Source organism: Paenibacillus sp. XY044, assembly GCF_002257645.1.
Lineage (GTDB): Bacteria > Bacillota > Bacilli > Paenibacillales > Paenibacillaceae > Paenibacillus_AQ.
The window spans coordinates 623,803-854,488 of the sequence record NZ_NQMO01000002.1; the positions used below are offsets into that span (position 1 = coordinate 623,803).

General features: G+C 50.6%; 209 protein-coding genes, 1 tRNA gene, 9 pseudogenes and 1 other annotated feature (1 of these 220 cut by a window edge). Of the genes and pseudogenes, 143 read left to right on the forward strand and 76 right to left on the reverse strand.

Annotated features, from left to right (window positions below; genetic code table 11):
* Positions 1–86: 86 nt before the first annotated feature.
* The 7 genes and pseudogenes from yfkAB to CJP46_RS11290 all read left to right on the forward strand — a co-directional run bounded on the left by yfkAB (position 87) and on the right by CJP46_RS11290 (position 5,806).
* Positions 87–1,220 (forward strand): radical SAM/CxCxxxxC motif protein YfkAB, encoded by a 1,134-nt coding sequence (gene yfkAB / locus CJP46_RS11260; RefSeq protein ID WP_094595686.1) that lies wholly within the window; start codon positions 87–89, stop codon positions 1,218–1,220.
* 16 nt (positions 1,221–1,236) lie between these two features.
* Positions 1,237–2,598 carry a hemolysin family protein gene (locus CJP46_RS11265; protein ID WP_094595687.1) on the forward strand — a complete coding sequence of 454 codons (1,362 nt, stop codon included), beginning with the start codon at positions 1,237–1,239 and terminating at the stop codon, positions 2,596–2,598.
* 10 nt (positions 2,599–2,608) lie between these two features.
* Positions 2,609–3,640 carry a sporulation integral membrane protein YtvI gene (ytvI, locus tag CJP46_RS11270; protein ID WP_094595688.1) on the forward strand — a complete coding sequence of 344 codons (1,032 nt, stop codon included), beginning with the start codon at positions 2,609–2,611 and terminating at the stop codon, positions 3,638–3,640.
* Positions 3,641–3,886: 246 nt separating this feature from the next.
* Complete coding sequence (locus CJP46_RS11275) at positions 3,887–4,156, forward strand: spore coat associated protein CotJA (protein WP_094595689.1); 270 nt, start codon at positions 3,887–3,889, stop codon at positions 4,154–4,156.
* Positions 4,113–4,388, forward strand: a complete 276-nt coding sequence (locus CJP46_RS11280) for a spore coat protein CotJB (protein ID WP_256992299.1) — start codon at positions 4,113–4,115, stop codon at positions 4,386–4,388. The genes CJP46_RS11275 and CJP46_RS11280 overlap by 44 nt, the downstream gene beginning before the upstream one ends.
* 36 nt (positions 4,389–4,424) lie before the next feature.
* Positions 4,425–4,994, forward strand: coding sequence for a manganese catalase family protein (locus CJP46_RS11285; protein ID WP_094595690.1), 570 nt, complete (start codon positions 4,425–4,427; stop codon positions 4,992–4,994).
* A gap of 123 nt (positions 4,995–5,117) precedes the next feature.
* A pseudogene (locus tag CJP46_RS11290) lies at positions 5,118–5,806 on the forward strand (HAD family hydrolase).
* Positions 5,807–5,863: 57 nt separating this feature from the next.
* Here CJP46_RS11290 and CJP46_RS11295 read toward each other — a convergent pair.
* Genes CJP46_RS11295 through CJP46_RS11320 form a run of 6 tightly spaced genes read right to left on the reverse strand, consistent with a single transcriptional unit; the run spans position 5,864 to position 12,511 of the window.
* Positions 5,864–6,997 carry a YheC/YheD family endospore coat-associated protein gene (locus CJP46_RS11295; RefSeq protein ID WP_094595691.1) on the reverse strand — a complete coding sequence of 378 codons (1,134 nt, stop codon included), beginning with the start codon at positions 6,995–6,997 and terminating at the stop codon, positions 5,864–5,866.
* Positions 6,979–7,503 (reverse strand): hypothetical protein, encoded by a 525-nt coding sequence (locus CJP46_RS11300; RefSeq protein ID WP_094595692.1) that lies wholly within the window; start codon positions 7,501–7,503, stop codon positions 6,979–6,981. The genes CJP46_RS11295 and CJP46_RS11300 overlap by 19 nt, the downstream gene beginning before the upstream one ends.
* A 22-nt stretch (positions 7,504–7,525) precedes the next feature.
* Entirely contained in the window at positions 7,526–8,632 is a 1,107-nt protein-coding gene (locus CJP46_RS11305) for a YheC/YheD family endospore coat-associated protein (RefSeq protein WP_094596143.1), read from the reverse strand.
* A gap of 2 nt (positions 8,633–8,634) precedes the next feature.
* On the reverse strand, positions 8,635–10,011 hold the full coding sequence (locus CJP46_RS11310; RefSeq protein ID WP_094595693.1) for a YheC/YheD family endospore coat-associated protein: 1,377 nt from the start codon (positions 10,009–10,011) through the stop codon (positions 8,635–8,637).
* On the reverse strand, positions 10,011–11,132 hold the full coding sequence (locus tag CJP46_RS11315; RefSeq protein ID WP_094595694.1) for a YheC/YheD family endospore coat-associated protein: 1,122 nt from the start codon (positions 11,130–11,132) through the stop codon (positions 10,011–10,013). The genes CJP46_RS11310 and CJP46_RS11315 overlap by 1 nt, the downstream gene beginning before the upstream one ends.
* Before the next feature lie 11 nt (positions 11,133–11,143).
* A complete protein-coding gene (locus CJP46_RS11320) occupies positions 11,144–12,511 on the reverse strand; it encodes a YheC/YheD family endospore coat-associated protein (RefSeq protein ID WP_094595695.1) in 1,368 nt (455 codons plus the stop codon).
* A gap of 292 nt (positions 12,512–12,803) precedes the next feature.
* Between CJP46_RS11320 and CJP46_RS11325 the strand changes: the two genes are divergently transcribed.
* The 3 genes from CJP46_RS11325 to CJP46_RS11335 all read left to right on the forward strand — a co-directional run bounded on the left by CJP46_RS11325 (position 12,804) and on the right by CJP46_RS11335 (position 15,570).
* The gene (locus CJP46_RS11325; RefSeq protein ID WP_094595696.1) at positions 12,804–13,151 is read left to right on the forward strand and encodes a YlbF/YmcA family competence regulator; all 348 of its coding nucleotides are present in this window, start codon (positions 12,804–12,806) and stop codon (positions 13,149–13,151) included.
* A gap of 114 nt (positions 13,152–13,265) precedes the next feature.
* Positions 13,266–13,553 carry a hypothetical protein gene (locus tag CJP46_RS11330; protein ID WP_094595697.1) on the forward strand — a complete coding sequence of 96 codons (288 nt, stop codon included), beginning with the start codon at positions 13,266–13,268 and terminating at the stop codon, positions 13,551–13,553.
* A gap of 682 nt (positions 13,554–14,235) precedes the next feature.
* The gene (locus CJP46_RS11335; RefSeq protein ID WP_094595698.1) at positions 14,236–15,570 is read left to right on the forward strand and encodes a DRTGG domain-containing protein; all 1,335 of its coding nucleotides are present in this window, start codon (positions 14,236–14,238) and stop codon (positions 15,568–15,570) included.
* Between the two features lie 281 nt (positions 15,571–15,851).
* Here the strand turns inward: CJP46_RS11335 and CJP46_RS11340 are convergent, their stop codons facing one another.
* Genes CJP46_RS11340 through CJP46_RS11350 form a run of 3 tightly spaced genes read right to left on the reverse strand, consistent with a single transcriptional unit; the run spans position 15,852 to position 17,047 of the window.
* Entirely contained in the window at positions 15,852–16,199 is a 348-nt protein-coding gene (locus CJP46_RS11340; RefSeq protein ID WP_306431040.1) for a YtpI family protein, read from the reverse strand.
* Between the two features lie 14 nt (positions 16,200–16,213).
* Positions 16,214–16,717, reverse strand: a complete 504-nt coding sequence (locus CJP46_RS11345) for a sporulation membrane protein YtrI (RefSeq protein ID WP_094595700.1) — start codon at positions 16,715–16,717, stop codon at positions 16,214–16,216.
* A gap of 3 nt (positions 16,718–16,720) precedes the next feature.
* On the reverse strand, positions 16,721–17,047 hold the full coding sequence (locus CJP46_RS11350; RefSeq protein WP_094595701.1) for a YtrH family sporulation protein: 327 nt from the start codon (positions 17,045–17,047) through the stop codon (positions 16,721–16,723).
* A 156-nt stretch (positions 17,048–17,203) separates the two neighbouring features.
* On the opposite strand from CJP46_RS11350, the gene CJP46_RS11355 reads away from it, so the two are divergent.
* The 13 genes from CJP46_RS11355 to CJP46_RS11415 all read left to right on the forward strand — a co-directional run bounded on the left by CJP46_RS11355 (position 17,204) and on the right by CJP46_RS11415 (position 32,173).
* Positions 17,204–20,869 carry a DNA polymerase III subunit alpha gene (locus CJP46_RS11355; protein ID WP_094595702.1) on the forward strand — a complete coding sequence of 1,222 codons (3,666 nt, stop codon included), beginning with the start codon at positions 17,204–17,206 and terminating at the stop codon, positions 20,867–20,869.
* A gap of 209 nt (positions 20,870–21,078) precedes the next feature.
* The gene (locus CJP46_RS11360; RefSeq protein ID WP_094595703.1) at positions 21,079–21,585 is read left to right on the forward strand and encodes a phosphatidylglycerophosphatase A family protein; all 507 of its coding nucleotides are present in this window, start codon (positions 21,079–21,081) and stop codon (positions 21,583–21,585) included.
* Positions 21,586–21,720: 135 nt separating this feature from the next.
* Positions 21,721–21,909 carry a glutamate decarboxylase gene (locus CJP46_RS11365; protein WP_076170471.1) on the forward strand — a complete coding sequence of 63 codons (189 nt, stop codon included), beginning with the start codon at positions 21,721–21,723 and terminating at the stop codon, positions 21,907–21,909.
* A gap of 77 nt (positions 21,910–21,986) precedes the next feature.
* Positions 21,987–22,877, forward strand: a complete 891-nt coding sequence (accD, locus tag CJP46_RS11370; RefSeq protein WP_094595704.1) for an acetyl-CoA carboxylase, carboxyltransferase subunit beta — start codon at positions 21,987–21,989, stop codon at positions 22,875–22,877.
* Entirely contained in the window at positions 22,878–23,861 is a 984-nt protein-coding gene (locus tag CJP46_RS11375; protein ID WP_094595705.1) for an acetyl-CoA carboxylase carboxyltransferase subunit alpha, read from the forward strand.
* Between the two features lie 136 nt (positions 23,862–23,997).
* Positions 23,998–25,422: a pyruvate kinase gene (gene pyk / locus CJP46_RS11380; RefSeq protein WP_094595706.1), complete on the forward strand. Its 1,425-nt coding sequence runs from the start codon at positions 23,998–24,000 to the stop codon at positions 25,420–25,422.
* 271 nt (positions 25,423–25,693) lie between these two features.
* A complete protein-coding gene (locus tag CJP46_RS11385) occupies positions 25,694–26,203 on the forward strand; it encodes an acyl-CoA thioesterase (protein WP_094595707.1) in 510 nt (169 codons plus the stop codon).
* Positions 26,200–26,601, forward strand: a complete 402-nt coding sequence (locus CJP46_RS11390; protein WP_094595708.1) for an FxsA family protein — start codon at positions 26,200–26,202, stop codon at positions 26,599–26,601. The genes CJP46_RS11385 and CJP46_RS11390 overlap by 4 nt, the downstream gene beginning before the upstream one ends.
* 340 nt (positions 26,602–26,941) lie before the next feature.
* A complete protein-coding gene (citZ, locus tag CJP46_RS11395; RefSeq protein WP_094595709.1) occupies positions 26,942–28,057 on the forward strand; it encodes a citrate synthase in 1,116 nt (371 codons plus the stop codon).
* A 124-nt stretch (positions 28,058–28,181) separates the two neighbouring features.
* Positions 28,182–29,474 (forward strand): NADP-dependent isocitrate dehydrogenase, encoded by a 1,293-nt coding sequence (gene icd / locus CJP46_RS11400; protein WP_094595710.1) that lies wholly within the window; start codon positions 28,182–28,184, stop codon positions 29,472–29,474.
* A 15-nt stretch (positions 29,475–29,489) separates the two neighbouring features.
* Complete coding sequence (mdh, locus tag CJP46_RS11405) at positions 29,490–30,431, forward strand: malate dehydrogenase (protein WP_094595711.1); 942 nt, start codon at positions 29,490–29,492, stop codon at positions 30,429–30,431.
* Between the two features lie 135 nt (positions 30,432–30,566).
* Complete coding sequence (locus CJP46_RS11410; RefSeq protein WP_094595712.1) at positions 30,567–30,992, forward strand: hypothetical protein; 426 nt, start codon at positions 30,567–30,569, stop codon at positions 30,990–30,992.
* Positions 30,993–31,297: 305 nt separating this feature from the next.
* A complete protein-coding gene (locus CJP46_RS11415) occupies positions 31,298–32,173 on the forward strand; it encodes an SDR family oxidoreductase (protein WP_094595713.1) in 876 nt (291 codons plus the stop codon).
* A gap of 156 nt (positions 32,174–32,329) precedes the next feature.
* Here CJP46_RS11415 and yfbR read toward each other — a convergent pair whose 3' ends face one another.
* Positions 32,330–32,986, reverse strand: a complete 657-nt coding sequence (gene yfbR, locus CJP46_RS11420) for a 5'-deoxynucleotidase (RefSeq protein WP_094595714.1) — start codon at positions 32,984–32,986, stop codon at positions 32,330–32,332.
* Between the two features lie 196 nt (positions 32,987–33,182).
* On the opposite strand from yfbR, the gene pnpS reads away from it, so the two are divergent.
* The 10 genes from pnpS (at position 33,183) to CJP46_RS11470 (ending at position 44,913) form a co-directional block, all read left to right on the forward strand.
* The gene (gene pnpS / locus CJP46_RS11425; RefSeq protein ID WP_094595715.1) at positions 33,183–34,988 is read left to right on the forward strand and encodes a two-component system histidine kinase PnpS; all 1,806 of its coding nucleotides are present in this window, start codon (positions 33,183–33,185) and stop codon (positions 34,986–34,988) included.
* Between the two features lie 166 nt (positions 34,989–35,154).
* Positions 35,155–35,889: a response regulator transcription factor gene (locus tag CJP46_RS11430; protein ID WP_094595716.1), complete on the forward strand. Its 735-nt coding sequence runs from the start codon at positions 35,155–35,157 to the stop codon at positions 35,887–35,889.
* Positions 35,890–36,153: 264 nt separating this feature from the next.
* On the forward strand, positions 36,154–37,344 hold the full coding sequence (locus CJP46_RS11435; protein ID WP_179281129.1) for a methyl-accepting chemotaxis protein: 1,191 nt from the start codon (positions 36,154–36,156) through the stop codon (positions 37,342–37,344).
* A gap of 140 nt (positions 37,345–37,484) precedes the next feature.
* On the forward strand, positions 37,485–38,240 hold the full coding sequence (pstB, locus tag CJP46_RS11440; RefSeq protein ID WP_094595718.1) for a phosphate ABC transporter ATP-binding protein PstB: 756 nt from the start codon (positions 37,485–37,487) through the stop codon (positions 38,238–38,240).
* 49 nt (positions 38,241–38,289) lie between these two features.
* Positions 38,290–38,949 carry a phosphate signaling complex protein PhoU gene (gene phoU, locus CJP46_RS11445; RefSeq protein WP_094595719.1) on the forward strand — a complete coding sequence of 220 codons (660 nt, stop codon included), beginning with the start codon at positions 38,290–38,292 and terminating at the stop codon, positions 38,947–38,949.
* A 290-nt stretch (positions 38,950–39,239) separates the two neighbouring features.
* Complete coding sequence (gene polA, locus CJP46_RS11450; RefSeq protein ID WP_094595720.1) at positions 39,240–41,906, forward strand: DNA polymerase I; 2,667 nt, start codon at positions 39,240–39,242, stop codon at positions 41,904–41,906.
* 127 nt (positions 41,907–42,033) lie between these two features.
* Positions 42,034–42,867: a DNA-formamidopyrimidine glycosylase gene (gene mutM, locus CJP46_RS11455; protein WP_094595721.1), complete on the forward strand. Its 834-nt coding sequence runs from the start codon at positions 42,034–42,036 to the stop codon at positions 42,865–42,867.
* A 140-nt stretch (positions 42,868–43,007) separates the two neighbouring features.
* Entirely contained in the window at positions 43,008–43,742 is a 735-nt protein-coding gene (locus CJP46_RS11460; protein ID WP_094595722.1) for an MntP/YtaF family protein, read from the forward strand.
* Between the two features lie 14 nt (positions 43,743–43,756).
* Entirely contained in the window at positions 43,757–44,353 is a 597-nt protein-coding gene (coaE, locus tag CJP46_RS11465; RefSeq protein ID WP_094595723.1) for a dephospho-CoA kinase, read from the forward strand.
* Positions 44,350–44,913 carry a lytic transglycosylase domain-containing protein gene (locus tag CJP46_RS11470; protein ID WP_094595724.1) on the forward strand — a complete coding sequence of 188 codons (564 nt, stop codon included), beginning with the start codon at positions 44,350–44,352 and terminating at the stop codon, positions 44,911–44,913. The genes coaE and CJP46_RS11470 overlap by 4 nt, the downstream gene beginning before the upstream one ends.
* Before the next feature lie 92 nt (positions 44,914–45,005).
* On the opposite strand, the gene CJP46_RS11475 is transcribed toward CJP46_RS11470, so the two are convergent.
* The gene (locus CJP46_RS11475; protein ID WP_094595725.1) at positions 45,006–45,221 is read right to left on the reverse strand and encodes an alpha/beta-type small acid-soluble spore protein; all 216 of its coding nucleotides are present in this window, start codon (positions 45,219–45,221) and stop codon (positions 45,006–45,008) included.
* Positions 45,222–45,435: 214 nt separating this feature from the next.
* Here CJP46_RS11475 and nrdR point away from each other — a divergent pair, with 214 nt between their 5' ends.
* Together nrdR and CJP46_RS11485 are read left to right on the forward strand one after the other, a co-directional pair.
* A complete protein-coding gene (nrdR, locus tag CJP46_RS11480) occupies positions 45,436–45,903 on the forward strand; it encodes a transcriptional regulator NrdR (protein ID WP_076170449.1) in 468 nt (155 codons plus the stop codon).
* Between the two features lie 222 nt (positions 45,904–46,125).
* Positions 46,126–46,198 (forward strand) — tRNA-Ala (locus tag CJP46_RS11485).
* Between the two features lie 200 nt (positions 46,199–46,398).
* Here the strand turns inward: CJP46_RS11485 and CJP46_RS11490 are convergent.
* On the reverse strand, positions 46,399–47,586 hold the full coding sequence (locus CJP46_RS11490) for a tyrosine-type recombinase/integrase (protein ID WP_094595726.1): 1,188 nt from the start codon (positions 47,584–47,586) through the stop codon (positions 46,399–46,401).
* Between the two features lie 632 nt (positions 47,587–48,218).
* Positions 48,219–49,925, reverse strand: a complete 1,707-nt coding sequence (locus tag CJP46_RS11500) for an ABC transporter ATP-binding protein (protein WP_094595728.1) — start codon at positions 49,923–49,925, stop codon at positions 48,219–48,221.
* 687 nt (positions 49,926–50,612) lie between these two features.
* Between CJP46_RS11500 and CJP46_RS11505 the strand changes: the two genes are divergently transcribed.
* From CJP46_RS11505 to CJP46_RS36160, 3 genes are all read left to right on the forward strand, one after another.
* On the forward strand, positions 50,613–50,870 hold the full coding sequence (locus CJP46_RS11505; RefSeq protein WP_094595729.1) for a hypothetical protein: 258 nt from the start codon (positions 50,613–50,615) through the stop codon (positions 50,868–50,870).
* A gap of 716 nt (positions 50,871–51,586) precedes the next feature.
* Positions 51,587–51,703 (forward strand): YjcZ family sporulation protein, encoded by a 117-nt coding sequence (locus CJP46_RS36835; RefSeq protein WP_208837088.1) that lies wholly within the window; start codon positions 51,587–51,589, stop codon positions 51,701–51,703.
* Between the two features lie 187 nt (positions 51,704–51,890).
* Positions 51,891–52,007: a sporulation protein YjcZ gene (locus CJP46_RS36160; protein WP_143812959.1), complete on the forward strand. Its 117-nt coding sequence runs from the start codon at positions 51,891–51,893 to the stop codon at positions 52,005–52,007.
* 477 nt (positions 52,008–52,484) lie between these two features.
* Here CJP46_RS36160 and CJP46_RS37070 read toward each other — a convergent pair whose 3' ends face one another.
* From CJP46_RS37070 to CJP46_RS11520, 3 genes are all read right to left on the reverse strand, one after another.
* The gene (locus tag CJP46_RS37070; protein ID WP_094595730.1) at positions 52,485–52,682 is read right to left on the reverse strand and encodes a hypothetical protein; all 198 of its coding nucleotides are present in this window, start codon (positions 52,680–52,682) and stop codon (positions 52,485–52,487) included.
* 268 nt (positions 52,683–52,950) lie between these two features.
* Positions 52,951–53,361 (reverse strand): hypothetical protein, encoded by a 411-nt coding sequence (locus CJP46_RS37390; protein WP_094595731.1) that lies wholly within the window; start codon positions 53,359–53,361, stop codon positions 52,951–52,953.
* Between the two features lie 1,141 nt (positions 53,362–54,502).
* Positions 54,503–57,100, reverse strand: coding sequence for a glycoside hydrolase family 38 N-terminal domain-containing protein (locus CJP46_RS11520; protein WP_094595732.1), 2,598 nt, complete (start codon positions 57,098–57,100; stop codon positions 54,503–54,505).
* A 163-nt stretch (positions 57,101–57,263) separates the two neighbouring features.
* Here CJP46_RS11520 and CJP46_RS11525 point away from each other — a divergent pair, with 163 nt between their 5' ends.
* From CJP46_RS11525 to CJP46_RS36520, 14 genes are all read left to right on the forward strand, one after another.
* Complete coding sequence (locus CJP46_RS11525; protein WP_256992300.1) at positions 57,264–58,145, forward strand: helix-turn-helix transcriptional regulator; 882 nt, start codon at positions 57,264–57,266, stop codon at positions 58,143–58,145.
* 205 nt (positions 58,146–58,350) lie between these two features.
* Positions 58,351–58,770 (forward strand): VOC family protein, encoded by a 420-nt coding sequence (locus tag CJP46_RS11530; RefSeq protein ID WP_143812960.1) that lies wholly within the window; start codon positions 58,351–58,353, stop codon positions 58,768–58,770.
* A 466-nt stretch (positions 58,771–59,236) separates the two neighbouring features.
* Positions 59,237–59,902 (forward strand): GntR family transcriptional regulator, encoded by a 666-nt coding sequence (locus CJP46_RS11535; protein WP_094595734.1) that lies wholly within the window; start codon positions 59,237–59,239, stop codon positions 59,900–59,902.
* Positions 59,903–60,026: 124 nt separating this feature from the next.
* Positions 60,027–61,208: an extracellular solute-binding protein gene (locus CJP46_RS11540; RefSeq protein WP_167527037.1), complete on the forward strand. Its 1,182-nt coding sequence runs from the start codon at positions 60,027–60,029 to the stop codon at positions 61,206–61,208.
* 30 nt (positions 61,209–61,238) lie between these two features.
* Positions 61,239–62,006 (forward strand): SDR family NAD(P)-dependent oxidoreductase, encoded by a 768-nt coding sequence (locus CJP46_RS11545; protein WP_094595736.1) that lies wholly within the window; start codon positions 61,239–61,241, stop codon positions 62,004–62,006.
* A gap of 32 nt (positions 62,007–62,038) precedes the next feature.
* A complete protein-coding gene (locus tag CJP46_RS11550) occupies positions 62,039–63,136 on the forward strand; it encodes a mandelate racemase/muconate lactonizing enzyme family protein (RefSeq protein WP_094595737.1) in 1,098 nt (365 codons plus the stop codon).
* 102 nt (positions 63,137–63,238) lie between these two features.
* Positions 63,239–64,012, forward strand: coding sequence for an SDR family NAD(P)-dependent oxidoreductase (locus tag CJP46_RS11555; protein ID WP_094595738.1), 774 nt, complete (start codon positions 63,239–63,241; stop codon positions 64,010–64,012).
* 20 nt (positions 64,013–64,032) lie between these two features.
* Positions 64,033–64,941: a fumarylacetoacetate hydrolase family protein gene (locus tag CJP46_RS11560; RefSeq protein WP_094595739.1), complete on the forward strand. Its 909-nt coding sequence runs from the start codon at positions 64,033–64,035 to the stop codon at positions 64,939–64,941.
* Positions 64,942–65,646: 705 nt separating this feature from the next.
* Positions 65,647–67,149 carry a response regulator transcription factor gene (locus tag CJP46_RS11565; RefSeq protein WP_179281130.1) on the forward strand — a complete coding sequence of 501 codons (1,503 nt, stop codon included), beginning with the start codon at positions 65,647–65,649 and terminating at the stop codon, positions 67,147–67,149.
* The gene (locus CJP46_RS11570; protein WP_094595741.1) at positions 67,146–68,837 is read left to right on the forward strand and encodes a sensor histidine kinase; all 1,692 of its coding nucleotides are present in this window, start codon (positions 67,146–67,148) and stop codon (positions 68,835–68,837) included. The genes CJP46_RS11565 and CJP46_RS11570 overlap by 4 nt, the downstream gene beginning before the upstream one ends.
* 195 nt (positions 68,838–69,032) lie before the next feature.
* Complete coding sequence (locus tag CJP46_RS11575; protein WP_256992301.1) at positions 69,033–69,980, forward strand: ABC transporter permease; 948 nt, start codon at positions 69,033–69,035, stop codon at positions 69,978–69,980.
* Positions 69,974–70,849 (forward strand): carbohydrate ABC transporter permease, encoded by an 876-nt coding sequence (locus CJP46_RS11580; RefSeq protein WP_094595742.1) that lies wholly within the window; start codon positions 69,974–69,976, stop codon positions 70,847–70,849. The genes CJP46_RS11575 and CJP46_RS11580 overlap by 7 nt, the downstream gene beginning before the upstream one ends.
* Before the next feature lie 35 nt (positions 70,850–70,884).
* Positions 70,885–72,468, forward strand: coding sequence for a type 2 periplasmic-binding domain-containing protein (locus CJP46_RS11585; protein WP_094595743.1), 1,584 nt, complete (start codon positions 70,885–70,887; stop codon positions 72,466–72,468).
* A gap of 472 nt (positions 72,469–72,940) precedes the next feature.
* On the forward strand, positions 72,941–73,114 hold the full coding sequence (locus CJP46_RS36520) for a hypothetical protein (RefSeq protein WP_179281131.1): 174 nt from the start codon (positions 72,941–72,943) through the stop codon (positions 73,112–73,114).
* Between the two features lie 294 nt (positions 73,115–73,408).
* Here CJP46_RS36520 and CJP46_RS11595 read toward each other — a convergent pair whose 3' ends face one another.
* A complete protein-coding gene (locus CJP46_RS11595; RefSeq protein WP_094595745.1) occupies positions 73,409–74,299 on the reverse strand; it encodes an NmrA/HSCARG family protein in 891 nt (296 codons plus the stop codon).
* Between the two features lie 166 nt (positions 74,300–74,465).
* Here CJP46_RS11595 and CJP46_RS11600 point away from each other — a divergent pair, with 166 nt between their 5' ends.
* Positions 74,466–74,849 (forward strand): winged helix-turn-helix transcriptional regulator, encoded by a 384-nt coding sequence (locus tag CJP46_RS11600; protein ID WP_373557980.1) that lies wholly within the window; start codon positions 74,466–74,468, stop codon positions 74,847–74,849.
* A gap of 993 nt (positions 74,850–75,842) precedes the next feature.
* On the opposite strand, the pseudogene CJP46_RS11605 reads toward CJP46_RS11600, so the two are convergent.
* The 3 genes and pseudogenes from CJP46_RS11605 to CJP46_RS11615 all read right to left on the reverse strand — a co-directional run.
* Positions 75,843–76,250 (reverse strand): annotated as a pseudogene (locus tag CJP46_RS11605) (SDR family NAD(P)-dependent oxidoreductase); the annotation flags it as partial.
* An 18-nt stretch (positions 76,251–76,268) separates the two neighbouring features.
* Entirely contained in the window at positions 76,269–76,646 is a 378-nt protein-coding gene (locus CJP46_RS11610) for a MerR family transcriptional regulator (RefSeq protein ID WP_094595747.1), read from the reverse strand.
* A 314-nt stretch (positions 76,647–76,960) separates the two neighbouring features.
* Positions 76,961–77,794 carry a patatin-like phospholipase family protein gene (locus tag CJP46_RS11615; RefSeq protein ID WP_094596146.1) on the reverse strand — a complete coding sequence of 278 codons (834 nt, stop codon included), beginning with the start codon at positions 77,792–77,794 and terminating at the stop codon, positions 76,961–76,963.
* Positions 77,795–77,936: 142 nt separating this feature from the next.
* Here CJP46_RS11615 and CJP46_RS11620 point away from each other — a divergent pair, with 142 nt between their 5' ends.
* Positions 77,937–78,305, forward strand: coding sequence for a MerR family transcriptional regulator (locus CJP46_RS11620; RefSeq protein ID WP_094595748.1), 369 nt, complete (start codon positions 77,937–77,939; stop codon positions 78,303–78,305).
* 965 nt (positions 78,306–79,270) lie between these two features.
* Here CJP46_RS11620 and hemC read toward each other — a convergent pair.
* Complete coding sequence (hemC, locus tag CJP46_RS11625) at positions 79,271–80,239, reverse strand: hydroxymethylbilane synthase (protein WP_094595749.1); 969 nt, start codon at positions 80,237–80,239, stop codon at positions 79,271–79,273.
* Positions 80,240–80,731: 492 nt separating this feature from the next.
* On the opposite strand from hemC, the pseudogene CJP46_RS11635 reads away from it, so the two are divergent.
* The 3 genes and pseudogenes from CJP46_RS11635 to CJP46_RS11645 all read left to right on the forward strand — a co-directional run bounded on the left by CJP46_RS11635 (position 80,732) and on the right by CJP46_RS11645 (position 83,961).
* Positions 80,732–81,200, forward strand: a pseudogene (locus tag CJP46_RS11635) (MerR family transcriptional regulator).
* A gap of 269 nt (positions 81,201–81,469) precedes the next feature.
* Positions 81,470–82,054 carry a sensor domain-containing protein gene (locus tag CJP46_RS11640; protein ID WP_094595750.1) on the forward strand — a complete coding sequence of 195 codons (585 nt, stop codon included), beginning with the start codon at positions 81,470–81,472 and terminating at the stop codon, positions 82,052–82,054.
* Positions 82,055–82,170: 116 nt separating this feature from the next.
* Positions 82,171–83,961, forward strand: a complete 1,791-nt coding sequence (locus CJP46_RS11645; RefSeq protein WP_179281162.1) for a helix-turn-helix transcriptional regulator — start codon at positions 82,171–82,173, stop codon at positions 83,959–83,961.
* 125 nt (positions 83,962–84,086) lie between these two features.
* Here the strand turns inward: CJP46_RS11645 and CJP46_RS11650 are convergent, their stop codons facing one another.
* On the reverse strand, positions 84,087–86,141 hold the full coding sequence (locus CJP46_RS11650) for a serine hydrolase domain-containing protein (RefSeq protein WP_373557989.1): 2,055 nt from the start codon (positions 86,139–86,141) through the stop codon (positions 84,087–84,089).
* Positions 86,142–86,788: 647 nt separating this feature from the next.
* On the opposite strand from CJP46_RS11650, the gene CJP46_RS11655 reads away from it, so the two are divergent.
* Both CJP46_RS11655 and CJP46_RS11660 read left to right on the forward strand, forming a co-directional pair.
* Positions 86,789–87,232 carry a GyrI-like domain-containing protein gene (locus CJP46_RS11655; protein ID WP_094595752.1) on the forward strand — a complete coding sequence of 148 codons (444 nt, stop codon included), beginning with the start codon at positions 86,789–86,791 and terminating at the stop codon, positions 87,230–87,232.
* A gap of 369 nt (positions 87,233–87,601) precedes the next feature.
* Positions 87,602–88,006, forward strand: a complete 405-nt coding sequence (locus CJP46_RS11660; RefSeq protein ID WP_094595753.1) for a VOC family protein — start codon at positions 87,602–87,604, stop codon at positions 88,004–88,006.
* 380 nt (positions 88,007–88,386) lie between these two features.
* Here CJP46_RS11660 and CJP46_RS11665 read toward each other — a convergent pair.
* Positions 88,387–89,654, reverse strand: a pseudogene (locus CJP46_RS11665) (IS110 family RNA-guided transposase).
* A 352-nt stretch (positions 89,655–90,006) separates the two neighbouring features.
* Between CJP46_RS11665 and CJP46_RS11670 the strand changes: the two are divergent.
* Entirely contained in the window at positions 90,007–90,726 is a 720-nt protein-coding gene (locus CJP46_RS11670; RefSeq protein WP_094595754.1) for an SDR family NAD(P)-dependent oxidoreductase, read from the forward strand.
* Positions 90,727–90,819: 93 nt separating this feature from the next.
* Here CJP46_RS11670 and CJP46_RS11675 read toward each other — a convergent pair.
* From CJP46_RS11675 to CJP46_RS11690, 4 genes and pseudogenes are all read right to left on the reverse strand, one after another.
* Positions 90,820–91,488, reverse strand: a pseudogene (locus CJP46_RS11675) (IS3 family transposase); the annotation flags it as partial.
* Between the two features lie 209 nt (positions 91,489–91,697).
* The gene (locus CJP46_RS11680; protein ID WP_094595756.1) at positions 91,698–92,375 is read right to left on the reverse strand and encodes a helix-turn-helix domain-containing protein; all 678 of its coding nucleotides are present in this window, start codon (positions 92,373–92,375) and stop codon (positions 91,698–91,700) included.
* A gap of 86 nt (positions 92,376–92,461) precedes the next feature.
* The gene (locus CJP46_RS11685) at positions 92,462–92,662 is read right to left on the reverse strand and encodes a hypothetical protein (RefSeq protein ID WP_256992302.1); all 201 of its coding nucleotides are present in this window, start codon (positions 92,660–92,662) and stop codon (positions 92,462–92,464) included.
* A 221-nt stretch (positions 92,663–92,883) separates the two neighbouring features.
* Complete coding sequence (locus CJP46_RS11690) at positions 92,884–93,642, reverse strand: hypothetical protein (RefSeq protein WP_094595757.1); 759 nt, start codon at positions 93,640–93,642, stop codon at positions 92,884–92,886.
* A gap of 90 nt (positions 93,643–93,732) precedes the next feature.
* On the opposite strand from CJP46_RS11690, the gene CJP46_RS11695 reads away from it, so the two are divergent.
* Positions 93,733–94,116 (forward strand): hypothetical protein, encoded by a 384-nt coding sequence (locus CJP46_RS11695; RefSeq protein WP_094595758.1) that lies wholly within the window; start codon positions 93,733–93,735, stop codon positions 94,114–94,116.
* A 755-nt stretch (positions 94,117–94,871) separates the two neighbouring features.
* A pseudogene (locus tag CJP46_RS37085) lies at positions 94,872–95,055 on the forward strand (VOC family protein); the annotation flags it as partial.
* A 127-nt stretch (positions 95,056–95,182) separates the two neighbouring features.
* On the opposite strand, the gene CJP46_RS11705 reads toward CJP46_RS37085, so the two are convergent.
* Positions 95,183–96,301, reverse strand: a complete 1,119-nt coding sequence (locus CJP46_RS11705; RefSeq protein WP_094595759.1) for an NADH-dependent flavin oxidoreductase — start codon at positions 96,299–96,301, stop codon at positions 95,183–95,185.
* A gap of 967 nt (positions 96,302–97,268) precedes the next feature.
* Here CJP46_RS11705 and CJP46_RS11710 point away from each other — a divergent pair.
* The 7 genes and pseudogenes from CJP46_RS11710 (at position 97,269) to CJP46_RS11740 (ending at position 102,537) form a co-directional block, all read left to right on the forward strand.
* Positions 97,269–98,117: an aminoglycoside phosphotransferase family protein gene (locus CJP46_RS11710; protein WP_094595760.1), complete on the forward strand. Its 849-nt coding sequence runs from the start codon at positions 97,269–97,271 to the stop codon at positions 98,115–98,117.
* A 211-nt stretch (positions 98,118–98,328) separates the two neighbouring features.
* A complete protein-coding gene (locus tag CJP46_RS11715; protein ID WP_094595761.1) occupies positions 98,329–98,721 on the forward strand; it encodes a hypothetical protein in 393 nt (130 codons plus the stop codon).
* 288 nt (positions 98,722–99,009) lie between these two features.
* Positions 99,010–99,327 carry a hypothetical protein gene (locus CJP46_RS11720; RefSeq protein WP_094595762.1) on the forward strand — a complete coding sequence of 106 codons (318 nt, stop codon included), beginning with the start codon at positions 99,010–99,012 and terminating at the stop codon, positions 99,325–99,327.
* Positions 99,328–99,609: 282 nt separating this feature from the next.
* Complete coding sequence (locus tag CJP46_RS11725) at positions 99,610–100,311, forward strand: RNA polymerase sigma factor (protein ID WP_094595763.1); 702 nt, start codon at positions 99,610–99,612, stop codon at positions 100,309–100,311.
* A gap of 113 nt (positions 100,312–100,424) precedes the next feature.
* Positions 100,425–100,545: pseudogene (locus CJP46_RS37520) on the forward strand (transcriptional regulator); the annotation flags it as partial.
* Positions 100,546–100,866: 321 nt separating this feature from the next.
* Complete coding sequence (locus CJP46_RS11735) at positions 100,867–101,484, forward strand: copper amine oxidase N-terminal domain-containing protein (RefSeq protein WP_094595764.1); 618 nt, start codon at positions 100,867–100,869, stop codon at positions 101,482–101,484.
* 324 nt (positions 101,485–101,808) lie between these two features.
* Positions 101,809–102,537: a hypothetical protein gene (locus tag CJP46_RS11740; RefSeq protein WP_094595765.1), complete on the forward strand. Its 729-nt coding sequence runs from the start codon at positions 101,809–101,811 to the stop codon at positions 102,535–102,537.
* A gap of 32 nt (positions 102,538–102,569) precedes the next feature.
* On the opposite strand, the gene CJP46_RS11745 is transcribed toward CJP46_RS11740, so the two are convergent.
* Entirely contained in the window at positions 102,570–102,905 is a 336-nt protein-coding gene (locus CJP46_RS11745; RefSeq protein WP_094595766.1) for a helix-turn-helix domain-containing protein, read from the reverse strand.
* A gap of 135 nt (positions 102,906–103,040) precedes the next feature.
* On the opposite strand from CJP46_RS11745, the gene CJP46_RS11750 reads away from it, so the two are divergent.
* From CJP46_RS11750 to CJP46_RS37525, 5 genes are all read left to right on the forward strand, one after another.
* Positions 103,041–103,373, forward strand: coding sequence for a hypothetical protein (locus tag CJP46_RS11750; protein WP_094595767.1), 333 nt, complete (start codon positions 103,041–103,043; stop codon positions 103,371–103,373).
* 44 nt (positions 103,374–103,417) lie between these two features.
* Entirely contained in the window at positions 103,418–103,612 is a 195-nt protein-coding gene (locus CJP46_RS11755; protein ID WP_094595768.1) for a hypothetical protein, read from the forward strand.
* Between the two features lie 360 nt (positions 103,613–103,972).
* Positions 103,973–104,158, forward strand: coding sequence for a hypothetical protein (locus CJP46_RS36185; protein ID WP_143812965.1), 186 nt, complete (start codon positions 103,973–103,975; stop codon positions 104,156–104,158).
* A gap of 203 nt (positions 104,159–104,361) precedes the next feature.
* On the forward strand, positions 104,362–105,774 hold the full coding sequence (locus CJP46_RS11765; protein ID WP_094595770.1) for a 3'-5' exonuclease: 1,413 nt from the start codon (positions 104,362–104,364) through the stop codon (positions 105,772–105,774).
* A gap of 810 nt (positions 105,775–106,584) precedes the next feature.
* Positions 106,585–106,791, forward strand: a complete 207-nt coding sequence (locus tag CJP46_RS37525) for a hypothetical protein (protein WP_373557990.1) — start codon at positions 106,585–106,587, stop codon at positions 106,789–106,791.
* A gap of 272 nt (positions 106,792–107,063) precedes the next feature.
* Here CJP46_RS37525 and CJP46_RS11775 read toward each other — a convergent pair whose 3' ends face one another.
* The 4 genes from CJP46_RS11775 to CJP46_RS11790 all read right to left on the reverse strand — a co-directional run bounded on the left by CJP46_RS11775 (position 107,064) and on the right by CJP46_RS11790 (position 111,604).
* Entirely contained in the window at positions 107,064–108,005 is a 942-nt protein-coding gene (locus tag CJP46_RS11775; protein ID WP_094595772.1) for a tyrosine-type recombinase/integrase, read from the reverse strand.
* Between the two features lie 19 nt (positions 108,006–108,024).
* On the reverse strand, positions 108,025–109,134 hold the full coding sequence (locus CJP46_RS11780) for a tyrosine-type recombinase/integrase (protein WP_094595773.1): 1,110 nt from the start codon (positions 109,132–109,134) through the stop codon (positions 108,025–108,027).
* A gap of 18 nt (positions 109,135–109,152) precedes the next feature.
* Positions 109,153–110,670, reverse strand: coding sequence for a tyrosine-type recombinase/integrase (locus CJP46_RS11785; RefSeq protein WP_094595774.1), 1,518 nt, complete (start codon positions 110,668–110,670; stop codon positions 109,153–109,155).
* 100 nt (positions 110,671–110,770) lie between these two features.
* A complete protein-coding gene (locus CJP46_RS11790) occupies positions 110,771–111,604 on the reverse strand; it encodes a hypothetical protein (RefSeq protein WP_179281134.1) in 834 nt (277 codons plus the stop codon).
* Between the two features lie 708 nt (positions 111,605–112,312).
* On the opposite strand from CJP46_RS11790, the gene CJP46_RS37395 reads away from it, so the two are divergent.
* The gene (locus CJP46_RS37395) at positions 112,313–112,636 is read left to right on the forward strand and encodes a helix-turn-helix domain-containing protein (protein ID WP_306431041.1); all 324 of its coding nucleotides are present in this window, start codon (positions 112,313–112,315) and stop codon (positions 112,634–112,636) included.
* Between the two features lie 710 nt (positions 112,637–113,346).
* Here CJP46_RS37395 and CJP46_RS11800 read toward each other — a convergent pair.
* Positions 113,347–114,225 carry an AraC family transcriptional regulator gene (locus CJP46_RS11800; protein ID WP_094595776.1) on the reverse strand — a complete coding sequence of 293 codons (879 nt, stop codon included), beginning with the start codon at positions 114,223–114,225 and terminating at the stop codon, positions 113,347–113,349.
* Positions 114,226–114,391: 166 nt separating this feature from the next.
* Between CJP46_RS11800 and CJP46_RS11805 the strand changes: the two genes are divergently transcribed.
* The 3 genes and pseudogenes from CJP46_RS11805 to CJP46_RS11815 form a co-directional block, all read left to right on the forward strand.
* Complete coding sequence (locus CJP46_RS11805) at positions 114,392–115,573, forward strand: Gfo/Idh/MocA family protein (protein ID WP_094595777.1); 1,182 nt, start codon at positions 114,392–114,394, stop codon at positions 115,571–115,573.
* 50 nt (positions 115,574–115,623) lie between these two features.
* On the forward strand, positions 115,624–116,709 hold the full coding sequence (locus CJP46_RS11810) for a Gfo/Idh/MocA family protein (RefSeq protein ID WP_094595778.1): 1,086 nt from the start codon (positions 115,624–115,626) through the stop codon (positions 116,707–116,709).
* 22 nt (positions 116,710–116,731) lie between these two features.
* Positions 116,732–116,902 (forward strand): annotated as a pseudogene (locus CJP46_RS11815) (GntR family transcriptional regulator); the annotation flags it as partial.
* A 58-nt stretch (positions 116,903–116,960) separates the two neighbouring features.
* Here the strand turns inward: CJP46_RS11815 and CJP46_RS11820 are convergent.
* Both CJP46_RS11820 and CJP46_RS11825 read right to left on the reverse strand, forming a co-directional pair.
* The gene (locus CJP46_RS11820; protein WP_094595779.1) at positions 116,961–117,404 is read right to left on the reverse strand and encodes a GNAT family N-acetyltransferase; all 444 of its coding nucleotides are present in this window, start codon (positions 117,402–117,404) and stop codon (positions 116,961–116,963) included.
* 182 nt (positions 117,405–117,586) lie between these two features.
* Positions 117,587–118,171 carry a TetR/AcrR family transcriptional regulator gene (locus CJP46_RS11825; RefSeq protein WP_094595780.1) on the reverse strand — a complete coding sequence of 195 codons (585 nt, stop codon included), beginning with the start codon at positions 118,169–118,171 and terminating at the stop codon, positions 117,587–117,589.
* Positions 118,172–118,353: 182 nt separating this feature from the next.
* Between CJP46_RS11825 and lpdA the strand changes: the two genes are divergently transcribed.
* Entirely contained in the window at positions 118,354–119,739 is a 1,386-nt protein-coding gene (lpdA, locus tag CJP46_RS11830; RefSeq protein ID WP_094595781.1) for a dihydrolipoyl dehydrogenase, read from the forward strand.
* A 70-nt stretch (positions 119,740–119,809) separates the two neighbouring features.
* Here lpdA and CJP46_RS11835 read toward each other — a convergent pair whose 3' ends face one another.
* Positions 119,810–120,310 carry a MarR family transcriptional regulator gene (locus tag CJP46_RS11835; protein ID WP_256992304.1) on the reverse strand — a complete coding sequence of 167 codons (501 nt, stop codon included), beginning with the start codon at positions 120,308–120,310 and terminating at the stop codon, positions 119,810–119,812.
* A 237-nt stretch (positions 120,311–120,547) separates the two neighbouring features.
* Positions 120,548–121,689: pseudogene (locus tag CJP46_RS11840) on the reverse strand (family 8 glycosyl hydrolase).
* 303 nt (positions 121,690–121,992) lie between these two features.
* On the opposite strand from CJP46_RS11840, the gene CJP46_RS11845 reads away from it, so the two are divergent.
* The 4 genes from CJP46_RS11845 to gdhA all read left to right on the forward strand — a co-directional run bounded on the left by CJP46_RS11845 (position 121,993) and on the right by gdhA (position 126,045).
* The gene (locus CJP46_RS11845; protein WP_094595783.1) at positions 121,993–122,571 is read left to right on the forward strand and encodes a TetR/AcrR family transcriptional regulator; all 579 of its coding nucleotides are present in this window, start codon (positions 121,993–121,995) and stop codon (positions 122,569–122,571) included.
* 135 nt (positions 122,572–122,706) lie between these two features.
* On the forward strand, positions 122,707–123,417 hold the full coding sequence (locus CJP46_RS11850) for an SDR family oxidoreductase (RefSeq protein ID WP_094595784.1): 711 nt from the start codon (positions 122,707–122,709) through the stop codon (positions 123,415–123,417).
* A 130-nt stretch (positions 123,418–123,547) separates the two neighbouring features.
* Positions 123,548–124,531, forward strand: coding sequence for a diaminopimelate dehydrogenase (locus CJP46_RS11855; protein ID WP_094595785.1), 984 nt, complete (start codon positions 123,548–123,550; stop codon positions 124,529–124,531).
* A 140-nt stretch (positions 124,532–124,671) separates the two neighbouring features.
* Positions 124,672–126,045 carry an NADP-specific glutamate dehydrogenase gene (gdhA, locus tag CJP46_RS11860; protein WP_094595786.1) on the forward strand — a complete coding sequence of 458 codons (1,374 nt, stop codon included), beginning with the start codon at positions 124,672–124,674 and terminating at the stop codon, positions 126,043–126,045.
* Between the two features lie 109 nt (positions 126,046–126,154).
* On the opposite strand, the gene CJP46_RS11865 is transcribed toward gdhA, so the two are convergent.
* The 6 genes from CJP46_RS11865 to CJP46_RS11890 form a co-directional block, all read right to left on the reverse strand.
* Positions 126,155–127,243 (reverse strand): sensor histidine kinase, encoded by a 1,089-nt coding sequence (locus CJP46_RS11865; RefSeq protein WP_094595787.1) that lies wholly within the window; start codon positions 127,241–127,243, stop codon positions 126,155–126,157.
* Positions 127,240–127,941, reverse strand: coding sequence for a response regulator transcription factor (locus tag CJP46_RS11870; protein WP_094595788.1), 702 nt, complete (start codon positions 127,939–127,941; stop codon positions 127,240–127,242). Before CJP46_RS11870 ends, CJP46_RS11865 begins: the two co-directional genes overlap by 4 nt.
* Before the next feature lie 13 nt (positions 127,942–127,954).
* Positions 127,955–128,728 carry an ABC transporter permease gene (locus CJP46_RS11875; protein WP_094595789.1) on the reverse strand — a complete coding sequence of 258 codons (774 nt, stop codon included), beginning with the start codon at positions 128,726–128,728 and terminating at the stop codon, positions 127,955–127,957.
* A gap of 12 nt (positions 128,729–128,740) precedes the next feature.
* On the reverse strand, positions 128,741–129,514 hold the full coding sequence (locus CJP46_RS11880) for an ABC transporter permease (protein ID WP_094595790.1): 774 nt from the start codon (positions 129,512–129,514) through the stop codon (positions 128,741–128,743).
* Positions 129,511–130,434: an ABC transporter ATP-binding protein gene (locus CJP46_RS11885; protein WP_094595791.1), complete on the reverse strand. Its 924-nt coding sequence runs from the start codon at positions 130,432–130,434 to the stop codon at positions 129,511–129,513. The genes CJP46_RS11880 and CJP46_RS11885 overlap by 4 nt, the downstream gene beginning before the upstream one ends.
* Positions 130,435–130,621: 187 nt before the next feature.
* Positions 130,622–131,878 carry a cytochrome P450 family protein gene (locus CJP46_RS11890; protein ID WP_094595792.1) on the reverse strand — a complete coding sequence of 419 codons (1,257 nt, stop codon included), beginning with the start codon at positions 131,876–131,878 and terminating at the stop codon, positions 130,622–130,624.
* A gap of 241 nt (positions 131,879–132,119) precedes the next feature.
* On the opposite strand from CJP46_RS11890, the gene CJP46_RS11895 reads away from it, so the two are divergent.
* Both CJP46_RS11895 and CJP46_RS11900 read left to right on the forward strand, forming a co-directional pair.
* Positions 132,120–132,737 (forward strand): TetR family transcriptional regulator, encoded by a 618-nt coding sequence (locus CJP46_RS11895; protein ID WP_256992305.1) that lies wholly within the window; start codon positions 132,120–132,122, stop codon positions 132,735–132,737.
* A 178-nt stretch (positions 132,738–132,915) separates the two neighbouring features.
* Positions 132,916–134,061, forward strand: coding sequence for an epoxide hydrolase family protein (locus CJP46_RS11900; RefSeq protein ID WP_256992306.1), 1,146 nt, complete (start codon positions 132,916–132,918; stop codon positions 134,059–134,061).
* Between the two features lie 78 nt (positions 134,062–134,139).
* On the opposite strand, the gene CJP46_RS11905 is transcribed toward CJP46_RS11900, so the two are convergent.
* Positions 134,140–135,117: an aldo/keto reductase gene (locus tag CJP46_RS11905; RefSeq protein WP_094595794.1), complete on the reverse strand. Its 978-nt coding sequence runs from the start codon at positions 135,115–135,117 to the stop codon at positions 134,140–134,142.
* A 130-nt stretch (positions 135,118–135,247) separates the two neighbouring features.
* Positions 135,248–135,865 carry a LysE/ArgO family amino acid transporter gene (locus CJP46_RS11910; protein WP_094595795.1) on the reverse strand — a complete coding sequence of 206 codons (618 nt, stop codon included), beginning with the start codon at positions 135,863–135,865 and terminating at the stop codon, positions 135,248–135,250.
* Between the two features lie 125 nt (positions 135,866–135,990).
* Here CJP46_RS11910 and CJP46_RS11915 point away from each other — a divergent pair, with 125 nt between their 5' ends.
* From CJP46_RS11915 to CJP46_RS11925, 3 genes are all read left to right on the forward strand, one after another.
* Entirely contained in the window at positions 135,991–137,439 is a 1,449-nt protein-coding gene (locus CJP46_RS11915) for an aminotransferase-like domain-containing protein (protein WP_094595796.1), read from the forward strand.
* 169 nt (positions 137,440–137,608) lie between these two features.
* Positions 137,609–138,448: an alpha/beta fold hydrolase gene (locus tag CJP46_RS11920; protein WP_094595797.1), complete on the forward strand. Its 840-nt coding sequence runs from the start codon at positions 137,609–137,611 to the stop codon at positions 138,446–138,448.
* 1 nt (position 138,449) lies between these two features.
* Complete coding sequence (locus CJP46_RS11925) at positions 138,450–138,923, forward strand: PAS domain S-box protein (protein WP_094595798.1); 474 nt, start codon at positions 138,450–138,452, stop codon at positions 138,921–138,923.
* A gap of 59 nt (positions 138,924–138,982) precedes the next feature.
* Here the strand turns inward: CJP46_RS11925 and shc are convergent, their stop codons facing one another.
* Positions 138,983–140,911: a squalene--hopene cyclase gene (shc, locus tag CJP46_RS11930; protein ID WP_094595799.1), complete on the reverse strand. Its 1,929-nt coding sequence runs from the start codon at positions 140,909–140,911 to the stop codon at positions 138,983–138,985.
* A 199-nt stretch (positions 140,912–141,110) separates the two neighbouring features.
* On the opposite strand from shc, the gene CJP46_RS11935 reads away from it, so the two are divergent.
* Entirely contained in the window at positions 141,111–141,563 is a 453-nt protein-coding gene (locus CJP46_RS11935; protein ID WP_179281135.1) for an SRPBCC domain-containing protein, read from the forward strand.
* A gap of 168 nt (positions 141,564–141,731) precedes the next feature.
* Here the strand turns inward: CJP46_RS11935 and CJP46_RS11940 are convergent, their stop codons facing one another.
* Both CJP46_RS11940 and CJP46_RS11945 read right to left on the reverse strand, forming a co-directional pair.
* Positions 141,732–142,715 (reverse strand): glycoside hydrolase family 43 protein, encoded by a 984-nt coding sequence (locus tag CJP46_RS11940; RefSeq protein WP_094595801.1) that lies wholly within the window; start codon positions 142,713–142,715, stop codon positions 141,732–141,734.
* A 147-nt stretch (positions 142,716–142,862) separates the two neighbouring features.
* Entirely contained in the window at positions 142,863–143,300 is a 438-nt protein-coding gene (locus CJP46_RS11945) for a GNAT family N-acetyltransferase (protein WP_094595802.1), read from the reverse strand.
* 206 nt (positions 143,301–143,506) lie between these two features.
* Here CJP46_RS11945 and CJP46_RS11950 point away from each other — a divergent pair, with 206 nt between their 5' ends.
* From CJP46_RS11950 to CJP46_RS12005, 11 genes are all read left to right on the forward strand, one after another.
* Positions 143,507–144,664 carry a YhgE/Pip domain-containing protein gene (locus tag CJP46_RS11950; RefSeq protein WP_094595803.1) on the forward strand — a complete coding sequence of 386 codons (1,158 nt, stop codon included), beginning with the start codon at positions 143,507–143,509 and terminating at the stop codon, positions 144,662–144,664.
* Between the two features lie 69 nt (positions 144,665–144,733).
* Entirely contained in the window at positions 144,734–145,261 is a 528-nt protein-coding gene (locus CJP46_RS11955) for a PadR family transcriptional regulator (RefSeq protein WP_094595804.1), read from the forward strand.
* Positions 145,262–145,344: 83 nt separating this feature from the next.
* Positions 145,345–145,581 (forward strand) — a binding site (T-box leader).
* A 95-nt stretch (positions 145,582–145,676) separates the two neighbouring features.
* A complete protein-coding gene (locus CJP46_RS11965; protein WP_094595806.1) occupies positions 145,677–147,239 on the forward strand; it encodes a 2-isopropylmalate synthase in 1,563 nt (520 codons plus the stop codon).
* An 80-nt stretch (positions 147,240–147,319) separates the two neighbouring features.
* Entirely contained in the window at positions 147,320–147,793 is a 474-nt protein-coding gene (locus CJP46_RS11970; RefSeq protein ID WP_094595807.1) for a YbaK/EbsC family protein, read from the forward strand.
* 265 nt (positions 147,794–148,058) lie between these two features.
* Positions 148,059–148,727, forward strand: a complete 669-nt coding sequence (locus CJP46_RS11975; RefSeq protein WP_094595808.1) for a helix-turn-helix transcriptional regulator — start codon at positions 148,059–148,061, stop codon at positions 148,725–148,727.
* Between the two features lie 524 nt (positions 148,728–149,251).
* On the forward strand, positions 149,252–150,343 hold the full coding sequence (locus CJP46_RS11980) for an alanine racemase (RefSeq protein ID WP_094595809.1): 1,092 nt from the start codon (positions 149,252–149,254) through the stop codon (positions 150,341–150,343).
* A 28-nt stretch (positions 150,344–150,371) separates the two neighbouring features.
* On the forward strand, positions 150,372–151,577 hold the full coding sequence (locus CJP46_RS11985) for a M20 family metallopeptidase (protein WP_218831030.1): 1,206 nt from the start codon (positions 150,372–150,374) through the stop codon (positions 151,575–151,577).
* Between the two features lie 17 nt (positions 151,578–151,594).
* Positions 151,595–152,056: a RidA family protein gene (locus CJP46_RS11990; RefSeq protein ID WP_094595810.1), complete on the forward strand. Its 462-nt coding sequence runs from the start codon at positions 151,595–151,597 to the stop codon at positions 152,054–152,056.
* Positions 152,057–152,314: 258 nt separating this feature from the next.
* Entirely contained in the window at positions 152,315–152,545 is a 231-nt protein-coding gene (locus tag CJP46_RS11995; protein ID WP_094595811.1) for a DUF3311 domain-containing protein, read from the forward strand.
* Positions 152,545–154,035 carry a sodium:solute symporter family protein gene (locus tag CJP46_RS12000; RefSeq protein WP_094595812.1) on the forward strand — a complete coding sequence of 497 codons (1,491 nt, stop codon included), beginning with the start codon at positions 152,545–152,547 and terminating at the stop codon, positions 154,033–154,035. The genes CJP46_RS11995 and CJP46_RS12000 overlap by 1 nt, the downstream gene beginning before the upstream one ends.
* A 349-nt stretch (positions 154,036–154,384) precedes the next feature.
* Positions 154,385–155,590: an acyltransferase gene (locus CJP46_RS12005; protein ID WP_094595813.1), complete on the forward strand. Its 1,206-nt coding sequence runs from the start codon at positions 154,385–154,387 to the stop codon at positions 155,588–155,590.
* Positions 155,591–155,692: 102 nt separating this feature from the next.
* On the opposite strand, the gene CJP46_RS12010 is transcribed toward CJP46_RS12005, so the two are convergent.
* Complete coding sequence (locus CJP46_RS12010; protein ID WP_094595814.1) at positions 155,693–156,610, reverse strand: NADP-dependent oxidoreductase; 918 nt, start codon at positions 156,608–156,610, stop codon at positions 155,693–155,695.
* Positions 156,611–156,738: 128 nt separating this feature from the next.
* Between CJP46_RS12010 and CJP46_RS12015 the strand changes: the two genes are divergently transcribed.
* Together CJP46_RS12015 and CJP46_RS12020 are read left to right on the forward strand one after the other, a co-directional pair.
* Positions 156,739–157,611, forward strand: a complete 873-nt coding sequence (locus CJP46_RS12015) for a LysR family transcriptional regulator (protein WP_094595815.1) — start codon at positions 156,739–156,741, stop codon at positions 157,609–157,611.
* 580 nt (positions 157,612–158,191) lie between these two features.
* Positions 158,192–159,262 (forward strand): bifunctional 3-deoxy-7-phosphoheptulonate synthase/chorismate mutase, encoded by a 1,071-nt coding sequence (locus tag CJP46_RS12020; protein WP_094595816.1) that lies wholly within the window; start codon positions 158,192–158,194, stop codon positions 159,260–159,262.
* Between the two features lie 146 nt (positions 159,263–159,408).
* Here CJP46_RS12020 and CJP46_RS12025 read toward each other — a convergent pair whose 3' ends face one another.
* Entirely contained in the window at positions 159,409–160,254 is an 846-nt protein-coding gene (locus tag CJP46_RS12025; RefSeq protein WP_094596152.1) for a LysR family transcriptional regulator, read from the reverse strand.
* Between the two features lie 119 nt (positions 160,255–160,373).
* Here CJP46_RS12025 and CJP46_RS12030 point away from each other — a divergent pair, with 119 nt between their 5' ends.
* Complete coding sequence (locus CJP46_RS12030) at positions 160,374–161,495, forward strand: Gfo/Idh/MocA family protein (protein WP_094595817.1); 1,122 nt, start codon at positions 160,374–160,376, stop codon at positions 161,493–161,495.
* Between the two features lie 112 nt (positions 161,496–161,607).
* On the opposite strand, the gene CJP46_RS12035 is transcribed toward CJP46_RS12030, so the two are convergent.
* A complete protein-coding gene (locus CJP46_RS12035; RefSeq protein ID WP_094595818.1) occupies positions 161,608–162,132 on the reverse strand; it encodes a MerR family transcriptional regulator in 525 nt (174 codons plus the stop codon).
* 190 nt (positions 162,133–162,322) lie between these two features.
* On the opposite strand from CJP46_RS12035, the gene CJP46_RS12040 reads away from it, so the two are divergent.
* Positions 162,323–163,459: an NADH-dependent flavin oxidoreductase gene (locus tag CJP46_RS12040; protein WP_094595819.1), complete on the forward strand. Its 1,137-nt coding sequence runs from the start codon at positions 162,323–162,325 to the stop codon at positions 163,457–163,459.
* Between the two features lie 98 nt (positions 163,460–163,557).
* On the opposite strand, the gene CJP46_RS12045 is transcribed toward CJP46_RS12040, so the two are convergent.
* Together CJP46_RS12045 and CJP46_RS12050 are read right to left on the reverse strand one after the other, a co-directional pair.
* Positions 163,558–164,415 (reverse strand): DMT family transporter, encoded by an 858-nt coding sequence (locus CJP46_RS12045; RefSeq protein WP_306431042.1) that lies wholly within the window; start codon positions 164,413–164,415, stop codon positions 163,558–163,560.
* 22 nt (positions 164,416–164,437) lie between these two features.
* Positions 164,438–165,400, reverse strand: a complete 963-nt coding sequence (locus tag CJP46_RS12050; RefSeq protein WP_094595821.1) for a metallophosphoesterase family protein — start codon at positions 165,398–165,400, stop codon at positions 164,438–164,440.
* Between the two features lie 251 nt (positions 165,401–165,651).
* Here CJP46_RS12050 and CJP46_RS12055 point away from each other — a divergent pair, with 251 nt between their 5' ends.
* Positions 165,652–166,431, forward strand: coding sequence for a DeoR/GlpR family DNA-binding transcription regulator (locus tag CJP46_RS12055; RefSeq protein WP_094595822.1), 780 nt, complete (start codon positions 165,652–165,654; stop codon positions 166,429–166,431).
* Here the strand turns inward: CJP46_RS12055 and CJP46_RS12060 are convergent.
* From CJP46_RS12060 to CJP46_RS12070, 3 genes are all read right to left on the reverse strand, one after another.
* Positions 166,428–167,435: a glycerophosphodiester phosphodiesterase family protein gene (locus CJP46_RS12060; RefSeq protein ID WP_094595823.1), complete on the reverse strand. Its 1,008-nt coding sequence runs from the start codon at positions 167,433–167,435 to the stop codon at positions 166,428–166,430. The genes CJP46_RS12055 and CJP46_RS12060 overlap by 4 nt on opposite strands.
* A complete protein-coding gene (locus CJP46_RS12065; protein WP_179281136.1) occupies positions 167,432–168,013 on the reverse strand; it encodes a TetR/AcrR family transcriptional regulator in 582 nt (193 codons plus the stop codon). Before CJP46_RS12065 ends, CJP46_RS12060 begins: the two co-directional genes overlap by 4 nt.
* 217 nt (positions 168,014–168,230) lie before the next feature.
* On the reverse strand, positions 168,231–168,443 hold the full coding sequence (locus CJP46_RS12070) for a hypothetical protein (protein ID WP_094595825.1): 213 nt from the start codon (positions 168,441–168,443) through the stop codon (positions 168,231–168,233).
* A 248-nt stretch (positions 168,444–168,691) separates the two neighbouring features.
* Here CJP46_RS12070 and CJP46_RS12075 point away from each other — a divergent pair, with 248 nt between their 5' ends.
* The 9 genes from CJP46_RS12075 to ptsP all read left to right on the forward strand — a co-directional run bounded on the left by CJP46_RS12075 (position 168,692) and on the right by ptsP (position 177,572).
* On the forward strand, positions 168,692–170,827 hold the full coding sequence (locus CJP46_RS12075; protein WP_256992307.1) for a BglG family transcription antiterminator: 2,136 nt from the start codon (positions 168,692–168,694) through the stop codon (positions 170,825–170,827).
* Positions 170,828–170,851: 24 nt separating this feature from the next.
* Positions 170,852–171,295, forward strand: a complete 444-nt coding sequence (locus tag CJP46_RS12080; RefSeq protein ID WP_094595826.1) for a PTS sugar transporter subunit IIA — start codon at positions 170,852–170,854, stop codon at positions 171,293–171,295.
* Positions 171,292–171,555, forward strand: coding sequence for a PTS sugar transporter subunit IIB (locus tag CJP46_RS12085; protein ID WP_094595827.1), 264 nt, complete (start codon positions 171,292–171,294; stop codon positions 171,553–171,555). Before CJP46_RS12080 ends, CJP46_RS12085 begins: the two co-directional genes overlap by 4 nt.
* Before the next feature lie 35 nt (positions 171,556–171,590).
* On the forward strand, positions 171,591–172,889 hold the full coding sequence (locus tag CJP46_RS12090) for a PTS ascorbate transporter subunit IIC (RefSeq protein ID WP_094595828.1): 1,299 nt from the start codon (positions 171,591–171,593) through the stop codon (positions 172,887–172,889).
* Positions 172,890–173,026: 137 nt separating this feature from the next.
* Positions 173,027–174,019: a phosphotriesterase family protein gene (locus tag CJP46_RS12095; protein ID WP_094595829.1), complete on the forward strand. Its 993-nt coding sequence runs from the start codon at positions 173,027–173,029 to the stop codon at positions 174,017–174,019.
* Between the two features lie 13 nt (positions 174,020–174,032).
* The gene (locus tag CJP46_RS12100) at positions 174,033–174,791 is read left to right on the forward strand and encodes a creatininase family protein (protein WP_094595830.1); all 759 of its coding nucleotides are present in this window, start codon (positions 174,033–174,035) and stop codon (positions 174,789–174,791) included.
* Positions 174,788–175,522, forward strand: coding sequence for an SIS domain-containing protein (locus CJP46_RS12105; RefSeq protein WP_094596154.1), 735 nt, complete (start codon positions 174,788–174,790; stop codon positions 175,520–175,522). The genes CJP46_RS12100 and CJP46_RS12105 overlap by 4 nt, the downstream gene beginning before the upstream one ends.
* A gap of 26 nt (positions 175,523–175,548) precedes the next feature.
* Complete coding sequence (locus CJP46_RS12110) at positions 175,549–175,818, forward strand: HPr family phosphocarrier protein (RefSeq protein ID WP_094595831.1); 270 nt, start codon at positions 175,549–175,551, stop codon at positions 175,816–175,818.
* Entirely contained in the window at positions 175,818–177,572 is a 1,755-nt protein-coding gene (gene ptsP / locus CJP46_RS12115; RefSeq protein WP_094595832.1) for a phosphoenolpyruvate--protein phosphotransferase, read from the forward strand. Before CJP46_RS12110 ends, ptsP begins: the two co-directional genes overlap by 1 nt.
* A 189-nt stretch (positions 177,573–177,761) precedes the next feature.
* On the opposite strand, the gene CJP46_RS12120 is transcribed toward ptsP, so the two are convergent.
* Positions 177,762–178,517 (reverse strand): YqjF family protein, encoded by a 756-nt coding sequence (locus CJP46_RS12120; protein WP_094595833.1) that lies wholly within the window; start codon positions 178,515–178,517, stop codon positions 177,762–177,764.
* A 143-nt stretch (positions 178,518–178,660) separates the two neighbouring features.
* On the opposite strand from CJP46_RS12120, the gene CJP46_RS12125 reads away from it, so the two are divergent.
* Positions 178,661–179,005, forward strand: a complete 345-nt coding sequence (locus CJP46_RS12125) for a KGG domain-containing protein (protein ID WP_094595834.1) — start codon at positions 178,661–178,663, stop codon at positions 179,003–179,005.
* A gap of 76 nt (positions 179,006–179,081) precedes the next feature.
* Here CJP46_RS12125 and CJP46_RS12130 read toward each other — a convergent pair whose 3' ends face one another.
* Positions 179,082–180,359 carry a phytoene desaturase family protein gene (locus CJP46_RS12130; RefSeq protein ID WP_306431043.1) on the reverse strand — a complete coding sequence of 426 codons (1,278 nt, stop codon included), beginning with the start codon at positions 180,357–180,359 and terminating at the stop codon, positions 179,082–179,084.
* 107 nt (positions 180,360–180,466) lie between these two features.
* On the opposite strand from CJP46_RS12130, the gene CJP46_RS12135 reads away from it, so the two are divergent.
* Complete coding sequence (locus tag CJP46_RS12135; RefSeq protein WP_094595835.1) at positions 180,467–180,652, forward strand: hypothetical protein; 186 nt, start codon at positions 180,467–180,469, stop codon at positions 180,650–180,652.
* Between the two features lie 127 nt (positions 180,653–180,779).
* On the opposite strand, the gene CJP46_RS12140 is transcribed toward CJP46_RS12135, so the two are convergent.
* From CJP46_RS12140 to CJP46_RS36525, 4 genes are all read right to left on the reverse strand, one after another.
* Positions 180,780–181,691: an aldolase gene (locus CJP46_RS12140; RefSeq protein WP_094595836.1), complete on the reverse strand. Its 912-nt coding sequence runs from the start codon at positions 181,689–181,691 to the stop codon at positions 180,780–180,782.
* Between the two features lie 103 nt (positions 181,692–181,794).
* The gene (locus CJP46_RS36190) at positions 181,795–181,920 is read right to left on the reverse strand and encodes a paeninodin family lasso peptide (RefSeq protein WP_143812967.1); all 126 of its coding nucleotides are present in this window, start codon (positions 181,918–181,920) and stop codon (positions 181,795–181,797) included.
* A 16-nt stretch (positions 181,921–181,936) separates the two neighbouring features.
* Complete coding sequence (locus CJP46_RS12145; protein ID WP_094595837.1) at positions 181,937–183,886, reverse strand: asparagine synthase-related protein; 1,950 nt, start codon at positions 183,884–183,886, stop codon at positions 181,937–181,939.
* Positions 183,887–184,033: 147 nt separating this feature from the next.
* Entirely contained in the window at positions 184,034–184,495 is a 462-nt protein-coding gene (locus CJP46_RS36525) for a VanZ family protein (protein ID WP_179281137.1), read from the reverse strand.
* A 375-nt stretch (positions 184,496–184,870) separates the two neighbouring features.
* Between CJP46_RS36525 and CJP46_RS12155 the strand changes: the two genes are divergently transcribed.
* From CJP46_RS12155 to CJP46_RS12230, 16 genes are all read left to right on the forward strand, one after another.
* Entirely contained in the window at positions 184,871–185,623 is a 753-nt protein-coding gene (locus CJP46_RS12155) for a YveK family protein (RefSeq protein ID WP_094595839.1), read from the forward strand.
* Complete coding sequence (locus CJP46_RS12160; RefSeq protein ID WP_094595840.1) at positions 185,604–186,293, forward strand: CpsD/CapB family tyrosine-protein kinase; 690 nt, start codon at positions 185,604–185,606, stop codon at positions 186,291–186,293. Before CJP46_RS12155 ends, CJP46_RS12160 begins: the two co-directional genes overlap by 20 nt.
* 249 nt (positions 186,294–186,542) lie before the next feature.
* Positions 186,543–187,433, forward strand: a complete 891-nt coding sequence (gene galU / locus CJP46_RS12165; protein WP_094595841.1) for a UTP--glucose-1-phosphate uridylyltransferase GalU — start codon at positions 186,543–186,545, stop codon at positions 187,431–187,433.
* Between the two features lie 14 nt (positions 187,434–187,447).
* Positions 187,448–188,149 (forward strand): sugar transferase, encoded by a 702-nt coding sequence (locus CJP46_RS12170; protein ID WP_094595842.1) that lies wholly within the window; start codon positions 187,448–187,450, stop codon positions 188,147–188,149.
* Positions 188,150–188,173: 24 nt separating this feature from the next.
* On the forward strand, positions 188,174–189,379 hold the full coding sequence (locus tag CJP46_RS12175) for a glycosyltransferase (protein WP_094595843.1): 1,206 nt from the start codon (positions 188,174–188,176) through the stop codon (positions 189,377–189,379).
* Positions 189,379–190,599 carry an oligosaccharide repeat unit polymerase gene (locus CJP46_RS12180; protein ID WP_094595844.1) on the forward strand — a complete coding sequence of 407 codons (1,221 nt, stop codon included), beginning with the start codon at positions 189,379–189,381 and terminating at the stop codon, positions 190,597–190,599. Before CJP46_RS12175 ends, CJP46_RS12180 begins: the two co-directional genes overlap by 1 nt.
* On the forward strand, positions 190,586–191,668 hold the full coding sequence (locus CJP46_RS12185) for a glycosyltransferase family 4 protein (protein ID WP_094595845.1): 1,083 nt from the start codon (positions 190,586–190,588) through the stop codon (positions 191,666–191,668). The genes CJP46_RS12180 and CJP46_RS12185 overlap by 14 nt, the downstream gene beginning before the upstream one ends.
* A gap of 20 nt (positions 191,669–191,688) precedes the next feature.
* A complete protein-coding gene (locus tag CJP46_RS12190) occupies positions 191,689–192,852 on the forward strand; it encodes a glycosyltransferase family 4 protein (RefSeq protein WP_094595846.1) in 1,164 nt (387 codons plus the stop codon).
* A gap of 30 nt (positions 192,853–192,882) precedes the next feature.
* The gene (locus CJP46_RS12195) at positions 192,883–194,331 is read left to right on the forward strand and encodes an oligosaccharide flippase family protein (RefSeq protein WP_094595847.1); all 1,449 of its coding nucleotides are present in this window, start codon (positions 192,883–192,885) and stop codon (positions 194,329–194,331) included.
* A gap of 43 nt (positions 194,332–194,374) precedes the next feature.
* Positions 194,375–195,745, forward strand: a complete 1,371-nt coding sequence (locus CJP46_RS12200; RefSeq protein ID WP_094595848.1) for a sugar phosphate nucleotidyltransferase — start codon at positions 194,375–194,377, stop codon at positions 195,743–195,745.
* A 30-nt stretch (positions 195,746–195,775) separates the two neighbouring features.
* Positions 195,776–197,119: a UDP-glucose dehydrogenase family protein gene (locus CJP46_RS12205; protein WP_094595849.1), complete on the forward strand. Its 1,344-nt coding sequence runs from the start codon at positions 195,776–195,778 to the stop codon at positions 197,117–197,119.
* A 14-nt stretch (positions 197,120–197,133) separates the two neighbouring features.
* Positions 197,134–198,300, forward strand: coding sequence for a nucleotidyltransferase domain-containing protein (locus CJP46_RS12210; protein ID WP_179281138.1), 1,167 nt, complete (start codon positions 197,134–197,136; stop codon positions 198,298–198,300).
* Positions 198,301–198,334: 34 nt separating this feature from the next.
* On the forward strand, positions 198,335–199,333 hold the full coding sequence (gene rfbB / locus CJP46_RS12215; protein WP_256992308.1) for a dTDP-glucose 4,6-dehydratase: 999 nt from the start codon (positions 198,335–198,337) through the stop codon (positions 199,331–199,333).
* 60 nt (positions 199,334–199,393) lie between these two features.
* Positions 199,394–199,699: a lasso peptide biosynthesis PqqD family chaperone gene (locus tag CJP46_RS12220; RefSeq protein ID WP_094595852.1), complete on the forward strand. Its 306-nt coding sequence runs from the start codon at positions 199,394–199,396 to the stop codon at positions 199,697–199,699.
* Entirely contained in the window at positions 199,686–200,180 is a 495-nt protein-coding gene (locus CJP46_RS12225) for a lasso peptide biosynthesis B2 protein (RefSeq protein WP_094595853.1), read from the forward strand. Before CJP46_RS12220 ends, CJP46_RS12225 begins: the two co-directional genes overlap by 14 nt.
* Before the next feature lie 13 nt (positions 200,181–200,193).
* On the forward strand, positions 200,194–202,002 hold the full coding sequence (locus CJP46_RS12230; protein ID WP_094595854.1) for an ABC transporter ATP-binding protein: 1,809 nt from the start codon (positions 200,194–200,196) through the stop codon (positions 202,000–202,002).
* 247 nt (positions 202,003–202,249) lie between these two features.
* On the opposite strand, the gene CJP46_RS12235 is transcribed toward CJP46_RS12230, so the two are convergent.
* Positions 202,250–203,074, reverse strand: a complete 825-nt coding sequence (locus tag CJP46_RS12235) for an NAD(P)-dependent oxidoreductase (RefSeq protein WP_094595855.1) — start codon at positions 203,072–203,074, stop codon at positions 202,250–202,252.
* Positions 203,075–203,143: 69 nt separating this feature from the next.
* Positions 203,144–203,533, reverse strand: coding sequence for a MerR family transcriptional regulator (locus CJP46_RS12240; RefSeq protein ID WP_094595856.1), 390 nt, complete (start codon positions 203,531–203,533; stop codon positions 203,144–203,146).
* Between the two features lie 385 nt (positions 203,534–203,918).
* Between CJP46_RS12240 and CJP46_RS12245 the strand changes: the two genes are divergently transcribed.
* Positions 203,919–205,139, forward strand: coding sequence for an acyl-CoA dehydrogenase family protein (locus tag CJP46_RS12245; RefSeq protein ID WP_094595857.1), 1,221 nt, complete (start codon positions 203,919–203,921; stop codon positions 205,137–205,139).
* Positions 205,140–205,379: 240 nt separating this feature from the next.
* On the opposite strand, the gene CJP46_RS12250 is transcribed toward CJP46_RS12245, so the two are convergent.
* Entirely contained in the window at positions 205,380–206,333 is a 954-nt protein-coding gene (locus CJP46_RS12250) for a helix-turn-helix transcriptional regulator (RefSeq protein ID WP_094595858.1), read from the reverse strand.
* 190 nt (positions 206,334–206,523) lie between these two features.
* On the opposite strand from CJP46_RS12250, the gene modA reads away from it, so the two are divergent.
* From modA to CJP46_RS12265, 3 genes are all read left to right on the forward strand, one after another.
* A complete protein-coding gene (gene modA, locus CJP46_RS12255; protein WP_094595859.1) occupies positions 206,524–207,381 on the forward strand; it encodes a molybdate ABC transporter substrate-binding protein in 858 nt (285 codons plus the stop codon).
* Between the two features lie 3 nt (positions 207,382–207,384).
* Positions 207,385–208,098 (forward strand): molybdate ABC transporter permease subunit, encoded by a 714-nt coding sequence (gene modB, locus CJP46_RS12260; RefSeq protein ID WP_094595860.1) that lies wholly within the window; start codon positions 207,385–207,387, stop codon positions 208,096–208,098.
* Between the two features lie 611 nt (positions 208,099–208,709).
* The gene (locus CJP46_RS12265; protein WP_094595861.1) at positions 208,710–213,476 is read left to right on the forward strand and encodes a DUF2252 family protein; all 4,767 of its coding nucleotides are present in this window, start codon (positions 208,710–208,712) and stop codon (positions 213,474–213,476) included.
* A 149-nt stretch (positions 213,477–213,625) separates the two neighbouring features.
* Here CJP46_RS12265 and CJP46_RS12270 read toward each other — a convergent pair whose 3' ends face one another.
* From CJP46_RS12270 to CJP46_RS12300, 7 genes are all read right to left on the reverse strand, one after another.
* The gene (locus CJP46_RS12270) at positions 213,626–215,341 is read right to left on the reverse strand and encodes an adenine deaminase C-terminal domain-containing protein (RefSeq protein WP_094595862.1); all 1,716 of its coding nucleotides are present in this window, start codon (positions 215,339–215,341) and stop codon (positions 213,626–213,628) included.
* Between the two features lie 18 nt (positions 215,342–215,359).
* Positions 215,360–216,415 carry an ABC transporter ATP-binding protein gene (locus CJP46_RS12275; protein ID WP_094595863.1) on the reverse strand — a complete coding sequence of 352 codons (1,056 nt, stop codon included), beginning with the start codon at positions 216,413–216,415 and terminating at the stop codon, positions 215,360–215,362.
* Positions 216,416–216,431: 16 nt separating this feature from the next.
* Complete coding sequence (locus CJP46_RS12280) at positions 216,432–217,220, reverse strand: ABC transporter permease (RefSeq protein WP_094595864.1); 789 nt, start codon at positions 217,218–217,220, stop codon at positions 216,432–216,434.
* A gap of 4 nt (positions 217,221–217,224) precedes the next feature.
* On the reverse strand, positions 217,225–218,046 hold the full coding sequence (locus tag CJP46_RS12285) for an ABC transporter permease (protein ID WP_094595865.1): 822 nt from the start codon (positions 218,044–218,046) through the stop codon (positions 217,225–217,227).
* A 15-nt stretch (positions 218,047–218,061) separates the two neighbouring features.
* Positions 218,062–219,006, reverse strand: coding sequence for a nucleoside hydrolase (locus CJP46_RS12290; protein ID WP_094595866.1), 945 nt, complete (start codon positions 219,004–219,006; stop codon positions 218,062–218,064).
* Positions 219,007–219,138: 132 nt separating this feature from the next.
* Positions 219,139–220,182, reverse strand: a complete 1,044-nt coding sequence (locus tag CJP46_RS12295; RefSeq protein WP_094596156.1) for an ABC transporter substrate-binding protein — start codon at positions 220,180–220,182, stop codon at positions 219,139–219,141.
* A 344-nt stretch (positions 220,183–220,526) separates the two neighbouring features.
* On the reverse strand, positions 220,527–220,874 hold the full coding sequence (locus CJP46_RS12300; protein ID WP_094595867.1) for a Na-translocating system protein MpsC family protein: 348 nt from the start codon (positions 220,872–220,874) through the stop codon (positions 220,527–220,529).
* Positions 220,875–221,336: 462 nt separating this feature from the next.
* Here CJP46_RS12300 and CJP46_RS12305 point away from each other — a divergent pair, with 462 nt between their 5' ends.
* Together CJP46_RS12305 and CJP46_RS12310 are read left to right on the forward strand one after the other, a co-directional pair.
* Positions 221,337–221,936: a phospholipase D-like domain-containing protein gene (locus tag CJP46_RS12305; protein ID WP_094595868.1), complete on the forward strand. Its 600-nt coding sequence runs from the start codon at positions 221,337–221,339 to the stop codon at positions 221,934–221,936.
* A gap of 108 nt (positions 221,937–222,044) precedes the next feature.
* Positions 222,045–222,677 (forward strand): nitroreductase family protein, encoded by a 633-nt coding sequence (locus tag CJP46_RS12310; protein ID WP_094595869.1) that lies wholly within the window; start codon positions 222,045–222,047, stop codon positions 222,675–222,677.
* 135 nt (positions 222,678–222,812) lie between these two features.
* On the opposite strand, the gene CJP46_RS12315 is transcribed toward CJP46_RS12310, so the two are convergent.
* Positions 222,813–223,703, reverse strand: a complete 891-nt coding sequence (locus tag CJP46_RS12315) for a LysR family transcriptional regulator (RefSeq protein ID WP_094595870.1) — start codon at positions 223,701–223,703, stop codon at positions 222,813–222,815.
* A gap of 160 nt (positions 223,704–223,863) precedes the next feature.
* Between CJP46_RS12315 and CJP46_RS12320 the strand changes: the two genes are divergently transcribed.
* The 5 genes from CJP46_RS12320 to CJP46_RS12340 all read left to right on the forward strand — a co-directional run bounded on the left by CJP46_RS12320 (position 223,864) and on the right by CJP46_RS12340 (position 229,631).
* The gene (locus CJP46_RS12320) at positions 223,864–225,087 is read left to right on the forward strand and encodes an amidohydrolase family protein (RefSeq protein ID WP_094595871.1); all 1,224 of its coding nucleotides are present in this window, start codon (positions 223,864–223,866) and stop codon (positions 225,085–225,087) included.
* Positions 225,088–225,235: 148 nt separating this feature from the next.
* The gene (locus CJP46_RS12325; RefSeq protein WP_094595872.1) at positions 225,236–226,459 is read left to right on the forward strand and encodes an amidohydrolase; all 1,224 of its coding nucleotides are present in this window, start codon (positions 225,236–225,238) and stop codon (positions 226,457–226,459) included.
* A 301-nt stretch (positions 226,460–226,760) separates the two neighbouring features.
* A complete protein-coding gene (locus CJP46_RS12330) occupies positions 226,761–227,525 on the forward strand; it encodes a class I SAM-dependent methyltransferase (protein ID WP_094595873.1) in 765 nt (254 codons plus the stop codon).
* Between the two features lie 201 nt (positions 227,526–227,726).
* Positions 227,727–228,338 carry a TetR/AcrR family transcriptional regulator gene (locus tag CJP46_RS12335; protein ID WP_094595874.1) on the forward strand — a complete coding sequence of 204 codons (612 nt, stop codon included), beginning with the start codon at positions 227,727–227,729 and terminating at the stop codon, positions 228,336–228,338.
* An 84-nt stretch (positions 228,339–228,422) separates the two neighbouring features.
* Positions 228,423–229,631 carry an MFS transporter gene (locus CJP46_RS12340; RefSeq protein ID WP_094595875.1) on the forward strand — a complete coding sequence of 403 codons (1,209 nt, stop codon included), beginning with the start codon at positions 228,423–228,425 and terminating at the stop codon, positions 229,629–229,631.
* Positions 229,632–229,762: 131 nt separating this feature from the next.
* On the opposite strand, the gene CJP46_RS12345 is transcribed toward CJP46_RS12340, so the two are convergent.
* Both CJP46_RS12345 and uxaC read right to left on the reverse strand, forming a co-directional pair.
* Entirely contained in the window at positions 229,763–230,473 is a 711-nt protein-coding gene (locus CJP46_RS12345) for a rhamnogalacturonan acetylesterase (protein WP_094595876.1), read from the reverse strand.
* Between the two features lie 81 nt (positions 230,474–230,554).
* Positions 230,555–230,686: the 3' end of a glucuronate isomerase gene (uxaC, locus tag CJP46_RS12350; RefSeq protein WP_094595877.1), read on the reverse strand. It continues 1,290 nt past the right edge of the window; 132 of the gene's 1,422 nt are visible here — the last part of the coding sequence; its start codon lies beyond the right edge, outside the window; it ends in the stop codon at positions 230,555–230,557.

Below are 230,686 nucleotides of genomic sequence, written 5' to 3' on the forward strand. Positions count from 1 at the left end.
AGACAACCGGACAGCCCGGGATGGTAAATAAAGGTTACGCAAAATCCGTGTTTTGGGTTAAATAAAGAAATAAGGTGAGTAAAATAATGAATACTGTAAATACCCGGGGATCACTGGCCCCCTTATCTCCGATCAATGATCCGTGGGATCCGATCGGATCCCTTCGTACATATGGCCGGCATGTGCTGACCAGTGTCGAAATGACGGTTACGCATTTGTGCAATATGCGCTGTGAGCATTGTGCGGTCGGCGATATGCTCGTGATGAAAGAGGCGGAGTTCCTTCCGCTGGATGTGATGCTGCGTCGTCTGGACGAGGTAGAGCATCTACAGACGATCAGCTTGACCGGAGGCGAGCCCTCCTTCCGGGAGAAGACGGTGAAAGAGGTGATCGTGCCTCTGCTCAAATATGCCCGTGACCGGGGAATCCGCACGCAGATCAACTCCAACCTGACGCTGGATATCAGCAGATATGAAGCGATGCTGCCCTATCTGGACGTCATGCACATTTCGTTTAACTATTTGAATGGGGACGATTTCCATGAGGTGGGCTTTGCGAACAGCAACCATCCCGTGCCGAAGGAAACCGCCTACCGCATGTATGACAAAATGATGGAAAACGCCCTGAAGCTGAGCGAAGCAGGCATGTTCATTTCCGCAGAGTCAATGATTAATTACCGGACGCATACAAAGCTTGCAGGTATTCACAAACTAATAGGGGAGATGGGCTGCCGTCGCCATGAAGTGCATCCGATGTATGCCTCCAATTTTGCCACGGAGCTTCCGATACTTTCTTTAGAGGAGACACGCAAGGCGATCCACCATTTGCTGGATGTTCGCGATCCGCAGATGTGGATGCTGTTCGGAACGTTACCGTTCTACGCCTGCAGTGATATTCATGAGGATCTGAAGCTGATCCGCAAGCTCGCCGATGCGCCGAACGTTACCGTGCGCAACGATCCCGACGGCCGGAACCGCGTCAATGTCAATTTGTTCTCGGGCGACGTTTACGTCACTGACTTTTCCGATATTCCGGCGTTCGGCAACATTCAAACCGGCCGCCTCGACGACATCTTTAATGCATGGCAAACCGGCCATCCGCTGAACAAGACGGTGAACTGCCACTGCGACGCTGCGGGCTGCTGCGGTCCGAACCTGCTCGTGAAGGACATGTATTATAAAAATACCGATTTTACCGTAAAAAAAGCGAACTTATTATAGAAATGGGGCGTTGTCATTGGACGGGGAGTTAGAAATAGGCAAACTGCTTTTAAACCTCTTTTTTGTTCTGCTGCTGGTATTTTTTAACGGCGTGTTTGTGGCCGCCGAATTTTCGCTTGTGAAAATGAGGCAGTCCCGGCTGACGCAGCTGGTCAGCGAAGGCAACCGGCTGGCTGGCTATGCGCTTAGAGTGAACAACAAACTGGACGCTTATTTGTCCGCTACCCAATTCGGCATTACGCTGGCATCCCTCGGTCTCGGCTGGATCGGGGAGCCGGCCATTTCGGAACTATTGGTAGAGCCTTTGATGTATAAAATGGGAATTACCGACAGAACGCTCATCGCCACCGTATCCGTGGTGCTCGGGTTCTGTGTCATTACGTTCTTACATATCGTGCTTGGGGAACTGGCCCCCAAGTCGCTTGCCATTCAGAAAACGGAAGGGGCCGCGCTGCTGCTGTCCGCGCCGCTGATGGCCTTTTATAAAATATTTTTTCCTTTCATTTGGCTGCTCAACGCTTCCGCCAACGGTTTACTTCGCTTGTTCGGCGTTCATCCGGCCAGCGAAGCAGAAGCTGCGCATTCTGAAGAGGAAATCCGCATATTAATGAATCAGAGCGCCAAAAGCGGAGTTATCGACAAGGACGAGATGAAGCTGATGGACAACATCTTCGAGTTCTCCGACCTGCTGGCGCGCGAAATTATGCTTCCACGGACGGATATGGACTGCCTGTACACGACCAATACGCTTGAAGAGAACCTGCAGATTATCAGTGATACGAAGCATTCGCGTTATCCTATCGCCGTGGAAGACAAGGACCAGATTATCGGATTTGTCCATATTACCGATTTTCTCCTGGCTGACGCCGAACATCAGAAGGAGCTGACAACGCTGGTCCGTCCGATTCTGAACGTGCCGGAGTCGATGGAAATCAGCCATGTGCTGCGCCTCATGCAGAAGAAGCATGCCCAGCTGACCTTGGTCGTCGACGAGTACGGCGGCACAGCCGGCATGCTGACGGCCGAAGAGATCCTTGAAGAAATCGTCGGGGAGCTGTATGACGAATTTGAGGACGAGCGTCCCGATGTCGAAATTCAGGAAGATGTCATATCGGTTGACGGGCGGATGCTGATCGAGGATGTTAACGATCTGACCGGCGTCATTATCGAGGATGACGAGGTCGATTCGATCGGCGGCTGGTTGTTCAAGGAGCTGGAAGGCAATCCGGTAAAAGGCAAAAAAGTCCAGGTGAGCAATTTCGTATTTGAGGTCGAGGAATCGACCAAAATCCGGATTACCCGGGTTAACATTCACCGCGTTGCCGATACGGAAGTCATCGACGAGGGGGAACAAGAAGGGACGGATAACGGGGATTAAGGAGTGAAGCATGACTGGCAAACAGCTGGTGTTCGTCGGGGTGGGACTGCTTCTGCTGTATTTGCTGTTTACGGCAGGCGCCCCATTTGTACTGGCAGCGCTCGTGGCCGTTTCGCTGGAGCCGATCAACCGGATGCTGATCGGGAAGCTGAAATGGAACCGTATCGCTGCCGCTTCGCTTACATGTACGTTGTTTATGCTTATGATTCTCCTTCTGGTGTACATGCTGGGTTTTCAGGTTTTCGCCCAGCTGCTGGAATACTGGAAGAATGCGCCGGCATACTTTGCGTCTGCCGACGATTTCGTGCAAACGACGCTGATCCAGGCGAGAGGGCTGTTTGACCGGTTTCAGCCGGAGCTGGCCGAGAGCCTGAGGGAAATGCTGACCAATCTGACGTCATACGCCGAGTCGCTCATCAACTCGTTGTCGTCAACCTTTTTATCTTTTGCCAAAGGCATCCCGGGCACGTTCGTGTTTTTGGTGGTTTTCTTTGTTGCCGTCTATCTGTTCAGCTTCGGACTGGAGACGATCAAGTCGGGGATTCTATCCCTGTTTGAGGAGGAAACCCAAGACCAGATCAACGAGGTGCTGCACAGCCTGAAAAGGTCGATCTTCGGCTTTATTCAGGCCCAGATGATTCTGAGCGCTTTTACCTATGTACTGACGCTCACGGGGCTGCTCATCCTCGACATTCATTATCCGCTAGCAATTGCTCTGCTGATCATGGTCGTCGATATTTTGCCGATTCTGGGGGTCGGCTCAGTGCTGATTCCCTGGGCGGTGTACCTGTTTATCGTGGGCGACTCTTATGCCGGCTTTGGGCTGACGCTGCTGTTTGGGGTCATTACGATCGCCCGCAGAGTGGTCGAGCCCAAAATCATCGGCGATTCGGTCGGCATCGGCGCGTTGTCTGCGCTGGTCAGCATGTATATCGGCTTTAAGCTGGTCGGCGTGATCGGCGTGTTTATCGGTCCGCTGGTAGTCATTATTTATTCGGCAGTCAGGAAAGCGGGACTGTTCCAGATCAAGATCCGATTTTAACGTTTATCCTCTATAAAAAAGGCTCGCGTTTTTAGCAAATGCTTCGACAGAAATTGCCAGAGCCGTTTGCACTGACCCCTTGGCGGTAAATAGACCGCAAATCGGGGGTCTTTTTGTTGTCCCATGAACTTTTTTGTTCAGATTCCGCGGATGGGTCATATGTTTAATTACGAAGAGTGTCTGGTTTTTCGCCGTCCCACGGGAAATCAGCGACTTTAGTATGGACAACAGAAGGAGGAACAAGTGGTGAACTCACAGGTACGTGTGTATAAGCCTTTCATTGGCCCGTTTGATCCGTGCCCGCCGCTGCCTTACAGAACGTACGTCGTTCCGCCCAACCAGTATATCGTGTTCCAGCCGCTGGACTGGCCGCAATTCAGTCTGGCAGAGGCGCTGAAACTGGGAACCCTTTGGCCGAACCTTTACAGCCCTTATGAATCCAAAAATAAAAGAGTGGAGGAGGTAGAAAGCGGTGGAGAATCAATCCAAACCGACGGTGGATCAGCGCTACTATGAGCTGCTTGAGAAGCTGCAAATGATTGATTTTGCCTTGGTCGAGCTAAATCTGTTCCTGGACACCCATCCGGATGATTTAAAAAGCATCGAGCAGTACAATCGGCTCGCCCAGGAGCGGATCCCGATCGTTCGGGAGTTCCAGGAATCTTATGGACCTCTGATGCATTTCGGCCATGCTTATTCGAAATTCCCGTTTGAATGGCCGCAGGCCCCTTGGCCTTGGCAGGTGTAACCGGTAAAAAGAATCAAAAGGAGGCGAACGTCCCACATGTGGATATATGAAAAGAAGCTGCAGTATCCGGTCAGGGTCAGCAAGTGTGATCCATTTATGGCCCGGTTGCTGCTGGAGCAGTACGGCGGTGCCGACGGGGAATTGGCCGCTGCCTTGAGATATTTGAATCAACGGTACACCATTCCGGATAAGGTCATCGGCATTCTCAACGACATCGGCACGGAAGAATTTGCTCATTTGGAAATGATTGCCACCATGGTTTATAAATTGACAAAAGACGCGACGCCGGATCAGCTGAAGGCAGCCGGACTCGCAGACCACTATGTCAATCATGACAAGGCCTTGTATTATCAAAATGCATCCGGCGTCCCATGGACGGCTTCGTACATTCAGGCCAAAGGCGACCCGATCGCCGATTTGTATGAGGACATCGCCGCAGAGGAAAAGGCCAGGGCTACATACCAGTGGCTCATTGACATGACCGATGACGTCGATTTGCAGGATGGGCTGAAGTTTTTGCGGGAACGGGAAATCATCCACTCGGTCCGGTTCCGGGAGGCTGTGGAAATCATTAAAGACGACCGGGGTAAGAAACGGTTCTTCTAAAAAAACGCGGTTTTTGAATCGAGCGAAGTTTACAAGGCTTGGCACTTCCCTTATCATTGGCATGTAATCGGGTGATACTGTGTATTACGCACTAAAAGCAGGCAATGAAAGGGAAGATAACCGATGGACAAAGAGAAGACATTGAACAGGCCGCAGGCGATATTGTTCGACATGGACGGAACGCTGTTCAAGACGGAATCGCTGCTGCTGCCGGCCCACCAGCGATTGTTCGACATGCTGCGGGAGGAGGGGCTGTATACCGCACCGACGCCCCCTGCGGAACGGATGATGGGCAGTCTCGGGATGCTGCTTGAAGATATTTGGAAAGTGGTGATGCCGGACGGCAGCGAACGCGCTCATGCGCGAGCGGGCGAGCTCCTGCTCCAGCTGGAATTGGAAGGACTCAAGGCAGGGAATACCGAGCTGTACCCTGGGGTGAAAGAGAAACGCTGGCCCGGCTGAAGGAGCAGGGGGTACGTCTGTATGTCGCTAGCAACGGACTGGAGCATTACGTTAAGGGCATTGCGGAAGCCCATGGCATCCTGGAATTTTTTGATGGACTGTACAGTGCCGGGGAGCACGGCACCAAATCGAAGGTGCATCTGGTGGAATTGCTGCTTCAGCACGAGGGCGTGGGAGCGGCCTGGATGGTGGGCGACCGCTCATCGGATGTGGAAGCCGGCCTAAAGAACGGCCTCGCTGTCATCGGGTGCCAATACGCCGGGTTTGGAACCCCGGGAGAACTGGCAGGATCCGACGTTCTCATCAGCTCGTTCGACGAACTTCCGGGGCTGTATGCCGCATCGGTGTAAATCGGTGATGGAACCGCCTTTGAAGGGAATCATAGCTGCATAAAAAAACAAACCGCCTTATGGCTGCGGTTTGTTTTCTTTTGTGTCGGCGGTTTCCGTGCTCTGCCTGTAAACCCAGAGAGCGTACTCCAGCGGCCGCGTAATGGCCGTCCGATACAGATCCGGCTCACCGATCTGGGAGAATACTTCCCTCGCGGGCTTGGGGTTCACTTCGAGCAGGTAAATCCGGCCTTTCCGGTTGATGGCGAGATCGAGCGCCAGCTCGCACAGCGGCCCGTATTGTTGCTGCAGGTAGTCGGCGATGTCAACGCCCATTTTGCCTGCCGTCGAGATGACCTGCTGCCGCTGCTCCTCGTCGGTGATCCAAGAGGACAGCAATTGCAGAGCGGGCACGGCTCTTCCGCCACCGTGCAGGTTGGAGGTGACGCTTCGAGGAGCTCCCACCCGGCCGGCAATGCCGGTCAGCTGCCAATGCCCCTCCTTGTTTTTTTGCACCAGCAAGCGGTAGTCGTGGACTCGACCGTCTGGAAGCTCCACCGCGATGCCCTCCTGGATCAAATAGCGGTCCTTCATGTTCCAGCCGCTCAGGATGGCGCCGAGCCGGGAAGCGTGAATTTTTTGCGGAGAGATGATTTTCCGCTGCTGGTTCCGCCCCTGAATGTAGTATTGGGAAGGGGTCTTCAATTTTTCAATCCTTAAAATACCGCGCCCGCCGGTTCCATTGATCGGTTTTAAAAACACGACAGGCCTGTTTTTCAGCATTTGGTGGACGTCCGTCTGCCCATGATACAGGCGCGTGTCCGGCAGAAACTTCCGGAATTCCGCCTTTTTGGACAGCACTTCGTGAATGGTCCATTTGTTGCGAAGCGGTTTGTTCAGAAAGAGCAGCTTGCTGTATCGGCTCCGGAACTGCAGAAGCTGGTTGAACCGGGGACTCTTCTGGATGCGGCACCGGTCATAGATCATGTCGGGAAAGCTCCGCCACCGCCGGGTCCACTTCTTTTGCTTCGCGTCGAATTCCATCGCAAAGATTTTTCTCTTGCTGTCGTTGACGTCCATCGGGGTAAACACAAATACGTCAAGTCCCAGCTTGCCGCCTTCAACGATCATTTTCTGATAGATCGGTTTTTCCTCCAAATGCTTATGCTCGTTGAGATACAGCGTCAAAATGCCTAACACGGGTAGCGGCACAGGGGATCACCTTCTTGGGTCAGATTAATGGATGCGCCTTCCGGATTCCCGCACGTTCCCTCCATAACCAGGGCAGGCTGTCCGGCAGCCCCCTGGTTGATGGCAACGGCGTGAAGCCCGGCGCGGAAGCACATTTTAACAAAAGGAAGCCGGCTCAGAAGAGCCTCGCATCGCATGGTGCCTAACTGCTGCAGCTGTGATGCTAAAAGGTTGGTGCCGACCCTTCTGCCGCGGTAAAGCGGATGGACGACGACGAGACAGCCCCCAGTCCCGTAACCCGATACAAAGCTGACGCCAGCCAGACGCTCGCCGTCCTCGCACCGGACAGTTGCGGCCATCAGCGAGGTTCCTGGCGCAGCGAGCTGTTCCGCAGACAATCGGGCAAGAAGAATGAACTCTGCGCCCGCAGCCTGATTTCCGCCGTGTTCAAACACAAATTTAAGCACCTTGGCGTGCCGGCGCAGCCAATCCTCACGGGGAGCCGGGGTTATAGTTACGATCTGCACCTGTCAATCACTTCCCTTGCAATTACATTTTAGATTGATTGGAGAGATACTCGCTGTATTGGAAAATTCGCTTGAGAGACCGCTTCCGGATATGCGGTTCATCGAATTTCATCGGTTTGGCGTTCGCTTCGAAGAACCAGACGTTTCCTCCCTCGTCAACTCCGAGGTCCATCGACATCTCTCCATGATCGTAGCCGGAAGCCTTCTCGATCTGGCGGGCGGCGATCATGGCCGTCGTTCGGACACGGTTCATAATCACGGCCGACATTTCGGATCCGAACACATCGGATAAGAGCTTGCTGGGATCCTCAATCGTGCCGCCTCTGGGCACATGGGTCGTAATGCTCTTCGAACCGGCCATTCTCGCCCCGATGCCGGTGACGCCCCATTGGCCTTTGTTGTTTTTTTGCAGCAGCGCTCTCAGGTCAAAGTGCCGGTTGTTGACGGAAGCAAGCTCGATGCCCTGCTGAATAATGTAGCGCGCGCTGCCGGTTTCGCTTTTGATCCGTGCCCACAGGCGGTAGAGGTTCCGCGTTTTGTAGGTGGTGCTGGACCGGTGGTGCTGAACTTTGAGCCGGTAGGGAAGCAGTTTGTCCTTCTGGTATTTCAGCATCATGATACCCTTTCCGGCTTTTCCGCTTTCCGGCTTGAGGTAGAGGCAGGGATAACGCTCAAGCATTCTCTGCAGCGTGCTCACGCTGGTGAAGCGTTTGGTTACCGGTACAAGATGCTCCGTGGATTTGGAGATTCTGAGCCACTCGAACAGATGCCATTTGTTAAAAAAGTGCGGGTTGAACAGCGAAATGGAAGGATGCTTCATGCAATCCTTGATTTTCCGGCGCACAGCGGGCCGGAGTTCGTCTTCGCGCTGCGGAATCCGGTTATAGATGACCTGGGGCAGCGGAAAATACTGCTGTTCCCAGGTCTCCTCGTCATTCAGCGTAAATCCCTTGATCCGATCCTCCGTCAACTTCAGATCCCTGGCCGTCACCACATAGACAGGGAAACCCATTTTCTGTCCCGTCTTGACAATGTCTTCAAAATTCGCTTGATTACCCCGAAAATAACCGTGGGAATCCGACATGGTCAGGATGGCCACGACGGGCTTGTTGTCGTCATTGCTTCGGATGTTCACTCCACATCCCTCCTGCGGAACTTGCTCAAATACAGGCAGTGTTCAAGAATATGCTCCACGGATGCTTTTCCTTCCGCCTTGAGGGAAGGGTGGCTGAAAATGGAACGGCCCGGCTTGGCGTTCGCTTCAAACATCCACACTTTCTCGTCTTGGTCGATCCCCAGGTCAAAGCCGATCTCCCCAAGAAGGTGCTGGTGATGGAACTCAATCGCCTCGGCCAGCGTGATCGCGATTCTTTTGGCGTTTTGCAGCACCTCGTCGGATCTTGACCCAAAGGTCCGGCTCAGCGCCTGTTCAGGTGTGAGGAGGGAGCCGCCGTTCTTCAAGTGGGTGGTTACGCTGCCGCGTCCGGCCTTTTTGGCGCCCACGCCGACAACGACCCACTTGTTGCTGCCGTTTTTATGCATGTGGAAGCGGAAGTCAATGGGACAGTTGTCGATTTCAACCAGCCGGATCCCCTGTTGGATGACATACGTTTCCAGTGTGCGGCCGTGCCTCGATTTCAGCATCCGCATCAAGCTGTTGAAGTTGCTGAAGCGGAGCAGGACGTTGCCTCCTCCCTTGCGGTAGCGGGCAAAATATCCCCTTTTCGGGAGGTAAGTCAAACGGTAGATGCCTTTTCCCAAACTGCCTGCAGATGGCTTGTAGTACAGGAACTGGTGTCTTTCCAGCATATCCTTGATCCGTTCCGGGGAAGGATTGATATGGGATTCGGGCACGTATCGGTTGACCGTGTTGTCATCCTCCAGCAGGCGGTAGATGTCGGACTTGTTGAAGAAGCTCCAGTTAAAGAAAGGGATCCTCTTGCGGGTCAGCCGCTCTCTGAGCTGGTTGATCGAAGAGGAGGTTTCCGCTTTCCGGCTCGGGAGGCGGTTGTAGACGACATCGGGCAGAGGAACGGTTTTGCGGTAAAAGCTCCCGTTGTCGTTCAGGAAATAGCCCCGGACCGTATCCTGCTGCCAATTGATGTCCTTGGGCGTAAAGGCGAAAATATACGATTTTCTTTTCCCTTCGCGGAGCAGCTGTTTGATGAAAGAGGTCCGGGAAGCAAATGGCTGCGATGGCGACGTGCTGGGGCCGTCAGAGAGTACGCCGATCAAAGGACCGAGCTGGACTTCGTCCTCCTGGAGGTTTCTCAGCATCACGCCGCCAGCGCTCGGCACGTGAATGCCGCTCCGGACACCGGAGCTGAGGAAGAGATGTTTTCCAGACTTTTTTATGGGCTTGACGGCTGCGTTAATCATGTCTTTTCCCAGACGGAGCTGAATATTTTTTTTGCCGGACAGATTGAGGCTTTTCATTAGCGAATTCGAAATATAGACGACTTTCTCGGGCTGCTGCGAAAAATGAACATTACAAAATGTCAAACTCATCAATTTACCCTCCTAAGTTGTCGAAGCAATAAATAGCGGGCGTAACGGAGCGGATTTTCCGTAGCGAGAATATCGCTGCCTGGTTCCCCAATGTGCCGGAAGGAGGTGCGCCCCGGTTTGGAATTGACTTCAAGCAGCCAGATTTTCCCTTTCGTATCGATGCCAAAATCGATACCCAGTTCTCCGAGCCGGCCATAACGGCTTTCCAGAATCGGCGGAATCTTCTCCGACAGATTATGAAGACGATCCCTTATGTGTTCTGCCCGGTGAGCCCCAAATTGTTCGGTCAGAAAAGGCAGGACAGACAGAGGCTTTCCTCCGCCGTGAAGGTTTGAGGTAATGCTGTCCGGGTTACCCAGGCGCAGAGCCATGCCGGTACGCATCCACGAACCCGTTTCATTTTTTTGCATCAGCACTCTAACGTCAAAAGGGGCGCCATCCGCGCTGTACAAATGCAGGAAGGGCTGAATCAGGTAAGAGCGGCCCCCGGTAAACTGCCGGATCCATGCCAGACCGGAACGCGTATCGTCGAAGTGCTTAACAAACGGCAGGTTGCTTGCGCTCCTTCCTCTGATCGTGAGGGAACCGTCTGCGGCATGACGTGTGACGTGAAGCGTGTTTTTTCCCTGGGATCCGCTCATCGGTTTCATGAACAGTTCGCCGTTAAATGCCCCCAGGCAGCGCAGCAGCTGGCTGCTTTCCCGGTAGGAAACGGTCGGAGGAAGAAACGAAAGCAGAACGGGCTCCTTCCGGAGCACCTGGTCCACATGCCCTTTCCCCGGAAGTCCGCGGGACCACAGGATCCACTTTTTACCTGCAGGGGCATCCGCAAGAAGCTTCACTGCAGCCCGGTATTCACTGCCTTGGTGCGGAAAACAACGGTCATAGACGATGTCCGGAAAGGGGACCCTGGCTGCGTGCCACGTCCCATTGCTGAAGATATATCCCTGGATGTTCTCCTGCCCCTCGGGCACGCCGTCAGGGCAAAAGACGACGACCTGAATGCCGTATTTCCTCCCGGCCAGAGCCAATCGGCGGGCGAATCCCTCTCCCGAGAAGGGAGGGGAGCCCGGAGCGGAGGAACTTAATATCCCAATGGTTCCGATCGTAGTTTTTTTCATCGCTGCACCTCCTAAAACCCGGACAAAAAGGTGCAGTATTCCAGCAGACGTTTGACGGATGGCCTTATTTTCTGGTCATGGAGCGGCGTATTGTCGTTTTTGGAAGGCTTGGAGTTGACCTCAAGCAGCCAAATTTTACCGGAAGTATCCATGGCCAGGTCGATGCCGAGTTCGCCGAAGTGGGCAGGCAGCAGCGCATCCAAGCCTTTGGCAATGTCCAGCGAAGCCCGCTGCAGCTTGGTGTGTGCGGTGTTTTTGACGTTTGACGGCAGGTCGCAGCGGTTCACGGCTTCCTTCACGGAGCTTAGGGTTCCGCCTCTGGCGAGGTTCGAAACGAAATGATTCCCACCCGCGATCCGGGCCACGACCGAGGTCACGCTCCATTTTCCCAGACCGTTCTTTTGGACGAGCGCACGGAAATCGATGGGCCGTTTGCTGTGGTCGATGAGCGTCAAGCCTTGCTGGATTTGGTAACGGGTGCTTTTCATCTTTCCGGAAATGTTGGTGAACAGTTTGGTAAGATTGGGATAGCTTTGTTTTTTGGGACCGCCAACCGACGTGGCCAAAGTTTGATAGGTGCCGTCAGACTGCTTGGAGATCCGGATGATCCCTTTGCCGAGGCTGCCCCGCACCGGTTTCAGAAAAACGACCGGATATTGGTTGCACATCTTCTTCAGGATGGGATAACCGGTCAACAGATGCGACTCCGGCATCAGCCGGGATAAGGAGGAGTCCTGTTTCAGCGTGTCGAACACTTCATTTTTGTCCAGAAACTTTTCGTTGAATATGTGGCTCCCGTACCGGGATTTTACTTCTTTCATAAAATGCTGTACGCTAGGTTTATTCTCCATTTTGCGTGTCGTCAGGCGGTTAGTGATGACATCTGCGATAGGCATTGTTGTCTGGCGCCATCCGCCGTCATAGATCCAGCCCTGTATACTGCTTGCACTCTCGGTGATGTGATTCGGAGTGAAGAAGTATACGTATGCACCCTGCTTGCGGCAGGCGTTGACGAGTTCCCTGCAGAACATGGAAATGGAACCGAACGGCTTTTCCGGCGTGTCAGGATGATCCCGGCTGATCAGCACGCTGATGAGCGGACCCAGCCTGAGCGTTTTGCTGGATGGGCTGTATGCCGCCCGGAGTACGGGACGGGACGCTAAGCCCATTTTGCGGGCCAGTGGCTCGCTGATGCGAAGGCCGGAATATTTTGCTGCGGAAATAACGGTGATCTCTTGTCTAAAGGAACCAAAGGACAGCTGCAGAGGCCGGTCGGTGGGAATTTTCCACTGTTTGATCAGCCTCTCGCCGAGCATGACGGTGTTTTCTTTCACAATGCCCGGGCTGAACGTTTGGACCGGTAGCTTTTTTTTGGACATCGTGGATCTCCTTCCAACAACAACTTGATGTCTACAGGGCAGATAAGGAGCATCTGCAATATTGCATGTAATGCATCATATGAGGACATATATCCCTTGGTGATTGACCCACTTTTATAAAAACCGGGATTTCAGCCCTTCAATTTATCGGAGATGGTCGGATTTTTAAGCTGTGAGCGATGCAAAACCGCGCGATTGCCGCAGGAATAACCTCCGCGCGGTCGCAATCCGTCTTCAGTGATATCACGTCGATTGGCGTTACTGCCCAAACTTAAGGAGGAAATGACAACCTATGAACATTTATGACAAAGCGCATGACCTGGCAAAAGCCCTAAAAGAAAGCTCGGAGGTTCAGGAAATCAGCTCGGCGATGACCCTGATCGAAGCGGATCCGGAGAGCAAAAAAATGCTTGAGGATTTCCGCCAGCGGCAAATGGAAATTCAGCAGCGGATGATGTCCGGGGATATGCCTTCCCAGGAAGAGATGGAGAAGATGGAGAAGCTCTTCGACGTGCTCAGCCTGAACCTGAACATCCGCCGGTTGTTTGAAGCGGAGCGCCGTCTCAGCACGATCATCGAGGACGTGAACAAAATCATTTCGGACAGCCTTCAGCATCTATATGGGGGACAAAGCCTGTAAGATGAGGTTAGGTTTGCATGCCCGCCAATAGATGGACAAAACTTTTCTCATATTTTCGTGAACCCCTTCATAGAGTAGAAATATAGAGTTACCAAATGAAGGAGCTGCGATGAGATGAAAAAAAGAAGCAAACTGAAACATTCCATTTACCTACTTCTCGCTTTGGCGATGCTGGTGTACGCTCTGCCCCGGATCAATTTCAGCGGCGGATGGACCTGGGCTTCCGGGTTCGGAGCGGCTTGGGCGCTGTTTGCCTTTCTGATAATCGGCTCGCACCTGCACTTCTTACTCGGGGTGGACGAAGAGAAGCAGAGAGCGCTGGAGCGAATCCGCAAGGCCAAGCTGCAGCAGTGGCAGCTGAAGTGGCCGGAGGAAACACAGCAGCGGCAGGAAAATGTATAAATGCGGTAAAAAAAGCTGTCTTACGCAAAGATTTTGCGGTGAGGCGGCTTTTTTTGCGTTTCGTGGGAAAGGGTGAGATTCAGGAAAGTGGGACGGACATAAAACGGATCGAGTACGTAAGGCGTGGAAAATATGTTAAGCGCACCAGCACTCTACGCGGAGCTATCCGCTAAATGCTGCTCAGCGTCCATGTTCGGTTGCTTATTGAGGGTAGAAGAGAAGTGGGTAGGGAGAAACGGAGAGAGTTAGTCGAGTAGGTGCAAAAGTGCATCTAATTTCGCCGTATCGGAGGAATGAGCGCTAGTTAAGCGCAAAAGTGCATCTATTACCGGATAAAATGGCCATTTTGGCGAAAAAGGAGATAAATAAGTGCATTATTGCAGTTATTTTGGTAGAAAGGGTCTATGTGAGAGAAAATAAATGCACTTTTGCATTTATTTTGTAACCTGACTGTCCAGTCATGACAGTGATGGGATGCGCCCCCGCGAGCGATGTGACGTCACCCCATCTGCCGTACCCACTCTGCACTCGCCGTATCCGCCGTACCCGTCCCACATATCGCACATACCTCGCACATCGCTTAATAATAACCGCCATTCCCGTGTGCCCCCTGTTATTTTCCTGCGCCAACCATGATATAATAGTACAGTATGGTACAGATAGAAACGTGGGGGTGTAACAGTTGGAGGGCCGCGATGAAACGATTACCAAACATGAGCAGCTGCTGCAGCATATCGAAGGGCTGAAGATTGGCACCAAGATTTCGGTCCGCAAACTGGCGAAGGAAATGTCCGTCAGCGAGGGGACCGCTTACCGGGCGGTGAAGGACGCCGAAAACCTGGGTATCGTCGTGACCAAGGAAAGGATCGGTACCGTCCGGGTCGAGAAGAAGCCGCGGAATATTTCCGAGCAGCTCACTTTCGCCGACGTGGTCGAGATCGTGGAGGGCCACATGATCGGCGGAGCGGACGGACTCAATAAACATTTGCATAAATACGTCATCGGCGCCATGGAGGTGGATGCCATGGCCCGCTACATCGACGCCGGCAGCCTGCTCATCGTCGGCAACCGGGCCGACGCGCACTCGCTGGCGCTGGAGCAGGGAGCGGGAGTGCTCATCACCGGCGGATTCGGAACGAGCCGGGAGGTCAAGGAGCTGGCCGATGAGCTCGATCTGCCGATCTTTTCGTCGCGCCACGATACGTTTACGGTGGCATCGCTGATCAACCGGGCCATTTTCGACCGGTTGATCAAGAAGAAGATCATGATCGTGGAAGACATCGTCAGCAGCCGGGCGAAAATCCACGCCCTCAAGCTGTCCAGCACGGTGGCGGATTGCAAGGCGCTGGCGGATCAGACCGGGCAGCTGCGCCTGCCGGTTATTGATGAGTGGAACCGGGTGCTCGGCATCGTGAACCGCAGCGATATGAAGGAGCTGCCCGATGGGCAGAGCATCGAGAAGCTGCTGGTACGCAATCCGGTCACGGCCGGACTGCAAACCTCGCTCGCATCCGCGGCCCAGCTCATGATGTGGGAGGGTGTAGACTTCCTGCCGATCGTCGACCGCAACCGCAAGCTGGTGGCGACCGTGTCGCGGAAGGAAGTGCTTCAAGCCATGCGCGACGCCCGCAAGCAGCCGCAGCTTGGCGAGACGTTCGACCATCTGATCTGGAACGGGTTTGCGGATGAACGGGATGAGGAGGGGCGGCTCTTTTTCCATGGCTTTATTACGCCGCAGATGGCGACGGACCTCGGCACGATCTCGGAAGGTATCCTGACCACGGTCATGACGCAGGCGGCGCTGCGGGCGGCGAAGGATACGACGGGGAACGATTTTGTCCTGGATAACATGTCGACGTATTTCGTCCGGCCGGTGCAAATCGAGGATCCGGTAACCGTCATGCCGCGACTGCTGGAAGCCAGCCGGCGGACGTGCAAGATCGAAATCGAAATGTTGCACGGCGACAATCTGGTGGCCAAAGCCGTGTTGACGCTGCATTCCATCGAGCACGGATAGAGGCACGGCAGGCATAGCGGATCGACGATCGCATCAGCCAAGGCACGTATACAGCCAGACACAAATATAACCGGCAGCATCTTTGAACAAAGATACGGCCGGTTATTTGTTGCGTCACTCAAACCTCAGATGTGTGGGAGACCGAAACCAACGTTGACAAGGTCCGAATGTCGCCCAACTTCAAAGCGCGTACGTAAAGCTACTGGCTCCTCAATGCACGCAAAGCTTGTCTTTTCTGCGCACCAAAGGTTTTGAGTTTTCTCGCGCTTCAGGCTCCGAGCTCAAGCTTTCGTATCGGAGGATTTCATGCGGCTGAAATGGCCCCGGTTGCGGATGCCCGCGAAAATATTGAACGCCCCTAGGACGAGGAACAGCCCCTCGATAACGACGGCGACGGTCGATCCATGGAAAATAAACATGCAGATCAGCGCAATCACCACCAGCATAATCCCGAGGCAAATATTCATATTCGAGCCGTACAAGCCCCGGTCACGGACATCGGCGGAACGCCGCGCGCGGTAGCTGTAGTAAGCGGAACATAAACAGGTGATCACCAGCAGCGCAAATAGGCAATAGCGGATGACGGAAATCATCGAATGCTGCAGCTCCTTTACTGTCAATAACTTCAATATCCCTCATTGTATCACGATTTGCCTAGCGAAGCGACACTTTGAGGGTCGATGTCGATCCAGATCTGGAGCATGCCCTCCGCTACCAGCATCGTTTTGATTTCGATGGAATATTCCTTTTCGCGCACCCTGTAAATTTTGTGGCTGAGGAGGTTCCGGGCGATTTTGCTGTCTTCATCGATATCGAAAATGTTCCGGCCCCGCAGCACCTCCAAATCCTCACCGAGCTTTCTGATGACTTCCTTGACGATTACCGGATCGAGAGGCGGGTCCTGCTGTTCCGCACGGATCTTGATTTCCTTGATCACGGTCTGCTGGTTGTTGTACTTTTTCAGCGTTTTGATGTCGTCCTCGTACTGCTGGATCCGAAGCTCCAGGTCCTGATTGGATGCCCAAAGCATGTCGTAGCTGGAGTTGAACACCGTATTGTACACAATGCTTCCGATGATGGCGCCCAGGACAAAGACGGCGGTCATTTGGGAAAAATGGCGGTATCGGCTGAAAGGAGGAATTCGCATCGGCTACTCCTTGCCGCCGCAAACCCATTTAACCAGCTCGCTGCCCATATGGGCGCCGAGAAAGGCGAAGAGGAGAAACAGAACCTGCTTGATGGCCGGGGAAAGATTGCCCCCAAGGAAATTGCTCTCAATGACCCGCATCGGATCAATCGTGCCGCCGATCGCTGCCGCCATCGCCCATATTTTAATCCGATCGGCCACCTCGAGCATGGTGTGCGTCGGAGGCTGCAGCGAAATGACTGCACCGACCCCGCCGACCATCGCGCCCCCCAGCACGATGCCGAAAGCGATAAAGAAATCCAGTATAGCTTTGGATAAAAACACGCTCATGATACCCCAGTCCTTTCACAAGGAGGTCGAAAACGCCTTGTCCAGCGGTTTCCTTACTCCATTCTATGGGCGGTCCCAGGCGGATTATGATAAAATAATAAATAGTGCATTAAACGTTAGAAACCAGTGATGACTGCGGCGAAAAGGAGACGAGACATGAGTTCATTTGTGCATCTTCACGTGCATAGCGAATACAGCCTTCTGGATGGAGCGGCACGGATCTCGGACCTTGTCCGTAGAGCCGCGGAGAACGGAATGAAGGCGCTGGCGCTTACCGACCACGGGGTCATGTACGGCGCGGTGCCATTTTATAAAGCCTGCGTGGAGCAGGACATCAAGCCGATTATCGGCTGTGAGGCATATTTGACGGCAGGCTCCCGCAAAGAGCGCGGCAGCCGCAAGGATCAGCCGATTTATCACTTGATCCTGCTGGCCAAGAATGAGACCGGCTACCGGAATCTGATGAAGCTGTGCTCCATCGGGCATCTCGAAGGTTTTCACTATAAACCGCGCATCGATATGGATGCGCTCGCGAAATATCATGAGGGCATCATCTGCCTGAGCGCCTGCCTTGGCGGGGAAGTGCCCCAGCATCTGCTGCACGGGCGGGCCGAGGAGGCGCGCAGGGCGGCGCTCCGGTACAAGGACATCTTCGGCGAAGATTTTTATCTGGAGCTGCAGGACCACGGGCTTCCCGAGCAGAAGCGGGTTAACCCCCAATTGATTGAGCTGGCCCGGGAGCTGGATGTTCCGCTCGTAGCGACCAACGACGTCCACTATCTTGTCCGTGAGGACGCCTCCATGCAGGACGTGCTGATCTGTATCGGCACGGGTAAAACGATAGAGGACGAGGACCGGCTGCAGATTCAGACCGACCAGCTGTACCTGAAGAGCGGCGAGGAAATGGCCCGCTTGTTCCCGCATGTCCGGGAAGCTCTGGACAATACGCTCCTCATTGCGGACAAATGCAGCCTGGAGCTGGAATTCGGCAGGTCGATTCTGCCGGAATACCGCCCGCTTCCCGAGGGGCAAACGGCTGACGGATACTTGCGGTCCCTGTGCCTGGAAGGACTGGAGAGCCGTTACAGCACGACCGGCCTGTGGGACACCGAGGAAGGGAAAAGGCAGCTGCTTCAGCGCCTCGACTATGAGCTTGGCGTGATCGGAAGCATGGGGTACAGCGATTATTTCCTCATCGTTTGGGATTTCATCGCCTATGCGCACCGGCAGGGAATCGTGACCGGTCCCGGACGGGGCTCGTCAGCGGGCAGTATCGTCGCGTATTTGCTCCGCATCACGAACGTCGATCCGATCAAATACAACCTGCTGTTCGAGCGCTTTCTGAACCCGGAACGGGTAACCATGCCGGATATCGATATCGACTTCAGCGACGAGCGCCGCGACGAAGTGATCGGGTACGTGGTGGATAAATACGGCAGCGAACACGTTGCGCAGATCATCACCTTTGGAACGATGGCCGCCCGCGCGGCGGTACGCGACGTGGGACGCGCCCTGAACGTACCGTACGGCGAGGTGGACAAGGCGGCCAAGCTCATTCCGAACGCGCACGGCATCAACATCCGCCGGGCGATGGAAATCAGCGACGAGCTGAAGAAACTGTACGAGCAGAGCCCAAAAACCCGCGAGATGCTCGATATGGCCATGAAGGTCGAAGGCATGCCGCGGCACGCGTCGACCCACGCCGCAGGCGTGGTCATATCGCGCGACCCGCTGACCGATGCGGTTCCGCTGCAGGAAGGCAGCGAGCGAACGGCGCTGACCCAATATCCGATGGAGCAGTTGGAGAGCATCGGCCTGCTCAAAATGGACTTTCTCGGTCTGCGCACCCTGTCGATCATCGAGCGGTGCATGCGCTGGATCGGAGAAATGACCGGAAGTACGCCGGATTTCGCGCAGGTTCCGGACGATGACCCGCTCACCTATGAGATGCTGGGGAGCGGGGACACGACCGGCGTGTTCCAGTTGGAGTCCGCCGGCATGCGGCGGGTGCTGAAGGAGCTGAAGCCAAGCGTATTTGAGGACGTCATCTCGGTCGTGGCGCTGTACCGCCCGGGTCCGATGGAATTTATCCCGAATTTCATCCAGGCGAAGCACGGCACCATCCAGGTCGACTACCCGCATGACGATTTGAAGCCGGTTCTGGCCGATACCTACGGCATCATCGTCTACCAGGAGCAGATCATGAAAATCGCTTCCCTGATGGCGGGCTTCTCGCTCGGAGAAGCCGACCTGCTGCGGCGCGCCGTGTCCAAGAAGAAGCGGGAAGTGCTCGACCGCGAGCGCAGCCACTTCGTGGAGGGGAGTCTTAAGCAGGGGTACACCGAAGAGGACGCGAACAAGGTATACGACATGATCGTGCGTTTTGCCGATTACGGATACCCGAGAGCCCACGCGGCGGCGTACGGCGTTCTGGCTTTCCAGACCGCTTATCTCAAGGCGCACTTTCCGGTGCAGTTCATGGCCTCGATGCTGACGGCCGTCATGGGCAGCCACCGGAAGGTTGCGGAATACGTGGTGGAATGCCGCCGGATGAACATCAAGGTGCTGCCGCCCGATGTCAACGAGAGCGGCGTGCTGTTTACGCCGGTGGCGGTAAACGGCGAGGACGGACAGCCGGCCGAAGGGCCGGGGCATATCCGTTTCGGGCTGGGGGCAATCAAAAACGTGGGCACCCAGGCCGTGGAAAATATGATGCGCGTCCGGGAAGAGAAGCCGTTCGAAAGCCTGCTCGACTTCTGCCGCCGGATCGACCTGCGCGTCTGCAACAAACGGGTGATCGAGTCGCTGATCCAGGCGGGTGCCTTCGATTCTCTGCCGGGCCACCGCGCGCAGCTGCTCGCCATGCTGGACGAGACCGTCGACGCCGCCGTCAAATGGCGCAAGGAGCGCGAGGATCTGCAGATTCAGCTGTTTGATTTTGTCGAAACGACGAATTGGGAGATCGAGTATCCCGACATTCCGCCGTTTTCCGTTTCCCAACAGCTGGAGCACGAGCGTGAGCTGCTCGGACTGTATTTGTCCGGCCATCCCCTGGACGACTTCGATGAGGCATGGGACGAACCGGGCGTGGAACGGTTGATGAACCTGGCCGAGGCGGCGGATGAGGCGAAGGTGGTCGTCGCCGGCATGGTCGTGTCGGTGAAGTCGATCACGACCAAGCAGGGCAAAGCGATGGCCTTCATGGAGCTGGAAGACCAGATCGAACGCTGCGAAGTGGTGCTGTTCCCTGAAGTTTGGAAGCGCAGCACGGCCTATGTCGGCAAAGGCGAGCTGCTGGCGCTGCGCGCCAAGGTGCAGCAGCAGGACGAGGGCTTCAAGCTCCTCGCCGAGGAAGTGCTGCCGCTGGCCGGGGCCCCGCTTGCCCAGATGGTCAAGCGGAACCAGGCGCCAGCCGGCGGCAGATCCTTCGCCGCGGGGCCGGGGCCTTCGCGGCGGCAGGCCGCGCCTGCGGGCCGGCCCTCTCCGGCAGCCGCCGGCGGTGCTGACGCGCCGGACGCCGGCCCGGCGCGCAAGGAGCAGGGCGGCGGTTCAGCCGCCCCTGCGAAAGAACCGGTGCGCCGCCCCAAAACGGCGGAGCAGCGCGTTTTCGTCAAGATTACGCCGGAAGCGGAAAACCCGGACCTGCTCGCCAAGCTGAAGCAGCTGCTTCAGGAGCATCCGGGGCCGGTCGCCACGGTGCTCTTTTACGAGCAGAGCCAGAAACTGCTTGCTCTCAGCGACAACTATCGGATCAAGCCGTCGCCCGGATTTTTTGATATGATCGAGGACATGCTCGGCAAAGGGACGGTCCGGATCAAATAAAAGGGCGGACGGCATACCCGGGCCGCAACAATCTCGTGACCTTCGGGGCTTCTGCGGAAATGACATAGATTTTACGAACGTTTCCCGCGCCTCCCGCATACACTTAGGAACACCTAGGGACAACATTATCATGTGCCGCCCGGCTGCCTTGGGCAGATAGCCATTCCGGCAGGGCCCGGGGGCGGGCGTGCCGTGCGGGAGGAATAAACATGTCATATGATGCAGCGATTGCCATGCTGAACCGCAGGGGAGTCAAAGTCGGGGATATCGCCGATATCGTGTATAAACTGCAGATCCCGTACCATCCGGACCTGGAGATAGACGAATGTGTGGAGAGCGTGAACGCCGTGCTGGGCAAAAGGGAAGTGCAGTACACGCTGCTGACCGGCATGGCGCTAGACGAGCTGGCGGAGAAAAAGCTTCTTCCTGAACCTCTGCAGGCGATCATGGAGGCGGACGAACCACTGTACGGAGTGGACGAGACGTTGGCGCTCGGCATTACGAGCGTGTACGGCATGATCGGTTTGACAAGTTTTGGATTTTTGGATAAAGAAAAAATAGGCATTATCGATACCTTGAACAATAAAAAAGATGAGATCCACGTTTTTCTCGATGATCTGGTCGCTGGCCTCGCTGCCGCGGCATCCGCGAGGATCGCCCACCGGTACAAAGGCGCCAAGCAGTATCCGTCCGCTTCCGGAAATTCCGGGTTGTAACGCCCGAAGCCCTTGGACGAACCCTCTGATCGGCCCGACCGCGCCTCATCACTTTGTTGCGGGAAAAATCGGAGTTATGTTATCATTACTCTATTATACGTGCTCAGAACATGAGATTAGGGGGTTCTGCAAGGAATGTGGACGGTCATCTATATCGCACCTACCGCCAAGGTAGCGGAAATGATCACGACCAAATTAACGGAAGAAGGATTTTTGGTTAAAAGCCGTCCGATCAATTTATCCAAGCAGCAGTTCGAGATTTTGGTTCCCTCTGGCGAGCTGGAGGAAGTCCAGGAAGTGCTTAATTCCATTTTGCATCCTTAATTTTAAGGAAACAAAGTGACGTTTATAGAGGCAGAGTGAAGAGCGGCTGGGCAAATTAACGGCTGAGAGGTGTAGTTGTGTTTAAAGACTTGTTCCAGAAAAAAAGAAAGTACGCGACCATTCCTTCAGAGCGTGTAGGAAAAGGCAGCGAACCGGGTGAAGAAAGACCGCGTCGGGAAATTCCCGAAGGCCTGATGAATAAATGTCCGAAATGCGGCAGCATTCAATACAGCAAAGAGCTGGAGAAAAATCTGAAGGTTTGCCCGAACTGTGGACATCATATGCGTCTGAATGCGTTGGAACGGATCCAAATGACGCTGGACGATGCAGGTTTCGAAGAATTTGACAGCGGGATGGTTTCGGTCGATCCGCTCCAATTTCCGGGATATGCCAACAAGCTGGAGCAGCAGGCGCTCAAGTCGGGTCTGCGCGAAGCGGTCATTACCGGACAAGGCACCATCGAAGGACTCCCGGTTGTCGTCGCTGTCATGAGCTTTGATTTCTTTACGGGAAGCATGGGTTCGGTTGTCGGGGAGAAAATTACCCGGGCGATCGAAATTGCGACCGAGAGAGATCTCCCGCTCATTATTTTCTCGACCTCCGGCGGAGCGCGCATGCAAGAAAGTATTCTGAGTTTGATGCAAATGGCGAAAACAAGCGCTGCTTTGTCTCGTTTTAACGAAAAAGGCGGCCTTTATATTTCGGTTATTACCGACCCGACGACAGGCGGGGTATCGGCAAGCTTTGCCACGCTCGGCGATATTAACATTGCGGAGCCTGGTGCCGTGTTCGGCTTTGCCGGACGGATCGTCATTGAGCAGACCATCCGCCAGAAGCTCCCGGATGACTTTCAGACCGCGGAGTTCAATTTGGCGCACGGACAGCTGGATTTGGTCATCCACCGGAAAGAGCTCCGCCAAATGCTGTACAAGCTGATTGAGATGCATACCGTGAAAGGGGGATATTAAGTGGCAGGAGAATTGCCTTTTGAAAAGCCCCTTGTGGAAATGCGGCAGAAGATCAATGAGCTGAAGCAGTTCGGCGCGGACAAGGGTATTGATTTTAGCGACGAGATTGCGAGATTGGAAGAAAGATACGCCCAGTTGGAAGAAGAGGTGTATACGAATATTACGGCCGCCCAGAAAATGCATTTGGCCAGACATCATCAGCGTCCCACTTCGCTCGATTTGATCCAGCTGATTTTCAGCGATTTTATCGAGCTGCACGGGGACCGTCTCTTTGGTGATGACCTTGCGGTCATTGGCGGGCTGGCCAAGCTGAACGGGACTCCGGTCACCGTCATCGGCCAACAGCGCGGGAAAGATACGAAGGACAACATTGCCCGTTTCTTCGGCAGTGCGCATCCGGAAGGCTTCCGCAAGGCGCTGCGGCTGATGCATCAAGCGGACAAATTTAAACGCCCGATTATCACGTTTATTGATACAAAAGGTGCTTATCCGGGTAATACAGCAGAAGAGAGGGGACAATCCGAGGCAATCGCCCGCAATTTACGGGAGATGGCCGCGCTGGGTGTTCCTGTTATTTGTGTGGTCATCGGCGAAGGGGGAAGCGGCGGTGCTCTTGCGATGGCCGTCGGCAACCGTGTGCTGATGCTGGAGCATGCGATCTATTCGGCGATTTCGCCGAACGGAGCGGCTTCGATCCTCTGGAAAGACGCGTCCAAGGCGGATCAGGCGGCCGAAGCTATGAAGATTACGGGCAAAGACCTGCTTGAATTCGAAGTGATTGAAGAGATCGTGCCGGAACCGAGAGGCGGAGCGCACCGGGACTACGAGGCAACGGCCGCTGCCATTAAGGACAGCCTGACACGCCACCTGAGCGAGCTGTCGGGACTCGACAGTGCCGCCTTGAAGGAAGACCGATACCAGAAGTTCCGCAAGATCGGCAAGTTTGCCTATGAACAATCTTCGCATGTCGGTGTGATAGATTAATTCAATCTGGGCAATGATGTATTATGACAAACTTTCAAACTTCCTATACAAAACTCTCGTTTTGTAGTAAATTTAATCTTTGGATAAAGATATGTAGGGTAGAGAGACTTTAAAGAATAAAACGGAGGAAACCCAAATGCGTAAAACAAAAATCGTATGTACCATCGGTCCTTCCAGTGAATCGTTGGAAAACACCAAAAAATTGATTATGGCCGGCATGAACGTTGCCCGTTTGAACTTCTCGCACGGCGATTTCGAGGAACATGGCCGCCGGATCAACAACATCCGCGAAGCCTGCCGCGAGCTTAACAAAACCGTTGCCATCCTGCTTGACACCAAAGGACCGGAAATCCGCACAGGCAAACTTGCCGTGGAGCCGATCGAGCTGGTGCAGGATGAGTACATCACGCTGACGACGGAAGAGATTCTGGGCGACAAAGACCGGATTTCGATTACGTACAGAGATCTTCCAAGTGATGTGCAGCCGGGTTCGACGATCCTGATCGACGACGGATTGATCGGTTTGACGGTTGTGGAAGTCGAGGGCACTGAAATTAAATGCCGTATTGTCAATGGCGGTACGATCAAGAGCAAAAAAGGCGTGAACGTACCGGGTGTGGCGATTTCTCTGCCGGGAATTACAGAGAAAGACGCGAACGATATCGTATTCGGGATCGAGCAAGGCATCGATTTTATCGCAGCTTCCTTCGTACGCAAAGCAAGTGACGTTCAAGAAATCCGCGAGCTGCTCGCCAAGCACAACGCGGAGCATATCCAGATCATTTCCAAGATCGAGAACCAGCAGGGCGTGGACAACCTCGATGAAATTTTGGAAGCATCCGACGGCCTGATGGTTGCCCGCGGCGACCTCGGCGTGGAAATTCCGGCTGAAGAAGTGCCACTGGTGCAAAAGCGCATGATCGAAAAATGTAATGTTGCCGGCAAACCGGTCATAACCGCGACGCAAATGCTGGATTCCATGCAGCGCAACCCGCGTCCGACACGCGCGGAAGCGAGTGACGTAGCGAACGCGATCTTCGACGGCACCGATGCAATCATGCTGTCCGGGGAAACGGCTGCCGGTAAATATCCGGTGGAATCCGTCCTCACGATGTCCCGCATTGCCGAGAAAGCCGAATCCGCGCTGAACTATCGTGAAATCTTCCTGAAGCAGCGGATTGCCCAGGAAACGACGATCACGGAAGCGATCAGCCAATCGGTGGCGATTTCCGCCCTGGACCTGAACGCCAAGGCGATCATCTCTTCGACGGAATCCGGCCATACGGCACGCATGGTATCCAAATACCGTCCGGAAGCTCCGATCATCGCAGTGACTACGCAGGAGCGCACGCTGCGCCGTCTGGCATTGACTTGGGGCGTTACGCCGGTCCCAGGCAAGACCGCTACATCGACGGATGAAATGTTCGAGAACTCCCTGAAGGGCGGCCTGGAATCCGGTCTCGTAAAACCAGGTGATCTGGTTGTTATTACTGCAGGGGTTCCGCTGGGTCAATCCGGTTCGACGAACCTGGTGAAAGTCAGCCAAATTCCAAACGAATAAGAGCGATGCGGCGCAGACTGCCGCGAGCTTACAGATAGAATCGTTTCATAGATTAGCCTGTCAGGATTCATTCCTGGCAGGCTTTTTCGCATAGAATGAGCCTATCATTTCCAGATTTTCGCCATGGGATCTGATACACGCCGAAGGAATGCCGTGCTTAGGTTTTAGCGTGTCTCCCCAAGGCTGACCCGGCAGATTTCAGTAGCCGGCATCCCTTGTGTTATACTAAAAGTCAGAACACTAATTACAGCAAGAAAGGGAACAGTGAAGGATGGGAAAAGATAACGGCATTCAGCTCAGCCGCTGGTATTCGACGTCACTCCGGGTACGCTATCAGGAAAGCGACAAAATGGCTGTCGTCTACCATGCGAATTATTTAAACTGGTTTGAAATCGGCCGGACCGAAATGATCCGCGAGTTGGGCATTTCTTACCGCAGCATGGAGGATGAGGGATTGTTTCTGCCCGTCACGGAGCTCGACATAAAGTTTGTACAGCCGGCGCGCTATGATGATATGATTACAATATTTACGAGGATGACGCGGTTCACCAAACTGCGGATTGACTATACCTATGAAATTCGAAGACTTTCCGCACAGGAGCGGGAGACGTTTACCGGCAGCGGGTATAAGATCGGCGATGAACTGCCTGGGGAATTGCTTGTCACGGGTTCGACGCAGCATGTGTGGCTGAACCGGGACTGGCAGCCTGTAAGGCTCGACAAGCACTCGCCTGCGCTGTATACGGCGCTGTCCAAGTCGATTACAGGAGGAGAAGCATGACCGCGTTCAGAAAATGGCTGCTGGCCCTGATCATTATCGTTCCGGTGGTCGAAATATTCGGCTTCGAATGGGTGGCGAACCGGGTGGGAGCAGCCAATACGCTGCTGCTGACCGTCGTCACATCCGGCATTGGCATGTTGATGATGCGCTTTGAGGGCCGCAAGGTCCTGGAGGATTCGCGGGCTAAAATGAATTCGGGGCAGGTTCCCGGCCGGAGCATGGTAGATGGCTTATGCGTGTTTATCGGAGGGGTGCTGCTCGTCCTCCCAGGCTTTGTGACGGACCTGATCGGGTTTACGATGGTGTTTCCGCTGACCCGACCCTTGTACCGTTATGTTATTTTGAAGTGGATCGAGCGGAAAATGAAAGACGGAAACATTAAGATTTACCGCCGTTAGGGGAAGGGCGGGTATGCCCGATAAAAAATTGTTTATTTGGCTGATAAAACAATTTGATGTTCTCTGTCCCCGTGTAATTGTTCACTTATACGTCAAAATACTTTATGATAATATATGGTTCCATTACTTGGCGAATGGTGTCAGGTAGAGTAGCGGACAACGGTTTTACGGGATCCGGCAAGGAGAGGACAGCCCGCCCCGTCCCGCGTTAACGGCATTATGGCACGGCCAGTCTGCTGTAGATTTACGTCGATGGACGTTTTTCTTTTCAGTAAAATGTAAATGTTTTCACGGTTCATGCATGTTGTTAAAATTCCGTTATACGAAGGAGAGATGTACGATGACAGCTACCAAAGGTCTGGAAGGAATTGTTGCTGCAGCTTCTTCCATCAGTTCGATTGTCGACGGTGTGCTCACATACCGTGGTTATAACATTGATGACCTGGCAGTGAACGCGAGCTTCGAAGAAGTGGCTTACTTGCTCTGGTTCGGAAAACTGCCGAATCAGGACGAATTGAGTCGCCTTCAGCAGGACTTGGGCGACTATGCCGCAATTCCGGATGCTTTGATTGAACAAATGAAATTGTACCCTAAAGATATGAACACGATGGCAGCTCTCCGTTCCGCCGTATCGGCCCTGGCGCTGTACGATGCGGAAGCTGACGATATGAGCCGTGAAGCTAACGAACGTAAGGCGATCCGCCTGCAGGCGCAGCTCCCTACGATTATCGCAGCCATGGCCCGCCTCCGCGAAGGCCAAGAGCCTGTTGCACCGAAAGCAGGCTTGTCGGTTGCCGAAAACTTCCTGTACATGCTCAGAGGCGAAACGCCGGAGGAGACTTCGGTGAAGGCTCTCGACCGGGCGCTCGTGCTTCATGCCGACCATGAGCTGAACGCTTCGACTTTTGCAGCGCGCGTAACCGTGGCGACGCTTTCGGACATCTATTCCGGCGTAACGTCGGCGATCGGCGCACTGAAAGGGCCACTGCACGGCGGTGCCAACGAAGCGGTGATGAAGATGCTGAACGAAATCGGAAGCATCGACAAAGTTGAGCCTTACATTCAAGGGAAGCTCGACAACAAGGACAAAATTATGGGCTTTGGCCACCGCGTTTACAAAAACGGGGATCCACGCGCCAAGCATTTGCAGACGATGTCCCGCGAGCTGGGTGAAATGAAAGGGGATACAAGCTTGTACGAAATGTCCGTCAAGGTTGAGGACATCGTGACAGGCCAGAAGGGACTGAAGCCCAATGTGGACTTCTACTCCGCTTCCGTATATACTCAGCTTGGCATCGAGCAGGAGCTCTTCACGCCGATCTTTGCGATCAGCCGTGTGTCGGGATGGACGGCGCACATTCTGGAACAATATGAGAACAACCGCATTATCCGTCCGCGTGCCGAATATGTCGGCCAAACGGATCAAAAATATGTTCCGATTGAGCAGCGTTCTTAAGGTATAATAGGAAAAGGGGGAACACCGTGTGCGATCAACCCGGACACGGGCGGTTCCCTCTGGCTTTGTGCTTGTCCCGGCAGGATTACCCGGCCCCCAAGAAAACTATAAGGAGGAATTATTCATGAAACTCGAGAAATTTGCACTCCCTACCGAAGGTGAAAAGATTGAAATAACGAACGGCAAGCTGCAGGTTCCAAGCAATCCGGTCATTCCGTTCATCGAAGGCGACGGAACGGGCCGCGACATTTGGAGAGCCTCCAAACGCGTTTTGGATGCAGCAGTTGAGAAAGCTTACAACGGTGAGAAAAAAATCGCCTGGTACGAAGTATTTGCCGGCGAAAAAGCCTACAATACATACGGGGAGTGGCTGCCGAACGATACGCTCGAAGCCATCCGCGAGTACATTGTAGCAATCAAAGGACCTTTGACTACGCCGATCGGAGGCGGTATCCGCTCCCTGAACGTGGCCCTGCGCCAAGAGCTGGATCTGTACGTCTGCCTGCGTCCTGTGCGCTACTTCGACGGCGTGCCTTCTCCGGTAAAGCATCCTGAGCTGGTCGACATGGTTATCTTCCGCGAAAATACGGAAGACATCTATGCGGGTATCGAGTACAAGGAAGGCAGCGAGGAAGTGAAGAAGGTCATCAAATTCCTCCAGGAAGAAATGGGCGTAAACAAAATTCGTTTCCCTGAAACTTCCGGTATCGGAATCAAGCCGGTATCTTCCGAAGGCTCCAAGCGTCTCGTTCGCGCTGCAGTAGAATACGCCATCAAGCATGGCCGCAAGAGCGTTACCCTCGTTCACAAAGGCAACATCATGAAATTTACGGAAGGTGCCTTCAAGAACTGGGGCTACGAAGTGGCTGAACAGGAGTTTGGCGATAAAGTGTTCACTTGGGCACAATATGACGTCATCAAGGAAAAAGACGGCGTAGACGCTGCGAATGCCGCTCAAAAAGCCGCTGAAGCTGAAGGCAAAATCATCATCAAGGATGCGATTGCCGACATCGCCCTCCAGCAGGTACTGACTCGTCCAACCGACTTCGACGTGATCGCTACCCTGAACCTGAACGGCGACTATCTGTCCGACGCCCTCGCTGCCCAAATCGGCGGTATCGGTATCGCTCCGGGAGCGAACATCAACTACGTGACGGGACATGCGATCTTTGAAGCGACGCACGGAACGGCTCCAAAATATGCGGACAAAGACGTCGTGAACCCAGGTTCGGTCATTCTGTCCGGCGTTATGCTGCTTGAGCACCTGGGATGGCAGGAAGCGGCTGATCTGATCTACAAAGGCATGGAAACGTCCATTAACAATAAGACGGTAACTTACGATTTCGCCCGTCTGATGGAAGGCGCGACGGAAGTCAAATGCTCTGAGTTTGCTGACCAAGTTATCAAAAACATGTAGGGGAGAGATCCGATCATGGCCTTGACTCGTAAAAAGATTACCGTGGTGGGTGCCGGTTTTACCGGCGCCACGACGGCGCTGATGCTCGCGCAAAAGGAACTTGGCAACGTGGTGCTGCTGGATATTCCTCAACTGGAGAACCCAACCAAGGGCAAGGCGCTGGACATGCTGGAAGCGAGTCCTGTTCAAGGCTTTGACAGTCAGATCATCGGTACTTCGAATTACGATGATGCGGCTGGCTCCGACATCGTGATCATTACGGCCGGCGTTGCCCGCAAACCGGGCATGAGCCGTGACGACCTCGTGAACACCAATGCAGGCATCGTCAAATCGGTCTGCGAAAACGTAAAACGCGTAGCGCCGGAATCCACCGTCATTATCCTCAGCAATCCGGTGGACGCCATGACGTATGCCGCGTACAAGACGCTCGGTTTCCCTAAGAGCCGCGTGATCGGCCAATCCGGCGTTCTTGACACGGCCCGTTACTGCACGTTTATCGCGCAGGAGTTGGGCGTCTCCGTCGAGGATGTGCGCGGTTTCGTTCTTGGCGGCCATGGCGACGACATGGTGCCTCTCGTCCGTTACTCCAGCGTTGGCGGTATTCCGATCGAGACGCTGATTTCGCCGGAGCGCATTCAGGAGATTGTGCAGCGCACCCGCGTTGGCGGCGGCGAAATCGTCAACCTGCTCGGCAACGGCAGTGCTTATTACGCACCGGCGGCATCGCTGGTGCAAATGGCCGAAGCCATCATCAAGGACAAAAAACGGATTATTCCGGTCATTGCGCGCCTTGACGGCGAATACGGCTACCATGACATTTTCCTTGGCGTACCGGCGATTGTCGGCGGCAGCGGCATCGAGAAAGTTTTCGAGCTGGAGCTGACCACCGAAGAGAAGGCGGCGCTGGACAAATCAGCCGATTCCGTCCGCAATGTCATTGCTGTAGTGAATGTATAAGTGGGACCATTCGTGTCCAAACTTTGAACAAGAAAACCTCTAATGTGTGACAAGCATGGAGGTTTTCTTTTCTTTTCAAAGGTTTATAAGTATAATGAATGTTATGGAAACACAAGCACGCGGGGAGGAAATGGAATGACCACAGTGATGTTTTTCGTACATATTTTGGGAGCGTTGTCTCTCGGATTCTATCTGGTTCTGCCATTCGTCGTAGGTAAAGTGGCCGGTTTGTCACTCCCTGCACAGGAAGGCAGCGCGGCAGCCATCCGCAGCCTCAATACGTTTGCTCAGGTTGGCCTTGTCATTCAGCTGCTGACAGGCGGCTACCTGATGAGCCAAGGCGACTATTCCGTGCCATGGATGATCATTATTGTCATCCTGCTGCTGGCTCTCGGGGCAATCAGTGGAATTATGGGCAAGCCGCTCCGTCTGGCGATCAAAGGCATTCAGGAAAAAAGGGATATTTCCGTGGAAATGGGGAAAATCCGTACGCTCAGCGCCCTGCTGGCGATCTGCCTGCTGATCATGACTTTCTTCATGGTCTACAACCATATTATTTAAGACATAAGATATCCATCGTTAGAAGATGACTCCGCAAATGCGGGGTCATCTTCTTTTTATGAGATCAGAAAGTTTACGTATCGGAGCCTCTGCTTCCTGATCTCGCAAGAAAAACTTCCTCTAGACGCGGTCTGTCTTCTTTATGTCCGCTTTTATTGATTAAGAGCGGTCTTCTGCTGTTTAACTCCGGATGCGTTGTGGTAAGTATCAACGGTAAAGAATAATCCATCCGTCATGTGCCATCCTAATACGGAATGTGATGGTATGTGCACCGATGAAACCCATCCGTGAAAGGAGAATGAATGATGTCAGGAAATTCGCAATCGCAATCTAAACAAACTCTGCCTCCTCAGCATCAGAATCATCAGCCGGGGACGGAATCGGAAATGAACCCTCTACCGAAATACGAGCCTAAGGATTATAAAGCCGCGGCAAAACTGCAGGACAAAAAAGTGATCATTACCGGTGGCGACAGCGGGATCGGCCGTGCCGTGGCTGTGGCCTTCGCCAAAGAAGGCGCCGATATCGCGATCGTATACCTGAACGAGCACGGGGACGCTGAGGAGACGAAGCGCCAGATCGAGCAGGAAGGGCGCAAATGCCTGCTGATTGCCGGCGACATCGGGGACGAGGAGTTCTGCAAAAACGCCGTCAACCAGTCGGTACAGGAGCTGGGCGGACTGGATATTCTGATCAACAACGCGGCGGAGCAGCATCCGCAGCAGAAAATCGAAGACATTACGAAGGAGCAGCTGGAAAAGACGTTCCGTACGAACATTTTCGGCATGTTCTTTATGACCAAGATGGCGATGCCATATTTGAAGAACGGCAGCGCAATCGTCAATACGGCCTCCATTACGGCCTATAAAGGCAGCCCGACGCTGATCGATTATTCCTCGACGAAGGGCGCGATCGTCAGCTTCACGCGCGCGCTGTCCATGAACGTGGTGGAGAAGGGCATCCGCGTCAACGCGGTGGCTCCAGGGCCGATCTGGACGCCGCTCATTCCGTCCACGTTCGACGCCCAGCAGGTGAGTCAGTTTGGAGCATCGCAGCCGATGAAGCGTCCGGGTCAGCCGGAAGAGCTGGCGCCGGCCTATGTCTATCTGGCATCGGATGACTCTTCTTATGTCAGCGGACAGGTGATCCACGTGAACGGCGGCGAGGTTGTGAACGGCTAAGCCAAGCTAGCGGTTAAATGGCGGGGAAACCTTGGCATCCGCTGCCCTACAGGGATGTTCAGTGTTCTGCTGCTTCGCATTCCTTAAATAAAAGGTTGTACCCGGAGAAAGAACTCTGGGTACAACCTTTTTTTGGCAGGAGCGTTAGAGGCTGCTTCATTTCGGGCTGCCGCCATCATTTTCGTTGTCGTCGCCGTCTGGAATCCTGCCGACCTCGTCGGCAGCGGACAGCTCATCCAGCGACATTTCGAAGCTCGGGGCCATATTTTCCAGGAAATAATCGGCCTCGGCAAGCTTCATCTGGCGGATCTTTGCCAGCGTCTGCTCCTTGGCGGCGGCGAATTCCCGGTTGCCTGCGGCAACCTCGCGCGTGCATTTCAGGTACGCGTCCAGGCGGTCGGCGGCTTTGACATAGAGCAGCAGCTCGCGCTCCTGTTCATCCACGGCATCCGGATGTAGCAGAGGGCTATAGACCGCCTGCAGCTCCGGAGGCACCATGCCGGCAAGGCGCTCCGCGGCGATCTGTTCCATCTCGCGGAAGCTTCCGAGAAGCCGCGGGTTGTTGTGCTTCACCGGGGTAGCGATATCGCCGGTGAACACCTCCGCCGCGTCGTGAAACAAGGCGAGGGATGCGGCACGATCCGCATCAAGCCGGCGGTCGAAAAAGACGTTGCCGATATGGCAGAGCATGTGTGCGAGCAGAGCGACATGATACGAGTGCTCCGCTACATTTTCCGGCGAGGTGCTGCGCATCAGGCTCCAGCGCTGGATATACTGCAGACGGTACATGTAGGCAGAAAAATGGTAGTTCAACGTTCGGCTCTCCTTTCGAAGCTGGATAGATATGGCCCAACAGAGGCCTATAACTTCATTCTATATGGATAGTATTATTATATCCGGGAAGAGGCGCTCCGGAATAGGGCTGTCCATTTTCCGCTGGTCAAAGGGCGGATTTCACGTTAGGATTAGGGATAGAAAAGAGGAAATTTGAGGACAAAGGAAGAGAACAATGAAACCCTTTCGGATCAGATTGACGCTGATTCTTATGGTGATGATCGGCGTATCCATGCTTGGGGCGGGCATTACGATGGCCCAGGTGTTCAAGAAATCGCATATTACCGGACTTGAAGAGAATATGGTCCGTGAAATCAAGCTGCTCAGCACCACGTTTGACTTCATGCCGATGCAGGCGGCCGATGCGGTCAGCTATTATACCGATGAGGCCGGGAAGCTCGGCAAGCTGACGGAAGCGCGGGTAACTTTTATTAAAAAGGACGGCACCGTGGTTGGCGATTCGGAGAGCAATCCACTGGAAATGGACAACCACAGCAAGCGGGAGGAGGTTGTGACAGCCCTGAAGGAAGGGGTGGGGCACGCCATCCGTTACAGCGACACGCTCCGCCAGAATATGCTGTATGTGGCGGTGCCGGTGACTTCCGGAACGGATTTCGACGGATTTATCCGGCTCTCGGTCAGCCTGAAATCCGTCGATGAGGGCGTCCGGAACGGCTGGCTGGTTATGGCCGTGGGCCTTATTATCCTTTTTGTCGCGGCGGCCTTGATCAGCTACCGTGTTGCATCCGGGATGACGTCGCCGCTGGAGAAGATTACCCGGGTTGCCAGACGCATCTCGCAGCAGGATTACGACGCCCGGGTGGACCTGCGCAGAAAGGACGAAATCGGCCTTTTGGGCAAGGCGATCAACGGGATGGCCGACAGCCTGCAGACGCAGCTGAAGACGATCCGGGACAATGAGGATTTGCTGCAGAGCGTGCTCGATAATATGACCGGAGGCATTCTGCTTGTGGATGCGGACGGAAAGATTGCACTGGTTAATCCGGCGGCCGAGAACATGCTGAGCGTGAAAGCCATAAAAATTACGGGACGCTCTTATGATGAACTGAAGCAGTACTACGAACTGACGAAGCTGATCAAGGAAGGGATTTCTGAACGCATCGAAATTCACGAGGAGCGGAAGGTTTACATTCCGCAGGAAACGATCCTCCGGCTGGACGGTGTTCCGATGTTCCGGGAGCAAAGCGGCAACGAGTTCAACGGCATGCTGTTTCTGCTGCAGGATGTCACTGCAATCCGCAGGCTTGAGAATATGCGCAGCGAATTCGTGGCCAATGTGTCCCATGAGCTGAAAACGCCTGTGGCGGCGGTCAAGGGCTTTGCCGAAACCTTGCTGAACGGCGGCGTCAACGACGAGAAGACGGCCAAGTCGTTTTTACAGATCATTTACGATGAGAGCGAGCGGCTGAACCGTCTGATCAGCGATATTCTGGATTTGTCCAAAATCGAATCCAAGCAGTCGCCGATGGATTACGCTCCCGTCGACCTGTCCACGTTTTTTGCGACGATGACGGAGACGCTTGGCACGGTCGCCAAGAAAAAGAGGATTTCACTGCAGGCGGACATTCCGGATGAACTGTTTATCGAAGCGGATGAGGACAAGCTGCGGCAGATATTTATCAATCTTCTTTCGAATGCGATCAGCTATACCCTGGATGGAGGCAGAGTCGAGCTGGCCGTACGCGACCAGCAGGACGCCGAAGGGAACGAACAAGTCGTATTCACCGTTTCCGATACCGGCATCGGCATTCCGAAGAAGGACCTGCCGCGGATATTCGAACGCTTTTACCGGGTGGATAAGGCAAGATCGAGAAGCTCGGGAGGGACGGGGCTGGGGCTTTCGATCGTGAAGCATTTGGTTGAACTGCATCACGGGGCGATTTCCGTGGAAAGCGAGCTCGGAATCGGCACGACGTTTACCGTCAAACTCCCGATGCTTCAGGAGCCGGACGGTTTGTAAACGGGGGAGATGGAATATTCCCCCTTTTCGTTAGAGACAATAGGCTTATCTTTTTGAAAAAGGTAAACATTATGTATTCTTTTACACAGCGTTAACAATGAGATGATAAGATGTTGCTTGTCAGCATTCATTCATTTGATACAAGAAACAGGGGGGACCGGTGAATATGACTCAACGACTGTTGGTAATCGAGGATGAGCCGACGCTCGCCAGATTGCTTTCGTACAACTTGACGCAGGAAGGCTACGACGTCACGATTGAGGATCACGGCACGTCCGGGTACGAGCGGGCGTCCCATGAACCTTACGACCTCATTATTTTGGATTTGATGCTGCCGGGGATGAATGGATTTGACATTTTGAGCAAACTCCGCAGCAAAGGAATGGAGACACCGGTCATTATTTTGACGGCCAAGAACGCGGAGGAAGAGGTCGTGCAGGGTCTTAAGCTTGGCGCCGACGACTACATTACGAAACCGTTCGGGGTATCAGAGCTGCTGGCGCGCGTAAGTACCGTGCTTCGCAGAGTGTCCGGACCCGGTGAGGAAGCGGCGGCCGTTCCGGAATCGCCTACCTCGGCCATCACGCTCGGACAGCTGGAGATTTATCCGGAGAAATACGAGGTGATGCTGGGCAGTACCAGCATTAATCTGCGGCCGAAGGAATTTGAAGTGCTGCTGTACCTTGCACGCAAACCCGGCGTTGTCTTGACACGGGATGATTTGATGAATGCGGTGTGGGGCTTTGATTACATCGGAGGTCAGCGAACGGTGGACGTGCATGTCAGCTCCCTGCGCAAGAAGCTGGAACTCGATCCCGAATCCGTGCATATCGATTCCATTCGCGGCGTCGGATATAAATTGGTCGTAAATAAAAAAAGAAGCTCTCATCCTGTGGAATAAAAGGAGAGAGCTTCTTTTTTTAGATATAAGAAAGATAGGCATCGGTGATCTGGCATCCTTATATCCAAGAAAAACTACAGCTAAACGAGGTCTGGCATATTAAAATGCACGTCGATAGACGTTTAGATTTACGTACATTAGATCAAAGGAACTAGTTCTTTGATCATAGGTTTACACATAATTTACATTCCCCGCATATTCTCTTAACTTTAGGGAGGTATGATGCGGCTAAAGACTAGAGAGCCGAAGAGGGGGAGGGCCATATTGTCCACACTGTACGCCGATCAGGAACAAAGCATTCGTGCAAATGGAAACCCAGCTCAAGAAGGTAATGCCTCCGTGCAAGGCCATACTGAAGCCGTCACTCAAGACGGTGGAGATTCCGGGGACCGTCCCGCTCCGTCAGAATACTGCCGGATCGTTCCGCTGTTGGACGCCCAGTCGAGCTGCCGGGAAGTTCTGGAGCTGATCAAGGAGCAGCCGGATCTTCCCTGCGTGGTCATCGGCGGGAAGGAAGGCGAGCCGTTTGGGCTGGTCATGAGGGACACCTTTTACCGGAAGCTGACCGGCCGATTCGGCGCCGATCTGTACTATGCGCGTCCGGTGGAGAAATTTGCGGATATGCAGCCTCTGGTTGCCGACATTGGAGTCGATCCCGGACTGCTGATTCAGCAGGCACTGGACCGTCCCGAGTCCCAATTTTATGATTGCGTCATTTTGACGGATCGAGGGCAGCTGGCAGGCGTATTGACGGTCCTGGATTTGATGATCATGTCGGGCCTGCTTCAGACGGGGGCCGAGCAGCGGCGCAGGCAGACGGTAGCGGAGAGTTTCAGACATGTTACCGGCATGGAGGAATCCCTGCATCAGGTAGCGGAGGCGGCGAACGCCACGCTGATGGAATGCCGCCAGATGAAGGAATGGTCGCTGAACGGGCGAAGCAAGCTGGATGAGGTCAGCCAGTCCTATTCCAATGTCGTGGACCGGATGAACGCCAATCAACAGCAGGTATCCAGACTGATACAGGATGTTGATACGATCTCGGCATTAACCCGGAGCATCTCGGAGCTGGCGGATAAGAGCAATCTGCTGGCGATGAACGCATCGATCGAGGCGGCGCATGCCGGCGAACACGGACGCGGTTTCCAGGTGGTGGCTGCTGAAGTCCGATCGCTGGCAGGGCAGACGCGGCAGCTGGCGGCGGACATTTCCGGTCTGCTCGGAAGCATCGGCCGCTTGGCGAAGGAGGCGGGGGCTTTAACCACGGCTGGAGCGGGCGAAATTATGGCAAGCGCGGAGCTGCTCGGCGAAGGAAGCCGGATGTTCGGCGAACTGGAAAAGGCGGTTGATCATGTGGAAGGGACCGGTGAAACTGTGAACCGGCTGGCGGAAGATACGGCGAAGCGGGCGGCCGTTATCAGGCAGGAGCTGGAAAAGGGAAGTTCTTTTGCTTAATATTGGATCATCTTGTTTACACATTTTACACTGCGTTTACAATTGTGGGACACAGCATTTACATAACGGCATTAATATAGATAAGGTGCCATATAGATGAACTCATAGACCCTTTTTGAAAAAAGGAGAAGCGATTGTAAATGGAAGATATTATCGATATTGAGCAGTTGAACTTATACTACGAGCAGTTTCATGCGCTTAAAAATATAGACCTGGACATCCCTGAGAAAACGATCACTGCCTTTATCGGCCCCTCCGGATGCGGTAAGTCTACCTTGCTGCGGACGCTGAATCGGATGAATGACATGATTACAGGCACTCAAATCGAAGGCTCCGTCAAAATCGGAGGCAAAGATATTTACGGCAGCGACGTGCATGTGGAGGTTCTTCGGAAGCAGGTAGGCATGGTGTTCCAGCAGCCGAATCCGTTCCCCAAATCGATTTATGACAATATCGCTTACGGTCCTCGTCTGCACGGCACCCGGGATAAGAAGGTGCTTGACGAAATTGTGGAGCAGAGCCTGCGTCAGGCAGCGCTGTGGGAAGAGGTCAAGGATTACTTGAAGCGTTCGGCCCTCAGCCTCTCGGGCGGACAGCAGCAGCGTCTGTGTATTGCCAGAGCGCTGGCGGTCCAGCCGGACATTCTTCTGATGGATGAAGCGACCTCGGCGCTGGATCCGATTTCGACGCTTAAAATTGAGGAATTGGTGCAGGAGCTCAAGGAGAGCTACACGATCGTCATGGTCACTCACAATATGCATCAGGCTGCCCGGATTTCCGGCCGCACGGTATTTTTCCTGAACGGGGAAGTCGTCGAAGCCGACGATACCAAGGCGCTGTTTACCAATCCGCAGGACGCGCGTACGGAAGATTATATTTCCGGACGTTTCGGGTAACCGGCAGCAAGATGATCATTAAATATATCGTAGGGGGAACAGGGCAGCGATGATTCGGAGAAAAGAGTTGGATCAGGATTTAGAAGTACTGCGCTCGTTGCTTCGCCAGATGGGCGCGCATGTGGTTCATGCGATGGAAGAGGCAGTCGTGAGCCTTAAAACGCTGGATGCGGTGAAGGCCCAGCAAATCGTTAAGGATGACGCCAAGCTGAACGCGATGGAAGAGGAAATCATGGACATCGGCTCGCGATTGATCGTCACCCAGCAGCCGGTAGCTAAGGATTTGCGAAGAATTCTCGTAGCCTTTAAAATTTCGAGCGACCTGGAGCGCATGGGAGACCTTGCCCTGGACGTTGCCAAAGTGACGCTGCGGCTGCAGGGGCAGGAGCTGATCAAGCCGCTGATCGACATTCCGCAAATGGCTGATCTGGTGAAAGTGATGATCGAGGAGTCCATTACGTCTTACTTGGACGAAAATACCGACCTGGCTTATAAAATGGCCAAGGACGACGATCAGGTGGATCAATATTACAGCCGGATCATTACGGAATTGTACGGCTACATCGCCTCGAATCCCGATACGCTATCGCAGGCGCTGCTGCTCACTTTGGTGGCCCGGTACATCGAGCGGATCGCCGATCACGCCACGAATATCGGGGAGAGCACCGTGTATCTCGTCACCGGCCGACGTCCTGATTTGAATCAATAAAAACATCATGTATGAGATCAAGGAGCTGACCCGCATAGGCGGGAAGCTCCTTTTTTGATAATATCAGAAAGTATAAACTCCAGAGCCATTGCTTCCTGATATTGCAAGAAAAAATACCTTTAAACGCGGTCTGTCTTCTTTGAAGGTATGTCGATAGACGTTTTTCTTACGTATAGGAATTGACAGAAATTACGCTCCGAAGATTTGCGGCAAAACGGCCTAATTTTTTCTCGAAAAGGGGCGTGTATGGTATCATAAATGAAGGACGTTTGATAAAGGGAAGGTGCCCAATGAACAAGCTGATTTTAATAGATGGAAACAGTATTATTTACCGCGCATTTTTCGCAATGCCCCCGCTGACGAACACCAAGGGTCTGCATACGAATGCTGTGTACGGATTTACGAATATGCTTCTGCGTTTGATCGAGGACCACAAACCGACGCACATGATGGTTGCTTTTGACGCCGGGAAAATAACGTTCCGCCACGAAGGCTACCAGGAATACAAGGGCGGAAGGGAAAAGACGCCGCCGGAGCTGTCGGAACAGTTCCCGCTGCTCAAGGAGCTGCTGCAAAGCTTCGGCATCGCCCAATATGAGCTGAGCGGCTACGAGGCGGACGATATCATCGGGACCGTCTCCCGCATCGCCGAGGAAGAGGGGCAGCAAATTCTCGTCGTGACCGGGGACAAGGACATGCTGCAGCTGGCTTCGGATCATGTCCAGGTGGGCCTGACACGCAAAGGGGTGACGGAGATCGAAACTTACGCACCCGAGCAAATCAATGAGCGGTACGGCCTTACCCCGCTTCAGATCATTGATCTGAAGGGCCTCATGGGGGACCCGTCGGATAACATTCCGGGGATTCCGGGCGTGGGCGAGAAGACGGCGCTCAAACTGCTGCATCAGTTTGGATCGGTTGAGGAAGTGTTGGCCAATACGGCCGAGCTGAAGGGGAAGATGAAGGAAAAGATCGAAACCCATTCCGATGACGCAGTCCTTAGCAAGAAGCTGGCGACCATTTATCGCGAGGTGCCGCTGGACAAGTCGTTTAACGAGATGGTATTTCCGGGCTTGCAGGAAGAAACGGCAGGACCTGCGCTTGCCAAGCTGGAATTCAAATCGCTGTTGGAGCGGCTGTCCTTTCATGCGGACGGAAGCACGCATGCGGATGGGGAGCAGGCCAAGGCTGCTGAACGGGAGATTGAAGTCACCATCGTTGATGACAAAAATGCGGACGAGCTGATCGGCGCATTGGACGCTGTGCAGCTTATTCACGTTGAGACCAACGGGGAGAATCCGCATCACGCGGATGTGATCGGAATCGTATTCTCCGCGGAGCCGAAGCATTACTACGTACCGTTCGAGCGAATGAACGAGTCTTGGGCGGAGCCTCTCCGGACGTGGCTGGGGAATCCGGATGTGCGTAAGGCGGGATATGACCTGCACCGCATCGATTTGGCGCTTCACTGGAAGGGAATCACGTTTGCCGGGGCGGCGTTTGACGTGCATCTGGCCGCGTATTTGCTCGATCCAACGGAAGCCAACCAGAATGTCAACGCGCTCGCTTCCAAGTACGGGCTGCCGACGCTGGTGGCGGATGAGGACGTATTCGGCAAAGGCGCGAAATACAAGGTGCCGGAGTTGGATGTGCTGAGCGGGCATCTGGCGCGGAAGAGCGCCGCACTGCTGGATATCATTCCGCTTCAGGAGAAGGAGCTTGCGGCAAACGAGATGAGCTCGCTGTTCCATGACCTGGAGATGCCGCTGTCGCGGATCCTTGCGGATATGGAGAAGCAGGGCATCGCGGTCAACAAGGACGATCTGAAGGCGCTCGGGACGGAATTCGAAGCCCAGATCAAGACGCTGGTTGAGCAAATTTATGAAATTGCAGACACCGAGTTCAACCTGAACTCGCCGAAGCAGCTGGGCGAAATTCTTTTCGTCAAGCTGGGGCTGCCTGTCGTGAAAAAGACCAAAACCGGTTATTCCACCGACGCCGAAGTGCTGGAGAAGCTGGCGCCGTACCACGATATCGTGCGTCTGATTTTGCAGTACCGGACCATCGCCAAGCTTCAGTCGACTTATGTGGAAGGCCTGCTTAAGGAAATTTCGGATGAAACGGGCAAGGTGCACACGTATTACCGCCAAACCATTGCGGCTACAGGACGCCTCAGCAGCCAGTTCCCGAATCTGCAGAACATCCCGATCCGCCTGGAAGAGGGACGGAAAATCCGCAAGGTGTTTGTGCCTTCCGAACCGGGCTGGTACATTCTGGCCGCCGACTACTCGCAAATCGAGCTGCGTGTGCTGGCCCATATTTCAGGAGATGAAGGGCTGAGGGATGCCTTCCTGCACGATATGGACATCCATACGAAGACGGCCATGGATGTGTTCGGCGTCAAAGCCGAAGACGTGGACGCCAATATGCGCCGGTCCGCCAAAGCGGTCAATTTCGGCATCGTGTACGGCATCAGCGACTATGGCCTGTCCCAGAACCTGAACATCACCCGGAAGGAAGCGGCCCAATTTATCGACCAATACTTTGATGCCTTCCAGGGCGTTCGTAAATATATGGATGATATCGTTAGAGACGCTAAGCGCGACGGGTATGTCACCACGCTGCTGGAGCGCAGACGGTATCTGCCGGAAATCAATGCGAGCAACTTCAATCTGCGTTCTTTCGCCGAGCGAACGGCGATGAACACGCCGATCCAGGGAACCGCCGCCGATATTATCAAGCTGGCCATGGTTCAGATGGATGCGGCGCTGGCGAAGGAGAATCTGAAGAGCCGCATGCTGCTTCAGGTGCATGACGAATTGGTATTCGAAGTCCCTGAGGATGAGCTGGAAATCATGAAGAAATTGGTACCGGAAACGATGGAGCATGCGCTGGCCTTGTCCGTGCCGCTCAAAGCGGAAGTGAGCTACGGAGTCAATTGGTACGAGGCAAAATAAGAGGCTCCGTAAGCGCCCCGTATTCAGATCTTACGAGGCCCCGCAAAGTACTTGAGTAGGCTTCGAAGAAAAAGCGTCACTTTGTGGGGTTGTCTTACGGTATAATGGAGGATGAGGTGAAGTCATCATGCCGGAATTGCCGGAAGTCGAAACAGTCAAGAGAACACTCAATCAACTCGTGAAGGGCAAGGTCATTGACCGCGTTACGGTGAATCTGGCGCGGATCATCCAGCGCCCGGATGATATAGATCAGTTTGCATGGATGCTGGCCGGACACACCATTCAAAACGTGGAACGGCGCGGCAAATTTTTGCGGATCCTGCTGGACGGGCTCGTGCTCGTCTCCCATTTGCGGATGGAGGGACGATACGGGGTGTACCAAAGTAGTGATCCGGTAGAAAAGCATACGCATGTCATTTTCCACTTTACCGACGGCACCGAGCTGCGGTACAAGGATGTGCGGCAGTTTGGAACGATGCATCTGTTCCAGCCCGGAGAGGAGTTTCAGCTTCCGCCGCTCTCCAAACTGGGATTGGAGCCGCTGGATCCAGCGTTTACATTGGAGCAATTCAAAGAGACACTGGTGGGAAAAAAGACCAAAATCAAGGCTGTCCTGCTCAACCAGGCATATATCGTCGGCATCGGGAATATTTATGTGGATGAGTCGCTTTTTCGGGCGGGCATTCACCCCGAGCAGCCGGCCGATACGCTGACGGATGGGCAGCTCGAAGCACTTCATCAAGCGATCGTGGCCACGCTCGCCGAGTCGGTTGAGGTGGGGGGATCGTCCATCAAATCGTATGTCAATGGACAAGGTGAGATGGGCATGTTCCAGCACCAGCTGAAGATTTACGGCCGGCAGAACCAGCCGTGCGTAAAGTGCGGCACCGCCGTGGAGAAAACGGTCGTGGGCGGACGCGGTACCCATTTCTGCCCGTCCTGCCAAACCTTGAAATCCTGACATTTAGAACTGGGCGTGCACCCCTTTTTTGTACCTTCCATATACTGAGGTAGAGATATCTTATGAAGCGGGGCTTCCGAATGCCTGATCCATGCTGGGGGCTTTCGGGGCACCGCTTCTGTCACAGGGAGGGAACCGGGGTGCTCAGTCATGTTCTTACACTGCTGCTGCTTGCGTTAGCATTAAGTTTGGACAGTTTTGGTGTCGGCATTACATACGGCCTTCGTCAAATGAGGATTTCGCCGTTATCGATAGCGATTATTTCTTTATGCTCAGGGGTCATCATCTATGTGTCCATGCAGGTGGGCGTGCTGCTGGCCCAATTTGTATCCCCTTCGATCGCTTCCATCGTGGGAGCCGTCATCCTGATCATTATGGGCTCATGGTCGCTGACACAGATGTGGATCCAGAAGGAAAAAGGCGGGGAAGGCAAAGACGCCAAGGAAGCCCATACCAGCGGGATGGAGGGTCATGGCTTGCAAAGCCCTGGTGGAGAGGGTACACTGGACCCTGCCCATCGTGTAGTACCCGAGCAGACGGTGTTTTCGTTGGAAATCCGGAAGCTGGGCGTCGTGATTCGCATTTTGCGCACGCCGTCTTCCGCAGATATGGATAAATCGGGCAGCATCTCCGGGTGGGAGGCCATGTGGCTTGGCATTGCCCTGTCCCTGGATGCTTTCGGCGCGGGTCTGGGCGCGGCATTGCTCGGATTTTCTCCGCTGCTGACCGCCGTCGTGATCGCTCTCTTCAGCGGCACCTTTTTGGTCGTCGGGATGAAGACGGGACTGCGCTTTGCGTCCCAAACGTGGATGCGCCGTTTTACGGTGCTCCCGGCAATATTATTAATTGTAATGGGAATAATGAAGCTGTTATGAGGTGAGTTAAGGATATGAACATCGGTTTAACCGGAGGAATAGCGACAGGAAAAAGTACCGTATCCGCCCTCTTAGTCAGCAAGGGGGCGCTGCTTGTTGATGCCGACGTCATCGCCCGGGAAGTCATGCTCCCGGGTCATCCGGTTTTGGCGGCGGCCGTGGAGCATTTTGGACAAGCCATTCTCCTTCCGGACGGAACGCTGGATCGCAAACGCCTGGGGGATATCGTGTTTCACGATCCCGCCGAGCGCAAAGCTTTGAATGATATTACGCATCCGGCCATCCGCCAGGAGATCCGGGGACAGATGCAGGCATATGAACGGAAGCACCCAGACCGCCTGGTTGTAGTGGATATCCCGCTCCTGTTTGAATCGGGCCTGGAAGCGATGTATGAGCAGGTCCTGCTGGTCTATGCACCGTTTGAGATCCAGGTGGAACGCCTGATGGAGCGGAACCGGCTCACGAAGGACGAAGCGGTCGCGCGGATTCGTTCCCAAATGGATATCGAAGAGAAGAAAAAGCGGGCCGACGTTGTCATCGACAACAGCGGACAACCTTCCGAAACCGAGCACCAGGTGGAAGAGTTTTGGAACCGGAAGGGTCTGCTATGAAGTTTTTAAGAAAAAAAAGAGTGCTCCTTCTGTTGTTTTTAGGATTTGTCGTTATCCTGTTTTTTAATACGAACTGGATGTCGTGGTTTTACCCGATTCATTATAAAGAGAACATCCGCGAGCAGGCTGAGCGTTATGAGGTTGATCCGTTCCTGGTGGCTTCGATTATCCGGGTGGAATCCAATTACAAGCTGGGCAAGGAGTCCAAGAAAGGGGCTCTCGGCTTGATGCAGCTGATGCCGGATACGGCCAATTGGGCGATGGAAAAGGCCAAGCTACCTGAGGTGACCCTGGACCACATTAAGCATGAGCCGGAGGCAAGCATCGAAATCGGCACCTGGTATCTCAAAACGCTGTCCGAACAATTTAAAGGAAACCGGATTGCCGTAATCGCCGCATATAATGCGGGGCCTGGCAAAGTGGACGGTTGGCTGAAAAGGGGCGTATGGGACGGCACCTACGATTCGGTCAAAAATATTCCCATCGGGGAAACCCGTCACTACGTTCAGCGGGTCATTTATTATTATAATCAGTACACGCGGATTTACAGCGAGTTTTAACAGAGTCTTCTGTTCTGTTTTTCAACATAACAAAAGAAGCATTGGAGAAGCTAAATTAGCGTCTCCAACACTTCTTCGGGTATCAAACGGGATTAGAATTGACCAGCCAGTTGTTGTTCAGCCAGGGTCACCAAACGTTTAGTGATAAGTCCCCCGATCGAACCGTTCTCATATGCAGTCATGTTGCCTTGGTATCCGTCTTGTGGGATGCTGATACCCAGTTCTTGAGCGACTTCATATTTCAATTGGTTCAGGGCTGCGGTAGCTTTAGGTACTACCAGGTTGTTGGAGTTGTTGTTAGAAGCCATTGTTGTTCACCTCCTCGCTGTTTGTAAATGTATTATGTCTCGAAGCTCAAAAGTTCATTACTCTTTTTGAAAAGTTTTTATTGGAAATTTAATACATTTCGGCGAGGCGGCAGGATAATCCCTGACGGGATAAGGGGGCGTGTTTTTTTGGTCCCTGTGAATGTTCTTGATTTGTTCTATATACACCGTGATTTGCAAAGGAAGGGAGTTTACCATGAAATGTCCGTACTGTGATTATGCCGGCACCAAAGTGCTGGACTCACGGCCCGCCAACGAAAATAAATCGATCCGCCGCAGGCGTGAGTGCGAGAAGTGCAGCCGGCGCTTTACCACGTTTGAGATGGTGGAGGAAACGCCGCTGATGGTCATCAAAAAGGATGGAAGCCGGGAAGAGTTCAGCCGGGATAAAATCCTGCGCGGTTTGATTCGCGCATGCGAGAAGCGCCCGGTATCCGTGGAGCAGCTCGATATGATCGTCTCCGAGGTGGAGAAATCGCTGCGCAACACCGCCGTAGCGGAAGTGGAGAGCCGCCAGATCGGCGAACTGGTGATGGAGCAGCTGTATCCCGTGGATGAAGTGGCTTATGTTCGCTTTGCGTCGGTTTACCGTCAATTTAAAGATATCAACATGTTCATGAAAGAGCTGAAAGGGCTGCTGTCCAAAAATACGGTGGAGGACTAGCCGTGCAAGAGGAATGCTGCTTAGCCGAGAATGCAACCATCTTAAAGAGCAAAAGGGCCTTCCAGGGCCTCTTTTGCTTTTAGCGGTGGTCACGGTTGCAGAAGGATGAAGGGCTGGCGTTAAACGCCAGAAGCTTTTTTGATTTTTTTGTTGACACATGAATAAATATTTGATAAATTATAAGAGTCGCTGATACATAATAAATCAGTAGAAAAATAATAAGGGGCCTTAGCTCAGCTGGGAGAGCGCATCGCTGGCAGCGATGAGGTCAGGGGTTCGATCCCCCTAGGCTCCATAGAAGAAAACCCTTGGAAATCAAGGGTTTTTTGTTTTTTTATTTTCAATTTGGCTTAATAAAATTTGAAGTTGGGGACGAATTGGGGACAAATGTTTATTATTACCTCTTTAATTTCCCTTAAGGTTACAAAACTAAAAAGCGCTCGAATTAAGCGCTTAGAATCTTGGAACAAAGTAACTTATTGGAATAACTAATTTTTATTGATCAATCTTTGAGTCATTACCTTCATGAGAAATAATTGTATTAAAAGCATCTGCAGCAAGCTTATCTGCTGACTGAAGCGCATGTCCATAAATATTCATTGTTGTTCTAATATCTGCATGTCCTAGCCTGCTTGAAATTGTTTTGGCGTGGATACCTTGATTAATAAGTAATGTTGCAGATGTATGTCGTAAGTCATGAAAACGAATTGGTTTGAGTTTTTTTCTTTTGATGAAACGTCGAAGCCATGTCCCAGGAACTGTATGATAATATGGTTTGCCATTCCATGTTGAGAAAACAAAAAAGTGATTATTCATTCCTTCCCATTTATCACCTGCCTGTTCTTTCATAAAAATGGCATGATTTTGGTAATTCTTTAAATCGTTAATCAAGCCGATTGGTACTGATACTTTTCGTATTGAATTCCTGGTTTTTGGCATCTTAATTACATTTTCACCATTGACATAACTCAACGATTGCATAACATCGATTACACCATCTTCAAGATTTATATGCTGCCATTCAAGGGCTAACAATTCTCCCCGACGTAAACCCGTGGTAAGGGCCAGAATTATCATCATTCTCCAATGAATTGGTTCGTCATGTAATGCCTTTATTAAGAAGCTCACCTCATCTTCGTTATATACCTCAACATTAGATGGTGAAATTTTTGGCCGCTTAACTGACGATACGGGGTTGTCCTTAATAATTTTCCACTCAACAGCACGGTCAAGGACATCTTTCAAGATTCGGTGAATAAATCGAATAGAAGTTGAAGATAAACCACCGTTTTTACCATCCTTCCGTGCACCTTCCTGTTCAAGATCCTTTAAAAAACTAACAATATGTAAGGGTTTGATTTCATTTAATTGCTTACCTCCGAACACTGGGAGAATATGATTTTTTAACATATGGGAGTAATTTTCAATAGTTTTAAGTTCCAAATGTTTATTAGCGTACTTATGCCTCCATTCCTCTATAAAACTGGAGAAAGTCATTTTTTCTGGGGCAATATATTCCCCAGCTTCAACTTCAACCTGAAATTTGGCTAACTCCTTCTCTGCTTCTCTTCTCCCTGTTGCTTTAATTGTCCTAGAGCGCTTTATTCGTTTTCCTTCCGTGTTATACCCTGCCTCAACAATCAATCGGTATGAGTTTTTCCCTCTCTTTTCTATACTAGCCATGCATATCACCTCTAATAGCTTTATATAGGAAAGTATTATCAAATAAATTATTTGGAATACTCAAATTCCCTTATTTTCTTTCGTTTAATTTGGGGATTTTATTTGAACAAATATCAAAAAGAAGTAATTAGTCTTTTAGGTCAGAATAGTACCGTTTATTTTGCTGGTGTCCGATATGGATGCTAAAGAAGCTGAATTATCAGTTGTAATTAAAAGGAAAACAAGCGAACAAACAAAAGGTATAGACTCTTATGTAAAATTACTTTCCGAGTTTATTACACAGGATAGACATGTCTCTGATGACATTAATGTTAATGAATAAACATAATAATTGGTATCTCTACCTTGGAATTCAGAGTCAAGGTGGCGCTGGTAATATGGACTTCCAGGGCGTCTTCGGAACAATCATTTTCTTAATGCTTCCAGAGCTAAGTAAAAGCTTCTTACTAATGGCACAACTACAGGAAATAACATTAATAGAGCTTTATCCTAGTGTTAATATTGATGGTATCTTCATAACTATTATAAAAAGGAGCTCAGATTAGTCTGAGCTCCTTTGACAGATTACGTGAGAGTCAACAGCAGAAGAGGGTATTCTGGCGAAGGTTAATTTGTAGAAGTAAAACCAAAAACTAAGATATTCCAAGAGTATTTTCATTATCCTTTCGAAATAAATCATAAAGATACCCACGTTTTACTAACAGTGATTTAAAAGATCCATGTTCAATTATTCTTCCCTTATCAATTACAATGATTTCATCATATATAGAAAGAATGTTTTGATTTAATTTATGAGTAATACTTATAACCGTTGCATCAATATTTAATAAAATATCTTGTTCAATATTTAACGAACTATCTATGTCTAGTGCGGCTGTCCATTCATCTAATAACAATATATTTTTCTCGTGGTATAAAGCCCTAGCGATTCCTATTCGTTGCTTTTGGCCACCAGAAATATTTTTTGCATCTTCTTCAATGATTGTATCAATACCCATTGGTAGTGATGTTATAACATCTAACAATCCTGATTTATTAATTATAGAATTAAATAAAGTTTCATCAAAGGCTTTATTTAAAGTAATGTTATCTTTAATGCTTTTATTAAATAAATAAATATTTTGTTGTACCAATGATATATCATTACATATAGATTTAGTATCTATGGCTTTAATTGATTTATTATCAATATAAATATCACCTGTGTAATTATTATAATAACCAATAAGAAGCCTAAACAATGTGCTCTTTCCAGAACCGCTTTTGCCAACTATTAAATATTTTTTATTTTTATAAAATTGGAATGAAAAATTATTTAAAATCTTCTCTTTTTCTAAATATGAAAAAGAGACATTTTTAAACTCAATAACATTATGAAAATAATCAGCCTTCTTTCGCTCGATTTTATAATTATTTTGAGTAATTATCTTTAATAATTTTTCATTTATAATTTTAGAACTTTTAATAAGCGTTATTCGTTGTACTATGGCTTGTAAAGGATAAGTAATTCCATTACTTAATTGAATTACTGCGATAAGACTTCCAGCAGATAGAGTTCCAATAATTACGAAATACCCTGAAATAATAATACTTATAACTAGAGTTGAAATTCCCAATGTTGTAGATATTCCGGAAAATATAGCTTGGAATTTTAAGAATTTTAGTCTACTTAGCTCAAGAGTCATGTTTACATTTTTGACTTCTTTTTTTGTTTTGTCTTCCATATTGTATGAGTGGATTGTTGAGTAACCGTCTAATTGATCTTTTAATATTTTTGTATAACTTGAAAAATTATCTGAAACAATATTTTGGAGTTTTTGTAACGGTTTACTAAATAAGTACGGTACTAAAAATAAGAGTAAACCAGAAATAAGTAAACTAATAGTTACCCAAGGATTAATATATAATAGTACAGCTATTGTCAGTATGAAAATAGTAATATCACCAATCAACTCAATATAGGAGGAAATATACTGATTTTCTATGATATTTACATCATTTGTTAAGTAAGATATGTAACCTGCTGTACCTGCTTCATTAAAAGAATTATAATCCCTAGATATTAAACTATTAAAAATATCATTCTTATACTCTGCCATTGATTTTTTTAAGAAGTATGCTTTTGCTACGTTTTTCAAATACTCAATTATCCCAAAACTAAGAAAATAGAAGCTAGTAAATAATATATAAGTAAAAAAACCTGTCATATCTTGAGTAGTAATATAGTCCACTAATTTTTGTAAAACTATTGCGATATATACTTGCATCCCTGAAGATATTAACCTTAATAGCACCGTAATTAATAATGAATACCTATATTTCAAAAAGTATTTATACAATAGATTCACCACCTTATAAATTATTTGCTCCCAGAATATTGGGCACTTTATGAGGTATTCTTTGGAATATAGGAACTGCAAATTTAAATACTTTTAGCTCATTTTCTGGAGCTTTTCTGAGAATTGATGGTGAAGAACCATATAAACACTCATGTGAATCGTTCGGTTATTATAAAAGCTCATGAAACGATCTAAAGAGTGAAGCGCCTCTGAAAAGCAATATGCTGATTAAAGCATTTTTTCGTTCGAGGATACTTGTAAAAGGATTCAATATAGGCATTCTTATATTCGTGTCCGATTTGATGTCCGCATGTGAGATTAATACATCACACCTCTCGCAAAATACTCGAAATTATGGCTTTAAACTGTCGGGCCGTTGTCGGTACGGATCATGAGCAACGTGTTTAATTACCTCGCTTCATCGCTTTAGTCTTCAGCAGATCATCGGTTCTTGATTCTTTGCCACGATATTGTCCAGCCACATTCCTGTCATATACGTTAAATACTGGCATGCGTGGAAATAACGCTGCTAGCCCCATTATATAGCTGTATTTGATATCCATTTATGGCACAAGAGAAAGCGTACGCAGAGCATGCTGGTTTGGATACCACTCGTAAAGAACCTGAAGTACGTGCATTAACTTCCTACACTTCACTTTTTTATTAAAACAGAGGAGGGCAGACATTATGGTTAAATGGCTGGTTTTAACGTTAGTGGTCATATTTGTTGCAGCTTACGTATCATTTAGTATATGGATTACCAATGACACCAAAGTTATTTTAGTGAAAGCTGTGAGTGGAGATAATGATTATACTGAATATATGAATAATGAAGCATACCAGAAAATTAATCCAATCAAACGTGTAATGACCGATGAGAGTTTTCATTATGACGAGAAACAACATAAAATCGGATTTGTTCTACCAATGCATTTGAGCAAGTGATTTTAATATTTCCATGAAACATGGCCGTCTATTTATGGATGGTCTTATTTTTTGAGCCGAATTAATACTTAAGCATGTAATGGCCGCTGTATACGCAGTCCTTGGGGTACTTGTTGTCCTCGGGATTGTGAGCAATCAAGAGGCGGGCAAAGGCTATCCTGATAAGGACAAGAATTAGGAATGATGAAGACCCTGTTGATTATGTTTTTTGTTTGTATGTAAGAACCATTTATCTATAAGTGGCTCATAAAATCTCTTTTATGAATTAAGGTGCAGCCCGCTTTCGAAGCGGGCGTTTTCATTAGGAAAAAAATATTAAAAATATACAAGCGCCTAAGCAGAGATATGACTTTACCCATATGATATCAATATTTTTGATAAGAGGGAGGTACTTTCATGAGCGACGTCAGAGGTGTTGGATTTGGTGCTACCCTAATAATATAGGTGTTATCTTGGTGCTCTTTATTCCATTGGTAATTATTTTGAAAGCATTTTGTTCGTAACACAAAGACCCTGCTGGTTACTATCGGCATGGCATTTATCTTTTACACAAAGGTTTAGTTTTTCATTTTGCTCTGTTTGAAAACAAGGGGCACTCTTAAAGTAATAAATGGAACTCCAAGAAGAATAAAATCAAATATCAAGCGTATTAACCCATTCCTAAATAATGGAACATACATATTGTAATATTAACTTCTGGCAAAGGAGGTACATGTATGAGCGATGGTGTTGTTGGTGGCGTAGGTTACGGATACGGCTTGCACAACAATGTTGGTGCTATCCTTGTGCTCTTTATTCTGCTGGTAATTATCTTGTCGACATTTTGTTGGTAATAAAGAATAAGGAACGAGGAATGACGAAAACCCTGTTGGCTATTAGCTTGCAGGGTTGTTTTTTTGATTCATTCTAATTATAGTCCGAAATTAAAAATGAGTGTTTGCCCTTGATATCTTCGCCCTTACCAAAAAGTTCAGCAATCCATAAGATATGATGTACTCTAAACTAAAGGAGGGCGTACTCATGAGTGAAGTTGTAGGCGGAACAGGTTATGGTTATGGTGGTCTTGGTACCAGCACTGCAGCTATATTAGTCCTGTTCATCTTGCTGGTTATCATAACTAGATCTTTCTTTTTCTAAGTAAACAACATTTTTTTAACCCTGCCAGCTTTGTGCTGACAGGGTTAAATTGTTTTTGGAGCATTTGAATAACCTCTGCATATAATGAAATGCTGCCGCAATTACTTGCTCTTCTCCATTCTACAGATGTATCACTCTTTATCCTTCCGAAATATCCATCCCGTCTGTAGGGTGGGATATTCTAATTATCTTGTAATAATAAGACCCTGCTGGCTGTGTGTTGGCAGGGTCTTTACTATTTTACTTTATGTATTTTATTTTATCCAGCAGAAAGCCTGATGGATCAGGCTTTCTGTTATTTATTTAGGAGAAATTGTGTCATAAAAAAAGCACAAATGTGCCTACATTGTAGGATAATGACACAAAAATGCCTACATCCTGATGTCCGGCCGTATTCACTGGAAATGGCTCATTACAAAAATTCCTCACCAGTTTTGATTTCAAAAAAATCTCCTCTTTGCGAGGAGATTCAAGAGATCAGATTAAGGTAAGCGCGAGCAGCGTGAACAGGCTTAATGTTAAAATGGAGTTGCGTGATCCGTCTCTTCGATCTGTCTCCAAAAACACGTTATCACGATCCACTCTTAGGATTCTTCCTTCGTGTATACATCCGTCTCTTGTCCAAATGCGGACTCTCTGGTTCATGCATCGCATGCAGTCATGATAGGCTCCCATCTCATCACCCCTTTCTTTGACAAAGCATCATATGAACGCGTTGGACAAAAGGTCACGGCAGTTATACACTCAACAATGAATGTGATTGACGTTTGTGATAGTAACGAAGCAGTTACCCGTTCAGGCTAACGCGCTTTACTACAAGTTATGCAAAGAGGGAAAAGATTTGCCTGTATACACAAAGTGATATTTTGTAAAATAAAGACAACATTTTGGGACGCGCCGTTATACAATTTGAAAGCATTGGTATAGCAAAGACCCTGCTGGCTTAAGTACTGGCAGGGTCTTTTTGTCTAGCAGCATTTTTGAGTATAGTATGAAAATTAAAATCAATGTTTGCCCTTGAGAATTTTGCCTTTACCAAATCCTGACTAAAACATAAGATACCATGTATTTTAATTTTAGGAGGTAGTGTGGGATGAGTGACGAAGTAGGCTATGGTGGTTTCCGCAATAATATGGCAGCTATCTTGGTTCTGTTCATTCTTCTGGTTATCATAACTCAATCTTTCTTTTTCTAAGAAAACAATAAGTAAGTAATAAAGGTGGGAGTGGAGAGAGGAGAAGATATGAGCGAGTTTCTGGAGTTTAATCGCCGTGAGGAATTTGAGCCCCACGATGTGAGTATATAACCTATTAAGAATGCCCAAAATGGGGAGGTAAGCACCTTGCTTTTCCACTTCCCGGCCGCCCTTTTTGGGCGGCCTTTTTGTTTGACCATTAATAGCGACGCTAACCAGGGAGGAATATTCGATTTCGCTGAACCGGCTGCGTCGAAACCTTCTCGCCCTGATAGCAGGCAACACACAGGATATTAAGGACCTGGAAGATCGCATGTAGCAAATTGAGAAACAGTAAGCCAAACGGCCACGTTGGCATGATAGCTGACGTGGCCGTTTGTTTATTGAAGTTGCGTTAATCGCTCTCACATACTCAATCTCAGAATATGGCACCCTCACCGGACCGTCCGCAGTCCTAATCTTCGCTGGATCGGGATCCCCGGATAACTGAGCTTTACCCACGATCAAATCATCGTTTTAAGCTTTACCGTGACTATGCGCATATGCAGCGGCAGTTCTTAACTCCTCAACCATTACATTCCCTCACTAATTTTTTTGTAATACGCCTTTTAAAAACCGAGGTTATATATGTTGTAGATCCTCAGTAATTATCTGACCCGGCACAATAAAATGCCGAACATGGAGCAGCTTGAGACTATGGCCGGCAAACGTAAGGATAAAATCATTTCGTCACTGAAGGAGCTCGAAAAGCAGGGATACATCCGCTGGGAAAATAAATCATCAGTGGAACACGTTGTGATTTTGGAGGCGTGGGAGAGAGGGGCGGCCCCTATCAAAAAGCCCTAACGTTAGCCGCGGGGCCGATTACTGGACTATGTATTAATTAGGAGGTTAAACCATGAGCAAGAAGCTGACCGATAATAGATTTTTGACAGTTCACGTATGATGTTGCCGCAGTTATGCAAAGATGGGATGGAATGATTCTTATTCCAAACTCCGTGATGAGCTATTGAGTTTAATATGATCCTGAGATAGTAACTCATGGTTAAGCAAATTGAGAACAGTAGTTCAAAACAACAAAAACAGCAGCCGGCAAGTAATTGGTTGCTGTTTTTGAAGGGCGAAAGTCTTGTCAAAGGAAACACCATCTTGAGATAAGCACGGAGGGACTGCGATTCCTAAAATCTATGGTTATTATACATTCACGATTATTTTGAATTTCATATTGGTCGAAAACTTAGAGATGATTTTGCTAATCCGTTCCTAGTGGTGTATAAGTTAACACGTTCCGCAAAATGCCTTACTTAAGATTAACCCGCAAATATGATAATTCCCCAGTCTGCAGCACAATACTTACTTCATTACCGCTGCAAGGAATCGAGTGAACGACTTCTTCCAACGGGTTTACCAGGTAGGCATCCTCGACTTCCTTATCTATTACGGTAAAAGTATACTCGGACGGATCGGATCCGACATTTCGCAGGGTCAGAATGAATCCATTTCCATCTATAGCCGGTTTCATGTATTGCAAGACGACCGTGCCGCTTGACTGTCCAAACCACTGCCCTTCTTCCTCCCTTTCACACATCACCGCCGCGTTAATGGCTATAGGGTCCGCTGCAGCAATGCCCGCACGATATGCCTCAACAGGATCAAATTGTTCAAATGGACTTAGCTCATAGCGGAAAAGGACATCCCCAGGTTGGCTAGCCCAGAAATTCGTATCCCAATAATTGTTCATGGCCCATGCCAGCAATAGCGGATTTTCTTGACGTTTGATCTGCTCATTCTCCTTGCCGAAATGAAAATCACCTACTTGAACGAGCGGTGCGTCTGGACATGCTAGTGTGATCCCCTTCTGTTTATCATAGATGGAAACCGTTTGGTCGACGGTCACCCAATCCCGACACGCGGTGCCAAGCTGTTCCCGATCAAGCTCGACGGGCAAACCGGCCGTATCATAATGGGCACGCCAGTCTTTATCCATCCGTAAAGGGAAGGCAAAATAGATGGATTCGGGCGTTCTGATATCCGATTTATTCATTGAAGCAGTAAGACTAATTCTAGGATGGATTGCGGAAAAAGTTATCCGCTGCTCCAGTCGGGAAACTCCCGGTGCTTCAAGCTGTACGACGTACGTAACTGAATCCATGGTTTGTTCGACCGAATAAGCTTTCAGCCGATTGGCGCCGACACGTTTCGATTTCCATTCATGGTTCCAGACGGAAATGCTGTGGTTTCCTTTATCGACATCACGCGGGAAGAAGGTGTCCCGGTGCTCCTTGTTGTGACGCCCATCCACTGTTTCCTGCACAAATTCAAAAAACGTCCAAGGGCTCTTTTCATCAAGCATCTGCCAACTACGACTCTTATCGAACAACTCAACAATTCGTCCAGTAACAGGGCTATATGTCATCCGGTAAAATGGTGTTTCGATCGTCCCTTCAGTCACCGATATGCTGTCCGATGATGTGTTCAGCCGAGCTTCAAGCTGGCCCATCGGAATCTTTTTCCACGAGAATGGCGCGATCTCAACGGTTCCATACGATCTAAAGTTTTGGTCTTCCTGCGCATAGGGCAAGAAGTCCATTATACGCAAAGCGGCAATATGACGATGATTGCCGAAGTAATGCTCAGGCACCTTGACCTCAACATGCTGTGTTTCACTTGATGTGTTGACCAGCATAACGCCATCAGGCTTGCCGGATTGCTTCGGATTTCCTGCTGCCGCTTCCAATTGCTTGGAGAAAACGTATGTAGACAGGTCTGCTGCCTTGTATGCCATCTCTTTCTTATGCAGCTGCTCCGCTTGTGATACCGGAAGATCAGGGATGTAAACTGAGGCCCAAGAACCCCAAGTGTGCTCATCATAGAGCAAAGACTGCTCGAATGCCTCTTTTTTCACTTTCTTATATTGCAGGTTTGGCGCCCCTTGGATCGCTTCCAGGAATTCAGCCTTCTTCAAGCTTTGCTTCGTTTGACGACTGATCTTGGTTTCTTTCGCCGAGCTTCCCGCACCGAAATTCCAGTAGTCCGTCCAATCCCCTGAATGAACCGGGATTTGCTCTTGCGGAATCTGCTTAACCCGCTCGAGAAGCATTTCCGGTGTTGCAAAAATAACCTTGTGGCCATGCCCCTCAGCATTGTATCTGCTGATCAGTGACAACAAATTCGGGTCCGGGCAGTTATTATCATATTGCGGAGGATTCGTTGCCGTTAAATACACAAAATCGTACGGATAGTCATTTCTCTCCAACCAATCAAGGTATTCCTGGATCCCTTGAGCCATCAGCTTCGTATCATCTTGATTTGTGAAGAAGAACTGACTGAAAAGAGAGTAATGCTCACCCAAGAAAGTCAAAAGCTCTCGATTGTCAGGGGTTTTCCAGTTAAATGCGGAAGGGCGCGGCAACGGAATTCCCCCAAAGTGTACATTAATCCCCGTGATATAAAACTCGATACCTGCATCGAGTAATATTTGGCTAAGCGGCCATGGCTGCCCGTTAACATCATGATTAATTGCGCTTTTTACGGAAATGCCATACTTCTCCCGCAGCTCACGAACAGGATGCAGCATCCGCGCAAGCTGATCCGCTGATACTAGCGGGGTAGTGTGCATAGGAAGTGCTGCAATACTAAGCTGTCCATTGTTCACCAATCGGCGGAAATCTGCAACTTGCTCCTCGGTAGCTGTCTCCAGCCATTGCATCACCGGATAAGTCGCCTCGCAGGTCCAACGGAATTTCGCATCCTCTGGCTCATTCTCCGATTGGAGGCAAAGCTTGATCGCTTCGTCAATATAGTCTTTCTGCAGCTCCAGCAATAACGGCTGGGGATGTGTGTAACCAATATCCAGGTGACTATGGTGCAAACATAATATTTCTTTGATTTTCGCCATTCCTGTCACGCTCCTTTGATTTTATGCATTCGTCAACCTTCATCTTTGTTCATGATGATTGAATCTCTTAAGAAGTGTATCAAGTACGGTTGTCTTCGTATTTACAGAAACGTATATCTTTTATACAATCGTCATACATATTTTCAAAAAGAAGGAGAGGGTCGTGATAGATTTTGCAAATCTTCATCCTTACGTATACAACGCCAGCCGATATCTATTTTCCAAAGGCCAGAATAGCATATCGCGTGTTTGCTACGCTTCATCGCTCTATCTGATCAGCGAGGGGAAAGGCATGGTTCACTTTCGAGGAGAAGATCACCCGGTAGGCCCCGGTTCGCTTGTATATATGCCGCCTGGTCTGCTTCACGACTGGTATGCCAATCAGGAACAGCCGATGATTCATTATTGCTGTTACTTCGATTGGAAGCATATTGATCGTCGAGAAGCCTTTTTGACGCCGAACATGATCTGTTTCGACACTTCTCAATTGCAGTCATCGTTAATTGGGCCTTCGTTTCCTGTGCCGATTCCCGAATATATGACGGTGGGCAAGCTACAGATTTGGATAGATTGGTTTGAGACTTTTTTTATAAACAATGAATACACGAACGAGCGCACGTATTACAGGGGGTTGAAGATTCAGTCCAATTTTCAGCAGTTCATGGAGTACTTTCTCACTTTCGCCCTCAAGAAGAAAAATATCCCTGATCCACGAGTGCTCAAGATCTTGGAACGACTGGATCATGATTTGATGACCGGCAACGTTAAGCCGCTTGAGTTTTATTTTCGAGAACTTCGCATCAGCCGCGGCTATTTTTTTGAACTATTTCATCAGGCAACCGGGTTATCGCCGATACAATATATGAATCAATTCCGAATAAACCGCGCCAAAGATGATCTACGGTTCTCTAATATAAGCATCACGGAGATCTCTGAGAAATACGGCTTCTCGTCGGTTCATTATTTCTCTAAATTATTCAAGCAGTTAACAGGGATGCCGCCGAAAGAGTATCGTGAAGCGTATATAAGAGAGGAGATTAGGTAGGCAATTCCTCGTTACTAAACGAGCGAGGATTACACTAACGGGACACGATAGTTTTATCTTCAAAAATCAATCGGATTGTTTAAGCCAATCTCTGTAGGGATGTTACACAAGGTTAACGCACGGATGCGGTGGTACAGAGGATTATTTATTGCAGTGGAGAAGATATGGAAGGTATTGAATGATTTCTCTTGAGGGGGGGATTCAAATGAACACCACATCAAAGAGTAAAACACTTGTTAATACTGTAGTTCAGGTTAGACTGCCAGTTAGAAATATCGATGAATCCGTTGCATGGTATGAACTGAATTTCGGCTTTACACATTGCTGGAAAACTGAAGAAGAATCGGACCTGAAGCTTGAACCAGGACCCTATTTGTTTTTAAAACGAGTAGAACAACCCATTCCAGTCCATATTGTATCGGACGGAAAACCCTATGCGGTACTTTGTATAAAAACATCTGATGTTTTTGAATGTTACCAAAGATTCCTCGATGCAGGTGAAGAAGTAACGGAAATAACGTATACTTGGGGAATTGATCGATTCCCTGAATTCAACGTTACAGACCCTTCAGGCAATGTTATAAATGTAGCGAACTATCCCGATTTACATATTAATGGCTTTTGAGCTATCGGTCCGCGTTTACCAAACGGCGTGATTGAAAGTTTTCACGTAACCGATTCAGAGGGCTATCTTATCATCATTAAAGATTGTTAATTTGGTATTCAGCTTACGGGAAACGATAGCTCAATAAAGATATTTGAAGGCAGCCGATCAATAAGACCGGCTGCCTATTTCTAAACTAATGGGCTGGATAGTTTAAGATTATGTACGACGCCTTATAAAAGGTCATGATATGCAATCTATTTCTAAAGAGCCCGGTGCGGGAAATGCGTACGCCGGGTTCTGTGGGGGTTCGGGCCACCATTTAGGTGGCCATTTCTACCCGGAGTCGGTTACTCAATTTATGGGTAGTTTCCTACCTGATTTTTATGCAAGGCCCAGTAGGCCCCTGTTGTATTACGAATATAATTTCGGTATATCAAGCATGATGTAGTATAATTTAAAAAAAGACAATGGAGAGTTAAAAGATATGACGGAAAAGAAAGATAAGAAATTGAACCGGTACGTTCTTACAGAAGAGCTGTATGACATATTGAAGCAACAAATTTTGTCCCACAGGATGGCGGCCGGAGATAAAATAAATATCGATAGCTTGTCTCGGGAACTTGGCGTAAGCAATATTCCGATTAGAGAATCCTTGTCCCGTCTGGCTTCGGAAGGGTTCGTAACGCTAATTCCGTTTAAGGGGATGTACGTTGCCGAAATGAGTTTGAAGGACATCGACGAAATTTTTGAGATTCGAAGTCAACTCGAAGATTTGTCGATACGCAAATCGATAACGCATATTCCGCCCCATAGGCTTGAGGCTGTTCTTGAGGACCTTCTATCCCACGAACCGGGGCGAGGGGAAGTAGACCGGGAAACCACAATCTTTAAGATGAATGGCGACTTGCACGGCACAATTCTACATTACGCGAAGAACGAAAATTTGAAGGACATGGTGACAAGCCTGATTCAGCGCATCCATCGATATCTGAATGATACGCGTTGCAACATTGATATGGAAGCCGAAAAGATCGAGCACGAAATCATTGTCCGTGCGCTTCTTACGCGCGATACCGAACAGGCTGCAGAGGCAATGCGTAACCATTTAAGGAACGCTCACGAAAGACTTCGTATCAATTTCGAGAAATAAATAGGGTTAAGTGAATCAGATCGAAAAGCCGGCCCAAGTTTATTTACACCTAAAATCATGTATGATATATTAAAATCGTACATGATATTGTAACCGCTTTATAATGAATATGGGGGGAGAACCATTGCCAATTACCTCCTTGAAAGTGGCCTTAATAGACGGCCCCATGTATGGGCCACTCTATCGGAGCCTTGAGGTATTCGAACAAAGATCAGGAATTGCCGTTAACGTCGCATTCAAAGGCACGCATCCGCAGTTGAACGCATTGCTGAAGGAAGCTTTCGAAACGAAAGAGAGTCCTTTCGATCTCGTGTCCACGCATTCGAAATATGCGCCTTCCCAAGCGGAGCACCTGCTGTCGTTGGATCCCTATTTCGACCAGAGCGCTCTGGCTGATTTCTCTCCGACCCTGGTTGAACTTTGCCGGGTTGGAGGGAATCTGAAGAGCATTCCTCGAAACTTTGATGCCAGATTGCTGGTGTATCGTTCGGATCGCCTTGCCGAACTGAACATCGGCGTACCTGAAACCTGGGAAGAGTTGAGTGAAGCGTCACGCAGGGCTAAAGCGGCGGGCTATACCGGATTGGTTTACCCGGGCAAGGGGTCAGGACTGTTCGGCACTTTCTTCGAACTGCTGTCCAGCGAGGACGGCAAGCTGTTCGACGAGCGGCTCCAACCGGCGTTCAACAGCGCGGCTGGCCTTGCGGCGTTACAGCGGCTGCGGGAGTGGTATAAAGAAGGATTGACTCCTGAAGGTCTGCCGGAGATGGAGTACGACGAAGTATCGGCCAACTTCCGCAACGGGGACAGCACGTTCGTCACGGATTGGCCGGGCTATTTCAGCCTGTTGACCGATCATGCGTCTCCGTTGGCCGGGCGCTTCGACTTGGCATTAACGCCGGCGGGCTCGCAAGGCAGACGCGCCGTCTACTGCGGCAGCCATTCGTTCGCAGTTCTTGCTGGAACGCGGCATCCGGAACAAGCTGTGCAGTTGCTGCGTCATCTGACCTCTCACGAGAGCCAGCTCTTCGATGCGCACCACGGTCATGTGCCGGTCAGAACGTCGGTAATGGACAAGCTGAAAAAAGCGGCGGCCGAGGATGCATTGGAAGCACGCAGGTTGTCTCTATTGGAGGAAACGATTCTTACGAGCGTGGTCATTCCTCCGAAGTTCCCGGAATATCCGCTAACGGAAGACATTCTCTGGCAGACTTTTCAAAGAGCAATCGTCGGTCGTCTCGAGCCGCAGGAGGCGCTGGATAAGGCGGCCTTCGAAATCGGCAAGGTAGTTGGAGCGTACAGGTAAACGATTTTGGATAAGGAGGTCGGCGAATCTATGATGCTGGAAGATCAGGTATGCATCATAACGGGCGGAGGTTCAGGTATCGGCGAAGTCGCAGCGGAGCGATTCGCGGAGGAAGGTGCCAGCGTCGTCATCGTGGATATCGACGAGGCGAGTGGTCAGCGGGTAGCGGAAAGCATCTCGTCCAAGCCGGGGAGACGGCGGGCCTATGCGATCAAGGCGGATGTGTCATCGGAGCAGGATGTACAAAGAGCTGTCGCTGAAGTCGAAGAGCGCTTAGGTCGTATCGACATCCTGTTTAATAATGCAGCGACCATCTTGCCCAAGGCGTTGGAAGAGGTCACGGTAGACGAATGGACCCGGGTTATTAATATCAACCTCAAGAGTGTTTTTCTGATGATCAAGACGTGCATCCCTGCGCTTCGCATGTCGCAAGGGAACATCGTCAATATGGCTTCGCTGAACGGTCTTATCGGCCAGAAGCAAAATGCGGTATACGCTTCGACGAAGGGCGCAATCGTGGCGCTTACGAAAGCGTTAGCACTTGATTATGCGCCGGACGGCGTCAGGGTAAATTGTCTGTGCCCTGCCGGAGTCATGACACCGCTCTTAGAGAAGTGGAGGTTTGAGCAAGAAGATCCGGAGGAGACGACTCGCCTCCTTAATAATATGCATCCTCTCGGCCGGCCCGCCGATTCCGAGGAAATCGCCGATGCTGCGTTATTTCTGGCTTCGCGCGGCTCGCGGTTCGTTACAGGCGTGGCGCTGCCGGTTGACGGTGGAGCGTCTCTTGGATACTAATTTCACCATTACACCTGAAGGATGATGACTCTATGAAAATTACAAAAGCGGAAAGCTTCATTTTGCATGTCCCGATTACTCCGCCGATTACCGATGCCATTAATATGGCCACGCATTGGGGAGTTACTGGAGTTCACATCGAAACGGATGAAGGTATTGTCGGCTACGGCTATACCGGTACGACGGCTAAAGGCGATGAAATGATCGCCGAGACGATCGACCGGTATTATGCACCCGCGCTTATCGGTAAAGACCCGTTTAACGTCAAACAAATTTGGGACGAGCTCCGCTTCGGTCCGATGCACTGGATCGGACGCTCGGGCATTACGCATATGGCGCTAGCAGCCGTCGACATCGCGTTGTGGGACATTATGTCCAAGGCGGCCGGAAAACCGCTGTGGCAATATTTGGGCGGCCATAAGCCGGATAAGATTAAAGCATACAATACGAACGGCGGCTGGCTGAACTGGAGCAAGGACCAATTGATTAAAGACATCACAGGGATTCTGGAGCAAGGCTTTACGGCAGTCAAGATGAAAGTCGGTAAGCCGGATCCACGGGAGGACTTCGATCGGGTGCAGGCCGTCCGGCGTGCAATCGGTGATGAGGTCGGTCTAATGATCGACGTCAACCAGCAATGGAACATTACGACCGCCATGACCTGGGGCAAGAAACTGGAGCAGTTCGATTTGATCTGGCTGGAAGAACCGCTCAATCCGGACGACATTTCGGGACACCGCAAGCTTGCGGATGAATTGAGCGTTCCTATCGCGCTTGGAGAGCATGTGTACAATAAGTACGCTTTCCGGGACTATATCACCCAAGGAGCCGTCGAGTACGTACAGGTGGACGTTACTCGGGTAGCCGGGATCACCGAATGGCTTCAGGTTGCAGGCCTTGCTGCTGCTCACGATCTTCCTGTGTGTCCTCATGTCGGGGATATGGGACAAATCCATCAGCACCTTGTGGCCGCTACGCCGAACGCGATTATGCTGGAATACATCCCTTGGATCAGGCACATTTTCGAAGAACCGATTAACGTAGTCAATGGCTACTACACGCTCCCGCAACAGCCGGGCGCTTCGACGGCGATTATTCCTCGCTATTTTAACGAATATCGGGTCAGGTAATCAGGCACATCGTTAAATAGGCCACGAATAGCAGAGCAACTATGGCATAGTTGTTGTGTCGCCTGTTGGACATAACATTCGTACAAATCGGGGGGGACTGAAATGATATTACGCAACAAGACGGTGATCATCACCGGGGCTGGCTCCGGAATCGGCAAAAGCTCGGCGCTATTGTTCGCCCGCAAAGGGGCTACCGTGATCGTTAACGATCTTCAAGAGTCTGCCGGCGAGCAGACGGTTAAGGAAATCCGGGATGCCGGGGGCATCGCCCACTTTATCCAGGCCGACGTTACCGACGTGCAGTCGGTTCAAGCAATGGTGGACAAGGCTTTGAATCTTGTCGGCCATATTGACGTGCTGTTCAACAATGCAGGCATTAGCGGAGTCGGCATGATACACGAGATTGAGCCGGAGCAATGGGACAAGGTCATCAGCGTGAATATCCGCGGCGTGTTCTTGCCTACCAAGTACGTAGTGCCTCATATGATGGAGCGCAGATCGGGCAGCATTATTCATATGTCCTCTTGCATTGCCGAGATCGGATTGGCGAGGAGAGCTTCTTACGCCGCGACCAAAGGGGCGGTGCTTGCTTTAACAAAGTCCATGCAGGTGGATTATGCGCCCTATAATATTCGAGTCAACGCCTTGCTGCCGGGAACGATTCTAACCCCTTTCGTGGAGAACTATCTTAAAACCTCCTATGCCGACCCAGAGGAGGGTAAGCGCTCGTTGAAATCCAGACAGCTCAGCAATGACCTTGGCAGCCCGGAAGACGTAGCGAATGCGGCACTCTTCCTCGCTTCCGATGAATCCAAATTCATGATGGGATCGCCTCTCTACATCGATGGGGGAGTCACGTTCGGCAAGAACGCATAATCAAAGGGAGTGAAAAAAAGATGAGGTTGGCAACGATTGAACAACAAGGCGAGTATCGCCTCGTAATTGAACAGGACAGCCATATTATCGATATCGGTAAAGCGTTGGAGGCTTACCCGGCGGAGGGAATTCCAACCAACGTTATGGAAGTTATTGCAGGCGGTGAACAGGGACTTGAGCGATTAAGGGCGTACCTGGCCGCGCTTCCAAACGAAGGTTCTTCGGATACAGGCTATGTTCTGGATGGAAATGATCAAGTCTATGGCCCGAGCGTAACCCGTCCCGGCAAAATCATCTGTATCGGACTGAACTACCGTCGACATGCGGAAGAGACCCATGCGCCGATTCCGGAATACCCGATTATTTTCAATAAATTCAATAATACGTTAACCGGACACGGGCATGACATAGCCCTGCCCAACCGGGTTACTCAAGAGGTAGATTATGAGGCTGAACTCGTGATTGTCATCGGGAAGAAGGCAAAATATGTACGGAAGGAAGGAGCGTTGGACTATGTGTTCGGGTATACGAACGTGAACGATCTGTCGGCCCGCGACTTGCAAATGAGAACCCCCCAATGGCTGATTGGGAAGTCCTGCGACCACTTCAGCCCGTTGGGACCCTATCTGGTCACCTCCGATGAAGTCGGCAACCCGAATCAGCTGGCTATACAGTCCACCGTAAACGGGGAAATTCGCCAGCAGTCCAACACATCCGATATGATTTTTTCCTGTGAAGAAATCGTAAGCTACATCTCGCAGCATATGACGCTCGACCCGGGGGACATTATTTTGACAGGAACCCCGGAAGGCGTTGTGCTTGGTTATCCCGAAGATCGACGCGTCTACTTGAAGCATGGAGATGTTGTTACCATAGAAATCGAGAAGTTGGGTAAATTGACCAATCGCATGGTGGACGAACCGTATTAAAGATAGAAAGGTGAAAAACACGAATTGAACACGCAAACATTATTTGGGAGAACATAGTGGAATACATTTTTGTATGACAGCATGGTACATTGCAATTAAGAAGTCTTATACACAATGGAATAACGTATTAATTGTTGTGCGGAACGCTATGCGTCAACACGACTCCGCACAACATCCGCTCTTTAGTGTAAGGAGATAATTGAAAATCATTATTTTTTGGCATTTAAGACAGACAAGACGGTTTAGTGTACTTCAGCACCCTCCCGTATACTCCCCGATCAAAGTTCCTAAAGTGGCAACTACGGCGAAAACACCTGCGCTTACTCCCAACACAGCCCGGGAAATCATAAGCATTGCATGATCTGGGCTTTGAACAAAGATGATATTGCCGAAAACGAAGATACATAGTGCTGCCTATAATATAGCTTTTTTCGATCTACATTTGATGTGATTGCGATTAGAATCGGCGTACCGACTGCGTAGGCAATGGAATACACAGTAACTATTTGTCCGGCAAGACCTATGGATACATTTTATATAGCCCTTCATAAACGCTTCTGATCCCGCATTTTCCGAATACAAAATTGATACTGAATCTAAATGAATTAAAACAATATTTCAACGGGCTTCCTACGCATCAGGATATCCTTGGCTATGATCGTATGTGCCAATATATACAAATTCATGAAAAGGAGACTTGTTGTCATGCCATACAATGTTTTAGTTGTGGATGATGAGGAGATCGAGCGGAAAGGGATATCATTCCTTACTAAAATGTTTGAATTCCCGCTTTCTTGCCGAGAAGCGACAAATGGCGAGGAAGCGCTAGAACGGTTTAACCGTGAGTCCTTTGATATTGTTCTTTGTGACATTATGATGCCCCACATGAATGGATTGGAGCTATGTGCGGTAATAAAGTCGATTAATCCGCTGGTCAAAATTGTTTTTCTTACTGCCCATGCAGAATTTTCTTTTGCTAAACAGGCGATAGAGCTGGGGGTCTATGGTTATTTGTTAAAACCAATTGTCCCCGAAGAATTTTCTGTTTTGATGAACAATCTATTAGCTGCATGCAAGGAAGAGGAGGACTTAAGAAAACAAGCCATTCATTTGGAGAAAGTATCGATGGAAAATCTCAAGTATGAAAAGGAACGCAAGACGTTTGAGCTCATCAATGGATTATATTCCTCCACATCAGGGGAAACGGTTCTTTCAGCAAAACGAATGATTCTTATCTCTTGCAAAAACTCATTTTTTGATAGAGATAAACAAGATTGGGTCGGTAAATTGCATCAATTACTACCTGAAAGAAGCTATGAACTTGTGTTAAATGAAACGCAATGTCTTATCATTATAGAGGAATATAAGGAATATCATTTTTCCGATTTTGCAATAGCGATTCAGCAAATGTTTCAGAACGTTTTTCACCAGCTAGTATTTATTACTGGAAGTATTTCAATAACCGATTACTCGCAATATAAGACGGAATTTGAGAAGTTAGAGCAGTTATTGGCCTACCAAATTTTTGCGGAAAATAGTCGAATTCTGAAACAAAATGAACAGTCAGTGCAAGACAGCGAATTGATAAAGACAAGTATGGACGATATCAGAAAGGCTTTTGGGGCGGAAGACGTCAGTAAGGTGAAATATCACCTCAACATTTTGTTCATTCAATTACAAGAAAAGACCAATTACTCTCGGTTCTATATTAAAGTAATGCTGTTTGAAATTCTAAAGTTAGTTAAGACCAAATTGACAGATTTGAAGGAAGATGAACAACAAATTGCGGAACTTATAGAGAATACCAGGCATATGAGTGGTGCTCGGTCATTAATAGATAGCCTAGTCGATCGATGGGAGCATGGACTGATGTCGAGTCCGAATTACAACTCACAAATACAGCAAGTCAAAAAGCTGATTAATAAACACTATATGGACCGTATTTCGTTAGAGTGGTTAGCGAATAAGGTTTATTTGACGCCGAGTTATTTAAGTTTCCTGTTTAGAAAAGAGACAGGCATTAGCCTTCAAAAGTTCATTACATCTTTTCGAATGGAACAGGCTGAAAAACTGATACGAGAAACGAGTATGAAGATTATTAATATCTCACAACAAGTAGGATACATTAATCAATCATACTTTTGTTCGTTGTTCAGGACATATTATGGGAAAACACCTCAGAAATACAGAGAGGATTTAAAATCATGAATGCTTTGCCCGCTTTTTTTAGAGACATGTCACTGCAGAGAAAATTAATTATGACCTACTCTGTTATGATTTTTATACCTCTTGTCGTGCTAGGGAGCTTTGCCTTTATTCAAAGTCGTATTCTGCTTGAGAAACGGGCCTATCAAGGAATAGAAACGCAGCTTAAAACATTCGAAAGCCATCTATCTTACAAACTGGATCATTATCAATCCATAGAGGATATTATTATTTTTAACTCCACAACACAAAAAATATTAACGAATAATTATATAGATTATATTAATTTATCACAAGACCTAAGAGGAACTATGGATCCCCTTTTCAACATCATTTTGTTAAGCAACAAGGAAATGGAGCAAATGACGATTTATTCTCGCAAGAAAATTTCCAACTATGGTGATTACCTTATATATGCGCCACCTGAAAAAACTGAGCTGTGGGATCTTGCTTCGCATTTGCGGCCTAATGAAGTTAAATGGTACATAGACAAAAAGCAAAATAGAGTTATTGCTATTCGTGTTATCCCTGAAACTGCGTCTACGTCCGATTTAGGAATTCTCTATATAGGACTAAGTATTAAGAAATTTTTCGGGGGACTTGAGCAGATGGCAAATCATCAAGGGTGTCTGGAGATAATCGATGAGGACGGGCAGGTTTTGTATGCTAATTCCGTTGCACGGAACAATACAAATGTGGATAAGTATCAACTTATGATGGAACGTAAAATGTCAACGTCCGGTTGGACGATTAAATATGGTGTGTCTCCTAATGTTGTTTTAAACGAAACGGAAAGTATTTTGTATACCATGTTCCTTATTATTGGTATTTGTATTGTAATGTTGATTATTCTCGGATGGATTTTCACCAAAACATTGGTGAGACCCATATTATATTTGCATAGTAAAATGAATATGGTCAAAAATGGTGATCTTACTGTACAAATTCGCAGTACTGCGAAAGATGAAATGGGGTTACTTACAAATCAGTTTGCTGAAATGCTTGTAAAAATCAATGAGCTCATTCACGAGGTGTATGTGGTACAAATTCAAAAACGAAAAGCACAGTTGACAGCACTTCAAGCTCAAATTAATCCTCATTTTTTATATAACACGTTATCCACTATTAATTGGAAGGCCCTTTATCTGGGTTCCGAAGAAATAAGCCGAATTGTTATAACGTTGGCACGATTCTATAGAAAGGCATTGAATCAAGGGGACAGTATAATTTCAGTACGGGATGAATTAGAGATTGTAAAAGCCTATATCGATATTCAGTTAATCATGCATGACAACAGCTTTGAGGTAGAGTTTGAAATAGATGAAGACATCTATTCCTACGAAACTCTTAATCTTCTCCTTCAACCGATTGTGGAGAATGCAATTGAGCATGGGATTTATCACCGCAGGAAAGAGGGCGGTAAGCTGCGTTTAACAGGGGTCGTTGTTGATGAACGGATTGAGATTTCTGTGGAGGATAATGGACCCGGCATGGATATAGAGGCGATAGAACGCCTTCAACTCCGGAAAGGAAACGGCTATGGAATATTCAATATTAGAGAACGAATCCAATTATTTTTTGGGCCAAATTATGGTGTTCGAATTGAAAGCGAGCCCATGGTTGGGACGAAAATGACTATTGTCATCCCTGCGTACCGGCAAAATAAAAGTAACGCGCACCCCTTAGAATAGACATTGGAACCCCCTAGGTTATCCGATGAATTCTGGGGGTGCATTTATTCTCAATGTTTACAATTCGGTGTCTTGACCAAAGAACTAAAGATATTTGTATGTTTCAAAAAACACCATCATATACTGCCTCGGTTGAATTAGGATAATATTTTATTAGAAGGAGGAAGCATTACTTTACAGTGGAGGAGGAAGTATGTGGCAGGACATCATGGTATTGTATCAAGATTTGCGGGTGGAAGTGGACTGCGGAAAAGACTAATTCAATACAGAGTTTTATATTTCATGTTACTTCCGGGAATCGTTTATTTCATTATTTTTCACTACATCCCCATGTATGGAGTCACCTTGGCGTTTAAAGACTTTATTATTAAGGAGGGTATATTAGGAAGCCCTTGGGTCGGTTCGAAGCATTTTGAAAAGGCTTTCACAGATCCTTATTTTTATCAAATCCTCAAAAACACGCTTCTAATCAGTATTTATAAGCTGATTTTTGGTTTTCCAGTTCCTATCATTTTCGCTATTCTCGTAAACGAGGTATCATCGCTCCACTTTAGAAAAGCAGTTCAGACCGCTTCTTACTTGCCTCATTTTATATCGTGGGTAGTTATGGGTGGCATTTTCATTATGATCTTTTCGTTTGACGGTCCCATCAACGAGTTGATTAAACTGTTTGGCGGAAATCCGGTTTTGTTCATGGCTGATGAGCGTTACTTTCGTTCGTTGCTAGTCATAACCGACATTTTTAAAGGTTTTGGCTGGGGCTCGATCATATACTTTGCCGCCATTTCGGGAATTGATCCTCAATTGTACGAGGCAGCCGTAATAGATGGAGCTGGACGGTGGAAAAGAACGACTATGATCACTTTGCCAATGCTCGTTCCAGTCATGGCAATTATGCTTATTTTAAGCATGTCCAATATTTTAGATGCGGGCTTCGATCAAATCTTTAACATGTATAATCCAAGTGTATTAAACGTTTCTGACATTATCGACACCTATGTTTATCGCAAAGGATTGGTTGAAATGCAATACAGCTACTCCAGCGCCGTTGGGCTGTTCAAATCTGTCATTGCATTAATCTTGGTGCTGGTTGTAAACCGTATTGTTAGGACTGTCGGAGGGAGGGAGTACGCGTTATGGTAAAAAAGCGAACACCTGCCGATGTGCTATGCGATACTCTGATTTATTTCTTGTTGGGTTGCATATTTCTTATCACAATCTATCCGTTCTGGAATCAAGTGGTTACCGCTCTGTCCAGCAAGCAGGAGGAAGCTATCACGCTGCTGCCTAAGGGACTTTCGTTTGGTAGTTTTCTTCTCTCCCTTGACTATCCGGGGCTTTGGAGCGGTTACCGAAACACGATATTGCGTACCGTTTGCGGTGTTCTCCTTGGCACTACAGTAACTGCGTTACTTGCCTACCCTCTGGCAAAAGCACAACTTCCCTTCAATCGATTTTTCACGGCTTTGGTATTGTTTACTATGTTATTTAGCGGAGGACTTATCCCAAACTATTTGCTAATTAAGTCCCTTGGATTAATTAACACATTTTGGGCGCTGATTCTTCCTGGGCTTACTGGGGCATTTAATGTTTTCATCATGCGAAACTTTTTTCGTTCCTTACCAGATAGCTTGGAAGAATCGGCTCAAATTGATGGCGCAGGTTATTTCTCTATTTTCACTAAAATTATCCTGCCGATCTCTTCTCCAGTTTTAGCTACCGTTTCACTATGGATCGCTGTCGCACACTGGAATGCTTGGTTCGATTCTATGATCTACATTCAGGATCCACATAAACAAGTTCTTCAGGTGATCTTGCGCAAGATTATTATTGAAAACAACCTGAATGATATGGAACGAATGACTCAGGGAGTTCCATTGAAAGATTTGTTCAGCACCAAACAACTCCAAGCAACAGTTATATGTCTCTCTGTTATTCCGATGCTGATCGTATACCCATTTGTACAAAAGTATTTTGTTAAAGGCATAATGGTTGGTGCAGTGAAAGGATAGGTGGCATGGACTAATATTAAGGGGTTGCGGCCAATATGAAAAAGAGGATCATAGGGTTTAAAATGGGATTATTCATTATTCTGGCAGCTACTGTTGTGGCGGGATGCGCAGAGAAAGAAAATCAAAATTCGCAAGAATCCCAAAAAGATGGAAACGGCACAAAAAAGATGCATATGGAGTTTTGGACTTCAGCTCTACCCGTGGACCATGCTTTTACAAAAGAATATGCAGAAAACCGTTTTAATGTTGATATAGAGCATCTGGTCGGGGGTGAGAACTATAAGGAAAAGATGAATCTTATGATCGTATCAGGCGAGGCTCCTGACTACATTAAAAATATTACTCTCTCAGAATATGATAAATATGTAGAGCAAGGGCAATTTGCAGAAATCCCTGTTGAGTTGTTGGAAAAACATGCACCTAAGTACATGGCTTGGCTTAAAGAGAATACGGATGAAGATCTGTTCAAATATTTTAATCGTAATGGGAAGAATTATACCATGCCTAATATATGGACACTCGGACCGTCCATGAACGTTCTCGGTATACGTCAAGACTGGCTTGATAAGCTTGGAATTAATAAAAAACCTGAAACGCTAGCTGAATTTGAAGATATGTTGATCAAGTTTCGAAATGATGATCCTGATCATAATGGGAAGAAGGATACCTACGGTCTAACCACTTCCTTGGGATCTCCTAGCGATCTAGGAGGGCTGTTCAGTTCTGTATTCGGAGCGTTTGACAGCTATCTAGGAATATTCTATGAGAAGGATGGAAAGATTACTCGCGGGGAAATTGAACCAGAGACTAAGGAAGCACTCGCTGTCTTGAAGCGTTGGTACGACGAGCAATTGATTGATCCTGAGTTTGTGATTAATAAATCGGACAATTTGGATCAGAAAGTCTTTGACTCTAAGGTGGGAATGATACAAGGGGGCTGGTGGAGTTTTCTCCCGGCAGCTGCTTTCTTTGATGGGAAATACGTTGAGAAAATCCCAAATGCAAAATGGTTGCTTTCGAGCGGTCCTAAGGGCCCGAATGGTGCATTTGGAATCGGACAAATTCAACCGATGAGCAATACAGGTCTTCAATTTATGAAGCATATGGAGAAAGATCCTGAGAAGATGATTAAGTATATTGAAATGATTGAAGCGTTTAACTTTGATGAAGACTATTTAGAAGTTTCTTACTTTGGAAAGGAAGGGGTTACTTACAATAAGAATGGTGATTCTTATGAATGGATCCCGCCCTATGACAAAAAAGACGAGCAATTGAAGTTTGGGATTGATCGCAGCGTTTATCACTACGATGGAATGTTTAACAATTATGATTTACAGGCACCATTTATGACTGCTCCTAAATATGCTGAATTGCGGAAGAATGCGGAAAAAGTGGGGGTAGGGAAATATGATATATTGTTCCCAATTCATAAGCCCATTTACAACGAGTACTATGATCGTCTTGATCAGTATACGTTGAAGACGTTTATTGATTTCATTACCGGTCGCCGTGATTTAAAGAACTTCGATAAATTTGTCTCTGAATGGATGAGTATGGGTGGAGATAAAGTCATGAAAGAGGCTCAGGAAGCTTACTCACAATATAATTCTAAAGGCTGAGTTCCGGGCTTGCGGACACCTCGTAAGGGAGTCGCCCAAACCCTCCTGCGTGATTTGTAGTGTACTGACATCCATATACTCCAGAGTATAAAAATCGCTCAATGCTCAAGTATTTCCTTGCTTGAAATGCAACAGAATTATATCGACCAAACGATCGAAATGTGCCAGGCAACTGAGGATTGGGTATTGGGACTTGCATAAGCTAAATCGGAGCTGCCGGGAACTCGAAACGAAACTATTGAGGCGAGCCTTGAGGGCAAACAAATGCTACATCTTCTTGTGTTGGTTGAGTAACAGCGTTAGATTTATATAGGGACAACCGAATAACCAAATAGGGAACCACTCCAATAATAGCCTATAAGGTCGTCGTTGGAGTGCTTTTTTATAGCGCCAGCAAGTATAAGTTTCATTATCGTCAATCCTTTGCAGCTAGGCGCGCGAAAGACGGATGTCGTGGATGACTGGCATTTGGATGAGATGTTCTATCGAGGCGATGAACCATCCGGAGTACCAGGAGTCGGTTCAGGCTACAGGCGAGGCTTATGAAAATTGGACCCTGAAGGAATGGATGTTGGAGATCATTTTGCGAGAGCAAACCGGCGATTTCCCGGCCAAGTTCACCGAGCAGTTCTTGGCAACTGGTTAAATATAAATACAGTTTAACCGTTTCTAAGTATCAACAGGATTGCAATTATAATTGAACTATACTGCCCCTTAGTTGAACAAAAGCAGCCGATTACATTGATCGGCTGCCTTCTTGTTTTTATTGAGCTATCGTTACCCGTTAGCGTAATGCGGCCCTATGGCGTGATGATCAACTGATTGAACCGATTGCAGCGCAATAATGGCTTTCTTGTCTATTTGGAAAGGATAATGACCACCTATCCGTTTGGTTGATAATAATTGCAATGTCCTAATTAAATTCTTGTGAATAAATTAATCATGAAATCTTTGTCTGGAATAAATTTTCATACTTTTCTTTTCCATTCTCATCAATCCACATATGGAAATCTTTAAGCTTCGGTAATTGCGCACGCAAAACAGAAATATCGACTTCGTGACCTTTGTCGTTTAACCATTGAAACACCCCAGCCAAAATCTCATTATGCTGACGTAACGTTTCCATTGGAATTTGGACGTATGGAATGGTTCGATTGGTTGCGCGGCCTATCGCGTCAACAATTTGCAAAGGAGTTAACGTGTCACCAGCAAGTTCAATAGTTTTACCTAAATAGTCTTTTGGACGACTAAATATTAATGCGACGAATGCCCCTACGTCATCTACAGCTATGAGTGGAATCTTTCGATTAGAATTAAAGGCTTGGGCAATGGTACCATTCTGTACACCTGCGGTCATGGGGTTTAAGTAGTTTTCCATAAATGTTGCAGGTCGTAATATAGTGGAAGGCAAATCAAGTGAAAGAATGTACTGCTCTATTGCCCATTTGGGCATGCTGCGAAAATGGGATTGAGCATCTGCACCGCCGACAGACCCATAAATGAAGTGTTGAATATTGTTTTTTTGTGCTAGATCTGCTATTGATTTCCCTATACGCTCTTCATCGGCCTCGGACTCAGGAGTAGGCTCCCAGCTAGGGGGAAGGACACTGAATACCCCATAGACCCCTTGCATAGCCAAGTTAACAGAAGATACCTTTTCCATGTCGCCTTGAAATAGTTCAGCTCCCAATTGTTTAAGTTTCAAAGCTTTATCGCTTGATACATTGCGAGTAAAAGCTCGTACTTTCCACCCTGATGTTATTAAATGTTTAACTGCTGCACTTCCTTGCTGTCCAGTCGCTCCAAAAACTAATATTATCTTTTCGTTCATATAATCAGATCCCTTCTTAAATTGATAAGATTTTATCTTGCTAGGCTTTACCAAAGCAGTGAGATATAATCTATTGTTATGTTAAATCATTAACTATATAATTGAAAGTAGACACATTATTTTTATATAGTTTCATTTATTAGTCTATCTATATTTAAGTAAGGAGGTGGAAGACTTGAATGAACATACAGAGGAGGAACTATGCCTAATATCTATAGGGGAAGCTTTGAAGGTTGTGCGCGGAAAATGGTCTTTTTTGGTGCTAGCCTTACTCGATATGGGCCCTCAACGTTTTAATCAAATGAGAAGAAATTTAGACAATATTAGTATCAAGTCTCTAACGGATGTTTTACGTCATTTAGAGGAGTATAATGTCATTAGTCGTCAAGTTTTCCCTTCAGTTCCTGTGACCGTTGAATACTCACTAACGGACAAAGGACGTGATTATATACCTGTCCTTCGACAAATGCGCTTGTGGGGTAAAAAATGGGGGGAGTATCCTGAGAACGTCGATGGTAGCAACTACAGCACAAATAAGGTCGGTTTTTGAGAAAAAAACCAAGCTCTAATATTAGTTATTCTAGAACCTATAAGATGTTTCTCCTTATTGATAACGCTGTCAATCAATGAAAGTTACATCTGTGATTCACAAAATGGCACTGAATTAACCTGCCCGTTAGCGTAATGATCGATCCTCAAATAAATGCTTGCTTATTTTCTTAAGTCTGGAAAATAAAAGGATCTACATATTAGTTGTGCATGATTATGTAGATCCCTTTATTTTATTGAAGCACTAAGTCGGCACCGTAGACGCCGGCAGCTCTAGTGACCTGCGCTGGCTTAAGGATAGAGTCCTTCCGTTTTGAGATACAAGAAGAAACTCTCCCTTCGATGGCCTTCTCCTCACCTCCAGGTAAACCGTATTCCGAATCCGTGCATAATAGAAAACGACGGGGAATTGTGCATGATAAGAAGCGTAACCTGGGATTGTCCTCGGTGGCAACCGCTAAGCCGATTCGGCTGAACTGGATCACATTTTTTGCGTTTTCCGCTTTCAAAATCATAGGATGAATCTGGAAAGCATTGCTCCAGTGGATTGGAGGAAGCTCACGAACGCTGACACCGAGATCGGCCATGGAGATAAATAAACCGATCAGCACATTACGATTCGGCTGCGGAAGAGACGCAAGAACAGGCTAACAGGCTGAGTTGATTGCTTATCAATGGAGGTATAAAGATGAGTACTATTTATTCCCGCGGAAAACTCGGCAGAACAGTCATGGAAATGTCCCGAATTACGTACGGCGCAATGGAATTGGGAGGAGCAACGCCTTCTGAATACGACTTTCATATTCGCCCATATCAACGCTTATAATTCGACCGACAATGTCGAATATTTGCTAGAGAAGCACCCCATTTTGTACGAAGACTTTTTTGCCGGTTATACAGCTTCCAATCCGGAGAGCGCCAACCAGCTGGACGACTTCGTATCAGTCATTAAGCAATTGTATGATGGTTGCGATTTCTATGATTATGATGCCGACACAGACGCCTCTTCTTTAGCAGCAAAGAATGGTGCGAACAGCATGGAGAGATGGACAGGCGCTTCAAGATTTGCCGTGATTTCTTTACTGAAGTAGCTCCAATTGTCCTTCGCATCTGCTTTTAATACATTGAAACGCAGTTGAATCCCTGAATTGTTGACTAATACATTAACCTCCGGATAATTCACGTTTACCCAATCAAACAATGCTGCGCGTTTGGATTCAATCGTCAGATCGCATACTCGAGTAATGAGGATGGGGGATTTTTCTTTCGCCTGTTGAAGCACGTTTTCACGCCGTCCGCAAACAATCACTTGATTCCCAGCTTTGATAAAACGTTCAGCAAAAGCCAGCCCGATTCCGGAACCGCCTCCGGTAATGAGTATTGTGTTTCCCGAAAGCTTCATTGTATTTCTCCTTCTCTATTATTCTTCTTTTCTTTCCTGAGTACGTTTTGTATAAGTAGTAATTTTCACGTCAATTCCCTTTAAGGATTCTGTCATCAACGAAATTTCAGCTAGCACAGTTTGCTTGTGACTCTTCAACATTTCAAGCCGGAGTAGAGTGGTTTTATCTCCTTCTACTACCCAATCAACATATTGCTTGATATCATTTATTGACATGTGCGTGTTCTTTAAATAAATAACGATTTCAAGAAGCGTAATTTGATCTTCTGAAAATAACCGCCTCCCAGTTGCATCACGCTCGATTAGTGGCAGTAGTCCTTTTTTTTCATAATAAGGTAACGTTGATTCCGGAATATTTAATTTGGCTGAAGCTTCACTAATAGAATAATACTTCATCTGGAGTCCTCCAAATATTAACTTACCCTGTCGACAGGAATATGATACGACTTAAACCATGGTTTAAGTCAACAAACAAATTTTAGTCTGTCGAGAGAATAATAAATTGCACGATGAGTATCTGCCAACTCATTCGATTTCAAAGAAGGGGCCATCCCCGAAAGGATGGCCCTAGAACTTGCCGTTACAGACATTTCGGTGAACCTTATCACAAGTAAGGCGAATTTTTTCTCCGTAGCCGTTCAATGGCGCGGTACGAATTCAAGATTACAGTGCTCATTCCCTCTCGGGGAGGCGTTCTTATCTCCTCTCTGTCATTCCCACATAGCCAGAACAGCTTCGGCAATGGAGCAGCCCTGCTCCCGACCGGCGATTGCCGTTATGCCGCAGCGCGTCGGATCGTAGGGGTTAAGGCCGATGGCTGCAACACTGTGTTCATCAGGGACTATGAGATAAACGTCTGCATTTGTCTGCAAGCCTTCCGCCTCTTCCATAGCTCCCGGAATGGAACCGTAACCTTTCGGCATCGGGGCGAGAATGATAATCCGTTTGTGGCCTTTCGCCAGCCGTGCATTGGTTGTGGACACCATGCCTCCGTCAGTCCAGTTGTGCTCACCGATGGAGACGAGCGGCCATATTCCTGGAACGGCTCCGCTTGCCGACACGGCATCGGGTAAAGGAATTTCCGACTGATGATCGAAAGTATGAAGATGTCCGGTATCGGCATCGATGGCGGTTACCTGCAATTGTTGTGGCCACTCTTTGGTCACAAGTCGGCTCTCGACTAAGGCACGCCGCTGTTCAGGCGACACAGAGGGGGGATTGTTTTTGGCGATAAGACCGAATTCTGCTCCGACTTTTCGCGGATCGCTTCCTCCGGTGACGAAAGCCTTATACCACGCTTGCATCAATTCTTTGGATGCGGAGACCGGTATCTCGTTCGGGTTCGATTCCAACTGGTCCGCAAACAGTTTGTTTATGTCGTACCCACTGGCCAGGGCTGCTCCGACAAAGGAGCCGGCAGACGTTCCGATGATGGTCTCAGCTTGATACAGGTCGACCCCAGACTCCAGCAATCCCGTTAAGACCCCAACCTCCCAAGCTATGCCGGTCACACCACCGCCGCCCAAGACGACGGCTCGAGTCATCGATTTATTGTTCTGACTGTTCATTTCCATTCCTCCCATTTTGGTTAATCGTTATAGCAACGTGTTTGACAAGGTTCCGTTTGGCCTCTAGAGTATAAACTATAAAGTATACTTGAAGGTCAAGTTTATCGAGGAGGTTAGGATGAAAATTCATGTGCTGGCCCAAAAGACCGGATTAACGCCCCCGACCATTCGTTATTATGAGAAGGAAGGCTTGCTTAATATGCGCCACGTTGTGCGCGGAGATAATAACTATCGGGATTATACCGAAGCAGCGGTCGAACACCTTCAATTGATAAAACGTGTGCAGGCTGTGGGATTTACGCTTAAGGAAATCAAAGCCGTTATGGAGGAAGAAGAGGGGAGCAAACTTGAGATCTCCCGGTCCATTGAATTGTTGCGGGAGAAGATGATGGAAATGGACTTCAGGAAAGTAGAATTGGAGCAAGCGCAGGCACTTCTTGCCCGTATGCTAGCCAATAAGCTGGCGTTGCTGAAGGAGAAGCAATAAAGAGACTAGGAGTAACGAAAAAGAAATGCTTCGAATCTCAATACGTGGCTTGCGCAACCTCCTTCGTCCACTCGTGGTCGCCGACTTTTCCTTCGTAACGTCTATTGACCGCAGATGATCCGCTGTAATTCGTTCTACGTTGGATTCATTCATGAATCAGAACATATATGTGCTTGATGTATAAAGGTTGCAATAGAGTTAATTTGACGGGGAACGATAGCTCAATAAAAAATATTTGGAGGCATCCGGATTCTTGATGGATGCCTTTTCTCAACTAACGGGCAGTTTAGTAACCAGCAAGAGGGAGTTGAGCCTTGAGTTCATGAGTGCTAAGACCATGGAAGGCGTGAAACCCTTTGAAGTGCAGCACCGATGTAATGGGATTGGGATCGGCCCGGTTTGATGAAGGGAGATTTGGAAAGTAATGAAGAGGGTTTCCGCCCTCCGATGAAGCTTCAAAATCTTATATACGAGAGAATGTTAGTCAGATGAGCTTGTTTTTTGACGCGAAATGTCTAATGACACAAATGTGACCCCATAACGAAAAGTACTAAAGCCTGATTCTCTAGGCTTTTTTTATTTTATGGGGTCAGATTTGTGTCACTAAAAAATGCACAAATGTGACCCCATTGTAGGATTTTGACACAAAATTGGGTACATTGTGGAGGAGCTTTGTCGATTAGGTATAGAGGGGGAGGGCACGCACCGGAAGGATTAGCAGGAATAGTAAGTTTTTTATTCGCCTTTTTACATGTATAATCTAGGAATTACAGAAGGCCTGTTTGAGATTTGGTTAGATTGACAAGGCACGAATATAGTGTCCAACCTCATTACACAAATCGGCTGTAGATAAGTAGCAATATGCAAAAGGAGCATTTGCCGATGGGCAAATGCTCCTTATTAACTTTATCATTCCTAATATAGGTTGCACATTATTCTACCCGTTACTTCAATAGAAGTATACGTTAGGATGACGATGTTTCAGTCAAGATTTTCTCTGCTCCCTTGCTGATCAATAATTTTGCTACATCTTGACCTACTTGAACAGGAGATTTCCCAGTATTGGTTTCTCTAAGTATAATGGAACCGTCCGGCTTTCCTACCATTCCTGTTAAAGAAATCTCTTGTCGGCTAATAACAGTTGTTTCTGCATCTCTAATTGAAGATTGGTTCAATACAGCAAACGCACCAATTGGCACGTGACATCCGCCGTTCAGTACCCCGAGAAATGTTCTTTCCGCAGTTACTTCCAAAGCTGTTTGTGTATCATTATACAAGCTCAGCAACTTCCTTAACTCAGTATCACCTTCACGGCATTCAATCCCAAGGGCGCCTTGCCCGACAGCAGGCAAGAAAGTTTCTGGAGATAAAACTTCTGTAATACGGTCCTCCCAGCCCATCCTTTTAAGGCCTGCGACAGCTAAGATAATCGCGTCAAATTCACCATTATCCAACCTACGAAGACGTGAGTCAATATTCCCCCGTATCGGCTCAATGATAAGATCCGGTCGCAGTGCCGCAATTTGGCTCGTCCGCCGGAGACTGCTTGTACCTACACGCGCACCAGGTAAAAGATCATTAAGTCCGGCACCGTTCCTAGAGATCAGACAATCACGCGGATCCTCACGTTTTGGTACCGCACCGTTAACCAGGCCTTCAGGAAGCTCGAAAGGCATGTCCTTTAGACAGTGCACCGCCATGTCGATTTCCTTGTCAATCATGGCCTGTTCAATTTCTTTGATGAAAAGCCCCTTACCCCCAACTTTAGACAAGGTTACATCCAAAATCTGGTCGCCCTTAGTGACTATTTTTTTTATTCCAAAAGTAAAGTCCATTCCGTGTTCCTGGCTAAGCTGAGTCAAATCGGAAATGACCTGTTCCGTTTGTGTCAACGCAAGCGCACTCTTTCTGCACCCAACTACAATTTTCCTCATATATTTGCTTCCTTTCTAGTTTTAGCTACCACTACATGCAATACAGAGCAAACGATTTAATCATAGCACAATTTATTATTACGATTAAAAACTCCTGCCCGTTAGATTTCCTGTAAAACGAAAATTTGGTGTTTGAACAAAACGAGCGCCTTGTTACGATGGGGTTACGCATGAGTTCATAGCCTCAAAAAGCCCATAAGGAGATCGCTCTACAAGTTTAAAGTACAGAATAAGCAAAATCAACACATTACCGTTCATCACCTGGTCGTCGGCGTCTGCCGTCTATGGCAATCATCTGCCAGCCCTCTGACAGCAACTTCCGGGTTAAATCCAACCCGATTCCTGAGCTTGCGCCCGGAATTAATGCGATGGAGTCGACTCCAAGTCAAGGCAGAGGAGCATAGATTTTTGCCTTAGGGATAAGAGACTTGGCTTATAGCCAGCACCCAGACGTATAATGCACTAAGATCATCTCTGAACGGAGCGGACAGGATGAGGGAAGAGCTGACTTTTACGATAAAGCAAATCACCGAGCAAATCGGAATTTCCGAAGATACGACACGGTACTATGAAAAAATTGCGCTACTGCCTCGGGCTGAAAGGAAAGATAACGGGCACCGCGGCTATCGGCAGGAGGACATCGATACGATCCGGCTGTTATCTTGCCTGAGAAAACGGGGATGCCGCTGGGAGAAATGTGACCTTTTTTGGCAGTCTCTGCTGATGCTGATCCCGCGGAATATCCCGAACTGGTGGAACACTTAAGAAACCATCGGGAAAATATCATCGCCCAAATCGCCTCTTACAGCAGGTCGTCGATTTTATCGTTATGAAGTTGGAGGAGGGGAGAATCCGTAAAGACTGATCCGATGATATTTCGGAAGCCATGACGGGAGAACCGAACCCAAAGCTCGTCTCACCTGTTGAAATGGCTTTTTTTCCGGGATCGCGCTTGAAATGATGGACTGGTGCAAAATCGCCAGGCATAAACAAAATCCCCGCCTGAGTGGAAATAAATCCATTCGGGTGATTTTATATTTTTCTCCGATACCAGATCGTTATCGACGCCGTTTCCCCTGGAGGCCAGAAAGTGGTTCATCTGAGGCATGTCCCGCTCGTTACTACGGATAACTTCGTTCATTTTATGTCATATGACATTATGACACTGGCGGATTTGACATCAAGATCTGTAAAATACATCTACTACTTGGAAAGGATGTGGGCTCTTTGATGGCCAGAACCGTCGTTAGCTTTGTTCAAAACGGCTATTACCTGCTGCTTACTTTTGTCACTGGAATGTTTTACTTTAGCTTTTATCTTGTCGCTCTAACACTCAGCTTGAGCCTTTCGTTTACCGTCGCGGGCGTTCCTCTCCTGACTCACGTATTACGGACGACGACCGCCTTCCTGCAATTTGAACGAGTACAGACCAAGATCTATACGGACATTACCACCGAGCCATGCGTTAAATCCGACAAGCCCGATGTGTTCAACTGGCTTCAAGCGAAAAAGGAGCTGCTGAACCTGCGCAACTGGATCGCAATTGGCTGGCTGCTGTTGAAATTTCCGATAGGGATTTTAAGTCTGATCAGTGCGGCCTTGCTCTACGTATCGCCGCTTGTATTGATTGCGGCTCCATTCCTCTATCGGTTTATCAACCTTTCCTTCTTTGTGGGGGTAGATACGATTGCCAAAGCCGTGATGGTGTCGGCCACAGGGGTTGTATTGATGATGGTGAGCTACAGGCTTGCGGGCCGCTTAGCGTACTTGATAGGCGGCTACACGCGTCTGATGATCAAGCATGTGAACCGGTAGACTTCCGGCTTCGCCTCGTAGGTTGCCGGATGGTAGTTTACACTATAACTGTTTACTCAATACTAGTTACGTAATGTCATACTGAAGATCTTTAGGGGTTGATGGTTTTGTTCGATATGGTTAAGCAATGGTACTGGTACGACTGGCTCATGTTCATAATCCGCCTGATATGCAGCATTTCTCTCGTGTTTACGACTATAGAGCTGCAAGATTATTTCACGCTGCCGATAGTGGTCCTTATTTTGTGGCAGCTGATTGCTTTTTCCGTTCCATGGCTTTGCCTGCAGCTCGATTATAAATACTACCTGTTTACCGAAATCGTGATCTCGGGCGGGTTGTGCTTGTATCTGGCTGCATTTTTTCCGCAAGCCTACTTCTCATTTCTGCTGTATGCCTTTTTAATTGCTGCCCACAGCGCGCAAAGAGCTTATCTCTGGTCAGGGCCTGTATCCATATTGCTCCTGCCCGCCATAATCAAGCTGCTTGCAGAGAAGAGTGAATACTGGGTCATGGCCGTTCACATCGGGCTGGCGTATGTCTTCGGATTCTCCTTCCATTTACTCGTGCTCAATTATCGTCAAGGCGAAATGATCCGCGAGCAAAATGCGGTGCTGGAGCAGTACCTGTCCCAAATCGAGCGCATCACGCTTGCCGAAGAGCGGAACCGGGTGTCCAAAGAGCTTCACGATACCGTCGGTCATGCGTACACTTCGCTCATTATGGGATTGGAAACGTTGCGTCCTGAGCTGGCAACGGATACAGGAACGGAAAGGCTCGACTCCCTATTGAACCTGGGCCGCCAAAATATGGAGGAGGTCAGAAACTACGTGCATCAAATCGAATCGCCGCATGAGGCGCTCCCGCTGCTTCAGTCTTTGAGGAAGCTGGCGGAGGAGTTTCAGGAGCATGCCAAGGTGACGGTTCGTTTCCATGCCTACGGGGAGGAATATCCTGTAACGAAGCAAGCGAAAACAGCGCTTTATCGCTGTCTGCAAGAGTCGTTGACCAATGCCGTGCGTCATGGAAACTCGACAGAGATTAAGGTTTCCGTGCAATTCGAGCCCAAGCAGACGAGACTGGAAATTCAAGATAACGGCCGCGGGATAGAGCTTGGGAGAGAGGGCTTTGGCCTCAGCGCCATGAAGGAGCGGGCGATGAATTTGCAAGGCCATGTGGCCGTATATACGGAGCCGGGAGAAGGTACTCTGGTTACCTTTACGCTGCCCAGACAAACGGAGCTTAAGGATGAAGTCATCCGCCTGTTGGTCGTCGATGACCAGCCCTTTATCCGTGAAAGCCTGCGGACTCTGCTGGAGGAGCAGCAGGATTTGCAGGTTGTTGGGACGGCAGAGGATGGCGAGCAAGCGATCGAGCTGTGCAGGCAGGCTGAGCCGCAGCTGGTGCTCATGGATCTGGAAATGCCGAATATGGATGGGATCTCCGCATGCCGTACGATAAAAGAAATGTGGCCCGACATCCGCATTCTGATTCTTACCACGTTTGATGATACCAGACAGGCTCTGGAGGCGATGCGAAGCGGGGCGGACGGATACTTGCTGAAGTCTACGCAGCCGTTAGAGCTGGCCGAAACGATACGCACTGTCTACCGAAGGGGTACGCTGATCGATCAGGGCATGTCGCACAAATTGTTTGCCCAACTGGAAGCGGACAATAGCGGAGAAGATCCTTCGCCTATCCAAGCGTCATTGGCCTATGAGTTAACGCCGCGGGAGCTTGAAATTTTACAGTTCGTGTCCAAAGGGCTGCGGTATAAAAGTATTGCTTCCAAATTGTATTTATCCGATGGTACGGTTCGAAACTATGCGTCATCGGCTTATATGAAGCTGGGGGTCCGCAACCGGGAGGAAGCGGTGCAAAAAGCCAGGGAGGCCGGGCTTCTGGAATAACCCCAAAGTTATGTATCCTAGTGGCGGATGCCGACATACGGAGTGATTGTGCTTCGTATGTCGGCATCCGCCATTTAGATTTTTAAAGGCTGTTTTTTACTTGTTCAGAATTAGGTTTACGTTCATTACGGTTTGGCAATTGGCAATGTGTAGTAATCAAATGCCAGATCCAATAAGGCACTCGCTTCCTGCCGCTTCAGTAGTTGCTTGGAACGGAAGTTGATGGAGCCATCCGAATTGATCTTGGTATCCGGGTCCATGATGCCTTGGGATACAAGGGTTGTGATGGCTTTAACTGCCCAGGCATCCGTTTCGCCACGCAATGTAACCTTGGCTCCAGGCTCAGCTTGTCTCAGGTTTTGGATCATAACTGCCGCCATCTCTCTGGTGACAGGAGAATTAGGCTGATATTTAGGCAATCCGGACAACATCTGCTTCTTGTTTGATTCAATCGTATAAGGCATGCTTTCCCAGCCATGGGCGTGTAGCAGCAACTCCGAGAACTCACCCTGAGTTAACTTTCCATTCGGATCGAAGCGGGTAGCTGTCTTTCCGTCCATGATCTTTAAAGCATGGAGATTTTGAATATAAGACGCATACTTGCTGTTCGCCGGTACATCAGTGAATCGCGTATCCGTATCTACTTTTTGTGCATAACCCACGTAGTGCGGAAGCATCATGTAATAGAAATAGGTGATTTGACCTGTCCCATTTTTTTGAAAGGCTATTTTATTGCCGGCTTCATCCTCAAAGAGTAACGGGTGGATCATTTTCAGCGTACTCTTGCCCAGATCTCCTGTCTCTATAACCAATTTTCCGTCTGAATAGGAAACGTGGGATCTCATGGATCCAAGACGCGTGTTTTGGTACAATCCCGTGTAGTCCTTCGCCTGCTGCTCACTGATTTCCGAGTAGGATGGCTTTGGAGCCGCTTCTTTTTTCGGATAATAATGATTCATAAATGCCTCATACACGTCGAGACTCATCATGGAGTCGTTATTGTAGGACATGTAGAACGCTGTAGTTTTCTCCGGCAGAAGAACAATCAAGGAAGAATGCCCGGTCACATTTCCCCCTTTGATAACCACATGTTGACCATTCATCTTCTCTTTGAAGTAGCCTTCGAATCCGATGGTTGTGACAGGGTAATCTTTGTCAGGGAACACCTGGTAGGTGTGCATTTGCTTGATGCTCTCGGGACTTAGGATTTCTTTGCCTTCATACGTTCCGTTGTTCAGATGCATCATAAGGTACTTCACCATGTCATCTGCGTTTGATACCATGCCGCCGCTAGGCCGATCGGTTGGTATGAATCCCTCCAAGGGGATTAGTTTGCCTTTAGGATCATAATGGGCAGCCATTCTGCTCAGCAGTTCGGGTTTAAACCGCACATTCGTTGAGTTCATGCCTAACGGCTTGAAAATATTGTCCTCCATATACTGGGCGTATGACGTGCCCGCTACTTGCCCTACCGCATACCCCGCCAGTGTGAACCCAAAATTATCGTAGGTGTACGCTTCCCCCGGAGGTCTGACAATCGTCGGCATATTCGCTTCGAGAGCCTCCTTCATCGGGTAGAATTGCTTCACATATTCCGGCTTCGATCCCGAGAGGATATCGGGTTTGTCAAAGCCGCTGGTATACGTAAGCAGATCGTACATCGTCAGTTTTTTCCCTGTTGTATTCGGTATCTTCATCCCTCCCAGGTATTCCTGGATATCGTGATGCAAATCAATTTTTCCCTTATCGACCAACTGCATTGCTGCCAATGCCGTAAACTGCTTCGTCACAGAACCAATTTGGAAAACGGTGCTGCTGTCTACCGGAATTTTATTTTCCCTGTCGGCATAACCGTAACCTTTGCTTAACAGCACTTTCCCATTCGAAACGACTGCAAAATTAGAACCAACCGTATTATACTTTTTCATCGCATCCGCAAAAACGCCATCTGCAAAGGTCTCCAGTTCCTTGGCATCCCGCGGACCCTCTTGTTGCTTGGCATCCTGCGGCTCCTTCAGGCTGACGTTCTCAGATGTAACTGGCGGGGGAGTCTGCGGGGTATTAGTTGTGTTCCCTGGTCCCGTACATGCGTTAATGACCGTACCCGTCAATACCAGAACAGTTAATAGTAGAACTGCGCGATTCGTACGAATCCATTTCTTCATCTTCTTCTTCCTCATATTCTTCATAAATGATGTCTCCTTAACTATTAAATTTGCCTCTTAACAATCGGCTGAGCCCAGTATGGCAAAGGAGTTGTCACACCAACAAGTTGCATTTCGTCATCCATGACATCCAGCTACTTTGAAAGCGTCATATGACAATTCGGTACTAGGTTTAATGACAAGGGAGGCATTAGGATACCTGAAAGTACGATGAATCATTCAGGAGCCTAAAGCCATTAGAACTGGAGTGTGAACATCATCGTTTTCTTACAAGATATCGTTATCCAGTACGGTTATATTGCCAGCCATCTTTCTATGCCTTTCGCTTGGCATTATTAGTTTGCCTGTGCCTGATGAGGTTCTCATGACGATTGTTGGTTATCTTTCTTCCATTGGTCTGCTTAATTTCCCGATAGCCATTGTGATCATCTGACTTGTTATCTGGCGGGGATGAGCACCATGAACCCACGGTAATATATACTCTTCTCGGGCTTGGGAGCCCTGTGATGGTGTGTGATTCTATTGGGTATTTTCTTGGGGGATATATTGTTCTGGTGACCTCATAATACGAACGAGCAGGATAGTTCGACTGCACTGCAGGGGAATAATGGGTATTTCTCGAATTGGAATACAATCACGATTTATACAGGAGACGAAGTGAAATGAGTAATCCACAGATTGAAGTAGTTCAATTAGGTGAGAGAAAATATATCGGTATCGCTGTAACTTCTCCCTTAAAAAACGTTAAAGGTATTGGCGAAGCGCGTGAACTTTTCATGGAAAGAAATGATGAAATTCAAGGTAAAGTGGACGAAAGCACTTATATTTGTGTTCATTTTGCAAACGAAGTGCTATTTACCTATATTTATTGCATGCAAGTGACTGAACTAAAACCTATTCCAGATGGTATGATTGGGTTTGAAGTACCTAATAATCAATATGTAAAAATACAATCAAATGGCGAAGAACCATATGGACTTATTGATAAATATTTAGGAGACAAAGGGATGCAAAGTAATTCAAATTCTGTTTCATTTGAAGTGTTTCAGTTTGGAGAAGAAGAAAGTAAGTATAATGCTGAAATCCTAGTTCCAGTTGCTTTATAAATCAATTTATTTGTATGCACGTTATTCACTAACGGGAAACTATAGCTTAATAAAATAACTAAAACGCTGCTGCAGGCATGGTTCGGCAGCCGCGTTGCGAAAAGAGCAGGATAGTGGAAGTAGGGAAACAATATAAAATTGTTGAATAGTAAAAAGTGTATCCTGGTTTTGGAATATGATAAATAAAGAACACATTCGTAAAGTTGAATTGATGGTATGCTTTTTCCTGTAGAGGTGTTATTAATAGGACAGTTTGCAAGAAAATTCGTTTTAGGCAATAAGAATTCCGATAGGTACAAACCGAACCGAATTCCCAATACATTAAGAGCCATTCACGGGCAAACCAATAATTCTGTGGAGGTAGTGGTGATGACCAGTAAAGAAGTTAATGTAGCTACTCAATCATTTGAAATCAAGAAAGTGATTAATTGTTGTATTCCCGTGGTCAATGTTAAAGAATCAGCAGAATGGTATGTTAAGCATCTTGGTTGTAAGTATGAAGGTGAACTAACAGAGGATCACACTTTTTTAAGATTGTCCAGTGGACCTGACTTAGACTTGATTAGAGTAGATGAAGTAAAGCAATTAAGTCAAAATGGATGGGTCATTCCAGTGATTAATTTCCACTGTGATGACGCAAAAGCATTGCACAAACATTTGAAAGAAAATGGGGTACTAATAGAAGAAATTGTTGACCATTCTTGGGTTGGATTCAGTTTTGAAATGTACGATCTTAATGGAAACAAAATAATTGTATGGCAAGCAAATTTCTAATTGTTCAACTCCCTCGAATTAATTCAGTTTCCTCACTCAGACTCATGAATTCGCAGGATTTCACCCTGAGCTAAACATGGAAGCAAAGAATCCAGGGGGAGTCGGTGGCTGGGGACTATAGAAAGGGCATGCGGGAACAAGGGTGTTGTGTCCAATACCCACTTTGTTCCATATCATGCACGTCTCCACGTCACCCTAGCGATTCTCACTCCCATGTCTCAACGGGTCGTTGCCCTATCATTCCTTCGTCACATCTGGCTAGGGGGTGGAGGTCGGTTTTTCTAACGGAACGGGTCCGAGCCCTTTTGTTTAACATCTGCCGATACTCCGTGCTTTTTGTCCATCCTGCGAATGCATGAGCTGGTGAAGAAAGCTTCGCTTTAGGCTGCTTGTGGAACGACTTTGGACGAGTCGTATGGTTTGTTGTTTTTAGCAAGCCCCACAAGCATACGCGCCACTTTTCCGCATAATTTCATAATGGATTTCATCCTCTTTTGCTTCTTTTCCTCAACATTGCGGTGGTGTAAGGCTCGCACCTCCGGATTGGTCATCACCATACACATCGTCATGAGATAAAGAAAACGCCGGAGACGAGGGCGGCCGCGTTTGCTGAGTACCATTTTTCCACGCCATTTCCCAGAGCTGGCCTCAGCCAAGTTTAGACCTGCATGGCGAAGCAAGGCATTTCCGTGAACATAGCCGCTAAGATCTCCGGCTTCACCTAACACACCGGCTAGGCTGGTTGCATTTACGCCTCGAATAGCAAGTAACTTCTGAGCGTAAGGAATACGCTCCAGGATGTGATGAAGTTCGTGCTCAATCTGCTCAAGCTGGCGCTGCGCCAAGTCGTATTCTTCAAGCAGTTGGGCCAGGTGCAGCTTATAGGCATGCAGAGCCTGCGTGGCGCCAACACTGCGTTTTGCCATTGAAATGAGCTGCTCGGCTCGATGCAAACCTGCATGGCGCTTAACATATTGCTTCCAGCCGGCAATGACTTGCTCCGTCGTTAACTGGCTAATTTCCTTCGGGAGAGGAAACAGCCTTAATGTAGCAATGCTACTTGTGCAAGTAAGGATTTTAAAGACATGTCGCAGTTCTGGAAACACAATATCTACCCAGCGATGAATTTGGTTAACGGCGCTGTTGAGTCGTTTGGCAACCGTGTCCCGGTTAGCCATGAGAATCCGAAGTTCTTCGTAAGCTTCCGGGGGTTGAACCGTACAGGGGAATAGTAGCCATTTTTGATCATATCCGCGATAACGAGCGCGTCTTTACGGTCACTTTTAGATGGGGAATTATCGCGGTTTTCCTTGTTCTTTTTTACGAGGTGAGGATTGACAAGAACGGCCTCAATTCCCTTGCCTGAAAGCCAGCGAGCAAGGCTCAGCCAATAGTGCCCGGTGGGTTCCATGCCGACAATGACTTTGCTCAGCTTGTAGGATTTAAGCAGATCTTGGACCCAGCGCAAGAAGAGCTGAAACCCTTCGTCGTAGCTGCCAAACTCCAAAGGAGATCCTAGTGCGATTCCGCGATAACTGACCGCACGAGCGACATGGGTCTCCTGGGCAATATCTACGCCGACAACCAGATGCGATGAGGAAATGTTTTCAATGAGTTGATTTTGCTTGTCTTGAGCTTTAAACTTCATAGTAGAGCGACCTCCTAGATGGTGAGATTAAAAGGGCTGTAGACCCGTTTCCAACTCCCATGTTACAGAGGCGCTCTTTTTTGTACAAAGTCCAAATTATTCATTCTACAGGAATTCTAACGGGAAACGATAGTCGTCGGAAAACTCAAGCATGATTAAACTAACGGGATACGATAGTTGAATAACCGACAAGGATGAAGCTGCCGGTGCTGATCGGCGGCTTCATTAAGCTAACGAGCAGAATAACGCAAAGATCCTCCCAATATCGGTAGCATGAAACCTGTCTTTTTTTATTTATTAACAAAGTAGAAATGTATAATATAATAAACAAAAAACTGCAAGAGAGGAAATTATGAAAAACTTTATTATCTTCGGAGCGAGTAAAGGATTGGGTGAGGCATTCGTCAAAGGATTGCCGGATACGGGTGACAACGTATGGATGGTTTCCAGAAGTCGCCCGGAGAGTTTGAAACTTAACGATGGCGTCCATAGATTTTGGATAGACGCTAACCTATCGTTATCTGATGCAAGCAGTAGGATTGCGAAAACATTAAATGGCGTTACTGTAGACGTTTTAATATATAATGTTGGGATCTGGGAGAGCAAAGGATTTAGGGATGACTATGATTTTGAGAAAGATAGCCCGGACGAAATTGCAAAAATTATTAATGTAAATGTAACATCCACAATTACTTGTATCCAAAAGCTGTTGCCGAATCTAAAAAAATCAGATAACGCAAAAATCTTCTTAATCGGATCTACTGCGGGTCTTGAAAATAATGATTTTACACAAATTTCATTTGTAGCTTCAAAATTCGGATTACGTGGCATTTGCAATTCATTACGGGAACATGTAAAGAAGTATGGAATAGGTGTAACATGTATAAATCCTGGTGAAATTGCAACCCAAATTCCTTATGAAGACGGAATAGAGAAAGTCTTATCGGCTTATAATGGCACACAGATTCCCCTTCATGATATCGTTTCATTGGTTAAATGCGTCGTGAACCTTTCCAGGGCGTCTTGTGTGAAAGAAATAAATATACCAGCGATGCTTGATACGAATGCATGATTACGCTAACTGGGAACGTTAGCTCAAGAAAAAGGAGTATTCGCCGGCTGAACAGCCCCCCGTCAAGTAGACAGTATAAAAAGTAAAAATCAATCAAGCGGCCTTCGTCCTGAACTCCATTGGACTGAGGCCGTTTAGTTTTGCTTGCAATCGTTCGTTATTGTAGAAGTGGATATATGAAATAATGTCCTTTTCGAGCTCATCAAAAGTGTGGTACGTATGCAAATAATACTTCTCGCATTTTAGAGTTCCCCAAAATGATTCCATGGGGCCATTATCGATGCATCGCCCAACTCGAGACATGCTCTGAGACAGTTCGCTTTCGTCCAAGAGCGCTTTGAAGTCCAGCGACGTGTATTGGAAACCCCTGTCGCTATGAAGCATTGGTTTGCTTCCTGGAGCTGCCTGCAAGGCTAGTTTCAACGTCTGGAATACCAGGGGATTGTTATTGGAATGCCCTAATACGTAAGCCACGATGGATTTATCATGTAGGTCTAGGATAGCGCTTAGATAAGCTTTCTGACCGTGACCATATTTAAATTCTGTTACATCCGTTACCCACTTTTCATTAGGGGCGCTTGCTTGAAACCTACGATTCAATACATTCTCAGCTACCTGCTGTGGTGTGGAATACGCATATTTCTTCTTCTTCCTACGGATCACAGACTGAATTCCCTTTACCTTCATAAGCCGGTATACACGCTTATGATTGATCGTTTTTCTGGTTCCACGGCGCATGTGCAAGGTTAATTGACGATAGCCAAAGGTACGCTCTACTTTCTCCTAGATCTCCATCATCACCTGCATTAACTTTTCATTCTCCATTTCACGAGCGCTGGGTTTGCGATCTAGCCATTTGTAGTAGCTTGAGCGTGCAATTCCTGCAATTTTACACAGAAGCTGAACACGAATTGACGCTTCTTTCTGAAGCGCTTGAATGGCAAGGTAGATGTTCTCCTGTCGATATTGGCTTAGCTTCGCCTCCTTTGTATTTCTTGTAGCTTTTTTAGGAACGCATTTTCCGCCCGAAGCCGTTCCATTTCATATTCCATCTTCTTCATTTCGAGTTTCTGGCGATCCGCATCTGTTAGCTCTTCAGGTGCCTTCTTTCGTCCGCGACCGTCCTGCAAGGCTTCTTGACCACTATTTTCAAACTTCTTGACCCACTGGTACACTTGTTGGTACGAGACCTGAAAGTGATTCGCTGTCTGTTGATAATTACGTTGATGTGCCAGGCAATATTGAACGATGTCAATCCGTTCTTGATAAGTAGTTGAGCGACCTTTTGTCATAGCATTTGCTTCCCCTTTGTAGGCTTTTAAGCTGCTATGACTATTATACTTCTTAATCCAGTTGGAGAGCTGTGTTATGCTAGCAATCTTGTGTTTTTCGATAACCTGGTACTTAGACAAACCACCTTTTAAACAATCCAGCACTGCCTGTAGCTTAAGCTCCGCACTATAACTTCGATTTCGACTACGATTCTCCAATCCTTTGTAACCATACAGTTTGTATTGACGCTGCCATTTCCATAGCGTCGGGTTGTGAATGCTATACTTCTGACATGCGGCATTAAAACCAATCTCACCACGCTCAATTTCCATTAGGATCGTAAGTTTCTCAGAAGCCGAATAGGATCGTCTTTGCATGAAAAAGCTCCCCTTACCGTAGCAGGTTTTATTATTTCACCTGTCTACCGTAAGGGGAGCATATCAGGCGCCAGCTGCTCCTTTTTTTATACTGCATATTTAAACGTGCAGGCTTCGCGCATGTAGAATTCATCACCGATCTTGACTGCAAAGTCTGTAATTTCAACGATTTTCCCGCTGCCGATCATTTCTTGTCCGATAAAGGCGGCCACAGGGATTTGCTCTATCATGGCTGTATGGAAATGGATCGGGGAAGTCAGGGGCTTCATAAATCTTTTGCTATTCATCCCGAAATTTTACCACATATTTCAACAATGAACGGGTAAAACAAAAAGGCCGCCCAAAAGGACGGCCGGGAAGAGGAGAAAGTAGGTGCAGCTTATAGGAGCTAACCTTAAATATATTCTGGGTAATCCTGGTTCATTCTATACCTGTATAATAAAAAGACCCTGCCAGCTCATAGTCAGCAGGGTCTTTCATTGATGAGTTTCTATTAATTGCGTACTTATTAAAGTATCCCAATAATCATACACTTTACTTGCATTGTCCATGAGCTCGAATCATACGTTGTGCCTAGAGTAGCGTCCATTTGAACTCCCATTAATGAATAAGTAACTAAGGAATTGATTGGTTTCCATCCCCAATCTCTAACTAAATCGGTTCCATAGCTTGCTGTTGGAGTTAAGGTCTTTCTTTGTTTTAAAGCTCCTCCACCATCCAATGGAGGACCTTCCTGAATGAATAAGTGGGATTTGCTTTTAATTTTAACTGTACTATCCTTTATCTCATATCTCCAATCTACTTTATCTAATGCGGCACCCTCTTCAGAGGCGCTTCCACTAAAAATATAGTATATGGTTGCTTTAGCGTAGACACTCACAGTTTTATCATAACCATCTGAAGTTTTCGTTCCTGAACTTGCCATAATCCCAACATCAGAAACATACTCTGTAACAACTTCACCAGTCTTGATATTTTTCAAATCATATAATGGTCGTGAGCTTTGGTCAACAACATCTACATCAATATCCTTGCCTGTGTTGTTATCTACAACTTCAGGTAGAGCTTTAATCTGGGGTAAAAGGTTTTGCTGTAACGATTTTGTTCCAGTCAGAGGCGAATCATTATTATAAACTTTTACAAGTTCATATCCTTCCGGAATATCAATCTGAGGATCGCTCGATTCTACTGGGGCTGCATTCAACTGGGTCGATAACAACAAAGTAGCCAAGAACATCGTAAAACCTGAATAGAGTGTTTTCTTCATAATTTCCCCTTCCGCATACATTATTGAGTAATTTTGGTATATAATTAGACTATAAATATACATCAAGTAAATGCGAAATGAGGTAAAAATATGAAATTGAGGTTTTTTTATACTTTTTCACTAGTTTTTTTACTGGCTTTGGTACTTTCATCCTGTTCACAACCAGGTCAAATTCACTATGAAGGCAAAACAGATAACTGGGAAGCTAGTTTAGTCATGTTTAAGAATGGAAAAGTCAATGGAGAAATTACAATAAAATATATTGGAAAATCAACCAAGAACCTTGATCGATTCGAATACTCATTAGAAGGTATTACGAATACAATCTCCTTGAGCCAACAGGGAGACATTCATATGCCTTTAGTAATAACTGATTCGATTAATAATACAGTCGCTCCAAAAGATGGAGATAAATATAACTTAAAAATATTGTGGGACGATAAATCTGAGACATTTGAATTACAAAAAAAGTAATGCATTAGGTTTGCTATTTCTTACAAGATCCTGAAAAAGGAAAAAAGGCCCATTACCGATTATACGGGTGGGCTTTTTGTAGTTTCAGTTTCTATTTCAACACCTTCTGTTATAAGAGTCAGAACGTTTATCGGGATATCAAAATCAGTTCCCAGGAGGTGCGGAAACACTGCGGCTTATCAATGAATGGGTAAGCATGGAACGAAGATGCTGTCCATTACCATCATTGTCCGTCATTGCTAGCCATAGAGAAGCCCATTTTATTGCTGTTGACAGGAAATGAGGAAGTAAAAGCATTCCTGCAGGCGGACATTCAGTCCAACATTAATATCATAACTAGAGAAACGTAAGACTGGGTTGGTATGTATCCTGGGTGCTACGTCCATCTAGCCGTCAGCTAAAGGAATAGTGAATTCATTCAACTAACGGGAAACGATAGCCCAATAAAGACAAGAAGCCAGCCGATCACTTTGACCGGCTGGCATGATTCAACTAACGGGCAAATTACATCAATGGTATTGGAACTTTAAGGGATATCTGGTCGTTCTAATGTAATGAGATGAGAGGATAGGAGTGATTATTGTGAAATTTCTTTGTACTAGCATATAGAAAGCCGTTCCATACGTCAGGAGCGGCTTCTTCTATATATGTTGGAGGGCAACGGTTAGAACCTAACGGAGTTACATAGCTATAACTGAGCAGCAGGCATTAAGCTATCGGGCAGTTAAACGCATTGATGTACTCGCCGCCGCTGCGTCCACGATGTCGATGCCGAATATGAGCGCTTGAAGCCGTTTTGTTGACGAGTGGGTTAAGGAACCCACTATGATGCCACGGGGTAACCGTGCTGCGTTGCTCCGAGATCCTGACGGCAACCTCATTAATCTCTTCCAGCCAATGACCGAGGAAGCGATCAAACGTTTCAGCGGTAGGGGGTGACTATTAGGGACCCCTTGGTGAGCACAGTACTTCTAGAGTAATGGAGGAAGCAAAACAGACGGCTGGGGGCCGTCTGTCACGAATTCAAATTCAGCAATAAACATAGGAAAGTCATTAGCCTTCGGCGTCAACTATTTGTTAGGTTACTTCGTAACGGGAACCAACCGGGAATGCTCATCATGAGGTTCCACAGCGGCTCGGGAATCGACAATTCCTCAAGGTCCAGAGGGGATATGGACGTTCGGATTTGATTTTCATGCCCATCCAACACCAATTGTACCCAATCCGGTTCCATAATAAGCTCTCGCCCCAGGGCGATGAGCGGAATGCCGGAGGATAGGGCTTCCAGCGCATCATCAGGTGTCTGGATGCTTCCAACGCCAATGACGGGGATTCGTGAGCCGACCCGCTCCTGAATAATCGTCAGGCGTGACCTACTGTCCTGGATGCCCCTTCGCGGAACGGACCGGAAGCTGTTCAAGGACACGTGAATATAATCGATCCCGGATCCTGACAATGCATCGACGAACGGAAGCGTTTCGGCCATAGTAATGCCCGGCGTTACCGCTTCTTCAGGCGTCAATCGGTAACCGACCAAGAAAGGCTTCCCGGCTTCTTTACGAACAGTATGGAGCACCTCACGGATAATGGCTAGAGCCAGCGTCATTCTATTCTCCAAGCTCCCTCCGTATCGGTCCGTGCGGCGATTCGTGAACGGTGAAAAAAATTGACGCAGCAAGTCGCCTGTAATTTCCACCCCGTCAAATCCGGCGGAGACCGCTCTTCGGGCCGCTTCTGCATAAGCGTGAATGATTCCTTCAATTTCCTGCTCGGTGAGGCTGCGCGGGACGGGGGCTCCATCCCGATCCTCCGGAATGTTTCCAGCGCTGACGAAATCGCCTGTCTTGGAACTTTGTCTGCCCGCGTGGAAAATTTGCATCACGGCTTTGGCACCCTTCTCCTGAATTGACAAGGCAAGCCGGCTGAGTCCGGGAATCAGGTCGTCGCTGTCGGCGCCAGGCGCACCAAGCATTCCTCCTTGCTGGTTGACGTATGTTGCCGCAGTGATAACCATAGCAGCGCCGTTGGAACGCCGTTTGTAATACTGAATTTCCTGTTCGGAAATGGATCCGTCTGCATTGGAACTCATATGAGTCATCGGAGACATGATGATGCGGTTTTTTAGGGAAATTTCGACTGACGGAAAGTGAAATGGATCAAAGAGGGTAGAATACGATTTCTTCATTGAATGACAACTCCTTCTCGTATAATCGTTGATTAGTAATGTTATGATTATAAGTGGAGATGCTGCTTCCTGTAAGAACGCAAAACTCATGGATATAATCCAAGAACCTGGACTAACTAACATAAAGTAAGTAGTTTTGTTAACAATGGTAAAGGTATATTCGTTACAAACCTAGCAATATTTATTAATCGTAGTCGCATATTCATTCAATCTGGTGGGAATAATTATGAACGGTGAGTCTTGTGGAATGTCAGGAACAAGAAAGCGATCTTGGTTCGCGGAATAAAAGACCTTACTTGCCTCTGAGCAAACGCTGAAAGAGGGGTTCTAACGAGCATCAAAATGCTTTCTTCGGGTAGGGGAAATATGTCTTAATACGCCCCTGTAGGTGACAAATAGCTTTTTTCTAATTGTCGCTTGCAGGGTCTTTTTTTGCGTTGTGCGACAAGAAGCAGCAGACCGAACTAGGGAGCTAAGTGCAGATTTAGATGCTATACTCTCTATGCAAACAGAAAGACTTCATAAGTTCGCCACTCTTGCAGCGAAAGGTAATTTAGATGAATAATATTCTTAAATAGAGGCCGTTTTGGCTCTTAGTTGACAGCGCCAAGCGATCATATCTTGAACGTTCACTAGAAGATACGATCAAACATTCTATCCGACAGGACTTTTCGTGCAACTAAAACCGGTTGGCATTGCCCATCACGTATCTTATTCTACAATTACTCGAAGCAGGTTATAGCTTGGACAGAAAAGGATTTTGCAATAGTCACCATTATTTGACTCATTTAAGGGGCTAAGATGATGGTGTTAATATCGAAGAAACTAACGGCGAAAAATTTGACTAGTAAAGATAATTAGATTACCTTTGAATCATACGGCTTGAATGGATAGGGTATCCGAGATATTGGAGCTGATTAGCGAGCATGAGCACAGCACTAAAGAATGTAATGGAAGGAGAATCGGTATGCTGCCTACACTTATCGATGAGGTAATAGAGCTTGGATTCCTTTCACAGCCGGTTTCTGTTTGGAAAGAGCTAAAGGGTGGTACGCAAAGCACGGTCGGAGTTCTCGGTACGGAAGAACGTCCTCATCTGTATGTGTTAAAAGCGAATACAAAAGAACTGATAGAGAGTGAGACACGATTCCTTTCCCTGTATCGAGGCATTGAGCTTCTACCTACAGTCCTTTACGTTGACCCGGCACATCGTTATTTCGTTTATGATTTTATTCCGGGTAGCACTGGCTATGTCCGCGGTAATAAGAAAAAGTTAATGACAGAGCTTGTAGACGGGATTCTTGCTCACTATGTCCACCCGGAGTCGTACAACGCATACAAGTCGATTGAGACATCCGAACATACGCAGGATTCGATCCAGTATGCAGCGTCCTTTATCGGCGGGCAACTCGGCGAGGAAGATCGCAGTCTGGCTACTGCGTTAAGTCGGGAACGTTCTGGCGTCACGGACCGCGAAGACCTTTATGTGCTACACGGCGATTTCGGCGTCCATAACTTTCTTTTCACCGACAATGGGTTGGCAGGGGTCATCGATCCTATTCCGGTCATTGGAGGCAAACGATACGACTTGTTGTATGCCTTTTGCTCGTCTCCGGATGGGCTTACCCTTCCAATATTGCTTCATGCTGTGCAACGGGCAGAGGAGGGTAGAGATGTCGACATCAGGTTGTTGTCTCGGGACATGATCCTTGAACTATATAGAAGGATGTCGACATGCCTGCGCTTCCATCCAGAAGATTTTCCCCAGTACCTACAGGCCTGGGAAGAGTGGAAGGAGATCTATGCAAGCTCGTAAAGCAGGTTGTCTTCCTGGTACTCGTCCATACTTCAGGAAACGGCAGTATAATCTTGTCCAAACCCGACGACCAGGAACACGGCTTTTTTTCTTTATGACCGGCCAACTTATAATTACGTAAAATAAAAAAATTTATGATCCATTTATGCTTGTTGATTTTGATGCCAATGTTGTAAAATGGCACCATTATCACAGGAATAGGGGTGTCTCGATGCCATACATGGTGTCTGAACAAAATCTTCGTAAGGTAGAAAATTATATAGTGGATCGCGTCGTACAGAGCGGCGATCGTCGGTTCCAGGAGACGCTGACCGTAGTGGCCAAGGAATCCGGAGTAGCTTTGATGACTGCAATACGGGCAATCCGAGAATTGGAAAATGCCGGCAAGGTTATCTCGCTCAGATCCGCATCCAGACGGATCGCAAACACTTATGAATATGTCGGAGATCTCATTGGTTTTATCGAGAATCAATCATCCGAAGATAAGATCCAATATTTGCAGTCGAAACTGGCGGAGGTGTCGAGTGAAAAGGCAAAGCTCGAAGATGAGCTGGACCAGGCGCGCAAAGAACTAAATCGACTGAAACGAACGACTATTTTATAACGTGAGGAACAAACAAGCTTATTATGTCGAGGGACAAGAACATGGTCCCAATGAAAGCCGCTATTTTAGCGGTTTTTTTGTTTATCGGTACAAGTTCTTGTCCCCAACAAAAGACAAGAACTTGTACCGATTGCCGTAAAGGACAAGAACATAATCCGATTACCGATTAGATAAGCATCAAACTACATTTCACTGCACTAGTTCATTAAGCTAACGGGCAGTTTAACGCAACAAATGGGAAAATTTTACGTTTAAAGTGTAACGGGATAATTTAAAGGAAGTGTATTAATGTTCAAGATTATGCTAAAAATTTTCATTGTTGTGATTCTGGTTGGGATGCTTGCATCTTGCGGTACCACTAGCACGACCGTTGGATTAATAAAAGTTGTTGATAAAGAGCAACCAGAGAGGGACTCATACTGGATTAAGATCGAAGATTTAGGTAACCATCCCGAGGAAGTCCGGCTTAAAGTGAATAATGAAAATACATGGAATCTTATATTAATAGGTGAAATTTACGCTGTAGCATACGATTTTAAAACAAAAGACGAGAACAAACACACCGGAAAGCTAACATCAATAAGACCGGCTGCTAAGCCTAAATGAAAAGAAACAATGGCTTTTAATAAGACATTATTTAAGCTAAAGGGAAACGATAGCTCAATAAGAAAGAATACACGGCAGCATGTGAAGAGGCTGCCGTTTTTCAACAAACGTGGAACATAACGAAATCAACTTGGGACACGAAATTGAAGATTTTTTTCTGCGAGGCAGATATGTTTTTGCCATGATTGGCATCATTAAGGCGGACACCGGTGAGGAATTCATAAGAGGTACGGAAAATGGAGGGATAACGTGCGGAACAGCGTAGGAGGCTTACGTGAAAAGATGAGGGCCGAACAAAGCAATGAAGCGGACGATGTGCTTGTCTGTCGAGCTAGGGCAGGCGATCAAGAAGCTTTTGGTGAACTGGTACGCCGTCACCGAGCCAAAGCCTACGGATTTGCATATTCGATGTCGCAGGACACCTATTTAGCCGATGATATAGTCCAGGAAGCTTTGGTCGGTGCATTTATACGCCTTGGCAGCTTACTCGAGCCCTCGCGTTTCGGACCGTGGCTACAACGTATTGTACGGAATCAGACATACATGCGCCTGCGCCGTGGTGGTCCCTATGGCAAAGAACAGCCTCTTTCTAGTTATAATTCATCTAGCAGTAAAAGCAACTGGGGAGACGCTGAAGCCGTGTTGTTTCACCTGACTCGGTCAGTCTCGGTAAGACAGGATCTAACCCCAGAGGAGCGTCTTGTTCGTGAGGAAATGCTTAGCGGTCTACGGGGTATGTTACACTGTCTCAGCCCACGAGAACGGGACGTGTTTGAGGCGCATTTTTACCGGCAGCTGCAACCGAAAGAAATCGCTGAATTGTTTCGAATGACCGTCACGAACGTAAACAACCATCTCTTCCGTTCTCGTACCAAGCTGCAACGTGAGCACATCCGAGTCCATATTGCCGGATACGTGCAATTCCGTCAGGCTCTTGGAAAGCCCAAAAAACGGATACTGGACGAATTCGGAAAGCGATTTTAATAAAAAGGAGTTTTGGGTCATGGCCAATGAGGATTGGAAGACGGAACTGCGAGGGACGTGGACATCAGCGGGGGACTGCGCAGCGGGATCAGAAACATCTGAAAGAAAACGTATGTTTGGTTGAAAAAGTTATGGGGCGCGGAACAGCAGCTGCACCAATACTTGCGGGAACACACGATCCAGTCGGTACTGGATAAAGCTTTCTGTTTAAGGGTTATGGAAATGGAAAATTAATTTTTAGATGTGACCATTATTGGCGTCGAACCAGCTGGGTTGAACGCCGCCTTGGTGCTCGGGAGGGCAAGAAAAAAGGTGACGATCATCGATGGGGTTCGAATGCGTGGAGCTTGCGTTTCCATTAATCGCGGGCTAACCGCCCGGATCGGTCTGCCAGACATCTGTGCGGCGACTTTCGAAGATGATTTTGCGGTGACAGGGCGGTTCGGCTGCTCCGGCCATTCGGCCAGTTGGCTCAGAGATATAGCAATAATTCCCCATTTGAATGAAGTATGCTATCATGAATAGGTAAATATTACTATAAGGGGTTGTTTGGCTATGAAAAAGAGAGCGCTTACTGGTACTCTGGCGATATTATTAGTGTTATCAAGCGCATCAATTGTTTCAGCGCATCCAGGTAGAACAGATGCAAATGGAGGCCATACATGCTGGACGAATTGTTCCAAGTGGGGATTGGAATATGGAGAGTATCACTACCACAATGGAGGAAGCTCTTCCTCGGGAAGTTCATCGTCTTCCAACACAAGTAAAAACAGTTCATCTTCAAAAAGCTCTACACGCAAATCAGCAGTTCCTACATATAAAGCCTCTGGACTTAAGGTGTATATAAACGGTCAAAAGATCAGCTTTAACAGTGAACCGGTAATTTATCAAAACACAAACCTTGTTCCTTTGCGTGAGATTGCTGAAGGTTTGGGGGCGACAATTACCTACGACAAAGATACTGGTACAATCGGAGTCACTAAAAAGAATCACAAGATCACTTTAACTATTGGAAGCAAAACTGTATTTTACAACGGTACATCCGAAACAGCTAGTGCGGCCCCTAAAGTGATTAAGGGTGTTACATATGTTCCAGCACAAGTTTTTGCCCGAGGTTTAGGAGCGGGGATTGAGTATAGCTCAAGCAGTAACTCACTCAAAATTTCAATTTAATAATTATTTACTGGAAAGGGAGAGACCATTAGGGCTCTCCCAATTACATGGCGTTTGGGTATATGATCCTTGAGAATTAAAAACGCGCCGTGATGGTTGATGATGAGTTGCTAATATATTTAGTAAAAGACTTATAAAACCATACTGGCATATGTACCACTCTAAGTAAGAAACGAAACAAATTAAATGATAGAAATTATCTGTTTCATAATTTATTTGTTAATTAAACTCCCTCGATATAATTCAGTTTCCTCACTCAGACTCATGAATTCGCAGGATTTCACCCTGAGCTAAACATGAAAGCAAAGAATCCAGTTCGAGAAGATGCTTCAGGATGATTTTTATCAAAACATACGATCTGAATTTGTTAACTACTGGGCTCAAAAACAGGCACATCGAAAGAGCACAGCATTAAAATTAGGCCAAGACGTATCCTCCAATTATATATCAAAGTTTAAGGCATCCATCGTTATGGGGGTGAATATAACAACTTTAACCCAAATGGTAAGGATTGGACTTCTGAATGAGGTATCGTATCAATATAAGAAATGGCTGATCATTGATGAGGTAAATGAGTTAATCAAAAGATGCCATGGAGAAATTTCATCTAAAAAATTATTTGATCGAATATCAATACGTGAAGCCATTGAAATGAAAGGAAAAAATGGGATTACCGTTCTGGGATATATATTGTTAATTCTTAATCAGGTTCTAACTCCAATTTCTCCCATCAGGGCGACTTCCATCCTTGATGTTACATTAGACAAAAGTAAACTGGAAACAGTGCTGAGTTACTTTGGAAAATTGGGGGAGTCTCTGCAATCTCAAGACGATGTAAGTCACGGTATAGCTACAATTACTCGCGAGGGGGTGAATTTCGAAGGAAAAACCTTTGTCAGTCCAAAATTGGCGGCAATGAAGTGTTTTGATCATGCTGAAATTCACGGCGAATGGAGTATCCCAATTCAGTATAGCCTAACTGAGCCTAATCAAATTTTACTGTATAATATGCATGGTCTAGAGGCAGCAGTTGCAAAAGAAGATACTGATTAAAGTTAAAAAGCACCTCGCAGGTGCTTTTTTTATCAGAAAAATTCATCAAGAAATACTTTTACCTTCTTTAACTCACTTTTTTTAAATGACGATAACTCATCAATAATGATTTCAAGTAACTCATCTTTTTCGTTCACTTGGAGATTGTTGTGTGATGTGTAAGCAAACAATTCGATGATAGGAACATTTAAAGCATCAGCTATCTTCTGTAGATTCACTAATGTGATGTTTTTTTCCGCTCGTTCAACTCCACCGATATATGAAAAGTGAAAGCCGGCAATCTCTCCCAATTGTTCTTGAGATAATCCAGCTTGTTTCCTTAGATCCCTAACGCGCCGTCCGACCTTTTTTAGTAATGCTGTTTCCATTGCTACACCTCTTCTTGTAAGTGTATACAATGCCTCAACTCCAATACATGCCTGTTAACATATCATTTTTCTTTTTTGATCTATATAAGTATCAAAATGAAAAAGGTGGAAATAATTAATTATGAGGTGATCAATATGGAGAAGAAAGAGCCAACAATTTTACAAGGTTTGGCCAATGTTTCTAGTTGTGGATTAGAGTTCAATGGTAGGATTTATTCGAATGCCAATATGATTAGACATCAGTGGTTTGAGTTGGCTGCAGTACAGGGGTCCTGGCAGATTCCGATTTTTTACAATCCTGAAAAGCCAGAGGAATTAATGTTATTTGATTTTATGACGGCTGAAGTTGCAACTAGCGTAGAGACCAGTGAATGTGTCTGTGAAGAAGTAAAGGCTTCTTACTTTGAGGCCATTAATTCATTAAAGGAAAGGATATCGAAAATTCGAGCTACCGACCAAACGCTGTAATGGAATTTGTTATAACCTCGAAAATTTTATAAATAGGAGATGTAATGACACATACTTTCAAAACCTATACTTTAGAACAGGCAGTTGGTTCATTAATAGCAGCTTTTGACAAGATTGGATATAGTGAACCATTGGAGGTTGCTTCAATCATCATCGAATTTGAGGACTTTTTGAACCAATTGTCTACAGAAGAAGCTGTAAATATATATAACGAACGCTGGATGAATGGTGGTAACTAATAAAGTTATAAGTGGGGTATCCAATAATCATGGATGAGCTTAGGGGTGTACACAATCTGCATATGCAACTACTTGAGGTTTATGAAAAATGCCAATCATCACAACACCGTTATCAACTAGAATTAGAATATTACTATCGGCAACTCAACTTTTTCTGTACTGATACCCTTCAAAGAATTTTCGTACTGAACCAATTAATCAATATTTATGAAAAGAGAAGGGGCTCTCAAATACAATGGTGCTCTGATCTCTTCAAAAGCAATGATCCAAGTAAACCATCTACATAAGAATTTGGTGAGCTTGCATTTGGAAAGTATTAAAAAGCATAAAATTAATTCATGTTAAGTGAGGTTCAAAATCATGGTATTTGAAATTACTGATGAAATGAAGAGAAAAATCGGAAAATGGGATTCATGTAACTCAAGAGATGTGTCCGGAGCTAAATTTGCATATACTTTTATTCCGTCGGGATTAGGATTAATCATAAAGGTTGAATGTGATGTCTGTAAAAGATTGCTTGACCTCACAGAAGATTGGATGAACTGATAACCTTTAAAAAAGAAGACCATGAGCATTTTGGGACTGACCCCGAGACAAAATAAAACACCTTCGAGTGAAAGAAACCATGTCGTAAGATGTGGAGGACAACTTGGAGGTGTTTTTGCGTTGGCAACACGATTTAGTTACCTCGTAAAAGTGAAGTAGCTGTACTCCGAGGAAGGCTGTTTGACGTAAGCGACCGGGCATTGATGACCTATAAACAAGAAGGGCATCGTTTTTCCTACTATCGCATTCCAGCAGCTAATGAATGCTCTGAAGCCTCTCGTCCGGTGGCGGCGGCATTACTGCAACTTAAGCAGTACTCAGAGTGGATTCATCAGTTACCGGGTTTATCGGCCTTGAAGCGAATATTGGATGAAAGCGGGCTATTGCCTTATATAGCCGTCCAGGAGGCTGGCGCCACCAGAGCAGGTTCATTAATAAGGCTCCTTCATATCGTTCAAGATGATCCGGAAGCTGTCAACAGTTGGCCTACACTTACTAGGCTGTTACTTCTAGTCATTCAAGGTAATGGGCTGGAGACTCTCAGCCTATATGGGAGTACCAAAGGTGTCGTCCGAATCATGAATCTGAATAAAGCAAAGGGACTTGAAGCACCGGTCGTCTTTCTCGCAGGTCCATATGGAGAATCGGATCACGATGCTGATCAGCATATCGACCGAAGCGGCTCTATAGCAAAGGGCTATTTTACGATTTCGCAGAGACTGAGTGAGCATGTAGTGGAATTGATTGCGCAGCCTCCTAACTGGAAAGCATTAAGTGAGAAAGAACGATTGTTTGTGAATGCGGAAAAGGATCGGCTATTATATGTAGCGGCTACAAGGGCAAAACAATTGCTAGTGGTAAGTCTCTATCCAGAGCAACCTGCCAAATGTTCTTGGAGTTCATTGATGTACAATGCGGAGCATGTAGCAGAGCTTATCGTCCATGAAGGAGAACCAGAGGGAAGAGAAGTATATGCCTATCAGCCTATGCTTGAGGAGTCTATGAGTAAGCTCTCCAACCAATTGTTAGAAGCAAAGAAACCATCTTATAGACAGGTTACTGTAACCGAGTTAACCAAGACCGGAGCGGTCATTCCAGGTTGGTCAGTCAAAGGGCGCGGACAGGCTTTTGGCAATGTGGTTCATCGGTGTATAGAAGCTATTGGGAATGGGAGAGTGCAATCTTCAGATGGGGAAACATATATTAAACATTTGGCCAAACAGGAGGGACTTAAACCGGGACTTGTAACAGAAGCTGTTGTTACGGTGGAACTTGTTTTGGGGAGTGAATTATGGCCAACAAGTATAAAGGCAAAGAGGCGTCTCTTTGAAGTATCAATGTTTTCAACCAAAAAAGTTAATAAAGCAGAAGGACTATATGTGAAAGGGGTTATTGACTTCTTATTCGAAGAGGACGAAGGTTGGGTGATTGTTGGTTATAAGACTGACATGTTTGAATCTGAGAGCGAGGAAGACTTCATTCGTTTTTATTCGCCTCAGGTGCTGCAATATGCTAGTGAGTGGAATCAGATATTTGGGTATCCTGTTAAAGAAGCTGGATTATTCTTTACGCAATTTCAGAAATATGTACCAATACGTCTCGAAGAGTCAGAGTGATATACTAATTTTCATAATAGAAGGGAACTTCAAATGAGTCAAAATAAGAACACCAAAAAACAAAGGGAAAAGGTTGAAAAAACGAGATAAAGCACACGTTGAGCCTGTTGGTATTTTGGCTATTTAATCCCATAGGCTCACCACGGATGAACATAAGGCATTCAAAGAGCAGAGGAGAAACTTCGATAACGAACCCTAAAAAATGGTGGTGTTTCGCAAAACTCTGCTGCCCAAGCTATTAACGCGAATGTTTTTTGTGCAATAGTTGAATAAGATAGCTCTGTACTCGACCGATGCCCCTCGGATTGCAGGATGCATCCTAGTATCCTGAGTAAAATGCAGACTTAGCGATTCATGCACACACTTTCTCTAAGATCATACTCCGAATCCAATGGGCTACTCGACAATTGCCACGGCAAATAATCATCAATCTATTGGAGGATATCTATGTATCAAACGTTAAAAGACCTCCAAGTAGTTACAACTGCAGATGTGGAGTCACATTTGGAGGTAACTAAAGAATATGCTAGTGTATTTTTCGACAGATTGGTGCAGTAATACGAAAAGGTTTATATTATATATAAAAGACTACGAGCGATAGCAAGAGACCCCCGAACCCATATATCGTAGCCACAAAGCTGGCTTCTGGGCTATTTATGTTACCACGCCTTCGAATAGAAATTTGCAACAAGTAAAGGGAGCCTTCGATTCCAAAGAATTCCCTTTATTAAGTGATTCGGCGCGGTACGAGAGCAACCGTTCGACGACGATCGTTATATATTTGAACCTAAGATCGACGGTCATCGGCTGCTGCTCGAGCGATCGGGCGGCAAAGTGCGGCTTTGGACCAGACATGAGAACGAGGTGACAGCTCGGTATCCGGAACTGCTTGATGTGCCGGTGAATTGCGGCGACATGATCCCGGATGGCGAGTTGGCATACCTGGACCGGGACAGGAGAGATTTGCTCCGAGACAACGATGCGGCGGTTTCAAATAAAGACACTCGCGAAGATTAAGCAAGGCATGCAGCAACTGCCTATCCGGTTTTTCGTTTTCGATGTACTCGCTTAGACGGCAAGGGTTAGGCAGTTGCCGCTGATGGAACGAAAGGCCATCCTTGATAAAATATTCGTTGAGAACGAATACTACAAGCGTGTCTTCCACATCGATGGCAAAGGTAACGCGCTGTTTGACGTAATCAAGCAGCGCGGGCTTGAGGGGATCGTTGCCAAGCGTAAAAGCAGCCTTAACGGGTATAGACCCTGCAGGCGGCTTTTTTGTAATATAATTAGTAATCAAACGAATCCTCGAAAATTCTTGCCAATTCACCAAGCGCCGGAACATACTGTAAAGTCGTAGCCAAATCCACATGACCCAGTTGATGTTGTATCTCTACCATGCTTAAACCGCCAATTTGCATTAAATAAGCCGCTGTTCGTCTAAGATCATGAGCCCGTACGCTACGTGATAAACCAGCCTCATTCGATACCCGATCAAGTAATCTAGTAATTACTCGAGGTTGAAGGGGGTTCCCCTTATTATTAAATAAAAATTCATCACCTTGCTTAGACCACTCCAAATACTGCGGGTGATTGATGTACCTGGTGATTTCATCAGCTAAATCCTTTGAAATGGCTGCTGATCGCTTTGTTGTCTTTTGTCCTTCAAAAATATGTACGATTTTACTTTCCAATTTTACTCGGGAGCATCTAAGGAATCGCACTTCCGAAATACGCATACCGGTAATCAGCATAAGCCAGATCATCACAAATCCCCTTCGGTAAAATGGGTCAAGCCTTAAGGCTGCCCTTAAGACTTCAAGAGAGTCTTCTTTTGATAAAGCTGTATTTTGAATACCTCTCTCAAATTTAGGTGTTGGATAATTGATCATAGGGTTCTGTTGAATTAGATCCATATCATAGAGAAACCCAAAAAAATTTTTCAGGGCGGTAACGGATATGGAAACTGTACTATCGCTAACTTGTAAATCATGAATTAAAAATTGAACAAAGTGATCAATAACCTTCCGTTTTATTGGGGAAAATCGATCCGGGAATTTTTTATCTGCATGAAATCGATCAAAATCCAACTCTCCATCAAAACCTTGTTTCAACAAATAGGCTTCAAAACGCCTAAGTGCGATTTCATATTTGCTTCGTGTGCTTTTAGCTAAAGTGAAATGTTTCTTCCAGTTTTGATAATAGATTGAGTTCTGTAGAAATCTCTCCACGATTAAATAACCTCCATAGTTAGAAAAGTTCTGTAATTGTAATTTGTGCAAGAGGGTGCTTTTCAATAGCTGTCACCAACATATCGTCATATAATTTTAAGTACACTTCAGTAGAACTCAGCCAAGCGTGGCGCATGAGTTCTTTTATCGTGTAAATATTAACCCCTGACTCAAGTAAGTATAGGGCAAAGGAATGTCGTAAAGAGTGAATAGAAAATTGATAGGGCTTTTTATCGTTCTCAGGAATTGTTGTTGCTTCATTTATTAGAGCCGTAAACATTTTCTGAACGGTACTTTCATGCAGATGTGTTGCTCCTTTATCATCCGAGAAAACGTACCTATCCTCGTAGTCAACTTCTGCCTCTAATCCCTTATAGCGAAAGCTAATATAGGAGCTAAGTGTTTTCAATGAGGATGTTGTGATCTTGTTTGGTTGTTTATATCCCTTTTTTCCTTTACCACGAACCATTATGACTTGACGATCGACTTTAATATCTCCAACCTGTAAGGTGCATAACTCACTTAAACGTACACCTGTACCAAGGAAAGTCCAGAGGATCGTAAAGTTCCGATGGGCTTCTCGTCCTAATCTGACTAGACTAAGTAGCTCATTGATCTGAGTTTTGGTAAAAGCTCGAGGCTCACGATCTTTATCGGCTTCAATTATCAGAGTCCGTTTCAATTTTTCTATATTTCGTCCATAAAAATGCTCGAGAACTTCACCAAAAAAGCTGCGTAAGAAAGCTGACTTTTTACTTCGCGTGTTCGCTTTTTTCACCGGTGCCAAATAGTCAGTTAGAAACGTGGCAGAGGAAACATCGTTAATGTTGGGATTCTTTCCTTTTTTATTAACACAATATTTAATAAACATATTTAGCTCATATCCATAAGCTGTTTGTGAAGCAGCTGCTAGAGCTTGATATGCATCACTGTTTCTATAATGAGCAACAGCTTCTTCTAAAAGAACAATTCGCTGTGCCATCTGTTTTTGGATTGAGCTATACAATGGTACTAAATCAAGCCTCTGAAGAACCTGATAAAACGGTTGCGGACCAAATTGGTCCGCAAGGTGAACTATTGCTTCTTCTAACATTTGATCGTTCGATACAACATCGTCATACAAAGGCATGTATATTTACCTCCCTAATTAGTCATAAGACAGCTTATCGATTTGATTTGTCAGGTACTGATTTTGACGGCCTAGATGAATATAGAGACTAACCGTGTTTAATCTTTTAACACGAGTTAACTCTTTTACAGCTTGCGGCAAAACCCCTTTGTAAGCTAAACGCGTAATGAACATATGGCGAAATAAATGAACCCCACCTGGGTACTGCCATCCTGCGATCAAAGCATATAGCTTGAAATTACGATAAAGCCTATCCGCTATCGATGATGACTTTTCTCCTAATACTAGGGGATGTTTATCATACACCTTTTTTAGTTGAGTAAAGCCGTCATAAAGCTTCCCTACAAGAGGGAGCATATGACTTTTCCCCCCCTTGCTGTGGATGACAATGGTGCGTCTACCGAGATTAATATCATCCCAGGCAACTTGGGCTGCCTCCGATAATCTTAGACCAAGCTCCAAGAGTAAACGAAATCCAACTGTCTCCTGAATTGGGTTATCGGAGTACATTTGTACTGTCTGAAAGAAGGTAGCGATCTGCTCCTCGTTCGGTAAGTCCCTTGGGTTGTATCGTGGTGCTTTTATTGCTCGAAAACGCTGTAAGGGAGGCTCAATACCGTAGCGCTCTCTTAAAAAATAAAAATAAGATTTGATCGCGGATATCTTATGGCAAAATGAAATTGGGCTGGCTGCACCAATATTCACTTTTTTTAACAAGTAGGTTCTATAGGATAACAAATGTTCACTCTGTATTTTTAACATTTGAATACTCGTGTGATTTTCCTCTGAAAAGACATGGATGTTTTTGCAAAGCCAAGAGAAGAGTTGATCCACAGCTGCTACCTGTTTACGAATATGCTCTTTGGACAGACCTTTGTTTTGCATATTCATTTTGAACTCTGTAATCTTGGGGTGCAGATCTTTTTTTACCCTCGCTGTTACTTCCAATAAATAGGTCCGTTCAATGCCTGTAGTCTGCGTAGACCTACTAATAAAGTAATTAAGAACGTTTGCTTTTACTACGGTCATCTCGACATTTTCGATGATGTGCTGAAGGACTGTATGCTCAACCAGCTGATCGTCCATTATTTGTGCCGGTTCCATTTGAAGAAAATCTGCTGCTAGTTGCTGGATCTCTAAAACAACAGTTAACTTCTGTAAATAGTATGGTGGGTCATTAGGTATGATTTGCTTCATATAGTTCAGAAGCAATGGCTGTGATATTAGCTTTTGAACCTTGTTGTTCCAGATCCAAAGATTAATACCGGACCTACCATAATGCTGTATAGATTCAATATTGGGGGTAGGGTTGTCTGTCAGCACATGTTGTGCATACAGCATATTTTCCACCTTCTCACGAGTGACTTTTCTAATATCATGATCGTCACTCAGTGGAGGAAAGATACCCTTAAGGTCAAGAATCTTTTCGGCAAAATAAAGATTCTGCCGAAAAGATTCTTGGGTAGGTGAGCTTTCCAGATCATTGATCTGGCGTGGGTTTTGTTGCGTGGGATCAATGCTTTTGAAGTCGTCCACCTGTGATGCCTCCAATCATGTCGTTGTGTTACTTAGGGTTGACATGAATGGTGAGGTGGTTCAAAAAGTTTAGTTCAACTAAGTCGTTAAATGGAGTTCTTCATTTAAAAGTGTGAAATTCCGTTCGATCTCGATATTCCTTTAACTCATGAAGCATACCTTCAAAGGAAGGTAATGTTTCATTTTTCGGAATAATGACCCATATTGAACGTTTGTCTAGAGACTTAAATGGGCGAAACGTAGTGATCATATACTTAGCTTGCGGGAATAACTTAAGCACTGATTCACGAAGTACTTTATCGACCAATGGCTCATAATTGAGATGGAATTCAAAATAATCGAATTCTTGGTATGTTGTAACCCATCGACCTGTAACCGCACCGGATTCCTGATGAAACAGTTCAAAGGCGTCGGTAATAACATATCCACTGATACTAGACACATTCGATATTTCGTCAAATAGCTGTTTTAACTGGATTTTTTTTGAGACCTTATCATCAAAATATTCCGGTGACTCCGAGTAGGAATACGGATCAGGTAAATCATAATTGACCAGCTGCCAAGGGTGATTGAGAAGAACACTGAGCTGAAATGGCCGCGGCCATTTTGGTAACGTTGATTCATTAAATAGATTACTTACAGCACCACTTGTTAGATTTAAGCTCTGCATTATATCGTAGCGCTGAAGTTTATGACTTTTGGTACTGAGTTCTCGTCTGAACTTTAAACTAGGATCATTCATTAACTCTTCCCATTGCTCTTTTGAACTTTGAAGAATAAGAAGCTCATAATGCCACAGTCCGAGAATCAAATTTCTAGCTTCGGCTAATTCACTATCAAGAGCATTATCACTAGATCTGATTGTAAAGTAAGATTTATAATGCTCAATTATCTCGTCGCGATTAATTTTGTACATTAAAGGACTAAATGTCATGTGTTCATCACCCATAACCATGATAATGCTGTTTCGAGCATCCCAACGAATCTCTTAGTTGAACTAAGAAAATTAAATGAGGGTTCATGGAAGGGAAGAATGTATGCTATAAGAAGGACCACCAGAATAATTACTGTACCAGACATGATGGATAGCAGGTCCTCCAAATCATCGGTTAAACAAAGAATCCGAAGATATCGAAAGCTAAAAGGTAAGACTCTTCTAATGTCACATACACCTCCGCGATAACACTAAAATACTGCATGGGAAGGAATCATTTCCTCACCAACAAGAAAAGCAAATAAAAAACACTTTATACCTCTACTAGGTAACAAAGTGTTTACTCCCTGAAATTTAGATTTTCTCACAGATATGTTTAAACAGCCGCAAGGGCTAATCCATGTGTATTTTCATATGCCAACCTAAACGGTGTGGTATATGTTCTCAGAAGATACCACCTTGATATGTGTAGTGGCTCTTGATTTCCATTAATGGTATTTAGTAGGTTGTTTGCAACCTCATTGATTCACGTTTCTGTAAATAACATGAATCTCAATCGCATTTGGGAATGCGCATTTATCGACCTGGAGTCAATCTTTGCCCGTGAGGAACAGGCCCGAGCAAGGGGGGGCTCGTAATTACTTTATACTACTTTAAAGAGTAAATCGCTAGTAGTAAGTTGTAAATTCCTAATTAGGAGGAATTCAGATGAGAGAAGAAGAAGTCCTAAGGGTCCAAATATTAAAAATGTTATTAGAATTAGAAGAAAAGCGTATAGTTGGGCAGAATTGCAATATAGTTAACAATAATAAAGATAAAACTTATGTGAGCTTGAGAAGTGATTTTTTCAAAATGCAAGAAATTGATAAAATGAAATCAGTATTTTCCGTATCCGACTTGTCCAATTATCTCGGGATCTCTAGGGATTCCGTATACTCGATGGTTCGCGAGAAACAAATTCCACATTTTAGAGTCCGAAGACGTATATTGTTCCATAGAGAGACGATTGAGATATGGATTAGAGGAGGGTAGTTTACTAATCTAAAACCTTGTTTATACAAATTTATTGAAGAATCAGCTCGCAGCTACATAGGCGGGCTTTTTGGCATGAAATCCGAGGATGGCACGAATGGCAAGATTTGATATGGAAGACGTGAAGGCGTTCGTGAAGGAAACAACCACAAAATAAAGGACGATGTACAATCCTCACTGAAGGAACTGTTTGAAAAGACGCTGCAATCGATGCTGCATGTGGAAATTGGACACCGACAGAGCTGGTATCCAAGTCAAACGACTTGCGAAAAAAATAAGTTGGGGACTTCACGGTCTCCAAGTTTGTTTGAATAATAAGCCTGCCGCTCCTTGTTATTCGTATTTCCCAAAGGAGCCCTGCCGAACTTCCAGATGGAATCGTTGTTTTCCGGACTGGGCCAACGTGGATCATGCGGATAAAGCTGATGAATTTCATATCTAAGTGATCCGAAGGAATTATCCGATATTATCAAAACTGCTGGGGACGAATTGGGGACCAAATTCGTCCCCAATTATCATAAAGCAGCCAATTCACTCGGATCCAAGTCCGGAAAAAGCTCGTAAATAAAGGCTTTTCCGGACTCTAACCCCCTACATCCTACTTATTATCCATCGCTGGCAGCGATGAGGTCAGGGGTTCGATCCCCCTAGGCTCCATAGAAGAAAAACCCTTGGGAATCAAGGGTTTTTTTGTTTTGTCAATTATGAGATTAGGTCCTGGCCCACTTCTTGCGATACTGGTGTGGCGTAATGCCCATGCGCCGTTTGAACAATTTACAATAATAAGAGCTGTTCGCCAAGCCAATCTCCTCAGCAATGAGCGAGATTGGTTTTTTGGTGGTCGTTAACAGCAGAACGGATTGATGGACCCGGCGGGCCATGATGTATTCGGAGATGCTGATTCCTGTCGCTTCTTTGAAAAGATGCGATACATGATAGGGAGATAAATGCAGGGATTTGGCCATGTCGTCCAACCGAAACGGTAACATATAGTTGGCTTCGATCCATGTCAATATATGTTCAACCTGATGATTTCTGCGAAGGGTCGGTTTAGGCGGTCCGGCTTCGGTTCGCTTATCCCATACGTGTTTGATGGAACGGTACAGCATGACGAGAAATAAGGAAAATTCCGCATATCGATCTGCCTCTGAAAGCGCCGATAATTGATCATCCAAACTTTTGTAGACACCGTCCAGGAGGTCAAGTTCATCCCCGGTGTCATATAAGCACGGAAAAGGGAGTTCCCCTAAATACATGAATTGATAAAAGGTGTGAAGCGAAGGCCATTTTTCAAAATAAGACTCAAACATCGTCGGTTCAAAGGTCACAAGGGAACGTTCGAAGCATTGGCCCTCGTCGTATTCGAGTTTGAGATGGTGAAGCTGATAAGGCTGAAAAATGCAGAGCATGCCCGGTTTAATGTCGTATCGGTTGTTATTGACGATCATCGTCCCTTTCCCTTGATGGATCAGCAATATTTCCACCCCAAGGTGGGAGTGAAAGGTTTCTTTATGCTCATAATTGACGCTTTTCCGTTTATAGGCAAAATGCAGGGGCACCTCGCTATAGTTACCCGCAACAAAAGACATGACCCCTTGCCTCCTTCGTTCCCCATTTACACCAGGGCCCGAATCTATTCTATCGCAAAACCGCAAACCAGTGTTATTTTTTCCCCCATAGCGAAACACAATGTTCTTTCAGCTTCAGTTAATATCCTTATATACCGATGAATGAAACTCATGGGAGGTTAAATTAATGATCAAGGTTGCGATTATAGGAACGGGGGCCATTTCATCCGCTCATATCGAAGGATATCTGCAGCTTCAGGACCGCTGTAAAATTGTTGCGTTATGCGATCTTTATCCCGAGAAAGCCGAAGCCAAGCGGGAGCAATACGGTTTGGACGCTGTAATCGTTAAGGATTACAAGGAACTGCTTGATCAGGAGATCGACCTGGTTTCCGTTTGCATGCCTCCGTTCGTTCATGCGCGCGTTACCATTGATTTTCTGAATGCAGGCAGCCACGTCCTCGTTGAAAAACCGATGGCATCTTCCCTTCAGGAATGCGACGCCATGATCGAAGCTGCGGAAAAAAGCGGGAAAGTATTGTCCGTCGTTGCTCAAAATCGCTTTAGAAATCCGATTATGAAGCTGAAGCACGTTGTTGATAGCGGATTGGCTGGCAGGATTCTTCATGCCCAAGTGGATTCTTTCTGGTGGCGGGGCCATTGCTATTACGATTTGTGGTGGCGCGGCACGTGGGAGAAAGAGGGAGGCGGTCCTACGCTAAATCATGCGGTTCATCATATCGACGCCTTGCTGTGGATGCTTGGCCGCCCCAGTCAGGTGCAGGCTTTTATGAGCAACGTCGCGCATGACAATGCGGAGGTGGAGGATCTGTCCGTTGCGATGCTGCGGTATCCGGATGGGGCACTGGGGCAAATCACCAGCTCGGTCGTTCATCACGGAGAGGAGCAGCAGTTTATTTTCCAGGGAGAGCATGCCCGGATCTCGGCACCGTGGCGGGTGGCCGCCTCCGTGTCATTACCGAACGGATTCCCCAAGAGGGATCAACAGCTGGAGGAGAAGATTGCACAATACTATAACGAATTACCGGACCTGCCTTACGAAGGACATACCGCTCAGATTGACAATGTGCTAACCGCCATCGAGACGGGGGCGCCCGTTCTAGTAGACGGAGCCAGCGGCCGAAGCACGCTGGAGCTGATCATGAGTATTTACAAATCCGCAAGCACAGGTGAGAATGTTCAGCTCCCCTTGCCGCAAGACGATTCTTTTTATACCCAAGAAGGCGTGAAGCGGAATGTTCCTCACTTTTACAAAAAGAGCGGGAGTGTGGATAACTTCACGGATGTGAAGATCACAACAGGAAGCCATTACAGTGAAATGAACGGACAATCGTCAGGCGAAAAGTAAATCCCAACTCTTTGGGCTTGAGAACTTTAAATGCGAAAGGGATGAAGAGAATGCAGAAGAACGACGGAATGAATTATGCCCCGAAAGGGAAACCCAATCCGGTGGTCCATCCGGGTGAATTTGTGATCGCTGCAGTGGCGCTCGATCATGGGCACATCTATGGAATGGTAAACGGGCTGATCGAAGCAGGCGCTACCTTAAAGTGGGTTTATGACCGTGACCGTGCAAAAGCAGAAGCATTCGCACGAAACTACCCCCAAGTTACGGTTGCAGCATCCGAGGAGGAGGTTCTGGCGGATCCGCAGGTTCATCTCGTTGCCGGAGCTGCCGTAACTTCGGAACGCTGCGCGTTGGGGCTTCGCGTGATGGACGCAGGGAAGGATTATTTTACGGATAAAGCTCCCTTTACGACGCTCAAACAATTGGAATCGGCCCGCGCAAAGGTGCGTGAAACCGGGAGAAAGTATATGGTGTACTACAGCGAAAGGCTTCATGTGGAATCGGCGGTTTATGCCGGACAGCTCATCGAACAGGGTGCGATCGGGCGGGTGCTGCAGGTGACCGGATTCGGACCGCATCGGTTAAATGCCCCGTCCAGGCCGGAATGGTTCTTTCAGAAGCAGCATTATGGGGGAATCCTTTGCGATATCGGCAGCCACCAGGTCGAGCAGTTCCTGTTTTATGCGGGGTGTAAACAGGCGGAGGTCCTGCACAGTAAAGTTGCAAACTATAACAATCCGGATCATCCCGAGCTCGAGGACTTTGGAGACGCTACCCTGCTAGGGGACAATGGCGCCACGCAATATTTCCGGGTGGATTGGTTTACGCCGGACGGCCTAGGTTCATGGGGAGACGGACGCACGATTATTTTGGGAACCGAAGGTTATATTGAACTAAGAAAATATATCGATATCGCTCACGACCGGACCGGCAATCATGTCTACTTGGTCAATCAAGAAGGGGAATACCATTTTCTTGTGGATGGACAGGTTGGATATCCCTTCTTTGGAGAACTCATTCTTGACTGCCTGAACCGCACCGAATTGGCCATGACGCAGGAGCATGCCTTCATGGCAGCAGAATTGTGTTTGAAGGCGCAGGAAATGGCGATGGACGTGACCCGCAGCGGCAGCTGAATGCATGAGAGAGGTTGCTATCATGCCTAGGGAGCAGAACGTCAAAGGTTCCACCCGGGATTACACCTATCAACTTCTGCGAAAAAGGATCCTGCATTTGCAGCTGGAGCCCGGCACAAAAATATCGGAGAAAGAAATCGCGGACGAATTGAACGTCAGCCGAACACCGGTCCGGGAAGCGTTTATGAAGCTGGAGTGAAAGATGAGCTGGGGAGGGCTGTGTAAAAAAACGCCCCTCCCTTTCTCATCATTTATTGTGAATTAGTTAGTTCCTTGACCATTAGCACATGAGGTATACCGTCTTCCATAAACTCCTCAGAAGAAGTCCGGTATCCAAGTTTTTTATAGAACCCTTCCGCCTGGCTTTGTCCGTGTAGTTTAACCTGTTGTACTCCCTTGTCTTTAGCGATTTCTTCTAACATTGCAATGATACTTTTCCCGATTCCAAATTGACGGAAAGGCTGCAGGATGCAAATCCGCTCGAGCTTCCCGGATCCTTCGTGAATTCGTATCCTTCCCGTTCCGACGGGCTGCTCATCATAATAGGCGATAATGTGCTCACATGGTCCGCCCAGCGTATCAAACTCGTCGAATTCATCATTCAGGGGAACGCCCTGTTCCTCAACGAATACGTTCTTCCGAATGGAAAATGCCGCTTCTAATTCCTCTGGTAAATTAATTCTTTGGGTGTTCAATCGATCTCGCCCCTTTCTGGATGTATTCAATGATCGACATTCAAATTATAGGATTAATTATGTTGTAAATGCAATAAAAAGTTAATTCCTGAGGTTGAAAGCACCCACGAGGAGAAAAAAAGCCAAAAATAATGGGGCTAGAAAAATCATATTGGTCTCATGAGAATAAGGCAGTGACCATCTCAATCTTGGCTCTGCGTGCTTGTCTTTATAAGATCTTTGGCCTGCTGCCTGCCCGCCGATAGAAGACTGTCACTCAGCTCGGTATCGCTTACGGATCGCGCCAGTACAATCGTGCCGACCATGAGGCTCAGCAAGGCTTTGCCCGTCAATGGATCGATTTGTGCCAGGTCGGAGATAAAGTCAATCATGTGCTGCAGCTCCTCGGTGAAAACTTGGCGCACCTCTTCGGACAACCGGGATACTTCACCGGAAAGGGCGGGGATAATACATCCCACCTCGGTTTGGTCGCGATGCTGCGGACTCAAATAAAAATGAATGACCGCGTTGATCTTGGGTACTTCCTTCTCCTGGTCCGCCGCCTTCTGCAGCAGTGCAATGGTTTCGCTGATGGCAAAGCGGCAAGTTTCCGCGACCAATTGCTCTTTATTGTCAAAATGTGAATAGAATCCCCCGTGCGTCAGACCGGCGCCTTTCATAATGAAGGGAACGCTGATGTCGCGTACCCCGCTGGCTCGGATGGCTTTGGCTGCACTTTCAATGATACGGCCTCGAACCTTTATTTTATGACCTTCCGGATAAGGCAACACTATCACTCCTGCTCACAAAAAGATGTTTTGAAATATTATAGGTATCATAATAAAACATGTCAATTTTCTTCGTGCATTCGTTTGTTTTACGGCAAAAAAAGTAGGGATATTGACTGTTTTTAAATATGATGATTATAATATATTATGTTCATCATATTTTGACTTGGAGGTGCAAGGTTATGATCGACCTTAAACCGGTTGACACCCTGGTCATTGGATCAGGTCCAGGAGGTTATGCAGCGGCGCTTCGATCAGCACAGCTTGGAATGACAACGGCTATCGTCGAGCGCAGCCGGATCGGCGGAGTGTGCACCCATGTAGGCTGCATTCCTTCCAAAGCGTTGATTGGGGAAGCGCATCGCTTCAAACTGCACAAGCAATGGAATCACACGGTTGCTGCTGATTCCTTCGACGATGCTCAGGCCTACAAGGAAGCCGTCGTGAATAAACAGGCCGGTGGAGTCCAATATTTGTTGAAAACGGCCGGAGTGATGATTCTGGAGGGAGAGGCCAGCTTGATCGACGAGCACACGGCTTCCATTCAGCAAGCGGGAGCCGAACAAAGGATTTCTTTTAAAAACGCCATATTGGCAACGGGTTCTCGTCCGATTGAACTGAAGGCTTTGCCCTACGGCGGACGCATTATGTCTTCCACAGAAGCCTTATCCCTTTCACAAATTCCAAAGAGCTTGGCAGTTATCGGCGGCGGTTACATTGGCGTTGAACTGGGGCAAATGTATGCCAAATTCGGAACCAAGGTGACGATTCTGGAGGGAGGAGGACAAGTGCTGCCCGGATTTGAGGCGGATCTTGCGGCTCCAGTTGTACGGCAGTTAAATGAAGACGGTATAACCATCATTACGGAAGCCATAGCCGTAAATGCAGAACAGGATGCAAGTGGGCTGACACTCCACTATGTGACCCAAGGTGAGCAGCATGCGGTTAGAGCAGAATATGCGTTAGTGACTGTAGGAAGAAGACCGAATACGGACGGCGGATTAGGGCTTGAGAACATCGGCTTGCAGGCAACGGGCAAAGGGCTGATCGAAACGGACGTACAGTGCAGAACGGCGGTTCCGCATATATTCGCGATCGGTGACATTACGGCAGGTCCGGCTCTGGCCCATAAAGCTTCCTATGAAGCTAAAGTTGCGGCAGAAGCCATCGCCGGCAAACCTTCTATCGTGGATTACAGAGCCATGCCGCTAGTTGTATTTTCCGAACCGGAGTTGGCCAGCGTTGGTCTAACGGAGACAGCTTGCAAGGAACAAGGAATCCCGGTTATCGTAGGCAAATCCTCCTTTAGCATTAACGGCAGAGCCTTGGCGCTGAAAGAAGTGTCAGGATTTGTGAAAATTATCGCGGATCAAGCGTCGGGAATCGTTAAAGGAGCGCAGATCGTTGGCATAGAGGCGTCAACCCTCATATCGGAGCTTGCCTTGGCGATCGAGATGGGAGCAACCGTGGAGGATTTGGCGATGACGATTCATCCCCATCCTACGTTAGGGGAAGTGATTATGGAGGCCGCCGAGAACGCGGTGAGAAAAATGAGGATTGCAAAATAAATGCGGGTTTTTACCCGGAAAGAAAAGCCGTTTGCTTGAGCAAACGGCATCCATGACGGCGATTCATTTATCAGTTCATCATGTCTTTCTCTGTCTTCATCTTGTTCATCTCGGTTAAAGTCATATCATTGCACTGCCTGATGAAGTTCAATATCAGCTGCAGTTCCTGTTCCGTATACTGCGAGACGATCCCGAGCGTCGACTGCATAATCGATTGAAACAAGGGGGAGATGGACGCCGACCCTTCCGGCACCGGTTTGACGACGACGCGTCTGCGATCGTTCGGATCTTTATCCCTGATGACGTAACCGGCCTGTTCCAGCCGGTCGATGACACTGGTCACGGCACCGGTAGTAAGACCGGTTAACTGGGCCAACTGGCCGGCCGTGACAGGTCCGGCCTGATTCAAGTAATCCAGGCATTTGTGATCGGTGGCGTTTAGACCCAATCGTTCCGAGATCAGCTGATGGAACATGACGGCGCGCGTACTGTTCTGACGCAGCTCGTGCACTAACTCCTGCTGTAAGGACGAGAGATCGGGTGAAAAACGGTCATTTCCTTGTGACATCATGAATCCTCCGCGTGTGCAAATTATATCTTTTCTCGTTAAGATAAACATTATATTAAGATGATTGGCCGATCAAGATGTATTTACCCTCCATGATCAAATTAAGGCATCTGTTCAACCCAATCGTCACCTTACGGAAAAGACGGCTTCTGCGCGAAGTAAGATGAGGATGGAAACAAAACGAAGGACCTGCAAAAAAGCAGAGAACCCTTGAATATCAAGGGCTCTCTGCTCTGTTGTTTAATAGATGCGATATTTTCCGCTTAGCGCCAGCAAGCTGAAGAAATAAAGGCAATTGTCGTAATACCTACGAATGCCGGTTCTGAGCGGAGTGTTCCAGAATTTGTGAATGAAGGGGAGCGCATCTTCACCGTCCGCGGCCAACGAGGCCATCGCATTGGTGGCCAACAGCCCGATGGGATGCAAGGCAGCCTCATCGAAAGGGCTCCCGTCGATGCGGTATCTTCGATATTCGGACGGATCCATTCCCCGGAAGAACCGCTGAATCCGGTTCGATTGCCCAACCTGCCATGAATCCTTGCGGAACCACTCCCAATCGAGGGCGATGTTGGCCGCCACACGGTACGCGTCGCTGTAAAAGTGGCGGAAATCACCATGGGGCTGCGGTTCGGCCGGTGTGCCGTCGTAGTTCGCATATTCCGGGGATAGTCCTGTAACAGGGTGACAGGCCAGATGCAGATAAGCTCGGCTGGCTTCCGCAGCTTCATTCCAGAAAGACCGGTCCCGTTCGTCGGCACGCTGAGCGAACAGCTCGTAGAAGTGGGGGAGATGGTAGGAAGGATCGCTGAAGGGAGACTCCGGAATGAACTTGATCAGCTTGGTTGCAGGGTCCCACATCGGGTCTCCTCTTGATCCCGGTCTTGATGAACGCAAGCGCGAAGAATCGTCTTTGCCTGCTCGGAGTAATCATACGGCGGCTGTCCGTCGCCCCACCGGCTTGAAGCAAAGAACAGGGCCATCGCGAAGTATTCTTCCCCGTCAGGAGCGGGCCCAGAAGACAGGCGGGTGCCGTCCGGCTTGCAGTGCCAGGCGAAATAATCCTTGTAACGTCCTTCCTTATGCTGCATATAAGACTTGGAATAATTCCAGAGCCGGTCGAAGATGTCTTTCTTATCCATCTGAACGGCCATCATCATGCCGTATGACATCCCCTCGGTACGTACGTCCGTGTTACCTGTGTCCAGAACATATCCTTTATCCTCGCCAAGAGGGAAGTAGATACGAACCTCAGGTGCACCGTCAAACAAGTCGTTCCACGCCTGTTCAAGTCTGGCGTCGATTTCCTCTTGCGAATAACCCGCTTCAAGGAATACATTACGGTAATTGCCGGTATAGAATGCTCCTTGCATCGTTAGAGCCATGGTCAACCTCCAGCTGTCATTTTGAGTTTATCGTAACATAATGGGCACTCTCGAAATTAAAGCGTTTACCCTTCAAATTATAGATGTTTAGCTTCTGGTGTAAAAATAATACTTTACTGATCGTTCCCAAAATGTTATGATCAATCCGTAAAGAAGATGACTTACGGATTGTTTATTAGAATGTTAGTTCTCAAAAATGGTGAGGGATATTTAAGTCACGGGAGTGATGAGCGGAGCGGAGACATCGGCGTTTCTTTACTGATCATTCCCTGAATGATAAGATGACAGAAGGGGGTGTGCGAATTGGCCAGAAGCAAAGAATTTGAAGAAAGCGCGGTTCTGGAGAAAGCGATGAAGCTGTTCTGGGAGCAGGGATACGAGAAGACTTCCATGAACGACCTCGTTGAGCATATGGGCATTCACCGCAGGAGCCTGTACGATACGTTCACTGATAAGCATACGTTGTTTCTGAAAGCGATCGACCGTTTTGGGGAGCGGATCAACGCCAGACTGTCAACAGGGGTTAAGCAATCGGAGACGGCCGAACAGGCGCTGGCGTTTGTTTTCCATTACATGATTCATGGAGATGAAGGCGTGCCGCCCGGCTGCATGCTGGTGAACTCGGCCGTGGAGCTCGGGATCCGTGATGAAGAGGTGGATGCGAAGGCAACGGAAGCCTTTGGCAAAGCTGAGCAGCTGCTGAAGGAAATCGTGTTTTGGGGCCAGCAGAACGGTGAGTTTACAAGGGAATATGAAGCGGAGGAATTGGCCGAATATCTTCATAACGCTCTAGTGGGAATTCGAGTAATGAAGCGGACGTCCCTTTCCCTGGAAAAATTGGAGCGGGTTGCTGACGTATCGATACGCTTTGTCAAAATATAAAAAAACATATTATTTTTTTTTAATCATTTTAGAATGATCGTTCTCATAATGGCAGGGATAGGACATTTTCAATGTTCATAACTGGGTGCACATTTAATAGAATGGAAATTCCCAAAAAAGACGGAGGAAATGAAGATGAATAGCAAAATTGCACTTGTAACGGGAGCCGGCAAAGGAATCGGATTTGAGGTGGCCAAACAATTGGGGCTGCAAGGAATTACGGTATTAACGGCAGCCCGGACGAAGGAAGCGGCGGATCAGGCGGCGTCAGAGCTCCGCCAGCAGGGGATTGAAGCGGTTGGCGTTCAGCTGGAGGTGACGAATGAAGCCCATATTGCGGAACTCGCGAAGTGGATTCAAACGGAATACGGCCGGCTCGATATTTTGATCAACAATGCAGGGGTTTCGTTGGAGAAACCAGGATATGAAGGTGATGCTTTCAGGGATACCTTTGAAGTCAACACGTTTGCGCCTTATTTTATAACCGAAGCACTGATGCCATTGCTGCTGAAAAGCGAGGCGGGGCGGATCGTGAACCAAAGCAGCGCGCTCGGCTCGATTCAATTCATACTGTCGAACGAACTGGCGCAGCGCATCGCGACGCCGGCCTATGCGGCCTCGAAAGCGGCGCTGAACATGCTGACGGCCTATTGGGCGCAAAAAACGAGCGGGACGAACCTGAAAGTAAACTCGGTGCATCCCGGTTTGGTAAAGACCCGCATGGGCGGTGACAAGGCGGAGCTGTCGCCCCAAGAAGGCGCGGTTACGGCCGTTCGGCTGGCTACGCTGCCTGAAGATGGCCCGACGGGCGGATTTTTCTACATGGATGACACGCTTCCTTGGTAAATTCCGCCATATCCCGGCAAAAGCCCTTGAATATCAAGGGCTTTTGCTCGTTATTTCGTATTTTTTCTTTGCATATGACATTACATGTCATATAATCAAAGGATACTTAGAATAAGTGGAGGGACATAAAATGGCTTCGAAAATCAGAATTGGAATTGTCGGCTATGGTAACCTTGGGCGTGGCGTTCAGCAATCGATCGCGCAGAACGAAGATATGGAATTGGTGGCAGTATTCACGCGGCGTGACCCATCGCAGATGCCGGCCGAAGCGGGAGTCAAATTTGAGCATGTATCGACGGTAGAGCAATATAAGGGCTCGATCGATGTAATGATCCTGTGCGGCGGATCCGCAACCGATCTTCCCGAGCAAACGCCGGCCATTGCCGCCCAGTTTAACACCGTGGACAGCTTTGATACGCATGCCAAAATCCCTGAGTTTTTTGCAAGCGTGGATGCGGCAGCTAAAAACGGACAAACGGTCAGCGTCATTTCCACCGGTTGGGATCCGGGCTTGTTCTCTATGAACAGACTGCTCGCCGAGTCTATCCTTCCACAGGGCAAGGAATACACTTTCTGGGGCAAAGGCGTCAGTCAGGGGCATTCGGATGCCATTCGCCGCGTTCCAGGCGTCAAAGCAGGGGTGCAGTATACGGTGCCGGTACAAAGCGTCATTGAACAAATTCGCAGCGGTGAAACGCCGGAACTGGCAACCCGCGAGAAACACGAGCGGATTTGCTACGTCGTTGCCGAAGACGGTGCGGATCGTGCCGAGATCGAAAAGACCATCGTGAACATGCCTAACTATTTTTCGGACTATGACACAACGGTTCATTTCATTACGGAAGAAGAGCTGAAATCCGAGCACAGCGGCATGCCGCACGGCGGATTTGTGATCCGGAGCGGAGTGACCGGAAAAGGAACCAAGCAAATCGTTGAATTCAGCTTGAAGCTGGAGAGCAATCCGGAATTCACCGCGAGTGTATTAACCGCGTACGCAAGAGCAGCCGTTCGATTGGCGAAAGAAGGAGCGGTAGGCGCCAAAACCGTTTTTGACATCCCGCTCGGTTACTTATCCGCGAAGAGCGATGCGGAGCTGCGCCAACAATTGCTGTAATTTTGACACCCGATAAATGCATTTAATCGACTTAAAAAACATTTTTTATTGGAAAAAACCCTAGAACCTGCATTAGAATTTAGTGAAGCGCAGCGTTATAGTGCAAAAAAATGTGCGAATTGTGCAAAAGGGGTTGGGTTATGAAGAGTGTAATGGACGCCAAAGGTTTAGATACAGCCGAAAAGTATGTTAACGATGTGTATAATTTAGTCGTTTCCCGGAATCCTTCCGAGGATGAGTTCCACCAAGCGGTCAAGGAAATCTTCGACTCGTTGGTACCTGTTCTTGCCAAACATCCGGAATACATGGAACAAGGTATTTTAGAGCGCATGGTCGAACCCGAGCGTCTCGTTATGTTCCGCGTGCCTTGGGTGGACGATAACCACAAGATTCAGGTCAACCGCGGTTTTCGGGTACAATTCAACAGTGCACTCGGTCCATATAAGGGAGGACTCCGGTTCCATCCTTCCGTCAATGCAAGCATCATTAAATTTTTAGGTTTTGAACAAATTTTGAAAAATGCATTAACCGGACAGCCGATCGGCGGAGGTAAGGGCGGCTCCGATTTTGATCCGAAGGGCAAGTCGGACCAGGAAATTATGCGTTTTACCCAAAGCTTCATGACGGAGCTGTATAAGTATATCGGTCCTGATGCGGACGTCCCTGCCGGCGACATCGGCGTGGGGGCCCGGGAGATCGGGTACATGTTCGGGCAGTATAAGCGCATCCGGGGCAACGAAGCCGGTGTGCTTACCGGTAAAGGCATCGGATATGGCGGAAGCTTGGCACGTACGGAGGCGACCGGTTACGGATGCGTGTATTTCGTGGATGAAATGCTGAAAGACAACGATCTGTCCTTTGAGGGAAGCAAGGTCGTCGTATCCGGTTCCGGTAACGTATCCATCTACGCGATGCGCAAAGCGAAGGAACTCGGCGCTACGGTCGTTGCGTGCAGCGATTCCAACGGCTATATCTATGACGAAAAGGGACTGGACATCGATACGGTTCAGCGGCTGAAAGAAGTAGAGCGGAAACGGATTAAAGACTACCTCAATGATCATCCGGATGCCGTATATGTCGAAGGCTGCCGTGACATTTGGACGGTTCCATGCGATATCGCGCTGCCTTGTGCCACGCAAAATGAAATCGATGAGGAATCGGCCGCCTTGCTCGTCAAAAACGGCGTGAAGGCGATCGGTGAGGGAGCAAACATGCCGTCTACCCTTGAGGCGATCGAATGTTTCCAGAAGAACGGTGTCCTGTTTGCACCGGCCAAAGCAGCGAACGCGGGCGGCGTTGCCGTGTCTGCTTTGGAGATGGCCCAAAACAGCATGAGAATGTCCTGGAGCTTTGAAGAAGTTGACGCAAAGCTGAATGACATCATGAAAAATATTTACTCGAGCTGCGTTCAGGCAGCCGATGAATACGGATACCAAGGAAATCTCGTCGTAGGCGCCAATGCTGCCGGATTCCGGAAAGTAGCGGACGCCATGATTTCGCAGGGGATCGTATAAAACCTCCCCGTAGCTTGGTGATTCGAAAGTAAAGAACTCATATAACTATAAAAACCACTGATAAGTATGGGATGCCCATCGATCAGTGGTTTTTTTACATCGGTCATGTTCATGAGCCTGCCGCAACCCCCTTGGTCTCGATCACCGGCAAGGTAAAATAAAACTCGGCACCCGTTCCCGGGCGGCTCAGTACCCCTATACGACCACCATGCGCTTCTACGATTTGTTTGCAAATGGCCAGCCCTAATCCAGCGCCTCCGTACGCCCGGGAACGCGACTTTTCTCCCCGGTAAAACCGTTCGAACAAATAAGGAATGTCCTCTGCGGAAATGCCCATTCCGTTGTCTTTGATGGCAATACGGACCCACTCGCCTTCGGCTTTGGCCGATATCGTAATTTCAGTGCCCTTTCCGGCGTAATGCTTTGCATTTTCAATCATATTATCAAACACCTGCATTATACGTCCGGCATCGACCGCAACCGGCACGGAGGGGAGGGGACGCACCGCGGTTAACAGCACCGATGGGTTCTGAAGCTCGGCCTCGTAAGGCGCCACGATCGTTTCGAGCAGCTCGCGGCTGTCCATTTCCCGGAGGTCCATGACCCAATGCCCCGATTCCAGCTGAGCGAATTGAAACAGGTCTTCAATCATCCGGTCAAGCTGGTCGGTTTTGTTACGGATCACGGCAAGATACTTGTCCATCTTCTTCTCGTCGCGGGCGATACCATCCTGCAAGCCTTCGACGTATCCACGGATGGATGTAATCGGTGTCCGTAAATCGTGGGAGATGCTCGCGATCAGCTCATTGCGGGAACGTTCGTAGGCGGCTTGCCGATCCAAGGATTCTTTTAACCGGACACGCATGGCATCGAAGGCGGAGCTGAAGCGGCCCATCTCGTCATGGTTCCGATTTCGGATTACGAAGTCCAAATTGCCGTTCATAATTTGTTCCGCCGCGGCATTCAGTTCCTTAAGGGGCATGAGAATACGTCTCGCGATGACCCGGGCCAAAATCATAGCGCATAGAACAAACGCCAACGCGAGAAAACCGAGCACGAACATGAAGTTCACGCTGATAGCCCTATCGACAGGAACGGTATACTTCACACGAACGCCGGATATGCCCATCAAAACGACTGGAATGATGACGATCCCGGTTAACGAAGCGATCAGCTTGAAGCGGATTCCGATCTTCATCGTAAGCCACCGTCGAACTTGTATCCGACTCCCCACACCGTTTTAATATAGGCCGGATTAGCAGGGGAGAGCTCGATTTTTTCCCGGATCTTTTGAATATGTACCGTGACGGTATTCAAATCTCCGCGTTCGCCAAACCCCCATACATGCTGAAAAATCTGTTCGCGGGTCAATACCTGATTCGGATGAAGGGCAAAGAAGCGGAGAACCTCGAATTCCTTGGCCGAGCAGTGAACCGGCTGGTTCCGGACCGTCACTTCGTAAGCTTTGAGGTGAAGCTCTAAATCTTTATAACGGATCATATCGGCCGGCTCCGCAACAGTTGAGAGCTGATTGACCCTCCTAAGCTGCGCTTTGACCCTCGCGATCACCTCACCAGGGCTGAAGGGCTTGACCACATAGTCGTCCGCACCGAGTCCCAGTCCGAGGATTTTATCGACATCGCTTTTTTTCGCGCTAAGCATAATGATTGGTATCGGCGACTCCGAGCGGATCGTTCGGCACACTTCCATCCCATTCAGCTGCGGCAGCATAATATCCAAAATCATCAACTGCGGACGATATTCCCTGAACAAGCGGACGGCCTCTTGTCCGTCACCAGCGACAATCACCTCGAAGTGCTCTTCTTCGAGATAGTCTTTGAGCAATTCGGCGATTTCAATCTCATCTTCCACGATCAAGATCCTGTCAAACTGCACGGGTTCACCCCATTTATATCAAAATATCTTTCTTCCTCAGTATCATAACACTGCCTGCGTATAAGACAACAATATAGGCGAGAATGATGGCCGAACCTGACCCTAACTCCGCCGCAGCCGTATGATGCAAGGGGTGAAAGGGAAAAACCCGCATTTGGTAGCCGATGAACAGCTTCCTGATCTGAGGGACTCCCTCGATTAGCGGGGAAACCGCTATAAGCACTAGAGCCGTTCCGATGGAGGCGCCCGTATTCATCGTCAGCAGGGCCACAAACATAACGACCAATCCGAAGGCCAAATTGGGAAGCAAAGACATCAAAAAGGTCTGGCCAACAAGCCTCATTCCTTCCATGGACGGATATGCGGTACCTTCGGCAAACGTGCGGTCCCCCCAGCCAAAAGCAAGCGTCCCCGTCATATAGGAGGAGAGGATCAGAAAGAGTAGCAGCATGGCCGCAACGATGAGCAGCGATGCGATTTTGGCATGAAGCAGGTCCATCCTGCGGATCGGGCAGAGAAGAATCTTTTTCAACGTGCCGCTGCGGTATTCCTCCGCAATGGAATCGGCCGCCATAACCGCAATGAATACTGGGATAAAAAGCGAACTGCCGTTCAGGACGAGTAGTGGAAACGACTGGCCATTCGGCCCCATGCCGGTGTAACCAGCTGCTTCCCAATGGAATTGAAACAAGGCCGAGATTTCCACTGCCGTTAGTATAAGCATGAACATATACAGCTTTTTCTGCCTGAATACTTTGAATAGTTCGCATCGGATGAGCTGGTTCAAGAAGAGCCCCCCCTATAGGATGAAGTCCTTTTTCTTCATGATCATTGCGCTAACAGCGTAGAAAACGGCAATGTATGCTGCAACCACCGCGATGTTTTGAAGCAAGGCGCCCCAATTTGCCTGATGAACATATTCATGAAAAAAGTACATTTGGTTCACGATGGAATAAGGCTTGATCGTCTCGAAAGCACTGAGGTATTGCGCGGCGGTCAGGACCCCGATGGATAGCCCGATCGTTGTGCTGATGTTCGCCGCGGATACGGCGATGAAGACGACAATCAATCCGCAAGCCATGTACGGAAGCAGCATGGAGAAGGTCAGGCGAAGCGTAAGCCATACGCCTTCCGTCTGCGCATACAGCGATCCGGCATAGAGCGTCCGTTCCCCCCAACCGAATGCAAGCGTTCCGATCACGTATTCCGCTGCGACGGAGAAAGCAAGCAGCACCGTAATAAATACGAATAACGAAGCGATTTTGGCGTTGAGCCATTCGATTCGCCGTACCGGGCGCAGTAACGACAACTTAAGCGTGCCGGTTTTCACTTCGCCCGTGATCAGATCGGCTACATAAATAGGAATAAATACGGTCATGAATTGGGCCATGCTGTTGATCAGCGTTAGCGGGAGGGACTGCCCGTTAGCCATGACAATGACCGATTTCCACTCCCCGCCGATGGTATAGAAATGGACGGTTAACCAAGCATGAATGGCCAGGATCGCCATGAAAATATAAAGTTTCTTTAGTCGGAACGTTTTGTACAGCTCATTTTGCATCAGTCTGATCATTGCCCGCCGTCTCCTTCCGTGATGTCGAAAAAGAATTGTTCAAGCGTCCGGGGACGGCAGCTAATGGATCGAATGGTCACGCCGCTCGCCACGAGCAGCTGATTCAGCTTGTAGGAGCAATCGCTGTCTGTTTGGACGACGAGTTTGCCTTGGGAGCGGGAGACGGAAATGACCTCAGGGACGGTTGTTACAAGCTGTTCCGCTTTGTCCGGTTCCGGCGTGACGATTTCAACGGTTTCTGGGCCCGCAGCGAGGAGCTGGCCGACCTCAACCTCAGCGATCAGCTTCCCTTTCCGGATGACGCCTGCCCTGTTGCATATTTGTTCGACTTCATGGAGCAAATGGCTTGAAATGAGAAAAGAGATATTCTGCTCTGCTGCAAGCTGTGCGATCAGTTCCTTGATTTCCTTCATTCCTTGCGGGTCCAGTCCGTTGGTCGGTTCATCCAAAATGATCAGCTGCGGCCTGTTTAGAAGCGCGCCTGCAATACCCAAACGCTGCTTCATGCCCAGCGAATAAGAGCCGACTTTATCTTTGGCCCGGTCGGACAATCCGGCGATTTCAAGCACTTCATCCACTTTTGTCCGGGTGACGCCCGGTAAAAGGTTAGCCGTCAGCTTGAGATTGTCATATGCGGAAAGATAGGCGTAGAACGCCGGACTTTCGACAATGGCCCCTACATGGGCAATCGCGTCCTTAAAACGCGTTTTCAGATGAAAGCCGCCAATCCGGACTTCGCCGGCATCGGGATGGACGAGTCCGGTCAGCATTCGGATCGTTGTCGTTTTTCCGGAACCGTTCGTGCCGAGGAAGCCATAAATATCTCCCTTTTCGATCCGCAGATCCAGACGGTCCACAACGGTTCTGGACCCGAACGTTTTAGTCAAACCCTTTGCTTCCAGCAGTACATGATCTCCCATAGCATTCTCCTCCAATATTTCAGTGGTTCCGTTCTTCTTCAATCGTAATGGCTGAAAATAAAACACCCACTTCTGAAAAATAAAAGATGGATATGGAAATCATTAAAATTTGATAAAGTCGTCGCGGCTTTGGCACCAAATAAGAAAAAGCCCTTGGGTTCCAAGGGCTTTCTTCAGAAATCATGATTTAAAAGGCCACAGGCAGGGCAGCCAGCCCTTGGGAGCTGAGCGTAAAGTTCCAAGGGACGTCTTCCCGGGGAATGCTCAGCCGCAGGTCGGGCAAGCGATTCAGCAGCGTCGTAAAGGCGATGTCACCTTCAATGCGGGCCAGCGGCGCTCCCAGGCACATATGGATGCCGTGGCCAAAGGCGAGGTGCCGGTTGATTTTGCGCGTAATGTCCAGCTCTTCGGACTGCTCGAACTGGCGCTCGTCCCTATTGGCCGATTTCAGCACGGGGATCACCGCATCGCCTTTCTTAATGGACTGCCCGGCGAGCACGATGTCCTCCGTGGCAAAGCGCGGTCCGGAAATGGTGGCCGGCCCGTTGAAGCGAAGCAATTCCTCAACGGCGGACGGCACCAGACTCGGCTCGGCCTTGAGTCGCTCCAGCTGCTCCGGATGATCCAGCAGCATCAGGCTGCCGGTGGCGATCAGGTTTGAGGTGGTTTCGTGGCCGGCGAAAATGAGCAGGGTGATCATCGACACGAGCTCGGTTTCCGTGAGCCGATCTCCTTCCTCTTCGATCGCGATCAGCTGGCTGATAAGGTCGTCCGCAGGCTGCTGCCGTTTGGAAGCCACCAACCGGGCGGTATACTCGCCGAAGGCGCGCAGGTTCTCTTCAACGCCCGGCTCGCGTCTTCCCAGTCCAAGCCCGTGGGCGAGAGCGGCGGACCAGGTATGTATCTGCTCCCGGTCTTCCTGGGGGACGCCGAGCATTTCGGAAATGACGTTAATCGGGAGCGGGTAGGCATAGTCCTTGACGATGTCCATCTCGCCTTGCGCCTGGACCTTGTCGAGCAGTTCGTCGGCGATCTCCTGCACGCGGGGACGAAGGCTCTCCATGTATCTGGGCGAGAACGCCTTGGATACCAGGCTCCGCAGCCGCCGGTGGTCAGGGTCATCGACCGTGAGCATGGAGTGGCCGGTGAAAAAGGTGGGAGGCGCGGACGAATCCGAACCGCCGGCCAAACTCTTCCTGAAATCTTCGTTGCCGTCGATCGAGGCGGGGTCCACCGTGAAATGGGCATGGTCTTTGAGGACCTGCGTCACTTCCTCCATCCGGGTGACCATCCACGCTTGGCGATCGGGTCCGCCCATAGGAAACGGGACCGGTATGACGGCATTCATTTCCCGTATCCGGGCAAATACCGGAAACGGATTTTCCCCGCTGGTACCGCTGAAAATATTCAGCGCTTCCGGGGTAATGGGATCTGACGGATTCATAATTAAACCATCCTTTCACAAGTTGAGTACTTTGGCCTTGCTGCACAGGACGGAGCTTCCTTAGGTATGATCAAATGGTTGAAATAAGCTGTGATTTCAGGTAGGGTAACGGCATAGCTCATCCCAAAAATGCTTGGAGTACGATGTTCGCGCTGATCTGTTCGGATTTTGCATTGTGGATTGCGCTTAAATTCAATATAATGTCACTGAGTGACAAAAGTCAATGAAGGAAGAGTTTGAGATGAATCCTAAAGAAAACATACATCCCATAGAAGCGCCTGCTGGCCTGCGTGAACGAAAGAAGCGTCTGGCCCAAGCGGCGATCGAAGAAGCGGCGCTCCGGCTATTTCAGCAGAAGGGCTATGAGCAAACCTCAATTCAGGACATTGCCGACGCGGTAACGATGTCGTCGCGTACGTTCTTTCGGTATTATGCGTCCAAAGAGGAAGTGCTCTCGGGACCGATCCGCAGCACGCAGCTGGATGGAATCCGCTTCCTGCAGGAAGAGGCGCCCCCGGCATCACCCCATGCCGCCCTGCGTTCGGTCTTCAGCTACCTGGCCGGCCAATATCAGCAGCAGCGCCCGGGTCTTTTGCTCCGCTACCGGATTGCCGGACAAACGCCCTCCATCGCCTCGCTGTTTCTGTATACGCTGATGGAAACGGAGCCGACCCTCTGCCATGAGCTAAGCTCAAGGCTTGAATCCGCGGTGGACCGAAACGAGGTCCGTTTTTTAGTGGCAGTCTATATGGCTGCACTGCGCGTTTCCATTGAGGAATGGATGGAGCAGGAGGACGGTGCAAATCTGGTCGATATACTGTACCGCCACATGGACCGGCTTTCCTCCATGCCGGGTTGAGGTCTAGAAGTTAAACGAAAAATTCCGCGGAAATCGCGGAATTTTTTGCTGCAGTTATATGCAATAACAGGTCATCTGATGGCAAACACATCTGCAACATTAATCCTTTATGATCAGATTTAAGTTGATAACTCAACAATATGTGCTGGCATACTCCCATTTTAGAGGAGGAGATCGCTTGAATTTGGATTCTACGCTCGATACTTCGGTAAAACCATTCAGGATTGATGTTCCCCAAGCCGCGCTCGATGACCTGCAGGAGCGTTTGAGCCGATCCCGCTGGCCGGACGAAATCCCGGGAACGGCAGGAAAATACGGCGCGGGACTGGATGACATCCGGGGTTTAACGGATCATTGGCAAAACGGTTACGATTGGCGCGCTCATGAGGAGCGGATCAACCGCTATCCGCAGTACATGACCACCATTGACGGAGCCTCCATTCATTTTCTGCATGTCCGTTCTCCCGAGCCGGATGCGTTCCCGCTCATTCTTACGCACGGGTGGCCCGGCTCCTTCGTCGAATTTCTGGACATCATCGGCCCTCTAACCGATCCCAAGGCTTACGGCGGAAATCCGGAGGACGCCTTTCATGTGGTTATACCGTCCATTCCTGGATACGGCTTTTCCGGGCCGACGACGGAAACCGGCTGGAACGTCCCGCGGATCGCGCGTGCCTGGGCGGAATTGATGAAGCGGCTTGGCTACGAGCGGTACGGGGCGCAGGGCGGCGATTGGGGTTCGAATATTTCCCGGACGCTGGCAGACGTGGATCCGGAGCATGCCTGCGCCGTGCATCTCAACTATCTGCCCTGGATGCCGAAGGAGGAACTGGATGAACCTAGCGCAGAGGAGGGACGCAGAATCGCCAAAATGAAAGCCTACGTTGCCCAGCCAGCGGGGCATACGGGCATCCAGGGCTCACGTCCGATGACGCTGGCCTATGCGCTGAACGACTCGCCCGTCGGGCAATTGGCCTGGATCGCAGACAAATTTGCCGATTGGACGGATCCCCGGTTCCCGGTCACGGCCGACCAGCTGCTGACCAACGTCATGGTGTACTGGCTGACGGGCACCTCGGGTTCCGCCGCGCGGCTGTACTACGAAAATGCGCAGCTTAAAGGCCAGCCGATTCCTTGCCCGGCTCCCATAGGCGTCGCGGTGCTCCCATACGATCTGATCCAGCCGGTCCGCCGGATTGCCGAGCACCAGTATTCCGTCGTGCACTGGTCGGAGTTTGACCGGGGCGGCCATTTCGCTGCCATGGAGGTGCAGGATCGGCTTGCCGACGATCTGCGCTCCTTCTTCCGGCGGTTTAGGGACTAATCCCATAAACAGCAAGAAAACACCTTGAAGTCTCAAGGTGTTTTCTTTATTATCAGGCAAGTTTTCTTCTAATGTCGTTTACCAAGCGTAAGCCCGAGGGGCTTCTCCGCCGGGACCCGGGAAAATCTCGTCCAGACGCGCCAGCACGTCTTCGCTGAGCTCGAGCTCCACGACGCGGAGCGTCTGCTCGAACTGCTCCAACGTCCGCGGTCCGATGATCGGGGCCGTCATGGCCGGATGCACCAGCGTCCAGGTGAGCGCTACCGTTGCTTCGGATTCGCCCAGCTCTTTACACAGCTTCGAGAACTGCTCGAGCTGCGGGCGCAGCTTCTCAAGCCGCTCGGTCTGGCGCGCGGTCCGCGTTCCTTCCTTCGGGTTCAGGTTGCCGCCAAGCACGCCGCCGTCCAGCGGGCTCCAGGCGATCACGCCGATACCGTGCTCTTCCGCGGCAGGGAGCACTTCAAGCTCCGGCAGCCGGCAGAGCAGGCTGTATTTATGCTGCTCGGACACGAGGCCAAGCTGGCCGCGCTTCTCCGCTTCATACTGCGCTTTCACCAGGTCGCGTCCGGCAAAGTTGCTGGCGCCGACGTATCCGATTTTTCCCTGGTTCTGATGAATTTGAAAAGCGTTCCAGAGCTCATCCCAGGACACGTTCCGGTCCACATGGTGCATTTGGTAGAGCTCGATATGGTCCGTTTGCAGTCTGCGGAGCGAGCCTTCCAGGTGGCGGCGGATCTTGAATGCGGAAAGTCCTCCTTGCTCATTGGGATCGACGATGGGATGCTCCATGTTGCCGTACACTTTCGTGGCGAGCACGACTTTTTCCCGTCTTCCGCCACCCTGGGCGAACCAGCGGCCGATGATTTCCTCGGTCCATCCGCGGCGCTCGTTACCGCCGTAGACGTTGGCCGTATCGAAGAAATTGACACCTGCGTCGAGGGCTGCATCCATAATCTTGAAGGCTTCCTTCTCCTCGGTACTTGGACCAAAATTCATCGTACCGAGGCAAAGACGACTGACCTTTAATCCTGTTTTTCCCAAATAGGTATACTTCACGTTTCAATTTCCTCCTTTTCCTGGTGGATTCGGTAACATTATAATTCTTCTTTCGGTTTCTGGTAAGCACTGAAAAAAAGTATACTAAGTGAACCTCGTGTTACTTGAGCCTTTAAATCCTTTTTCTTGGTCATCCCATAAACAGGCTGTAAGCCAGATAAGCGGCCGTACCCCACATAATGATGGCGGAGAGGATGTTCAGCCATGATCGCAGCTTGCCTGTGGAATCCAGTCTACGGGCGGCTCGGCCGGCCGAAGCGAGTCCGGCAAACCAAACCCATGAGACGGTGATGCATGCCGCGCCGAACGCCAGCCTTTCCCCGCCGGCATAGTTTAAAGAGCTTGTGCCCACCACGCCGACGGTGTCCAGAATCGCATGCGGATTGAGCAGGGACACCGACACGGCAAAGGCGATTTGCTTACGCGTTGAAAAAGACCGGGAGGCCTCCCCGTTTTGGACAGCCGGTTTGCTGGTTAACGTAATGTAGCCCATGTACAGCAGGAAAGGAATCCCCAGTGAAAAAAGGACGGTCTTGATCCATGCATATTCAAGAACGACGACGGAAACGCCCATGATCGCCAGAGAAATCAGCAGCGTATCGCAAAGGGATGCGGCAGCGACAGCCGGCAGTGCCCGGGTTAAGCGGGTGTGGGCTGCGCCTTGGCTGAACACAAACAGGTTTTGGACACCGAGCGGCAGAATCAGCCCCAAGGCCAATATGAATCCGTGAAGTATGGCGTGTATCATATCATTCCTCCTGTAATGCCCCTATTTTATAGGAGGCGCCCGCTCGGATCTCCATCCAATTGGTTGGTTAAGGACCCAACCAATCTGATAAAATAAACATAACAATCAATATAGGAAGAGGATTTATGAGAGACGAAGAATGGCGTTTGGATAAATCGTCGCCGGTGCCGCTGCACAGGCAGATTTACGATGTTTTGCAGGGAAAAATCATGAACGGGGAATGGCCGGTCGGCACCAGGATCCCTCCGCAACGGGAGCTGGCCGCCCGGTTTCAAGTCAACCGCAGCACGGTGGTTTATGCGCTCGGCGAGCTCGCTGCTAATGGGCTCATCGAGTCTAAGGTTGGACAAGGAACCGTGGTAGTCAACAACACATGGAATCTGCTTGCGAAAAGTCCGGCTCCCGACTGGAACCGCTACGTTCGGGCAGGGGCTTATCCGCCCAACATCCAGTTAATCCAGCGAATCAACCAGGCCGAGGCCAGGGCGGACATGATCCGGCTTGGAACAGGGGAGCTTTCGCCCGAGCTGCTTCCTACAGCCCATATGCAGGAGGTTATCGGGAAGGGGAGCGGCGGGCGTTTGTCGCTGGGTTATTCCGAGCCGAAAGGAAGCCGGTTTCTTCGGGAGACGCTCAGCGAATATTTGCGTTCGAAGGGAATCTCCGCTTCTCCGTCATCGATTCTGATCGTGTCGGGTGCGCTGCAAGGACTGCAGCTGATATCGGTGGGTCTGCTCCAGCACGGTTCGACCGTTCTGGCGGAGAATCCGTCTTACCTGAACTCCATTCACGTGTTTCAGTCGGCGGGAATCCGCCTCGCCGGCGTTCCGATGGATCTGGAAGGGATTCGTCCGGATGCGGTGGGACCGGCCAAGCATCAGCATCAGGCGGCGCTGCTGTATACGATCCCGAGCTTCCATAATCCGACCGGACGGCTCATGTCCCGGGAGCGCCGGGAAGAGATGATGAAGGTTGCTGTCCGCGAGCGGCTGCCGGTCATCGAGGACGACGTGTACGCCGATTTGTGGCTGGACGCACCGCCGCCCCCGCCGCTGAAGGCAGCCGATACGCAGGGCCTTGTCCTCTATATGGGCAGCATGTCCAAAACGCTTGGCCCGGGACTGCGGATCGGCTGGGTGGCCGGACCGGAACCGGTCATCGAAAGGCTGGCCGACATCAAAATGCAGACGGACTACGGCGCCAGCTCACTGTCCCAATATGCCGTAGCGGAGTGGCTGAGCACGGGCCGGTATGAGCAGCATCTCATCGATATCCGGCAGAAATTGAAGCTGCGCAGAGACTTTGCCCTCTCGATCATTCGGCAGTATTTTCATGATCTGGCGGAGTGGGAGGTACCCGGAGGTGGGTTTTACATTTGGCTGCGGCTGCATCTTCCCCTCCCGGTTCACCAGCTGTTTGAGCAGGCCTTGAGAGAAGGTATCCTCTTAAACCCGGGGCAAATTTACGACCGGCATGACCGGCAGCACCTGCGCTTATCGTATGCGTATGCCTCTCTTCACGACCTGGAGCGGGGGTTGATCCGCCTGGCGGGAATAATTCGAGCCTATTTGTGATTCACCCTTGCGATCCAAACTTTTTGATCCAAACTTTTGATATCATCCTTTCGTATGATTTTCTAATCTTTTGTTCAGAAGGACGGGTTTAGTAGTATAATGAAATTTGTGTCGAAAGAAGATCATCCTAATGATTCGAATATAAATCTGTAAACAGGGAGGAAGCTTCATGGATCATCAGCAGATTCTCGTCCGTAACAACGTCCAAGTCACTGGCAGCGGTACGCAGTATTTGATTTTTGCCCATGGCTTCGGCTGCGACCAGAACATGTGGCGTTTTGTCGCACCTGCTTTCGAAGAACATTATAAAGTGGTCTTGTTTGACTTTGTCGGATCCGGCAAGTCAGACATTCGGGCTTATAATCCGGTCCGCTACGGAGACCTGGACGGATATGCCCAGGATGTACTGGATATATGCGAGGCGCTGGGAACCCGGGACGCCATTTTCGTCGGTCATTCCGTAGGTGCCATGATCGGCATCCTCGCTTCCATCCGTAGACCCGAATATTTTGAACGGCTGATTCTGGTCGGTCCTTCCGCACGGTATATAAACGACCTTCCCGATTACATCGGAGGCTTTGAACGCGAGGATTTGCTCGCCCTGATGGATATGATGGACAAAAATTACCGGGGATGGGCCAGCTATCTGGCACCTGTCATTATGGGCAATCCGGGTAGTCCCGAATTGTCCGTCGAGCTTGAGCAGAGCTTCTGCGCAACCGATCCGAAGGTGGCCCGGCGGTTTGCCGAAGCGACGTTTCTTTCGGATTACCGGGAGGAGCTTGAACAGGTGAAGGTGCCTTCCTTGATTCTCCAATGCGCCGAAGACGTGATCGCACCGTTGGAAGCAGGAGCTTATATCCATACACACATGCCGGGTAGCGAATTTCAGCTCATGGATGCCACTGGCCATTGTCCGCATATGAGTCATCCCGATGAAACGGTGCGGCTGATCCAAGCCTATTTGACGTCGTCCCGGTCCGAACGGACATGTGAGCTTAGACGGTAGCATGGACGAACGATTGGATCGTGCACCTTGCGGATACGCGTCCATGGCCGATAATCGCGTCGTTCGGGAGGTCAACGCCACGCTGTGCCGCATGCTGGGATATGAGAAGCGTGGAATTTGTGGAAGCAGCTTTGAATCGCTGTTGACCCGTTCCAGCCGGATTTTTTTCCAAATTTATTTTCTTCCGCTCATTAAGCTGAACGGGAGCGTCGAGGAGATGTATTTGACATTTAAAACGAGCAGCGGCGAGGCCCTTCCGGTGCTTCTGAACGCTTCGGCTGTGGAACGGGATGGCGAATGGGCCTACGATTGCATCCTGATGCCCATGCGCCGGCGGATGGAATATGAACAGCAAATCCAGCAGGCCGAGAGTGCCTCAAGCCAAGCGAAGGAAGAACTTGAGCGGATCGAAAAGCTTCTCCGGCAGAAACGTTATGAGTTGGATCATGTAGAAGGATCGTCTTCTATGGAATAAGTACAATACTGAAACTTTCCAGAAATAAGTGGTTTGATAAAAAAGCCGCCGGACTCTTATCAGAAGTCCGGCGGCTTTGGTGTTTCCGGGGCGGCATGGCCGTATTTCCGCTTGTAATGGCTCAGGGCGAGAAGCGGCCAAATGTACCGGTAGCTGTGGTAACGGGAGTAGAACGTGCCGGGAAGACCGGCCCCCGTCGGATAGGCCGTCATGCCGCCGTCCTGCTGCAGCAGGGAAGACAGCCGTTGAACGCCCCGGTTCACGGCCGGCGACGGCTGCTCCTGCACGGCGATGAGCGCGTCCAGCGCCCAGGCCGTTTGCGACGGCGTGCTCTCATCAAGAGGGACGTAACGCATCACCCGGTCGCTCCGGCAGGATTCACCCCATCCGCCGTCCGGGTTCTGGATCTGCTGAAGCCACCGGACGCCTTTTTGTACGGCATCATCACTGGCAGGGACTCCGGTAGCCGCAAGTCCCGTTAGTGCCGCCCAGGTGCCGTAGATGTAGCATACTCCCCATCGCCCGTACCACGAGCCGTCCTTTTCCTGATTCCGGATCAGCCAGGTTACGCCCCGGCGGATGAACTTATGCCGCTGCGTCAGCCCCGCGAAACGGCCAAGGTACTCCAGCGTACGCCCCGTCAGATCCGCTTCGGAAGGATCGATGGCCGCGGACTTCGCTCCTTCGATCGCGAGCCAGGTGAGGATGTGCTTGTCGGTCTCCTTTTCGAAGGCCGGCCAGCCCCCGTCCCGGTTCTGCATCGACAGCACCCAATTTAGCCCCCGGTTCCACGAATCCCGGTACGGCTCTTCTTTCTCCGAAAGGCGGGAGAGCGCCCGCAGCGCCGCCGTCGTGTCGTCCACGTCCGGGTTGATCGTGTTCGACTCGGAGAATCCCCAACCCCCGGGAGCCGCATCCGGGTTATGGAGGCTCCAATCGGCAGCTTTGTCCTGCTGCCGGGACAGCAGGTAGGAGGCGGCCTGGCGGATGGCCGGATGATGCTCTGGCACCCCGGCCTCCTGCAGGGCGTCGGCGATTAGGGCGGTGTCCCAGACGGTAGAAGGCGAGTTCTGCATGGTTGTCGAGCCGTCTGCCTGGCACTGCATGCCAGTCAGGCCCTTGACGGCATCGCTAACGACGGGATGCTCCCGCTCATAGCCCAAGGCAAGCAGCGCCAAAATCATCAGGATCGTGCTGCTTGCATAACTGTACAGGGTGCCGTCGGGTTCGATCCGATCCAGCATAAACCGCTCAGCCCGCTCCACTGCGGCTTCATGAATAAAACGCGGCGTGCCAATTAGCCTGCTCATCCCCTGGCAGATATCCGCCTGCATGTCCTCATACTCCCTCGGCAGCGGTTCGTCCTCGTCGAAGTCCAAGCGGGAGGCTGCAAGGTCCGAGAGGTCGGGAGCGTTCGGCGGAGCGATCGAAAACTTTCGGTCTGCCATGATCAGCATAGGCGTGAGATGGACCCTGGAATAGCCGGAAAATTCGAAAAAGTTGATCGGAAAATACGAGGGGAACAGCAGCACCTCGAGCGGGATCATAGAGATCGACCGGGGCCAGGGACGCTGGCCCGTCGCTGCCAGAATCGCCTTGGTCAAAATGCTGTCGACCTTACCGATCCCTCCACGCGAAAGGATGTAATGCTTGGCGCGCTGCATATGCTCCTCCTCAGGCCGGCTGTAACCGGAGCAAAGCAGAGCATAGTAGGCCTCAACCGAAGCCGATATGCTGCCTTCATCCTCATCAGGATACAATCTCCAGCATCCGTCCGGCTGCTGTTCCTTGCGAATCCGGTCATGAAGCTGCCGGATAAGCTCTTCCTGATCCGCCTGCAAAATGCGAAAGAGGATGATGACGAAGGCGTCGATGCCGATTCCGTTTTCAAAACAGAACCGCCACGAGCCGTCCGGCTGCTGTGTCTCCAGGAGATATGCCGTCAAACGCCCGATTTCCCCATCCACCGTGCCCAGTATATTGCCCATGTAAGAACGTACCTCCGTTCGTTGGTCATTGTTAGCAATATATGTCGGCGTAGATGGAGAAATGAGAAAGCCGCTGCTTATGCCAGACTTTGCACCTTACGAGATAAATAGATTGGTTTCAATCGGCCTGCATGCTAAAGTAAAAAAATGGATGTCCCGATCCGGCACTCCAACTCCTATTTATGGAAGGTGAATGAAGATGGCAGTAAATCCATCAAGCCGCAGCTTGACGTACGAAGCCTTGATCGCAGCTCCGCCCGAGCGGGTGTGGGCGGCCATTGCCACATCGGAAGGAACGCGCGCCACGTTGTTTGGGTGCGACATCGAATCAAGCTTTGAACCGGGAGCCCACGTCGAATTCCGGGGACCGGGACCGGATGGGGACCGGACGCTTCATGTGTACGGATTCGTGAAGCGGTACGAGCCGTACCGCGAATTTTCGTATGAGCAGCATCCCGCCCCGGCCTACAATGAACAGCATGAGAAGGTATTTTGCGATATGACTTATCAGTTGACGCCGGTGGGGGACCAGACCAAGTTGGAGCTCACCTGTGCATGGTCCGAGGGTAACCCGGGATATGAACACGCGAAACAAGAGTATCCGTCATCATCCTATATGGATGCGATTCGAAATTTTGCCGAAGCGTCTTAATAGACCGGGACGGCAGGAACGCCACCGATTTGATCGGCCTCGCCTATTAGTGATGCCGGGGACGACGGAGCAGAAGGTGCGACAGTGCAAACGGTGAAAACCAAAAAGGCTTATCTCCAATAGTGGAGGTAAGCCTTTTCATTTTGCCGTCGAGCTTATCACATGCGATTATTTGCCGTATGGATCGACGGTTTCGATCGTACCGTCCTCGTGGATCGTCAGCTCGGTGAATTTGACGCAGCGTTTGTTGTCTGCACCGCCCGACAGGGAGCTGTCGTGATAGAACAAGAACCACTTATCCTGGAACTGCACGATCGAGTGGTGGGTCGTCCAGCCGATGACCGGCGTCAGAATCTTCCCTTTGTACGTAAAAGGTCCCTGCGGGTTTTCGCTCACGGCGTATACGATGTTATGGGTCGTGCCGGTAGAGTAAGAAAGATAATACAGTCCATTATGCTTATGTACCCACGGTCCTTCAAAATATCTCCGTTCCTCGTCCCCTGCCAAGATCGGCTGTCCGTTCTCGTCGAGAATGGAGATTTCGCGGGGCGCTTCCTTGAAGGTCAGCAGGTCGTCGCTCAGCTCGGCCATGATTGGCCCCAGCGCCGGTTCGTCTGCCGCCGGGCCTTCTGCGTTCGGATCAAAGGAGCCCGTCTGCCATTTTTCCAGCTGGCCGCCCCACAACCCGCCGAAGTACATATACGCGCTTCCGTCGTCGTCCATCAGGACGGCCGGGTCGATGCTGAAGCTGCCCGGAATATAATCCGGCTGTGGAGTGAACGGGCCAGAAGGGGAGGAACTGGTGGCTACGCCGATCCGGAAAAGGTTTTCGTGATCCCGTGCAGGAAAGAAGAGATAGTACGTGTTGTTCTTATAGGCCGCATCCGGTGCCCAGAGCTGCTGCTTGGCCCACGGGATATCGCGGAGATGCAGCGCTTCTCCATGGTCATGGCATGGGGAATTGGCATCGTCCATGGACAGGATGTGGTAATCCTCCATGTCGTACTGGTCTCCGTTGTCGTTGGATGCGTGTTCATGGTCCAGGTCATGAGAAGGGTAAATATACAATTTGCCTTCAAACACGTGAGCCGAAGGGTCTGCGGTGTAAATGTGGGTTACCAAAGGCTCGCGCTGCGTCACAGGCTGTGTCATCTCGTTTCCTCCTTATTCTGTGGTTGGATATGTGCTGCAAAGGTGCTCCTTTCCATTTTAGCAAACAATTCAGATCAAAAACCTACAAGATTTATAGGTCTTTTCCTCAAAATTTTAGGTTTTGGAGGGGCGGGGGGAGATAAAGCATCAGTCACCTATCCTTTTCGTCAACATCAGTTCATCGTCTATCACATAATTGCAATGTTCATACGTTTTAATTGCAGCGTTGTTCCTATTGCCTGTTAACACTTTTACACTTTTCACTCCACGTTTCCTAAGATTTTCTTCCAGACAAAAAATGAGTGCACCTGCAATCCCTCTTCTTCGAGCGGCTTCTTCAACATACAGTTCTGTAATTTCCCCCTGCGGTTCTTCGTAACAAAATGAATAGAAACTTTGAGCACAACCAAAACCAACGACTTTGCCCATCATTTCCGCCACGGCAATCAATTCGTTGTTTATCCTTAGGCTCTCCATTATTTGACGCGGAGGCTGTTTGTCACCTCCGTTAAACGCTTGATTTAGCCTTGAGAGTTCCTCTGCATCAGTTACTGATGCCAGTCTTACCCTGATATCCGTATTCATTCTTTTCTCCTTATCCACTAGTAATAATTACATATTCTACCACGTTGGAGGAGTTCGTTGTTGAAGATAACTTCCCGTTAGCGTAATGATCATCTATACCAGTCTTCAAATCCTCAGCTCCCATCCCCCAGTTGACATACAACTCCAAATTTATTACTCTAATTAAAGTATATAAAACAAAGTAAAGAGAAAAGGTGGAGTGGAGCTTGAAAGCATATTTTAAAAATAAAGCCGTCCTAGGCGGCATTTTCATGATGATTTTTTATCAAATTATCATGATCGGGATCTTCATGTCCGGTTACAGCGCGCTTCCGAAAAATGTGGACCGCTTGACGATGGCGATCGTGAATGAAGACCAGCAGTCGGGCGCACAATTTGTAGAGCAGTTGAAAAAGCAGCTGCCGCTGCATGTCGTCACGGACGAATCGCTTGAACAGGCGCAGAAGGACCTGGACAACCGCGATATTCAGTTCATCATGCATATTCCGCAGGATTTTACGCAGAAGCTGTCCGCCCAGGGCGAACAGGTGAAGCTGGACTTTTTCATCAACGAATCGAATCCGGCCTCGGTTAACAGCACGATGCAGAGCATTGCGTCGCAAGTTTCCTCGAAGTTCAGCACGCAGATTCAGACGCAAAGCTTTGAGGCCATGCTGCAGGGCATGAAGGTGCCGGCCGAGCAATCCAAGCAGATGGTCGAAGGCGTGATGTCGAAGGTAAGCCCGAATATCGTGTCCACGAATACGCCGCCTGCCGGCATGCATAATCAAATGGCACCGATGTTCCTGACGATGGCATCCTATGTGGGCGCGATGATTTATTCGATGATCAGCTCGGGCGCGCTGAACCAGCTGAAATCTAAAGTAGGCAAATGGAAAGCGTTCCTGTCCCTGCAGGGCGTCCATGTGGTGCTGTCCCTGATCGCGCCGCTGGTCGGTTTGAGCATTTATTTCGGCTTCCACGGCTATGGGGCGGAGACGTTCCTGAAAATGTGGATGGTGCACTCCCTGGAAATGCTCGTCGCCATCGAGTTCACCAGCATCTGCGTGCTGCTGCTCGGCCAGGCTGGCATGATGCTGAACCTGCCGCTGCTGCTGTCGCAGACGATCGCGGGCGGAGCCGTACTGCCGCCGGAGATGATGCCGGGATTTTTCAAGGCTTTCAGCCACATTTCCCCGATGTTTTACACGATTCACCTGGATTACAACCTGCTCTTTGGAGGCGGGAAAACGGCGGAATACGCCCTCGGTTTGGCTCTGGTAGGCGCCGGTGCGCTCGTCATCAACCTGTTCATCCATCAGTTTAAGCCGGTCAAAACGGCAAAGACGGAGAAGGAGCCTGCAGCAGAACCGCAATTCATGTAAAATAAGATCGGATGGGCTGACAGGAAAAAGTCCTGTCGGCCCTTTTTTCATATGATGAGGAGGATCGCAATGTCGCTTCAGATCTTTATTCTCGGCTTGCTTAGCGAGGGGGAGCACCATCCGTACGACATTAAGAAACAGGTGTTCAAGCCTCTGGAAAATACGATCACGATCAACGACGGAACGCTGTATTACAATTTCGAAGTCCTGCTGAAAAAGGGCTACATCCGCAAAATCAAAGTCGTCCAATCCGATAACCGCCCGGAGAAAACGACCTACGGCATTACCGACGAGGGCCGCAAGGCGCTGGAAGAGGAGATTTATGCGGTTTTTCAAAATTTTACGAGCATCACGAGCCTGTATTCATCCCTGTTATTTCTGGATAAAGTGGACAAGCAGAAGCTGGCTTACATCATCGATGAATCCATCGCCCGCCTAGAGAAGAAAATCCGGCTGATTGAGGAGCGCCCCGGATTTTCCGAAGTTCCGGACCGGTACCGGGATTCGGCCCTTTTTATTAGCGAGCATGCCTACCATGCCCTGACGAATGACGCCAACTGGCTCCGGAAACTGGTGGAACATCTCCGCTCTGCTTGACGTTTCAAGCTTCAACTTTTTGGAAAAACCAGGGTTGACAAAAGCAAATGGATGCCATAATATAGTTAACAATTTCATACATCATAAAGGTTTCGATTAGAAATAGTAGAAGTGAAGTGACTTTCCAGAGAGCCGCTGGGTGGTGCGAAGCGGTATTGTCGATCATTTCGAACTCGTCTATGAACCGCCACCTGACAATTGTAGGGTCTGCCGGAGTTCCACCGTTATAGGGATAGATGGTGATTGCCATCGAAGAAGATCATTTTTGTTTTGTTGAAAATGAATTAGAGTGGTACCGCGGGTTAAACCTCGTCTCTAGCATAGAGACGGGGTTTTTTTGTTGGCCAAATTCCGGGTTTGGCCGGCACCGCTTTTAAATATATATAAACTACACTTGATTTGGGAGGAATAACAGATGAACCGCAAAATTATCGTATTGGACACGACGTTACGCGACGGAGAGCAGGTGCCTGGTGCCAAGCTCAACACGCAGCAAAAGGTTGAATTTGCGCAGCAGCTGAAGCGCCTGAACGTAGATATGATCGAAGCGGGCTTCCCTGCGTCGTCCGCAGGGGATTTTCAAGCCGTGCAGGAAATCGCCAGAACCGTGGGGGACAGCGTCTCCGTAACCGCGCTCGCCCGGGCGGTGAAGAGCGACATCGAAAGCGTGTATGAAAGCATCAAGCTGGCGCAAAATCCGTTCATTCATATCGTGCTGGGCACGTCCAACATCCATGTGGAGAAAAAGTTCAGCCGCTCGAAGGACGCCGTCATGCAGATGGGCGTGGATGCGGTTAAGTTTGCGAAGACGCTGCTGCCGGAGGTGCAGTATTCCACAGAGGATGCATCCCGGTCGGAATTCGAATACCTGTGGCAGACGATTGAAGCCGTGGTCAAGGCCGGGGCGACGATTATCAACGTTCCCGATACGGTAGGTTATGCCGTTCCGGAAGAGTTCGGCGAGCTGATCCGCAAAATCAACGACCGGCTGAAAAATTTGAACGACAAGGTCGTCCTTAGCGTGCACTGCCATAACGACCTGGGTCTGGCCACAGCGAACACGCTGGCCGCGATTAAGAACGGGGCCGAGAAGGTGGAATGTACCATCAACGGGCTTGGCGAACGCGCCGGCAACACCTCGCTTGAGGAAGTGGTGATGGGGCTGAAGGTTCGGGAGAACTATTTTAACTGCCACACCCAGATCCAGCTGCAGGAAATTCTTCGCACCTCCCGGCTGCTGACGCATTTGACGGGCCTGGACGTGCAGGTGAACAAGGCGATTACGGGCGAGAACGCGTTTGCCCATTCGTCCGGTATTCACCAAGATGGACTGCTGAAGGACAAAAACGTGTACGAAATCATGTCGCCGGAGGAAGTCGGGGCCGAAAGCATGGAGCTGATCCTGACCGCGCGTTCCGGACGGCATGCATTCAAAAATGCGGTGGAAAAAATCGGCTTCGACACGAGCAACCATGACGATTTTGAGGAGCTGTTTGCGAAATTTTTGCAGCTGGCCGACGCCAAAAAGGAAGTTTACGACCATGATGTGTTCTACCTGGTGACCAAGCACCGCAAGATCGATCAGGGCACCAGCCATTTGTATGAGCTGGAATCCTTCCAGGTCGTAACCAACGACATCCTGCCGACGGCGACCGTCCAGCTGAAAAAAGGCGGCGAAAGCTTTACGGACAGCAAGGTAGGGGACGGACCGATCGATGCGCTGTACAGCGCGATCAAGGCTTTGGTCGGAATTGACGTGCAGCTGAAGGATTATAAAATCAACAGCCTGTCGCGGGGCAAAGAGGCCATCGGCCGCGTCAACATCCGGCTGGAATACCAAGGCAAAACCTATTCCGGGCGAGCGATGGATACCGACATTATCAAAGCGAGCGCACTGGCGTTCCTGAACGGAATCAACGCCGCCGTGCTGGACGCACCGGGCGAGCCGCAGGCGGCCGTGCAGGGCGCGAACGAGTAGAGGGAGACGGACGGCGGCGGTACTCAGCCGAATGCGTGTGTAGTAATGAACAGCTCCGAAGGAAGGGGGAGACATATATCATGGCATTAAAAGAGAGTGCCGAGCGGGTGCAGAGCCATCTCCGTGATATGGGCTTTGACCATCGGGTGGTGGAACTGCCGGACAGCACTCGCACGGCGGAAGAAGCCGCGGCGGCGATTGGCTGCGAAGTGGCACAAATTGCGAAGTCAATTATTTTCCGTCTGAGCGGTTCAAATGAACCTGTACTTGTTGTAGCAAGCGGCGTAAACCGCGTCAATGAAAAGCTTGTTTCCTCCTCGCTTAACGTCAAGCTGAAGAAGGCTGACGCAGATTTCGTGCGGGAACACACCGGCTTTGTCATCGGAGGTGTAGCGCCGATTGGTCACCTGGAGAGAATCACGACGATTATTGATGAAGGCTTATTGAAATTCGGCACCATTTGGGCGGCGGCCGGTCATCCGAAGGCGGTATTTTCTTGCACCCCGGAGGAGCTAATTGCAATGACAGCCGGACAGGTAATGACAATTCAATAAGGTATGGGGCCGAGGTTATGAGTACAGCCGGAGACGAACGTATTTATGCGGTTGGGAAACAGTTCGGGCTCCGCATCCTGAGGTCCGATCCCAAAAGAAGCAGCACATGCTGCTTCTTTTGTGCTTATCATTTTTCGTGCAGCCTGCCGTGGTTCTGCCGTCATGCCTTGACAAAAGGAACGATTTTGAACAAACTAGAGATGCATGAAAGTTTTTTTGATACTCAGAATTATTTTTAGATGACAGATTAAAGAGAGTGGGATCTATGGAACATATCAAGGAAGAGCTGAATGTGCTGCTGCCTGTTATCCGGGCCATCGCCGCCCAGTTTGGGGAGAAATGCGAAGTGGTGCTTCACGATTTGACGCAAGGGTACGAAAGTACGATCGTGGCGATCGAGAACGGCCACATTACCGGCCGGAAAGTTGGGGACTGCGGCAGCAATCTCGGGCTGGAGGTACTGCGCGGAACCGTGACGGAGGGAGACCGCTACAACTATATCACCCAGACGAAGGAAGGCAAAATTTTGCGTTCCTCCTCAACCTACTTCAAGAACAGCAAAGGTGAGACGATCGGGGCGCTCTGCATGAACCTGGATATTTCCGACCTGCTTGTTGCGGAGAATACGATCCGCTCGCTGACGATGCACAGCCTCGATCAGGAAGTGAAAGAGGTGTTCGTCAATGACGTGAACGATCTGCTCGATTATCTGCTGCAGGAATGCCAAAAGGAAATCGGGAAGCCGGTCTCGCATATGAGCAAGGAAGACAAGGTGAAGGCGGTGCAGTTTCTTGATATGCGCGGCGCTTTTCTCGTGAAAAAGGCGGGGGATAAAGTATGCCAGTTCCTCGATATTTCCAAGTTTACGCTGTATAACTATCTCGACGAAATCCGGGCAAACCAGGAAAAAGGCGTGCCGAAGAACAGGGTATAGCAAGGAGAAGCCGCGGGCTAGGGCAGGATGGATAACGAATGGCGAAGTGACAGACAAGGGCGGAAGGAATCCGCACACTGCCTCGTAAGCGCCGAGGGCTGAACGAAGACGGCTTGCGGTGAGTCAAGAGTCCGAGCGAGTGGACCGTTGCAGCTGATGAGTCTGCTGGCAGTTCGGCCTACCTGTAAAAGCATTCGCCATGTCAAAAGTGGGAATCGTGCTGCATGAAAGTAAGCCTATTATTTGGGCTTTTCTTCATCATGATTTGAAAGCGTATTCAAAATAATGCTGAATCGTATTGAGCGCCAGACATACAAAAAGTGCAGACAAGAATGTCCCGTATGCTTTCTTTCTGGAGGATTATATTGACAATGCGCGACGATGGGATTCATAATGTGAACAATCAAAAAAATATTTTTTTGATCTAATTATTTTTTTTATTGTTTTGGAATTTGATCGTCTCAGCGGTCCACAACAAGGACACACCTATCATCACGAACTGTGACATTCAAGGAGGGAACAAGATGGTCCAAACCGTATCAACGCCTGCCGTCATCGTGGAATTGGACATTGCCGAACGCAATATCCGCAACATGGCGGAGGAAGCGAGAAAGGCCGGAATCCGGCACCGTCCCCACATCAAGTCGCACAAGTCGGTTTATTTTGCCCGCAAGCAGCTGGAGGCCGGCAGCACCGGCATTACCTGCGCGAAGCTGGGGGAAGCGGAAGTGATGGCTGACGCGGGAATTGACGATATTTTGATCGCTTTTCCCATCATTGGCGAAGACAAGCAAGAGCGGCTGTATCACCTGGCACAAAAGGTCAAAGTAACGACGGTTGCCGACAGCGTGGAAGGCGCCACGGCGGTGTCGGAGGTGGGCGAGCGTCTCGGACGCCGCATCCCGCTCTACATCGAAGTGGACGGGGGCATCGGACGCTGCGGCCGCCAGCCGGGGGAGGACACGCTGCAATTTGCACAGCGGATCCAGAACCTGCCGGGGATCGAAATCACCGGGCTGCTGTCCTACGCGGGACAGATTTACGGCGAAGAAAGCCGGGAAGAGATCCGCAGCACAGCACGCCAGGAGGCGGCTACCCTGAAGAGTACCGCGGATCTGCTGAGAGAAGCGGGGATCGACGTTCCGGTTGTCAGCGGCGGTTCGTCGCTGTCGTCCAAATTTGCGCAGGAGCTGGAGGGCGTAACCGAGATTCGTGCCGGAAATTACATATTCCACGACGTGGGCCAATTGTCGATGGGCATGATCACAGTGGACGATTGCGCGCTGCGGGTGATCACGACGGTCGTCAGCGTCCCGGCTCCGGGCCGGGCGATCATCGACGCGGGGTCCAAAACGCTCACCACGGACATGATGCCGTTCTCCAAAGGTTACGGCTACGTCGTGGAGCACCCCGACATCGAAATCTTCAAGCTGAACGAAGAGCACGGATTCCTCAGCTATGATCCGGCTTCCGCATCGCTCCATATCGGCCAGCGCCTGACCGTCATTCCGAATCATGCCTGTGTCCTCCCGAATCTGTGCGATGAAATCGTCGGCTTCCGCGGTGGAAAGCCGGTCGAGATGATCCGGATCGACGCCCGGGGCAGGAACAGCTGACCGGTACAGAGAGGAGGCTGAAGGATTCATGATGAAGGACCTTGATTCATTTAACGAGCAGGAGCTGCTGGATACCGTCTGCGGACTCATCCGCATCCCGAGCGAAAATCCGCCGGGGCGCGAAGAGGCAGCCGCCCGATATGTCTTGAAGCTCCTTCGGGCCGAGGGGATCGAGGCCGAGCTGCAGTGGGCCGCGCCGGAACGGCCGAATGTGGTCGCCCGGTTGAAGGGCGTCGCGGAAGGGCCGGCGCTACTGTACAACGGCCATCTCGACGTCGTCCCGGCCGGGGAAGGCTGGAGCACGGATCCGTTTGCAGCATGTCTCCGGGACGGCCATATTATCGGCCGGGGAGCCGCCGATATGAAGTCGGGCGTCGCGGCCATGCTGTACGCGGCCATCCTGCTGCACCGGCGCGGCTGCCCGTTCGCCGGGGAGCTGATCCTGCTCTTCAACGTGGATGAAGAGCGTGAGAACGTCGGCATGCGCCACTTTTTGCGAAGCGGCGTTCATGCCGACTACGCCGTCATCGGCGAGCCGACCGATCTCGGCATCTGCACCGCCCATAAAGGCGTCGGCCGCTACCGGATCCGCACCGCGGGCGTCGCCGGCCATGCGGCGAAGGTGCTGGAGCCCGACAACGCCATTCCTAAGATGGCGGCGCTGATCTCGGCGCTGGAGCCGCTTCGAAGCCGCCTTAAGGAGAGCGCCGATCCGCTTCTCGGGTACGCGACGCTGAACGTCACGCAGATCAAGGGCGGGACGGCGCCAAACATCGTGCCCCAGCACTGCGAGATCGAGATCGACCGCCGGGTCATCCCGGGGGAGACGGCGGCGCAGGTGCTGGAACAGCTGAAGGAGGCGCTGAATGCGGCGGCAGGTACAGGCACAGGCACGGGCTCAAGCACAGGCTTAGGTGCAGATTCGGGTGAAGCCGCCTACGAAGTCGACGATTACTTGTTCATTCCGGCGTCGACCATTCCGCAGGACCATAAGCTCGTGCAGGCGCTGGCGGCCGTCACCGGTGAGGTGCTCGGCAGCCCATCCGCCATCGGTATTTTCGCAGCGACCTGCGAAGCGCCGTTTCTGTCCGTTGATCTGGGCATACCGACCGTCATTTTTGGGCCGGGATCGCTGGATCAAGCCCATGTCAAGGATGAGCGGGCGCCCGTCCGTCAGGTGGCGGATGCAGCGAAGGTATACATGCAGCTCGCCATGCGGCTGCTTCAACCATAACCATTACAGGAGGAATCATGATGAGTATTCAAGAGAGATTGAAAGAGCTGAACATCGAGCTGGAGCAGGTCGGCGAGCCGAAGTTCTCTTATGTACCCGTAAATCAGGTGGGGAATTTGCTGTACACTTCAGGCCATGACTGCCGCAAGAACGGAGAGCTGATTTTGACCGGCAAACTCGGGGAAGAGCTGACGATCGAGCAGGGTCAAGAGGCGGCGCGCCGGTGCATCGTCAACATTTTATCGTCGCTGCAGGCCCATCTGGGCAGCCTGGACCGGGTGAAGAAAGTGGTGAAAATGCTCGGCTTCATCCAAAGCGCTACGGGATTCAAAGACCAGCCTTACGTGCTGAACGGGGCTTCGGATCTGCTGATCGAGGTGTTCGGGGAGAAGGGCAAGCATGCGCGCTCCGCGATCGGGACGAACGAGCTGCCGTTTGATACGCCGGTCGAGGTGGAAATCATCGTCGAGATCGAATAACGGCGGTGGATCAGACTGCCGGAAGAGTTATTTTTCATCCATAAAAAAACGTCTATCTACGCATCGCTAAGAAGAAATACCGTTGTTAGCGGAATTTTTTCTTGCGAGATAAGGACTTTAAGACTCGGAAGTTTATACTTTCTGATCTCATAAAAAAAGGAGGGGGTTCAATCCAATGAACCACCGCTCCGGAAAAATAATCAGACTACTAATGTAACAGACCGAAGCTTGAAAATCAACGAACCGGAGGACCGAACGATGAAGAGCAAGGTTCCATTATATCTGCTATCTCTTGTTGCATATCTGGGGATGCCGCTCGGCGTGATCTGGATGAACCGGATTTACGAGGAACGCCATGTGTTTGTGCTCGGCATGCCTTTATTGCTGTTTTGGATGGTGCTGTGGATCATCCTCGGGGTCGGCATTATGCTGCTGGTGCATAGGCTTAATCCGGAAAACCGGGAAGAAGAGAAGGAGGCGACGGAGTAATGTCACATCAGGCTATTTCCATCTCGATTATCGGCGTTTTCCTGGTCCTGGCGCTGTACCTCGGCATCCGGGCGTCAAAAGGCAAAAAAATGAGTCTCGAAGAATGGTCCGTCGGGGGGCGCGGTTTCGGGACGGCGTTCATTTTTCTGTTGATGGCGGGCGAGCTGTATACGGTCAACGCCCTGATGGGCATCAGCGGTTGGGCGTTCGGCCGCGGCGGGGCCGCGTTTTACAACATCACGATGCTCAATTTCATCATCGGATACTGGCTGCTGCCAAAGATTTGGAAGTACGGGAAGAAGCATAATCTGATTTCCCAGTCCGATTTTTTCATCAAAAAATACGACAGCCCGGCTCTCGGCATTTTTGTGGCGGTCGTCGGCTTCATTTCGATGATTCCTTATCTGATCATCCAGCTGAAGGGGCTGGGGCTGATCATCTCCGAAGCGTCGTATGGCGCCATTTCGCCGAATGCCGCGATCTGGTTCGGCGTGATCGCCGTCACGGTCTACGTTATGATTTCGGGCATTCACGGCTCGGCCTGGACGGCCGTCATCAAGGACATCCTCATCGTGGTAGTCGTGGTGTTCCTCGGATTGTATCTGCCGTTTCACTATTATGGTGGCATTGGGGATATGTTCCGGGCGGTGGAGAGCGCCAAGCCCGGTTTTCTCGGCCTGGAGGACAAGGGGTACAGCACGTCCTGGTACGTATCCAGTTTGATCCTGCTGTCCTTTGGATATTACATGTGGCCGCACGGATTCATCGCCACCTATTCCGGTAAAAATGCACGCTCCATCCGTAAAAATACGCTGATGCTCCCGCTTTATATGCTGTTTACGCTGTTTGTCCTGTTCATCGGGACATCGGCGGTACTGCAGGTGGACGGCGTCAGTAACAACGACATCGCCATCTTCGCCATCGTGAAGCAGACCTTCAGCCCCTGGGTCGTCGGGCTCCTTGGCGCTGCCGGGCTGCTGACGGCGATCGTTCCGGGATCGATGCTGCTGATGACGACGGCATCATTGATCGCCAACAACGTCGTCAAAGCGCTCCGGCCTCGGACGGACGACCGCACGGTCATGAATTTGGCGCGCTGGCTGGTGCCGGTGGTGGCAGCGATCGCGCTCATCTTTACGTTCAACAGCGGCTCGGCGATCCTGCTGCTGATGCTGAGCGGTTACGGTTTCGTGTCGCAGCTGACGCCTGCGGTAGTCACAAGCTTTATGAAGCGGAATCCATTGAACAAGTACGGCGTGTTCGCCGGAGTGACCGTCGGCGTGCTGATCGTCGCTTATATCAACCTGATCGGCGCCACGATGGGCACCTTTTTCCCGACGGCCCCGAGCTGGTTCCAGGATTTGAACGTGGGCATCGTGGCGCTGCTTGCCAACATCGTGGTCTCCCTGATCGTCAGCGTAGCGACCCGCTCCTTGTCCGCCAGCCGCGGCAGCGCCGCTGCCGAGCGCGCGGCTGTCAAGGGTGTTTGATCGGTGTTGCGAGTGGTGGGCAACGTTAGAAAGTGTTAGTAGGCATTAGAAAGTTGTTGCATCCGTGTTGAACTTATATGGATCAAGGGGATTCTTTAATAACCCTTAAGCAGGACCGACTTCGTGTATACAGTCCTTCGAGCCGGGAACGTCCAGAACACTGGACTTCCCGGTTTTTTTAAATTTTAGTAAGGGGAATGTTGAAACCTGGAGGAATCGTGAACCATGTACGGGCAAAAAAATAACCCTTTAGATAAGAGAAAATTTGTTAATTCCGCTTGGTTTAAGGTTCATTTAATATTGAACAGGTATACTGGCCCTGAACAAGAAGAAGGAGGACCTCATGCTCATGGGCAAACCGCGAATCGAAGAGTGGACGCAGCTGCGGGGGCTCGCCTTTCTGGCGATCGTGATGCAGCATTCCATTGCCGAGTACATTTACAGGCCCGACATTGTGGCCGCGGATTCTACCATGCTGACGATGATCTACCACCTGACCCGTTTCGGAACGCCGACCTTCGTTTTTTTATCCGCCGTGCTGTTGTTTTACAACTATGGTGAACGGTTTCGGTACGGTCCGTTTATCCGCAAACGGTTCGGGGACGTGTATGTCCCTTTCCTGTGCTGGACGGTGATTTATTGGCTGTATGTCCACGTGTTTACCCCATCCTTCTGGCAAAAAGGAGGTCAGGACTGGGGAACGCTGCTGAAAGAGATGTTCGTTCCGCAAAATGGATACCAGCTGTGGTTTATTCTGATGATCTTTCAGTTTTACCTGCTGTTTCCGCTGTTTGCCTGGGTGTTCCGGGCGGCGCGGCGCGTAATCGGGCCTCTGCCGACAAAGACGCGGGCAGGCGTGTTATCCGCGATCCTGGGTGGATCCTTTATCATTTATGCCGTTTTGCTGTATCTGTCCTATTACCGGATGGGGAGCTGGGCCGAAGGGCTTGGCGGACCCTGGTCTGTTTTGCTGCAGTACCGCAGCTATTCGTTCGTGATGTACGGTTTTTATTTTGTGGCCGGCGCGGTATGCGCGGCATCCGTCTCCAACTGGCGGAAGTGGTGCACCCGGCTGCTGCCTTGGACCGGACTCGTATTCCTGGCCATGTACATCAAGCTGGGATATGACGTACTGCAAGGGTCGGGAGAGGTCGTGAATTTGAATATTTCCACGTACCTGCGGCCATCGACCTTTGTCATCATCGTGGCGCAGATGCTTCTGCTGTACGGGCTGCTCATTATGATGCAGGGGCGGAGCCAGGCGTTCTTGCGGCTGCTTACCTGGATCGGCCGGTATTCGTTCGGCGGCTATCTCGTACACGCGTTGATCATTTACGTGATCGCTTTTTTTACGCGTCCGATGGATCTAGCCGGCAGTCACGTGTCTTTCACGCTCCTGACCTTCGGTCTGACCGTGATCGCTTCGCTTGGTATCAGCTACACACTGTCGCATCTGCCGGGTTCGCGCTGGATCGTCGGTGCAAAACGCCGTGCCGTGAAGCGGGGCAAGGCGGGCGAATCCGACTTCCGCAAGGAGTCGCCGGCGGTATCTTGACGCCGTCTTCCATACTCCGTATAAAGCAGCCATGCTATGGAGCTGCAACACGAAAAAGGATGCCATCGATCGATGATTGATGGCATCTTTTTTTAGTAGGATTTACACCGACAGAACGATTTTTCCGCGGCCATGGCCTGTCTCGATTTCCTTGTGGGCTTCCTGGGCCTGATCCAGCCGCAGTACATTGCGGATATGGATATCGATTTTGCCTTGGGTGTATAACTGGACGAGGTCGGCAAGTCGTTCCCTGCTGCGCGTGCCGGTCAGCTGCCGAATGCCAAGCTCTCGGGCCGTGTCATTCGGTACCATCGCCACAATGCGGCTAACGTCCTGGACAAGGTCCACGGATGCCTGCAAGGCAAGGTCATCGTCTCCGCCCGCATGCAGTGCGGCATCCACTCCTTCAGGAGCGATGGCATGTGCGCGGGCGGCGAGCCCTTCCCCGTAGCCGAGCGGTACGGCGCCCAGGCGAAGCAGGTGATCCTGATTGGCCGCGCTGGCCGTGCCGATCACCTTGCCGGCGCCCCGGGCCAGCGCGAGCTGCACGGCGAAGGTGCCAAGCCCGCCGGCAGCCCCATGGATCAGCACGGTATCTCCCGGCTGGATACGGATCGCTTCCAGCGCCATATGGGCGCCCTGCCCGTTGCCGGTAAAACCTCCGGCGGTCTCCCAGGGCATGGCGGCTGGTTTATGAATGAGCTGGTCGCTGCCGACGACCACATATTCGGCATACCCGCCAAACGTCGTGAAGCCGATCACTTCGTCTCCGCGGGCGAACTCGCTAACGCCGTCCCCGACCTCATCGACGGTCCCGGCAAATTCATTCCCGGGGATGATCGGGAAGGGGTGGGACTGCGCATACGGAACGCTTCCGCTGCGGACCTTGGCGTCGATCGGCATAACGCCGGCCGTTTTGACGCGTACCCGGACGGCTCCCGGTCCGGCGGACGGGACGGGCAGCTCGGTCAGCTGCAGCACGCCCGGCGGACCCAAGCGGTTGAACGTTATGGCTTTCATGCGATTCACTCCTTTCAGCCTCCATTGATTTCCTTTCCAGCTCATTTTATAATCAAGCTACGATAAACGGAAATATATATTGAATTATGATACCTATATATTTAAGTATATGGAAAGGGGGGAGAGCCATGGAACTGCTGCAGCTGCAGTATTTCCGAACCGTGGCCAGGCTGGAGCACATGACGAAGGCGTCACAAGAGCTGAGAATTGCCCAGCCGGCGCTCAGCAAGACGATTTCCCGGCTGGAGGAGGATATCGGCGTTCCGCTGTTTGACCGGCAAGCGGGAAGAATTCGGCTGAACTCCTATGGTAAGGCGTTTCTGAGCAAAGCAGAGGAGGCGCTCCGCCTGCTGGAGGAAGGCAAGCGGGAGGTGGCGGACCTCGCCGGGCTGGAGCGAGGCAGCATCCGTCTCGTCACGACGACGCTGGAGCGGATGACCGGGCCGATCACCGAATTTATAGCGGCCCATCCGGAAGTGAACTTTCAAATTTCCCAGGCTCCCATCGAGCAGATGAACGAATTTCTCAGCTCTGGGGAGGCGGACCTCGGCTTTACACCGCTGCCGCTGAATCAGGCGGGGTATGCCCATGCGGCGGTGCTGAGCGAAGAACTGTACTTGGCCGTGCCCTCTGCGCATCCACTGGCCGGCCGCCGTCAGGTTTCTTTGAAGGAAGCAGCGGAGGAGCCCTTTATCGGATACCGGGAAGACTTTGTCTTTCAGCAAATCAATGACAGCTTCTTTAAGCAGGCCGGGACGGCTCCCCGGTACATTTGCCGGGTCGACGAGCCGCCGGCGATCCTGAGTCTCGTACGCGCGGGCGTTGGGGTGGCGCTGTCCGGCTGCAAAAAAGGGGACAAAGACATACCGGGCGTCGCTCTAGTCCCCGTGGCTGACCCGGAGTGCCGGCGCCAATTTTACTTCGTCTGGAATGAGCAGCGCTACCTGTCGGCCGCTGCCCGAGAATTCCGGGACCTCGTGGCCGCGTATTTTGCCGAGTAGACCAAGGCGGAGAGAAATCTCGAGTTGGAGTCCGCTGCAGCGCGGCTGAACTCGAAGCTCCTCGGCTTTTTATAATAGCCGAAAGACGCGAAAAGCATCGTTTGGTTCTCGTCCGCATCTCCCTTGATTTGGACAAGTAACGACGAATGAAATGCATTTGTTGAATTAAGTGTAACTCGATTTAATACACTAACGCGTTACCTTGTGATCTTGCATCCTTTCCACGGATTGTAATACAATGCTTTTAAATTTTAATTCGAGCTAATTCATAAGATACAAGCTGTGAAGGAAAGAGTAAGCGGAGAAAGCTCCTGCCAGGGACGGTATGCCGATAGACTGTGAGCATCCGAGGAACACTGCCCGCCGAAGTTCATTCCTGAGCCGGTATTTTGATTCCCTGCACGATGGGTGCAGGACGTAGGAATACCCGTTTCCCTTGCGTTAAAAGGTTCAAGTGAGATGTGCGGCCATAACGTGCGCATGTCTAATAAGGGTGGTACCACGACTCCTCGTCCCTTGGCGGACAGGGGTCTTTTTTGTTTTATTTAGATATTTAACACTAGGTGAGGAGAGATGAGAGATGAGTCAAGGGCGCTTGGAAGAACTGCGCAATCAATTGGATGAGGTGAATCTTCAGCTGCTGTCGCTGCTGTCCGAACGGGCACGGATCGCACAGGAGCTTGGTGTAGAGAAGGAAAAGCAGGGCGTGCCGAAGTTTGATCCGGTCCGTGAAAAGGAAATGCTGGAGAAGCTCGTGGCCAGCAACGAAGGACCGTTTGACCATGAAACGGTTCGGCATCTGTTCAAGCAAATTTTTCAAGCAACGCTGACGCTGCAGCAGGTCGATCATAAGAAGCACCTGCTCGTCAGCCGCAAGAAAAAGGCGGAGGATACCGTCATTCAGCTGGGCAATGTGACGATTGGCGGGGGCAAACCGGTCATGATCGCGGGACCGTGCTCGGTCGAGAGCTACGAACAGGTCCGCACCGTGGCGGCCGCTCTGAAAGAAGCTGGCATCACCGTGATGCGCGGCGGCGCGTTCAAGCCGAGAACCTCGCCTTACGATTTCCAGGGGCTTGGCATTGAAGGCCTGAAAATTCTGAAGGAAGTGGCGAGCGAATTCGGGCTGAAGACGATCAGCGAAATCGTGGATCCGGCTCATATCGAGCTGGCATGCGATTACATCGACGTTATCCAGATCGGGGCCAGAAACATGCAGAACTTCGAGCTGCTGAAGGCGGCGGGCGACGTCCGGACGCCGATTCTGCTGAAGCGCGGGCTGGCGGCGACCATCGACGAATTCGTGCATGCGGCCGAGTACATTTTATCCCGGGGCAACACGCAGATCATGCTGATTGAGCGGGGCATCCGCACGTACGAAAAAGCGACGCGCAACACGCTCGACATTTCGGCTGTACCGATTCTGAAACAGGAAACGCATCTGCCGGTGCTGGTTGACGTGACCCATTCCACCGGCCGCAAAGACATCATGGCGCCTTGTGCCAAAGCCGCTTTGGCCGCCGGAGCGGACGGCGTGATGGTCGAGGTGCATCCGGACCCGGCTACCGCGTTGTCGGACGCGGCCCAGCAGTTCAACATTCCGCAGTTCCAGGAATTCTACAACCAGGTCAAAGGTTCCGGACTGCTGTAAGCCGGTTTTCAGAAATGCGACCTGTTTAAATCACGATAGCCCAACTTCATAGAGCCGGGTCTCCTCCAATGCTGCATGCGGAAGGAACCCGGCTTTTTTTACATATTGCGGTCTGGCTACCTTGAATGTACTCGATCGATGTTTTTTCAAAGAAAATGGCTCGTTTCCACAAAGCTTTTTTCCAGGGGAGACATCTCGTATCCCGCGCGGGTCACCAAATATTTGTCCACATAGCGGAACGGCTCCGGAAGCTGCGCATACGCCGAAAATCCGTGCTGCATCACGATATTTTTGGATATCAAGGAGATGCCCATCCCAAGTGAGGTCAATTGAAGGAGGGTATCTAGGATCCCCACTTCGGTGATTTCCCCTTTTTCAAGGTCAAGCTCGGCATAAAGCCGCTCCAGAGTCGCTGCGTATAAGCAGTCCCGGGTCAAAATGATCCAGTTCTCCCCGTGGAGGCAGCATTCCAGGCTCTGTCCGCTGGCGAACTTTTTGCCGATGAGCACCATCTCCTCCGTACCCAGCTTTTTGTAACTTAACTGCGGCGAATCGGTCCTGCCGATGGTAAAGGCCAAATCGATGTTTCCTTGGATTAATTCGTGCTCCATCGACTGCGTGGTCCCGGTCTTTAGCGTGACAGACAGATCGGCTTGGCTCTCATATAAACGGGTCAATGCATCCGTGAGTTCTTTGCCGAAGACGGACTGCATGGTGCCCATCCGAAGCTTCATCTCCCTCTGGCTCATATCCAGCTCGGTCTCTTCCCATAGGACGAGCATTTTTTTGTATTGGCGGTACAGCTTCCATCCCTCTGACGTCAGCTCCATGCCTTTCGCACTTCGAATGAAAAGCTGCTGTCCGTAATGGGATTCGATTTTTTTGATCTTGGCCGTCATATTGGACTGCAGATGATTCAGTTTGACGGCTGCGGCCGACAGGCTTTTTAGTTCGGCGACGGTAACGAAGGCTTTCATATTGTCGATATCCATGCGGACCTCCAAGGTATCAAAAATGATGATGACTCTATTGATATCATGCATTATTCATGATGACTCTATCTTAGTATACTGGAACCGTCAACGATCATAAAGCTGGGAGGAGAATGAAAATGGAAACAAGGGGTTCAAAAAAAATACGCACGGGGATCATCGGTGGTTCGCTCAACAATCAATGGGCCAGCAAGACTCACATTCCGGCTCTGACCCGGAGCACAGGCCATGAAATTACCGCCATTGCCACATCGAATATGGCATCTGCCCGGGAAAGCGCGGCCAAACTAGGCGTCGCCCATGCTTTCGGCGACTATCGTGAACTGGTGCGGTCCGGGAATGTGGATTTGGTGGTCGTCAGCGTCAAAGTTCCTCATCATTACGAAATGATCAAGGAGGCCATCGCCGCGGGGAAACACGTGTACAGCGAATGGCCGCTAACCGTCACGCCGGAAGAGGCGGAGGAACTGGCGGAGCTGGCTTCCCAAAAAGGGATTCATCATGCGGTCGGCCTGCAGGCCAGGCAGTCTCCTGCCCTGATCGATGCGAAGAATCGCATTTCGCGCGGAGACATCGGCCGGGTGTTATCCGCCTCCATGGCGGTATCCACTCCGGGGAAGGGAGGTTATACGGAACGGAACTTGGCCTATCTGCTCCAGGAAAAAAACGGAGCCAGCCTGCTGGCGATTAACGGGGGGCACTCGCTCGACGCTTTTGGGTTTGTGCTGGGAGATCTGAAAGAAGTCTACGCAACCATGAACAGCAATTATTCGGAGGCTAAGGTGCTGGGAACCGGGGAAACCGTGCCGAAAGAAACGGCCGACCAGATTATGGTTCATGGCACGCTCGAGAACGGCGCGTCGGTATCAATCCATATTCAAGGCGGAACCTATCCGAAATTTGAATTGGAGATTCAAGGGGAGAAAGGGGTCATCCGGATTTCCCAGCCCCAGTCCCAAGGTCATGTCCAGTTCGGGGGATTGGTAGTCGAGCAGGCGTTGTATCCGTCGGGACATATTGAGGGTTACGGAGATCAGGAGACGTTCCAAAAGGTGTACGACGAGACCGAAGATCCTTCAGTCCTCGTGAATCACGTTATGAAGGCACATCAAATCATGGCAGAGGATATTCGTCTAGGCACGTCTCAGGCTCCCGATTTTCACGAGGCTGCCCGCCTGCACCGGTTACTGGAAACGATCCGGCAATCTGCCTTAACCGGCAAACGGATCCGCGTATTCTAATCGGAAAGGACTTACATTACATTTCAGACTAAGCCTGGAAAAGAAACGGCGGCAGCTAGGACAGGAGATGAGGTCCTAGACTGCCGCCATTTTTATATAACCGTCGTATCCTTCATCGGATTCGGCGATTTTCCCGTTTTCGCAGCTGTGGAAAGTAGTTCATTTCCTCGACGGAAATGGGCTTTGCTTTTGCTTGCTCCTTGCGCTCTTCCAGACCGTTCTCTTGTCCGTTTTCTATACTGTCGCCCGGGTTTTGTTCCGAGCATTCTTGGCGAGGTCGTCCTTCTTCCAACTTGACGTCTATAAAATCAACGAGCAGCTGAAGCGATGAGATTTGGCTGACGATATCCTCCCGGTGACTCCTTAACATCTCGATCAATTCAAGATACTCGGCGGGATCGGGGTTAGCAGATACCTTCAGAAACGGCTTCATGGCATCCAGCGAAATCCCTGTTTTTTTCAAGCAGGATATCAATTTGATCGTATGGATATCTTTCCGGCGGTAGACGCGATGCCCATTGTCCTTCCTGTCCGCCGGAGGGAGCAGCTTGATTTTTTCGTAATAACGGATCGTGTCCTCGGAAAGTCCAGTCAACTCCGCGGTTTGTTTTATCGTGAACGATTGCTCGGTTATCATCCTGCACCTCCTGAAATGGATACTTAGGTGCATTATACCTCTTGGAGCCGACTCCAAGTCAAACGGGGCAAGCTTTTCTTTTTTCGTACAATGGCTTTGACTGTGGTGCCTTGACTTCGATTCGACTCCAACTTTTACAATGTGCTCTACCAGGGAGACCTATCCCTGACATATGAAGGAGGAGACACACATGAACCCTAAGTATCAACCTTTAATGGAGCCGTATCGTTTCAAAAATGGTACCAAAGTCAAGAACCGCGTCGTTCTTGCGCCCATGACGATTTCTTATTCTCAGCTGGACGGTACGATATCCGATGAGATCATCGCGTATTACGAAAGCCGTTCGAGCGGGGTTGGCATAGCTGTCACCGGAAGTACGATTGTCACGCCTAATAGTAAGGTGTTCGGCGGGGAGATGGCGGCAGATTATGATGACATGATCCCAAGCTTGCAGCGCCTGGCTGCAGCCATGAAGAAAAGCGGATCCAAAGCCATTCTGCAAATCTTTCATGGGGGCCGTGAAAGCCTGCCGGAGTCGGTGCCAAACGGTGAGGTCGTAAGCGCGAGCGCGGTTGCTAAAGAAGGGCAGAACGTGATCCCCCGAGCGCTTGAAGAGCAGGAAATTTTAGAGATCATCCGCGCGTTTGGAGCCAGCACCCGCAGGGCGATCGAGGCGGGCTTCGACGGGGTGGAGATTCACGGGGCAAACCGATTTCTGATCCAACAATTTTTCTCGCCATACACCAACCGGCGCGATGACCGTTGGGGAGGAGATATCGACAAACGTATGGCGTTTCCGCTTGCTGTTGTGGATGAAGTGAAAAAATCAGTGGCCGAACATGCTAAACGGCCGTTCCTCGTTGGATACCGGTTTTCGCCGGAAGAAGAAATGACGCCCGGTATTACGATGGCGGATACGCTTCAATTGGTGGATGCCCTCGCCGATAAAAATTTGGATTATTTGCATGTTTCTTTAATGGACTTTTGGTCCAAGCCTAGACGTGGCGTCGAGGATAACCGCTCTAGAATGGAAATAATTAATGAGCTCGCCGGGCAAAGAATCCCCGTTATCGGTGTAGGATCAATCCGCACACCTGACGAGGCGCTTAGAGCGCTGCAAACGGGTGTCCCGTTTATAGCGCTTGGACGGGAGCTGATTATCGACCCGGACTGGGTTGAAAAAGTAACGCAGGGCAAGGAAAACGAAATCCGTACGGTGATCACGTTAACCGATCAAGAAAAATTAGGGATTTCCGATCCATTATGGCACAAAATCGTCCAAACGCCAGGATGGTTTCCGATCGCGAGCCAAGTCAAACAGGTGTAACGGACTGAAGTTTTGATTACGGTTTGGCGAAAAAGCGCGCCCTAGGGCGCGCTTTTTTTATACATAATGGAACAATTCAGCCCGTTCGCGCCATCGGTTCAACCCAGCATGCCGATGAGAACAATGCCGCCAAAAATAACGACGGAGCACAGCATCCGCCGCAATCCCTGCTGCTCCTTCAGAAGCAGGACGCCGAGAAAAGTGGCGAAGATGGTGCCGATTTCCCGCAGCGGACTGATATGGGCCATCGGCGCCTGGGACATGGCGAACAGGAACAGCAGATAAGAGCCCGGGTTCAGGACGGCCCCGAGCAGCAGCGTGGTCTTGTTGGCCTTCCATTCCTGGGCGATTTGCCCCGAGGCGATCACGGCCGGGGTCAGACCGAGCACAAATCCGATGTTGGTCACCTCCAGCAGCGAGATGGGGGAGACATGCTCCAGGTTCAACTTGTCGACGAAGACGTAGCAGGTGGTGCACAATCCGACGCACAAGGCCATGAGCACGGGCTTCAGGCCTTGGGCTTGCGGCCCGCTGCTGCGGCTGTTTGAACCAATGCCGCTCAGCACGGCGAATCCGCCAAGCATGCACAGGATGCCGATCCAGCCGAAGACGGACAACGATTCGTGCAGAAAAAGGACGCCGATCACGGGGACGAGCAGTGTGCTGGTGCCCCGCATGATCGGATAGATTTGCGACAGGTCGCCCAGCTCATAGGTTTTCGACAAGAGCCAGGAGTAGACGGCCTGAAGAAGCATCGAAAGCAGCAGCAGGCCGTAGGAAGCGGCGTTCATCGGGTTCTTCCACAGTTCGGTGACAAGCACCGGCAGCAGCAGGATGGTCGCGACCATCATGATGGACCAGAGAAAAACGCTTTTGCTGCGGCTCCGCTTGGTGAACATGCTCCAGACGGCATGGGCCATGCCGGAAGCAATAACAAGGACAATCGGTAATAACAAAATGAGTCAGCCCCTTGGTTGTTTAGTTGGTTCCTTGGGTATCGGGTTCATGAATCGGCTGCTCCAGAGCGGCGGACCCGTCCTCCAGCCGGAGCCAGGTATCAAAGTCCTTCTCGCCGAGGGACAGGCGGATGACGCGGCCCCCCCGCATAAATCCTTCTTTGCCGTATGTGTTGCAGCCGGTGGCCCGCCCGTAACTCAGGCGGATGCCGTGCAAAGTTCCGCTGTAATCGTTGATATGATCGTGTCCGCAGAACGTGCCGATGACGTCGCCCATTTCAACCAGCGCCGCAAACAGCCCGGAGTTGACCGGAGGGCTGCAGACCCGTTCGTATTTATGCCCATAGCAGACCTGGGTGTCCCACACTTCCTGGTATTCGGGAATCGGGATATGGAAGAACGCCAGCGAAGGCAGTTTCTCCGCCTGCCCTTTCGGGTTCAGCCTGGCGGATTCGGCGGCGAGCCAGTTGATCTGGTCCCGCTGAATCCAGTTGTACCCGGGAACCTGCTCGAGGCTCGAATAATCCCCGGAATCGAGGAAATACAGGTTGGCGGCCGGGCGCCCCTCCGAGTCCACCAGCTCCAGCGTGTAATTGCCTGAGCCGCTCAAGTCCGCCGGTCCCGGCTCCGTTACCGTGTGCCGGTGCTCCAGCACGGTCTGCATCAGTTCGTTCCGGCTGATCCGGTTTTCCGTATCGTGATTGCCGAAGACGACCGCCCACGGGATGCCGCGCTCTTCTATGGCAGCGACCGCATCCCGGAACGCTTTCCGGGGATGCTCGCACTCTGTTTTTCCCGGGGACACCGGTCCGGTATAAATGACGTCTCCGGTGATGACGACCAAATCCGGCTTCTCTGCATCCATGACCCGTTCCATGATCCCCCGCGTGCGCTGGTCCTCGGGCCTGCCGTCCATCCAATGCAAATCGGTAAACTGAACAATCGTAAAGGTGCCGTCATTTCGAAAAGACAAGCTTCGGCTCATCTCTGGTTTCCCCCTCGTATTTTAACTCTGGTTTTACAAACCACATATATGAATGTTGTATTTTGTGTATTGTTGTGGTTTTAGTTGATTTTATTCCTGCTCAAGGCTGCTGTCAATTGATTTTTTTCGAAGTTTGACATCCTTCTCCATCGCCAACTACACTAATAAGAAACAACAACAAAACACATGTATGCGATGAAAAACCACATGTGTCCAATACTAAGCCTTTTTGCGTAAAGGGGAGTTTCGATATGTCCTTAACCTATGAGGAACGGCGCGAGACCATTCTCGGCCAATTGGGGATAGAAGGGAAAGTGCGCGTGCACGTGCTGGCAGAGATGTTCGGCGTTTCGACGGAGACGATCCGGAGGGACCTCGACCGTCTGGAGAAGGAAGGCAAGCTCCGCAAAGTTTACGGCGGTGCGGTCCGGGTTCGTTCCGGCTTCATGGAGCCGACGTTTACGAACCGTTCCCTGATGCATCGGGGCGAGAAGCAGGTGATCGGCAGACTTGCGGCGTCGCTGATCGAGGACGGGGAGACGGTGCTGCTGGACAACGGCACCACGACGCTGGAAATTATGCGGAACCTGATGGAACGCTCCCATGTCACGGTCATAACCAACTCCGTCCCGATATTAAACTGTGCCCTGGAGGGGTTTCGGGGGAAGATCGTTTTCGCAGGCGGCGAGGTCGATCCGGAGCATCAGGCGGCCACGGGGATGATCAGCCATGAGCTGCTGGACCGCTTCAAGGTGAACAAGGCGTTTATTTCGGCGGGGGGCATATCGCTGACCGACGGGATCACCGATTATCATCTGGAAGAGGCGCTGCTGTCCCGCAAAATGATCGAGCGTACGGAAGAGGCCATTCTCGTCGCGGACCATTCCAAGTTCGGGGTCACCACCTTCGCCCAGATCGCGCCGCTTACGCAGATCTCGATGGTCGTCACCGATGCGGGCTGCTCCAGGGAATGGATCGACGCCCTGAAGCAGCTGGACATTGAAATTATTCCGGGGGAGGCCCTGCTTTAAGAGGCCGGTTCCTTCGAGGAATTGCTTTGGAATAAAGGCGCGATCCGATCGATACGGTTCGTCCAGATACCGCCGCTGTAATGGGCCGGCAGCCGCTTGATGTCTTCAGGGCTGTCCAAGCCCGATGAAAAATCGCTGCCGTCGCCTCCTACGACAATGACCCGCGTGTCGGCCTTGTCCATCCGGTTCAGGAAGCGGTTTGGCCATCCCCACAGGAGCGGGGCGATTTTCTCGGGAATGTGCAGTTCCGTATGCTTGCAGGCGGAAGGCATATACCCGGTCCATCCCGCAGCCAGATACGGAATCAGGCAGTGCTTCATCGTTGCGATGGACATGACGCGGGCTTCGGGAAGCTCTGCTTTGAGAGCCGCCACCGGCTCATCCCCGCCATAGAAGGCGAGCTGTTTCAGCCGCTGTTCGGGCAGGGCCGACATCGCCTCGGCCAACCTGGTGCCTTCCTTCGGATCGCTGCTCTTCATATGGATCAGAAAAGCCCGGTCCGGAAAATGCTCAAGCACTTCATCCAGCGTCGGCATGAGCCCAATGCCTTTTCCCCGGAAAGGATATGTTTTTCCGCCGTCGGCGGTATATCCGTAGCCGATATCAACTTTCTTTAGCTCGGCCATGGTGTAGTCCGTCGTCATACCTTTCACGTTGGTGCGGCAGTCCAGCGTCCAGTCATGGAATACGGCGATTTGATCGTCCTTCGTCAGCTTGATATCGAGTTCCACCATATCGGCACCGGCCTGAAATGCGGCTTCCATGGACGGGAGCGTATTTTCCAGATAGGGGTGCTCCGGGGGATAAATCCGTTCCGCGGTACAGGTGTCGTTCGTGATTCCCTCCATCGTAAAGGTTTGGGCCAATCCGCGATGGGCCAGCAGAAAAGGGGAACCTTCCCTGGGCTTGGCCAGCAGGGAAGTGTTATTCAGATAGATAAAAACGATCAATAATGCCAAAACGATAAAGGTTCTGCTCCGCAAAATCCGCTTCAAGCGCCTCACTTGCCGATCCCCTCCCATACGGCATCCAGCTGCCGTGCAATCGTTCCGTATATGTCGTCTTCACTCATCTTGGAGGAAAGCGTAATCAGCGTCTGAAAGAAGAGTCCGACTATCACCCCCGCGCTCAGCTCGGGGTCTGTCAGCCGTTGCTGCGAATCTTGTTCCCCGGCTTCCTCCATCAACCGGCGCAGCGCATGTTTAAAATTCGAAATGTTGGTCGATTCATGGCCCGAGACGATTTCCGCTTTGATCGTTTCAATCAAGGTCAGCCGCAGAATCTCCTCATGCTGCGTATAGATGTGCAGCAGGTCGCGCAGAATCCGCAAAACGCGCTCCTTCAAGGGACCGTTCGGATGCCGCGTGACGATGTCGTCCATCAAGCCGGCGTAAGAATCGGCCACATGCAGAAGCACATGCTCTTTTTTCGGAAAATAGTTAAAAAAGGTTCCTTTCGCGATGCCGCATGCGGCGGCAATTTCTTCCACGGTGACGTTGTCGTAGCCTTTTTCCTTAAACATTTCAATCGCATTGCGGGTGATATTATCCCGGGTGCTCTTTTTCTTCAGATCTCTCAGCAAACCTCTCACCTCATTTTGTATAAAAATGACCACGGTCATAAATGACTGTGGTCATTATATGGCATAACCCGGTTGGAGCGCAAGCCCTGTCCAAACCCATTACTTCTACACCATTGAAATGGATAGATGGGAAAAGGGGCCCTCTGCATACAGGCAGAGGGTTTTTTTAGATATAAGAACGTATAAGCAAGGCGTGCGGGGGAATAAGTATGCGGGTTCAGCGGTTCTGCTTTAGCTCGGCGAGACCAATCAAGAACATCAGTACGCCGATGAGCATCGGAGAGAGGAGGGTGCAGTACAGGAGCGTCTCGTATTCGCCGGTCAAGTTCATATTGTAAAAAAATATATTGCTGAAGAAGAAGTAACCGATCGGCGCACTGAAAAAAATGAACACAAACGATACGGCGAACCATGCCATGGATCTTTTCACGGGTAGATCATTCCTTTCGGGTATCTACACTTCGTTTTACCATTTATTACATCTATTGTCATCACGGAATTTGGATGGTCCTGGCCTTGATAAGTGTGAAAGACGGGATATGACATGCTGGAAATCGATAGTATTCACTTTTGCACAAACCGGACTTCCAGGAATTGAACTGTCACTCGCTGCACGGCCATGGGTATAATCGAGTCACCAGGAACGACAAATTTCGTCAAAGACAGGAGGGATGCCGGATGCTGGATGAACGCAGTACCGAAATACTGAAGCTGCTTGTACAGGCGGACGATTACGTGGCGCTGGATGAACTCACGCAGAGGCTCGGCATCTCCCGAAGAACCGTGTACTACGATATGAACAAAATCAACGACTGGCTGGAGGCCGCGGAGCTGCCGCCCGTCGAGTACGTTCGCACGGCCGGTTATTCGCTGCCGGAGGTCAGCCGCCGGGGAATCCCGGACATGGCATGGGCCGAGAGTTCTTCTGCGCAGCAGTATTATCTGTCTCCGCGGGAGCGGCTGGCCTGGATCGCGATCCGGCTGCTGACGGCGGAGGGCACCGTCTTTATCCACCACCTGACCGATCTGCTCCAAGTCAGCCGGGGGACGGTGCTGAAGGATTTGAATGCGGTCCGCTCGCAGCTGGAAACGGCCGGTCTCGAGGTCGTGTATGACCGGAAGCGGGGCTACGGGGTCTGTGGTGACGAGGCAAGGATGAGGAATGAGTTGACGCGCTGCTGCGATCAACTTGCCGGCAGCGTCAGCTGGGAGCAGGCGGTCAGCCGGACGGGAAGCTGGGGAGAGCAGGACCCCTTGCGGGATATCATGCCGGAGAATACGGACGACGGTATTCGGCGTCAGATCTACCGGCTGATCGCGGCCAGCGAGCAGATACTGAACGTGGAGCTGACCGACGAGATGCTCTTCCATTTAACCACCCGCTTTCTTCTTTACATCCGGCGTATTCAGTCCGGTTGGGTGATCCGGGTGGACGAGGACGAGCGGGAGGTGCTTCGGCAGACGCCCGAATATGACGCGGCTTCCCGGGTCGCGGACGGCCTTGGCCGTATGTTCGGCATTCCGGTGCCGGAAGAAGAAAACGCTTACCTCACGATGCATCTGCTTGGGGCGCGGGCCAACCGGATGGAGCAGCTGACAGGCTCGGACGAAATCATCGGGCGGCTGCGGGACGCTGCCCGGGAGATGACGGATGCGTTCCAGCGCAGCGCCTGCGTCTGGCTCAGCGGCCGGGAAGCCGTGGAGGAGGATCTGCTGGTGCACCTGAAGCCGGCGTATTACCGGATCATGTACGGTTTGGAGCTGGCCAATCCTCTTCTGCAGGATATCCGTGACAAATACGGCGATTTATTCGAGCTCACCCGGCGCTCCGTGTACGCCTTCGAGGAACTGGTCGGCCGGAGGCTAAGCGATGTCGAGATCAGCTATCTGGCCATGCATTTCGGCGGATGGCTGCGGCGGGAGGAAGCGGAGCCTGCGGCCCGGAGGCGGGCGGCGATCGTCTGCGTAAACGGCATCTCGGCGTCGAGAATGCTGAAGGCCCAATTGGAGGGACTCTTCTCCACCCTGGACATTATTGCGATGCTCTCCCTGCGGGAATACGAGCAGTTTCAAGAACGGGTCGATTTGATATTTTCGACGGTACCGCTCCCGGACAGCAAGGTGCCCGTTCATGTCGTCCATTCGATCCTCAGCGACAAGGACAAAGTGAATCTGCTCGGCCGGATCAACACGGCAGGCGGCAGAGGCGTAAGAACGCAGGCGATCTCGGTGCAAGCCCTGCTCGATATCGTCCGCAAGCATGCCGACGTGACTGACGAAGCGGGCCTCGCAGACGAGCTTGGCCGCTATCTGTCCGGCGGCCGAAGCAAGGTATGGCTGGGCGAGCGGCCCAAGCCGTCCCTGGCCGAGCTGCTGCCCGCGCCGATGATCCGGCTGCAGCGGGAGAGCGCTGACTGGCGCGAAGCGATCCGGGAAGCGGCCCGGCCGCTGCTGGCCGAAGAATACATCGACGAAGGCTACGTCGACGCCATGATCGGCAAAGTGAAGTCGCTCGGTCCATACATCGTGGTCGCGCCGGGAATCGCTATTGCGCACGGGCGGCCGGAGGACGGCGTGAAGCGGCTGGGAATGAGCCTCCTGCATTTGGATCAGCCCGTGGCTTTTTCCGGGGAAGCACGCCACCAGGTACGGGTCATTCTGGTACTGGCGGCGATCGACGGAGAGTCGCATCTGAAGGCATTGTCCGAGTTGACCAGCATGCTGAAGGACGAAGCGGGCCTGAGCCGGCTGAAGGAGGCGCTTACGAAGGAGCAGATGCTGAAGCAGATCGGGACGGCTTCAAGTTCCGGCTAAACTATCCGAACGGGAGAGATGAACATGAAATTTCTTGAACCTCCGCTCATTGCGCTGGATGCCGAAGCGGCATCCGCCGAGGAGGCGATCCGGCTGGCAGGTGCGCTGCTGACGGAGGCGGGCGCTGCAGAAGCGCGCTACGCCGACGCCATGGTGGAATCCTACCGGGAGAGGGGACCGTACTTCGTCCTCGCCCCGAACATTGCCCTGCCGCACGCCCGTGCGCAGGACGGCGTGATCGAGGCCTCGGTGTCTTTTGTCCGGCTGAAGGAACCGGTCGTCTTCGGCCACAGCGCCAACGATCCGGTGCAGCTGGTATTCGCCCTTGGCGGGTCCGACAGCGGCGAGCATATCGCCCTGCTGCGCAAGCTGACGACGCTGCTGAGCAGTCCTGCGCATCTGGAGCAGTTCAAACAGGCGGCCGATGTGGAAGCCATCCAACAAATCATTAGGGGGAATGAGCAATGAAAGTGTTATGCGTATGCGGTTTGGGACAAGGAACGAGTCTGATTCTGCGGATGAATGTGGAAAACGTGTTTAGCGGCATGGGGGTCAGCGCCGATGTGGAGCACACGGACGTCTCTACGGCCTCGGGCACAGCGGCCGATTATATCATCACAAGCCATGAGCTGGCGCAAAGCCTGGAGGGCCATTCCGCCCGGATCATCGTCGTCAATAACTACTTCGACAATGACGAAATCAAGCAAAAGCTGGAGGAAGCCCTGTAAGCCCTATCTTGACCTAACCAAGGAGGTGTCCATCCATGGACGTGCTTTATTGGATCGCAACCAATATTTTCGGAACACCTGCCATACTGCTCGGATTCATCGTTCTGGTCGGCCTCATGCTTCAGAAAAAATCGACCAGCCAGCTGGTGAGCGGGACGTTCAAGGCGATCATCGGCTTCCTCATCATCGGGGCGGGTTCGGACGTCATCGTGAATGCGCTGAACGTGTTCGAACCGATGTGGAAGGAAGTGTTCGGCCTGAAGACCAGCTCGCTCGGCAGCTTTATGGGCCAAGAGGCCTTCAACGGCAAATTCGGCAGCGCCGTCACGCTGGCCATGCTGGTTGGCTTTCTGATCAACGTGGCGCTGGCCCGGTTTACCCGGTTCAAGTTCATTTACCTGACCGGACACATGATGTTCTGGACCTCGACGATCTTTGCGGGCGTCATCGTCCATGCGGCAGGCACCGGCATTGCCATATGGAAGCTCGTAGTGGTCATTGCCGTCATTCTGGGCGTGTACTGGACATTCCAGCCGGCCCTGGTTCAACCGTTCCTGAGGAAGGTTACAGGGAACGACAATATCGCTCTGGGCCACACCTCGGCGTCCGTCGCCCTGCTGGCGGCGCTGCTCGGCAAAGTGTTCGGCAACAAAAACAACGATTCCGAGAAGATCAAAGTGCCGAAGGGATTCGAGTTCCTTCGCGACTCCAACGTCATCACGGCGCTCAGCATGGGCGTGCTGTTCCTGGTCGGAGCGATCATTCTTTCGACCAAAGGCACCCCGGAGGCCGCTTCGCTGATCGCCAAGGCGGGAGACCAGAACTTCATCATTTATTCCATCATTCAATCGTTTACGTTTGCCGGCGGCATCGCCATCGTGCTGATGGGGGTACGGATGTTTGTCGGCGAGCTGGTCCCGGCCTTTAACGGGATTGCGACCAAATTGGTGCCCGGGGCCAAGCCGGCGCTGGATGCCCCGGTCGTGTATCCTTACGCGCCGAACGCCGTCGTTCTCGGATTCTTAGGCGCATTCGCCGGAGCTATCATCTGGCTGCTTGTGCTGGGAAGCACGGTGTCTTACATTTTCGTGCCGACGATGATCGTGCTGTTCTTCCATGGAGCGACGGCCGGCGTTTTCGGCAACTCGACGGGCGGTGTACGCGGAGCGGTCATCGGGGGCTTCATTACATCGACGATCGTCGCCTGGGGACAGTTTGTCATGGTCCGCTTCCTGATCTCTTCAACCGTACCGGACACGGCCATGTGGGCGGCCGATTCGGATATGTTCATCATCGGCCCGATTTTGCACTTTATCGCCAAGCTGTTCTTATAAATGGATGTTTGAAACCGGCCAGAAGGAAGACGGTGAACCTTCGGCAGCGCCGTCTTTCCCGGGCCAGCGGGTCTTGGAATGCAGCCGGTTAGGATAACGAAAACCAACAAGTCATCAAGCATAGAGGAGGAACGCTTATGGGCTTTATCCGCACACTTCACGGAGACATCGATCCGAAGGAGCTCGGATTTACGTATTCCCACGAGCATATCGTATGCCGTCCGGCCTATTGGCAGGAGCGGGGGGAAGACGATCTGCTGCTGGACGACAAGAAGAAGTCGAAGCTGGACGTGCTGGATTTTAAACGGCATGGAGGGCAGTCGATCGTGGACGCGACGGCGGTCGACTATGGCCGGGATGTTCATGCGGTACAGGAGATCGCCCGCGAAACGGGCATCCGGATCGTCGGGACGGCCGGATTCAACAAAAGCTTTCTGTGGGACGCAGGTATCAAGGAAGAGCTGAAGCCGCTTATCGGGCCCTATGATACTTACGCGCAATGGATCGAGGCGAAAACGATCAACGAGCTGGCCGATTTCGTCATTCGCGAGGTCGAGGAGGGACTCGAAGGAACGCCGTTCAAGGCGGGCCAGGTCAAATTCGGGACGGGCTACAACCGCATCACGCCGCTGGAGGAGAAGACGCTTCGGGCCGTGGCGAGGGCTCATCACGAAACGAAAGCTCCCGTCCACTCCCACACGGAGGTCGGCACGATGGCGCTGGAGCAAATGGAGCTCCTGAGAAGCGAAGGCGTAAACCTGTCTTACTTGAGCCTCGGACACATGGACAGGAATCCGGATCCGTATTACCACGAGCAAATCGCCGCAATCGGCGCATTCATGAGCTTTGACGGCATCGGCAAGATCAAATACGCGCCCGAGAGCACGCGGATCGAGCTGATTCTGAACCTCGTCCGCAAAGGGTACGAGGACCAAATCCTGATCAGCGGGGACACCGCCCGCAAAACCTACTACAAGCATTATGATCACGGTTTGGGTCTGGAATATATCATTGCGAAATGGGTGCCCCGTTTCATCGACGAGGCGGACCGAGCGGGGTTTGAAGGCAGTAAGCTGATCGAGAAGTTTTTTGTCACCAACCCGGCCCATTGTTTTACGTTCAAAAAATAAGGGAGGCAGGTTCATGAAATTCGAGCACGAAAACTCGGTTGACGTCATGGACAAGATCCGCAAGCACCGCACGGCCATTCTGCCGGTCGGCGCCGTGGAAGCGCACGGCCCGCATCTGCCGCTCGGCACGGACAATCTGCTTGCCGAGCGGCTCGGGGACAAACTGGCTGCTCGCATCGGCGGGTTCGTACTGCCGACGCTGCCTTACGGCCAGGTATGGAGCCTGCGCCATTTTCCGGGAAGCATTACCGTGTCCAACGAGGCACTGATCCGGCTCTTGGCCGATATCGGGGAAAGTCTGTACAACCAAGGCTTCCGCATTCTGGCCATAGTCAACGGCCATTTGGGAAATGCCGTCGCTTTGAAGGAAGCGGCAAGAGTGCTGTATGACCGGGTGCCGGACCTCAAGGTGTTTTATTTCTTCTACCCCGGAACGAAGGAAGTGACCGCGGAAGTCCGGGAAACCTCCGCGGTTCACGGCACCTACATGCATGCCGACGAAATCGAAACGTCCTACATGCTTTATTTGGCTGAAGCGCATGTGGACATGGACCGCGCGATCGACGGGAAACCGCAAATCCCCGCCGAAGCCGACTGCACTCCCACGCCTTGGGAGGAGATGACCTCTTCGGCGGTGCTCGGCGACGCCACCCGGGCTTCCCGGGAGAAAGGCGAGAAGATCATCGAACGCAGCCTGGACGCGATGGCGGACATGGTGCTGAAGGCCAGAAGGAAGCTGGATCTTGGAGCGAAGGGGGAGGAATCATGCTGATGAACGCGTATTTCAATATTATCGGCGAGCTGCTGCACAAAGTTCGGACGAAGCAGGCGGAGGAGATTCACCGCGCTGCCGTCAAGGTTGCGGAGTGCATTGAGCAGGGAGGCATCATCCATTTATTCGGCTGCGGGCATTCGCACATTCTCACCGAAGAAGTATTCTACCGGGCTGGCGGGCTCGCGCCCATCCGTCCCATTTTTGTGGAGAAGCTAATGCTGCATGAAGGCGCAGTGCGCTCCTCCGAACTGGAGCGGCAGAATGAGCTCGCGGAAGGCTTCATGCGGGAGCAGGATATCCGGGAAGGGGAAGTGGTATTCGTGCTGTCTACCTCCGGACGCAATCCGGTACCGGTGGATGTTGCGCTTATGGCCGGGCAGAAAGGCGCCTTTACTATCGGCGTGACCTCCCTGGCGTACTCCAAAAGCCAGCCATCCCGCCATAAGAGCGGCCGGCACCTGGCCGACGCCGTCGATCTGGTCATCGATAACTTCTCCGTCAAGGGGGATGCGGTGCTTCGGCATCCGGGCATGGAGGTCGCGTTTGCGCCCAGCTCGACGGTGATCGGAGCGGCGATTCTGAACGCCGTATTCGCGGAAGCGATCGGGATCATGATCGACAAGGGACTTACGCCGCCGGTGTTCTTAAGCGGCAACATCGACGGGGCCGACGCCCATAACGAGGCATTGATCGAAGCTTACAAGGGCCGGATCGCGCTGCTGGCGTGACCGGCTGTATGAAGGGGAGGAGCAACATGATTACACAAACGGTTACCATACGAAACAAGCAGGGCTTTCATGTGCGGCCGGCCCAGCAGTTTGCGGACCGGGCGGGGCAGTATGAAGCGCAGGTGACGGTTGTTACGGAGGACGGGCGCCGGGCCGACGGCAAAAGCATGCTGGAGCTGATGACGCTGGGGCTCGAAGCAGGATCGGTCGTGACGATCGAGGCCGCCGGACCGGGGGACGAAGAAGCGGTTCGCGCTTTGGCGGAGCTCGTGGACGGCAAGTTCGGTGAGGAATAATGGACACGCTCTATCTTCAAGGCATCGGCGTGTCGGAAGGCGTGCAAATGGCGCCGGCTTTCATCTATCGGCGGGATGCGGCCGGACGTGCGCCGGCTCCAGCAGAGCTGCCCGCCGGTCCGGAGGCGATTCGGGCTGAGCTCGCCAGGCTGGGCGAGGCGAAACGCCGGTGCGCCCGGCAGCTGGAGGACCTGGCGGCCAAGGCGGCGGAGACCATCGGCGAAGACCAGGCCGGGATCGTGACGGGTCAGCGCAGGCTGCTGGAGGATCCGGTCTTCTATCCGAAGATGGAGGCCTGGGTGCAGGAGCAGCGGGTGCCCGCGGAGCAGGCCGTTGCCGGCATCGTGGATCAGGTGGCCGGCGTGTTCGAGGCCATGAGCAATGATTACATGAAAGAGCGGGCTGCGGATATCCGCGACATCGGCGGGCGCTTGCTGGACGCTCTGGCGGCGAAGGAGGACCGCGGGTTATCCGCTATTACGGAGCGGGTCATTCTCGTGGCGGACGACTTGGCGCCGTCGGACACGATCCAGCTGGACCCGGCGCGGGTGGTAGGGCTGGTCACCCGTGCCGGCGGAGCGACGTCGCACACGGCGATCCTGGCGCGCTCGCTCGGCATTGCCGCCGTCGTCGGCGCGGGCGGCGCCATCGACGGCATCGCGGACGGCGATCTGATCGCCGTCGACGGGACGGCCGGACGCTGCATCGTCCGGCCCAGCGAGGCGGAGGCGGAGCAGAGCCGCCTCCGGATGGAGGAGGGCGAGCGGGAGCGTGCTGCGCTCGCCCTCTACGCCGCGCGTCCGGCGGTGACCGCCGACGGGACGCGCGTGGAACTGGCGGCCAACATCGGGACGGCCGCCGAAGCGCATGCCGCCGCCGCGCAGGGCGCCGGCGGTGTGGGGCTGTTCCGCACGGAGTTTCTGTTCATGAACGCCCCGGCCATGCCGGGCGAGGAGGAGCAGTTCCGTGCGTACCGGGAGGCGGCGGCCGCCATGGAAGGCCACCCCGTGATCATCCGCACGATGGACATCGGCGGAGATAAGGCGCTTCCGTATTTGGATTTGCCGCGGGAGGACAATCCGTTCCTCGGCTACCGGGCGATCCGGATCGGTCTTGGCAGCCGGGATCTCCTGAAGGTTCAGCTGCGGGCGGTGCTGCGGGCAAGTGCATTCGGAAACGTCAAGGTCATGTTCCCAATGATTTCCGGGCTGCAGGAGTGGCGTGAAGCTAAGGCGGTGCTGGAAGAAGCGAAGGAAGAACTGCGGCTCAGCGGGTCGGCATTCGACGAGCGCACCGAGGCAGGAATCATGGTTGAGGTGCCGTCGGCAGCCGTCATGGCAGGGGCGTTTGCCCGTGAGGTCGATTTCTTCAGCATCGGTACGAACGATCTGGTTCAGTACACGCTGGCCGTGGACAGGATGAACGACAAGGTCGCATACCTGTACGATTATTTCCACCCGGCCGTGCTGCAGCTGATCCGCCAGGTCATCGAAGCTTCCCATCAGGCGGGCAAATGGACCGGTATGTGCGGCGGGATGGCCGGTGATCCGCTGGCCGCTCCGCTCCTGCTTGGGCTCGGCCTGGACGAGTGGAGCATGGAGGCCGGCAGGCTGGGCGCCATCAAGAAAGAGCTGTCGGTTCTCGACCGGGAAGCCTGCCGTTCGCTGGCTGAGAACGTTCTGGCGCTGGATACGCCACAGGCGGTCCGGCAGGCGCTTGAAGATTTTCGTCGCGCCACCGGACTTACACTTTAGAGTTATCGCTTCGCTTAGGTATACGATCACTGGAAATCACGTGAAAAGGCAGAGGATTCTCTCGCAGGAGAATGCTCTGCCTTTTTTGAAGAGACCAGAAAGTATAAGGTTCGGAGCTTCTGCTTCCTGATCTCGCAACAAAAACTTCCTTTAGACGCGGTGATCCGGATTCAATGCAAATGGGTGCCGTTATATTTTGCGCACCGGCCACAGCAGCACATCAAGCCTCGGGGTATACGTCAGCAGCGTCGGCTCCGGGTCATGGACCAGGCCGAACGAGGGCGTCAGGCTGTTCTCCTCGATCCACAGTCCGGCATCCTGCAACGGCCAGGGGAGGTGATGGATCTCCCCGATATGGAGCCGCCCGTCGGAGTCGGCGGAATACAGACAGTACCGCTCGGTCAGCCAATGGACCAAGGTTCCGGGTTCGGCATGGTAGACCTTCGGGTTTATCGCGCGGTATCGGCTTTTCCATACTGCCGGGGACGTTTCATTCCCGTGATCCCTCTCGCTAAAATAATGGATGAATCCCTCTAGATGGTTCGTTCGCATTCGGGCATAGCGGTAGGGCAGGTGCGCCAGCATGCGGGCACCCGCGACCGCAAGCGGATTCGAGGCTTCCAGCGTCAGAAACCAAACGCCGGGTTTTCCGTTGCAGCTTACGTACGTTCTAACGTTCAGCTCAAGGAATTTCCGAGTCCCTGGTACGGGCGGCAGGCCGCGGAAGCGCAGCGGATCCAGCAGAAACGGGGCGACGGTGATCCACGGCCTTCCTTCCCACCGCTCAAGTTCAAGGCCAGCGGGAATATAGGGAAGCAGGCTGTCTTCATCTACCGGCCAATGGGCGAAAAGAAGGTCGTTCCATCCCTGCATCATAACCCAGGGCCCGTCTGGAAGGGGCATAGGACGATGGCTCGTTTGCCCTAGGATGTCGCGGTTTTTCATGGCTCTCTCCTCTCGGTTGTTTGGATACGGGTTACGTATCGTTATTACCCATCTATGCACAAAGATCATGTTTCATATCCTGGGGCACGGGTAAGTAATGACTGCAAGCGTAACACTCAAAACCCTAGAAGGAGTGATTCGAAGTGGCAAATAACAAGAATAACCGCAAGATGACCGTCGAAGAAGCCGGACGTATGGGTGGCGAGAAAACCGCCAAAACGCATGACCGGGAATTTTATCAGGAGATTGGCAGAAAAGGTGGCGAAGCGACGGCGGAATCCCATGACCGTGATTTCTATGAGGACATCGGCCGCAAGGGCGGCGAAGCGACATCGGATTCCCACGACCGTAATTTTTATCAGGAAATCGGCCGGCAAGGCGGCGATGCGAGAAGCGATAACGATGGAGGCGGCGATGGCAAAATGAGCCGCGAGGAAGCAGGCCGCAGGGGCGGAGAAGCCCGGGCCCGTCAAAGAGACAACTCGTAATCAGGCGATACGATAGATGAACCAAAAAAGAAAGGACCTTCCTTCGGGGAGGTCCTTTCTTCTTGCGAGTTTCGCCTCAATCCCGGCCCGCGGCTTGCAGACCGGCAAGTTTGGCGCTTGTCATGGCGGTATCGGCCAGCCGCCCTTCGCGGCCCACCCAATCGCCGGCAACGTACAGTCCTTGAATTTCCGGAACGGCCGGACCCGGCGCGGGAGCGTCCCCGTTTCGCAGGGCAGTTCGGGAAGCGTGAGCGGCCAGCAGATTCGGTGAGAAACGGATGACGGCGGCCTCCTGCTCCCATCCCGGCTGAATCGCCTCAAGCCTTTCCTTCAGGCGCATTTGGATCTCCTCGGGATGGCGGGAAGGACTGAAGCCGTGGTATGTCATGACATGGATCACTTGGGATCCGTCCTCCGTGAGCGGGATCGCTGCCGAATGGTTCGAATAATAGAACGGCTCATCCAATCCGAGAACAAATGCCCGATCTGGATGGGGGACCCGTTTCAAGGCGACGTCCAGGCAGGAAACGTACAGCGGCTGCGCCTGCTCCTTCCATGCTTCTAGCGAATGGCTGTGCGAACCGGAACCCCCGAGCCATCTGCTGACCGCATCCGGTCCGGCCGCGGCGATCACGCTGCTTGCTTTGAGGAGAGTCCCTTCGGACAGAAGGATGCCGGTGACCGCTCCTTGCTCGTGCAAAATTTGGGCGGCTTCGGCGCCTGCGGCGATGACGACGCCGGCGCGGACGGCTTCCCGCTGCAGGCTGTCGATGACCGTCTGCCAGCCCCCAAGCACATACCGGACGCCTTGGCTGGCGAGCTGGCCTTGTTCCAGGACGTAGCCTGCGCTTAACTGCTCCATGTCGTCATCGTAGGCCCACTGTCTGCACATGGCATAAAAGAATTGGCGGACGCGATCCGAGCGGACATGCTGGAGCGCCCATTCCTGAATGCTGATCGAGCGAATCGGTGACGCTTCGATCTCGTTCAGGCCTCCCATGAGCGTGCTCCATTCCGTCTGCTCTTCGAGATTCAGCTCCTCGGTGGCATGGATCAGCCGCCCATCCAAAATTCCGTACATTGCATTTTTCGTCCCGTTGCCCAAGGAAGGTTTGCAGCCGAGCTCTTCCAAAATCCGCAGCACCGCGCTTCCTTCGTACATGGCACGGGGGCCGTAATTAAACAGGGCGCCGCCGATTTTGGCGGTTTGGGCCATGCCGCCGAGGCGGCTGTCTTTTTCAAGCAGTACGACGGATCGTCCAGCCCGTGCCGCATAGATTGCGGCGGTCAGGCCGGTCAGCCCTCCGCCGATCACGGCAATATCATAAAATTGGTGTTCAATGGTCATGTTCATGTGAGACGCTCCCCTCATATATGTTACCAATTAGTCACATATAATATATGTTACTACATGGTAACGTGTCAATAGACTAAACAACATTTTATTTGCTCGCAGCGGGTATGAGGGATACGCTCGGCACTTCCTTTGTCGAGCCTGCGGACGGGCTGGAAGAAGAGGCGGAAACGAGTCGTTTCCATGCGCCGGAGACGGCGGCGATCAGTGAGATTTTAAGCCAGCTGCAGCGGCTGGAGGAGAGAGATCTGCGTAAGGTGAGGGATATGATTCAGCTTATGTTTTTTGAGTGACACTGCCTGGAGGAGGGAAGAAGATGGAAGCGAGAACGTTCCTTTACGATAAAAAGCCCTGCTTCCAGGAATGGAAGAGGGCTTGGTCATGGAGCCGCATTGCCATATCCGTTAAGAACATGGTCACTCAGCCACCAATTACGTCCAGAACTATCTCGGTCAATCTTGTGATCGTGTGCTGATTCAGGGGGCGCTGCAGCTGATACATGTCAACCGATCCCGACAGCCGGGTGGTACAATCAAAATGCCACGGGGTCAGACCGCTCTCCGCGAGAAGCGAGTTGCGGTAGGTATGGCGGTAGAGAAGCGGCAGGCGCTCCAAGCCGCCGATTTCCCGAATCTCGGGCTGCTCGCAGTCCGTTTTGACCAGCTCAAACACGCCGGCTAGCGGAATCGGGTCGGATGCAAACTTGGAGAGAACCGGGACCGCATACTTCGTTTCCCGGTCGAACAGAGGACGGAGAGCGCCCGCGTCCATGCCAAAAGCGTCAAGGCTGTCCTGCCATAGCTTTTGCTGCGGATAAGCCGGCTCCACCTGTGGATTGTGCTGCGAATCCATCGTGACCGCGATGACGTCGTCGGTCAGCAGCTCGCAGCCCCGCTGCAGCAGGGCGGATGCCAGCGTGGACTTGCCTTGTCCGGAATTGCCTACCAGTGCGTAAGCCTTGCCGTTCATGACGACCGCGCTTCCGTGCAGGGGCAAAATCCTTCTCTGCATCAGAATGGCCCCTATGCAGGTTCCGAGGACATACAGCCGGATGTGATCCTCGTCCGCATCTGCATCCGGTGAGACGTAAATCCGGGTTCCGTTCTCTGCGCTGAACACAGCCAGTTCCGGAATACGGAACATCACCTTCTGCTCGTTTACGGCGAATTTGTTGACGAGCGTTCCCTGCCGCGACCAGGTTTCGGCAAGATCAGCAAAACCGATCCGTACCTGGATATCTTGGCCGAAATGCTCGATTGGCCGGAGCTCGGGTAGCGGGATTTCACTTTCTATCGTAAGCCCGAAGGCTGTATATATCGCTGGTTTGATCATATATTTTCTCCGCTTCGTCAGAAGAATGTGGATATAAGAACAGCCCTTACCCCATATAATTGGGACCAAGGGCTGCTCCTGTTCGTACGGTTAGGAATTGGAATTAGCTGTAATGAACCTGCTCGTCCGGGTCTGGTTGAAAGGCGTCAGGTTTAGCTTCTCCAGGGCCGGCCATCGTCATGCTGACATCCAACACTTCCAATTCAGGAGTCGTCCATTCTTTTCTCATCGTGGTTCACCTCCTTTCAAAAGTTTCGCTCCAGATAGCGGTACACGATCAAGCTTCGCATCAGCAGCTTAATGGCCGGGCTGTAGGCTTGGCTTGGGTGCATCCCTTTTCTGGCTTCGGCAAGCGCCTCGCGTACGACCGGGATGTTCAGCACCTGCTGCATGCGGGAATCCCGGCATAGTTGATCCAGTTCCCGGATCATTTGCGCCCAGTGCGGAGCCATCCGGTGGAGAATATCAGCTGCCTGTATGCCCTTGAGCCGCTGATTCATCCGGACAGAATCGGGCAGATAGCCTTCGGCAGATCGCCTGATGAGTGCGCGGTCCATCCCGTTCTGCACATACTGCTCCATTGGAAGTGACAGGCAGAACCGGATGACGCGCAGGTCATTGGTCGGATCGTGCATCCACAGCGGATACCTGAGAGATAGCTTGCAACTGCTGGTACCCGTGATGCTCCAGAAGTTGGTGCTGTCAAAATGGTATCTTCTCGCCTCCTCCGGATCGGCAGGGAGGTCCTCACCCGAACCTATTCTGGTGAAGTGCCTGTTCTTGAGCTTGTCATACACGCCAGCGTGTCTGGCAAAATCCGAATTAACCAGCTGTGGGAATTCATTTGATGTTGCGCCAGCATGCCCACGTTTCAAAAATGGGAACGTCTTACGGAGCACCGCAGCTGCAATACGCTTTCGCCCCACTCCGATGTTCATGCTGTATTGGTTAATCTCCCCTCGCAGGCGGACCCACGCCATTTGCTTCATCAGCTTGGCATAATAGTCCAAGGCGTTGCCCCAGGAGATGCTGTAATTTCCTCTTGCGCCGTTCAGCAGAATACCCACTCCGCGCTCATGCGCCTGTTCGTAAATCCCCCTAAGCCAGAAAGAATTTTCGAAAAACTTATAGGGGGTCTCCATAATATCCAGCCAGTGATCGATATCGGTGAACGGGCTTCGGCCATTAAAGCTTAGGTAGTTGTCCTCCATGTTGCCCGCATGCTGGACGGTCTGCCGGATGAGCGGCCTTTCGTCGGCAAGTCTCCGCTTGGGCGTCCAATCCTCGAACCCGTCTTCAGGAACATAGCTGAACGTATGGAGTATCCGGTGGTCCCGCTCCAGCGCTTTGGCCGCAAAGCCGGCAACCGACCCGGAATCCAGTCCTCCGCTTAAGTGAGCCCCGACCATCCGGCTTGTCCGCTGCAGCCTTGAGGTAACGGCCTGGTTAAACACGTCACGGAAAGCCTCCTGATATTCTTCGGAAGACTTGAGCTGTAGGGGAGAATTTTCCGTGAGGCCGTAATATCGGGAGACGGTCACCTGGCGGTTACGGATTGTCAGCGTATGCGAAGGAGGCAGCTGCTCGATGTATCGATAAACCGTCGTGGATAGGTCCGGCGGCTCAAAGACCCCGCTGATCGCAAGAAACTCGGCCAACCAGGATTCGTTCAGCTCCTGGTGAACATAGGGCAGCGCCAACAGCGGACGAATGGCCGTACAGAAGGCGAGCTGTTCCCCATTTTGGTGATAATAAAGCGTCCGCGCACCGGAGAAATCCCGGGCACCGAACAGCATCTGCCTGTTCCCGTCCCAGATCATAAAGGCAAAGTCGCCTACCAAACGCTCCGGCATCGACTCTCCCCATTTTTCGTAAGCGAGCAGCAGAATTTCTCCGTCCGTCATGGTTTGCCTAGCGCGGGGAGGGACTTGCAGTCCATCCATAAGCTCATCCCGGTTATCGATGATGGCGTCGGCTGTAATGGCCAGCCTGCGTTCCGCGCAATAGAAAGGCAATATTTCGTGGGCAGACTGCTGCGTGATCCACTGGGCGTGACAGCCGAACCAGACATGCCCTTTCTGCCATACCGAACTCCGGTCCGCCGGATAGCGCTTCAATGACTCCATGATAGGCGCTCCGGCGCTGACTTCTATGGGGTCCTGGCTAAACCGGTAAATCCCCGCAATTGCGCTCATGACATCTTCCTCCGTTATGTACCGCACAACAATTTGCGACAATATGTATCTAGCTCTTCTGCATCATACTACATGTATACATATTGTATCAACATTTTTTTTGCAGCGCGAAATTTAGTGAATTTGTATGAGGGTATATTACCGGGTTTACTTTTTGTCGGATGCGAGAGGTGAACGCGAAAGCCGCTTTGCTGTTTTGGTACGGGTTGTCCGTTTAATGTATGCCTGAAAGAGAAGGCAGAACAGGTAAGCGCAGAGGATGCCGAACGTATCGTTCACGACGTCGTAAATCCGGCCGCTTCGGAAGAAATAGAGCTGCAGGATTTCGGTTAACGCGGCATAAAGGATGGTGGTGATAACGGCAAGCTTCGAAACGCGAAAGTTGGACAGGAGCAGCGCCAGGAGAAAGAAACCGATAAAATGCCCGATTTTTCGGTTCACCCAGACCTCGCTCGACCACTGTAAATCAAGTTTAAGCAGCTCACTCCAATCGGGAGAGAAGTTCAGCCGGAAATCCACCTGTTGATGGTGGAGAAGGGCGTTGAAATCGAATGAACAGGTAAAGACGAACAGGCAGACCGCCCAGATCACGGTGAGAAAAATACGCATTAGTCCTCCTTGATTTAAAGCGCTTCCATTATATATGTGTCCGTTCTGGGATGATGGAAAGGCGCGTTTGTGATACATAATGTAACTTTTTTGGCCAGTATATCGCAGCATTTTTCGAAATTCAAGTTCGTGGGTCGTCATGATTTTTGAACATGAGGAAGAAAGCTGGGGATTTTCACTGTCTGAATATGCATGGAAATGCAGATGAAAGCGGTTTTTTGCTGCATAATCATGTCGCTTTTCGAAAAAAATTAGACCCATTTGCTTGACATGATACATTTTGTATCTTAAAGTGTAGGATGAACAATACATATTGTATCGGTAAAGTTCGACCCACAACTGCAGTTGAAAAATGATTAGCGGGGGTAGCGTGTAATGGAGCTTAAACAGTATTTTCGAATCATTGTGAAAAAGTGGTGGTTAATCGCGGCGATTGTCGTTATTGCCGTTGCAGCCACCGGAGTCAAAAGCCTCTACCTCACGACGCCGGTCTATGAGGCCAACGCCAAACTGATCGTGAACCAATCCGCCTCTGCCGACGGCGGGGCCGGCTTGAATGCGGGAACGATCCAGACCAGCATTTTCCTCATTAACTCTTATAAAGAAATCATCAAATCGTCCGCCATCATGGACAAGGTCGTTCAAAAATACCCCGATCTGAAAGCATCGCCCGGCGAACTTGCGGCCATGATTTCGGTCACTTCGGCCAACAATTCCCAAGTCATGAACCTTGTGTATCAGGATCCTTCCTATACTCGGGCGGCCAAAATCGTTAATGCCGTCTCTACAGTGTTCAAGGAGCAAATTCCCCGCATTATGAATGTGGACAACATTACTATATTGAGCGAAGCCGACACCAAGGCCTCCCCTGGACCGATCAACATCAACCCGGTCATGAACATGCTGATCAGCTTCGTCGTTTCCCTGATGCTCGCCGTCGGCCTGGTTTTCCTGCTAGACTATCTTGACGATACGGTGAGAACGGAAGCCGAGGCTTCGGAAATTTTGGACATGCCAGTGCTTGCGGTGATCAGCGAAATGAACCGGGGGGATTTGAAAACCAGGAGCGGTGCAAATATACCAAATCAAAAAGTAGGTGATGGCAAGTATGCGACGCTCAATCAATAAAGAGGCCTTGGTCGTATCCGGGAATCCAACCTCCCGGGTATCGGAGGCGTATCGTCTGCTCCGGACCAAAATTCACTTTTCCCCTAAAGACGCGGCGCATCAGGTCATCATGGTCACATCGACGCGATCTTCTGAAGGCAAAACCACAACGGTCAGCAATTTAGCGGTGACCTATGCGATGGAAGGCCGAAAGGTGCTTCTGATTGATGCGGATATGCGCAAGCCGGCGCTGCATGATATCTATTCCCAGTCCAACCGCCACGGGCTGAGTACGGTACTGGCTGGGGACGTGCTGGTGCAGCAGGCCATTCAGGAGACAGGGATTAACCATTTGTCCCTGCTGACGGCCGGCCCCGTGCCCTCCAATCCGGCGGAGCTGATGGATTCGGAAGCCATGCGGGACATGCTGGTGCAGCTCCGGCAGGAGTACGACGTGATCCTGATCGATACACCGCCGGTGCTTGCGGTATCGGACGGTGTCATCACGAGCGCGTTATGCGACGGCGTCATCATGGTGGTTGCCGCGGGCAAGGTCAAACGGAGCCACTTGAGGACGGCCAAGGAACAGATGGATCATGTGAAAGCCAACATGCTGGGCGTGGTGCTTAACCGGAGCGGCCGCGACCAGCAGGCTTTTGCTGCGGACCATTACGGCATGCAGGCTCAATAAAACCGTATTTTTTTAAGAAGGTAATGCCTACTGCACCTTTATCACTGGAGGCACTCGGTCACGCTGTGGGTCCCATGGACCTTAGACATTCATTGTCGAGGGTGTGATGTGAGGACGGGTTGAATGCCCTGTTTTTAGAAAATGGAGCTATGGTCTCTTCCCTTTGAAGAGCCTATAGCTAGGTTTTCTACATACACAGCATGCATCAGGGGTACAAAGAAAAATATAAAAAGATGGGTAGTGAATGAGATGAGGAAAGTAAAAAAAGCGATTATTCCCGCCGCGGGGCTCGGAACCCGGTTCTTACCCGCGACCAAGGCGATGCCAAAGGAAATGCTGCCGATCGTGGACAAGCCGACCATTCAGTACATCGTGGAAGAAGCGGTGGCATCCGGAATCGAGGACATCATTATCGTGACCGGCAAAGGCAAACGCTCCATCGAGGACCATTTCGACCATGCGTTTGAGCTGGAAAATAATTTATTCAGTAAAGGGAAATTTGACCTTTTGGATGAGGTCCGCCGATCCTCCAACGTAGAGATTCACTACATTCGCCAGAAGGAAGCCAAGGGGCTGGGACATGCCGTGTGGTGCGCCCGCAACTTTATTGGCAACGAGCCCTTTGCGGTGCTGCTGGGGGATGACATTGTGCAGTCCGAGGTGCCCTGCATCCGCCAGCTGGTGGAGCAGTATGAGCAAGTCAAAAAATCCGTCATCGGCGTGCAGACCGTTCCCACCGAGCAGACGCACCGATACGGGATCGTAGCCCCATTAGAGAAATTCGGCCGTTTACACGAAGTGAGCTATTTTGTGGAGAAACCGCCGGCAGGACAGGCCCCGTCCAACCTGGCGATTATGGGCAGGTACATTTTGACGCCGGAAATTTTCACCTACCTGGAGCTTCAGGAAGAAGGGGCCGGCGGGGAAATTCAGCTGACCGACGCCATTCAGAAGCTGAACGAGAGCCAGGGCGTCTATGCTTACGATTTCGAAGGCACGCGTTACGATGTCGGAGAGAAGCTGGGATTCATCATGACGACGCTGGATTTTGCACTGCAGTACGAAGAACTGCGTACCCCGCTTTTGCAAGGCATGGAGCATATTCTCGAGCGGGAACAGCTCGGCAAAATAAATCGCTAGTGAGGTGATAGGTGATGATCTCCCCCACACCGCAAAGAAATGAGTCGGATATCGCGTTTGAAAGCACGCCGGCGTACTCGTCATATGTTCTGGAGAACGAGAATCCCCGGGTCATCTATCGAGCGTTCAAAAGAACGACGGACATCGTCCTTGCGCTGGTCGGTCTCGTCGTTCTCTCTCCGCTGTTTCTGGTTGTTGCCATCCTGATTAAACTGGAGGACCCGAGGGGGTCCGTTTTTTTTGGACAAACCCGTGTCGGTAAAGACGAAAAGCCGTTTCGGATGTACAAGTTCCGCTCCATGGTGTCCAATGCCGAAGAGCTGCTGGAGGAACTTCTGGAGCAAAACGAAATCAGCGGCGCCATGTTCAAAATGAAAAAGGATCCACGCATCACCCGAGTGGGTGCCTTCATCCGCAAAACGAGCATCGACGAGCTACCGCAGCTCTGGAACGTCGTGCGCGGAGACATGTCCCTCGTCGGCCCACGGCCGGCCCTGCCCCGGGAGGTTGCGGAATACAGCAGTTACGATAAGCTGCGCCTGAGAGTTATTCCCGGATGCACCGGACTCTGGCAGGTGAGCGGGCGAAACGATCTGAGTTTCAACGAGATGGTGGAGCTGGATTTGCGGTATATCGAGCAGCGCGGCGTGATGATGGATTGGAAAATTATTTTCATGACGATCCGGATGTTTGCGGGTTCGAAAAATGCTTATTAAAGATCAAATTACACGGTGGCGACTATGGACAAAAAACTAAAAGTTGTGTTTGCAAGTCATACGTTTATCGGAGGACCCTTTGTGGTTGGTTCCCACCATTTAGCGCGCGAAATATCCAATTTGGGGCATGAGGTACTTCATATCAGTACACCGATAACACCATTTCATTACCTGTCTTCTAACAACCAGATTAACAACCTTAGAAAAAAGATCTCACGGGAAGCATCACGGGTGTCGACAGTTGAAATCGGGGATTTTCCGATTAACTATGTACCTTTCTCATTTTTTCCTTGGAAAATCGCTAGAACCTTTTACCGCCAATTCGGCATTAATTTTATGGTGAATCCGGTCTCTATTCCTTCAATGAGGAAGCACTTGAAGCGATTATCATTTCTTCAGCCTGATATTTTGTTTATTGATCAACCTACCTTTCAAGGCATTGAGAGTTTTATCTCACCGAAAGTTACCGTGTACCGCGCTACGGACCTGTACAAAGAAATGACAGGGGACCCTATGATTTCAAAAGTGGAGGAAGAGGTCATAAAGGGAGCAGATGGACTTGTGGGAACTTCAGAACCGGTTGTAGAGTATTTGAAAAACATGAATCATACTTTGCCTAATTTATTGATTGAAAACGGCGTCGATTATGAGCATTTTGCAAAATCCGGACCAGAGCCTGATGAATACAAAAGCATTCCATTCCCTCGAGCAGTATATGTTGGAGCTCTTGACGACAGATTTGATTTTGGCGCATTAGAATTGCTGGCCAGACAAATCTCAGATCTGCAGGTAGTGGTCATCGGCCCTGATGACGGAAGATGCGAACGTCTTGCTCAACAGCTCACCAATATCCATTTTCTTGGGCCGAAACCATATAGCGATCTTCCTTCTTATTTAAACCATTCTCAAATTGCGTTGCTCCCGTTATCAGATCATGAAGCAAATCGGGGACGCAGTCCTATGAAGCTGTATGAGTATGCAGCGAGCGGACTTCCGGTTATTGTGAAGGAAACTCCGGAACTTCAAAGAAGAAAAGAAAAATTCACTTACATGTACAGGGACCCTGAGTCACTGGTTTCGGTAATGAACAGATTATTAATTGAAATAAGCGAGAACAAGGTAAAAAGAGAGGAAATTCAAGAAAGTGCCCGGAGCCAATCCTGGAAATCTAAAGCGTCTCAACTGCTTGAATTCTCGTTAGATTTGCCGAAGAAGGTGAAAAAATATTGATGGGCAAAGTACTTAAGTTTGTCATGAAACCCCATAACATCGTGTTGATTACTGTTCTGATAAGTTTTATGGCATGGAGTTTACCGGTTGGAAACATGAGAAGAGGTTTTGAAATAAAGGAAACTCTGACGAGTCAAGCATTTCTCATTATTTTCTTATGGTATTTCATTATTTATGTTCTCACATGGGCGGCATATTTTTTTGGAACCAGGCTTAAGAAAAGTGAGAAACTGGATTCAGTATCAGATGACTCATACTATAGAATTATAACGGTACTGAGTGCCCTCGGAGTTATGTATGTTTATTTAACAATTTTAAAAAATAACCCAGAAGTTTTCATAAGTGTATTTCAAAATAATGCTAATGCTTTAAAGGAAACTTTGTATAACAATTATGATACGGGGCTGCACTCTTTAAGATATATTTCTATTCTTGGAGGGGCTTTTGGAATCTATAGAATTATTACTATTAAAAGAATAAGAGCTATTGATTTATTAAATATCATGTTGCTTCTTATGACTGCTCTTATCTCTTCAAGATTATCCATCATTGTTTCGATTTTAGTGCTATTAGGAATGTTGGCTCATAGAAATCATAAAATTTCGTTCAAAGCGGTAATCATTCTCGCAATCGCGCTATTTACTGTATTAACACTTGCCAACTATTTCCGAAACGGGAATTTTTACAAGGAAAAATATAATATTAATAATCCTATTTTAATGAATGTTTCAGAGATGGTAACTTATTTGGGTGCTCCGTTTCAGACTAGCGTTTCTATTGCTAACAATGTGGATCGCATTCATTTTAATGGGGATAAAAACGATTTGATGTTTTATTTTGTACCCACATATTTTCATGGAATATTTAATATTAACAGTAGTCCGAGTAATGATTACAGACAATATGTAAATATAGAAAAAAGCCTGACAACGAATTCTGCTTTTACCCATTTGTATTCTTCACTGGGAATAACGTCTTTTTCTTTTATTGTGATTATTGTTACAAGCTTTGCTTTTGTTGCTGGAGCATTTTCGAATTACAAAAGTTTGATTTTTACCGTTCATTATTTAATCAGTTACTGTTTTGCCGAGCTTTGGAGAATGTACATGTTTAATACGGGAATTATTCATACTCTAATTTTCGCTGTCTTTTTTGTTTTGTTTTTCAAGGTTTATATTAAACCTCCGATGGGAAGTAGGCATTTAAATGTTAACCATTGATGTACGAATGATCAAGCAGTCTGGAATTGGAACCTACATTGTCAATCTGCTGCCTTATGTCCTTGAATCCATAGCCTTTGCGCCGATCACTTTATTGGGGAGAGGCGAAGAATTATCCCAATTTTCTTGGATTCGTCGTTCAAACATTAACATTATTGAATTCGATGATCCGATTTATTCTATTCAGGAACAAGTCGGTTTGAGTCGTAAAATACCCAAACAAACGAAGTTACTCTGGTCCCCTCACTACAACATTCCTTTGCTGTACTCTGGAAAGCTTCTAGTAACAGTACATGATGTTTTCCATTTGGCTATGAAGGAGTATGTGGGAGGACTTCATAAAAGAATGTATGCGAAACTGATGTTCAATGCGTTGAGACAGAAAGCATCGCATATCATTTGTGTTTCTGATTTTACGAAAAATCAATTTATCCATTATGCTGGTTCTGCCAAGAGCCCGATAACCACGATTCATAATGGGGTTAACTCAAGCTGGTTCCGGCCCGCAGACTCCCACGAACAATCGGAAACTCCATATCTACTGTATGTGGGAAACGTCAAGCCGCATAAAAATTTGGGAAACTTGTTAACTGCCTTCTCTAAAGTAATGAATCAGATACCTCACAATTTGGTTATCGTTGGCCGACGTGAAGGTTTTATCACTGGTGACCAGGCTATTGTTAATCAATCTGAAGCATTGGGCAACCGTATACAATTTACCGGATATATTAGTGACGAGGAGTTAAAAAGTTATTTTAGTCATGCCTCCGCTTTCGTTTTTCCTTCGGTATATGAAGGATTTGGTCTTCCCCCGCTCGAAGCTATGGCTTGCGGATGTCCCGTTCTAGTCTCGAATCGGGCCTCGTTGCCTGAAGTTTGTGGCGAAGCAGCTCAGTATTTTGATCCGGTAGATCCTGGGGATATCGCGGAAAAGATCATGATGGTTGTTAACGATCACAGCTTAAGAAACAGACTTGTTCAAGCGGGTTTGGATCAATCTCAAAAGTTCGATTGGGCTATCAGCCGCGATAAAACGATGGAGAAAATCCGTTCATTACTGATTCAATAATTCGAATGGGAGCTGACAACATGAAAGTAGCGATTGTCCACGACTGGCTTGTAACATATACAGGTGCCGAAAAAGTACTAGAGCAAATGATTGATCTGTACCCTGACGCGGATCTATATTGTGTCATAGATAATCTTGACGAGAAGGACCGCCATTTTATCAAATACAAAGAGCCGGTTACCACTTTTCTGCAGCATGTACCTTTTGCGAAAAAGCATTATAGAAATTTGCTGCCTTTAATGCCGTTGGCGATTGAACAGCTTGACCTGTCAGATTATGATATGATTCTTTCAAGCTCTCATGCCGTGGCTAAAGGAATTATTACAGGTCCGAGCCAGCTTCATATAAGCTACGTTCATTCTCCGATTAGGTATGCCTGGGACCTACAGCACCAATATCTCAAAGAATCCGGTCTTCAACGTGGGATGAAAGGAGCATTGGTCCGTTTTTTTCTGCATTACATCAGGCATTGGGATTACCGTACGAGCAATGGGGTGGACTATTTTATCGCGAACTCTAACTTTATTGCGAAACGAATATATAAAGTATATCGAAGAGAATCGAAGGTGATTTATCCGCCGGTTGATATCTCTTCTTTTGTATACTGCGACGAAAAAGAGGATTACTACTTCACCGCATCTCGAATGGTTCCGTATAAAAAGATGGATCTGATTGTGGAGGCGTTTGGCGAGATGCCCGACAAGAAATTGGTTGTTATTGGTGATGGCCCCGAAATGCCGAAAATCATGAAAAAGGCTAAACCTAATATTACATTGTTAGGCTACCAACCTAACAATGTATTGAAGGAGCACATGCAAAAGGCTAGGGCTTTTATCTTTGCAGCAGAGGAAGACTTCGGGATTACTCCCGTTGAAGCTCAGGCCTGTGGAACGCCTGTGATCGCATTTGGAAAAGGTGGAGCGCTGGAGACTGTGAATGGTTTGGACACACCGCATCCTACAGGGCTCTTTTTTGACGAACAAACAACAGATAGCATCATTAATGCGGTACAGCGTTTTGAAATTTCTGGAGATCGGATACGATTCTCAGACTGCCGAGGCAATGCATTAAGGTTCAGCAATGAACGTTTTAAGAACGAAATATCCGATTTCATCAATGCATGTATTCGAAATTACAGTCCTAATACTCGAACGAAGGATTTAGAATACAGTGTTACATCGTAAGATTCTATTGTAAAGTCGAGATGACAAGAGATGGTAAAGCATGGGTTGATTTACTTTATAGCGAAACTGTTTGCTGGTGCGGTCGGTTTTTTGTCCATTGTGCTTTATACCCGGATGCTTGTACCGGACGAGTACGGCCGATATGCACTTATTCTCGTATATGTTAACCTGATCAATTCCTTGTTGTATCAATGGTTCCGGTTGGGGCTGATTCGGAATATCCCGAGGTACCACAATGATAAGGGCAAATATAATAAGCTGCTCAGTACCGTGATCGTTTGTTACCTCGGATGCTGCCTGTTCACTCTGTTGGCAGGGGGCGTCCTTGTACTCGTAGGTATCCAATCCACAGTGCAGATGGCAGTGACGCTGTTTTTCCTGTGGACGGCGGCCTGGTTCGAGCTGTCGCAGGCCGTGCAGCGTTCCAATTTAAAGCCGGTCCGTTTCACAATGATGACTGGATTAAAGTCATCGGCAAGCCTTGGATTTGGGATGGTTGCCCTTGCTATGGGATACGGCGAAGTGGGCCTGTTGGTCGGGATTTCACTCGGGACTCTCGTGGCTAATGTGGTGTTCATCCGGGAATGGAACATTCGAGCAGGATGGTCGGTAGAACGCTCCATTCTGGTAGAACTGGTGAAGTACGGGCTGCCGCTTATCATTAGTGGGGGAATGGCCTACATCATGCAGTCAATTGACCGGGTGATGATCGGCTGGCTCAAGGATGATACCGCGGCTGGAATCTACTCCGTCACATTCGATTTTGCGCTGCAAACCGTCGGGATGTTGATGCTTATTGTGAACCTGAGCGCGCTTCCGCTGGTTATCCGGCGGTTGGAGACGGAGGGATACGAATCCGCGCAGGGCCAGCTCACGCAAAATTACCAGCTGCTGCTCGGCATTTCCCTGCCAGCCGTTCTGGGATTAACGATCCTGTCTAGAAACATTACAGGAGTTGTTTTTGGGAGCGAATATGTGCAGGAAGCGGCCATGATTGTGCCTATCATCTCTTTTGCTATGCTTTTTCAAGGCCTAAAAGCATACTATACCGACAATTCCTTTCAATTGGGAAGAACAACTTATAAGCAGGCAATTCCTGTGTTGATCGGCATCATGCTAAACGTCGTCCTGAATTTGATTCTAATTCCCCGACTGGGGCTAACAGGGGCTGCTATATCCTCATTGACGGCGTATTTAAGTTCGTTCCTGGCAAATTGGTTTGTGGCTAGGAGCGTTTTTTATTTACCGCTCCCCCTTGCGGAAAGCGCGAAAATTATTGGATCTTCCCTCGTGATGGGGCTGGTCCTTTTCCTGCTTAAGGAGCAGGCAGGGCTGTTGGCTTTAATCTGCCAAATTGCAGCAGGAGCTGTCGTATATGCGGCCATGTTTATTGTCTTGAATATCATGAATGCTCGGACGCTCCTTATGAGAAAGCTGTCGGTTGTAAGACAGAAACGACTGGCCAAGTCAGATGCTTGAACGAAATGAAACGGAACCAATTGGAATAGGGGTGTGAATGAGTATGAAAATCGTACTGTTGTCTGGCGGAAGCGGCAAGCGCCTGTGGCCCTTGTCTAATGACGCCAGATCGAAGCAGTTTTTGAGGGTGCTGGAGACCGGTGCTGGGGAGCGGATTTCCATGCTGCAGAGAGTATGGGACCAGTTGGCCGCTGAAGGCCTGGGACAGGATTCCTGCATTGCTACAAGCAAAGGGCAAGTCGACATGATCCAGAGCCAAATTGGATGCGAAGCCGAAATCGTGATCGAACCGGAGAAAAGAGATACGTTCCCGGCGATTGCACTTGCGGCGTCTTACTTATATTCGATGAAGGATATGCCGCTGGATGAGGTCATGATTGTAATGCCTGTGGACCCATTCGTGGAACAGCCATTCTTCAGTCGACTCCGGAAGCTGGAGAGGGTTGTGCAAACCTCGGGTGCAGATCTTGCTCTGTTGGGAGTGCTTCCGACATACCCATCTGAAAAATACGGGTATATCGTTCCTGAGGGGGCGGAAGATAACACATCTGAATATGTAAAGGTACACAGCTTTCGGGAAAAGCCCCGCGAAGAAGAAGCCGCCGATATGATCCGCGAGGGCGCCCTTTGGAATTGCGGGGTTTTTGCTTTCCGGCTTCGGTTCCTTATTGACATGATGATCGAAAGAAAGCTACCGATACACTATGAAGAAGCAGTCCGGCAGTATCGCCGTTTCCTAAAGACGAGCTTTGACTATGAAGTGGTGGAAAAAACAGAACGGATCGTGGTCATGCCTTATGACGGCGAATGGAAGGATCTAGGGACTTGGAATACGCTGACTGAAGAAATCACTTCCCCATTGATCGGGAAAGGAACGCTCTCACCTGATTCTCAAAATACCCATGTCATTAATGAATTGGACATACCCGTCACAGCGATCGGTGTGTCCAACCTTATTATAGCGGCCAGTCCTGACGGCATTCTCGTATCCGATAAAGAGGCGAGTCCAAGAATCAAGGAATTGGTAAGCACGGACGAGCTCCGGCCGATGGTTGAGGAACGACGCTGGGGTAGATACCGTGTGCTGGACTTTCTGAAATACGAGGACGGGCAGGAAGTACTGACGAAGCGAATTTGTATTCAGGCCGGTAAAAATTTGAGTTATCAATACCACAATAAGCGGAAGGAAGTATGGACGGTCATTGCAGGTTCCGGTGAAATGATCCTGGACGGACATTACCGGAGGATCACCACTGGCGACGTCCTCGTCATACCTGCGCAGAGCAAGCACAGCCTAAAAGCCGCAACCGATATGGAGATTATTGAGGTTCAATCCGGAACGGAGCTGGTGGAGGAAGATATCGTAAGGCTGGCAATGCATTGGGAGGAAATTCTTCAGTTTTGCTTTATCTAACGAAGAATCCATAAGAGTGAGGTGTCTCGAATGAAAATTACAGTCGTCGGTACGGGATACGTCGGCTTGGTCTCCGGGGTTTGCTATGCGGAACTCGGGCATGATGTCATCTGCGTGGACAAGGATGCGGAGAAAATCCGGAAACTGGACGAAGGGGAAATTCCCATTTATGAGCCTGGACTGCAGCCGCTTGTTATCCAGAATTCTGAGAAAGGCCGCCTGCGGTTCCAAACCGAGTTGAAAGAGGCGGTTACCGCTTCAGATATTATCATTATTGCTGTCGGTACGCCCTCGTTACCGAATGGGGAAGCGAACCTTTTTTATATTGAACAAGTAGCGCGCGAAGTAGCAGAGGTCATTGACCGTTATAAGGTCATCTGTATTAAGAGTACCGTTCCCGTTGGAACTAACGAGCGCATTCGTTATTTGATTCAGAGCCAGACACCAGTTCAATTCGACAGTGTCTCGCTGCCTGAATTTCTTCGCGAAGGATCGGCTGTGCAGGATACACTTCATCCGGACCGGATCGTTATTGGCGCGGAGAGCGAGCAGGCGGCTGAGATTATGCGAGAGCTTCACCAAGGGCTGACTCAGCAAATCCTGGTGACCGATATCCGCAGCGCGGAGATGATCAAGTATGCCTCCAACGCTTTTCTAGCGACAAAGATATCCTTTATCAACGAAATCGCGAACATCTGCGAGAAGGTTGGAGCGGACATCACCAAAGTGACGGAAGGCATGGGATATGACAACCGCATCGGCTCCTCCTTTTTGAAAGCGGGGATCGGATACGGGGGCTCTTGTTTCCCGAAAGACACCCAAGCTCTGATTCAGATTGCCGGGCAAATGAATTATGACTTCAAGTTGCTGAAATCGGTAGTCGAAGTCAACCGAGGGCAACGTTTTAATGTTATCCGTAAGTTGGAGCAGCTCCTTGGCGATCTCTCTGGAAAAACCGTAGGGATTTGGGGACTTGCCTTCAAACCGGAAACGGATGATGTGCGGGATGCTCCTTCCATCGAAATTATCCAATCCCTTCTAGATCGCGGGGCGGTCGTCAAGGCATATGATCCCATCGCGACCAAAAACTTTAGATGTGTGCTTGGCTACGCCAACGTGAAGTATTGCGAAACAGCAAGAGAGGCGGCGCAGGAAACGGAAGCCCTGTGCATTTTGACGGAATGGCAGGAATTCAGGCAGGTCTCGCTCTATGAGCTAGAAACCTGGATGAAAATCCCCAACCTCATTGACGGACGGAATATTTACTCGGAAGAAGAGATTGCAAAGACGCAATTTGCTTATTATTCCATTGGCCGTCCTAACCTGAATAAAGGGATTCGCGAGCAAAGCCCGGAACTCATGATGCAGGGATGAGAGGAAGAAATTTGATGAATAACGACTCGCTGAATACGAGCGATTTTCCCAGGGAATTGTCGATGCTTCTCCGAATTATCGGATCAGGACCGTGGGGGGAAGAAGATTTAGAAGGGGTGGATTGGAAAGATATGATCCGCCTTGCTTACCATCACCGAGTCTATCCGCTGTTGTACATGCGTTTAAAGGAACTGCGATGCGAGAGTATTCCACGCCCTGTAATGGATGCGCTGTATTCCAAATATTCCGCTAATGTGATCAGCATGCTGCGTCTTAGCTCCGAAATGGAGAAAATTAACTCTGCATTGATGGAACATCGGGTTGAAGCGATTTTTCTGAAAGGTCCGGTTCTAGCGCAGCAGCTCTACGGGGACTTATCGCTTCGGACCTCTAAAGATCTCGATGTTTTGGTGTCCCCCAGTCATTTGGAAAAGGCAGAAGAAATTTTGGTCAGTTTAGGTTATGTTACCGAGGACCAAAAAACATTAGGCTCTTGGAAGCGGAAAAAGCACCATATCAGTTACGTGCATCCGCTCTACTTTACGCAGGTGGAACTGCATTGGCGGATGAGCGCGGAACTGCCCGGGGCTTCTTTCAAAACACTATGGGAACGCCGGACAACGGTCTCCTTCTCCGGACGGCCGATTCATTACTTAAGCGACGAGGATCTGTTTATGTACCTAGTGTCGCATGGCGCCAGACATGGCTGGTTCCGCCTTCGCTGGTTATGCGATATGGACCGAATGGTCCAGACGAAACCATTCGACGTTCAAATCTTGATGGAACGCTACCGGCGGCGGAAGGAGAGAGACTTGGCCGGACAGGCGGTCATTTTAACGAATCGGTTGTTGTCAACGCCACTGGGCGGTGAACTTGAAGAATTATCCCGTAATATGCACGCAGAGGAGCTAGCCAGAGCCTCACTGTTTTTCATCAAGAACCCTGTCGACTTATCCCCTAGTGGTGACAAAGATACATTGGCTTACTACAAACGTTATTTGCACTCTTTAATGTCGAGAAGAGAAAAGCTGTTGTTGATCATGGATTATCTTTACCCCAGCACAAAAGATGTTTCGCTGCTGCCACTGCCCAAATTACTGCATTTCCTCTATTTTCCCCTTCGTCCATTTCTGTGGTTTTGGCGCTATGTATTCAGTAAAGAGCCCGTGAACAACGGCTGATCCAAAACCAAAAGAAAAGAGGAGAGGCATGTCCGTGAATCAACGGTTTAAGGACAACCCCACAATTCTGGTCACAGGCGGTGCGGGGTTTGTAGGGAGCAATTTTCTAAGGTTGATGCTGCCGAAGTATCCTTCATACCGCTTCATCAATCTCGACAAGTTAACCTACTCGGGAAATATACGAAATACCGCCGCATTATCGGTCTATGAGCACTACACCTTTATTCAAGGAGATATTTGCGACCGGAACTTGGTTGACACCATCATCCGGGAGCACCAGATTGACGTTATCATCAATTTTGCGGGGGAATCCCATGTAGACCGGAGTATATCGGATCCAGAGACGTTCGTCACCACGAACATTAATGGAACGCAGTCTCTGCTGAACGCCGCAGTCCGCTATGATATAAAGCTGTTTCTACAGATCTCCACTGACGAAGTCTATGGTTCTTTGGATGATACGGGATATTTTACGGAAAATTCCCCAATCGTGCCAAACAATCCGTATTCGGCCAGCAAGGCTGGAGCGGATATGTTGATTCATTCCTACAGCAATACGTATGGACTGCCGTTCAATATCGTCCGGTTCGGCAATACATACGGCCCTGCACAATACCCAGAGAAACTCATTCCTATGGTCATTATGAACGCCCTACAAGACAGGAAGATTCTGATCCACGGCGAGGGCCTCAGCATCCGTGACTGGGTCTATGTTCGCGATAACAATGCAGCAATTGACAGCGTGCTGCATCTGGGGCGCAGTGGAGAGGTTTACAATATTGGTTCGCATCAGGAAGTGAAGACGATTGACGTCACGCATTATATTCTGGATATGCTCGGAAAACCCCGGAGTCTCATTGAGTTCACCCCGGACAGGCCAGGTCAGGATTACCGATATGCGAACAATCCGGCTAAAATCATGAACGAACTTGGATGGAGGCCCGAATACAGATTTGCTGAAGGGTTAAAGCTTACCGTGGAGTGGTACGCACAGCACGCAGATTGGTGGCAAGAGCCGGCCAAGTTGTGGTAACTGTGATCTAACATCCTGATGGTTGTTCAATAAATTATATGAGAAAGAGGTAGGTCAATCATGAATACGGCAGAAATTGCTGCAGCCGACGTCATCTCTCAATCCCCCGGCTATCTCGTCAGCGACATGGATGGGGAAAAAGTCATGCTGAGCATCGAGACCGGCAAGTACTACAACCTGGGGCAGATTGGCGGACGGATCTGGGAGTTGATTGCTTCACCCACAAGCCTGACCGATCTGGTGGACCAATTGGTCGAAGAATATGATATCGGGTCGGAGACCTGCGAGCAGCAGGTGCATCCGTTTCTGAACAGGCTTGCGGCTGAAGGCCTGATCCAGGTGAGAAACGGCCATGAGCTGGATTAAGCAGCTTCGCGCTTTTGTCCATCTTCCATGGACCGTGAAGATGATGTATGCCGAAGCCTACGTGCTTTTGGCATGGGGAAGAGTGCTGAAGGCACTTCCGTTCTCCAAAGTCGCACCTTCCCTGGGCAGCTATATGAAAGAGACTTCGGCGGTGGAGCTTGGCCGTGAAGAATTGCTGACGATCCGTCAAGTTTCCAAGGCCGTTCATGGGATGAGCCGGTATACATGGTGGGAGAGCCAATGCCTGGTCAAGGCGATCGCCGCCATGAAAATGCTGGAACGCCGCGGCCTATCGAGCACGCTTTATTTGGGAAGCGGCAGGGATGAGCAGGGCCGACTGGCGGCCCACGCTTGGCTGCGCTGCGGATCATACATCGTGACGGGAAGGGAAGGCCACGAGAAGTATACGGTTGTGGGCATATTCGGCAACGGAACGACGGTGGACCGAGAGGCCGGGCTGATGTCGAGGCAATCCGGATAAGGGGCTATGTACAATGAAGGAATTATTTTACTATATTCGCAAAATCCAAAGGGTCACCGGGGGCAAGCTGTACCTGAACATGTCCATGACCCTTCTCATCAGCTTACTGGACGGCATCGGCATGTATTTGATCGTTCCGCTGCTGGGCATGATCGGGCTGCTGCAAATGGATACGGGAAGCCTGCCGTTTTTGGCGCCGCTTACCGGGTTTATCCATTCCTGGTCCTTGCAGCTCAGTCTGCCGCTTGTCTTGGCGGTCTATGTCCTCATCCTGGGCGGACAGGCGCTGCTGCAGCGAAGCCAGACCCTCCTGAATGCAAGGATCATTCAATCCTTTATCCGGACGCTGCGGACCGAGACGTATGAAGGACTGCTGCGGGCCAAATGGGAGTTTTACCTCCGAAAACGCAGGTCGGATTTCAACCATGTGATGTCCAATGAGCTGGGTCGGGTCAATTACGGCACGACTTTATTTTTGCAGATGGTGACATCGCTGATCTTTACCGTCCTTCAAATTGCGCTGGCCCTATGGCTGTCTCCCGTGTTGACATGGATGGTGCTGGTCAGCGGGGGACTGCTCGCGCTGTTTGCACGGAGGTTTGTCCGCAGGTCCAAGCGGATCGGCGAGGAGACGACCGAGCTGTCCAAGCATTATTTTGCGGGGATCAGCGACCATTTCGGCGGCATCAAGGATATCAAGAGTAACCGGCTGGAGGCGTCCCACATCCGTTGGTTCCGTCAGCTGACCGATCAAATGGAGCATAATTTCCTCGAGTTCGGCCGGGTGAACTCTATGTCACAGGTAATTTACCGGCTGTCCTCCGTGGTGCTGGTCGCGGCATTCATGTACGTGGCGATTGCGGTACTTCATACTCCACCGGAGCAGCTGATTACGGTCGTGCTGATTTTTACCCGATTGTGGCCAAGGTTTATCGGCATTCAGTCGAATATGGAGCAGCTCAGTTCGAATCTGCCGGCGTTTCAGGACATGCGGAAGCTGCAGCAGGAATACGAGGCGGAGCAGGAGCTCATCAGCCCGGAAACGACGGGGGCTTCCAAGCTAGCCTTGGCGGACGGCATCAGCTGCACCCGTGTCAGTTACCGGTACAACCCCAAGGAGCCGCAATACGCACTGCACGACATCAATGTCCATATTCCGGCGAACCGCATGACCGCCATTGTCGGCAAATCCGGCGCCGGGAAAAGCACCTTGGTCGACCTGCTGATGGGACTGATCCATCCAGAAGAGGGCGAAGTACGGGTGGATGGCATTTCGCTGCAGCGCGAACACCAACTGCTGGCGCTGCGCGGCTCGATTGGATACGTAGCACAGGATCCGTTTCTGTTCAACGAGAGCATCCGGTACAATTTGCAGCTGGTCGATCCAAATGCGCAGGATGCCGATCTATGGCAGGCGCTGGAGTTCTCAGCCTCGGCCGAGTTCGTCCGCAAGCTGCCGCAGGGACTGGACACGGTCATCGGGGACCGGGGCGTTCGTTTGTCTGGCGGGGAGCGCCAGCGGCTGGTGCTGGCCCGTGCGATTCTGAAGCGGCCGAGCATCCTTGTCCTGGACGAAGCGACCAGCGCGCTCGACAGCGAAAATGAGCTTCTGATCCAACAGGCGCTGGAACGCCTCAAGGGAACCATGACCATGATCGTGATCGCTCACCGCCTGTCTACGATCCGGAACGCGGACCATGTGATCGTGATGGAGCAGGGCGAGGTGATTCAGCAGGGCGGCTATTTGCAGCTGTCGCAGGAGAGCAAAGGCTCCTTCAGCAAACTGCTGAGCTACCAGAGCGGCGCTCAAATGCAGGTTTGATTCTTATGAAAGAGCAGCCCCCGGGGAGTGTGTTTGCACTTCTGCGGGGGCTGCTTTTTGTTTTTTATTTATGCAAGATGGATGCTGCACTAACACTCGAACAAGTAACCCCGATCGTTTACTCCTAAAATAGTTTCCTCAAATTACGCTCTAGAAAAGCTGTCCCCGTTACCCCAGTCTTTATCCTGCCTTTCGAACGGGGCACATGCATATTCCTTTTCCACCTGAACGTACATTGGATCCGAGGTTATCCTTGTTTTTGCTCGCTCCTTAACAGGTCATACAGCAGACTTGACAGAGGCGCGGGTGACTCTGCACGTTGTGAAGCTTGTTTAAAGATGCCCACGTCCTTTAAAGGGATATGGCTTTGGGTGAAAAGGTGATCCAAATTGTCGGCAGCCATCTGACCGTATCTCTTATAGATTGGAGCGTTAAACAGCGTTTGGGTCAGCATATCCATGACGGCTTTGGGATCGCCACCACTTTTCTCGACCATGGTGAGAGCTTCCCGTATGGTGTACACGGCTGAAGTAATCATGAAGTTCCCCACCAGCTTAACTTGATTCGCCGCGCCGGCTTCTTCGCCAAAGTCGAAAATATTCGCTCCTCCCATGGCCTCCAGAACCGGGCGGACGCGTTCTTTCGCTTTCTCTGGTCCAGCCACGGGGATGGAGAGCTGCCGCGCTGCCGCGGCCTCCGGAACTCCAAAGATGGGAGCCTCAACCAGAATACTGCCATGTTCGGCGTGAAGAGCTGCCAGCTTTCTTGATGTATCCGGCGATACCGTACTCATTGAGATATGAATCCCTCCTTTCCCAAGCTTCTCTAAAAAGCCATCGCTCATGGCGATGCTTTCCACGGACGCATCATCCCACAAAAGGGTGACGACAATTCCGCCAGGGGTTACGGCCTCATCCGGTCTGGATGCCAGCCGTGCGCCTTGAGCTATCAAGGGTTCGGCTTTGCTCACGGTCCTGTTATGCACCACTAACGGATATCCTGCGTTGAGGAGATTAGTAGCCACGGGCAGCCCTAAGCTGCCAAGCCCGATGAATCCGATCGTCTCTTTCATGCTTTTTATCCTCCTTCAAAACATGTATTTCCAAACGTGACGTTAACGTCATGTTTTGTGCAAAAAAAATTACTGCCGCTCTACTTCATTGAGCCAGCGCTCGAAACGGTCGATATTGTTCAGCAAATCGGCCCGGAATTGTTGTAACCCCTCGATCTTCTGATCAGTCTCTGCGAGATGCTGTTTCAAGATAGTGAGCACTTTCTGTTTAGGTTGAACACCGCTGGGGTCCATGAAATAGAGGTCGATCACGTCTCGTATTTCCTCCAGGCTGAGTCCGAGCTTCTTTAGCTGGTCGATTTTGCGGAGACGGGCGACGGTCTCTTCTGTGTAGTAATGCTGACCGCTGCCTTCACGCTCGCCTGGGGGGATCAACCCCATTTTTTCGTAATATCGAACCGTACGCTGCGTAACCCCCGCTCGTTCAGATAAATCACCTATGCGCATGCGTTCCTTCATCGCTTACCCTCCAAACATGACGTTAACGTCGTGTTTATAAAATACCATCTTGATTTGGCTTTGTAAAGGGGAGTACGTATGCCTGTCCCAAACTGTATCCCGCTCGAGGTTAAACAAATGATCGCAAAATAAATCACCGGTCGCCTTTCATCTACCCTAGGGGCACGAAAGCTTTTCATTCCATACTTTATAGAAAGAAACAGGTTCAGTTTTGGACAACACAGCCCTCGCATTATACAATGAAGAAAACATCTTTCGAAATATACTGACAGAAGACAGACCGCGTTTAACGGGTTGGTTTTCTTGGGAAGTCAGAATAAGGCGTCATCGCTGATGCTTTCTGATTTCGTTAGGAGAAAAGATACAGGCGAGGGGAGAGTGCAGCATGAATTCCATGCAAACGGATCCGTTTATACGAAATAGTCGGGAGGCCGAGATTGCGTCCAGGTCCGATCGGCTTGCGGCGGTATTTGCAGAGAGGGCCGCCGAGCATGACCGGGAGGGATCATTCCCGTTTGAAAATTTTGATGACCTGAAGAAGTCGGGTTATTTAAAGCTGACGGTGCCGTCGGAGTTTGGCGGTGAGGAAGCGTCACTGTACGAAATGATTCTTGCCCAGGAACGGTTGGGAAAAGGGGACGGCTCGACGACGCTGGCGGTCGGCTGGCATGTGAGCCAGGTGCTGCAGATGCGGATCAACCAGTCGTGGCCGCGCGAGCTGTATGCCGACTTCTGCAAACAAATCGTCCGGGAAGGGGCGATGATCAACCAGTTTGCCAGCGAACCGTCGACCGGCAGTCCAAGCCGGGGCGGTCGTCCGGGAACGAAGGCGGAGCGTACGGAAGGAGGCTGGCTGCTGACCGGCCGCAAAACCTTCAGCTCGCTCATCCCGGTGCTGGATCAGTTCACGGTCACTGCGTTTGTAGAGGAAGAAGACAAGGTCGGAACGTTTTTGGTGCGGAAGGGTCCGGGCGTCAGCATTGACGAAACGTGGAATACGATGGGCATGCGGGCGACCGGCAGCCACGACCTGGTGCTGGAAGAGGTGTTCGTGCCGGACGTGGAAAGGATTGATAGTGAGGATCCTTTGGGAGGACAGCCGGCAGGTAAGATGTCTGATCACGGCGGTGCGCTGCTGCATATTCCGGCCTGCTATATCGGCATTGCCTGGGCTGCCCGGGATTTTGCGGTGCGTTACGCCGCCAATTACCGGCCAAACAGTTTGCCGGGGCCGATTGCCGACCTGCCCCATATCCAGCAGAAGATCGGGGAAATGGAGTCGGAGCTGATCACGGCCCGCACCCTCATGTACAGCGTAGCAGACCGCTGGGACCGTCATCCGGAGCTGCGTCCGAGCATGAGACCGGAGCTCGGTCTCGTGAAAACGACGGCGACCCATGCGGCCCTGCGCATCGTCGATCTGGCGATGCGGATCGTGGGCGGGTCCAGCCTGTCGCGCCAGCTTCCGCTGGAGCGGATGTACCGCGACGTACGCGCAGGTCTGCACAACCCGCCGATGGACGATACGGTCACATCGATGCTCGCCCGCCGGGCGATCGCGGACGTATCGGGAGCTGGAGAAGAAAGCTCCGGGACCGCCCGGTAAGATCTGCTCGTAGGCCCGAAACAGCATAAAAGGCAGCCGGAATGATTCCGGCTGCCTTTTTTATTTTAGCGAGATTGGAGCAGTGCTATTACATGAACTCTGACGGGAATATCCTCGCACTGAAGCGAATGTCGTCTACCTGATGTTCCGGCAAAGTATCCTGGACTTTTAGCTTGCCGTGAAATCGTCCAAGCAGGGGCTTACGGCTACGGCGTGAAGCGGGAACACGATCAATAACGCCTACGTCTCGAGCAGAATCTCCCCGGTACGTGACAGGTCATAACCGGCGATGCTCTGAAGCTCCCGGCGAAACTCTTCCGAACGCAAAATGCCCATCAGCGACTCGATCCAAGGCAGATTAGCCGTGGACTTGAGTACGACCAGGTCGTAGCGTTCCTCGATCAGCGGGATAAAATCCACGCCGCCCACGATCGCCGCCGCTTTTTCGATGCCAACCCCGACATCGGCCTCCCCGGCGGCTACCGTGCCGGCGACCGCGATATGGTTGGTCTGCTCCTGGCCGTAGCCCTGCAGCTGATCCGGCCGGATTCCGTGCAGCCGCAGCTGTTCATCCAACAGTACGCGGGCCCCCGACCCTTTTTCGCGGTTGACCAGCCGCAGTCCCGGACGGGAAAGATCGGCCCAATCTTTTAGCCCAAGTGGGTTCCCCTTTTGCACATAGAGTCCCGCCTTTCTCGAGAGCAAGTTGACGACCATATACGGAAAGCCGACTAGAATCCGCTTAATGTACGGCAAATTGTATTCGCCCGAATCGCCGTCCAGCAGATGGGTGCTCACGATGTCGGACTCCCCGCGGTACATCGAAATCAGGCTGTCCAGACTTCCGACATAAGCGCGGAGCGGACGGACGCCTAGCGTATGCTTTTCCATGTGCTTAACGAGAATGTCAAGACTGATGTCCTGCCCTGTAATGACCACCGAACGGGTTCCGCCGCTTCCAATAGGTGCCGGTTGAAAGGACACAGGCTCTGCTGGAGCCGGGCGGTGTTCGGCCGCTTGCAGTCCCTTAGCCCTCTGTTTGTAGGCTTCCAAATCCGCAGCATCGATGCGCATTTGCTTTCCTACGCGGTACGAAGGCAGCTCGCCTTTTTTGATGAGGTCGTAGACGGTGAGCTTGGAAATTTTCAGCAGCTTGGCAATTTCCTCCGTCGTATAAGAAATGTCGCTGGACATGAGCTTCCTCCTTGTAAGTTGTAACTCTCCTTATGGCTTAGGCAGAACACCGTGAACATATTGTCTTCTATTGTATCACACCATTCTGTGAAAATTCTGTAAACCGTATTTACAACCTTGAGACCTACTCGATATAATCAATTATAACTAATTATAACTAAATATAACGATTGGAGAATGGAGACTAGAGATGATCAAAAAGGGTATGAAACCAAGTATTTGGCTGATCCTCGCCGCTCTCGTTCTGATGCTGGCAGGCTGCGGATCGAACTCCGGATCGAGTACAGACACAAAATCAGCCGATTCGGGACAAGTTGCGGAAACTTCCAAGGACGAGACGGCGCAGCAAGTAGAACTGACGGTTTCTGCTGCGGCCAGCATGACGGATGCGCTGCAGGAGATTCAAAAGGCGTACGAGGTGGAGCATGCCAACGTCAAATTGAACTTTAACTTTGGCGCTTCGGGGGCGCTGCAGCAGCAGATCGAGCAGGGTGCACCCGCAGATTTATTCCTGTCGGCTGCCGTGAAGAACATGAAGGCGCTTGAGGACAAGCAGCTCATCGATTCTGCGCATGAGAAAGACCTTCTCGCCAATGAGCTCGTGGCTGTGGTGAACGCCAAAGAACCAGCCCAAGTCTCGGGCATGGAGGACCTGAAAGGCGATAGTTTGAAAAAAATCGCCATCGGCATCCCGGAAAGCGTTCCGGCAGGGAACTACGCCAAAGAGGCACTGACGAACGCTAAGCTGTGGGACACGCTCCAGTCGAAGCTGGTGCAGGCTAAGGACGTGCGGCAGGTGCTGCAGTACGTGGAAACGGGAAATGCGGATGCGGGTTTTGTGTATAAAACGGATGCATTGACTTCGGATCAGGTCAAAGTGGCGTTTACCGTCGACCAGGCTGCCTATACGCCGGTTGTTTACCCGATCGGGATCATTAAGGCGACGAAGCACAGCCAGGAAGCGGTAGATTTTTACGAGTACCTGCAAACCGATGCGGCGATGGACATATTTAAAAAATACGGATTTTCCGTACCACAGCAGGGTTAACGGATGATGGACTGGCAGGCATTTTGGGATCCGGTCAGGCTGTCCCTGCAGGTCGCCCTACTCTCGAGCCTGATCGTGATCGTCCTGGGTACGGGAGCTGCCTGGTGGATGGCAAGGCATCATTTCCCGGGAAAAATCGTCCTGGAGACGCTTTTCATGCTGCCGCTAGTCCTGCCGCCGACCGTGGTGGGGTTTCTGCTCCTGATGCTGCTCGGCCGCCGCAGTTGGGTGGGGCAGCTGATCGAATGGCTGTGGGATGCGCCGATTATTTTCTCATGGTGGGCCGCTGTCGTGGCGACCATCGTCGTGGCGTTCCCGCTCGTCTATCAGACGATGAAGAACGGATTTGCTGCCGTTGATCCGGATTTGGAAAAGGCGGCCCGCTCCGACGGGGCAGGCGAGTGGCGGGTGTTCCGCTCCATTACGCTGCCGCTCACCTATTCCTCGCTGCTGACCGCGCTTGTGCTTGGGTTTGCCCGGGCGCTTGGCGAGTTCGGCGCCACGCTTATGGTTGCCGGGAACATTCCTGGCAAGACGCAGACGGTGCCGACGGCCATTTACGTGGCGGTCGACGCGGGCAACATGCCGATGGCCTGGGTGTGGACATTGGCGATCGTCGCGATATCTTTTGTCATGCTGCTGCTGACCGGAAGAAGAGGATCCGGGGCCGAGCGGCCTCGAGCAGGTACGGGAACAGCGGGAGGGAGCCGACGGTAACGAGGCTGGCCTGATTTATTCCAGGAAACGGATGATTAGTTCGGTTGACTGCAGTGGAAGCAAACTGAGGCATTAAACCGAATATGCTGGAAGCTCTGGCCTAATTGGAGCCAGGGTGGAAAAAATAACTGCATAAGTGCAGTTATTTTTTTTGCGTTGATGGAGTTTGGCTGACGCGGGGGGGATGTACTTTTGCACTTATTTACTGGATTGATGCAACTTAACGACAAGTACCATAGTTGGTCGCCAGAACTTCTTGTGGTTGAGGTGAATATGTGCGTAATGCACATGGTTGCGTCAAGAACATCAAGAATCAGAACCAAGCCTGCTCCAAAATATTGAATGATTCGGGCAAGTCTGCTGTACGAGGCATTGGGGTAGGAGCCAGGGACTACAGCTGATCACTACCACAGATCACTACCACTGTTCCCTACCATCATCTCCTACCAACGTTCCCTACCGTCGTTCGCTACCACCGACCACACTCGTCGATCCATCATGTGCTAAGAAGGAACGATCCCCTCTATTTCCCCACAAAATTAACACTCCGAAAATGTTCCCTTCACACTATGAACATACAATAGGAAGGAATACATAATTGGAGGATTCGTATGTCATACTTTAGTCTCAAGCATTCTCGGATCAAAAAAGTGATGCTGGCCGCCATGGCGGCACTTATGGTTTATCCGGCCGCATCCGGCGCGGGCGGAGGAGGCCGGGTCGCCCATGCCGAAGAATCCGGCACGGCGCAAATCGGCTCCAACGCAAATTCGGTGAACGCGCCGAGTACCAATGGGCTAACGGGTGATACGGCTAGCAGCCAGGCGCCGACCACGCCTACGGGCGATGCAGCCGACAGCGAGGTGCCGACCACACCGACGGTCGATCCAAATGGCAGCCAGACGCCGACCACGACAACAGGCGATACAGCCGACAGCCAGGCGCCAACTACGCCTGAGGTCGATACAGACAGCAGCCAAGAGCCTTCTGACGGTGGCTTGTCGCAAAGCCCGGATGGTGCTGAAGGCACTGCACCTGCTGATGTTTCAACCGGGCAGGAGCAGGCTGAATTAGCCGCAGCAAAGGAAGCGGCGATTGGCGGCGCGGACAAGCCAGTCGTCATCAGCAAAATATTCGGCGGAGGCAGTCAGAATGAAGACGCGCTCTACAAGTATGATTTTGTCGAGCTGTATAATTCGGCGGACACCGATGTGAACCTGGAAGGCTGGTCCTTGCAATATGCCGCAAGCTCCGCGAAGACGGACAGCCCTTCCTGGCAGGTGACCCCTCTTCACGGAACCATCCCCGCTAAGGGGTACTATTTGATCCAGGAAGCCGGAAAAGCCGAGCTTCAAGGCCCGGATCTGCCGGTGCCGGACGACACGGGAATCATCGACATGGACAATAAGGACGGCAAGGTTGCTCTGGTGGCCGACACGGCAGAGCTGACGGTCCTGAATCCATCCAGCCCGGCGGTAACCTCGGTGGTGGATTTTGTAGGCTATGGAGCAGCTCCGAGCTACGAAGGGTCAGGTGCCGCATCGACGCCTTCGGCCCAGAAGACACTCGTACGTAAAGCGGAGGATCCCGTTCTGGGCACCGGCGTACCGAGCGTCAACGGAAGCGACGCGGAGCTGTACGGGAACGGCTGGAATACCCATGACAACAAATCCGATTTCGACATTGCGACATTGGGGACGTTTGCGCCCCATAACGCAGCCGACTTAACTGCACTTTCAGCCCGTGCCGATGCGGACAAGCATATCGTTAGGATGGCTTCCAAGCGGGATATCAGCCGAGCGGATGCGCAGTTTGCGGTAAACGTGATCACAGGGACGCTGAAGTCTGGAGAGTTGGATTCTGATGACTATGTGATGAGCGGACTGCCTGCCGGCCTGAGCGTCACCCATGCGGAAGCCGATCCGCAGTCTCATCAAGTGACGTTTACGATCGGCGGTACGGCTCAGGAGGACGTCAACTCGAGCGTGGAACTGAACATCGTAATCCGCAAAACGGCCGTTACGGGCGGAGCCTATGACGATTCCCGAACCGTGACCGGAATTACGCTGGAGAACCATACGCTTCAAATTACCGGTGATGTGGTCTCGAATATGCTCAGCATGACAGCGCCTTCGACTGCCGCGGGATCGTTTGCGATCCGCATCAGGTCAGGGGCCGTCCAAGAAGGCCCGCTTCAGGACACCGATTACGCTGTTACCGGCCTGCCGGAAGGACTTCAGGTTCAGGCAGCAGGCGATACTGCATCCAATCAGATCGTCTTTACGGTTAGCGGGACAGCTGTGGAGCCGGTGATCGAGCCCGTGCAGTTGACGGTTGTTCTTAAAGCCTCAGCGGTAACGACGGTAGGGGCGCTTGACTCCGATCCGTTCACTGGCATCGTGCTGGACCGGTACAAAACACCCGTTCAGGCGGGTGAACAGCGCAGGGCAGAACTAGCAAATCGGATTAAAGAAAGCAATGCGTATTATAACGATCCGGAAACGAAGGCATATAAGTACGGAACGGACGGGATGGCGGCGTCCGATGCAGCTTTTTACCGCGGAGCCCCCTATTTGATGTATGAGGATTTGGGCAAGGTGATCCAGATTCCGGAAGGGTGGAAGAAGCTCCAGAACGTGAAAACCTGGATCGGCGGAGATGCGCACATCGCCAATGTGGGCTTTTATGACGACAAGAACGGCAGCATCATTTTTGACTTGAACGATTTTGACGGATCTTATATCGCCCCGTTCTACTTGGACCTGCTCCGTATGACTTCGAGCCTGTATCTCACGCGCGATTCGGAAAAGCTCGCCCTGTCGGACGACGAGATCCGGAGCATGGCGGCAGATATGCTGGAGGAGTACATGCAGACGCTGCAATCGCTGATCGGCAATGACAGCAAAAATACGGCAGCCTCCAAATTGGACATGGACCATGTGAGCGACGGCTTCACGAAAACGATCATGACCAAGCTGGCCAAAAAGACCCAGCTCGATCTGCTGATCAAATGGACTGTACCTACGGCCGACGGCAAGCATTCTACCGGTGTGCTCAACGTTGCGGGCAAACCCGACAAATACAGGAAAGCAAGCGATTCCGAGCGATCGGAAGTGGAGCAGAACTGGCAGAAGTACGTCGACACGCTGGAGCCGGATTTCGTGCAGTCCAAGCTGGCAGACAACCCGGATTATTTCAAAATCAAGGACGTTGCGGTCCGCATTTACCAGGGACTTGGAAGCATCGGCAGCCAGAGGTATAACGTGCTGATTGAAGGGCCGACGCCAAGCCACGACGATGATATTCTCCTGGACGTGAAGCAATCCTTTAAACCGGATATGTTCGAAAATGCCGAAGAGGCTCAGGTTGATCCATACGATGCCTACCCAGGCGGGGATGGTGCCAAGGTGAAGACGGCCTATGCCAAATTATCGCTCGATTCCGAGCCTTTCTTGGGCTATTTCAACAGCAGCAATAAATTTTTCTTCGTGCACAAAATTTCTCCTTATAAAGGCGATTATGAGGACGCTTCTGGAGGCACGTTCAAGACGAAAGAAAACCTCGCCGACTATGTCGGCTATACCGCCAAGGCGTATGCCTACGCGCATGCCCGGTCATCCGAATACCCTGACGATACATTCGAAACAAGCGTCATCAGCCAGGTCTATGACGGCGGGAATTGGACGTCGTTTGAAACGACGCTGCTGAACCTCGGCGAGGATTACTACAGGCAGGTGGCGTCGGATTATGAACTGATGAAGTCCGATCTGCTCGGCGGGAAATTGATCGATGTCGCCGCACTTGGCGAACTGGCGCTGAAAGGCGCTTCCTTGTCGCCTGCTTTTGACGGGGACAAGCTGGATTACACCGCCGTCGTGGACCATAGCGTGGCATCGGTTGAATTAACGGCTACCGCCCTCGATAGCAAAGCGTCGATCATCATCAATGGAGGGCTTTATTCCGCAGGTGCGCCGAAAACCATCAGCCTTAAGCCTGGCATAAACCAGGTCGACGTGATTGTGACGGCCCAGGATGGCCTAACGAGCAAAACGTATACCATTCTGATCCAGCGCCAGGAATCCGGCGGTAGTGATGGCGGTGGCAATGGAAACGGCAGCAGCGGTGGCGGCACTAGCGGTAGTGGAGGGAACTCCGCCAATGGCGGAAGCTCCGGCTCCAATGGAACCGGCACCAGTACAACGCCGACAGCTAGAGATAACACCCTCGTCATCAATGCGGCCCAGTTCCAACAGGCATTATCCGATGCGCAATCGGATTCCGTAAATCAGCAGCTCGAATTCGACCTGAAAGGTCATGGGGAGCAGGAAGTGCTGCTTCAGCTGCCGTTCGATGGGCTGCGGTCCGCTGTGAAGATGCACCCGAACATGGTTATTGCGTTTAATACCGATAACGTGAGTTATCGTCTGCCGATGCAGGCTATTGATTTCGAAGGACTTGCCAAAGGATTGAACGGGGGGCAAACCGGTGCGGTCACGTTTAATATCCGCATCGAGCCGAACTTGACGTCCGAATGGCAGACAAAGCTGGGAGCGGCCCAATTGGAGCCGGTGACGTCTCCGTTCAAGGTCGAGCTTTTTGCTGAAGCAAGCGGAAAGCAGGAGGAAATCCACCAGGACGGCTATGCGGCACTAACCCTCCCTTATGAGGCAAACCGTTCCGGAAGCGAACCGCTTGTTGTGAACATCCATCCGGATGGAACGATTTCAGTTGTACCGGCTGTCTTCAAGGACGGAAAAGCGCTTGTGCACAGCCTGGTGACCGGCACCTATGCAGTAGTCTATGCCAAGCCGCTGACTTTTGCAGACCTACCCGGGCACTGGGCGAAAAGTGATATCGAGCTGCTTGCGGGCAAACGGATCGTGCAGGGAATTACAGCTCAGGCCTTTTCTCCAGACCGGGAGATGTCACGCGCCGAGCTGACGGCGCTGTTCTCCAAAGCTTTCGCGCTGCCGGAAGATCCGGCATCCGCTGGCTTTAGCGATGTACCGGCAGGAGCCTGGTACTCGGGTGCGGTTCAGGCCGCGTCGAAGGCGGGAATCGTCGCGGGCTTCCCTGGCGGGGACTTCAAGCCATCTGAAGCGGTCACCCGGGAACAGATGGCCGTGATGATGGCCAAAGCCGCAGAACTTGCCGGTACACCGCTTCAAGCACCGGCTGCGGGCCGGACGGCAAGCGCCGCATTCAAGGATGCGGGAAGAGTCAGCGGCTACGCGCGCGCTGCAATAGAGGCGTGTCTCAGCGCCGGAATCATACAGGGTAATCCGGACGGCAGCCTCTCGCCGCAAGCGCCTGTCACGCGGGCACAGACCGCGGTGATGGTCAAGCGTCTGCTGCAAGTCGTCGGCTTCCTGAACTAAGCTTTTACTAACCGGCTTTCTCGATACAAAAAAGGCTGTCCCCACGCCAAAATGGCGGGGACAGCCTTTTGCATATCTAAACGTCAAGGTCATACTCAAGCGGTAAGTGTTATTCCCTCAGTGGCAAGTGTCATAACCAAATCGGCAGGTTATACCTGCTCAATAATCAGCGACACGACTTTACCGGCGTTGACGTCGATCAGCCCGTGATCGGTGATTTTGAGGTACGGGCTTACCGGCAGCGAATGCGTAGCGATCGACATGATCGGGTTATAGTGCTTGTACCCGAGCTCTTCCATCGCCTCGCGCACCTGCTGGACCGACTCGGCAGCCAGATCGAGCGGGTCTTCGGTCAGGATGCCGCCGACCGGCAGATGCATGTTGGCCTTGATCTCGCCGCCCAGGGCGACGCAGAAGCCGCCCTGCTGTCGGATGACGGTGTTGGCGGCGAGGATCATGTCCGCTACGTTGTGGCCGATCACCAGCAGGTTGTGGTTGTCGTGGGAGTAGGTCGTCGCCACGGCGCCGCGCTGGATCGTATCCCCTGCGATAAAGCCGAACGCTTTGCGGCGTCCTTTGCCGTAGCGTTCGAACGTGGCGATCATGCCGCAGCCGCTGTCTTCCCACAGCAGCCGGCCGTCCGCGGCCGTCACGTCCACCTGGCCCTCCTTGGTGAAGGTCGAGCCGTCCTGGATGGTCATGACGCGGCACCGGTAGATGCCGTCCTCGACGCCGGCAGCCGCTTCAAAATCAGCGGCCGTCAGCTCGTCCAGCTGAACGCTGTGGTAGAAGTGCTCCGGAAACCGGTAACCGCTTGTCTGCGGCTCATAGGCTTTGGCAGCGGAATACACTTCCGCGCCGTTCTTGTACACCGATTCCAGCTTCAGCTCAGACAAATCCGAGATCATCTGGAAGTCGGCGATTTTGCCCGGGGCGATGGAGCCCCGATCGTACATCCGCATGCGGCGGGACGGGGAGAAGGTCGCGGCGTAGATCGCCCGCTCCGGAGACATCCCCATGCCGATGGCCTTGCGGACGATCTGGTTCAGGTGGCCGCGGGCGCGGAACGAGTCCGCCATGACGTCGTCGGTCACGAAGCAGAAATGCTCGGACACGTCGTGGCGGATCAGGTAGTCCATCACTTCCGGCGTCATCGATTTCTCCTGGATTTCAATGAACATGCCGGCAGCGATCCGCTCCTCCAGACCTTGCAGCGTCTGATGCGTATGGTCCGAGTTGACGCCGGCGTATATGACGCGCTGCAGGTCCAGATCCAGCAGCTTTGGCACGTGGCCTTCGATGACGAGCTCAGGATAATGCGAGCGGATATGCTCCAGGATGCGGTTCGTTTTGCAGTCCGGATCGGAAATGATGTCGACGTAGTTCATGATCTCGCCGAGGCAGATGACATCGCCCGTGGCCAGAAGGGCATCCATGTCCTCGATTTCGATGGATCCGCCCGTCGTTTCCATCGAGGTGGATGGGACCGAGCTCGGAATAGCGTAGAACATGTCCACCGGACAATTCCGGCTCGCCTTGATCATCTCGAGAACGCCGTCGAGGCCGAACACGTTGGCCATCTCATGCGGTTCGGGCACGATCGTGGTGACGCCGTTACGCAGGAGACCCGTGGAGAAGGATTCGGGCGTCACCATGGTGCTCTCGATGTGCAGATGGATATCGATGAAGCCGGGAACCATATAGAGTCCTTCTGCGTTAATGACCTGCTTGGCCTGGAACGTATCCTCGCCCCTCAGGCCGATATAGAAAAACTTGCCGTCCTTAACGGCGACGTTGTTCGTGGACCACTGCTTAAAGTAACTGTTGTATACCTTGGCTTGAAGAAAAAGCAAATCTGCTTGCATACGTTGTTCCCCCTATGGTTATTCGACAAGAACGAGCTTCTCCGATGGAAACAACAGACGGATTTCTTGCCCGTTCGCATAGGGCTGCTGCATTTCCTGGTTGACGGTAAATTCGCCCAGCGGCGTATCGACGACGTATTGGTAGCTGCGTCCAAGATACGTGCTGATTTTGACTTTGCCGGTCAATACGTTGTCGCCGGGATTGATCTCCTGCAGCGTACCGGCAATGAGGTCGTCGGGACGGATGGCGCCCTTCATGGTGACGGGCATGCCTTCGGCCTTGGCGGCATGGAAGTGGTAATCCCCCTTGCGCAAGGTGAAGAAGGAGCCTTCGCTGTCCCGCTCGTCAAAGGTGATAAAGTTGTTGAAGCCGATGAAGCGGGCGACGAATTCGGATTTCGGATATTGGAAAATGACCGACGGCTGATCCAGCTGCTCGATAATCCCTTTGTTCATGACGGCAACCTGGTCCGAAATGGAGAAGCATTCCTCCTGGTCGTGGGACACGTACACGGTCGTAATGCCGAGCTCCTGCTGAATGCGGCGGATTTCCACGCGCATGTTGACTCTGAGGTTGGCGTCCAGGTTGGAGAGCGGCTCGTCGAACAGCAGCAGGTCCGGCTCGATGACCAGGGCCCGCGCGATTGCGACGCGCTGCTTCTGGCCGCCGGAGAGCGCCTGAGGGAATCTTTTTTCAAAGCCCCCGAGATTGACGATCTCCAGCATGTTCATGACCCGCTTCTTGATCTCGTCCTCCTTGACCTTGCGCTGGCGCAGTCCGAAGGCGACGTTGTCAAACACGGACAGGTGCGGGAACAACGCGTAGCTCTGGAAGACGAAGCCGAAATTCCGCTTGTTGATCGGCACGCGGGTATAGTCCTTGCCGCTGAATTTGAAGGCTCCGTCCGTCGCTTCCAGGAAGCCGGCGATGAGCCGAAGGGTGGTCGTTTTGCCGCAGCCGCTGGGACCGAGCAGGGATATCAGGTGGCCTTTCTCAATGGAAAGGTTGAAGTCTTTCAGAATATACTGCTGGTCATAGGCGACCGATACGTTTTCAAGTTGTAGTAATGCCATCGTCTCACGCCTTTCGTTATTGTTTGGTGAAATAAGTTAGTCCGAGCAGCCTTTCGATGACGAACATGAACACGGCCGTGATCAGCATGAGCAGGACCGAAATAGCTGCGATCGTCGGGTCAAAATAGTTTTCGACGTAGGTCAGCATTTGGATCGGCAGCGTGCTGACCCCCGGACCGGTCATAAACAGCGAGATATCCACGTTATTGAACGATTCGAGGAAAGCGAGCAGCACCGAAGCGATGATGCCGGATTTAATGTTCGGCAGGACGACTTTGAAAAAAGTTTCGAGCCGGCTGGATCCGAGGCTCAGCGCCGCTTCCTCGACCGCGAAATCGAAGTTCGCGAGGCTGGAGCCGATAACCCGGATAATAAACGGCAGCATAATGATCGTATGGCCGATCAAGAGCGACGTATATATCGGAAAATGGAACGTGATGACGACATACTTGAGCAGCGTAAAGCCCAGCACGATTCCCGGTATGAGCAGGGGGGACAGGAACACCGCATTCAGCGTGTCTTTGCCCCGGAACGTTACCCGGTTCAGCGCATAGGCGGCTGGAACGCCGAGCAGAATCGCAATCACGTTGCCGAGCAGCGAGACGATAATTGACGTTTTGAAGGTCGACATGAACATCTCCACGTCAAAAATATTGTGGTACCATTTCAGCGAAAAACCGGTCGGCGGAAATTTCAGCACCGTTCCCGGCTCGAAGGACGTTACCGCGATGATCAGGAGCGGCCCGAGCAGGAACAAGTAAACGATAAAGGAAAAGAGGGCGAGGCCCGGATTTTTGATCTTCATAGTTCTACCCCTTCGGATTGAATTTGGCCGCTGCTTTATTCATCAGCCCGATGACGATGAACGTAATGATCATCATGATGGTGGCAATGGCCGAAGCCGCCTGCCAGTCATTCAGCGTAATGGCGTTCTGGTACAGGAAGGTCGCGACGACGCGCTTTTTCCCGCCCAGCAGGGCAGGTGTGGTGTAAGCGGTCAGGCTGCCTACAAACACGAGAATGCTGCCGACGATCAGCCCCGGTATACTGAGCGGAATGACGATTTTGCGGAAGGCCGTCAGCTTGGACGCCCCAAGGCTCTGCGCCGCCCGGACCAGATCATGGTCGATGGACTCCAGCACTCCGACCAGCGTAATCAGAATCAAAGGGAGGAACAGATGGACCAGACCGATAATCATGGCGGTCGGCGTATATAGAATGCTGAGCGGATCGTGAATGATGCCCAGCTTGATCAGCACGTTGTTGACCAGACCGTTTTTCCCGAGGATGATCATCCAGCTGAAGGATCGGACGACCGAGCTCGTGAGCAGCGGGAAAATCGCCAGCGCCAGCAAAATGCCCTTTTTGCGCGGAGGCATCATGGACAAATAGTAGGCGACCGGGAACCCGATCAGGATGCACAGCAAGGTGGTCGCGACGCTGACGAGCAGGGTCGTTCCCAAAATATCAAGGAAATACGAGTCCTTGAAAAATTGCCAGTAGGTGCCGAACGTGAAGCTCCCGTCCTTGAACAGCGTCGAGCCGACCGTGAGGATCAGCGGGACGATCATGAACAAGGTCAGAAACAGCAACCCGGGTGCGAGCAGCAGGTACAAGTATCGCTTTTTCATGAATGTAATCTCCTGTTATTGGTAGGATCCACCGCGCAGCACGGCGATAAAGCGGTTCAAAAATGCCTCCGAATCGGCATCAAGGCATACGTTCAGGTTCGGCTGGCGCTGCAAACGGTTTTGAAAATCGCACACCGTCTGCCCGTCGCACAGCTCGCTCCGGGTTTCCACATCGACGTATAGACGCTCCGTCCGAACCAGCTCGGGCCAAATGGCGGCGCCAACCGCCAAAGGATCGTGCATGGCGCAGGCTCGAACCCCGTTGCGCTCGAAGTAGCGCTCCATGTAATCCGACGTGCTTTGGCGCACGTAGTCGGCAATCGCCGAGGAACCGAGCGCGTCGATGTGCGCGCTGGTCAGCAGCGCTTTGCGCGTCACGTCGAGTCCCACCAGCGTCAGGGACGGAAATCCGGCCTGGAAGACCAGGCGCGCCGCTTCCGGATCGACATGGATGTTGTATTCCGCCACCGGCGTGATATTGCCGTGCGTACGGACCGCACCGCCCATGACGACCAGTTCCTTGATGTCGTGGACAAGGTCCGGGTGCTTGGCGAGGGCCAGAGCCACGTTCGTCAGAGGCCCGGTAGCGATCAGCGTGATTTCACCGGGATAGCGCTTGGCCTGCTCGACGATGAAATCGGGCCCGAACGTGTTCCGGTCGGTCCGGTCGTTAGGCTGCATGTCCCGGAGGGCGCCGCCTAGCCCGTCTTCACCATGCACCCGGTGCTCAAACAGACGGTCTCGCAGGAGCGGCCGGGATGCCCCGGGATAGACCGAGATGGATGCTGGCGCCTCAATGTATTCCAGTATTTTGCACGTATTACGGGTGGCGGTCTCCAAAGACACGTTGCCGTTGACCGTCGTGATCCCGAGAACGTCCAGCTCGCCGCTGCGGACGGCCAGCATAATCCCGAGGGCGTCATCGATGCCGGTATCGACATCCAGGATGGCTTTCTTCACATGGATTCCCCTTTCAAGATGAAGGATGGGCCGCCTTGAATCCAGGCAGCGGTGAATAAAAAGCAGGGGCGGGCAGCCCCTGCTGAATCATAACCCCGTAAGGCTGCTTCAATTTACATAAATGATTTGGTGTTACTTGGTCACTTCACGGTTGAAACGGTCCGTCCAGTTTTTCAGGTTTTTGTTGACGAACGCCATGTCCAGCTTCTGCAGCTTCTCAACGACGCTGGAACCGTATGTTACGGCAGCGGCTTCCTCTGCGCTGAGGCTTACATTACGGTTAGCAGGGGAGTCGACCTTGGCTTTGGCCGCTTTTTCCTGAACTTCTTGGCTGAGCTGCCAGTTGATGAAGTCTTCGGCCAGTTCCTTGTTTTTGCTTCCTTTGACGACGTTCAGCGTATTGATGATCGCGTACGCGCCTTCCGACGGCGTTACGAATTCCACGTTCGGGTCAGCTTTCTTCAGGTCGCCGAGATACATTTGCATGATCGGTCCTGCAGCGGCTTCGCCCTGCGTGAACATGTTGATGAACTCGGACGTCTGGCTGTAGTATTTTACGACGCTTGGATTGAGCTCGGCCAGTTTGGCAAACGCCTTGTCTTCATTGAACTCCGTGCTTCCGGCCACCGTGGAAGCGGCGTCGACCATCATCGGACCGCTGGTGGACGTAATGCTCGGCATCGTCACTTTGCCTTTCAGCTCGGGCTTCCACAAGTCGGCCCAAGAGGATACCGTCGTTCCGGCTGCCTTTTGGTCGTAAGCGATGCCCAGCTGGCCGATCGTGTAGGCCGGACCGTAATCTTCGCCGTTCGGCGCTTTGGCAATATCATAGAGCGAATCCAAGTTGTTCAGCCGGCTGCGGTCAATCTTTTCAAAGGCTCCGGCTTCAATGCCCTGCTGCGCGTAGTAATCCGACAGATATACGACATCGACGTCGGAGCTGCCCTGCAAAATTTTGCTCAGGCGGTCGGCGTTGTTGCCGGTCTCCAGAACGATTTTCACGTTATGTTCTTTTTCAAATGGGGCATAGACCTCTTTATTGTAAAAATCCTCGGCAAATCCCCAAGTGGAGATGACCAGCTTCTTCTGGCCGCCGGACGAGCCGCCGGAGCTGCTGTCGCTGCTGCTTCCGTTTCCGCATCCCGCAAGTACCAGCGCAGCCAGCGTACAACTCATGAGTCCCTTAATCCATGGCTTCTTCACAATCAATTCACTCCTGTAATGGTATATTGGTTTATTTGCTTTTTCTGCTGCAGGCCGTATGCTGGGCTTCCGCCGGCCGGGAATTTTACTCTCTGGCTGTATATGGATGTTTTTCCCTGCCGGACGGTATTTTATAGATATCCCCTTTTTGACAGACATTTGGCGTGTCACAAGAAAAATCAAACAAAAAAGAAAAGCACCCTAGGTAGAAGAAAATCTCTAACTAGAGCGCTTTTCATTGTAAACAAAGAATAGCGGCATCCGTTCTTGTTACGGTACGGCCAGTTCTTAAGATAAATCAAAAGAAAAGGGCCGTGTCATTCAGGCTGTGACAATATGATGTTCGTGACTGCCCACTGTGTGGCGGGATCGTAATCCCGAAGGAGAACCTCGATGTTCAGTCCCAGTTCCTCTTCCAGCCGAGATTTCAGCTTCTTCTTGTAAATCATCGACATGTAGAAATCGACCTCGTATTTCAAAGCCGGAACTTCGCCCTCCAGCACAGTGGAGCGGGGAGATCGCCGGTGTCTGGCATACAAGGTAATCGCATCGGACTGAATGCTTGTCTTCAATAAAGAAGTGCCAAAGCCGAATAACTCCTTGGATACTTCATTATAAACCTGACTCAGCTTCTGCTTGAATTCGTTGGTATCTAAATGAACCATTGGTCACCTACAAACGGTAGATTATTTTGGTGATGAGGAGTTCACATAGGTTTATATTACAAAAAAAATGAGTTTTTTGCAAGGCTATTGTTCGGGTTTTGTCGATTTTTGAGGATGTTTTAATGTCATAAATGATTTGAATTGAATCCATTCACGAACTTTTCAACCCATGTCAGGTTTGATCGATACGTTTCGAAAGGGAAAATACAGCTTCAAAAGCTTCAGTTATTATACGGCCAGCCGCTGAAATCCCAATACATAACACTGTTCAGAGGGGATTGTGAGCCGTGTTTTGGCTGCGCGGCAGGGATAACGCACGACGAATGATATGGATTTCTTTGATGTCCTAGCCGTGATGAAGTGAGGTGGATAAAGCCCTTGTTCAGCAAATTTTGAATCGATGGAAAAGAGTGTTATCCTACCTGTACGCCGTAATATCCATGATTTAAAGGAGGTCATCCGATGAGAGTCATCAACAGCTCAGTGTCCGTCATTCTGCTGTGTGCTGCCGTTACCGGCTGCTCCGCTGCGTCAGAGGAACAACCCAAGCAGGGAGGCTCTGGGAATAACGGCGGAGTAACGGAGGGCTCCACAGCTGACGTTCAAGCCCTATTCACGAGCGAAGGAGAGCATCCGGAGGAAGCGATCGTACAGCTCATTGTGGAGGCGAAATCCTCGCTGGATATTGCGGTATACAGCATCAGTTACGAGCCGATCGTAACGGCTATCATCGATGCAGCGGAACGCGGGGTTCAAGTGCGGCTCATCACGGACCAGGGGCATGCAGAAGAAAAAGGAAAACAGAAGAAGGCGCTCAAGATGATCCGGGAAGCCGGCGTTCCGATCAAGGTGAATGCGCATGAAGGGAAAATGCATTTGAAGATGCTGATTGCGGATCAGAGCCGGGTAGAGGCCGGATCGATGAATTATTTGGAGTCCTCCGCCCAGGAAAATGACGACGTCGTGCTGATTATCAAGGATGCAGCCGTAGCCGCCAAGTTTGAGAAGACGTTCAGTCATCTGTGGGACGACGCCGATCGATTCACCGACTGGAAGGGGTGACATGTCAGGGAATCAACATTTTTGAAATTGTAACTTACTTTTTTACAGTTAGTATGATATGATAACTACATAGCCAGTTGGAAATTTATACATATGGAGGCGAACCGCATGACGTCCTTTACAGACCTTGTCAAAGCAAGAAGATCCGCCAATAAATTCGACCCGAGCGTAACGATTAACCAGCAGGAGCTGGGCGACATGTTCAACCTCGTCAAATTTGCTCCGTCGGCCTTCAATCTTCAGCATGCGCATTACGTTCCCGTCATCGATCCAACGAAGAAGGAACAGGTACATGAAGCGGCATTTAAGCAGTACAAAGTGTTAACAAGCTCGGCAGTCATCGCCGTATTGGGCGACCTTGAGGCCTACCACAATGTGGGACCGATCAATGAAGGACTGCTTAGTCTGGGCGTCATCGACCAGCGCGAATTTGAAGAGACGGTCAGCAGCGTAACAGACATGTATGAAAGCCGAGGGGATACCTTCAAGCGTGATGAGGCCATCCGGAACGCCAGCTTGTCCGCGATGCTGTTCATGCTGATCGCCAAGGACCGGGGCTGGGACACCTGCCCGATGATCGGTTTTGATCCGGAAGCGCTGCGGAAGGTGCTGAATATCCCCGACCGGTATGTGCCGGCGATGCTGATTACGATCGGCAAGGAGGATACGGGCAGACAGAGACCGCGCGGCTACCGGAAGCCGGTGGCGGAGTTTGTGACGTACGATGGATTTAATGATTGAAAAATAGATTGCCGCGGTCATTCGAACGTTGATTGGCGGTAAGTTCATGCTATTATTCATAAAGAAGTGTCAAAGCCCAAGCCCTCTCCTAAGCGGAAGGGCTTTTTCATTTGCATTCTTTTGCGCTTTACGTTGTCATTCCCCGGGGGCAGGCGGGGAGATCATGCCGATAAAATGGCGCGCAGCCTGGGACAGGTGGTGCTCCTTCAGCCAGATCAAAGCAGACGGCGAGGACAAATCCGGGTCCGTGATCTTCGACACCGACATATCATGGCTGGCGTGGAGCTTTACGATCGTCTCGGGGACGACCGCCGCCCCGAAGCCGCTGGACACCAAGGATAACAGCAGGGGAATGTCCGAGCATTCGGCGATGATTCGGGGCTCGAAATGATGCTTCGCGCAGGCCATCAGGACGGTGTAATGGACGCCGAGTCCTTCCGTGCTCGGGAGGATCAGGGGGTAGCTTCGGATCTGATCAAGCGGGATCTCCGGAGCAAGAGGCTCGGGGACAAGCTGTCTGGATGCCATCAGATAAAAGGGCTCCGTATTCAAATGCAGCACTGAGAACTCATCCAGGGCAAGCGGAAGGCGAATGATGGCCAGCTCAAGGGCCCTGTTCTTGACCAGGCCGCACAGCTGTGCGGATTCGTTCTGCTGAATTTTGTATGTGACCTGCGGATAGCTCTCCTTAAACCGTATCAGCGTGCCGGGGAGGTCCACCGACGACAGTGTGTTGATGCCGATGCGGAGTACGCCTTTAAAGCCGCTGCCGATTTCCTGAACCTCGGTCTTGGCTTCATCCATCAGCTGCAGCAGCTTCAGGGCGTAGCTGTACAGCGCTTTGCCCGCTTCGGTGAGCTCCAGATGCTTGCCGCTCCGCTCCACGAGAGCCGATCCAAGCTCGTCCTCCAATGCTTTCAACTGCTGGCTCAGCGGAGGCTGTGACATATGCAGTCTTCTGGCCGCGGCGGAAATTTGCTTTTCCTCCACGATGACCGTAAAGTACCTCAGTTGTCTGATGTCCATGGATCAACCCTCCAGTCATTTTTATCCAATGTATATTTAAAACCTTTGTATTTCAAATATTATAAATATTTTTCATATATCATAACCCATGTTAGCATACGGAATATGAGGCAGGGAAGTCTAAGCTGCCATCGCAGGACGACCAAAGGAGGAAAGCTTAATGAAACATTCGTCATTTTGGCTGACCCGTGTCCGGCTGGAGACCGGCTGGCGCTACGAAGGAAATGCCGTCAGCGGCACGGAAACCGCATTGTACCATATCCGCATTTCGGAGGGGAGCATCGCCGAGATCCAGCCGGCGGATGCGCTGCCGGAGGACGGCCTCCCCCAAACGGACATGGGCGGGGCACTGATGCTTCCGGCGATGCGGGATATGCATATTCATTTGGACAAAACGTATTACAGCGGCCCATGGAAAGCGCCGGGGCCGGCGCCTAAGGGCATCTTCTCCCGGATCGAAGAGGAAGAGCAGCTGCTGCCCAAGCTGCTGCCGACGGCTCAGCACCGGGCAGAGCAGCTTATCGAGCTGCTGCTTGCGTCGGGGACGACGCATTTTCGTACCCACTGCAACATCGACCCGGTTGTCGGGCTGAGGAATCTGGAGGCGACGCTGAGGGCAGCCGAGACCTATAGGGATCGCGCTACTTTCGAGATCGTGGCGTTTCCGCAGCATGGGCTGCTGCGCAGCAAGTCGGCCGGCCTGGTGCGGGAGGCGCTGCGCAGCGGAGCTTCCCTGGCAGGCGGCGTCGACCCGGCCACCGTGGACGGCGACATTGAGAAGTCGCTGAACACGATGATGGAGCTGGCCGTGGAGACCGGCGCTGGAGTCGACCTGCATCTGCACGATCCGGGGCATCTGGGCGTGTATACGATCCAGCGTCTGGCGGATCTGACCGAGCAGGCCGGGTGGCAGGGTAGAGTCACGGTCAGCCATGCCCTGGCGCTGGCGGACATTCCGCCGGAGGAAGCGGCTGCGGTGGCCGCCCGGATGGCGGATCTTGGCATCTCGGTCACGTCGTCCGTGCCACTCGGGCGGACGATTCCGATCCCGATGCTTGCGAAGCAGGGGGTTCGGGTGGAGCTGGGGCATGACAGCATCACCGATCATTGGTCCCCTTTCGGCAAAGGGGACAGCCTGGAGAAAGCCGGAACGCTTGCCGAGCGCTTCGGCTGGGGCAGTGAGGCGGCGCTTGGTGCCAGCCTCGGCTTTGTGACCGGCGGACGGACCCCGCTGAACGGAGAGGGCCGCCGGGTGTGGCCGATGCCGGGGGACGAGGCGAGCGCCGTCTTTGTGGACGCCAGCTGCTCGGCGGAAGCCGTGGCAAGGCGGGCAGAGCGGAAAGCTCTGCTGCATCGGGGCAAACCTGTTTTCGGCGTGAAGTAGACATGAGGATATAGCCTCATTTGAATTTCTTTTACCCCATAGAATGAACTAAAGAAATGAATGTTATAGGCCTTCTTGGGCCGTTATAATAGGAAGTTCAATGTGAAGCTTTAGTTCAATCTATATAATAGAAAGGATGTTGATATCGATGCAATCGGCTCTTTGGCTTACAAACGTCCGCCTGGAGAGCGGACTCCAAACGGAAAACGGCGTGGTGACCGGTACGGAAACGGAGCTGTGCCATCTCCTGATCCAGGACGGCCGGATCACGGATAAAATTTCCGCGGACCAGGAAATCGCGGACGATCTGCCGCGGCTGGATGCCAAGTCGTATCTGGCGCTACCTTCTTTTATCGAGAAGCACTGTCACCTGGACAAGACGCTGCTCGGTTCCAAGTGGCGGCCGGTTACGCCGGCAAAGCATATTTTTGATCGGCTGGACGAGGAAAAGCGCCTGCATGCGGAGCATGCCGTTTCCATCGCCGAGCGGGCCTCCCTGTATCTGGAGACGGCACTGCGATCCGGCGTCACCCATGTCCGGACACATGTTGACATTTATCCAGAGGCTGGTCTCAAGCAGATGGAAGAGGTGCAGAAGGCGCTGCAGGCGTTTGAAGGCAAGCTGACGTATGAAATCGTCGCTTTTCCGCAGCAGGGGCTCCTGCGCTCGCAGTCTGCCAATCTGGTGCGGGAAGCGCTGCGCAGCGGGGCGTCGCTTGTCGGCGGGGTCGACCCGGCGACGGTCGACGGAGATTTGGAGCAATCCTTGCGGACAATGGTAGAGCTTGCGGCTTCCGAAGGAGCGGGAATTGACCTGCATCTGCACGACCCGGATCATCTCGGGTTGTTTACGCTGAAGCGTCTGGCCAGTCTTACCCGGGAAGCCGGTCTGGCAGGCAAGGTCGCCGTCAGCCATGCGTTCTGCCTCGGCGACATTCCCTCCGGGCAGGCCGAAGCAGCAGCGGACATGCTGGCGGAAGCCGGGATCGGCATCATCACCAGCGTTCCGATGAACCGCAAGTTTCCGCCTGTGCGCCTGCTGCAAGGCAGGGGCGTATCCGTGTCGGTCGGCTGCGACAACGTCTTTGACGTATGGTCGCCGTTTGGCACCGGCGACATTCTCGAGCGCGCCGGCCGCCTGGCCGAGATTTCCGGCTGGGTGAACGAGCAGTCGCTCGCGCAAGGCCTGCAGTACATCACCGGCGGGGTTACGCCGCTCGATGCCGAAGGCCGCCAGGCTTGGCCGCGGATCGGCGACGAGGCGAGCCTGGCGCTCGTGGACGCGTCCTGCTCGGCCGAAGCGGTCGCCCGTAAATCCGCCCGGGTCGCTACATTGTTCCGGGGGAGCGTCGTGGCCGGAGCTCTGGACTGAAGCTTAAGAGACAGCCGACCCCTGCGGCCCAGGTAAGAAACATGAAAGCCGTCAGCCTCTGCGATGCAGGGGCCGGCGGCTTTTTGCGCTGGCGTTTTAGAGTCTTGGGCGGGCCTGCCGGTAAGTGAGATTTCTTTTTGAGCTAAATTAGGACTTGAAACGCATTGTAGGGTTTTCTATAATCAAGACAGCATTAAACGGAACGATGTTTCATTCTGTGAAACGAAATAGGTTATGCAGCAATCAGCAGGTCCGTGGTTCGATGCGGGACAATATTAACGATGCTAAAGGAGCGTGGAGCATGATGAGCAGTGACAATAAGGCAAGATTCTCAAACCGGGTGGAGAACTACGTCAAGTACCGTCCGAGTTACCCTGCGGAGGCGGTGAATTACCTCTATTCCGTGGTCGGCATGACGGCCGATTTGGTGATCGCCGACATCGGTGCGGGTACCGGCATTTTCTCCAAGCTGCTGCTGGAGCGGGGCAGCAAGGTCATCGCCGTGGAACCCAATGCGGCCATGCGTGAAGCGGCGGAGAAGGAGCTTGGCGCGTCGCCGGACTACCGCTCGCAAGCCAGCGCAGCGGAAGATACCGGGCTGTCTGCGGATGCGGTTGATTTTATCGTTTGCGCCCAGTCGTTTCACTGGTTCGACCGTCCAGCCGCGCAGGCAGAGTTTCACCGGATCTTGAAGCCCGGCGGCAAGGCTGTCCTGATCTGGAACTCCCGGCTCACGAGCGGTACGCCTTTCCTGGAGGGATACGAGCAACTGCTGCATCACTACAGCACGGATTATGAGCAGATGACCCACAAAAACATTTCCGGATCGCAGCTGCAGCCTTTTTTCCGGGACGGAGACATGCATACTGCGGTATTTGGCAACCGCCAGCTGTTTAATCTGGAGGAGCTGATCGGCAGGGCGATGTCTTCTTCCTATGTGCCGGCGGAAGGCCACCCGAACCACGAGCGGATGAAGCAGGGACTGAAGGAGCTGTTCGAGCGGACCCAAGTGGACGGGAAGGTCAGCTTCGACTACGAGACCGAACTGTTCTGGGGTGAAGTGTAACGGAAGATCTTTCAAGTCCGGACAGCAAAAGACCGCGGGTACCTTGGCTAACTGGCGCAAGGCTCCGCGGCTTTTTTGGTTTGGTTAAGTTTTTTTCAGAATCGTGTCACAGGAAAAATAAACTGCAGCTTGCCACGAAAAAGGTGCCGTGATAAAATACTGACTGAACGTTCGGTATATATATGTATTGGAGTGAGCGTCATGAACCAGAAGCAGCTGCAAAGCGAACAAACCAAGAGAAAGATTGCAGAAGCCGCCCGTGCGCTGTTTGTCCAAAAGGGTTATAAAGCGACTTCGATCGAAGATATCGTGGCCGCGACCGGGAGCAGCAAAGGCAACATCTACTACCATTTTAAAAGCAAGGAAGGTTTGTTCCTTCACTTGCTCGAAGAATGGGACCGCGAATGGGAACTGAACTGGGAGCAAAACGAGCACTTGTATAAGACCACCACCGAGAAGCTGTATGCCGTGGCGGAACAGTTGGCGGCTGACGACTTGAACCATCCGCTCACGAAGGCAGCTGATGAATTTTTTCATAACGAGGAAAAGACATCCGAAGTGGAGTCCCGCATGGCTGAGATGAAGGTCAAGCATTTGGCGTTTAATCAAAATCTGCTGCAGGAAGGGATCGACCGCGGCGAATTCATGCCGGGTGATGCGGAGCGGCTCGCCGTTGTGCTGGAAGCGATCTTTTTCGGTGCCAATCAGCTGTCGCGCAGATTGAATCCCGAGAAGACGACCCTGCTGTACCGGGATGCCGTGACTGTCTTTTTGAACGGAGTGGCGACGAATAAGCAAGCAAGTGAACGATAGCGGAGAATGGTCTTCGTTATCTCATGCCATAATACATAACGAACGTTCAGTATACATGCTGAATTTGCTTATGGAGGCTTTTTTATGTCGCTGCTGATTAGAAACAGGGGAGCCATTCTGCTCCTCATGCTCAACAACTTCATTATTTTTACGGGCATCGGACTTATCATTCCAATTATGCCGAGTTATATGAATCTGCTGCATATTAACGGAAGCGTGCTGGGCCTGCTGGTCGCTGCCTTTTCCATTACGCAGCTCGTCTTTTCGCCGATTGCCGGACGGCTGTCGGACTCCATTGGCCGCAAAAAGGTCATCCTGGCCGGACTGCTGCTGTTCGCCGTGTCGGAGTGGATGTTCGGCGCATCCAGCACGCTGCCTTTTCTGTTCCTGGCGAGAATGCTGGGCGGGGTGAGTGCGGCTCTGGTTATGCCGGCCGTTATGGCCTATACCGCTGATGTCACAAGCGAGGAAGAACGCGGGAAAGGGATGGGCTTCATCAATGCCGCCATCACCACCGGCTTTATCATCGGTCCCGGCATCGGCGGGTATCTGGCCGAATACGGCATTCGGGTTCCTTTTTACGCAGCCGCTGTCGGCGGTTTGCTGGCTATGGCGGTTACCGCTATATTTTTGCGGGAGGTGCCGAAGGCCGAGCAGGCAGGCGACGGGGCGGTTGCCAAGATGGCACCGGCCGGATTGCTGAGCCAGCTGGCAGGTGCTTACCGGGCGCCTTATTTTATCAGTCTGATCGTCGTATTCGTCGCTTCGTTCGGGCTTGCCAATTTTGAGACGGTGTTTGGACTGTTTGTCGATCATAAATTCGGCTTTACCCCTAAGGATATCGCCTTTATTATTACGTTCGGCTCCATCTGCGGGGCGGTTGTGCAGGTGACCATCTTCGGCTGGATCATTAACCGGTTCGGGGAGAAAAGAGTCATCACGCTCAGCATTTTCGTGTCGATCCTTTTTATTATTTTCACGCTGCTTGTTCATACTTTCTGGCTCATGGTCGCAGTGACTTTCGTTCTGTTTCTGGCAATGGATATTTTGCGCCCGGCCATCGGGACGCAGATGTCCAAGTTTGCCAATGAGGAGCAGGGCTATGTGGCGGGTCTGAATTCGGCGTTTACGAGCCTTGGCAACATTATCGGCCCGATCATTGCGGGGGCGCTGTTTGACATGAATGTGAACTATCCATACGTTCTCGCCAGCATCGTGCTGGTGTTAGGATTCCTAATATCCTTCAAGTCCCGGGAAACGCAGTATGAGCTTGAGTCCAGATCGGTGCGTTAATTTCGTCATCGGCTGGACGAAATGAATAACGGCATCGTACAACGTAAAAATCCTCCGGACCCTTTTGGGTTCGGAGGATTTTTTTGCACTCAATGATGTAACTGGATCAGATCAGGCATTCCACGCTAGCATCAGCTTGTCGGGGTAAGGTTACGCAGCAGCGGATGCAGCTCGCGCAGCGCTTCGCACTGCCGAATCGCTTCCGCCGCAAGCCCGGCGATTTCCCGGGCCCCCTGATCCGAGAAGTGCGTGTCGTCTGCGATCCCTTCGGGATAATTGGGATGCGATCCGGCGGGCAGATGGATAAACAGATGTTTCGACTCCTCCTGACCCATCCGCAGGTACAGCTGCTGGGAAGCGGCGAACAGGTCGAGCAGCGGCGCTCCGGCTTCCCGCGCGGCTTCGCGCATCGCCTCAGGGTAGGGGCCGATGGCATCAGGATCTGGCATACCCCCTGCCGTGAAGCGGCGCCGGCTGACGGAAGTCAGCAGCACGGGGACGGCCCCGCGCGAGCGGGCCGATTCGATAAACCGCTTCAGGTTGGCTCGGTATTCCCCGCCAGGCGCGGGATCCGCAAAGCGCGAAGGATCTTCGCGCTTCTGGTCGTTATGCCCGAACTGGATGAACACGTAGTCGCCTGGCTGAAGCTCGTTCTCCACGGCAGCCCAGCGGCCCTCGGCGATAAAAGAGCGGGTGCTGCGCCCGTTGATCGCCCGGTTGTCTACCCGGACGGCCGGATCCAGGTGCTGCTGCAGGTATTCGCCCCAGCCGGTCATAGGCTTCTCTATGGCGCCCTTCAGGGCGGCCGTGGAATCACCGACGATATACAGTGTCATGGTCATATAACGGAGTCCTCCTTTTCTTTTACCAGAGAACACAACATTCTAGAAGGACCATATCGCTGCATCAACCCACGCTAATGCCTAGGAACGCAGCGCTTCGGGAATGCCGAGGTCCTTGAAGCCGAAATACCGCTCCGCGTTGCCATAGGCGATATCTTCTACGATTTGTCCGAGCAGCGCTTCATCGTCAGGCGCTTCCCCGCGCTCAGCCCA

What these genes read in the sequence shown, in the direction of transcription:
- yfkAB (WP_094595686.1), top strand. Translation starts at nt 87, where the DNA reads ATGAATACTGTAAATACCCGGGGATCACTGGCCCCCTTATCTCCGATC.
- ytvI (WP_094595688.1), top strand. Translation starts at nt 2,609, where the DNA reads ATGACTGGCAAACAGCTGGTGTTCGTCGGGGTGGGACTGCTTCTGCTG.
- CJP46_RS11285 (WP_094595690.1), top strand. Translation starts at nt 4,425, where the DNA reads ATGTGGATATATGAAAAGAAGCTGCAGTATCCGGTCAGGGTCAGCAAG.
- CJP46_RS11310 (WP_094595693.1), bottom strand. Translation starts at nt 10,011, where the DNA reads ATGAGTTTGACATTTTGTAATGTTCATTTTTCGCAGCAGCCCGAGAAA.
- CJP46_RS11315 (WP_094595694.1), bottom strand. Translation starts at nt 11,132, where the DNA reads ATGAAAAAAACTACGATCGGAACCATTGGGATATTAAGTTCCTCCGCT.
- CJP46_RS11320 (WP_094595695.1), bottom strand. Translation starts at nt 12,511, where the DNA reads ATGTCCAAAAAAAAGCTACCGGTCCAAACGTTCAGCCCGGGCATTGTG.
- CJP46_RS11325 (WP_094595696.1), top strand. Translation starts at nt 12,804, where the DNA reads ATGAACATTTATGACAAAGCGCATGACCTGGCAAAAGCCCTAAAAGAA.
- CJP46_RS11330 (WP_094595697.1), top strand. Translation starts at nt 13,266, where the DNA reads ATGAAAAAAAGAAGCAAACTGAAACATTCCATTTACCTACTTCTCGCT.
- CJP46_RS11345 (WP_094595700.1), bottom strand. Translation starts at nt 16,717, where the DNA reads ATGCGAATTCCTCCTTTCAGCCGATACCGCCATTTTTCCCAAATGACC.
- CJP46_RS11350 (WP_094595701.1), bottom strand. Translation starts at nt 17,047, where the DNA reads ATGAGCGTGTTTTTATCCAAAGCTATACTGGATTTCTTTATCGCTTTC.
- CJP46_RS11355 (WP_094595702.1), top strand. Translation starts at nt 17,204, where the DNA reads ATGAGTTCATTTGTGCATCTTCACGTGCATAGCGAATACAGCCTTCTG.
- CJP46_RS11360 (WP_094595703.1), top strand. Translation starts at nt 21,079, where the DNA reads ATGTCATATGATGCAGCGATTGCCATGCTGAACCGCAGGGGAGTCAAA.
- CJP46_RS11365 (WP_076170471.1), top strand. Translation starts at nt 21,721, where the DNA reads ATGTGGACGGTCATCTATATCGCACCTACCGCCAAGGTAGCGGAAATG.
- pyk (WP_094595706.1), top strand. Translation starts at nt 23,998, where the DNA reads ATGCGTAAAACAAAAATCGTATGTACCATCGGTCCTTCCAGTGAATCG.
- CJP46_RS11385 (WP_094595707.1), top strand. Translation starts at nt 25,694, where the DNA reads ATGGGAAAAGATAACGGCATTCAGCTCAGCCGCTGGTATTCGACGTCA.
- CJP46_RS11390 (WP_094595708.1), top strand. Translation starts at nt 26,200, where the DNA reads ATGACCGCGTTCAGAAAATGGCTGCTGGCCCTGATCATTATCGTTCCG.
- citZ (WP_094595709.1), top strand. Translation starts at nt 26,942, where the DNA reads ATGACAGCTACCAAAGGTCTGGAAGGAATTGTTGCTGCAGCTTCTTCC.
- icd (WP_094595710.1), top strand. Translation starts at nt 28,182, where the DNA reads ATGAAACTCGAGAAATTTGCACTCCCTACCGAAGGTGAAAAGATTGAA.
- mdh (WP_094595711.1), top strand. Translation starts at nt 29,490, where the DNA reads ATGGCCTTGACTCGTAAAAAGATTACCGTGGTGGGTGCCGGTTTTACC.
- CJP46_RS11410 (WP_094595712.1), top strand. Translation starts at nt 30,567, where the DNA reads ATGACCACAGTGATGTTTTTCGTACATATTTTGGGAGCGTTGTCTCTC.
- CJP46_RS11415 (WP_094595713.1), top strand. Translation starts at nt 31,298, where the DNA reads ATGTCAGGAAATTCGCAATCGCAATCTAAACAAACTCTGCCTCCTCAG.
- pnpS (WP_094595715.1), top strand. Translation starts at nt 33,183, where the DNA reads ATGAAACCCTTTCGGATCAGATTGACGCTGATTCTTATGGTGATGATC.
- CJP46_RS11430 (WP_094595716.1), top strand. Translation starts at nt 35,155, where the DNA reads ATGACTCAACGACTGTTGGTAATCGAGGATGAGCCGACGCTCGCCAGA.
- pstB (WP_094595718.1), top strand. Translation starts at nt 37,485, where the DNA reads ATGGAAGATATTATCGATATTGAGCAGTTGAACTTATACTACGAGCAG.
- phoU (WP_094595719.1), top strand. Translation starts at nt 38,290, where the DNA reads ATGATTCGGAGAAAAGAGTTGGATCAGGATTTAGAAGTACTGCGCTCG.
- polA (WP_094595720.1), top strand. Translation starts at nt 39,240, where the DNA reads ATGAACAAGCTGATTTTAATAGATGGAAACAGTATTATTTACCGCGCA.
- mutM (WP_094595721.1), top strand. Translation starts at nt 42,034, where the DNA reads ATGCCGGAATTGCCGGAAGTCGAAACAGTCAAGAGAACACTCAATCAA.
- coaE (WP_094595723.1), top strand. Translation starts at nt 43,757, where the DNA reads ATGAACATCGGTTTAACCGGAGGAATAGCGACAGGAAAAAGTACCGTA.
- CJP46_RS11470 (WP_094595724.1), top strand. Translation starts at nt 44,350, where the DNA reads ATGAAGTTTTTAAGAAAAAAAAGAGTGCTCCTTCTGTTGTTTTTAGGA.
- CJP46_RS11475 (WP_094595725.1), bottom strand. Translation starts at nt 45,221, where the DNA reads ATGGCTTCTAACAACAACTCCAACAACCTGGTAGTACCTAAAGCTACC.
- nrdR (WP_076170449.1), top strand. Translation starts at nt 45,436, where the DNA reads ATGAAATGTCCGTACTGTGATTATGCCGGCACCAAAGTGCTGGACTCA.
- CJP46_RS11490 (WP_094595726.1), bottom strand. Translation starts at nt 47,586, where the DNA reads ATGGCTAGTATAGAAAAGAGAGGGAAAAACTCATACCGATTGATTGTT.
- CJP46_RS11505 (WP_094595729.1), top strand. Translation starts at nt 50,613, where the DNA reads ATGGTTAAATGGCTGGTTTTAACGTTAGTGGTCATATTTGTTGCAGCT.
- CJP46_RS36835 (WP_208837088.1), top strand. Translation starts at nt 51,587, where the DNA reads ATGAGCGATGGTGTTGTTGGTGGCGTAGGTTACGGATACGGCTTGCAC.
- CJP46_RS36160 (WP_143812959.1), top strand. Translation starts at nt 51,891, where the DNA reads ATGAGTGAAGTTGTAGGCGGAACAGGTTATGGTTATGGTGGTCTTGGT.
- CJP46_RS37070 (WP_094595730.1), bottom strand. Translation starts at nt 52,682, where the DNA reads ATGGGAGCCTATCATGACTGCATGCGATGCATGAACCAGAGAGTCCGC.
- CJP46_RS11520 (WP_094595732.1), bottom strand. Translation starts at nt 57,100, where the DNA reads ATGGCGAAAATCAAAGAAATATTATGTTTGCACCATAGTCACCTGGAT.
- CJP46_RS11530 (WP_143812960.1), top strand. Translation starts at nt 58,351, where the DNA reads ATGAACACCACATCAAAGAGTAAAACACTTGTTAATACTGTAGTTCAG.
- CJP46_RS11535 (WP_094595734.1), top strand. Translation starts at nt 59,237, where the DNA reads ATGACGGAAAAGAAAGATAAGAAATTGAACCGGTACGTTCTTACAGAA.
- CJP46_RS11545 (WP_094595736.1), top strand. Translation starts at nt 61,239, where the DNA reads ATGATGCTGGAAGATCAGGTATGCATCATAACGGGCGGAGGTTCAGGT.
- CJP46_RS11550 (WP_094595737.1), top strand. Translation starts at nt 62,039, where the DNA reads ATGAAAATTACAAAAGCGGAAAGCTTCATTTTGCATGTCCCGATTACT.
- CJP46_RS11555 (WP_094595738.1), top strand. Translation starts at nt 63,239, where the DNA reads ATGATATTACGCAACAAGACGGTGATCATCACCGGGGCTGGCTCCGGA.
- CJP46_RS11560 (WP_094595739.1), top strand. Translation starts at nt 64,033, where the DNA reads ATGAGGTTGGCAACGATTGAACAACAAGGCGAGTATCGCCTCGTAATT.
- CJP46_RS11565 (WP_179281130.1), top strand. Translation starts at nt 65,647, where the DNA reads ATGCCATACAATGTTTTAGTTGTGGATGATGAGGAGATCGAGCGGAAA.
- CJP46_RS11570 (WP_094595741.1), top strand. Translation starts at nt 67,146, where the DNA reads ATGAATGCTTTGCCCGCTTTTTTTAGAGACATGTCACTGCAGAGAAAA.
- CJP46_RS11580 (WP_094595742.1), top strand. Translation starts at nt 69,974, where the DNA reads ATGGTAAAAAAGCGAACACCTGCCGATGTGCTATGCGATACTCTGATT.
- CJP46_RS11585 (WP_094595743.1), top strand. Translation starts at nt 70,885, where the DNA reads ATGAAAAAGAGGATCATAGGGTTTAAAATGGGATTATTCATTATTCTG.
- CJP46_RS36520 (WP_179281131.1), top strand. Translation starts at nt 72,941, where the DNA reads ATGAGATGTTCTATCGAGGCGATGAACCATCCGGAGTACCAGGAGTCG.
- CJP46_RS11595 (WP_094595745.1), bottom strand. Translation starts at nt 74,299, where the DNA reads ATGAACGAAAAGATAATATTAGTTTTTGGAGCGACTGGACAGCAAGGA.
- CJP46_RS11610 (WP_094595747.1), bottom strand. Translation starts at nt 76,646, where the DNA reads ATGAAGTATTATTCTATTAGTGAAGCTTCAGCCAAATTAAATATTCCG.
- CJP46_RS11615 (WP_094596146.1), bottom strand. Translation starts at nt 77,794, where the DNA reads ATGACTCGAGCCGTCGTCTTGGGCGGCGGTGGTGTGACCGGCATAGCT.
- CJP46_RS11620 (WP_094595748.1), top strand. Translation starts at nt 77,937, where the DNA reads ATGAAAATTCATGTGCTGGCCCAAAAGACCGGATTAACGCCCCCGACC.
- hemC (WP_094595749.1), bottom strand. Translation starts at nt 80,239, where the DNA reads ATGAGGAAAATTGTAGTTGGGTGCAGAAAGAGTGCGCTTGCGTTGACA.
- CJP46_RS11640 (WP_094595750.1), top strand. Translation starts at nt 81,470, where the DNA reads ATGGCCAGAACCGTCGTTAGCTTTGTTCAAAACGGCTATTACCTGCTG.
- CJP46_RS11645 (WP_179281162.1), top strand. Translation starts at nt 82,171, where the DNA reads ATGGTTAAGCAATGGTACTGGTACGACTGGCTCATGTTCATAATCCGC.
- CJP46_RS11650 (WP_373557989.1), bottom strand. Translation starts at nt 86,141, where the DNA reads ATGAGGAAGAAGAAGATGAAGAAATGGATTCGTACGAATCGCGCAGTT.
- CJP46_RS11655 (WP_094595752.1), top strand. Translation starts at nt 86,789, where the DNA reads ATGAGTAATCCACAGATTGAAGTAGTTCAATTAGGTGAGAGAAAATAT.
- CJP46_RS11660 (WP_094595753.1), top strand. Translation starts at nt 87,602, where the DNA reads ATGACCAGTAAAGAAGTTAATGTAGCTACTCAATCATTTGAAATCAAG.
- CJP46_RS11670 (WP_094595754.1), top strand. Translation starts at nt 90,007, where the DNA reads ATGAAAAACTTTATTATCTTCGGAGCGAGTAAAGGATTGGGTGAGGCA.
- CJP46_RS11680 (WP_094595756.1), bottom strand. Translation starts at nt 92,375, where the DNA reads ATGCAAAGACGATCCTATTCGGCTTCTGAGAAACTTACGATCCTAATG.
- CJP46_RS11685 (WP_256992302.1), bottom strand. Translation starts at nt 92,662, where the DNA reads ATGAATAGCAAAAGATTTATGAAGCCCCTGACTTCCCCGATCCATTTC.
- CJP46_RS11690 (WP_094595757.1), bottom strand. Translation starts at nt 93,642, where the DNA reads ATGAAGAAAACACTCTATTCAGGTTTTACGATGTTCTTGGCTACTTTG.
- CJP46_RS11695 (WP_094595758.1), top strand. Translation starts at nt 93,733, where the DNA reads ATGAAATTGAGGTTTTTTTATACTTTTTCACTAGTTTTTTTACTGGCT.
- CJP46_RS11705 (WP_094595759.1), bottom strand. Translation starts at nt 96,301, where the DNA reads ATGAAGAAATCGTATTCTACCCTCTTTGATCCATTTCACTTTCCGTCA.
- CJP46_RS11710 (WP_094595760.1), top strand. Translation starts at nt 97,269, where the DNA reads ATGCTGCCTACACTTATCGATGAGGTAATAGAGCTTGGATTCCTTTCA.
- CJP46_RS11715 (WP_094595761.1), top strand. Translation starts at nt 98,329, where the DNA reads ATGCCATACATGGTGTCTGAACAAAATCTTCGTAAGGTAGAAAATTAT.
- CJP46_RS11720 (WP_094595762.1), top strand. Translation starts at nt 99,010, where the DNA reads ATGTTCAAGATTATGCTAAAAATTTTCATTGTTGTGATTCTGGTTGGG.
- CJP46_RS11725 (WP_094595763.1), top strand. Translation starts at nt 99,610, where the DNA reads ATGAGGGCCGAACAAAGCAATGAAGCGGACGATGTGCTTGTCTGTCGA.
- CJP46_RS11735 (WP_094595764.1), top strand. Translation starts at nt 100,867, where the DNA reads ATGAAAAAGAGAGCGCTTACTGGTACTCTGGCGATATTATTAGTGTTA.
- CJP46_RS11740 (WP_094595765.1), top strand. Translation starts at nt 101,809, where the DNA reads ATGCTTCAGGATGATTTTTATCAAAACATACGATCTGAATTTGTTAAC.
- CJP46_RS11745 (WP_094595766.1), bottom strand. Translation starts at nt 102,905, where the DNA reads ATGGAAACAGCATTACTAAAAAAGGTCGGACGGCGCGTTAGGGATCTA.
- CJP46_RS11750 (WP_094595767.1), top strand. Translation starts at nt 103,041, where the DNA reads ATGGAGAAGAAAGAGCCAACAATTTTACAAGGTTTGGCCAATGTTTCT.
- CJP46_RS11755 (WP_094595768.1), top strand. Translation starts at nt 103,418, where the DNA reads ATGACACATACTTTCAAAACCTATACTTTAGAACAGGCAGTTGGTTCA.
- CJP46_RS36185 (WP_143812965.1), top strand. Translation starts at nt 103,973, where the DNA reads ATGGTATTTGAAATTACTGATGAAATGAAGAGAAAAATCGGAAAATGG.
- CJP46_RS11765 (WP_094595770.1), top strand. Translation starts at nt 104,362, where the DNA reads ATGACCTATAAACAAGAAGGGCATCGTTTTTCCTACTATCGCATTCCA.
- CJP46_RS11780 (WP_094595773.1), bottom strand. Translation starts at nt 109,134, where the DNA reads ATGCCTTTGTATGACGATGTTGTATCGAACGATCAAATGTTAGAAGAA.
- CJP46_RS11790 (WP_179281134.1), bottom strand. Translation starts at nt 111,604, where the DNA reads ATGACATTTAGTCCTTTAATGTACAAAATTAATCGCGACGAGATAATT.
- CJP46_RS37395 (WP_306431041.1), top strand. Translation starts at nt 112,313, where the DNA reads ATGAGAGAAGAAGAAGTCCTAAGGGTCCAAATATTAAAAATGTTATTA.
- CJP46_RS11800 (WP_094595776.1), bottom strand. Translation starts at nt 114,225, where the DNA reads ATGTCTTTTGTTGCGGGTAACTATAGCGAGGTGCCCCTGCATTTTGCC.
- CJP46_RS11805 (WP_094595777.1), top strand. Translation starts at nt 114,392, where the DNA reads ATGATCAAGGTTGCGATTATAGGAACGGGGGCCATTTCATCCGCTCAT.
- CJP46_RS11810 (WP_094595778.1), top strand. Translation starts at nt 115,624, where the DNA reads ATGCAGAAGAACGACGGAATGAATTATGCCCCGAAAGGGAAACCCAAT.
- lpdA (WP_094595781.1), top strand. Translation starts at nt 118,354, where the DNA reads ATGATCGACCTTAAACCGGTTGACACCCTGGTCATTGGATCAGGTCCA.
- CJP46_RS11835 (WP_256992304.1), bottom strand. Translation starts at nt 120,310, where the DNA reads ATGATGTCACAAGGAAATGACCGTTTTTCACCCGATCTCTCGTCCTTA.
- CJP46_RS11850 (WP_094595784.1), top strand. Translation starts at nt 122,707, where the DNA reads ATGAATAGCAAAATTGCACTTGTAACGGGAGCCGGCAAAGGAATCGGA.
- CJP46_RS11855 (WP_094595785.1), top strand. Translation starts at nt 123,548, where the DNA reads ATGGCTTCGAAAATCAGAATTGGAATTGTCGGCTATGGTAACCTTGGG.
- gdhA (WP_094595786.1), top strand. Translation starts at nt 124,672, where the DNA reads ATGAAGAGTGTAATGGACGCCAAAGGTTTAGATACAGCCGAAAAGTAT.
- CJP46_RS11865 (WP_094595787.1), bottom strand. Translation starts at nt 127,243, where the DNA reads ATGAAGATCGGAATCCGCTTCAAGCTGATCGCTTCGTTAACCGGGATC.
- CJP46_RS11880 (WP_094595790.1), bottom strand. Translation starts at nt 129,514, where the DNA reads ATGATCAGACTGATGCAAAATGAGCTGTACAAAACGTTCCGACTAAAG.
- CJP46_RS11885 (WP_094595791.1), bottom strand. Translation starts at nt 130,434, where the DNA reads ATGGGAGATCATGTACTGCTGGAAGCAAAGGGTTTGACTAAAACGTTC.
- CJP46_RS11890 (WP_094595792.1), bottom strand. Translation starts at nt 131,878, where the DNA reads ATGAATCCGTCAGATCCCATTACCCCGGAAGCGCTGAATATTTTCAGC.
- CJP46_RS11895 (WP_256992305.1), top strand. Translation starts at nt 132,120, where the DNA reads ATGAATCCTAAAGAAAACATACATCCCATAGAAGCGCCTGCTGGCCTG.
- CJP46_RS11910 (WP_094595795.1), bottom strand. Translation starts at nt 135,865, where the DNA reads ATGATACACGCCATACTTCACGGATTCATATTGGCCTTGGGGCTGATT.
- CJP46_RS11915 (WP_094595796.1), top strand. Translation starts at nt 135,991, where the DNA reads ATGAGAGACGAAGAATGGCGTTTGGATAAATCGTCGCCGGTGCCGCTG.
- CJP46_RS11920 (WP_094595797.1), top strand. Translation starts at nt 137,609, where the DNA reads ATGGATCATCAGCAGATTCTCGTCCGTAACAACGTCCAAGTCACTGGC.
- CJP46_RS11925 (WP_094595798.1), top strand. Translation starts at nt 138,450, where the DNA reads ATGGACGAACGATTGGATCGTGCACCTTGCGGATACGCGTCCATGGCC.
- shc (WP_094595799.1), bottom strand. Translation starts at nt 140,911, where the DNA reads ATGGGCAATATACTGGGCACGGTGGATGGGGAAATCGGGCGTTTGACG.
- CJP46_RS11935 (WP_179281135.1), top strand. Translation starts at nt 141,111, where the DNA reads ATGGCAGTAAATCCATCAAGCCGCAGCTTGACGTACGAAGCCTTGATC.
- CJP46_RS11940 (WP_094595801.1), bottom strand. Translation starts at nt 142,715, where the DNA reads ATGACACAGCCTGTGACGCAGCGCGAGCCTTTGGTAACCCACATTTAC.
- CJP46_RS11945 (WP_094595802.1), bottom strand. Translation starts at nt 143,300, where the DNA reads ATGAATACGGATATCAGGGTAAGACTGGCATCAGTAACTGATGCAGAG.
- CJP46_RS11955 (WP_094595804.1), top strand. Translation starts at nt 144,734, where the DNA reads ATGTCGCTTCAGATCTTTATTCTCGGCTTGCTTAGCGAGGGGGAGCAC.
- CJP46_RS11965 (WP_094595806.1), top strand. Translation starts at nt 145,677, where the DNA reads ATGAACCGCAAAATTATCGTATTGGACACGACGTTACGCGACGGAGAG.
- CJP46_RS11970 (WP_094595807.1), top strand. Translation starts at nt 147,320, where the DNA reads ATGGCATTAAAAGAGAGTGCCGAGCGGGTGCAGAGCCATCTCCGTGAT.
- CJP46_RS11975 (WP_094595808.1), top strand. Translation starts at nt 148,059, where the DNA reads ATGGAACATATCAAGGAAGAGCTGAATGTGCTGCTGCCTGTTATCCGG.
- CJP46_RS11980 (WP_094595809.1), top strand. Translation starts at nt 149,252, where the DNA reads ATGGTCCAAACCGTATCAACGCCTGCCGTCATCGTGGAATTGGACATT.
- CJP46_RS11985 (WP_218831030.1), top strand. Translation starts at nt 150,372, where the DNA reads ATGATGAAGGACCTTGATTCATTTAACGAGCAGGAGCTGCTGGATACC.
- CJP46_RS11990 (WP_094595810.1), top strand. Translation starts at nt 151,595, where the DNA reads ATGATGAGTATTCAAGAGAGATTGAAAGAGCTGAACATCGAGCTGGAG.
- CJP46_RS11995 (WP_094595811.1), top strand. Translation starts at nt 152,315, where the DNA reads ATGAAGAGCAAGGTTCCATTATATCTGCTATCTCTTGTTGCATATCTG.
- CJP46_RS12000 (WP_094595812.1), top strand. Translation starts at nt 152,545, where the DNA reads ATGTCACATCAGGCTATTTCCATCTCGATTATCGGCGTTTTCCTGGTC.
- CJP46_RS12005 (WP_094595813.1), top strand. Translation starts at nt 154,385, where the DNA reads ATGGGCAAACCGCGAATCGAAGAGTGGACGCAGCTGCGGGGGCTCGCC.
- CJP46_RS12010 (WP_094595814.1), bottom strand. Translation starts at nt 156,610, where the DNA reads ATGAAAGCCATAACGTTCAACCGCTTGGGTCCGCCGGGCGTGCTGCAG.
- CJP46_RS12015 (WP_094595815.1), top strand. Translation starts at nt 156,739, where the DNA reads ATGGAACTGCTGCAGCTGCAGTATTTCCGAACCGTGGCCAGGCTGGAG.
- CJP46_RS12020 (WP_094595816.1), top strand. Translation starts at nt 158,192, where the DNA reads ATGAGTCAAGGGCGCTTGGAAGAACTGCGCAATCAATTGGATGAGGTG.
- CJP46_RS12025 (WP_094596152.1), bottom strand. Translation starts at nt 160,254, where the DNA reads ATGGATATCGACAATATGAAAGCCTTCGTTACCGTCGCCGAACTAAAA.
- CJP46_RS12030 (WP_094595817.1), top strand. Translation starts at nt 160,374, where the DNA reads ATGGAAACAAGGGGTTCAAAAAAAATACGCACGGGGATCATCGGTGGT.
- CJP46_RS12035 (WP_094595818.1), bottom strand. Translation starts at nt 162,132, where the DNA reads ATGATAACCGAGCAATCGTTCACGATAAAACAAACCGCGGAGTTGACT.
- CJP46_RS12040 (WP_094595819.1), top strand. Translation starts at nt 162,323, where the DNA reads ATGAACCCTAAGTATCAACCTTTAATGGAGCCGTATCGTTTCAAAAAT.
- CJP46_RS12050 (WP_094595821.1), bottom strand. Translation starts at nt 165,400, where the DNA reads ATGAGCCGAAGCTTGTCTTTTCGAAATGACGGCACCTTTACGATTGTT.
- CJP46_RS12055 (WP_094595822.1), top strand. Translation starts at nt 165,652, where the DNA reads ATGTCCTTAACCTATGAGGAACGGCGCGAGACCATTCTCGGCCAATTG.
- CJP46_RS12075 (WP_256992307.1), top strand. Translation starts at nt 168,692, where the DNA reads ATGCTGGATGAACGCAGTACCGAAATACTGAAGCTGCTTGTACAGGCG.
- CJP46_RS12080 (WP_094595826.1), top strand. Translation starts at nt 170,852, where the DNA reads ATGAAATTTCTTGAACCTCCGCTCATTGCGCTGGATGCCGAAGCGGCA.
- CJP46_RS12085 (WP_094595827.1), top strand. Translation starts at nt 171,292, where the DNA reads ATGAAAGTGTTATGCGTATGCGGTTTGGGACAAGGAACGAGTCTGATT.
- CJP46_RS12090 (WP_094595828.1), top strand. Translation starts at nt 171,591, where the DNA reads ATGGACGTGCTTTATTGGATCGCAACCAATATTTTCGGAACACCTGCC.
- CJP46_RS12095 (WP_094595829.1), top strand. Translation starts at nt 173,027, where the DNA reads ATGGGCTTTATCCGCACACTTCACGGAGACATCGATCCGAAGGAGCTC.
- CJP46_RS12100 (WP_094595830.1), top strand. Translation starts at nt 174,033, where the DNA reads ATGAAATTCGAGCACGAAAACTCGGTTGACGTCATGGACAAGATCCGC.
- CJP46_RS12110 (WP_094595831.1), top strand. Translation starts at nt 175,549, where the DNA reads ATGATTACACAAACGGTTACCATACGAAACAAGCAGGGCTTTCATGTG.
- ptsP (WP_094595832.1), top strand. Translation starts at nt 175,818, where the DNA reads ATGGACACGCTCTATCTTCAAGGCATCGGCGTGTCGGAAGGCGTGCAA.
- CJP46_RS12120 (WP_094595833.1), bottom strand. Translation starts at nt 178,517, where the DNA reads ATGAAAAACCGCGACATCCTAGGGCAAACGAGCCATCGTCCTATGCCC.
- CJP46_RS12130 (WP_306431043.1), bottom strand. Translation starts at nt 180,359, where the DNA reads ATGAACATGACCATTGAACACCAATTTTATGATATTGCCGTGATCGGC.
- CJP46_RS12135 (WP_094595835.1), top strand. Translation starts at nt 180,467, where the DNA reads ATGAGGGATACGCTCGGCACTTCCTTTGTCGAGCCTGCGGACGGGCTG.
- CJP46_RS12140 (WP_094595836.1), bottom strand. Translation starts at nt 181,691, where the DNA reads ATGATCAAACCAGCGATATATACAGCCTTCGGGCTTACGATAGAAAGT.
- CJP46_RS36190 (WP_143812967.1), bottom strand. Translation starts at nt 181,920, where the DNA reads ATGAGAAAAGAATGGACGACTCCTGAATTGGAAGTGTTGGATGTCAGC.
- CJP46_RS12145 (WP_094595837.1), bottom strand. Translation starts at nt 183,886, where the DNA reads ATGAGCGCAATTGCGGGGATTTACCGGTTTAGCCAGGACCCCATAGAA.
- CJP46_RS36525 (WP_179281137.1), bottom strand. Translation starts at nt 184,495, where the DNA reads ATGCGTATTTTTCTCACCGTGATCTGGGCGGTCTGCCTGTTCGTCTTT.
- CJP46_RS12155 (WP_094595839.1), top strand. Translation starts at nt 184,871, where the DNA reads ATGGAGCTTAAACAGTATTTTCGAATCATTGTGAAAAAGTGGTGGTTA.
- CJP46_RS12160 (WP_094595840.1), top strand. Translation starts at nt 185,604, where the DNA reads ATGCGACGCTCAATCAATAAAGAGGCCTTGGTCGTATCCGGGAATCCA.
- galU (WP_094595841.1), top strand. Translation starts at nt 186,543, where the DNA reads ATGAGGAAAGTAAAAAAAGCGATTATTCCCGCCGCGGGGCTCGGAACC.
- CJP46_RS12170 (WP_094595842.1), top strand. Translation starts at nt 187,448, where the DNA reads ATGATCTCCCCCACACCGCAAAGAAATGAGTCGGATATCGCGTTTGAA.
- CJP46_RS12175 (WP_094595843.1), top strand. Translation starts at nt 188,174, where the DNA reads ATGGACAAAAAACTAAAAGTTGTGTTTGCAAGTCATACGTTTATCGGA.
- CJP46_RS12180 (WP_094595844.1), top strand. Translation starts at nt 189,379, where the DNA reads ATGGGCAAAGTACTTAAGTTTGTCATGAAACCCCATAACATCGTGTTG.
- CJP46_RS12185 (WP_094595845.1), top strand. Translation starts at nt 190,586, where the DNA reads ATGTTAACCATTGATGTACGAATGATCAAGCAGTCTGGAATTGGAACC.
- CJP46_RS12190 (WP_094595846.1), top strand. Translation starts at nt 191,689, where the DNA reads ATGAAAGTAGCGATTGTCCACGACTGGCTTGTAACATATACAGGTGCC.
- CJP46_RS12195 (WP_094595847.1), top strand. Translation starts at nt 192,883, where the DNA reads ATGGTAAAGCATGGGTTGATTTACTTTATAGCGAAACTGTTTGCTGGT.
- CJP46_RS12200 (WP_094595848.1), top strand. Translation starts at nt 194,375, where the DNA reads ATGAAAATCGTACTGTTGTCTGGCGGAAGCGGCAAGCGCCTGTGGCCC.
- CJP46_RS12205 (WP_094595849.1), top strand. Translation starts at nt 195,776, where the DNA reads ATGAAAATTACAGTCGTCGGTACGGGATACGTCGGCTTGGTCTCCGGG.
- CJP46_RS12210 (WP_179281138.1), top strand. Translation starts at nt 197,134, where the DNA reads ATGAATAACGACTCGCTGAATACGAGCGATTTTCCCAGGGAATTGTCG.
- CJP46_RS12220 (WP_094595852.1), top strand. Translation starts at nt 199,394, where the DNA reads ATGAATACGGCAGAAATTGCTGCAGCCGACGTCATCTCTCAATCCCCC.
- CJP46_RS12225 (WP_094595853.1), top strand. Translation starts at nt 199,686, where the DNA reads ATGAGCTGGATTAAGCAGCTTCGCGCTTTTGTCCATCTTCCATGGACC.
- CJP46_RS12230 (WP_094595854.1), top strand. Translation starts at nt 200,194, where the DNA reads ATGAAGGAATTATTTTACTATATTCGCAAAATCCAAAGGGTCACCGGG.
- CJP46_RS12235 (WP_094595855.1), bottom strand. Translation starts at nt 203,074, where the DNA reads ATGAAAGAGACGATCGGATTCATCGGGCTTGGCAGCTTAGGGCTGCCC.
- CJP46_RS12240 (WP_094595856.1), bottom strand. Translation starts at nt 203,533, where the DNA reads ATGAAGGAACGCATGCGCATAGGTGATTTATCTGAACGAGCGGGGGTT.
- CJP46_RS12245 (WP_094595857.1), top strand. Translation starts at nt 203,919, where the DNA reads ATGAATTCCATGCAAACGGATCCGTTTATACGAAATAGTCGGGAGGCC.
- CJP46_RS12250 (WP_094595858.1), bottom strand. Translation starts at nt 206,333, where the DNA reads ATGTCCAGCGACATTTCTTATACGACGGAGGAAATTGCCAAGCTGCTG.
- modA (WP_094595859.1), top strand. Translation starts at nt 206,524, where the DNA reads ATGATCAAAAAGGGTATGAAACCAAGTATTTGGCTGATCCTCGCCGCT.
- modB (WP_094595860.1), top strand. Translation starts at nt 207,385, where the DNA reads ATGATGGACTGGCAGGCATTTTGGGATCCGGTCAGGCTGTCCCTGCAG.
- CJP46_RS12265 (WP_094595861.1), top strand. Translation starts at nt 208,710, where the DNA reads ATGTCATACTTTAGTCTCAAGCATTCTCGGATCAAAAAAGTGATGCTG.
- CJP46_RS12270 (WP_094595862.1), bottom strand. Translation starts at nt 215,341, where the DNA reads ATGCAAGCAGATTTGCTTTTTCTTCAAGCCAAGGTATACAACAGTTAC.
- CJP46_RS12275 (WP_094595863.1), bottom strand. Translation starts at nt 216,415, where the DNA reads ATGGCATTACTACAACTTGAAAACGTATCGGTCGCCTATGACCAGCAG.
- CJP46_RS12280 (WP_094595864.1), bottom strand. Translation starts at nt 217,220, where the DNA reads ATGAAGATCAAAAATCCGGGCCTCGCCCTCTTTTCCTTTATCGTTTAC.
- CJP46_RS12285 (WP_094595865.1), bottom strand. Translation starts at nt 218,046, where the DNA reads ATGAAAAAGCGATACTTGTACCTGCTGCTCGCACCCGGGTTGCTGTTT.
- CJP46_RS12295 (WP_094596156.1), bottom strand. Translation starts at nt 220,182, where the DNA reads ATGAGTTGTACGCTGGCTGCGCTGGTACTTGCGGGATGCGGAAACGGA.
- CJP46_RS12300 (WP_094595867.1), bottom strand. Translation starts at nt 220,874, where the DNA reads ATGGTTCATTTAGATACCAACGAATTCAAGCAGAAGCTGAGTCAGGTT.
- CJP46_RS12305 (WP_094595868.1), top strand. Translation starts at nt 221,337, where the DNA reads ATGAGAGTCATCAACAGCTCAGTGTCCGTCATTCTGCTGTGTGCTGCC.
- CJP46_RS12310 (WP_094595869.1), top strand. Translation starts at nt 222,045, where the DNA reads ATGACGTCCTTTACAGACCTTGTCAAAGCAAGAAGATCCGCCAATAAA.
- CJP46_RS12315 (WP_094595870.1), bottom strand. Translation starts at nt 223,703, where the DNA reads ATGGACATCAGACAACTGAGGTACTTTACGGTCATCGTGGAGGAAAAG.
- CJP46_RS12320 (WP_094595871.1), top strand. Translation starts at nt 223,864, where the DNA reads ATGAAACATTCGTCATTTTGGCTGACCCGTGTCCGGCTGGAGACCGGC.
- CJP46_RS12325 (WP_094595872.1), top strand. Translation starts at nt 225,236, where the DNA reads ATGCAATCGGCTCTTTGGCTTACAAACGTCCGCCTGGAGAGCGGACTC.
- CJP46_RS12330 (WP_094595873.1), top strand. Translation starts at nt 226,761, where the DNA reads ATGATGAGCAGTGACAATAAGGCAAGATTCTCAAACCGGGTGGAGAAC.
- CJP46_RS12335 (WP_094595874.1), top strand. Translation starts at nt 227,727, where the DNA reads ATGAACCAGAAGCAGCTGCAAAGCGAACAAACCAAGAGAAAGATTGCA.
- CJP46_RS12340 (WP_094595875.1), top strand. Translation starts at nt 228,423, where the DNA reads ATGTCGCTGCTGATTAGAAACAGGGGAGCCATTCTGCTCCTCATGCTC.
- CJP46_RS12345 (WP_094595876.1), bottom strand. Translation starts at nt 230,473, where the DNA reads ATGACCATGACACTGTATATCGTCGGTGATTCCACGGCCGCCCTGAAG.